This window comes from Streptomyces sp. NPDC111520, assembly GCF_055635295.1.
This window is the reverse complement of sequence record NZ_JBVKBW010000005.1, coordinates 39,484-265,689: the sequence shown is the minus strand read 5'-3', so window position 1 is coordinate 265,689 and position 226,206 is coordinate 39,484. Positions and strand designations below refer to the sequence as shown.

The 226,206-nt window shown below is 73.6% G+C and carries 200 protein-coding genes and 4 pseudogenes (1 of these 204 only partly in view); 113 read left to right on the top strand and 91 right to left on the bottom strand.

Annotated elements, in window-relative coordinates; translation table 11 throughout:
- Window positions 1–814, bottom strand: the 5' portion of a protein-coding gene (locus ACZ7MY_RS13505; protein WP_499601598.1) for a helix-turn-helix domain-containing protein. It extends 479 nt beyond the left edge of the window; 814 of the gene's 1,293 nt are visible here — the first part of the coding sequence; it begins with the start codon at window positions 812–814; the stop codon falls past the left edge of the window.
- A 360-nt stretch (window positions 815–1,174) separates the two neighbouring features.
- Window positions 1,175–2,809, bottom strand: coding sequence for an acyl-CoA dehydrogenase family protein (locus ACZ7MY_RS13500; RefSeq protein ID WP_499601595.1), 1,635 nt, complete (start codon window positions 2,807–2,809; stop codon window positions 1,175–1,177).
- 18 nt (window positions 2,810–2,827) lie between these two features.
- Here ACZ7MY_RS13500 and ACZ7MY_RS13495 point away from each other — a divergent pair, with 18 nt between their 5' ends.
- Window positions 2,828–3,988, top strand: coding sequence for a YihY/virulence factor BrkB family protein (locus tag ACZ7MY_RS13495; protein WP_499601593.1), 1,161 nt, complete (start codon window positions 2,828–2,830; stop codon window positions 3,986–3,988).
- A gap of 65 nt (window positions 3,989–4,053) precedes the next feature.
- Window positions 4,054–4,731 carry a helix-turn-helix domain-containing protein gene (locus ACZ7MY_RS13490; protein WP_499601592.1) on the top strand — a complete coding sequence of 226 codons (678 nt, stop codon included), beginning with the start codon at window positions 4,054–4,056 and terminating at the stop codon, window positions 4,729–4,731.
- A 702-nt stretch (window positions 4,732–5,433) separates the two neighbouring features.
- Here the strand turns inward: ACZ7MY_RS13490 and ACZ7MY_RS13485 are convergent.
- From ACZ7MY_RS13485 to ACZ7MY_RS13465, 5 genes are all read right to left on the bottom strand, one after another.
- Complete coding sequence (locus ACZ7MY_RS13485) at window positions 5,434–5,826, bottom strand: VOC family protein (RefSeq protein WP_499601591.1); 393 nt, start codon at window positions 5,824–5,826, stop codon at window positions 5,434–5,436.
- 63 nt (window positions 5,827–5,889) lie between these two features.
- The gene (locus ACZ7MY_RS13480) at window positions 5,890–6,363 is read right to left on the bottom strand and encodes a hypothetical protein (RefSeq protein WP_499601590.1); all 474 of its coding nucleotides are present in this window, start codon (window positions 6,361–6,363) and stop codon (window positions 5,890–5,892) included.
- Window positions 6,347–6,865 (bottom strand): RNA polymerase sigma factor, encoded by a 519-nt coding sequence (locus tag ACZ7MY_RS13475; RefSeq protein ID WP_499601588.1) that lies wholly within the window; start codon window positions 6,863–6,865, stop codon window positions 6,347–6,349. Before ACZ7MY_RS13475 ends, ACZ7MY_RS13480 begins: the two co-directional genes overlap by 17 nt.
- A gap of 78 nt (window positions 6,866–6,943) precedes the next feature.
- Window positions 6,944–7,576 (bottom strand): class F sortase, encoded by a 633-nt coding sequence (locus tag ACZ7MY_RS13470; RefSeq protein WP_499601586.1) that lies wholly within the window; start codon window positions 7,574–7,576, stop codon window positions 6,944–6,946.
- The gene (locus ACZ7MY_RS13465) at window positions 7,573–7,911 is read right to left on the bottom strand and encodes an LPXTG cell wall anchor domain-containing protein (RefSeq protein WP_499601585.1); all 339 of its coding nucleotides are present in this window, start codon (window positions 7,909–7,911) and stop codon (window positions 7,573–7,575) included. Before ACZ7MY_RS13465 ends, ACZ7MY_RS13470 begins: the two co-directional genes overlap by 4 nt.
- Window positions 7,912–8,196: 285 nt before the next feature.
- Here ACZ7MY_RS13465 and ACZ7MY_RS13460 point away from each other — a divergent pair, with 285 nt between their 5' ends.
- Window positions 8,197–9,261 carry a hypothetical protein gene (locus tag ACZ7MY_RS13460; RefSeq protein ID WP_499601584.1) on the top strand — a complete coding sequence of 355 codons (1,065 nt, stop codon included), beginning with the start codon at window positions 8,197–8,199 and terminating at the stop codon, window positions 9,259–9,261.
- A gap of 232 nt (window positions 9,262–9,493) precedes the next feature.
- Window positions 9,494–10,615 (top strand): ribosome small subunit-dependent GTPase A, encoded by a 1,122-nt coding sequence (rsgA, locus tag ACZ7MY_RS13455; RefSeq protein ID WP_499601583.1) that lies wholly within the window; start codon window positions 9,494–9,496, stop codon window positions 10,613–10,615.
- 42 nt (window positions 10,616–10,657) lie between these two features.
- Here the strand turns inward: rsgA and ACZ7MY_RS13450 are convergent, their stop codons facing one another.
- The 5 genes from ACZ7MY_RS13450 to ACZ7MY_RS13430 all read right to left on the bottom strand — a co-directional run bounded on the left by ACZ7MY_RS13450 (window position 10,658) and on the right by ACZ7MY_RS13430 (window position 16,508).
- The gene (locus tag ACZ7MY_RS13450; protein ID WP_431965331.1) at window positions 10,658–10,789 is read right to left on the bottom strand and encodes a hypothetical protein; all 132 of its coding nucleotides are present in this window, start codon (window positions 10,787–10,789) and stop codon (window positions 10,658–10,660) included.
- Window positions 10,790–10,930: 141 nt separating this feature from the next.
- A complete protein-coding gene (locus ACZ7MY_RS13445; protein ID WP_499601582.1) occupies window positions 10,931–12,340 on the bottom strand; it encodes a GH1 family beta-glucosidase in 1,410 nt (469 codons plus the stop codon).
- 904 nt (window positions 12,341–13,244) lie between these two features.
- Window positions 13,245–14,150, bottom strand: coding sequence for a carbohydrate ABC transporter permease (locus tag ACZ7MY_RS13440; protein WP_499601580.1), 906 nt, complete (start codon window positions 14,148–14,150; stop codon window positions 13,245–13,247).
- Complete coding sequence (locus ACZ7MY_RS13435) at window positions 14,147–15,103, bottom strand: carbohydrate ABC transporter permease (RefSeq protein ID WP_499601578.1); 957 nt, start codon at window positions 15,101–15,103, stop codon at window positions 14,147–14,149. The genes ACZ7MY_RS13440 and ACZ7MY_RS13435 overlap by 4 nt, the downstream gene beginning before the upstream one ends.
- 100 nt (window positions 15,104–15,203) lie before the next feature.
- Window positions 15,204–16,508 (bottom strand): ABC transporter substrate-binding protein, encoded by a 1,305-nt coding sequence (locus ACZ7MY_RS13430; protein WP_499601577.1) that lies wholly within the window; start codon window positions 16,506–16,508, stop codon window positions 15,204–15,206.
- A 471-nt stretch (window positions 16,509–16,979) separates the two neighbouring features.
- Between ACZ7MY_RS13430 and ACZ7MY_RS13425 the strand changes: the two genes are divergently transcribed.
- From ACZ7MY_RS13425 to ACZ7MY_RS13415, 3 genes are all read left to right on the top strand, one after another.
- Window positions 16,980–18,032: a MarR family transcriptional regulator gene (locus ACZ7MY_RS13425; RefSeq protein WP_499601576.1), complete on the top strand. Its 1,053-nt coding sequence runs from the start codon at window positions 16,980–16,982 to the stop codon at window positions 18,030–18,032.
- A 103-nt stretch (window positions 18,033–18,135) separates the two neighbouring features.
- Complete coding sequence (locus tag ACZ7MY_RS13420; RefSeq protein ID WP_499601575.1) at window positions 18,136–18,573, top strand: roadblock/LC7 domain-containing protein; 438 nt, start codon at window positions 18,136–18,138, stop codon at window positions 18,571–18,573.
- Window positions 18,574–18,658: 85 nt separating this feature from the next.
- Window positions 18,659–19,048, top strand: a complete 390-nt coding sequence (locus ACZ7MY_RS13415) for a hypothetical protein (RefSeq protein ID WP_499601996.1) — start codon at window positions 18,659–18,661, stop codon at window positions 19,046–19,048.
- Between the two features lie 11 nt (window positions 19,049–19,059).
- Here ACZ7MY_RS13415 and ACZ7MY_RS13410 read toward each other — a convergent pair whose 3' ends face one another.
- The 4 genes from ACZ7MY_RS13410 to ACZ7MY_RS13395 all read right to left on the bottom strand — a co-directional run bounded on the left by ACZ7MY_RS13410 (window position 19,060) and on the right by ACZ7MY_RS13395 (window position 22,758).
- Entirely contained in the window at window positions 19,060–20,109 is a 1,050-nt protein-coding gene (locus ACZ7MY_RS13410) for a LacI family DNA-binding transcriptional regulator (RefSeq protein ID WP_499601573.1), read from the bottom strand.
- Between the two features lie 115 nt (window positions 20,110–20,224).
- Window positions 20,225–21,046: a polysaccharide deacetylase family protein gene (locus tag ACZ7MY_RS13405; protein WP_499601571.1), complete on the bottom strand. Its 822-nt coding sequence runs from the start codon at window positions 21,044–21,046 to the stop codon at window positions 20,225–20,227.
- 159 nt (window positions 21,047–21,205) lie between these two features.
- On the bottom strand, window positions 21,206–21,688 hold the full coding sequence (locus ACZ7MY_RS13400; RefSeq protein ID WP_499601570.1) for a DUF456 domain-containing protein: 483 nt from the start codon (window positions 21,686–21,688) through the stop codon (window positions 21,206–21,208).
- 80 nt (window positions 21,689–21,768) lie between these two features.
- Entirely contained in the window at window positions 21,769–22,758 is a 990-nt protein-coding gene (locus tag ACZ7MY_RS13395) for a helix-turn-helix domain-containing protein (protein WP_499601569.1), read from the bottom strand.
- A 224-nt stretch (window positions 22,759–22,982) separates the two neighbouring features.
- Between ACZ7MY_RS13395 and ACZ7MY_RS13390 the strand changes: the two genes are divergently transcribed.
- Complete coding sequence (locus tag ACZ7MY_RS13390) at window positions 22,983–24,437, top strand: protein phosphatase 2C domain-containing protein (protein ID WP_499601568.1); 1,455 nt, start codon at window positions 22,983–22,985, stop codon at window positions 24,435–24,437.
- On the opposite strand, the gene ACZ7MY_RS13385 is transcribed toward ACZ7MY_RS13390, so the two are convergent.
- Window positions 24,395–27,580 carry an alpha-mannosidase gene (locus ACZ7MY_RS13385; protein WP_499601567.1) on the bottom strand — a complete coding sequence of 1,062 codons (3,186 nt, stop codon included), beginning with the start codon at window positions 27,578–27,580 and terminating at the stop codon, window positions 24,395–24,397. The genes ACZ7MY_RS13390 and ACZ7MY_RS13385 overlap by 43 nt on opposite strands.
- 90 nt (window positions 27,581–27,670) lie before the next feature.
- Between ACZ7MY_RS13385 and ACZ7MY_RS13380 the strand changes: the two genes are divergently transcribed.
- Window positions 27,671–29,089, top strand: a complete 1,419-nt coding sequence (locus ACZ7MY_RS13380; protein ID WP_499601566.1) for a glycoside hydrolase family 47 protein — start codon at window positions 27,671–27,673, stop codon at window positions 29,087–29,089.
- Between the two features lie 22 nt (window positions 29,090–29,111).
- On the opposite strand, the gene ACZ7MY_RS13375 is transcribed toward ACZ7MY_RS13380, so the two are convergent.
- Together ACZ7MY_RS13375 and ACZ7MY_RS13370 are read right to left on the bottom strand one after the other, a co-directional pair.
- Window positions 29,112–29,612 carry an OsmC family protein gene (locus tag ACZ7MY_RS13375; RefSeq protein WP_499601565.1) on the bottom strand — a complete coding sequence of 167 codons (501 nt, stop codon included), beginning with the start codon at window positions 29,610–29,612 and terminating at the stop codon, window positions 29,112–29,114.
- 2 nt (window positions 29,613–29,614) lie between these two features.
- A complete protein-coding gene (locus ACZ7MY_RS13370) occupies window positions 29,615–30,268 on the bottom strand; it encodes a GntR family transcriptional regulator (RefSeq protein WP_499601563.1) in 654 nt (217 codons plus the stop codon).
- 146 nt (window positions 30,269–30,414) lie between these two features.
- Here ACZ7MY_RS13370 and ACZ7MY_RS13365 point away from each other — a divergent pair, with 146 nt between their 5' ends.
- On the top strand, window positions 30,415–30,864 hold the full coding sequence (locus ACZ7MY_RS13365) for an ATP-binding protein (RefSeq protein ID WP_499601561.1): 450 nt from the start codon (window positions 30,415–30,417) through the stop codon (window positions 30,862–30,864).
- Window positions 30,865–30,982: 118 nt separating this feature from the next.
- Here the strand turns inward: ACZ7MY_RS13365 and ACZ7MY_RS13360 are convergent, their stop codons facing one another.
- Window positions 30,983–32,020: a DUF2637 domain-containing protein gene (locus tag ACZ7MY_RS13360; protein WP_499601560.1), complete on the bottom strand. Its 1,038-nt coding sequence runs from the start codon at window positions 32,018–32,020 to the stop codon at window positions 30,983–30,985.
- 387 nt (window positions 32,021–32,407) lie between these two features.
- Here ACZ7MY_RS13360 and ACZ7MY_RS13355 point away from each other — a divergent pair, with 387 nt between their 5' ends.
- Complete coding sequence (locus ACZ7MY_RS13355; protein ID WP_499601559.1) at window positions 32,408–33,220, top strand: GntR family transcriptional regulator; 813 nt, start codon at window positions 32,408–32,410, stop codon at window positions 33,218–33,220.
- Between the two features lie 3 nt (window positions 33,221–33,223).
- Here the strand turns inward: ACZ7MY_RS13355 and ACZ7MY_RS13350 are convergent, their stop codons facing one another.
- Together ACZ7MY_RS13350 and ACZ7MY_RS13345 are read right to left on the bottom strand one after the other, a co-directional pair.
- Complete coding sequence (locus tag ACZ7MY_RS13350) at window positions 33,224–34,003, bottom strand: hypothetical protein (protein ID WP_499601995.1); 780 nt, start codon at window positions 34,001–34,003, stop codon at window positions 33,224–33,226.
- A 930-nt stretch (window positions 34,004–34,933) separates the two neighbouring features.
- On the bottom strand, window positions 34,934–36,580 hold the full coding sequence (locus ACZ7MY_RS13345; RefSeq protein WP_499601557.1) for a PucR family transcriptional regulator: 1,647 nt from the start codon (window positions 36,578–36,580) through the stop codon (window positions 34,934–34,936).
- A 269-nt stretch (window positions 36,581–36,849) separates the two neighbouring features.
- On the opposite strand from ACZ7MY_RS13345, the gene ACZ7MY_RS13340 reads away from it, so the two are divergent.
- The 5 genes from ACZ7MY_RS13340 (at window position 36,850) to ACZ7MY_RS13320 (ending at window position 43,428) form a co-directional block, all read left to right on the top strand.
- Window positions 36,850–37,737: an FAD binding domain-containing protein gene (locus tag ACZ7MY_RS13340; protein ID WP_499601556.1), complete on the top strand. Its 888-nt coding sequence runs from the start codon at window positions 36,850–36,852 to the stop codon at window positions 37,735–37,737.
- The gene (locus ACZ7MY_RS13335; RefSeq protein WP_499601554.1) at window positions 37,728–38,288 is read left to right on the top strand and encodes a (2Fe-2S)-binding protein; all 561 of its coding nucleotides are present in this window, start codon (window positions 37,728–37,730) and stop codon (window positions 38,286–38,288) included. Before ACZ7MY_RS13340 ends, ACZ7MY_RS13335 begins: the two co-directional genes overlap by 10 nt.
- A 5-nt stretch (window positions 38,289–38,293) precedes the next feature.
- Window positions 38,294–40,675: a xanthine dehydrogenase subunit D gene (gene pucD, locus ACZ7MY_RS13330; RefSeq protein WP_499601553.1), complete on the top strand. Its 2,382-nt coding sequence runs from the start codon at window positions 38,294–38,296 to the stop codon at window positions 40,673–40,675.
- A 144-nt stretch (window positions 40,676–40,819) separates the two neighbouring features.
- Entirely contained in the window at window positions 40,820–42,283 is a 1,464-nt protein-coding gene (locus ACZ7MY_RS13325; RefSeq protein ID WP_499601552.1) for an NCS2 family permease, read from the top strand.
- Window positions 42,284–42,297: 14 nt separating this feature from the next.
- Window positions 42,298–43,428: an XdhC family protein gene (locus ACZ7MY_RS13320; protein WP_499601550.1), complete on the top strand. Its 1,131-nt coding sequence runs from the start codon at window positions 42,298–42,300 to the stop codon at window positions 43,426–43,428.
- A 1,038-nt stretch (window positions 43,429–44,466) separates the two neighbouring features.
- On the opposite strand, the gene ACZ7MY_RS13315 is transcribed toward ACZ7MY_RS13320, so the two are convergent.
- Window positions 44,467–47,163, bottom strand: coding sequence for a SpoIIE family protein phosphatase (locus ACZ7MY_RS13315; RefSeq protein ID WP_499601549.1), 2,697 nt, complete (start codon window positions 47,161–47,163; stop codon window positions 44,467–44,469).
- A 75-nt stretch (window positions 47,164–47,238) separates the two neighbouring features.
- Between ACZ7MY_RS13315 and ACZ7MY_RS13310 the strand changes: the two genes are divergently transcribed.
- The gene (locus tag ACZ7MY_RS13310; protein WP_499601548.1) at window positions 47,239–48,348 is read left to right on the top strand and encodes a winged helix DNA-binding domain-containing protein; all 1,110 of its coding nucleotides are present in this window, start codon (window positions 47,239–47,241) and stop codon (window positions 48,346–48,348) included.
- Between the two features lie 117 nt (window positions 48,349–48,465).
- Here ACZ7MY_RS13310 and ACZ7MY_RS13305 read toward each other — a convergent pair whose 3' ends face one another.
- The gene (locus ACZ7MY_RS13305; protein WP_499601545.1) at window positions 48,466–49,026 is read right to left on the bottom strand and encodes an NADPH-dependent FMN reductase; all 561 of its coding nucleotides are present in this window, start codon (window positions 49,024–49,026) and stop codon (window positions 48,466–48,468) included.
- Between the two features lie 118 nt (window positions 49,027–49,144).
- Between ACZ7MY_RS13305 and ACZ7MY_RS13300 the strand changes: the two genes are divergently transcribed.
- The gene (locus ACZ7MY_RS13300) at window positions 49,145–49,654 is read left to right on the top strand and encodes a MarR family winged helix-turn-helix transcriptional regulator (protein WP_499601544.1); all 510 of its coding nucleotides are present in this window, start codon (window positions 49,145–49,147) and stop codon (window positions 49,652–49,654) included.
- Between the two features lie 972 nt (window positions 49,655–50,626).
- On the opposite strand, the gene ACZ7MY_RS13295 is transcribed toward ACZ7MY_RS13300, so the two are convergent.
- Complete coding sequence (locus ACZ7MY_RS13295; protein WP_499601542.1) at window positions 50,627–53,428, bottom strand: helix-turn-helix transcriptional regulator; 2,802 nt, start codon at window positions 53,426–53,428, stop codon at window positions 50,627–50,629.
- A gap of 485 nt (window positions 53,429–53,913) precedes the next feature.
- A complete protein-coding gene (locus ACZ7MY_RS13290) occupies window positions 53,914–54,762 on the bottom strand; it encodes a helix-turn-helix transcriptional regulator (RefSeq protein ID WP_499601541.1) in 849 nt (282 codons plus the stop codon).
- 94 nt (window positions 54,763–54,856) lie between these two features.
- Here ACZ7MY_RS13290 and ACZ7MY_RS13285 point away from each other — a divergent pair, with 94 nt between their 5' ends.
- Both ACZ7MY_RS13285 and ACZ7MY_RS13280 read left to right on the top strand, forming a co-directional pair.
- Window positions 54,857–56,533: an AMP-binding protein gene (locus ACZ7MY_RS13285; protein WP_499601539.1), complete on the top strand. Its 1,677-nt coding sequence runs from the start codon at window positions 54,857–54,859 to the stop codon at window positions 56,531–56,533.
- Window positions 56,530–58,155: an AMP-binding protein gene (locus tag ACZ7MY_RS13280; RefSeq protein WP_499601538.1), complete on the top strand. Its 1,626-nt coding sequence runs from the start codon at window positions 56,530–56,532 to the stop codon at window positions 58,153–58,155. The genes ACZ7MY_RS13285 and ACZ7MY_RS13280 overlap by 4 nt, the downstream gene beginning before the upstream one ends.
- On the opposite strand, the gene ACZ7MY_RS13275 is transcribed toward ACZ7MY_RS13280, so the two are convergent.
- Window positions 58,142–58,663, bottom strand: a complete 522-nt coding sequence (locus ACZ7MY_RS13275; RefSeq protein ID WP_499601537.1) for an AAA family ATPase — start codon at window positions 58,661–58,663, stop codon at window positions 58,142–58,144. The genes ACZ7MY_RS13280 and ACZ7MY_RS13275 overlap by 14 nt on opposite strands.
- Before the next feature lie 71 nt (window positions 58,664–58,734).
- On the opposite strand from ACZ7MY_RS13275, the gene ACZ7MY_RS13270 reads away from it, so the two are divergent.
- Entirely contained in the window at window positions 58,735–59,259 is a 525-nt protein-coding gene (locus tag ACZ7MY_RS13270) for a hypothetical protein (RefSeq protein WP_499601536.1), read from the top strand.
- A 226-nt stretch (window positions 59,260–59,485) separates the two neighbouring features.
- The gene (locus ACZ7MY_RS13265; RefSeq protein ID WP_499601535.1) at window positions 59,486–60,577 is read left to right on the top strand and encodes a ricin-type beta-trefoil lectin domain protein; all 1,092 of its coding nucleotides are present in this window, start codon (window positions 59,486–59,488) and stop codon (window positions 60,575–60,577) included.
- A 31-nt stretch (window positions 60,578–60,608) separates the two neighbouring features.
- Here the strand turns inward: ACZ7MY_RS13265 and ACZ7MY_RS13260 are convergent, their stop codons facing one another.
- Window positions 60,609–61,358, bottom strand: coding sequence for an LppU/SCO3897 family protein (locus ACZ7MY_RS13260; RefSeq protein ID WP_499601533.1), 750 nt, complete (start codon window positions 61,356–61,358; stop codon window positions 60,609–60,611).
- 258 nt (window positions 61,359–61,616) lie between these two features.
- Here ACZ7MY_RS13260 and gcl point away from each other — a divergent pair, with 258 nt between their 5' ends.
- Window positions 61,617–63,404: a glyoxylate carboligase gene (gcl, locus tag ACZ7MY_RS13255; RefSeq protein WP_499601531.1), complete on the top strand. Its 1,788-nt coding sequence runs from the start codon at window positions 61,617–61,619 to the stop codon at window positions 63,402–63,404.
- Between the two features lie 112 nt (window positions 63,405–63,516).
- Here gcl and ACZ7MY_RS13250 read toward each other — a convergent pair whose 3' ends face one another.
- From ACZ7MY_RS13250 to ACZ7MY_RS13235, 4 genes are all read right to left on the bottom strand, one after another.
- Window positions 63,517–64,062: an EF-hand domain-containing protein gene (locus tag ACZ7MY_RS13250; RefSeq protein ID WP_499601529.1), complete on the bottom strand. Its 546-nt coding sequence runs from the start codon at window positions 64,060–64,062 to the stop codon at window positions 63,517–63,519.
- 127 nt (window positions 64,063–64,189) lie between these two features.
- Window positions 64,190–64,930, bottom strand: a complete 741-nt coding sequence (locus tag ACZ7MY_RS13245; RefSeq protein WP_499601527.1) for a hypothetical protein — start codon at window positions 64,928–64,930, stop codon at window positions 64,190–64,192.
- A 339-nt stretch (window positions 64,931–65,269) separates the two neighbouring features.
- Window positions 65,270–66,169, bottom strand: a complete 900-nt coding sequence (locus tag ACZ7MY_RS13240; RefSeq protein WP_499601526.1) for a 2-hydroxy-3-oxopropionate reductase — start codon at window positions 66,167–66,169, stop codon at window positions 65,270–65,272.
- Window positions 66,170–66,184: 15 nt separating this feature from the next.
- Window positions 66,185–67,015, bottom strand: coding sequence for a TIM barrel protein (locus ACZ7MY_RS13235; protein WP_499601524.1), 831 nt, complete (start codon window positions 67,013–67,015; stop codon window positions 66,185–66,187).
- 119 nt (window positions 67,016–67,134) lie between these two features.
- Here ACZ7MY_RS13235 and ACZ7MY_RS13230 point away from each other — a divergent pair, with 119 nt between their 5' ends.
- The 8 genes and pseudogenes from ACZ7MY_RS13230 (at window position 67,135) to ACZ7MY_RS13195 (ending at window position 72,731) form a co-directional block, all read left to right on the top strand.
- Complete coding sequence (locus tag ACZ7MY_RS13230; RefSeq protein ID WP_499601523.1) at window positions 67,135–67,386, top strand: YkoF family thiamine-binding protein; 252 nt, start codon at window positions 67,135–67,137, stop codon at window positions 67,384–67,386.
- Window positions 67,383–67,763, top strand: a complete 381-nt coding sequence (locus ACZ7MY_RS13225; RefSeq protein ID WP_499601521.1) for a helix-turn-helix domain-containing protein — start codon at window positions 67,383–67,385, stop codon at window positions 67,761–67,763. Before ACZ7MY_RS13230 ends, ACZ7MY_RS13225 begins: the two co-directional genes overlap by 4 nt.
- Window positions 67,764–67,897: 134 nt before the next feature.
- The gene (uraD, locus tag ACZ7MY_RS13220; RefSeq protein WP_499601518.1) at window positions 67,898–68,410 is read left to right on the top strand and encodes a 2-oxo-4-hydroxy-4-carboxy-5-ureidoimidazoline decarboxylase; all 513 of its coding nucleotides are present in this window, start codon (window positions 67,898–67,900) and stop codon (window positions 68,408–68,410) included.
- A complete protein-coding gene (uraH, locus tag ACZ7MY_RS13215) occupies window positions 68,407–68,799 on the top strand; it encodes a hydroxyisourate hydrolase (protein WP_499601516.1) in 393 nt (130 codons plus the stop codon). Before uraD ends, uraH begins: the two co-directional genes overlap by 4 nt.
- Before the next feature lie 7 nt (window positions 68,800–68,806).
- A complete protein-coding gene (gene pucL, locus ACZ7MY_RS13210) occupies window positions 68,807–69,694 on the top strand; it encodes a factor-independent urate hydroxylase (RefSeq protein ID WP_499601514.1) in 888 nt (295 codons plus the stop codon).
- A gap of 11 nt (window positions 69,695–69,705) precedes the next feature.
- Entirely contained in the window at window positions 69,706–71,091 is a 1,386-nt protein-coding gene (locus tag ACZ7MY_RS13205; protein WP_499601512.1) for an 8-oxoguanine deaminase, read from the top strand.
- Between the two features lie 443 nt (window positions 71,092–71,534).
- Window positions 71,535–72,504, top strand: a pseudogene (locus ACZ7MY_RS13200) (RNA-guided endonuclease InsQ/TnpB family protein); the annotation flags it as partial.
- 47 nt (window positions 72,505–72,551) lie between these two features.
- Window positions 72,552–72,731 (top strand): hypothetical protein, encoded by a 180-nt coding sequence (locus ACZ7MY_RS13195; RefSeq protein WP_499601511.1) that lies wholly within the window; start codon window positions 72,552–72,554, stop codon window positions 72,729–72,731.
- A 1-nt stretch (window position 72,732) separates the two neighbouring features.
- Here ACZ7MY_RS13195 and ACZ7MY_RS13190 read toward each other — a convergent pair whose 3' ends face one another.
- Complete coding sequence (locus tag ACZ7MY_RS13190) at window positions 72,733–73,722, bottom strand: hypothetical protein (protein ID WP_499601510.1); 990 nt, start codon at window positions 73,720–73,722, stop codon at window positions 72,733–72,735.
- A gap of 282 nt (window positions 73,723–74,004) precedes the next feature.
- Between ACZ7MY_RS13190 and ACZ7MY_RS13185 the strand changes: the two genes are divergently transcribed.
- The gene (locus ACZ7MY_RS13185) at window positions 74,005–75,096 is read left to right on the top strand and encodes a LacI family DNA-binding transcriptional regulator (RefSeq protein WP_499601508.1); all 1,092 of its coding nucleotides are present in this window, start codon (window positions 74,005–74,007) and stop codon (window positions 75,094–75,096) included.
- 41 nt (window positions 75,097–75,137) lie between these two features.
- Here ACZ7MY_RS13185 and ACZ7MY_RS13180 read toward each other — a convergent pair whose 3' ends face one another.
- Window positions 75,138–76,229 carry a PP2C family protein-serine/threonine phosphatase gene (locus ACZ7MY_RS13180; RefSeq protein ID WP_499601507.1) on the bottom strand — a complete coding sequence of 364 codons (1,092 nt, stop codon included), beginning with the start codon at window positions 76,227–76,229 and terminating at the stop codon, window positions 75,138–75,140.
- Between the two features lie 187 nt (window positions 76,230–76,416).
- Between ACZ7MY_RS13180 and ACZ7MY_RS13175 the strand changes: the two genes are divergently transcribed.
- Window positions 76,417–76,737 carry a nuclear transport factor 2 family protein gene (locus ACZ7MY_RS13175; RefSeq protein WP_499601505.1) on the top strand — a complete coding sequence of 107 codons (321 nt, stop codon included), beginning with the start codon at window positions 76,417–76,419 and terminating at the stop codon, window positions 76,735–76,737.
- Window positions 76,738–76,767: 30 nt separating this feature from the next.
- Here the strand turns inward: ACZ7MY_RS13175 and ACZ7MY_RS13170 are convergent, their stop codons facing one another.
- From ACZ7MY_RS13170 to ACZ7MY_RS13155, 4 genes are all read right to left on the bottom strand, one after another.
- Window positions 76,768–77,373 carry a class I SAM-dependent methyltransferase gene (locus ACZ7MY_RS13170; protein WP_499601504.1) on the bottom strand — a complete coding sequence of 202 codons (606 nt, stop codon included), beginning with the start codon at window positions 77,371–77,373 and terminating at the stop codon, window positions 76,768–76,770.
- Window positions 77,363–77,974, bottom strand: coding sequence for an exonuclease (locus ACZ7MY_RS13165; RefSeq protein ID WP_499601503.1), 612 nt, complete (start codon window positions 77,972–77,974; stop codon window positions 77,363–77,365). Before ACZ7MY_RS13165 ends, ACZ7MY_RS13170 begins: the two co-directional genes overlap by 11 nt.
- 109 nt (window positions 77,975–78,083) lie before the next feature.
- Window positions 78,084–79,706: a malate synthase A gene (gene aceB, locus ACZ7MY_RS13160; protein WP_499601501.1), complete on the bottom strand. Its 1,623-nt coding sequence runs from the start codon at window positions 79,704–79,706 to the stop codon at window positions 78,084–78,086.
- A 172-nt stretch (window positions 79,707–79,878) separates the two neighbouring features.
- Window positions 79,879–80,523 carry a nucleotidyltransferase family protein gene (locus ACZ7MY_RS13155; RefSeq protein WP_499601499.1) on the bottom strand — a complete coding sequence of 215 codons (645 nt, stop codon included), beginning with the start codon at window positions 80,521–80,523 and terminating at the stop codon, window positions 79,879–79,881.
- 44 nt (window positions 80,524–80,567) lie between these two features.
- Between ACZ7MY_RS13155 and ACZ7MY_RS13150 the strand changes: the two genes are divergently transcribed.
- Window positions 80,568–81,221 carry a histidine phosphatase family protein gene (locus ACZ7MY_RS13150; RefSeq protein ID WP_499601497.1) on the top strand — a complete coding sequence of 218 codons (654 nt, stop codon included), beginning with the start codon at window positions 80,568–80,570 and terminating at the stop codon, window positions 81,219–81,221.
- 166 nt (window positions 81,222–81,387) lie between these two features.
- Window positions 81,388–81,708, top strand: coding sequence for a DUF5955 family protein (locus ACZ7MY_RS13145; protein WP_499601495.1), 321 nt, complete (start codon window positions 81,388–81,390; stop codon window positions 81,706–81,708).
- A gap of 22 nt (window positions 81,709–81,730) precedes the next feature.
- Here the strand turns inward: ACZ7MY_RS13145 and ACZ7MY_RS13140 are convergent, their stop codons facing one another.
- Together ACZ7MY_RS13140 and ACZ7MY_RS13135 are read right to left on the bottom strand one after the other, a co-directional pair.
- A complete protein-coding gene (locus ACZ7MY_RS13140) occupies window positions 81,731–82,612 on the bottom strand; it encodes an LLM class F420-dependent oxidoreductase (RefSeq protein ID WP_499601493.1) in 882 nt (293 codons plus the stop codon).
- Between the two features lie 215 nt (window positions 82,613–82,827).
- Window positions 82,828–83,592, bottom strand: coding sequence for an IclR family transcriptional regulator (locus tag ACZ7MY_RS13135; RefSeq protein ID WP_499601491.1), 765 nt, complete (start codon window positions 83,590–83,592; stop codon window positions 82,828–82,830).
- A 258-nt stretch (window positions 83,593–83,850) separates the two neighbouring features.
- On the opposite strand from ACZ7MY_RS13135, the gene allB reads away from it, so the two are divergent.
- Together allB and alc are read left to right on the top strand one after the other, a co-directional pair.
- Window positions 83,851–85,212: an allantoinase AllB gene (allB, locus tag ACZ7MY_RS13130; protein WP_499601489.1), complete on the top strand. Its 1,362-nt coding sequence runs from the start codon at window positions 83,851–83,853 to the stop codon at window positions 85,210–85,212.
- A complete protein-coding gene (gene alc / locus ACZ7MY_RS13125) occupies window positions 85,209–86,318 on the top strand; it encodes an allantoicase (protein WP_499601488.1) in 1,110 nt (369 codons plus the stop codon). Before allB ends, alc begins: the two co-directional genes overlap by 4 nt.
- Window positions 86,319–86,815: 497 nt before the next feature.
- On the opposite strand, the gene ACZ7MY_RS13120 is transcribed toward alc, so the two are convergent.
- Genes ACZ7MY_RS13120 through ACZ7MY_RS13100 form a run of 5 tightly spaced genes read right to left on the bottom strand, consistent with a single transcriptional unit; the run spans window position 86,816 to window position 93,410 of the window.
- Entirely contained in the window at window positions 86,816–88,771 is a 1,956-nt protein-coding gene (locus ACZ7MY_RS13120; protein ID WP_499601486.1) for an RICIN domain-containing protein, read from the bottom strand.
- A 44-nt stretch (window positions 88,772–88,815) separates the two neighbouring features.
- Window positions 88,816–90,174, bottom strand: coding sequence for a GH1 family beta-glucosidase (locus ACZ7MY_RS13115; protein WP_499601484.1), 1,359 nt, complete (start codon window positions 90,172–90,174; stop codon window positions 88,816–88,818).
- 41 nt (window positions 90,175–90,215) lie between these two features.
- Window positions 90,216–91,076, bottom strand: coding sequence for a carbohydrate ABC transporter permease (locus tag ACZ7MY_RS13110; RefSeq protein WP_499601483.1), 861 nt, complete (start codon window positions 91,074–91,076; stop codon window positions 90,216–90,218).
- Window positions 91,069–92,079, bottom strand: a complete 1,011-nt coding sequence (locus ACZ7MY_RS13105; RefSeq protein WP_499601994.1) for a carbohydrate ABC transporter permease — start codon at window positions 92,077–92,079, stop codon at window positions 91,069–91,071. Before ACZ7MY_RS13105 ends, ACZ7MY_RS13110 begins: the two co-directional genes overlap by 8 nt.
- Window positions 92,080–92,093: 14 nt before the next feature.
- Window positions 92,094–93,410 (bottom strand): ABC transporter substrate-binding protein, encoded by a 1,317-nt coding sequence (locus ACZ7MY_RS13100; RefSeq protein WP_499601482.1) that lies wholly within the window; start codon window positions 93,408–93,410, stop codon window positions 92,094–92,096.
- A gap of 139 nt (window positions 93,411–93,549) precedes the next feature.
- Between ACZ7MY_RS13100 and ACZ7MY_RS13095 the strand changes: the two genes are divergently transcribed.
- Entirely contained in the window at window positions 93,550–94,821 is a 1,272-nt protein-coding gene (locus tag ACZ7MY_RS13095) for an ROK family transcriptional regulator (RefSeq protein WP_499601480.1), read from the top strand.
- A gap of 34 nt (window positions 94,822–94,855) precedes the next feature.
- The gene (locus ACZ7MY_RS13090) at window positions 94,856–95,668 is read left to right on the top strand and encodes an AIM24 family protein (protein WP_499601478.1); all 813 of its coding nucleotides are present in this window, start codon (window positions 94,856–94,858) and stop codon (window positions 95,666–95,668) included.
- 140 nt (window positions 95,669–95,808) lie between these two features.
- On the opposite strand, the gene ACZ7MY_RS13085 is transcribed toward ACZ7MY_RS13090, so the two are convergent.
- On the bottom strand, window positions 95,809–96,411 hold the full coding sequence (locus tag ACZ7MY_RS13085; RefSeq protein WP_499601476.1) for a TetR/AcrR family transcriptional regulator: 603 nt from the start codon (window positions 96,409–96,411) through the stop codon (window positions 95,809–95,811).
- A gap of 166 nt (window positions 96,412–96,577) precedes the next feature.
- Here ACZ7MY_RS13085 and ACZ7MY_RS13080 point away from each other — a divergent pair, with 166 nt between their 5' ends.
- The 5 genes from ACZ7MY_RS13080 (at window position 96,578) to ACZ7MY_RS13060 (ending at window position 101,042) form a co-directional block, all read left to right on the top strand.
- Window positions 96,578–97,060: a peroxiredoxin gene (locus ACZ7MY_RS13080; RefSeq protein WP_499601475.1), complete on the top strand. Its 483-nt coding sequence runs from the start codon at window positions 96,578–96,580 to the stop codon at window positions 97,058–97,060.
- 248 nt (window positions 97,061–97,308) lie between these two features.
- Window positions 97,309–98,337, top strand: coding sequence for an L-threonine 3-dehydrogenase (gene tdh, locus ACZ7MY_RS13075; RefSeq protein WP_499601474.1), 1,029 nt, complete (start codon window positions 97,309–97,311; stop codon window positions 98,335–98,337).
- A 67-nt stretch (window positions 98,338–98,404) separates the two neighbouring features.
- Window positions 98,405–99,598 (top strand): glycine C-acetyltransferase, encoded by a 1,194-nt coding sequence (locus tag ACZ7MY_RS13070; protein WP_499601472.1) that lies wholly within the window; start codon window positions 98,405–98,407, stop codon window positions 99,596–99,598.
- 4 nt (window positions 99,599–99,602) lie between these two features.
- Window positions 99,603–100,526, top strand: a complete 924-nt coding sequence (locus tag ACZ7MY_RS13065; RefSeq protein WP_499601471.1) for a LysR family transcriptional regulator — start codon at window positions 99,603–99,605, stop codon at window positions 100,524–100,526.
- 84 nt (window positions 100,527–100,610) lie between these two features.
- Complete coding sequence (locus ACZ7MY_RS13060; protein WP_499601470.1) at window positions 100,611–101,042, top strand: guanyl-specific ribonuclease; 432 nt, start codon at window positions 100,611–100,613, stop codon at window positions 101,040–101,042.
- Window positions 101,043–101,110: 68 nt separating this feature from the next.
- On the opposite strand, the gene ACZ7MY_RS13055 is transcribed toward ACZ7MY_RS13060, so the two are convergent.
- Complete coding sequence (locus ACZ7MY_RS13055; protein ID WP_499601469.1) at window positions 101,111–101,932, bottom strand: HAD family hydrolase; 822 nt, start codon at window positions 101,930–101,932, stop codon at window positions 101,111–101,113.
- Window positions 101,933–102,516: 584 nt separating this feature from the next.
- Between ACZ7MY_RS13055 and ACZ7MY_RS13050 the strand changes: the two genes are divergently transcribed.
- From ACZ7MY_RS13050 to ACZ7MY_RS12985, 14 genes and pseudogenes are all read left to right on the top strand, one after another.
- Window positions 102,517–103,809: an ABC transporter substrate-binding protein gene (locus tag ACZ7MY_RS13050; RefSeq protein ID WP_499601467.1), complete on the top strand. Its 1,293-nt coding sequence runs from the start codon at window positions 102,517–102,519 to the stop codon at window positions 103,807–103,809.
- Between the two features lie 2 nt (window positions 103,810–103,811).
- The gene (locus ACZ7MY_RS13045) at window positions 103,812–104,708 is read left to right on the top strand and encodes a carbohydrate ABC transporter permease (RefSeq protein WP_499601993.1); all 897 of its coding nucleotides are present in this window, start codon (window positions 103,812–103,814) and stop codon (window positions 104,706–104,708) included.
- Window positions 104,708–105,631 (top strand): carbohydrate ABC transporter permease, encoded by a 924-nt coding sequence (locus ACZ7MY_RS13040; protein WP_499601466.1) that lies wholly within the window; start codon window positions 104,708–104,710, stop codon window positions 105,629–105,631. Before ACZ7MY_RS13045 ends, ACZ7MY_RS13040 begins: the two co-directional genes overlap by 1 nt.
- Complete coding sequence (locus ACZ7MY_RS13035; protein WP_499601464.1) at window positions 105,628–107,739, top strand: alpha-galactosidase; 2,112 nt, start codon at window positions 105,628–105,630, stop codon at window positions 107,737–107,739. Before ACZ7MY_RS13040 ends, ACZ7MY_RS13035 begins: the two co-directional genes overlap by 4 nt.
- Window positions 107,740–107,794: 55 nt before the next feature.
- A complete protein-coding gene (locus tag ACZ7MY_RS13030; protein ID WP_499601462.1) occupies window positions 107,795–108,553 on the top strand; it encodes an SDR family NAD(P)-dependent oxidoreductase in 759 nt (252 codons plus the stop codon).
- 49 nt (window positions 108,554–108,602) lie between these two features.
- The gene (locus ACZ7MY_RS13025; RefSeq protein WP_499601460.1) at window positions 108,603–109,364 is read left to right on the top strand and encodes a FadR/GntR family transcriptional regulator; all 762 of its coding nucleotides are present in this window, start codon (window positions 108,603–108,605) and stop codon (window positions 109,362–109,364) included.
- Complete coding sequence (dgoD, locus tag ACZ7MY_RS13020; RefSeq protein ID WP_499601459.1) at window positions 109,361–110,506, top strand: galactonate dehydratase; 1,146 nt, start codon at window positions 109,361–109,363, stop codon at window positions 110,504–110,506. The genes ACZ7MY_RS13025 and dgoD overlap by 4 nt, the downstream gene beginning before the upstream one ends.
- A complete protein-coding gene (locus ACZ7MY_RS13015; protein WP_499601457.1) occupies window positions 110,500–111,297 on the top strand; it encodes a hypothetical protein in 798 nt (265 codons plus the stop codon). The genes dgoD and ACZ7MY_RS13015 overlap by 7 nt, the downstream gene beginning before the upstream one ends.
- Before the next feature lie 26 nt (window positions 111,298–111,323).
- Window positions 111,324–111,959 carry a bifunctional 4-hydroxy-2-oxoglutarate aldolase/2-dehydro-3-deoxy-phosphogluconate aldolase gene (locus tag ACZ7MY_RS13010; RefSeq protein ID WP_499601456.1) on the top strand — a complete coding sequence of 212 codons (636 nt, stop codon included), beginning with the start codon at window positions 111,324–111,326 and terminating at the stop codon, window positions 111,957–111,959.
- Window positions 111,956–112,849 carry an SMP-30/gluconolactonase/LRE family protein gene (locus ACZ7MY_RS13005; RefSeq protein WP_499601454.1) on the top strand — a complete coding sequence of 298 codons (894 nt, stop codon included), beginning with the start codon at window positions 111,956–111,958 and terminating at the stop codon, window positions 112,847–112,849. Before ACZ7MY_RS13010 ends, ACZ7MY_RS13005 begins: the two co-directional genes overlap by 4 nt.
- Before the next feature lie 9 nt (window positions 112,850–112,858).
- Window positions 112,859–113,836, top strand: coding sequence for a sugar kinase (locus ACZ7MY_RS13000; protein ID WP_499601452.1), 978 nt, complete (start codon window positions 112,859–112,861; stop codon window positions 113,834–113,836).
- Window positions 113,837–113,917: 81 nt separating this feature from the next.
- The gene (locus tag ACZ7MY_RS12995; protein WP_499601450.1) at window positions 113,918–115,129 is read left to right on the top strand and encodes a cytochrome P450 family protein; all 1,212 of its coding nucleotides are present in this window, start codon (window positions 113,918–113,920) and stop codon (window positions 115,127–115,129) included.
- A gap of 57 nt (window positions 115,130–115,186) precedes the next feature.
- A pseudogene (gene aroA / locus ACZ7MY_RS12990) lies at window positions 115,187–116,422 on the top strand (3-phosphoshikimate 1-carboxyvinyltransferase).
- A 222-nt stretch (window positions 116,423–116,644) separates the two neighbouring features.
- Window positions 116,645–117,373 (top strand): annotated as a pseudogene (locus ACZ7MY_RS12985) (SAM-dependent methyltransferase); the annotation flags it as partial.
- A gap of 11 nt (window positions 117,374–117,384) precedes the next feature.
- Here ACZ7MY_RS12985 and ACZ7MY_RS12980 read toward each other — a convergent pair.
- The 7 genes from ACZ7MY_RS12980 to ACZ7MY_RS12950 all read right to left on the bottom strand — a co-directional run bounded on the left by ACZ7MY_RS12980 (window position 117,385) and on the right by ACZ7MY_RS12950 (window position 124,445).
- The gene (locus ACZ7MY_RS12980; protein WP_499601448.1) at window positions 117,385–118,053 is read right to left on the bottom strand and encodes a hypothetical protein; all 669 of its coding nucleotides are present in this window, start codon (window positions 118,051–118,053) and stop codon (window positions 117,385–117,387) included.
- 117 nt (window positions 118,054–118,170) lie between these two features.
- Window positions 118,171–119,208 carry a Gfo/Idh/MocA family protein gene (locus ACZ7MY_RS12975; protein ID WP_499601992.1) on the bottom strand — a complete coding sequence of 346 codons (1,038 nt, stop codon included), beginning with the start codon at window positions 119,206–119,208 and terminating at the stop codon, window positions 118,171–118,173.
- Between the two features lie 106 nt (window positions 119,209–119,314).
- Window positions 119,315–120,334: a Gfo/Idh/MocA family protein gene (locus ACZ7MY_RS12970; protein ID WP_499601447.1), complete on the bottom strand. Its 1,020-nt coding sequence runs from the start codon at window positions 120,332–120,334 to the stop codon at window positions 119,315–119,317.
- Between the two features lie 31 nt (window positions 120,335–120,365).
- Window positions 120,366–121,277, bottom strand: a complete 912-nt coding sequence (locus tag ACZ7MY_RS12965; protein WP_499601446.1) for a sugar phosphate isomerase/epimerase family protein — start codon at window positions 121,275–121,277, stop codon at window positions 120,366–120,368.
- A gap of 194 nt (window positions 121,278–121,471) precedes the next feature.
- The gene (locus ACZ7MY_RS12960; RefSeq protein ID WP_499601445.1) at window positions 121,472–122,347 is read right to left on the bottom strand and encodes an ATP-binding cassette domain-containing protein; all 876 of its coding nucleotides are present in this window, start codon (window positions 122,345–122,347) and stop codon (window positions 121,472–121,474) included.
- A 5-nt stretch (window positions 122,348–122,352) separates the two neighbouring features.
- On the bottom strand, window positions 122,353–123,426 hold the full coding sequence (locus tag ACZ7MY_RS12955; protein WP_499601444.1) for an ABC transporter permease: 1,074 nt from the start codon (window positions 123,424–123,426) through the stop codon (window positions 122,353–122,355).
- Between the two features lie 5 nt (window positions 123,427–123,431).
- Window positions 123,432–124,445, bottom strand: a complete 1,014-nt coding sequence (locus tag ACZ7MY_RS12950) for a sugar ABC transporter substrate-binding protein (protein ID WP_499601443.1) — start codon at window positions 124,443–124,445, stop codon at window positions 123,432–123,434.
- 274 nt (window positions 124,446–124,719) lie between these two features.
- Between ACZ7MY_RS12950 and iolC the strand changes: the two genes are divergently transcribed.
- From iolC to ACZ7MY_RS12885, 13 genes are all read left to right on the top strand, one after another.
- Window positions 124,720–125,667 carry a 5-dehydro-2-deoxygluconokinase gene (iolC, locus tag ACZ7MY_RS12945; RefSeq protein ID WP_499601442.1) on the top strand — a complete coding sequence of 316 codons (948 nt, stop codon included), beginning with the start codon at window positions 124,720–124,722 and terminating at the stop codon, window positions 125,665–125,667.
- Window positions 125,668–125,699: 32 nt separating this feature from the next.
- Entirely contained in the window at window positions 125,700–126,578 is an 879-nt protein-coding gene (locus ACZ7MY_RS12940) for a Cgl0159 family (beta/alpha)8-fold protein (RefSeq protein WP_499601441.1), read from the top strand.
- Window positions 126,579–126,616: 38 nt separating this feature from the next.
- Window positions 126,617–127,522 (top strand): 5-deoxy-glucuronate isomerase, encoded by a 906-nt coding sequence (iolB, locus tag ACZ7MY_RS12935; protein WP_499601440.1) that lies wholly within the window; start codon window positions 126,617–126,619, stop codon window positions 127,520–127,522.
- The gene (gene iolD, locus ACZ7MY_RS12930; RefSeq protein ID WP_499601439.1) at window positions 127,522–129,393 is read left to right on the top strand and encodes a 3D-(3,5/4)-trihydroxycyclohexane-1,2-dione acylhydrolase (decyclizing); all 1,872 of its coding nucleotides are present in this window, start codon (window positions 127,522–127,524) and stop codon (window positions 129,391–129,393) included. Before iolB ends, iolD begins: the two co-directional genes overlap by 1 nt.
- Window positions 129,394–129,586: 193 nt before the next feature.
- Window positions 129,587–130,306, top strand: coding sequence for a GntR family transcriptional regulator (locus ACZ7MY_RS12925; protein ID WP_499601991.1), 720 nt, complete (start codon window positions 129,587–129,589; stop codon window positions 130,304–130,306).
- A gap of 86 nt (window positions 130,307–130,392) precedes the next feature.
- Complete coding sequence (locus ACZ7MY_RS12920) at window positions 130,393–131,403, top strand: sugar ABC transporter substrate-binding protein (protein WP_499601438.1); 1,011 nt, start codon at window positions 130,393–130,395, stop codon at window positions 131,401–131,403.
- Complete coding sequence (locus ACZ7MY_RS12915) at window positions 131,400–132,422, top strand: ABC transporter permease (RefSeq protein ID WP_499601437.1); 1,023 nt, start codon at window positions 131,400–131,402, stop codon at window positions 132,420–132,422. The genes ACZ7MY_RS12920 and ACZ7MY_RS12915 overlap by 4 nt, the downstream gene beginning before the upstream one ends.
- On the top strand, window positions 132,419–133,198 hold the full coding sequence (locus ACZ7MY_RS12910; protein ID WP_499601436.1) for an ATP-binding cassette domain-containing protein: 780 nt from the start codon (window positions 132,419–132,421) through the stop codon (window positions 133,196–133,198). Before ACZ7MY_RS12915 ends, ACZ7MY_RS12910 begins: the two co-directional genes overlap by 4 nt.
- A gap of 198 nt (window positions 133,199–133,396) precedes the next feature.
- On the top strand, window positions 133,397–134,515 hold the full coding sequence (locus tag ACZ7MY_RS12905) for an ROK family glucokinase (RefSeq protein WP_499601435.1): 1,119 nt from the start codon (window positions 133,397–133,399) through the stop codon (window positions 134,513–134,515).
- A gap of 5 nt (window positions 134,516–134,520) precedes the next feature.
- Entirely contained in the window at window positions 134,521–135,042 is a 522-nt protein-coding gene (locus tag ACZ7MY_RS12900) for a hypothetical protein (RefSeq protein WP_499601434.1), read from the top strand.
- A gap of 85 nt (window positions 135,043–135,127) precedes the next feature.
- Window positions 135,128–136,417, top strand: a complete 1,290-nt coding sequence (pcaDC, locus tag ACZ7MY_RS12895; protein ID WP_499601433.1) for a bifunctional 3-oxoadipate enol-lactonase/4-carboxymuconolactone decarboxylase PcaDC — start codon at window positions 135,128–135,130, stop codon at window positions 136,415–136,417.
- Between the two features lie 127 nt (window positions 136,418–136,544).
- Window positions 136,545–137,192 (top strand): MBL fold metallo-hydrolase, encoded by a 648-nt coding sequence (locus ACZ7MY_RS12890; RefSeq protein WP_499601432.1) that lies wholly within the window; start codon window positions 136,545–136,547, stop codon window positions 137,190–137,192.
- An 84-nt stretch (window positions 137,193–137,276) separates the two neighbouring features.
- Complete coding sequence (locus ACZ7MY_RS12885; protein WP_499601431.1) at window positions 137,277–138,056, top strand: exodeoxyribonuclease III; 780 nt, start codon at window positions 137,277–137,279, stop codon at window positions 138,054–138,056.
- On the opposite strand, the gene ACZ7MY_RS12880 is transcribed toward ACZ7MY_RS12885, so the two are convergent.
- Complete coding sequence (locus ACZ7MY_RS12880) at window positions 137,981–138,838, bottom strand: hypothetical protein (protein ID WP_499601430.1); 858 nt, start codon at window positions 138,836–138,838, stop codon at window positions 137,981–137,983. The genes ACZ7MY_RS12885 and ACZ7MY_RS12880 overlap by 76 nt on opposite strands.
- A 108-nt stretch (window positions 138,839–138,946) precedes the next feature.
- On the opposite strand from ACZ7MY_RS12880, the gene ACZ7MY_RS12875 reads away from it, so the two are divergent.
- Both ACZ7MY_RS12875 and ACZ7MY_RS12870 read left to right on the top strand, forming a co-directional pair.
- Window positions 138,947–139,285 (top strand): cupin domain-containing protein, encoded by a 339-nt coding sequence (locus tag ACZ7MY_RS12875; RefSeq protein ID WP_499601429.1) that lies wholly within the window; start codon window positions 138,947–138,949, stop codon window positions 139,283–139,285.
- A 5-nt stretch (window positions 139,286–139,290) separates the two neighbouring features.
- Window positions 139,291–139,731, top strand: coding sequence for a DUF6278 family protein (locus ACZ7MY_RS12870; protein WP_499601428.1), 441 nt, complete (start codon window positions 139,291–139,293; stop codon window positions 139,729–139,731).
- Between the two features lie 27 nt (window positions 139,732–139,758).
- Here the strand turns inward: ACZ7MY_RS12870 and ACZ7MY_RS12865 are convergent, their stop codons facing one another.
- Window positions 139,759–140,616 carry a helix-turn-helix domain-containing protein gene (locus ACZ7MY_RS12865; protein ID WP_499601427.1) on the bottom strand — a complete coding sequence of 286 codons (858 nt, stop codon included), beginning with the start codon at window positions 140,614–140,616 and terminating at the stop codon, window positions 139,759–139,761.
- 141 nt (window positions 140,617–140,757) lie between these two features.
- Here ACZ7MY_RS12865 and ACZ7MY_RS12860 point away from each other — a divergent pair, with 141 nt between their 5' ends.
- On the top strand, window positions 140,758–141,279 hold the full coding sequence (locus ACZ7MY_RS12860) for an ATP-binding protein (RefSeq protein WP_499601425.1): 522 nt from the start codon (window positions 140,758–140,760) through the stop codon (window positions 141,277–141,279).
- 29 nt (window positions 141,280–141,308) lie between these two features.
- Entirely contained in the window at window positions 141,309–141,593 is a 285-nt protein-coding gene (locus ACZ7MY_RS12855; RefSeq protein WP_326571765.1) for a TfoX/Sxy family DNA transformation protein, read from the top strand.
- A 49-nt stretch (window positions 141,594–141,642) separates the two neighbouring features.
- On the opposite strand, the gene ACZ7MY_RS12850 is transcribed toward ACZ7MY_RS12855, so the two are convergent.
- Both ACZ7MY_RS12850 and ACZ7MY_RS12845 read right to left on the bottom strand, forming a co-directional pair.
- Window positions 141,643–142,389, bottom strand: a complete 747-nt coding sequence (locus ACZ7MY_RS12850) for a GntR family transcriptional regulator (protein ID WP_499601424.1) — start codon at window positions 142,387–142,389, stop codon at window positions 141,643–141,645.
- 126 nt (window positions 142,390–142,515) lie between these two features.
- Window positions 142,516–142,974 (bottom strand): annotated as a pseudogene (locus ACZ7MY_RS12845) (CocE/NonD family hydrolase); the annotation flags it as partial.
- A 209-nt stretch (window positions 142,975–143,183) separates the two neighbouring features.
- Between ACZ7MY_RS12845 and ACZ7MY_RS12840 the strand changes: the two are divergent.
- The gene (locus ACZ7MY_RS12840; RefSeq protein WP_499601423.1) at window positions 143,184–144,098 is read left to right on the top strand and encodes an SGNH/GDSL hydrolase family protein; all 915 of its coding nucleotides are present in this window, start codon (window positions 143,184–143,186) and stop codon (window positions 144,096–144,098) included.
- A 51-nt stretch (window positions 144,099–144,149) separates the two neighbouring features.
- Here ACZ7MY_RS12840 and ACZ7MY_RS12835 read toward each other — a convergent pair whose 3' ends face one another.
- Entirely contained in the window at window positions 144,150–144,905 is a 756-nt protein-coding gene (locus tag ACZ7MY_RS12835) for a hypothetical protein (protein ID WP_499601422.1), read from the bottom strand.
- 88 nt (window positions 144,906–144,993) lie between these two features.
- Between ACZ7MY_RS12835 and ggt the strand changes: the two genes are divergently transcribed.
- Window positions 144,994–146,808 (top strand): gamma-glutamyltransferase, encoded by a 1,815-nt coding sequence (ggt, locus tag ACZ7MY_RS12830; protein ID WP_499601421.1) that lies wholly within the window; start codon window positions 144,994–144,996, stop codon window positions 146,806–146,808.
- Here ggt and ACZ7MY_RS12825 read toward each other — a convergent pair.
- Window positions 146,790–147,536, bottom strand: a complete 747-nt coding sequence (locus ACZ7MY_RS12825) for a metallophosphoesterase (protein WP_499601420.1) — start codon at window positions 147,534–147,536, stop codon at window positions 146,790–146,792. The two genes, ggt and ACZ7MY_RS12825, sit on opposite strands and share 19 nt — an antisense overlap.
- A gap of 91 nt (window positions 147,537–147,627) precedes the next feature.
- On the opposite strand from ACZ7MY_RS12825, the gene ACZ7MY_RS12820 reads away from it, so the two are divergent.
- The 4 genes from ACZ7MY_RS12820 (at window position 147,628) to ACZ7MY_RS12805 (ending at window position 152,075) form a co-directional block, all read left to right on the top strand.
- Window positions 147,628–148,221, top strand: a complete 594-nt coding sequence (locus tag ACZ7MY_RS12820) for a CGNR zinc finger domain-containing protein (RefSeq protein ID WP_499601419.1) — start codon at window positions 147,628–147,630, stop codon at window positions 148,219–148,221.
- Window positions 148,222–148,415: 194 nt separating this feature from the next.
- A complete protein-coding gene (locus ACZ7MY_RS12815; protein WP_499601418.1) occupies window positions 148,416–149,783 on the top strand; it encodes a hypothetical protein in 1,368 nt (455 codons plus the stop codon).
- Window positions 149,784–149,913: 130 nt separating this feature from the next.
- The gene (locus ACZ7MY_RS12810; protein WP_499601417.1) at window positions 149,914–150,759 is read left to right on the top strand and encodes a nitrilase-related carbon-nitrogen hydrolase; all 846 of its coding nucleotides are present in this window, start codon (window positions 149,914–149,916) and stop codon (window positions 150,757–150,759) included.
- Window positions 150,760–150,767: 8 nt separating this feature from the next.
- Window positions 150,768–152,075 carry an aspartate aminotransferase family protein gene (locus ACZ7MY_RS12805; protein WP_499601416.1) on the top strand — a complete coding sequence of 436 codons (1,308 nt, stop codon included), beginning with the start codon at window positions 150,768–150,770 and terminating at the stop codon, window positions 152,073–152,075.
- A gap of 63 nt (window positions 152,076–152,138) precedes the next feature.
- Here the strand turns inward: ACZ7MY_RS12805 and ACZ7MY_RS12800 are convergent, their stop codons facing one another.
- Both ACZ7MY_RS12800 and ACZ7MY_RS12795 read right to left on the bottom strand, forming a co-directional pair.
- On the bottom strand, window positions 152,139–152,978 hold the full coding sequence (locus tag ACZ7MY_RS12800; protein WP_499601415.1) for an endonuclease/exonuclease/phosphatase family protein: 840 nt from the start codon (window positions 152,976–152,978) through the stop codon (window positions 152,139–152,141).
- Window positions 152,975–153,718 carry a hypothetical protein gene (locus ACZ7MY_RS12795; protein WP_499601414.1) on the bottom strand — a complete coding sequence of 248 codons (744 nt, stop codon included), beginning with the start codon at window positions 153,716–153,718 and terminating at the stop codon, window positions 152,975–152,977. Before ACZ7MY_RS12795 ends, ACZ7MY_RS12800 begins: the two co-directional genes overlap by 4 nt.
- 302 nt (window positions 153,719–154,020) lie before the next feature.
- On the opposite strand from ACZ7MY_RS12795, the gene hydA reads away from it, so the two are divergent.
- The 6 genes from hydA (at window position 154,021) to ACZ7MY_RS12765 (ending at window position 161,369) form a co-directional block, all read left to right on the top strand.
- A complete protein-coding gene (hydA, locus tag ACZ7MY_RS12790; protein WP_499601413.1) occupies window positions 154,021–155,427 on the top strand; it encodes a dihydropyrimidinase in 1,407 nt (468 codons plus the stop codon).
- Window positions 155,428–155,444: 17 nt separating this feature from the next.
- On the top strand, window positions 155,445–156,464 hold the full coding sequence (locus tag ACZ7MY_RS12785) for a TIGR03842 family LLM class F420-dependent oxidoreductase (RefSeq protein WP_499601412.1): 1,020 nt from the start codon (window positions 155,445–155,447) through the stop codon (window positions 156,462–156,464).
- Between the two features lie 17 nt (window positions 156,465–156,481).
- The gene (locus tag ACZ7MY_RS12780) at window positions 156,482–158,020 is read left to right on the top strand and encodes an NCS1 family nucleobase:cation symporter-1 (protein WP_499601411.1); all 1,539 of its coding nucleotides are present in this window, start codon (window positions 156,482–156,484) and stop codon (window positions 158,018–158,020) included.
- 57 nt (window positions 158,021–158,077) lie between these two features.
- Window positions 158,078–158,896, top strand: coding sequence for an inositol monophosphatase family protein (locus tag ACZ7MY_RS12775; RefSeq protein WP_499601410.1), 819 nt, complete (start codon window positions 158,078–158,080; stop codon window positions 158,894–158,896).
- Window positions 158,893–160,323 carry a phytoene desaturase family protein gene (locus ACZ7MY_RS12770; protein WP_499601409.1) on the top strand — a complete coding sequence of 477 codons (1,431 nt, stop codon included), beginning with the start codon at window positions 158,893–158,895 and terminating at the stop codon, window positions 160,321–160,323. The genes ACZ7MY_RS12775 and ACZ7MY_RS12770 overlap by 4 nt, the downstream gene beginning before the upstream one ends.
- Window positions 160,324–160,385: 62 nt before the next feature.
- Complete coding sequence (locus ACZ7MY_RS12765; protein ID WP_499601408.1) at window positions 160,386–161,369, top strand: aldo/keto reductase; 984 nt, start codon at window positions 160,386–160,388, stop codon at window positions 161,367–161,369.
- A 59-nt stretch (window positions 161,370–161,428) separates the two neighbouring features.
- Here the strand turns inward: ACZ7MY_RS12765 and ACZ7MY_RS12760 are convergent, their stop codons facing one another.
- Window positions 161,429–162,175, bottom strand: a complete 747-nt coding sequence (locus tag ACZ7MY_RS12760) for an SIR2 family NAD-dependent protein deacylase (protein WP_499601407.1) — start codon at window positions 162,173–162,175, stop codon at window positions 161,429–161,431.
- 53 nt (window positions 162,176–162,228) lie between these two features.
- The gene (locus ACZ7MY_RS12755) at window positions 162,229–163,008 is read right to left on the bottom strand and encodes a DUF4037 domain-containing protein (protein WP_499601990.1); all 780 of its coding nucleotides are present in this window, start codon (window positions 163,006–163,008) and stop codon (window positions 162,229–162,231) included.
- Between the two features lie 80 nt (window positions 163,009–163,088).
- On the opposite strand from ACZ7MY_RS12755, the gene ACZ7MY_RS12750 reads away from it, so the two are divergent.
- Window positions 163,089–164,888, top strand: coding sequence for a gamma-glutamyltransferase family protein (locus ACZ7MY_RS12750; RefSeq protein ID WP_499601406.1), 1,800 nt, complete (start codon window positions 163,089–163,091; stop codon window positions 164,886–164,888).
- Window positions 164,889–165,026: 138 nt separating this feature from the next.
- On the opposite strand, the gene ACZ7MY_RS12745 is transcribed toward ACZ7MY_RS12750, so the two are convergent.
- Genes ACZ7MY_RS12745 through ACZ7MY_RS12735 form a run of 3 tightly spaced genes read right to left on the bottom strand, consistent with a single transcriptional unit; the run spans window position 165,027 to window position 167,591 of the window.
- Window positions 165,027–165,527 carry an NUDIX domain-containing protein gene (locus ACZ7MY_RS12745; RefSeq protein WP_499601405.1) on the bottom strand — a complete coding sequence of 167 codons (501 nt, stop codon included), beginning with the start codon at window positions 165,525–165,527 and terminating at the stop codon, window positions 165,027–165,029.
- Entirely contained in the window at window positions 165,524–166,516 is a 993-nt protein-coding gene (locus tag ACZ7MY_RS12740; RefSeq protein ID WP_499601404.1) for a ketopantoate reductase family protein, read from the bottom strand. The genes ACZ7MY_RS12745 and ACZ7MY_RS12740 overlap by 4 nt, the downstream gene beginning before the upstream one ends.
- 10 nt (window positions 166,517–166,526) lie before the next feature.
- Window positions 166,527–167,591: an ADP-ribosylglycohydrolase family protein gene (locus ACZ7MY_RS12735; protein WP_499601403.1), complete on the bottom strand. Its 1,065-nt coding sequence runs from the start codon at window positions 167,589–167,591 to the stop codon at window positions 166,527–166,529.
- A 94-nt stretch (window positions 167,592–167,685) separates the two neighbouring features.
- Between ACZ7MY_RS12735 and ACZ7MY_RS12730 the strand changes: the two genes are divergently transcribed.
- Window positions 167,686–168,789 carry a glycerate kinase gene (locus ACZ7MY_RS12730; RefSeq protein ID WP_499601989.1) on the top strand — a complete coding sequence of 368 codons (1,104 nt, stop codon included), beginning with the start codon at window positions 167,686–167,688 and terminating at the stop codon, window positions 168,787–168,789.
- 64 nt (window positions 168,790–168,853) lie between these two features.
- On the opposite strand, the gene pssA is transcribed toward ACZ7MY_RS12730, so the two are convergent.
- The 8 genes from pssA to ACZ7MY_RS12690 form a co-directional block, all read right to left on the bottom strand.
- Window positions 168,854–169,705 carry a CDP-diacylglycerol--serine O-phosphatidyltransferase gene (pssA, locus tag ACZ7MY_RS12725; RefSeq protein WP_499601402.1) on the bottom strand — a complete coding sequence of 284 codons (852 nt, stop codon included), beginning with the start codon at window positions 169,703–169,705 and terminating at the stop codon, window positions 168,854–168,856.
- Entirely contained in the window at window positions 169,692–170,348 is a 657-nt protein-coding gene (locus ACZ7MY_RS12720) for a phosphatidylserine decarboxylase (protein ID WP_499601401.1), read from the bottom strand. Before ACZ7MY_RS12720 ends, pssA begins: the two co-directional genes overlap by 14 nt.
- Window positions 170,349–170,519: 171 nt before the next feature.
- Complete coding sequence (locus ACZ7MY_RS12715) at window positions 170,520–171,731, bottom strand: acyl-CoA dehydrogenase family protein (RefSeq protein WP_499601400.1); 1,212 nt, start codon at window positions 171,729–171,731, stop codon at window positions 170,520–170,522.
- Window positions 171,732–171,743: 12 nt separating this feature from the next.
- Window positions 171,744–172,304, bottom strand: coding sequence for a MaoC family dehydratase (locus ACZ7MY_RS12710; RefSeq protein WP_499601399.1), 561 nt, complete (start codon window positions 172,302–172,304; stop codon window positions 171,744–171,746).
- 55 nt (window positions 172,305–172,359) lie between these two features.
- Complete coding sequence (locus ACZ7MY_RS12705) at window positions 172,360–174,372, bottom strand: protein meaA (protein WP_499601398.1); 2,013 nt, start codon at window positions 174,370–174,372, stop codon at window positions 172,360–172,362.
- A gap of 14 nt (window positions 174,373–174,386) precedes the next feature.
- A complete protein-coding gene (gene ccrA, locus ACZ7MY_RS12700) occupies window positions 174,387–175,724 on the bottom strand; it encodes a crotonyl-CoA carboxylase/reductase (protein ID WP_499601397.1) in 1,338 nt (445 codons plus the stop codon).
- 397 nt (window positions 175,725–176,121) lie between these two features.
- Complete coding sequence (locus tag ACZ7MY_RS12695; RefSeq protein ID WP_499601396.1) at window positions 176,122–176,880, bottom strand: TetR/AcrR family transcriptional regulator; 759 nt, start codon at window positions 176,878–176,880, stop codon at window positions 176,122–176,124.
- Between the two features lie 124 nt (window positions 176,881–177,004).
- Window positions 177,005–178,792, bottom strand: a complete 1,788-nt coding sequence (locus tag ACZ7MY_RS12690) for a 3-hydroxyacyl-CoA dehydrogenase family protein (protein WP_499601394.1) — start codon at window positions 178,790–178,792, stop codon at window positions 177,005–177,007.
- A gap of 321 nt (window positions 178,793–179,113) precedes the next feature.
- Here ACZ7MY_RS12690 and ACZ7MY_RS12685 point away from each other — a divergent pair, with 321 nt between their 5' ends.
- Window positions 179,114–180,610: a HEAT repeat domain-containing protein gene (locus ACZ7MY_RS12685; RefSeq protein WP_499601393.1), complete on the top strand. Its 1,497-nt coding sequence runs from the start codon at window positions 179,114–179,116 to the stop codon at window positions 180,608–180,610.
- Here the strand turns inward: ACZ7MY_RS12685 and ACZ7MY_RS12680 are convergent.
- The 3 genes from ACZ7MY_RS12680 to ACZ7MY_RS12670 all read right to left on the bottom strand — a co-directional run bounded on the left by ACZ7MY_RS12680 (window position 180,576) and on the right by ACZ7MY_RS12670 (window position 183,538).
- The gene (locus tag ACZ7MY_RS12680; RefSeq protein WP_499601392.1) at window positions 180,576–181,091 is read right to left on the bottom strand and encodes a GNAT family N-acetyltransferase; all 516 of its coding nucleotides are present in this window, start codon (window positions 181,089–181,091) and stop codon (window positions 180,576–180,578) included. The genes ACZ7MY_RS12685 and ACZ7MY_RS12680 overlap by 35 nt on opposite strands.
- A gap of 52 nt (window positions 181,092–181,143) precedes the next feature.
- Window positions 181,144–182,211 carry an Rv2578c family radical SAM protein gene (locus tag ACZ7MY_RS12675; protein ID WP_499601391.1) on the bottom strand — a complete coding sequence of 356 codons (1,068 nt, stop codon included), beginning with the start codon at window positions 182,209–182,211 and terminating at the stop codon, window positions 181,144–181,146.
- 160 nt (window positions 182,212–182,371) lie between these two features.
- A complete protein-coding gene (locus ACZ7MY_RS12670) occupies window positions 182,372–183,538 on the bottom strand; it encodes an alanine--tRNA ligase-related protein (protein ID WP_499601390.1) in 1,167 nt (388 codons plus the stop codon).
- 379 nt (window positions 183,539–183,917) lie between these two features.
- Between ACZ7MY_RS12670 and ACZ7MY_RS12665 the strand changes: the two genes are divergently transcribed.
- The 8 genes from ACZ7MY_RS12665 (at window position 183,918) to ACZ7MY_RS12630 (ending at window position 195,718) form a co-directional block, all read left to right on the top strand.
- Entirely contained in the window at window positions 183,918–184,361 is a 444-nt protein-coding gene (locus ACZ7MY_RS12665; RefSeq protein ID WP_499601389.1) for an SRPBCC family protein, read from the top strand.
- Window positions 184,362–184,572: 211 nt separating this feature from the next.
- Window positions 184,573–186,960 carry an MFS transporter gene (locus tag ACZ7MY_RS12660; RefSeq protein WP_499601388.1) on the top strand — a complete coding sequence of 796 codons (2,388 nt, stop codon included), beginning with the start codon at window positions 184,573–184,575 and terminating at the stop codon, window positions 186,958–186,960.
- Window positions 186,961–187,180: 220 nt separating this feature from the next.
- Window positions 187,181–189,676 carry an ATP-binding SpoIIE family protein phosphatase gene (locus ACZ7MY_RS12655; RefSeq protein WP_499601387.1) on the top strand — a complete coding sequence of 832 codons (2,496 nt, stop codon included), beginning with the start codon at window positions 187,181–187,183 and terminating at the stop codon, window positions 189,674–189,676.
- 134 nt (window positions 189,677–189,810) lie between these two features.
- Window positions 189,811–190,533, top strand: coding sequence for a class I SAM-dependent methyltransferase (locus ACZ7MY_RS12650; protein WP_499601386.1), 723 nt, complete (start codon window positions 189,811–189,813; stop codon window positions 190,531–190,533).
- Window positions 190,534–190,619: 86 nt separating this feature from the next.
- Entirely contained in the window at window positions 190,620–191,456 is an 837-nt protein-coding gene (locus tag ACZ7MY_RS12645; RefSeq protein WP_499601385.1) for a M55 family metallopeptidase, read from the top strand.
- Window positions 191,449–192,789 (top strand): M20/M25/M40 family metallo-hydrolase, encoded by a 1,341-nt coding sequence (locus ACZ7MY_RS12640; RefSeq protein WP_499601384.1) that lies wholly within the window; start codon window positions 191,449–191,451, stop codon window positions 192,787–192,789. Before ACZ7MY_RS12645 ends, ACZ7MY_RS12640 begins: the two co-directional genes overlap by 8 nt.
- On the top strand, window positions 192,786–194,783 hold the full coding sequence (locus ACZ7MY_RS12635) for a dipeptidyl-peptidase 5 (RefSeq protein WP_499601383.1): 1,998 nt from the start codon (window positions 192,786–192,788) through the stop codon (window positions 194,781–194,783). The genes ACZ7MY_RS12640 and ACZ7MY_RS12635 overlap by 4 nt, the downstream gene beginning before the upstream one ends.
- Window positions 194,780–195,718, top strand: coding sequence for a S66 peptidase family protein (locus ACZ7MY_RS12630; protein WP_499601382.1), 939 nt, complete (start codon window positions 194,780–194,782; stop codon window positions 195,716–195,718). The genes ACZ7MY_RS12635 and ACZ7MY_RS12630 overlap by 4 nt, the downstream gene beginning before the upstream one ends.
- Before the next feature lie 22 nt (window positions 195,719–195,740).
- Here ACZ7MY_RS12630 and ACZ7MY_RS12625 read toward each other — a convergent pair whose 3' ends face one another.
- Window positions 195,741–196,454, bottom strand: coding sequence for a DUF4232 domain-containing protein (locus ACZ7MY_RS12625; RefSeq protein ID WP_499601381.1), 714 nt, complete (start codon window positions 196,452–196,454; stop codon window positions 195,741–195,743).
- Window positions 196,455–196,684: 230 nt separating this feature from the next.
- On the opposite strand from ACZ7MY_RS12625, the gene ACZ7MY_RS12620 reads away from it, so the two are divergent.
- The 6 genes from ACZ7MY_RS12620 (at window position 196,685) to ACZ7MY_RS12595 (ending at window position 202,187) form a co-directional block, all read left to right on the top strand.
- A complete protein-coding gene (locus ACZ7MY_RS12620; protein WP_499601380.1) occupies window positions 196,685–197,875 on the top strand; it encodes a L,D-transpeptidase in 1,191 nt (396 codons plus the stop codon).
- A gap of 501 nt (window positions 197,876–198,376) precedes the next feature.
- Window positions 198,377–199,354, top strand: coding sequence for an ABC transporter substrate-binding protein (locus ACZ7MY_RS12615; protein WP_499601379.1), 978 nt, complete (start codon window positions 198,377–198,379; stop codon window positions 199,352–199,354).
- Window positions 199,351–200,124 (top strand): ABC transporter permease, encoded by a 774-nt coding sequence (locus tag ACZ7MY_RS12610; protein WP_499601378.1) that lies wholly within the window; start codon window positions 199,351–199,353, stop codon window positions 200,122–200,124. The genes ACZ7MY_RS12615 and ACZ7MY_RS12610 overlap by 4 nt, the downstream gene beginning before the upstream one ends.
- Window positions 200,121–200,894 carry an ABC transporter permease gene (locus ACZ7MY_RS12605; protein WP_499601377.1) on the top strand — a complete coding sequence of 258 codons (774 nt, stop codon included), beginning with the start codon at window positions 200,121–200,123 and terminating at the stop codon, window positions 200,892–200,894. Before ACZ7MY_RS12610 ends, ACZ7MY_RS12605 begins: the two co-directional genes overlap by 4 nt.
- On the top strand, window positions 200,887–201,687 hold the full coding sequence (locus tag ACZ7MY_RS12600) for an ABC transporter ATP-binding protein (RefSeq protein WP_499601376.1): 801 nt from the start codon (window positions 200,887–200,889) through the stop codon (window positions 201,685–201,687). The genes ACZ7MY_RS12605 and ACZ7MY_RS12600 overlap by 8 nt, the downstream gene beginning before the upstream one ends.
- Window positions 201,684–202,187 (top strand): methyltransferase family protein, encoded by a 504-nt coding sequence (locus tag ACZ7MY_RS12595; RefSeq protein WP_499601374.1) that lies wholly within the window; start codon window positions 201,684–201,686, stop codon window positions 202,185–202,187. The genes ACZ7MY_RS12600 and ACZ7MY_RS12595 overlap by 4 nt, the downstream gene beginning before the upstream one ends.
- Here ACZ7MY_RS12595 and ACZ7MY_RS12590 read toward each other — a convergent pair.
- The 3 genes from ACZ7MY_RS12590 to fes form a co-directional block, all read right to left on the bottom strand.
- Window positions 202,160–202,678, bottom strand: coding sequence for a GNAT family N-acetyltransferase (locus ACZ7MY_RS12590; RefSeq protein WP_499601373.1), 519 nt, complete (start codon window positions 202,676–202,678; stop codon window positions 202,160–202,162). The two genes, ACZ7MY_RS12595 and ACZ7MY_RS12590, sit on opposite strands and share 28 nt — an antisense overlap.
- Before the next feature lie 448 nt (window positions 202,679–203,126).
- Window positions 203,127–203,345 (bottom strand): hypothetical protein, encoded by a 219-nt coding sequence (locus tag ACZ7MY_RS12585; protein ID WP_499602016.1) that lies wholly within the window; start codon window positions 203,343–203,345, stop codon window positions 203,127–203,129.
- Window positions 203,346–203,423: 78 nt separating this feature from the next.
- Window positions 203,424–204,782 carry an enterochelin esterase gene (fes, locus tag ACZ7MY_RS12580; protein ID WP_499601372.1) on the bottom strand — a complete coding sequence of 453 codons (1,359 nt, stop codon included), beginning with the start codon at window positions 204,780–204,782 and terminating at the stop codon, window positions 203,424–203,426.
- A 172-nt stretch (window positions 204,783–204,954) separates the two neighbouring features.
- Here fes and ACZ7MY_RS12575 point away from each other — a divergent pair, with 172 nt between their 5' ends.
- The 3 genes from ACZ7MY_RS12575 (at window position 204,955) to ACZ7MY_RS12565 (ending at window position 208,526) form a co-directional block, all read left to right on the top strand.
- Complete coding sequence (locus ACZ7MY_RS12575; RefSeq protein ID WP_499601371.1) at window positions 204,955–206,880, top strand: DUF5107 domain-containing protein; 1,926 nt, start codon at window positions 204,955–204,957, stop codon at window positions 206,878–206,880.
- Between the two features lie 73 nt (window positions 206,881–206,953).
- Window positions 206,954–208,024, top strand: coding sequence for an RNA ligase (ATP) (locus tag ACZ7MY_RS12570; protein WP_499601369.1), 1,071 nt, complete (start codon window positions 206,954–206,956; stop codon window positions 208,022–208,024).
- Between the two features lie 88 nt (window positions 208,025–208,112).
- The gene (locus ACZ7MY_RS12565) at window positions 208,113–208,526 is read left to right on the top strand and encodes an SseB family protein (protein WP_089222759.1); all 414 of its coding nucleotides are present in this window, start codon (window positions 208,113–208,115) and stop codon (window positions 208,524–208,526) included.
- A gap of 72 nt (window positions 208,527–208,598) precedes the next feature.
- Here the strand turns inward: ACZ7MY_RS12565 and ACZ7MY_RS12560 are convergent, their stop codons facing one another.
- Together ACZ7MY_RS12560 and ACZ7MY_RS12555 are read right to left on the bottom strand one after the other, a co-directional pair.
- Entirely contained in the window at window positions 208,599–210,068 is a 1,470-nt protein-coding gene (locus ACZ7MY_RS12560; protein WP_499601988.1) for a bifunctional phosphatase PAP2/diacylglycerol kinase family protein, read from the bottom strand.
- A gap of 170 nt (window positions 210,069–210,238) precedes the next feature.
- Window positions 210,239–210,619 carry a DUF2795 domain-containing protein gene (locus ACZ7MY_RS12555; RefSeq protein WP_406270809.1) on the bottom strand — a complete coding sequence of 127 codons (381 nt, stop codon included), beginning with the start codon at window positions 210,617–210,619 and terminating at the stop codon, window positions 210,239–210,241.
- Between the two features lie 160 nt (window positions 210,620–210,779).
- On the opposite strand from ACZ7MY_RS12555, the gene ACZ7MY_RS12550 reads away from it, so the two are divergent.
- Window positions 210,780–211,040 carry a DUF6158 family protein gene (locus ACZ7MY_RS12550; RefSeq protein WP_089222756.1) on the top strand — a complete coding sequence of 87 codons (261 nt, stop codon included), beginning with the start codon at window positions 210,780–210,782 and terminating at the stop codon, window positions 211,038–211,040.
- Window positions 211,041–211,129: 89 nt separating this feature from the next.
- Here ACZ7MY_RS12550 and ACZ7MY_RS12545 read toward each other — a convergent pair whose 3' ends face one another.
- Window positions 211,130–211,291 (bottom strand): hydrophobic protein, encoded by a 162-nt coding sequence (locus ACZ7MY_RS12545; protein WP_499601368.1) that lies wholly within the window; start codon window positions 211,289–211,291, stop codon window positions 211,130–211,132.
- A gap of 167 nt (window positions 211,292–211,458) precedes the next feature.
- Between ACZ7MY_RS12545 and ACZ7MY_RS12540 the strand changes: the two genes are divergently transcribed.
- Window positions 211,459–212,691: an aminotransferase class I/II-fold pyridoxal phosphate-dependent enzyme gene (locus ACZ7MY_RS12540; RefSeq protein WP_499601367.1), complete on the top strand. Its 1,233-nt coding sequence runs from the start codon at window positions 211,459–211,461 to the stop codon at window positions 212,689–212,691.
- A 504-nt stretch (window positions 212,692–213,195) separates the two neighbouring features.
- Here the strand turns inward: ACZ7MY_RS12540 and ACZ7MY_RS12535 are convergent.
- Both ACZ7MY_RS12535 and ACZ7MY_RS12530 read right to left on the bottom strand, forming a co-directional pair.
- Window positions 213,196–213,870: a DedA family protein gene (locus tag ACZ7MY_RS12535; RefSeq protein WP_499601366.1), complete on the bottom strand. Its 675-nt coding sequence runs from the start codon at window positions 213,868–213,870 to the stop codon at window positions 213,196–213,198.
- The gene (locus ACZ7MY_RS12530) at window positions 213,867–214,649 is read right to left on the bottom strand and encodes an MBL fold metallo-hydrolase (RefSeq protein WP_499601365.1); all 783 of its coding nucleotides are present in this window, start codon (window positions 214,647–214,649) and stop codon (window positions 213,867–213,869) included. The genes ACZ7MY_RS12535 and ACZ7MY_RS12530 overlap by 4 nt, the downstream gene beginning before the upstream one ends.
- Window positions 214,650–214,795: 146 nt before the next feature.
- Between ACZ7MY_RS12530 and ACZ7MY_RS12525 the strand changes: the two genes are divergently transcribed.
- Both ACZ7MY_RS12525 and ACZ7MY_RS12520 read left to right on the top strand, forming a co-directional pair.
- Window positions 214,796–217,009 (top strand): phage holin family protein, encoded by a 2,214-nt coding sequence (locus ACZ7MY_RS12525; protein WP_499601364.1) that lies wholly within the window; start codon window positions 214,796–214,798, stop codon window positions 217,007–217,009.
- A 187-nt stretch (window positions 217,010–217,196) separates the two neighbouring features.
- Window positions 217,197–217,628: a DUF7919 family protein gene (locus tag ACZ7MY_RS12520; RefSeq protein WP_499601363.1), complete on the top strand. Its 432-nt coding sequence runs from the start codon at window positions 217,197–217,199 to the stop codon at window positions 217,626–217,628.
- A gap of 12 nt (window positions 217,629–217,640) precedes the next feature.
- Here the strand turns inward: ACZ7MY_RS12520 and ACZ7MY_RS12515 are convergent, their stop codons facing one another.
- Both ACZ7MY_RS12515 and ACZ7MY_RS12510 read right to left on the bottom strand, forming a co-directional pair.
- The gene (locus ACZ7MY_RS12515) at window positions 217,641–218,744 is read right to left on the bottom strand and encodes a calcium:cation antiporter (protein WP_499601362.1); all 1,104 of its coding nucleotides are present in this window, start codon (window positions 218,742–218,744) and stop codon (window positions 217,641–217,643) included.
- A 62-nt stretch (window positions 218,745–218,806) separates the two neighbouring features.
- Entirely contained in the window at window positions 218,807–221,191 is a 2,385-nt protein-coding gene (locus ACZ7MY_RS12510) for a SpoIIE family protein phosphatase (protein ID WP_499601361.1), read from the bottom strand.
- A gap of 157 nt (window positions 221,192–221,348) precedes the next feature.
- Here ACZ7MY_RS12510 and ACZ7MY_RS12505 point away from each other — a divergent pair, with 157 nt between their 5' ends.
- Window positions 221,349–222,323 (top strand): helix-turn-helix transcriptional regulator, encoded by a 975-nt coding sequence (locus tag ACZ7MY_RS12505; protein WP_499601360.1) that lies wholly within the window; start codon window positions 221,349–221,351, stop codon window positions 222,321–222,323.
- On the opposite strand, the gene ACZ7MY_RS12500 is transcribed toward ACZ7MY_RS12505, so the two are convergent.
- On the bottom strand, window positions 222,223–223,479 hold the full coding sequence (locus ACZ7MY_RS12500) for an MFS transporter (RefSeq protein WP_499601359.1): 1,257 nt from the start codon (window positions 223,477–223,479) through the stop codon (window positions 222,223–222,225). The genes ACZ7MY_RS12505 and ACZ7MY_RS12500 overlap by 101 nt on opposite strands.
- A 106-nt stretch (window positions 223,480–223,585) precedes the next feature.
- On the opposite strand from ACZ7MY_RS12500, the gene ACZ7MY_RS12495 reads away from it, so the two are divergent.
- Window positions 223,586–224,089, top strand: coding sequence for a DinB family protein (locus tag ACZ7MY_RS12495; protein WP_499601358.1), 504 nt, complete (start codon window positions 223,586–223,588; stop codon window positions 224,087–224,089).
- Between the two features lie 435 nt (window positions 224,090–224,524).
- Here ACZ7MY_RS12495 and ACZ7MY_RS12490 read toward each other — a convergent pair whose 3' ends face one another.
- The gene (locus ACZ7MY_RS12490; protein ID WP_499601357.1) at window positions 224,525–226,012 is read right to left on the bottom strand and encodes a rhamnulokinase; all 1,488 of its coding nucleotides are present in this window, start codon (window positions 226,010–226,012) and stop codon (window positions 224,525–224,527) included.
- Window positions 226,013–226,206: the final 194 nt, after the last annotated feature.

The following is a 226,206-nucleotide window of genomic DNA, read 5'->3' as shown; positions in this document are numbered from 1 at the left end:
CGGGCAGCGTGATCCGCTCCACCGGTGGCATCCCGGTCACGGCCGCCGTCCAGCCGTTGGGGTCGACGACCGCCGCGCGGCCCTGCATCCGGGCCAGCAGCGGGGCGGCGACCGAGCGCAGCCGGTCCACGGTCGCCCAGTGCAGGCTGCGCAGTTCCGCCTCGGCGACCTTGGTCACCGCGGTCACCAGCGACAGCACCGCGGGGTGCATGCCGGCCGCCGGCCCGCTGACGTCCACCGCGCCCAGCAGCCGCCCGTCGCGCGGGTCGTGGAGCGGAGCGGCGGCGCAGGTCCACTGGTGGTGCACCCGTACGAAGTGCTCCGAGGAGTGCACCTGCATCGGCCGCCCGGTGACCAGGGCGGTGCCGATCGCGTTGGTGCCGACGGCCTCCTCCGACCACGAGGCGCCCTCCGCGAAGCCGAGCCGGTCCGCGCTCCTGCGGACGGCCAGGCTGCCGTCCCGCCACAGCACCCGGCCCTCGGGGTCGGTGACCACCATGATGTGCCGGGCCTCGTCGGCGACCGAGACCAGGCCGTCGCGCAGCGCGGGCAGCACCTCGCCCAGCGGGGTGCGGCGCCGGCGCACCTCGATCTCGTCGGCGGTGAGCATGCCGGTCTGACTGCCGCTGTCGGGGTCGACGCCGAGGTGCAGCGCACGCCGCCAGGAGTCCTCGATGACCGGTCTGGCCTGCGTGCCACCCGACCCGCCGCCCAGCGCGGCGTCCCGCATGCCGGCCAGCAGCCGGGCGGAACGACGCGGTTCCTGGACGGACTGGACCGACAACGACCGTGCGTCGATCGGAACCTGGCTCATGGTGCTCCCCGCGTCCGTGTGCGCCGCGCGTTGTGCGCCCCGGCAGTGGCAGCGACGTTTCTTCGCTGCCACACCATGTGCATATGGTGCCGTCGGGCCGGTCCCTCCGGTGGGATATCCGGCCAATACCTTGCAACTGTCTGCAACGGTTGCGAATATGCGCGCATTCGACGGACAGTGACGGCGCATCACGCTACTCGTACGGAACCCTGAATCCGTACGACGGTGAGGCGAGACCGGGGGTGGTGCCGAGTCGGCGCGGCACCACCCTCAGTGCGGCGCGGCGGCGGAACGTTTCCCCTGGGTCCCGGTCCTTCCGTCGGGACCGTGGGACGGACCGCCGCCGCACCCGCCCGCCCCTCACACCCGCGGGCGCGCCCGCTCCACGACCGCCGCCAGGTCCAGGCCGCGCGGCAGCGTCCCGAAGGTCGCCCCCCAGTCCCCGCCGAGCCGCGAGGCGCAGAACGCGTCCGAGACCTCCACCGGCGCGAACCGCACCAGCAACGAGCCCTGCAGCACCAGCGCCATGCGCTCCACCACCCGGCGTGCCCGAGCCTCGACGCCCTCCAGATCCGCCAGTTCCGTCAGCAGCGACTTGATCGCGCCGTCCAGCCGGTGGTCCGCGCCCCGCGCCAGGCCGATCTCGCCCAGGAACGCGTTGAGCGCCGCCGGCTCCCGCTGCAGCACCCGCAGCACGTCCAGGGCCTGGACGTTGCCCGAGCCCTCCCACACCGAGTTCAGCGGCGACTCCCGGAACAGCCGCGGCATCCCCGACTCCTCCACGTAGCCGCTGCCGCCCAGGCACTCCAGCGCCTCCGCCACCAGCGGCGGGCAGCGCTTGGTGATCCAGTACTTGGAGACCGCCACCGCCAGCCGCCGCAGGTGCCGCTCCTGCTCGTCGTCCGCGTCGTAGGCGGCCGCCAGCCGCAGCACGGTCGTGGTGGCCGCCTCCGACTCCAGCGCCAGGTCCGCCAGGACGTTGCGCATCAGCGGCTTGTCGGCCAGCAGCCCGCCGAACGCGCTGCGGTGCCCGGCGTGGTGCACCGCCTGCGCCACCGCCTGCCGCATCAGCGCCGCCGAACCGGTCGCGCAGTCCAGCCGGGTGGCGGCCACCATCTCGATGATCGTCGCGACCCCGCGCCCCTCCTCGCCGACCCGGCGCGCCCACGTGCCGTCGAACTCCACCTCCGCCGAGGCGTTGGAACGGTTGCCCAGTTTGTCCTTGAGCCGCTGGATCAGGAAGACGTTGCGCGAGCCGTCCGGCAGCACCCTCGGCAGCAGGAAGCAGGTCAGCCCTCCGGGAGCCTGCGCCAGCACCAGGAAGGCGTCCGACATCGGCGCCGAGCAGAACCACTTGTGACCGGTGAGCAGGTAGGCGCCCTCCTCCGCCAGGGGCTCCGCGCGCGTGGTGTTGGCCCGTACGTCCGAACCGCCCTGCTTCTCGGTCATCCCCATGCCGAACAGCGCCCCGGGCTTCCGCCCCGGCGCCACCAGACCGGGGTCGTACACCCGCGACCCCAGCCGGGGCTCCCACTCCGCGGCCAGCGCAGGGTCGACGCGCAGCGCCGGCACCGCCGCGTGCGTCATCGACACCGGGCAGCCGTGCCCGGCCTCCGCCTGGGACCACACCAGGAAACCCGCCGCGCGCCGCAGGTGACCGCCGGGCCGCGACCACGCGTCGGTCAGCCCGGACGAGACCGCCCGCCCCAGCAGCCGGTGCCACGCCGGGTGGAACTCGACCTCGTCGATCCGGTTCCCGTACCGGTCGTGGGTGCGCAGCACCGGCCGGTGGGTGTCGGCCGCCTCCGCCCACCCCCGCGCCTGCGTCGAACCGGCCACCCGGCCGATGTCGCCCAGCTCCCGGTGGACCTCCTCGCGGAGACCGGGCGCCACGTGCCGTTCCACCCCCTCCACCAGGGCGGCGTCGGCGGCGTACACGTCATACCCGACCAGGGGCGGAGGCTGGTTGGTCACGGTGTGTGTGGGGGGACTCATGCCAGTTACGGTAGGCGCGTGCAGGCAGCAGACGAAACACCCGAGGGGCCCAGGCGCGGCCGCCTCCACCGGGCGCAGGCCCTCTACCGGAACGTGTCCAAGCGCAAGGTCGGCTGGCTGCTGCTCAAGGACACGGTCGACTCCTGCATGGAGTACCGCGTCACCGGACTCGCCGCCGAAGCCGCCTTCTTCGTGCTGCTCTCCCTGCCGCCGCTGCTGCTGAGCCTCGTCGGCGCCATCGGCTACGTCGACGGGATCATCGGCACCGACACCATCGACAACATCCGGGGCAACATCCTCACGGCCGCCGCGACCGTCCTGTCCGACAAGGGCGTCGACCAGCTGATGCGGCCGCTGGTCGACGACGTCTTCGGCGGCGGGCGGCCCGACGTGATCTCCATCGGCTTCGTCATCGCCCTGTGGTCCGGATCGCGCGCCCTCAACGTCTTCGTGGACACGATCACGATCATGTACGGGCTGGAGGGCAGGCGCGGGATCGTCAAGACGCGGCTGCTGGCCCTGCTGCTCTACATCGTCGCCCTGGTGATCGGCGCCGTCGTCATGCCGCTGCTGGTCGTCGGGCCGGACGCCGTGGTGGCGCTCCTGCCGTGGAGCGAGGCCGTGATCCGGATACTGTACTGGCCGGTCGTCCTCCTGCTGTCGATCGCCTTCCTCACCACGCTGTACCACGTCTCGGTACCGGTGCGGTCGCCCTGGTACGAGGACATGCCGGGGGCGGCCGTCGCCCTGCTGATGTGGGTCCTGGGCAGCTTCGTGCTGCGCATCTACCTCACCCAGACCGTCGAGGGCCCCACCATCTACGGCTCCCTAGCCGCGCCCGTCGCCGTGCTGCTGTGGATCTTCGTGTCGGCCTTCGCGGTGCTCGTCGGGGCGGCCGTCAACGCCGCCATCGACCGGGTGTGGCCCTCGATCGAGACCGCGGCCGCCCGCGAGGAGAACGCCCGGGCCAGGGAACGCGCCGCCGCCGACCTCGTCGCCGAGGCCGCCGCCCGGCGCGCCGCGTTCGAGTCCGGCCCGGAGGACGAGGTCGGCCCGGAGGACCCGCCCGCCGAATTCCCCGAGCGCTGGGCGGGCTTCCTGCCCCCGGACGACGTACGGTCCCGGCTGCGCGGCCGCCGCCCCCCGGGCAAGGACGGCGGCAGACAGCCCCGCGACTGACGCGGCCCGGCCCGGGCCGGGCACGGACCCGACGCGGTGTCGGTGGCCGGTGCCATGCTGGAGCGGTGTACCGGGAACGGACCTCGGCCGTGCCCGGCGCCGTGCTGTGGACGAGGACAGCGGGCGCCGGCACCGCCCGCGTGCTGCCCGACGGCTGCATCGACCTGATCTGGGGCGAGGACACCGGGCTGTTCGCGGCGGGGCCCGACACCACCGCCCACCTCTCCGGCAGCCCGCCCGGCACGCGGTACGCGGGGCTGCGCTTCGCCCCCGGCGTCGGACCCGCCGTGTTCGGACCACCCGCGCACGAACTGCGCGACCGCCGCGTGCCGCTGGACGCGCTGTGGCCCGGCGCCGAGGCGCGCCGGCTCACCGAGCGCGTCGCCGCCGCCGCCGACCCCGGCGCCGTCCTGGAGTCCGTGGTGCTCTCCCGTGCCGACCGGCGCGCGTCGTCCCCGTGGGGCCCGGAGGTCGCCGCGAGCCTCGCGGCCGGGGCCCGCGTCGGCGCCGTCGCCGAGGACACCGGGCTCAGCGAACGCCAGCTCCACCGCCGCTGCCTGGACGCCTTCGGCTACGGGCCCAAGACCCTCGCCCGCATCCTGCGCCTCCAGCGGGCGCTGGCGCTGGCCCGGGACGGCCGCCCCTTCGCCGTTGTCGCCGCCCACGCGGGCTACGCCGACCAGGCCCATCTCGCCCGCGACGTCCGCGCCCTCGCCGGGGTTCCGCTCGGCGAACTGCTCTAGGTGCCGGTGGGTGGTGGCGGTGGGCCGGTGCTTCGGCTGTCGCGCCGTCTCGCGCCCTGCGGGCGCACAGCGCCGGCTGCGGAGGGGAGGGTGGGAAGCTGGGGCTTGTCCGCGGTGTGCGGCCCGGTGGGCGGCTGGGGTTGCGGCGCCGGAGCGGGCCTGGTTGTTCGTCTGGTGCCGGTCTCGTTGCCGTCCGCGGGTATAGATGGCCGGTGACCACGCCCACGGTGCGTGGGTGGCGCGCCCGCCGGAACCGGCGTCTGCGGGTGCTTCCCCGATCCGAGATCGGGCTCTGTTCCGACGGCTATGACGCTGAAAGCGAGCCCGATCTCCGTCCGCGCAAAGATCGGGCTCTGTTCCGCCGGATATAACGTCGAAAGCGGGCCCGATCTCCCGCCGACCGCCCGGGCAGCACCCCGAATCACCCGCAGTCGCGGGTTACGGCGGGCGCGCCCACCACCGGGATTGGGCGTGCCAACCGGCCATCCATACCCGCGGACGGCAACGAGACCCAGGCCAGCGGAAAGGCAACCCGCTCCGGCGCCTGAACCCCAGCCACGCACCGACCCGCACACCGCGAACAAGGCAGGCCCCCCACCCTCCCCGCCGCAGCCAGTCGCTGTGCGCCCGAAGGGCGCGAGACGAACCCGCACCCACCCACCGGCCTCACGCCTCGGCGCGCACCCACTCGCAGGTACCCCGCTAGGAGAACCTCGCGAAGAGGTCGACCGGGTTGCCGTCCGGGTCCAGGACCACGGCGTACCGCATCCCCCACGGCGCGTCGAAGGGCTTCAGATGTCCCGCGTAACCGGCCCCGGTCAGTTCGGCGAACGTCGTGTCCACTTCCTCCGGGCGCTCACACACGAAGGCCAGCGCCATCCGGTGACCGCCCTGCGGCGGCTCCCACGCGGAGTCGAAGGAGCGGACCATCTCCACCGTGTCCCACGCCATCCGCTGTCCTCCGGGCAGCGTGGTCTCCACGTGCGGTTCCGCCTCCGCCCCGGCGGGGATCTCCAGCCCCAGCCTGCGGTAGAAGGCCAGCGAGGCGGCCATGTCGGCCACGACGATCTCGACGACATCGAAACGAAGAGTCATGCCGCCACGGTAGGCGCGCCCCGTCCGGTCCGTCTTGAACGAATCGGACGCGCGCCGGGCCGGTCAACGCCGGGGGACGGCCGGGGTGTCCTCCCCGGGTTCGCCGAGCGGGGTGGCCGTGACCGTGTCGGACTGGCGGGCGGAGGAAGAGGTGCGGCGCGCGTCGGGGGCGACAGGGGGCCCCGTGCGGCGGTCCGGGCGGGGGGTCCCGGACGTTTCCGGGGCGGGGTCCGTCGACGGGCGCGGCGAGGGCGGCGGGTCGGCCGCCGGGGGGACGGACACCGGGGGCACGGTCGGGCCGACCGCCGGGCCCTGCGCGGGGGCGGACATCAGGTGCAGCGGCACGGCGACGACCGCCGCCACCGCCAGCGACACCCCGGCTCCCGCGGCCGTCCGCAGCAGCTTGCGCCGCACAGCCGCGCGGCGCACCTCGCGGAACCGACCGGGCGGCGGTCCGAGGAGGACCGTGCCGGGCCCCAGCAGGGCGTCCAGCTCGGCGTCGCGTTCCTCGCCCGGGCCCTCAATGGATGTGATCAAGGCTTCTCCTCAGTCCGGCTCGCAGCATCTCCCTGGCCGCGTGCAGGTCGGCCTTCACGGTTCCTTCCTTCCGTCCCGTCGCCGCCGCCACCTCCCGGACCGGCATGTCGGCGTAGTAGTACAGCAGGATCGGCACCCGCAGCCGCTCGGGCAGCGACTGGACGAGCATCCGCACCGAGGGGTCGGTCTGCCCGTCGCGTCCCTCGCCCTGCCCGTCGACGACGACCTCCGCGGTGGCGCGCCGCATGGCCCGGCGTTCGCGCTCCACCTTCCGCCAGTGGTCGCGCACGATGTTGGCGGCCGTGACGTAGAGGAAGCCGCGCGGCTCGTCCACGTTCGTCCAGCGCGCCCACAACCGGGTGAAGGCCTCGGAGGCGATCTCGTGGGCCGTCTCGTCGTCGTCGACCAGCCGGCGGCACCAGCCGGCCAGGCGCGGGTAGAGGGCGGCGAACAGCTCGGACGCCGCTTCCTCCCGGGAGGACCGTTTCAACACTCTCCACATTCCGTCGTTCATCATGCCGCAGGCCGATCGCCGGGCGGCCGGGCCGGCGGGCGTCACGCCCACCGGCCCGGCCACCCGCTAGCCGCGGTCCGCCGAGGTCAGGGAGGCGTACACCACGACGTTGTCGCGGTATCCGCTCCCGTCGGCGGTGCGGGGGCCGCCGCAGGTGATGAGGCGCAACTCGGGCCGGTCCACGTCGCCGTAGACCTCCTGGGTCGGGAAGTGCGCCTTGGTCACCGTCTGCACCCGGTCCACGGTGAACTCCGCGGACGCGCCGTCCCGCAGCACCGCCACGACCCGGTCGCCCGGTCGCAGCCGTGCCAGGTCGTGGAAGACCCCGTCGCCGAACCGGCCGACGGTGACGTGCGCGAGGAGCACCGACGGGCCGAGCCGGCCCGGGGTGGGGGAGTGGCGGTACCAGCCGGCGGGCGAGTCGCGCGCCACCGGCGGGACCTCCACGGTGCCGTCCGCGGCCAGCCCCAGTTCCATGACCGGGGTGTCGACCCCGATCGCCGGTATCCGCAGCCGTACCGGGACCGAGCGCGCGAGCTGGGGCGGCGGGGAAGGGTGCGTCCGGGCGGCGGCCGGCGGCGTCGGGACGACGGCCGGCGCAGCAATGGCACCGTCACCGGAACCGCCCGCGCACCCGCCCGCCCACGGCAGGACCGCGAGGACCGCCAGGACCGCGGCCCACCTCGCGCCCGGGGTCATCCGGCGGTGGTGCGCCTGCGCCGCGTCACCACGAACGTGCCGCCGGCCAGGAGCAGCAGGCCGCCGGCGGCCGCCCCCACCATTGCTCCGTCGGGACCCTGGGAGGCCGGGGACTGCACGCCGGTGTCGGGGGCGCCGGCCGGCACCCTGTCGACCTGACGCGGCGACGGCACCGCGGACGGCGCCGTGGACGGCGCCGCCGACGGCACCGCGGACGGCGCGCTGCCGCGGGCGGGCGAGGGCTGCGTGCTCGGCCCGTCGGCGAACGCGGGCGCCGTCCCCGCCAGCACCGCGGCGCACGCGACGGCGGCGGCGGTCAGAACACTCCTGCGCATGTATCGCTCTCCTTCGTCACCCCGCCCTGCCCCGTCGGGGCGCGGGCGGGTTCTGGCAACTGATCGCGCGAAGAGACGAGGCGGCCCGTGAGCCGGTTGTAAAGAACGGGCAAAGTCGCCCGCGCGGGGCCCCCGGTGAACGGCGGGCGACGCGGCGGCGACCGGCCGGAGCCGCCGCCCCGCCGGGCGTCACGGTTGGGCAACACCCAGCTCACGGCGGCAGCCGCACGCCCCCGCGAGCGCATCATGTGATCAGGGTGGGGACGTCAAAAGGGGGCGGGACCGGTGGAGTTCACGGTGGAGCGGACGCTCGCGAGACGGGGCCGGCGGTGGCTGACCGGGGGGCTGGTCGCGATCGGGGCGGCGGTGGTGTGGCTGGTCGCCTCGGGGAGCGCGACGGCCCCCCTGATGCTGGCGTTCCTGGCGGGCGTGGTGGCCTGGAGCGGCGCGAAGGACCTGCGGAGGTCACGGCAGCCGTTCCGGCTGCGCATCGACGCGTTCGGCATCACGCTGCACGACGCGGAGCTCGCCTGGGAGCAGATCGACACCGTCTCCCTCTGGCACGTCCCCAACACCGGTGAGGACAGCGAGACCACCACACCGCCCAAGCCGCGGCTCACGCTCTGGACGGCACCGGGCGTCGCCTTCCCCCGCAAGCCCGACCGCGGCCGGAGCGACCGGCCGCGCTACACGCTCGTCGACTGCGAGGACCTCGACCAGGGCGTCTCCGATCTGACGGCCGTGCTCGCCGAGCACGGCGGCGCCGCCTTCGAGACCGCGCCGCGCGGCGTGCGCCCGCCGATGCCGGTGACCGTGGCGGGGCCGGAACTGCGCGTGCCCGGCGGGGAGCGGCAGTTCGTCGACGACCGCAGGGCCGGCACCTGGACGCTGGTCTGGGCGGCGCTCGCCGTCGTCTTCAGCTACTCCTTCTGGGAACTCGTCCACGGCCGCATCATCGGCCCCGAACCCTTGACCGCCTTCGGCCCGCTCGGCGCGATCGGCTGCTGGTACCTCACCGGGCGGTCGTTCCGGCGCTGGCGCAAGCCGCTGCGGCTGCGTGTCGGCTCCGCCGGGATCGGCATGCGCGAGGCGACCCGCGAGGAGTCGTTCTTCTCCTGGAAGGACATCGCGGCCGTCACCGTCGGCCGCCCCCCGACCACCGACGACACCCGCCCGTGGCTGGTGGTGTGGCCGCTGCCGGGCAGCCGACCCTACGACAACCCCTCCTACCTGGTCGACGGCCACAAGGCCTACGCCCTGGTGCGCCTCGACCGGCTGCCCGGCGGGGCGGCCGCCGTCGCCCCCGTGGTGCGGGAGTACGCGGGGGAGCGCTACGCCGAGACGGCCTGAGCCGTCCGCGGAAAACCGGTTGCGGGGGCCCACCGCGCACCGGCTAGGGTGTCCCCGTCAGACCGCGAGCGAACCGGGAGGTGTTGGAACGATGACTGCCGTCGAGCAGGGCGCTGCCCGCATCCAGAAGATCGTCAACCCCACCTCAGCGGTCGCCGGCTGACCCATCCCGTCGCGGGACAACCCGACGGCACAACCGTGCGCGACCGCCCTCCCGAAGGGCTCTCCTCCGTTGACCAACGGATTCGTCCCGCAGCCGTCCACCGCGCTCACCGCCTACGGCTGGGACTCCGCACTCGACTCCGACTTCGCCGTACACGCGGAGCGGGGACTCACACCCGGCCGCATCGTCCGCGTCGACCGCGGGCTGTGCGACGTCGTCCTCCCCGACGGCCCGGACGGTCTGCGGACCGTACGCGCCGACACCGAGGACGTCTTCACCCGCGACCCCATGGGGATCGCCTGCACCGGCGACTGGGCCGCCGTCGACGAGACGCCGGCCGACGGCCCCGCCGTGCGCGCCCTGCTGCCGCGCCGCACGACCTTCGTCCGTTCCACCTCCTCCAAGCGCTCCGAGGGACAGGTCCTCGCGGCCAACGTCGACCTGGCGGTCATCGCCGTGTCGATCGCCGCCGAACTCGACCTCGGGCGGCTCGAACGCTTCGTGTCGCTGGCGTGGACCAGCGGCGCCCAGCCCCTGGTCGTCCTCACCAAGGCCGACCTCGTCGAGGACACCGCCCACCTGCTGGACGACGCGCGCGGCGCGGCACCCGGCGTGGAGGTCCTGGTCGTCAGCGCGGCCACCGGCGACGGCGTGCCGGAGGTGGCCGGGGCGCTGGCCGGCGCCACGTCCGTCCTGCTCGGGCAGTCGGGCGCGGGCAAGTCCACGCTCACCAATGCCCTGCTGGGCCGCGAGGTCCGGGAGGTGCAGACCATCCGCGACAGCGACGGCAAGGGCCGGCACACCACGACCACCCGCGACATGCTGCCGCTGCCCGGCGGCGGGGTGGTCATCGACACCCCGGGGCTGCGCGGGGTCGGACTGTGGGACGCCGACGCCGGTCTCACCCAGACGTTCTCCGACATCGAGGCGCTGGCCGGCGAATGCCGCTTCCACGACTGCTCGCACGAGTCCGAACCCGGCTGCGCGGTCCTCGCCGCCCTGGACGACGGCGTCCTGACCCACCGCCGGCTGGACAGCTACCGCAAGCTGCTCCGTGAGAACGCGTGGATCGCCTCGCGCACCGACGCCCGGCTCCGCGCCGAGATGCGGCGCGAGTGGAAACTGCGCTCCGCCGCGGGACGCGAGATGTACGAGCGCAAGCGCGGCGGCGGTCACCGCAAGGTGTACTGACCGGATCCGGCCCGGCTCCCCCACGGGGAGCCGGGCCGGCGGTCATCCGGCTCCGTTGTGGCGCTCACCGCCACGGCGCAGGGTCAGCGGGCTGCCCTCGTGCCAGAAGGTGTAGACGATGCTGCCGAGGCCGAGCGCGACGATGACGACGCCGAGGACGATCGAGTAGACCATGGCTCCTCCAGCCCGTTCGGGATGCGTTTTACCGCACCTTCACCTTCGATGTTCGAACGTGACCTTCCCGTGGCCGTGCCGTCTCACACGCGCGACGGCCCAACTCACAGCCCAGCGGCCCGAGTTGTCCGCATGTGCGGCTCATGCCGACGGCAGTCCGCCCCGGGCGACGACCCCGGCGTACCAGCGGGCGCTGTCCTTGGGCGTACGGCGCTGGCTCGCGAAGTCCACGTGCACGATGCCGAACCGCCTGCCGTACCCGTAGGCCCACTCGAAGTTGTCCAGCAGCGACCACAGGAAGTAGCCCTGGACGTCCGCGCCGTCGGCCACCGCCCGCTGCACCGCGGCCAGGTGCGCGTGCAGGTACGCGATCCGCTCCGGGTCGTGGACCGCGCCCTCGGGATCCGCGTAGTCGTCGTACGCCGCGCCGTTCTCGGTGATCAGCAGCGGTACGTCCGGCAGCTCGTCCCGCAGCCTGAGCAGGAGTTCGTGCAGGCCTTGGGCGTCCACCGGCCAGTCCATCGCCGTCCGCGGCCCCGGCGCCGGCACGAACCGCACGTGCGCCTCGGCCCCCGGCCACGGGGACGGCGACGCATGGGTGCCCGCGGCCACCACGGTCGGGGCGTAGTAGTTGAGGCCCAGCGCGTCCACCGGGCGGGAGATCGTCCCCAGGTCGCCGTCCGCCACGAACGACCAGTCCGTCAGCGCTGCCGTGTCCCGCAGCAGGTCCTCCGGGTACGCCCCGCGGAACACCGGGTCCAGCCACAGCCGGTTGGCCAGTGCGTCGACCCGCCGGGCCGCCTCCACGTCGCCCGCGCCCGCGGTGTGCGGGCGCACCGCCGCGAGGTTCAGCGTCAGCGACACCTGCGCCGGCACGGGCAGTCGCTCCCGCAGCACGCCGATCGCCAGGCCGTGCCCCAGCAGCAGATGGTGCGCCGCCCGCAGCGCCGCCGCCGGCTCCGTCCGGCCCGGCGCGTGCACGCCCTGCGCGTAGCCCAGGAAGGCCGAGCACCACGGCTCGTTCAGCGTCGTCCACGACGGGACCCGGTCCCCGAGCGCGTCCGCGACGAGCCCCGCGTACTCCGCGAAGCGCTCCGCGGTGTCGCGCACCGGCCAGCCTCCCGCGTCCTCCAGCTCCTGCGGGAGATCCCAGTGGTACAGGGTGAGGACGGGACGGATCCGGTGGTCGAGCAGCTCGTCGACGAGGGCCCGGTAGAAGTCGAGCCCCTTCTGCACGGCCGGGCCCCGGCCGGTGGGTTGTACGCGTGGCCACGACACGGAGAAGCGGTAGTCCGTGAGGCCGAGCTCCGCCATCAGCGCGACGTCCTCGCGCATGCGGTGGTAGTGGTCGGCGGCGATGTCCCCGGTGTCGCCGTTGCGGACCCTGCCGGGGGTGCGGCTGAACGTGTCCCAGATCGAGGGGGTGCGGCCGTCCTCGTGGGCGGCGCCCTCGATCTGGTAGGCGGCGGTGGCCGCGCCCCACCGGAACCCTCCGGGGAACCCGAGTGTCGTGTGCGGCGCGTTGCGAGTGCGGGGTGCGGTCGTGGTCATGCGTGCGTGCTCCTTGTGTGCCGGGTGGGTTGTGGTTGCGGTCCGTTGTGTGTGCGGGTGCGTTGCGCCTGCAGGTGGCTGCGCCGGGCCACCTGGTTGTTTGCGTGCACGTTGTGTGCGCCTGCGGGCGGCTGCGCCGGGCTGCCCGGTGGGGTGTGTGCGGGTCCGTTGCGCCTGCGGCGGGCTGTTCCCCGACCCTCCCGCCCGATTGCCCGGCGCGATTGGTGCGGGTCTCGCACGTCGTTGTGGGGTCGGCGCCGCGTCGGCGCACGTCCTCAACGCTCGCGGTTTACCCCCACATCCTTGGGCGCCGGGTCCGCCGCTCGTCGTTTCCGGGCGCACCCCGACACACCCCCTCCCGTCGTATGGGCGCACAACGGCCGGTGGGGGGTCAGAAGGCAATCCGGGGCGCCCCGAACCGCTCACTGGCCCCGCGGCCCCGTGGTTCAGGCCCGCATCATTCGGCACCGGGTCTGCCACCCGCCTCCCCCCAGCCTTCGGGCAGAGGGATCACCCACCACGCCCCTCCCTGTTGTGCGGGCGCAGGGTGTCCCGTTGGGGGTGCGTTGGACAGGTGCGGTGCCCCGGGCTGCCTTGTGACCTCCCACCGGCCGTTGGTCGCTGTCGATAGGGAGGGGGTGGGGTCGTAGGGGTGGGCGTTCTGGACGCTGACGTGTATTTGATGTGCGGCACAGACGGCACCGACGAGTGGTGCCCGCCATGCACATAAATATGCGGTACAGAATGCCCACCCCGGAGGCCCCGCCCCCGGTCCACCCATGCACAGTGCGCAGGCCCGCACCAATCGCGCCGGGCAATCGGGAGGGCGGGCGGGGGAGAAACCCCAACAGAAACCACGACGCAGCCGCACACAACCACCGGGCCGCACAACCACCCCCCGGCCCTACCCCTTCACCGCACCCTGCATGATCCCCCCCACGATCTGCCTCCCCAGCACCCCGAAAACCAGCAGCACCGGCACCGTCCCCAACAACGTCCCCGCCATGATCACGGACTGGTCGTGCACGTACCCCCCACCCAGTTGCCGCAAGGCAACCTGCACCGTGGGCTCCTGCGACGTGAGCGCGATGATCGGCCAGAAGAAGTCGTTCCAGGACGCCATGAACGTGAGCATCCCGAGCACCGCCATCCCCGGCCGGGCGACCGGCACGACGATGCTCCAGAAGATCCGCGCCGTCGAGGCCCCGTCGACGCGGCCCGCCTCGATCAGCTCGTCCGGCAGCGACTGCACGAGGTACTGCCGCATGAAGAAGACCCCGAACGCCGAGACGAGCCCGGGGAGGATGACGGACTGGAGCTGGTTCACCCAGTGCAGCTCCGCGATGAGCATGAACAGCGGGATGACGCCCAGCTGGGGCGGGATCATCATCGTGCCGACGGTCAGGGCGAGCAGAGCGTTGCGGCCCCGGAAGCGGAGCTTGGCGAAGGCGAACCCGGCGAGCGTGGAGCACAGGACGGTGCCGACCGTCACCGACCCGGAGACGACGAGGGAGTTGAGCAGGGCCTTGCCGATGTCGGCCTGCTCCAGCACCTGGCGGAGGTTGTGCCCGAGGTTGCCCCCGGGCAGCAGTGCCGGCGGACTCGCGGCGAGCTCCGCGTTGGAACGGGTCGCGGCGACGATCGTCCAGTAGAAGGGGAAGGCGGAGATCGCCGCCGCGACGATCAGGACGGCGTAGGCGAGCCGCCCGCCGTGGTGCTGCCGGCCCGCCCGGGACGGGCGGAGGCGGGCGAGGGGACGTGCGGTCCCGGCGTCGCGGCCGGGCCGCGGCCGTGTGAGGAGCGCGCTCACCGGCGGGTCCCCTTCCGTGAACGGCGCCGTGCCAGCGCGGTGTTGAGCAGTACGAGCAGGACGATGAGGACGAAGGTCACCCAGGCGATGGCGGCGGCGCGGCCGAGGTGGAAGTAGCCCCAGCCCTGCTCGTACATGTAGAGGCCGAGGGTCTGGTACTGGTGGGAGATGCCGCCCGAGATGCTCCCCTCGAACAGCAGCGGTTCACCGAAGAGCTGGGTGGCGCCGATCGTGGAGACGACGATCGTGAAGAGGATCGTGGGCCGCAGCCCGGGTAGCGTGACGTGGAGGAACTGCCGCCACCGCGAGGCGCCGTCGAGTTCGGCGGCCTCGTACAGCTCCCCGGGGACGGACTGCATGCCGGCGAGGTAGATCAGCGCGTTGTAGCCGGTCCACCGCCAGGTGACGATGGTGGAGACCGCGACCTGCGAGGCGACCGTCCCGGACTGCCAGTCGACGGGCTCGATGCCGGCCAGCCCGAGCACCCAGTTGACCAGGCCGAAGTCGCGGCCGAAGAGCTGGGCGAAGACCAGGGTGGCGGCGGCCACGGACGTGGCGTACGGCAGGAGCATCGTGACGCGGAAGAAGGTGCGGCCGCGCAGCTTGTAGTTGAGCAGGTGGGCGAGGCCGAGCGCCATGAGCAGCTGCGGCACGGTGGAGACGACGCCGATGGTGAAGGTGTTGCGCAGCGCGGTCCAGAAGAAGTCGTCACCCAGGAGCGCGGCGTAGTTGTCCAGGCCGCGCCACTCCATGTCACCGGGGGTCTGGAGTTCGACGCGGTAGAGGGAGACGTACGCCGTGTAGAGCAGCGGGAACAGCCCGAACGCGGCGAACAGCGCGAAGAACGGCGCGATGTAGGCGTAGGGCGACAACCGGGCGAGCAGTCGCCGCGGGGGCGCGGGGGCTGCCGGGGGCCGGGCGGGGGACACCGGCGCGGCGGCGGTCAGGGTCATGGGGGACCTTCGGGTCGGGGGAGTGGCGGGGCCGGGGCGCCCGGGCGCGGAGGACCGGGGGAGCGGTCCCGCGCGCCCGGCGCCGGCGGGGCGGGGGCCGTCAGCCGACGGCGTTCTCGACGCCCTTCCTGGCGTGGCTCCACGCCGTCGCGGAGTCCGTGCCCTTGCGTTCGACCTCGCCGAGCGCGTTGGTGATCTGCTGGTTGACGTCACCGTCGTGCACGCCGAGCACCTGCACCGGCGAAGCCTCGGCCGCGGCGCCGAAGATCTGTCCGATGGGCGCGTCGCTGAAGTACGGGTCGGTGACGTCCTTGACGGACTCGATCGCCCCGACGTTGGAGGGGAAGCTGCCCTGCTTCTTGAAGAGCTTGGCCTGCTGCTCCGCCGCCGTCAGCCACTTGACCAGCTCGAAGGCCTCCTTGGCGTGCGCGGAGCCCTTGGGGACGGCCAGGTAGGACCCTCCCCAGTTGCCCGCCGCGCCGCCCGGGAGCGGGGCGACGTCCCACTTGCCCTTGCCGGTCTCGCCGGCCTGGCCCTTGATGTAGCCCAGCATCCAGGCCGGGCATCCGACGGTGGCGAAGGAGCCGCTGCTGAAGGCCTGGTTCCAGGCGGGCGTCCACTGGGCGAGCTTGGCGCTCAGTCCGTCCTGGGCGGCCTTCACGGAGAGGTCCCAGGCGTTCTTGACGGCGGCGTTGTCGTCGTAGATCAGCTTGCCGGAGGCGTCGTAGTAACGTTCCTTCTCCTGGCCGACGATGACGGAGTAGAGGCTGCCGACGCTGTCGACCCAGGCGCTCTTGGCCCCGGCCTTCGCCCTGTACTGCCGGCCGAGTTCCAGGTAGCCGTCCCACGTGGACCACTTCTGCGCCAACTCGGCCCGGTCGGTGGGCAGTCCTGCCTTCTCGAGCAGGTCGGTGCGGTAGCAGATCGCCTCGGGGCCGACGTCGGTGCCCAGGCCCAGGGTGCGGCCGTCGGAGGTGGTCGCGGCGGACCACTTGGCGGCTGAGAAGTCGGCCTTGAGCTCCTTGGCCCCGAGGGCGCCCAGGTCCTCGAACCTGTCGGCCTGCTGCTGGGTGACCGACGCGATGCGCCCCACCTCGATGCCCTGGACGTCGGCGAGGCCGCCGCCGCCCGCGAGCCTGGTCTGCAGGGCCTTCCAGTAGTCGGCCTCGTTCTCGGTGCTGCTCTCCTTGACGGTGACGCCGGGGTGGAGCTTCTCGTACGCGTCGTACAGGCCGGCTTCCTTGTAGCCGAAGGTGCCGAACAGGTCGACGGTGATCGTGACCTTGCCGTCCTTGTCCGCGGACGTGCCGGTCGAACCGGATCCGCAGGCGGCGAGGAGCGCCCCGGCGAGCGCGACCGCCCCGAGTCGGAGGGTGGCGCGTCTGGCGGCTCGGGCGATGGGCATGGAAGCCTCCCATGGCTTCGGGACGGGTGAGAGGGCTCTCGTGCATGGTTCTTGAGAGCGCTCTCAAGCGATGCCCAGGAGAGTGCCGCCGCAGCCGGTGGTTCGTCAAGAGCCGAATGGATAACGGCCGGTGGGACGGCTCCGGGTCCCGTGCGGCCCCACGTCGTGACGGCATGTCCGGCCGGCGCCGTGACCCTCCGCGATGCTCTCCGGAATCCCGCACCCGTTGGCGCGGAAACGGTCGTGAAAGGGCGCGGAATTGACATCTGTAGGGCTCAAGCATTCGTCCTCGGCCATGTCGTGCGATGGCCGGAGGGGGGTGTCGGAGGGCTGCTAGAAATTACCCGCCGGCGTGAATGTTCGTGCATGAGTACGGCTTTTCCGCGCCTCCCGTCCGTACGTCCGCGAGCCCGCCCGTATGCCCGAACAGACGCAGCAAGGGGAGCGATGACCTCGGCACCATCGGGTTCCGTGCCCGCCCGGAATGCCGCTCACGGTCTGCTCGGCCGCGCGCTGTCCAGGTGCCACGACGAACGGGCCACCGGTGTGCTGCGGGTGCAGGGCAGCCCCGGCGGGGCCTTCCACCTGCTCGACGGCGCGGTGGTGGCCGTCGAGAGCCCCGGCGCTCCGGGGGTCGGGACGCTGCTCGTCCGCTCCGGGCGCATCGACGCCGACGAGTGGAACGCCGCCCACGACGCCGCCGGAACGGGGCTGTGGCCGGGCGCCGCGATCGCCGCCGGGGGACGGCTCGGCACGGCCGAGTTCCAGGTGCTGCACATGATGGCCGTTCAGGACGCGGTCTTCGCCGTGCTGGCCGGACGGCTGGACAACTGCGCCTTTGACCCCGACGCGCCCGGAACCGTGCCGGCCGCCCTGCCGGCGGGCCTGGCCCCCGGCGTGGAACCGGAGGAACTGCTGGTGGAGGCCGGTCGCCGGCTCTCCGCACTGGCCTCGCTGCCGCGCCCGGTCTCCCCCGACCGTGACCGGGTCGCCGCCGTGGGGCCGCCCGCGTGGGCGGACGAACCGCTGGCCCCGGTGCGCCGCGAGATCCTCGGCTGCGCCAACGGCCGCCGCAGCCCCCGGGACATCGCTTTCCTCATCGGCCGCGGGGTCTACACCATCACCGTGGAGGTCGCCCGGATGTGCGCCGAGGGCCTCGTCGAGACCGTCCCGGCCCCACCCCCGGCGGACCCGTCCCCGCCGTCCGCCGCGGATCCGGTCCCGCCGCCCTCTCCGGAGCCGCCCCCCGACCCGTTCGGCGTGCTCCCCGCCGAGCCGGCCGGGCCCGCCGTGCCGCGTCCGTCCGCCGATCCCCCGCAGGACGTCCCGGACCCGGGACCGTGCCCGCCCGTACCGGACTGGGAGCCGGGCGAGGTCCCCACCGCGGCCCCGGTCGCCGAGGGCCTGCCCCGTCGTGAGCCGGGCGCCAGCGGCATTCGCGAGGCGCTCGACGCGGGCCGTCCGCAAACGGGCTGGAAAGGATTTCTCCGGCCGCGAGGACGGAGCCGGACCGATTCCCCGTGACCGCGATCCCATGACCGATTCCTTGTTACCGATTCCCCCGTGACCGGAATCCCCGGGGATCGACCGAACACCGAACGAAGGGAATTCAAGGAGGTGCACGTGCATGAATCATGACGCCCTGGTCGCCGAGATGCGCGCTTTGCGGGACCGGGTGGTCGGTGTCACCGACACGGCCGTCGCGGCCGTCGACGGCCTGCTGATCGCCGCCGACACCGAGGACGCCATCGACCCCAACGGTCTCGCCGCGCTGGCCGCGGCCAGTCTGGGACTCGCCCGGCGGATCGCTGCGGCGGCGCTGCGCGGTCCGCTCCGCAGGACCGTGACCTGCAGCAGCGGCGGCTACACCGCCGTCTACGCGGTCGGCGAGACCGCGCTCCTCGTCGTCGTGGGCGACGAGGGCGTGAACGTCCCCCAGTTGCACGTCGAGGCCAGGTCCGCCGTCGAGCGCATCGGCGCGATCCTGCTCGCACCCGATCCCGGCCCGGGCGCCGTGCCCGCGCCGCCGGAGTCCGCGTACGACCCCGAGGGGGTCCTCGGATGACGACCCCGCCCCCCGCGAAGCCCGTAGAAGGAGTGCTGTGAGCACCACCGGAAAACGCCCGCACGGCAACCTGTCCGACCAGGTCATGGGCCTGGTGAAGACCCTGCGCCAGGAGGTCCCCGACTGCCTCGCCGCCGGTGTGGTCGACATGTCGACGGGCATGCTGCTGTCCGTCGACACCGTCGACAGCCATCCGCCGGAGGTCCTGGACCTGCTCGCCGCGGCGACCCTCGACCTCTTCCAGGGACGCACGGTCGTGATGATCGAGGACGTCTTCAAGGAGCGCCGCGGGGTCACCAGCGACGCGCACTACTTCCAGGAGATCCTGGTCAACAGCGACAACCTGACCCACCTGTTCATGCGCAACAACCTGAACGAGGACGTCGTCGCCGTCGTCGTCTGCCGCCGTTCGGTCAACGTGGGCATGCTCTTCGCCCAGGCCCGCCGTGTGGTCAAGGAGCAGGGCGCGTTCTGAGCCCCGGCCGGTCAGGCGCTGGCGCGCCGCACCAGCCGGGTGGGGGTGACGAGCGAGGACAGCGGACGGCCGCCGCTGTCCTCCTCCGCCCGCCGCTCCAGGCCGCGGACGAGCAGTCTGACCATCAACCGGCCCATCTCCTCGATCTCCTGACGGATCGTCGTCAGCGGGGGATCGGCCAGCTCGGCCACCGAGGCCATGTCGTCGAAGCCCACGACCGCGACGTCCTCCGGCACCCGCCGGCCCCGCTCGCGCAGCACCCGCAGCGCGCCGCACGCCATGAGGTCGGAGGCGACGAAGACGGCGTCGACGTCCGGCGCCCGGTCCAGCAGCACGGCCATGGCGCGCGTCCCGCCGGCCTCGGAGAAGTCGCCCTCGACGACCAGGCGGGGGTCGGCGTCCATGAGGATGTCGTGGTAGCCGTCGAGCCGGTCGACCGACGCGGTCTGGTCCAGGGGGCCGGTGACGGTCGCGATCCGCTCCCGCCCCAGCGAGACCAGGTGGCGCACCGCTTCGCGGGCCCCGCCGCGGTTGTCGGAGTCCACGTACAGCAGGCTGCGGTCCCCCTCGGCCCCCGGCCAGCCGGGGCGCCCGCCGAAGACGGTGGGAAGCGCGATCCGGCGGATGATGCCGGGCAGCGGGTCCTCGGCGTGCAGCGAGAAGACCAGCGCGCCGTCCACGTGCCCGCCGGCCAGGTAGCGGCCCACGCGGTCGTAGTCGGCCGTGCCCTCCACCAGCAGCAGCACCAGCTGCGAGTCGTGCACCGCCAGCTCACGGCTGATCCCGAGCAACTGCTGTGCGAAGAAGGGGTCCGCGAAGACCCGGGTCTCCGGCTCCGCGACGATGACGGCGACGGCCCCGGTGCGCCGGGTGACCAGCGAACGGGCCGCCTGGTTGGGTACGTAGCCCAGCTCCTCGACGGCCTTGCGGACCTTCTCCACCAGCACCTCGCGCACCCCCGTCCCGCCGTTCACCACGCGAGAGACGGTGGCCCGGGAGACCCCGGCCCGTTCGGCGACGGCCTCGAGCGTCGGGCGTGCTCCGGAGATCTGGTCGGACAAGGGGTGCTCCTCTCGGGACGGGAACAGCGTAGTCCCTCCCGGGAGCGGGGAGAGAGCGCTCTCCCCGCAGCTCGGAGGCTGTTTCTGAGAGCGCTCTCCACCGGTCTCCCGGCGGTCAGCGCACCGGGAAGCCGAAGCTGTAGCCCTGCTGCTTCAGCCAGGGCAGCACCTGCCGCAGGGCCTCGACCGTCTGGCCGCGGTCCCCGCCCGCGTCGTGGAAGAGCACGGTGGGCCCGTTGGGGATCTCGTGCTCGACGGTGGACACCAGCGTGGTCGTGCCCGGCTGCTTGAAGTCCTCGGAGTCGACGTTCCAGCCCAGCGGGCGCATGCCGCGGGACGCCGCCAACTGGCGGCTGTACGGGGTGAAGGCACCGCCCGGAGCCCGGTAGTACAGCGGGCGGACGCCGCCCGAGGCGCGGGTGATCATGCGCTCGGCGTCCAGGATCTCCTTCGCCTGGTACTCCCGCGACTTGCTGTTCATCGTGGTGTCGTGCGTGACGCTGTGGTCGCACAGCCGGTGCCCGGCGGCCACCACGGCCTTCACCAGGTCGGGGTGGGCCCGGGCCTGCGTGCCGACCATGCAGAAGGTCGCCTTCACCCCGTTGTCCGCCAGTACCTGGAGGACCTGCGGGGTCCACTGCGGGTCCGGCCCGTCGTCGATGGTGATGTTGACGCCCCGGGGGCCCTTGTCGGAGGCGTGGGCGATGTCCATGTTCACCACGGGCGCGGGCAGCGCCTCGTCCGGCACGGAGGTCTGCCCCGGTATGGGGCGCGGCGGGGCGGAGGCGGAGGGCCTCGCCGGACGTTCCGCCGCCTGCCGCCCGTCGGCGGTGCCCGCCTGGGCGGTCCACACCGACGCCAGCGCGGCCACCCCCGCCACGCCCAACGCCGCCGCCAGCACCCGGCCGTTCGTCCCGCGCATCCCGCTCCACCCCATGTCGCACCACTCCCCGCGTCCCGTGTTCCGTGTGCCGTGTCCCGCACCTGCACACGGGATGACGGGGGCGGGGCGCCGGGGGATCCGGCTGTTACGGAGCCCTGACGATTCCGGCGACGGACGGCGACGCGGCGGGCCGCGGCCGGCGGCTCCGCGGGCCTAGGAGGTGAGGACGGCCGCCAGCCACGCCCCGGCGACCAGCAGGCACGCGAACAGCTCGACCAGCAGCGCCGTTCCGGCGGCGCGCATGGCCGTACGGGTGGAGGACCAGGCCGCGCCGTGGCTGCCGAGCCGCAGCCGCTCGCCGCCGTAGAGGGAGAGGGTGAACCCGGCCGGCGCGCCCACGACCGGCAGCAGGAAGAAGCCGGCGACGGCCCACAGCCCCGCGACCAGGAAGGCCCGCCGGGGCACCCCGGCCTCCCGCACCGACCGGGTGGGCAGCAGCAGTTGGACGGCCTGGTTGAGCAGCAGTACACCGGTCGCCGCCGCCAGGACGCCCCAGGACAGGGGCGTGTGCAGATGGGTCGACCACCACAGGACCGCCGCCCAGCACATCAGCGGTCCCGGCGCGCCCGGTACGAGCACGCCCAGCAGTCCGGACAGCATGACGGCACCGATCAGGCACAGCTGTCCGGTCCCCATGGGCCCAGCGTGCCGGAAGCCGGGCCCGGGCGCCCCATGGTTTTCCGGCCTCGTAGGGCGGCGCCCCGCGTCAAGGCGCCTCAGCCGCGGCTGCGTTCCACCCAGCCCCGCTCGTACGCGTGCCAGCCCAGTTGCAGCCGGGTCGACACCTCGGCGAGCTCCATCAGCCGCTTCACCCGGCGCTGCACCGTCCGCAGCCCCAGCTCCAGTTGCTTGGCGACGCTGGCGTCGGTGAGCCCGGCCAGCAGCAGCGACAGGATCTGCAGGTCGAGGGCGTCGGGCGCGTCCGGTGACTCCTCCCGCGGAACGCCCCCGGTGCCCAGCCTGATCGGCACGGCCTCGCGCCAGACCCCCTCGAACAGGGCCGTCAGCGAGTCCAGCAGCCCGCTGCCGTGGACGACCAGCGCCGCGGGGCGGCCCGCGTCCCGGGCCATGGGCACCATCGCCAGCGAACGGTCGGCCAGCACCAGCTTGGTCGGCACCCGTTCCACCACCCGCACCTGCTCCTCGCGGCTCAGCGCCGCGGTGAGTTCGGCGATGCCGTTCGGGCCGCTGATGACCTCGCGCTCGACGACCACGCGGAAGCTCACCCCGCGTTCGGCGGCGCGCTCCTCGGCGGTGTTCTCCATCCCCGACACCACCATCGGGGTCCCCGTCACGAGGGCGCAGACCTCCTTCTCCGCCCCCAGTTGGAGTTGGTTGAAGCGGTGCGCCACCGCCCCGGCCCCCGTCACCACCTCCACCAGGTCGTGCGCCGAGGGCTCCGCCGCCACGCCCCGGTACTCCTGCGCCAGCGCCGCAGCCGTCATCTCGGCCTGCTCCAACCGGTGCCGCTGCTGGGTGAGCAGGGCGCCCAGCGCGACCGTGGGCGGGGCGGCCACCCAGCGGCCGGGCCGGGCGGAGGACCGCGCGACCAGCCCCTGCCGCTCCAGCAGCCGCAGGACCCTGGCCGCCTCGTCCTCGGGCATGCCGAGCCGGTGTGAGAGGTCCACGACCTCGGCGGCCCCCAGCCCCACGAGGGCGCGGTACGCCGCTTCCTGGGCATCGTCCAGCCCTATGGCACCGAGCACGGGCACCCCTTCCGGATCCGCGGGACACGACACGCGGGCATGGCGGAAATGAGCCATGGCGTAATCCCGCCGCCCGCCATCATCCCTGCTCGAACCCCTGTGCTGGCAAGGTGTCCCCACTGGATCGTCCGACGTGCGGCCCGAGGAGGGGGCCGGCCGCCCGTCGGACCATTCGCGTGCCCGAACCCTGTTCCCCCGCGCGCCCGCCGGTGGACAATAGGGGCATGAGTCAGCAGGGGGAGACGGACCGCCGCCAAGAGGACGAGTGGTGGCGGCAGTTGTACGGGCAGCCCGACCCCGCGGGGCGCGAGCCCGGCGACACGCTCGACGACCGTTACAGCTCGGCGCTCTCCGCGCTCGGCGAGGAGGCGGACGGTGGTGCGGCCACGGTGCCGCGGCAGGCCGGACCACAGGAGACCGCCGCGCAGGAGACCGTTTCGTGGGAGACGGAACCGCCCGCCGCGCCCGCCGACGACCGTAGTGCCGGCGCCGCTCCGGGCGCGGCCTCCACCGGCCGGTCCGGGCACGGCACCGACGCGGACGACGCCGGCCCGCCCGACACCCTGCGGCTGCGCCGCCCGGGCCCGCCGGCGGCCGGCCCGCCGCCCGCCCCGCGCCCCTGGCAGTACCAGGGGCCGCCCCCCTCGTCGGCGGCGCCCGAAGCGGCCCCGGCACCGCCCGGACTGCCGCCGGGCTGGGCCCCGGCCGAACCCGCCCCGGAGCCCGCGCGGTCGGCGGCGCCCCCGGGACCCCCGGCGCCCGCCGCCCCCGCGGCCGGGTCCGCACCGGCCGCCCTGCCCGAGTCCACGCTCCCCGGGGTGCCCTACGTCGGCGACGGCCCGCCCACGTACGACCCCGAGCCCACCGCCTGGCCGGCGGCCGACCCCGACGCCCTCGACGACCTCGTCCCGGACACCGAACTCGACGGCGCCCGCTACGGGCTGCTGACGGTCCGTACGGCCTCGGTGCGCGGCGACTCCGCCCGCTACCGGGGCGAGCCGCGCCGCGACGCCGTCCTGACCGCCCGCTTCGGTGCCGGCGACGACGCGATGCTGCTGATCGCGGTCGCCACCGGCCCGCGCACCTCGGACACCGCCCACCGCGCGGCCCGCGACGCCTGCACCTGGATGGCGGCGGCGGTCGGCCGCAGCCAGGCGCGGCTCAGCGAGGACATCCGCGCCTCCCGCCGGGGCTCCCTGAAGTCCGGGCTGCACCGGCTCACCGACCGCTGCTACGGACGGCTGCGCGCCCGCGGCGAGGACCTCGGCCTGGACCCGGCGGAGTACAGCGCCACCCTGCGCTGCCTGCTGCTGCCCGCCGACCCCGACTGCCGCATCCGACTCTTCTTCGGCGTCGGCGACGGCGGGCTCTACCGCATCCGCGGCGGCGAGTGGCAGGACCTCGACCCCTGGCGGCCCGACGAGCGCGCCGAGACCGAGGACAGCCCGGCCGTGCGCTTCCGCTTCCGTGCCTCCGTGGCGCGTTCCGGCGACACCCTGCTGCTGTGCAGCGGCGGCCTCGCCGGACCGCTGCGCGGCGAGCCCGCCCTCGTCGCCCGCCTCACGCAGCGCTGGGGTGCCGCCGAGCCGCCGGGACTGCCGGCCTTCCTCGGCGACACCCAGACCAGGGTCAAGGGCTACGCCGACGACCGCACGGCCGTCGCCGTCTGGGACGCCTGACCCCGACGCGGCCCCGGGGTGAGCCGCAGCGTCAGGACCTGGAAGGGGCGCAGCGCGACGGCGACCGCGTCGCCGTCGCGTCCGGCGTCCTCGAGCGGCCGTTCCAGCAGGTCGGTGACCTGGGCACGGACGAGAGGGAAGCCCGTGGCGAGCGTGCCCGAGGCGCGGTCCCCCCGCGACTCGTACAGGCGCACCACCACGTCACCGGAGCGGTCGTCGGCGAGCTTGACCGACTCCACGGTGATGCCGGGATGGCCGACCCGCAGCAGCGGCCGCAGCGCCGGCAGTGAATCCGCCCGCCGCAGCGGCAGGTTGAGCGCGAGCCCCTCCGCGACCGCGTCGCCCACCGCCGCTCCGGGCAGCAGCGCGTAGCGGAAGCGGTGCGTGCCCTGGTCGGTGTGCGGATCGGGGCTGTGCGGGGCGCGCAGCAGGGTGAGCCGGACGGTGGTGTCGGTGCCGGAACGGCCCGCGTCGTGGCCGTAGGTGGAGTCGTTGAGGAGCGCGATCCCGTAGCCGGGCTCGCCGACGTGCAGCCAGCGGTGCGCGCAGAGCTCGAAGCGGGCCGCGTCCCAGCCGGTGTTGACGTGGGTGGGGCGGTGCACGTGCCCGAACTGGATCTCCGCGGTGGAACGCTCGGCGAGCACGTCCAGCGGGAAGGACGCCTTCAGCACCTTCTCCGACTCGTGCCAGTCCACTTCCGTGAGCACGTCCAGCCGGCGGCTGCCCGCGGACAGCCGGAGCTCCTGGACGACACGGCTGCCGCCGAAGGCGCGCACGACCCGCACGGAGGCCCGCAGCGGCCCCTCCTCGACGAGTTCGACCGACTCCGCCGACGTCAGGTCGGTGTGCTTGCGCCGGTAGTGGCGGTCGATGTCCCAGGCGTCCCACTTGGTCGGGTGGTCGGGGTGCAGTTGCAGCAGGTTGCCGCGCGCTCCTGGCGCCAGCACCTCCCGCCCGGCGGTCATGTCGCGCACCGAGGCCAGCAGCCCGTCCGTGTCGACAGCCACCCGCAGCAGGCCGTTGCCGAGCACGATCAGTCCGTCCTCCCGTACGACGCGCACCGGCTCGTCCACGACCTCCGCCCGGCCCCCCAGAGCAGCGGCGCCCAGCGCCGGGACGCCGACCGCCACCGCCGCCCGCCCGTCCGGCAGGGGCTGAGCGCCACTGTCCGCCGGCAGGGCCGCCGCGGCGTCGGCGTCCAACTCGACCACCTCCTGCCGTGCGTACGGCGAGGCGTTGAGCAGGGCGGGGGAGCCCTGGGACCCCTCGCCGCCCAGCGCCCGCACCGCCGCCGCGAGGAGGGCCTCCAACTCCTCCCGCACCTCCGCGTAGGTGTCACGCGCCTCGCGGTGCACCCAGGCGATGGAACTGCCCGGCAGGATGTCGTGGAACTGGTGCAGCAGCACCGTCTTCCAGGTCCGGTCCAGCTCCTCGTACGGGTAGGCGTACGAGGACGGCGCCTCCAGCGCGGCCGCCGTGCACCACAACTCGGCCTCGCGCAGCAGGTGCTCGCTGCGCCGGTTGCCCTGCTTGGTCCTGGCCTGCGTGGTGTACGTCGCGCGGTGCAGCTCCAGGTAGAGCTCCCCCGACCACACCGGGGCACGCTCGCCGTACTCGGCCTCGGCGGCCGTGAAGAAGGCGGCCGGCTTCTCGATCTCCACCCGGGGCGACCCCTCCAGGGAACGCAGCCGGCGCGCCTTCTCCAGCATCTCCCGGGTGGGACCGCCGCCGCCGTCCCCCCAGCCGAACGGCACCATGGACCGCGTGGCGCGCCCCTTCTCGGCGAAGTTGCGCACCGCGTGCGCCAGTTCACGACCGGAGAGCTGCGAGTTGTAGGTGTCGACGGGCGGGAAGTGGGTGAACACGCGCGTGCCGTCGATGCCCTCCCACCAGAAGGTGTGGTGCGGCATCTTGTTGGTCTGGTTCCAGGACAGCTTCTGGGTGAGGAACCAGCGGACCCCCGCGAGCTTCGCCAGCTGCGGGAAGGCGGCGGTGTAGCCGAAGGAGTCCGGCAGCCAGATCTCCTCGGTCTCCACGCCCAGTTCGTCGAGGAAGAAGCGCTTGCCGTGGACGAGCTGCCGGGCCAGCGCCTCGCCGCCGGGCATGTTGGCGTCGGATTCGACCCACATGGAACCGACGGGCGCCCAGTTGCCGTTCCTGACGGCCTGTTGGATGCGCTGCCACACCACCGGCTGGTGCTCCTTCACCCAGGCGTACTGCTGGGCCTGCGAGCAGGCGAAGACCAGCTCGGGGTAGTCACGGGCGAGCGCGGTGACGTTGGCGAAGGTGCGCGAGGCCTTGCGGACGGTCTCCCGCAGCGGCCACAGCCACGCCGAGTCGATGTGCGCGTGGCCGGTCGCCGAGACGCGGTGGGCTCCGGCGTGCGCGGGGCGGGAGAGCGCCCCGGCCAGCTCGCGGCGGGCGTCGGCCGCGGTGCCGTGCACGTCGTGCAGGTCGAGCGCGTCCAGGGCGTCCTCCAGCGCGCGCAGGATCTCGTGGCGGCGCGGGTCGTGGAAGTCCAGCTCGTGCATCAGGCCCTCGAGGACCTCGACGTCCAGCACGAGGTGCCAGACGTCCTCGTCCAGGACGGCCAGTTCGGCGGTGTCGAAGCGGTACAGCGGCTCCGCCCCGGCGGTCAGCACGTCGCCCAGCGGGGTCGGCAGCCAGTCGCGCAGCACGGCGGGGTTGGCCGCCGCCTCCAGCAGGAGGTTCACCCGTTCTCCCCCGGCGGCGGGGGAGGCCACCGGGACGTGCCGGTTGAGCGGGTGGACGCCCTTGACCGGCACCCCCTCGGCGTCGTACACCATCCCCTCGGCCACGAAGCCCGGGCCGTCGTTCCCGAACCCCGGGTCGATCACGGCCTCAACCCGGCGGCCCGCCCACGCCGCCGGCACCGTGCCCTCCAGCCGGAACCAGCTGGTCGACCACGGCGGTCCCCAGCGCGTGCCCACGGAGAACGGTTCGAACCTTCCGTCCGACCAGGCCGTCAGCGCCTCGCCGACCGGCGGCGGCTCCCCCCTCCGGTCCTCCACGTGCCAGGCCGACATGCCCAGCGGCACCCGGTCGGCGTAGCGGGCGGGCCGCACGAACTGGTTCATGGCCCTGGTCAGACGGCCCTCGACCAGCAGACGGTCGTCGTGCATCTCAGCTCCTCGGGTCGGCTCACCGGATGGATTCCCCGTCAATACGGTGGTGTCCCGTAACGCCCGGAAGGCGGACGGGGTTTTCGTGGCATGAGAAAAATCGCGCGTCCCCGCGGACTCTCCCGGCGCAGGTTCCTCGGTGCGGCAGCCCGGCTCGCCCCCCTCGCCGCCGTGCCCGCCGTGTCCCTGCCCGGTGCGGGTGCGGCCGCGGCGGCCGAACCGTACGCCGCGCTCGCCCGGGCATCCGTCACCGAGTTCCGCAGCGCCTGGGACGCCTACCGCAGACTCGCCTGGGGACGCGACGAGTTGCGGCCGGTCGCCGGTACCGGCTCGGACTTCTTCATCCCCGGCAGCACCCTCGGCCTGACGATCGTCGAGTCGCTGGACACCCTCTACCTGATGGAACTGGACGAGGAACTGGACGCCGGCGTCCAGTGGGTGCGCGACGACCTCGTGCTCGGGCAGGACGCGCCCGTGCAGGTCTTCGAGACGATCATCCGGCTGGTCGGCGGGCTGCTCTCGGGGCACCTGGCCACCAAGGACACGGTCCTGCTCGACCGCGCCCGCGAACTGGCGGACCGGCTGCTGCCCGCCTTCACCCGCTCGCCCACCGGGGCGCCCTACCGCTACGTGAACCTGGCCACCGGCGCGGTCTCCGGCAAGGAGAACTACCTCGCCGAGATCGGCACCTGCATCACCGAGTTCGGCGAGCTGTCCCGGCTCACCGGCGACCGCAAGTACTACGACGCGGCGAAGAAGGCCCTGCGCGCCGTCTACGACCGCCGCTCGCGGCTGAACCTGCTCGGCACAGGCATGAACATCGAGACCGGCGCCTGGACCGGCACCACCGCCACCCTCGACCCGCCCGTCGACTCCTTCTACGAGTACCTCTGGGACGGCTGGGAGCTGTACCGCGACGAGGAGCTGCGCACCTGGTACACCACGCTCACCGCCGCCGTCCTGCGGCACTTGACCGAGCGCCGCTCCGGACGGCTCTGGTTCCGCCAGGCCGACATGCGCACGGGCGCCGCCACCGGGCACGCGCAGTCCGAACTCACCGCCTTCTACGCGGGACTGCTCGCCCAGAGCGGCCGGGTCGCCGAGGGCGAGGCCTACCACGACAGCTGGGCCGCCGCCCTGCGCTCCTTCCGCCTGCCGCCCGAGAGCCTGGACTACCACGGGATGCGCGCCCTGGACGCCTCCTACCCGCTGCGTCCGGAGTACGTGGACTCCTGCCTCTTCCTGTGGCTCGCCACGGGCAAGGACCTCTACCGGCTGCGGGCCGCGGAGATGTTCCGGCGGCAGAGGCAGTACTGCAAGGTGGCCAACGGCTACACCGTGGTGCGCGACGTGACGGCCCGTCCCATGAAGCTGGGCGACCTGACGCCCGCCTACTGGTTCAGCGAGAACGCCAAGTACTACTACCTGCTGTTCGCCCGGGCGCGCCGATTCGACTACCGCTCCCACTACCTCACCACCGAGGGCAACGTCCTGCGCGGACTGCGCTGATCCGGGGGCGGTCGCCCCCGGATCACGGCCGGTCGGCCGCGGCGACGGCCACCTCCGCCTCGTGGTCCACGGGGAAGTTGACCGAGCCGGCGATGAAGCACAACCGGTGGGCCTCGGCGTGCAGTGTGACGGCGGCGTCCACCATGGCGGCGGAGGCCACCTCCACCCGGGGCCGCAGCAGGGCACGGGTGAAGTGGCCGCCGCCGTCCCCGGTCTCCTCCATCGTGCCCTCGGCCCGGTCGGTGTAGGAGGTGACGACCACTCCGGCGACGGTGCACACGTGCAGGTAGGAGAGCATGTGGCACTGCGACAGCGCGGCGAGCAGCAGCTGTTCGGGGTTCCAGCGGGCGGGGTCGCCGCGGAAGGCGGGGTCCGAGCTGCCGGGTATCGCGGGGACGGGCAGACCGGGGGCGGTGACCTCGTGCTCCCGCCCGTAGCCGCGGTACGTGCTGGTGCCCGCACCCCGGTTGCCGGTCCAGACGACCTCGGTGGTGTAGGTGTGACGCTTGCTGATGTCGGGCACGGCTAACGCTCCTCCTCCGTCCCGTCCCGCTCGTAGGCGGAACAGGTGTCCATGACGTGCTCGCGGGCGGCCGCGTGGGCCTCCGCGGCGCGGCCCGCGGCGATCGCGGCGAGCAGCCGGCGGTGCTGGGCGGCGACCTGGCCGGGGCGCTCCGGCGCGGCCAGGGATCGCCGCGTGGAGACCTGTATCTGGTCCCACAGCCGCTCCAGCGAACCCGCGGCCACCGGGTTCGCCGACAGGGTGGCGACGCGGGTGTGGAAGCGCCGGTTGTGCCGTACGGCCTCGGCCTGCCGGCCCGCTGCCGTGGCCTCCTCCGCCTGTTCCGCGAGCCGTTCCAGCGCGGTCAGTTCGGCGGGCGCCAGCTCCCCCCGCCGCTGCCGCTCCGCGGCCAGCTCCGCCGTCAGGGCCTCCAGCACTCCTCGTACCTCGTAGGCGTGCCGCAGGGCCTCCGGCCCCAGTTCGACCACGCTCACCCCGCGCCCCGTGGAACGCACCAGCCCGTCCGCGACCAGCGCCCGGAACGCCTCCCGCACCGGCGTACGGCTCATCGCCAGCATCGCCGCCGCCTCGAGCTCGGTCAGGCGCTGGCCGGGGGCGTACACCCCGTCCAGGATCAGTTCCCGCAGCCGCGTGCGCGCGGCATCCGTCTGCTGCACCCCTCCACTGTATCCATTGCATGCATTGCATGCAATGGGTTGTGAGCGCTCCGTCCCCGGTCCATGACTGGACGTGGTCGCGGTGGGGCATGCATTGCGCGTAGATGTTCGAACCCGAAAGGGCGTCAGCGGCCGGAGCGGAGCCGATGGAACGTCAGCCTGTCCAGCCGGGCGGCAGGGAGGCCGGGGGGCCCGTCGAGGCGCGCCGCCTGCACCGGCCCCTCCAGCACGCAGACCTGCCGGCCGTCGCCGATGTGCGCAGGCTGCTGCGCGAGGCGTTACGGAGCTGGGGCGTGCCCGACCTCGCCGACACGGCGGAACTCCTCACCACCGAACTCGTCACCAACGCCCTGCGCCACACCGACCGCGGCGCCGTCCTCACCGTGACGCTGCAGCCCGGCGACGCCCGCCGACTGCGCGTAGAGGTACGCGACTTCACCACCCGTCACCCGCGGCTGCGCGCCCCCTCCGACCGTCGTACCTCGGGCCGTGGACTGCTGCTCGTCCAGTCGCTCGCCGACGCCTGGGGAGTGCGCCCCGACGGCGACGGCACCGGGAAGATCGTCTGGTTCGAACTCGACGCCGGGGCCCGCTGACCCGCCCGCGACCGCCCCGCCCGCGACCCGTCCACGCTCCTTGCCCCGGAACGCCGCTGCCCCGGCCGGGATTCCGGGCCGGGGCAGCGAACCGATGAGACGTCACATGCGCGGGGCATCAGCCGTACTGGCGCTCCAGGTCGGCGAGCTTGCGCTCGAGCGAGTCCAGCTTGGGGAGCGCCATCGTGTCGTCCTCGGCGGTGAGGTCGATCGTCGTACGGGCGGTCTCCTCACGTACGGGCGACAGGGCGGGCCGGGAGCGCGAGGGCAGTTCGGCCTTCTCCGGTTCTATGGCAGGCTCCGCGCCGGACTGGGCGCCGGCCGCGGCCGAGGAGGGCAGCTCGTACTTGCTGCCGCCGCGGTTCCAGATCCGGTGCTGCCGGTTGATCGCCTTGATGCGGGCCCGCTCCAGGCGCTCGTGCTCGCGACGGCGGATCGCCTCCTGCTCCTTGCGGGCGCGCTCCTCGCGGACCTCCTCGACGGCCTCGTCCAAGGTGCGGACGCCCTCGAGCAGCATCAGCGACCAGGCGCCGTACGTCTCGCGGGGCGCGCGCAGCCAGCGGACCATGCGGATCTGCGGCAGCGGCCGCGGGATCAGCCCCTGCTCGCGCAGGGCGGCCCGGCGGGTCTGCTTCAGCGCGCGGTCGAAGAGCACCGCCGCGGACAGCGACATGCCCGCGAAGAACTCCGGGGCGCCGGCGTGGCCGCCGCCGCGCGGGGCGTGCACCCAGTTGAACCAGGCCGCCGCGCCCGCGAACAGCCACACCAGCAGCCGCGAGCCCAGCGCGGCGTCACCGTGGCTCGCCTCGCGGACGGCGAGCACCGAGCAGAACATCGCGGCGCCGTCGAGCCCGAAGGGCACCAGGTACTCCCAGCCGCCGGAGAGGCCGAGGTTCTGCTGTCCGAAGCCGACCAGGCCGTGGAAGGACAGGGCCGCGGCGACCGAGGCGCACCCGAAGAGCAGGACGTACGAGGCCGTGCCGTACAGGGCCTCCTTCTTGCGGCGGCGCTCCTCGGCGCGCTCCCAGGAATCGGCCTGGCCCGCGTCATCCTTGCGGGCCTTGCGGTTGCGCAGGAACACCGCGGCGGCGGCGAGGACCGCCAGACCGACGGCGCACGGGAGCGCCCAGTCCAGCGTTATGTCCGTAAGTCTCATCGTGCGATTCCTTGCGTCGCAGTACCGTCGCGCTCGGGCCGCGAGACGGCGTCCGCGCGCCATCCTGGCGAACGCCTCGGACGCGTGATGCGGTTTCAGGGCAAGAGAACGCCAACGGAGGGGTGGCGTGGGACGAGATCGTCAGAATGCTCGAACTGGAAAGCGGGTTTGGTTCAGTTGATCGAGTTGAAACCTGTGACCTGACGGGTGATCAGATGACATGGGGAGAAAGATCCACATGAGGTGTGCCATACCTCGGACGATCTTGCCCCGGGCGGAGCCGTCGCTCCGGGGGCTCGAAGCCGGTCGCCGAGCGTGTTGCAATAGAGGCGGCGCACATTCCCCGCGGGAGTGCGCCAGCGCACACGACTGCCCGAAGGAGCCCCTGTGGAGTACGCCCCCCGCGCCCAGCGGCGCCCCGCGGCGCCCACCGCCGCGGCCCCCGGGCTGCCCCCCGGTCACGACGAGCGGGTCCGGGGCGCCCACCCGCACGCCGACCCCGGCTCCGGGGCCGCCCCGGAGCGCGACGAGGGGTTCCCCCGGCCGCGCCGGATGCCCGAGCGGCACACCGTGCGGGACCAGGTCCTGCGCGCCCTGCGCGGCGCCCTGCTCACCGGCGAGCTGCGCCCCGGGGCCGTGTACTCCGCGCCCGCGCTCGCCGAGCGCTTCGGCGTCTCCGCCACCCCGGTGCGCGAGGCGATGCAGCTGCTGGCCCGCGAGGGCGCCGTGGAGGCCATGCCGAACAAGGGATTCCGGGTCGCCGAGCGCAGCAGGCGGGACCTCGCCGAGCTCGCCGAGGTGCGCGCGCTCCTGGAGGTCCCCGTCGTGCTGCGGATGGCCCGCACCCTTCCCGCGTCCCGCTGGGAGCAGCTGCGCCCGCTCGCCGAGGCCACGGTGGCCGCCGCGGCCCTCGGCGACCGCGCCGCCTACGCCGAGGCGGACCGGGTCTTCCACCGTGCCCTGCTGGAGCTGTCCGGCAACCGGCAGCTCGTGGCCGTGGCGGACGAGCTGCACCGCAGGTCGCAGTGGCCGGTCACCGAGGACCACGGCCACGCCCGCCCCGGCGCGGCCCCGGTGCGTGGCATCAGCTCCCGCCTGATCGCCGACGCCACGCAGCACGCGGCGCTGCTGGAGGCACTGGTCTCCGGCGACCTCACCGCCGTCGAGTCACTGGTGCGGGAGCACTTCTCCGGGGCGTGACGCTCAGCCCGCGTCCCCCGCCGCCTCCGGCTCCAGCTCCCGGGCGAGCCACACGGGCACACCGCCCAGCGTCCGGAACAACCGCGCCGCCTCCGCGCGCAGCCGCTCCGCCTCCGGCTCCGGCGACACCCCGGCCAGCGCCGTCAGGGCCGGCGCGACCCCGACCGCGTAGCCGAGCTCCACCCGGATCCGCAGCGACTCGGCGAACCCGTGCCGCGCCTCGGCGACGTCCCCGTCACGGGCCGCCAGCCCGGCCAGGTGCCGCCAGGTGTACGAGGTCAGCAGCACGTCGTCGTGGGCCACCGCCCCCGCGTGCGCCCGGCGGTACGCGGCCCGTGCCGCGGCCGGGTCGTCGCCCAGGTTCTCCGCGACCAGACCGCGCCGGAAGTCCAGCAGCGGCCGCCCGGCCGCCCCCGGCGCCAGCAGCGCCGCACTGCGCATCAGCGCCGCCCGCGCCTCGTCCGCCCGGTCGCGGAGCCCGAAGAGCGTCGCCAGGTACGCCAGGTTGCCGCGTTCGCAGGCGGCCTCGCCGCGCTCGTCGTCCGTACGGGCCAGGGCCTCCGCCGTGCGCAGTGCGTCCTCGGCCTCCGCCCAGCCGTTCAGGGTGAACATGCAGCGCTCGATCAGCAGCGCCGCCCGCCGGGTCGCCTCCGCCGGCAGCCGCTCCGCGTGCGGGGCGAGCAACAGCGCGGCCTCCGTCCAGCACCCGCGGCCCCGCAGCCGCGTCACGTCGGGCGGCGTTCCGCCACCCGGCGCGTTCGGTCCCACCTCTGCGTCCGACATGGCGGTGTCCGCCACTTGCCCTCCCCGAAGCGCGTCATTGAGCCGGTTGGGCGGAAGTCCAGCACGACACCGGGTGCCACGCCAAGAGGGCGGACGGCGCGTGATCGAATTCCTGCCCCTCTTCGGCACCGCCCACCCGCAACTCCCGCGCCTCCGGGGCGCATCCGGTGGGGCGCGTGATGTTCACCCGTACCGGTGGGGCCGTGTCGACGCGTGGTGCGTCGCCCGGCGCACCTGATCCGGTTCTCCGGGACGAGGGCGGCCGGTCCGGGGACGTGCGCTCGCGCGGGGTTCGCCCGTCAGGTCGCCGCGCGGCGGCGCGATGCGAAGCCGGAGCGCACCACGCGGTCCGGCGCGGGACCCTCCCGTCCCGCCGCCGGGGAAAGGACCGTCACGTCGCCGCGCCCGCTGTACCCGCCGAGGACGACCTGCACGCCCCGCGGGTGCGGGCCGCCGCGCACGTGCGGCACCTGCCGGTCCGAGCTGGTCAGCCTCCGCCCCCTGTTCGGCGGCCCGTTCGGCCTGGAGCGTGCGGGTCCCGGCCGGGCGGGGACGTGCAGGCCGGGGCCGCACGGGTGTCCTCGCCCGGTCGGCGGCGGAGGCTTCCCGACCGGCTGCCTCCCCGATGCCGCGGGCGGCCGGGGCGAGGTCCCGAGCCGGACGGCGGGACCGGGAGCGTGGCCCAGTTGCGGCGGTCGGGCGATCGGTCCGACGGTGCCCCCGCGATGCCGGGACGCGCTCGCGTGCGGGCGGGTGCGGACCGCCCGGCGCGGCACCTGTCGGTCCGAGCCGTTCGCCATCCGCCCCATGGAGGGCGCGGGTCCCGGCCGGGCGGGGACGCGCGGGCCGGGGCCGCACGGGCGTCCTCGCCAGGCCGGCGGCGGAGGCTTCCCCGACGCCGCGGTCCCCCCGCGATCTGCCGCCGAGGAGTCAGCTCATCCGCAGGGCGAGGAAGAAGTCGAGCTTGTCCTCCAGGCGCGACAGGTCGCGGCCCGTCAGTTGCTCGATCCTGCCGATGCGGTAGCGCAGAGTGTTGACGTGGAGATGCAGCCGGTTCGCGCAGCGCGTCCAGGAGCCGTCGCACTCGAGGAAGGCCTCGAGCGTGGGGATGAGCTCCGCGCGGTGGCGCCGGTCGTAGGCGCGCAGCGGGTCCAGGAGCCGGGCGGTGAAGGCGCGGCGGACGTCGTCCGGGACGAACGGCAGCAGCAGGACGTGGGAGGCCAGTTCCTCGTGGCCGGCGACGCAGACCCGGCCCTGGCGGGCCGCGGCGACGCGGCGGGCGTGGCGGGCCTCCTCCAGGGCGCCGCGCAGCCCGTCGGCGGAGTGGACGGCGGCGCTGACGCCGATGGTGAGCCGCCCGTCGCCGTCGAGGCCCCGGGTGAGGGGTCCGCGCAGGACGGAGAGCAGGCCCTGGGCGGACAGTTCGGGGGCGGCGCCGTCGGACTCCAGCGACGACAGCGGGACGAGGGCCAGTGCCTCCTCGCCCGTGTGGGCGACGGCCAGGCGGTCGGCCGGGTCGGGGCCCACCGCTGCGGGGTCGACCAGCGCCTCCTCCAGCAGGGACTGGGCGACCGGACCGGCCGCGGGCCCGCCGCCCGCCCAGTCGACGCGGGCGACGACGACCTGCCAGTGCGGCGCGGTGCCCAGGCCCGGCACCAGGACGGGTGCGGCCACGCGCAGCCGGGCGGCGATCTCGCCCGGCGGCGCGCCGGTCTGCACGAGGTCCATCACCTCGGCGGCGAGCCGGCGACGCACGGTGCGCGCGGCGTCCCGCCGGTCGCGCTCGACGGCGATGAGCTGCGTGACGCCGTCCAGCAGGTCCAGGCGCTCGGCGGGCCAGTCGCCCGCGTCCGCGTCGACGGCCAGGAACCAGTCGGAGAGCAGGGTGCCGCGGAGGTCGTCGTCCGGGTCGCCGCTGCGGACCGGGAAGAGCGCGTAGTGGCGGCCCTCGGTGTAGGCGCGGTGCGGCGAGGGGCGGCCGGTCCGCGTGGCGGCGAGGTGCTCGCCGGCCAGCTCGGCCCGTACGGCGGCGGGCAGCGGGTGGTCGGAGCCGGCGATCCGGCGCCCGGTCGTGGACAGCACCCAGGCCCGCAGGTCGAGGTCGCTGCCGAGCAGGTCCAGGACGGCGTCGGGACCGCCGCCCTCGGGCCCGGAGGTCATCAGCCGGCGGTGCCGCTCCACCACGGCGGCCAGGTCCCCGGCGCGCTCGGTCGACACCTGACGCACGACATGCTCGGTGATGGCGGCGAAGGCGACGTCCTCGTCGACCGCGAAGAGCGGCAGCCGGTGCCGGGCGCAGGCCAGCACCAGGTCGTCCGGGACGGAGCCCAGTTCGGCCTCGCCGGCCGCGAGACCGGCGACCCCGGCCGCGGCGAGGATCCGCACGAAGCGCTCCGAGTCCTCCGGCCGGCGGCGCCACGCCAGCCCGGTCAGCACCAGTTCGCCGCCGGAGAGGTAGCGGCTGGGGTCCTTCAGGTCGGTGGTCATCACGCCACGGACCGTCCGGTCCAGCTCCTCCTCGCCGCCGAGCAGCCGCAGGCCGAGGGCATGGGTGTCCAGCAGTGCGCGCAGCCGCATCGTCGTCGCCTTGTCTCGAGCGCTTCCTCGTCCGAACCGGTACCAGGGTGGCGCCCGCCCGGTCGCATCGGTGTTGCCGCGTCGATGCCGACAGGTTTCGGATCCGCGTCTTTCGGAGGAATCTACAAGACCAGCTTAGCGACCAGCGAAGTGCTTCATGTGTTCGGTGACTGCACCCGGCACCCCGCCCGGTCGTGTACTGGGTCACACAGCGCGCACAGGACATGGAACAGCCCCGTCCCGTCCCCCCGAGGAAGAAGAGAGCGCTCATGGACTTCCTGCGTCCCGCGACCTGGGAGGAGGCCCTCGCCGCCAAGGCGGAGCATCCCACGGCCGTCCCCATCGCGGGTGGCACCGACGTGATGGTCGAGATCAACTTCGACCACCGCCGGCCCGATGTCCTGCTGGACCTGAACCGGGTCGGCGAGCTGTACGAGTGGGAGGTGGGGGAGGAGTCCGTACGGCTGGGCGCCGCGGTCCCCTACACCCGCGTCATCGAGGCCCTGGGCGGCGAACTGCCCGGCCTCGCGCTCGCCGCCCGGACCGTGGGCTCCCCGCAGATCCGCAACCGCGGCAGCGTCGGCGGCAACCTCGGCGCCGCCTCCCCGGCCGGGGACTCGCACCCGCCGCTGCTCGCCGCCGGCGCCGAGGTGGAGGCGGTGTCCGTACGCGGCACCCGGCTCATCCCGGTCGAGGAGTTCTACACCGGGGTGAAGCGCAACGCCCTCGCCCCGGACGAGCTGATCCGCGCCGTGCACATCGCCAAGGCCGACGGCCCCCAGCAGTTCTCCAAGGTCGGCCCCCGCAACGCCATGGTCATCGCGGTCTGCGCCTTCGGCCTGGCTTTGCACCCCGCCACCCGCACGGTGCGCACCGGCATCGGCTCGGCCGCCCCCACCCCGGTCCGCGCCACCACGGCCGAGGAGTTCCTGAACGCGGCGCTGGAGGAGGAGGGCCTGTGGGACAGCGGCAGGACCCTGCCGCCGTCCGTGGCCCGCGAGTTCGCCGAGCTGGTCGCCGCCTGCGCCAGCCCCATCGACGACGTGCGCGGCAGTGCCGCCTACCGCCGCCACGCCCTCCAGGTGATGGCCCGCCGCACCCTCGGCTGGACCTGGGACGCCTACCGCGGCGACGAGAGGAGCTCCCGATGCGCGTGACCTTCACCGTCAACGGACGGCGCCAGGAGGCCGACGACGTGTGGGAGGGCGAGAGCCTGCTGTACGTCCTGCGCGAGCGCATGGGCCTGCCCGGCTCCAAGAACGCCTGCGAGCAGGGCGAGTGCGGCTCCTGCACGGTGCGGCTCGACGGAGTGCCGGTGTGCGCCTGCCTGGTCGCGGCCGGCCAGGTGCAGGACCGGGAGGTCGTGACCGTCGAGGGACTGGCGGACTTCGCCAAGGAGCGCGACACCGGCGAGGCGGGCCCCGGCACCGACCCGGGCGCCGCACAGCGGTGGCAGGCGCGCCCCGCGGGCCCGGCCACCGATCTCTCGCCGGTCCAGCAGGCCTTCGTCGACGCCGGAGCCGTCCAGTGCGGCTTCTGCACCCCGGGTCTGCTGGTCGCCGCGGACGAACTGCTCGAACGCAACGCCCAGCCCACCGACGCCGACATCCGCGAGGCCCTGTCGGGCAACCTGTGCCGCTGCACCGGCTACGAGAAGATCCTCGACGCGGTCCGCCTCGCGGCCGCCCGCACCGGGACGGAGGGCTGACCGCGATGGGCGTGACCCGCACCCCCACCCCCACCACGCAGGGCAGCGAGACCCGCGGCGGCATCGGCGAGTCCACGCTGCGCCCGGACGGCGTCCTGAAGACCACCGGTGAGTTCGCCTACGCCTCCGACCTGTGGCACGAGGACATGCTGTGGGGCCACACCCTGCGCAGCCCCCACGCGCACGCCGAGATCGTCTCCCTCGACGTCTCGCGGGCGCTGGCGCAGCCCGGCGTGCACGCCGTGCTGACCTACGACGACCTGCCCACCGACGTGCGGCACTACGGCCTGGAGATCCAGGACACCCCCGTCCTCGCCCACGGCCGGGTACGCCACCACGGCGAACCGGTGGCGCTCGTCGCCGCCGACCACCCCGAGACCGCCCGCCGCGCCGCCGCGAAGATCGAGGTCGAGTACCGGCAACTGCCCGTCGTCGTCGACGAGGCGACGGCCACCGCCCCGGACGCGCCGCTGCTCCACGAGGGCCGCACCGACCACCACAGCGGCCACGTACCGCACCCCAACGTCGTGCACCGCCAGCCGATCGTCCGCGGCGACGCCGACGCGGCCGCCCGGCGCGCCGACGTCATCGTCACCGGGGACTACGAGGTCGGCATGCAGGACCAGGCCTTCCTGGGCCCCGAGTCCGGCCTCGCCGTGCCCGCCGAGGACGGCGGCGTCGACCTCTACATCGCCACCCAGTGGCTGCACGCCGACCTCCGCCAGATCGCCCCCGTCCTCGGCCTGCCCGAGGAGAAGGTCCGCATGACGCTCTCCGGCGTCGGCGGCGCCTTCGGCGGGCGCGAGGACCTGTCGATGCAGATCCACGCCTGCCTGCTGGCGCTGCGCACCGGCAAGCCCGTCAAGATGGTCTACAACCGCTTCGAGTCCTTCTTCGGGCACGTCCACCGGCACCCCGCCAAGCTGCACTACGAGCACGGCGCCACCCGCGACGGGAAGATCACCCACATGCGGTGCCGCATCGTGCTGGACGGCGGCGCCTACGCCTCCTCCTCGCCGGCCGTCGTCGGCAACGCCTCCTCGCTCAGCGCCGGCCCGTACGTCATCGACGACGTCGACATCGAGGCCCTCGCGCTCTACACCAACAACCCGCCCTGCGGCGCCATGCGCGGCTTCGGCGCGGTCCAGGCCTGCTTCGCCTACGAGGCGCAGATGGACAGGCTCGCCGCCGCGCTCGACATGGACCCGGTGGAGTTCCGGCGGCTCAACGCCATGTCGCAGGGCGCCGTCATGCCCACCGGACAGGTCGTCGACTCCCCGGCGCCCGTCGCCGAACTGCTGCGCCGCGTCAAGGCGATGCCGATGCCGCCCGAGCGGGAGTGGGAGAGCGCCGGCGGCGCCGTGGACGTCCGCGGGCTGCCCGGCGGGCTGTCCAACACCACCCACGGCGAGGGCGTCGTCCGGGGCGTCGGCTACGCCGTCGGCATCAAGAACGTCGGCTTCTCCGAGGGCTTCGACGACTACTCCACCGCCCGCGTCCGCCTGGAGGTGATCGCCGGCCGGCCGGTCGCCACCGTCCACACCGCGATGGCCGAGGTCGGCCAGGGCGGCGTCACCGTGCACGCCCAGATCGCCCGCACCGAACTCGGCGTCACCCAGGTCACCATCGACCCCGCCGACACCCGGGTCGGTTCGGCCGGCTCCACCTCCGCCTCCCGGCAGACGTACGTCACCGGCGGCGCGGTGCGGCACACCTGCGAGGCGGTGCGCGAACGCGTCCTGGACCTGGGCCGGGCCAGGTTCGGCAGCCAGCACCCCGCCTGGGCCACCGCCGAACTCCTGCTGGAGGGCGGCAAGGTCGTCACCGACGGCGGCGAGGTGCTGGCCGAACTCGCCGAGGTGCTCGGCGACGAGACGATCGACGTCGAACGGGAGTGGCGGCACCGCCCCACCGAGCCCTTCGACCTGCGCACCGGCCAGGGCCGCGGGCACGTGCAGTACTCCTTCGCCGCGCACCGCGCCGTCGTGGACGTCGACACCGAACTCGGCCTCGTCAAGGTCGTCGAACTCGCCTGCGCGCAGGACGTCGGCAAGGCGCTCAACCCGCTGTCGGTCATCGGCCAGATCCAGGGCGGCACCACCCAGGGCCTCGGCCTGGCCGTCATGGAGGAGATCCTCGTCTCCGACCGCGCCACCGTCCGGAACCCGTCCTTCACCGACTACCTCATCCCCACCATCCTCGACACGCCGCCCATCCCCGTCGACGTGCTCGAACTCGCCGACGACCACGCCCCGTACGGGCTGCGCGGCGTCGGCGAGGCCCCGACCCTGTCCTCCACCCCGGCCGTCGTCGCCGCCATCCGCGCGGCGACCGGACTCGCCCTCGGCCGCGTACCGGTCCGGCCGGAGCACCTGACCGGTACGTGAGGCAGCTCCGCCCGGCGCCGCCCGGCGCCGGGCGGTCACACCGCACCACTGTCGGGCCGTCCCCCGGTCGTGCTGCGGACCATCCCAAATCCCGTACGGCACACGCCGTCCGGGTGCCCCTGTGAACCTTGGGAGTGGCACCGCATGACCCAGTCGACCCCGTCAGCCACGCACGCAACCGCCCCCGCCCCCGGCGCCGCGCCCCCGCCCCGGCCGGGCGGCCGGACCCGGCTCGACCGGTACTTCCACATATCCGACCGCGGCTCCACCGTCGCCCGCGAACTCCGCGGGGGCCTGACGACCTTCATGGCGATGGCCTACATCCTGCTGCTCAACCCGCTGCTGCTGTCCGGCCCCGACGTCGACGGCCACCGGCTCGGCCAGACCGGGCTGATCACGGCGACCGCGCTCGCCGCCGCCGTCTCCACCCTCCTCATGGGCCTCGTCGGCAAGGTGCCGCTCGCCCTCGCCGCGGGGCTCTCCGTCTCCGGCGTGCTCGCCGCACAGGTCGCCCCGCACATGACCTGGCCCCAGGCGATGGGGATGTGCGTCCTGTACGGCCTGGTGATCGTGCTCCTCGTGGTCTCCGGACTGCGCGAGGTCATCATGAACGCGATCCCGCTGCCGCTCAAGCACGGGATCACCATCGGCATCGGCATGTTCATCGCCCTGATCGGGCTGGTCAACGCCGGGTTCGTGGGCCGCGGTGAGGGCAGCCCGCTGACCCTGGGCGCCGGCGGGCAACTGGCCGGCTGGCCCGTGCTGGTCTTCTGCGTCACCCTGCTGCTCATCTTCATGCTGCAGGCGCGCGAGGTCCCCGGTGCCATCCTCATCGGCATCGTGACCGGCACCGTCCTCGCCGTGACCGTCCACGCGGCCGGCGGCACCGACGCCGAGGTGTGGGGGCTGACCGTCCCGGAACTGCCCGGCCACGTCGTCTCCGCACCCGACTTCGGGCTGTTCGGGCAGGTCGAGTTCGGCGGCTGGGAGCACATCGGGGCGCTGGGCGCCGGCATGATCGTCTTCACGCTCGTCCTGGCCGGCTTCTTCGACGCGATGGCCACCATCATCGGCGTCGGCACGGAGGCGAAGCTCGCCGACGACAAGGGACGCATGCCGGGGCTCGGCAAGGCCCTGTTCGTCGACGGCGCGGGCGGCGCGATCGGCGGCGCCTGCGGCGCCTCCGGGCAGACCGTCTTCGTCGAGTCCGCGACCGGGGTCGGCGAGGGCGCCCGCACGGGCCTGTCGTCCGTGGTCACCGGCCTCCTCTTCGCCGCCGGGCTGTTCCTCACCCCGCTGGCGCAGGTCGTCCCCGGCCAGGTCGCCGCGGCGGCCCTGGTCGTGATCGGCGCCATGATGATGGGCAACGCCCGGCACGTCGACTGGGGCGACCGCTCGGTCGCCGTGCCCGTCTTCCTCACCGTGGCCCTGATGCCCTTCACCTACTCCATCACCGCCGGGGTCGGCGCCGGCGTCATCGCGTACACCGCGATCAAGTCCGCCCAGGGCCGGTTCCGTGAGCCCGGGATCCTCATGTGGGTGCTCACGGCCGTCTTCGTCGTCCACTTCGCCCTGCACCCCCTGGAGGGCTGGCTCGGCGTCAGCTAGAAGGAGTCCTCGCCATGCTGGACATCGCCGACGAACTCACCCGCTGGTCCGCGCAGGGCCGGCCGTACGCCGTCGCCACCGTCGTCGCGGTCGGCGGCAGCGCACCGCGGCAGCCCGGCGCGGCGCTCGCCGTCGACGCCGGCGGCACCGCCGTCGGCAGCGTGTCCGGCGGCTGCGTCGAGGGCGCCGTCTACGAGCTCTGCCAGGAGGTGCTGGAGACCGGCGAGCCGTTGCTCCGGAGCTTCGGCTACGCCGACGACGACGCCTTCGCCGTGGGGCTGACCTGCGGCGGGGTCATCGACGTCTTCGTCCAGCGGGTCGCGCCCGGGACGCGGGCGCGGCCGGAGCTCGCCGGTGCGCTGGCCGCCGCCTCCCGGGGGGAGGCGGCGGCGCTGGCCAGGGTCGTGGCCGGGCCCGCCGGTCTGCCCGGCCGGGCCCTGCTGGTGCGTCCCGGCGGGACGTACGAGGGCACCCTCGGTGATCCGGAGCTGGACCGCACTGCCGCGGCCGAGGCGCACGCCCTGCTGAACGCGGGGCGTACCGCGGTTGTTGGGCTCGGCGTCGGTGCGGACGGTAGTCGCTGTGGCGAGCCGCTCACACTGCTGGTCGAGGCCAGCATCCCGCCCCCGCGCCTGCTGGTGTTCGGGGCGATCGACTTCGCCGCCGCCCTGGTGCGGGTCGGCACGTTCCTCGGCTACCGGGTGACCGTCTGCGACGCGCGCCCGGTCTTCGCGACGGCCGGGCGCTTCCCGGAGGCGGACGAGGTCGTCGTGGAGTGGCCGCACCGGTACCTGGAGCGCACCCCGGTCGACGGCCGCACCGTCGTGTGCGTCCTCACGCACGACGCCAAGTTCGACGTGCCCCTGCTGGAGCGGGCCCTGCGCATGCCCGTTGCGTACGTCGGTGCGATGGGGTCCCGGCGCACCCATGCGGACCGCCTGGGCCGGCTGCGCGACGCGGGCCTCGGCGAGGCCGAACTGGGGCGGCTGCGCAGCCCGATCGGCCTCGACCTCGGTGCGCGCACCCCGGAGGAGACGGCGTTGTCCATCGCGGCGGAGTTCGTGGCGCACCGGGGTGGGGGGACGGGGCGGCCGCTTACGGATGTGACCACGCCGATTCATCCCGTGGGGCTGTGCGGGGTGTGAGCCTGCGGCGCCATTGGGGGCGGCGGTTGTTGTGTGCGGCCGCGGTGGTTGCGGTCGGCTGCAGTCGGCTGCGCCGGGCTGCCCGGTTGTTGGGTGCGGGTTGTCTGCGCCTGCGGCGGGCGTCCGCCCACCCTCCCGCCCGATTGCCCGGCACGGTCAGTGCGGGCCTGCGCACGTCGTAGTGGGGTCGGCGCCGCGCCGGCGCACTCCCCCAGCCTTCGGCCGGGGGGACCCCCAGAACGCTCGCGGTTTACCCCAACATCCTTGGGCGCCGGGTCCGCCGCTCGTCTCCCCCAGCCTTCGGCCGGGGGGAGCACCCCGACACACCCCCTCCCGTCGTATGGGCGCACAACGGCCGGTGGGGGGTCAGTCAGGCAACCGGGGTGACCCCGGACCGCTTTCTGACCCCCCACGGCCCCACGGCCCAAGCCCACATCATTCGGCGCCGGGTTCGCCGCTCAGCTCCCCCAACCTTCGACCAGGGGGAGCACTCCCGCCACGCCCCCTCCGGCCGGTGTGGGCGCACAACGGCCGATGGGGGTTTGAGACGGTCCGGGTTGCCGCCCACGTCTGCGTCAGGCCCCGCCCCTCCCGTTGGGCGGGGGCCGTTCTCGCGCGGGCGATGACAGCCGGTGAGGGGTGCGTCGGACGGGTGCGGTGCCCCGGGCTGCCTTCTGACCTCCCACCGGCCGTTGGTCGCCGTCGATTCGGAGGGGGTGGGGGAGTTGGGGGCACCCCCGGCCGAAGGCTGGGGGAGGGTGGGCGTTCTGGACGCTGACGTGTATTTGATGTGCGGCAGAGACGGTACCGACGAGTGGTGCCCGCCATGCACATAAATATGCGGTACAGAATGCCCACCCCGGAGGCCCCGCCCCCGGCCCACCAACCCACAGAGCGAGCCCCGCACCAATCGCGCCGGATGGGGGTCCCCCCGGCCGAAGGCTGGGGGAGGGAGGGAGGGAGGGTGGGAGACAGCCCGCCGCAGGCGCAACGGACGCGCACACAACAACCGGGCACAAACACGGACCCCGGGCAGCGCTACCGCAGCAGCTGCTCGGCCCAGATCACCTTCCCCTCGGCCGTGTACCGCGTCCCCCAGCGCTCCGCGAACTGCGACACGAGGAACAGCCCCCGCCCGCCCTCGTCCGTGGCGGCCGCGTACCGCAGGTGCGGGGAGGTGCTGCCGGCGTCGGAGACCTCGCAGACCAGCACCTGGTCGAGGATCAGCCGGACCTTGATGGGCTCGGCCCCGTAGCGGATCGCGTTGGTGATCAGCTCGCTGAGCACCAGCTCCGTCGTGAAGGACAGCTCCTCCAACCCCCAGGCGCCCAGCTGCCGTTGGACCGCCGCGCGCACCCCGGAGACCGCGGCCGGGTCGCTGGGCACGTCCCATTCGGCGACGTGGCCGGGGTCGAGGACGCGGGTGCGGGCGACGAGGAGTGCGATGTCGTCGCCGGGCCGGTCGGGCAGCATGGCCTTGAACACGTCGCGGCAGGTGTCCTCGGGGTCGCGGCCCGCCTCGGACAGGGAGCGGCGCAGGAGTTCCAGGCCCTCGTCGATGTCCCGGTCGCGGTCCTCCACGAGGCCGTCGGTGTAGAGCACCAGGCTGCTGCCCTCGGGCAGCGTCAGCTCCACGGCCTCGAAGGGCAGTCCGCCCAGGCCCAGCGGAGGCCCGGCCGGTACGTCGGGGAACTCGACGGTCCCGTCGGGGTGGACGACCGCGGGGAGCAGGTGCCCGGCGCGGGCCATCGCGCAGGTGCCGGTCACCGGGTCGTAGACGGCGTACAGGCAGGTGGCGCCCGCGACTGTGGTGCCCGCGGGGGCGGTGCCGTCGCCGGTGGGACCGGACTCGTTCTGGTCGATGCGGCCGACCAACTCGTCCAGGTGCACCAGCAGTTCGTCCGGCGGAAGGTCCAGCGTGGTGAAGTTGTGCACCGCGGTCCGCAGCCGCCCCATCGTGGCGGCCGCGTGCAGTCCGTGTCCGACGACGTCGCCGACCACGAGGGCGACCCGTGCCCCGGGCAGGGGGAGGACGTCGAACCAGTCGCCGCCGACCCCCGCCTGCGCGGGCAGGTACCGGTAGGCGGCCTCCAGGGCGGTCAGCCGCGGCAACTCCCTTGGCAGCAGGCTGTGCTGGAGGGTGACCGCCATGGTGTGCTCGCGGGTGTAGCGGCGGGCGTTGTCGACGCACACCGCGGCCCGTGCCGCGAGCTCCTCGGCGAGCTTGAGGTCCTCCTCGTCGAACGGCTCCGGGGCCTGGGAGCGCCAGAAGTTGACCATGCCCAGGAGCACGCCGCGGGCGCTGAGCGGGGCGCAGATCAGCGAGTGGATGCCGAAGCCGACGACCTTCGCGCTGCGCTGCGGGTCCTGCGCCCGCCAGCCGGGGGAGTCCGCGAGCCGGGGCTCCAGGACGGCCCGGCCGCCGGCGATGCCGGCCGCCTGCGGACTGGACGGCACGAAGTGCAGCGGGTGCCCCGTGGGGTACAGCGGGTGGTCGTCGCGGATCCCGCTCACCGCGACCCGGCGCATCTCCACCGACGGGCCCGTCCGTGGCTCGTCGCCGCGCAGCACCCGTACCGCGAGGTCCACGGTGACGTAGTCGGCGAAGCGCGGCACCGACACCTGCGCCAGTTCCTCCGCGGTCCTGGTGATGTCCAGCGTGGTGCCGATGCCCATGCTCGCGTCGTACAGCAGCCGCAGCCGGGTCCTGGCGGTCTCGACGCGCCCGGACAGCGCCCGCAGTTCGGTGGCGTCGCGCAGGGTCGCCACGCTGCCCGGCGGGCCGCCGTTGCGGTCGGTGTGGCGGTTGTTGAGCACCAGCAGCCGGCCCCCGGCCGGCAGCACCTCGTCGGTCGTGTCACGACCGGAGGCCAGCAGTTCGCGGGCGCGCTCGTCGAGGCCGAGCCCGGTGACGGGCCGGCCCTCCGCGTCGGCGGGCAGGTCCAGCAGCCGTCGCGCCTCGTCGTTGGCGAGCAGCAGCCGCCGGTCGCCGTCGAGGATGAGGACGCCCTCGCGCACGGCGTGCAGCACGGCGTCGTGGTGCTCGTACATGCGCGTCATCTCGACGGGGCCGAGGCCCCTGGTCTGCCGGGTGAGCCGCCTGGCGATCAGCCAGCTGCCGGCGGTGGCGAGGGCCAGCACCGCCGCCGAGAAGCCCAGCAGGACCGGCAGTTGCTCGTTGACCGCGCCGCTGACCTTGGCGATGGTGATGCCGGAGGACACGATGCCGACGACCCTGCCCCGGTCGTCGAGCACCGGCACGTTCGCCTGCACCAGCGGGCCGATGGTGCCCACGATGCTCTCGGTGACCACCTGGCCGCGCAGGGCGGGACCGATGTTCCCGATGAACTTCTTGCCGATGCGGTCGGGTTTGGGGTGCGTGTAGCGGATCCCCTGCAGGTCCGTCACCACGATGAAGTCCACCCCGGAGCGCCGGCGCGCCTGTTCGGCCTTCGGCTGCAGCACCGCGGTCGGGTCGGGGGAGGCGAGCGCCGCCGCGAGGCCCGGCGAGCTCGCGAAGGTCGTGGCCACCGCCACCGACCGGTTGCGGGCCTCCTGTTCGCTGTCGTGCCGCGCCTGCACGACGAGTTCGACGACGGCGGCGGCGACCAGCAGGACGACGACCACGACCTGCAGCAGGAAGACCTGCCCGGCCACGCTGCGCCCGGCCAGCGGCGCTCGCAGCCCCCGCTCCGGTGGTTTCCTCGAGGGGCGATGATCGCTCGGCCCGGCCATAGGCTATGTCTACACTCCCGGGCACTGCTGGGGCGACCGTTACCCCCGAGTTGTTCGTGGCCGTACGGTGTCCGCATGCGCAGGACGACACCGGGGGCCGTGCTGGGCCGCCGTACGCTCAACAGGGCCCTGCTGGACCGGCAACTGCTGCTGGCGCGGTCGGGGATGAGCGCCGTGGAGGCGGTCGGGCATCTGGTGGGCCTTCAGTCGCAGGCCCCGCACGCGGCGTACGCCGCCCTGTGGACCCGGCTGGAGGGCTTCGCCTTCGGCGACCTGTCGCGGCTGCTGCTGGACCGCGCGGTGGTGCGGATCGCGCTGCTGCGCGGCACCGTCCATCTGGTCACCGCGGACGACGCGTTGCGGCTGCGGCCGGTGCTGCAGCCGCTGCTGGACCGGCAGATCACCCAGGGCTCCTGGGGTCCGGGGGTGCGCGGGGTGGACCGCGACGAGGCCGTCGCCGCCTGCCGGGAGCTGGTCGAGGCGGAGCCGCGAACCCCGGGGGAGCTGCGCGAACTGCTCGGCCCGCGCTGGCCGGACGCCGATCCGGCGTCGCTCGCCAACGCGCTGCGCAACTGGCTGCCGCTGGTGCAGGTGCCGCCGCGCGGCGTGTGGGGGGTGTCCGGGCGGACCGCGTACACCACGGCCGATGCCTGGCTCGGACGTCCCCCGGTCGCCGCCCCCGACCCGCGGGCGCTGGTGCGCCGCTACCTGGCGGCCTTCGGGCCCGCCTCCGTCGCCGACGCGCAGAAGTGGTCGGGGCTCACGGGGCTGCGGGAGGTCTTCGCCGCGATGGAACTGCGCGGCTACCGCGACGAGGAGGGCCGGGTGCTGTACGACGACCCGGACGCCGCGCCGCTGCCCGACCCGGACCTGCCGGTGGCCGCCCGCTTCGTCGCCGACTTCGACAACCTGGTGCTCTCGCACGCCGACCGTTCGCGGATCCTGGCGCGGGAGCACGTCCGGAGGGTGATGACGGCCAACGGCATCGTCCGCGGCACGGTCCTCGTCGACGGCTTCGTGGGCGGCACCTGGAGCACCGGGCGGGCGCGTGGTTCCGCCGTGGTCACGGTCGTGCCGTTCGCGCCGCTCGCCGCCGCCGACCGTGACGCGCTGGAGGCCGAGGGCAGACGGCTGCTCGCCGCCTCCGACCCGGAGGCGGACCACCACGACGTGCGCTTCGCCTGAGGGGGGCGGGCGGCACGGCGGGGCCGGGCGGGGGATCGTTCCACCCGGGCCCCGGGCCCTGCGTCCTCGCCCGGTCGCCGGCCGGTGCGGGCCGGGCGACCGGGGACGGCGCGGAGTTCAGCCGCGCAGCGGCGCGAGGGCGCGGCTCCAGTCGATGACCTCGTCGATGAGGGTCGACAGGCTCGCGGCCTGGTGCTCGCCGGGGGCGAACTCGCTGAAGTTGACGAAGTCGGTGAAGAGGGAGAGCGCGACCTGGGTGCGCACGTCGGCCATCTTCAGCTCGCCGGCGATCAGGCGCAGGTGCTCGGCGGCGCGGGCGCCACCCACGGAGCCGTAGGACACGACGCCCAGCGCCTTGTGGTTCCACTCGGCGAACAGGTAGTCGATGGCGTTCTTCAGCACGCCCGAGGTGGAGTGGTTGTACTCCGGGGTGATGAAGATGAAGCCGTCGAAGCTGCCGATCTTGGCGGCCCACTCCTTGGTGTGGCTGTTCTGGTACTGGCCCATGGCCGGCGGGATCGGCTCGTCGAGGTGGGGGAGCGGGTAGTCGGCGAGGTCCACGAGCTCGAAGGTGGCGTCGCCGCTGTGCTGGGCGGCCTGCTCGACGACCCAGTGCGCGACCTTCTCGCCGTTGCGGCCGGGGCGGGTGCTGCCGAGGATGATGCCGATCCTGGTCATGAGGCGTGATTCCCGATCTGTCTGGTGCGGGGGTATGAATTGAAGCTTCAACTTGAAGCTTCAAGTGCACAGTAACAGATCGGATTGAAGCTTCAAGCGGTCCGATAGCCTGTGCGGCATGACGAAGAACACAGCGGCACCGCCTTCGCCCGCCGCTGCGGAGCCGCGCTGGTTGCGCGGCGGCGAGCTGACCGCGTGGATGTCGATGGCCCGCGTCATCGCACGGCTCCTGCCGGCCTTGGAGCGCGAGCTGGAGCGTGACGCGGACCTGAACTGGATGGAGTACCACGTCCTCGCGATGCTCTCCGAGCAGGAGCGGCACACCATCAGGATGAGCGTGCTCGCGGACCGCGCGAGCTCCTCCCTGTCCCGGCTGTCGCACGTGGTGCGGCGCCTGGAGCACCAGGGCTTCGTCCGCCGCGAGGCGGACCCCGGGGACGGCCGCTACACGCTGGCGATCCTCACGCCCGAGGGGTACGAGAAGCTGGTGGCCTCCGCGCCCGCGCACGTCGAGGCCGTGCGCCGGATGGTCCTGGACCCGCTGGACCCGGGCGAGCTGGAGGCCCTCAAGCCCGTCTTCGACCGGATCTACGCCGCCGTGGACGCCGCCGAGCGCGGCGGCCGCTGACGTGGAGGGGGGTCGCTGCGGGCGGCTCGTGACAGCCCGCAGCGACCCCCGGCTCGGCCTGACCCGCCGGGTCAGGAGTTCGTCCGGACCGGGCCCTGCGACGCGCACCCGGCCGGCGGTGGGCTTCCTCACGCGGGGTGAGCCCTGACGCGGGCCCCTCAGGATGCCGGTGGGGGGAACGCACGGGTCGCCGGTGGGGGCGGCGCTGCATCCCGCGCGTGACGGCACGGCCCGGGCCGGCGTCTTCGCCGGCGACCGCTGACGAGGGGCGAGTTGGCGCACGTGCACTCGAGGGACGGGGCAACCTGCTTGCTCTGTGCGGGACCCAGGCTAGGGACGCGGCCCGGGCACCCCAATGAGGGAAAGCCCCTGACCCGGTCGCGTAGGGAAACCCCTCGGTCACATCCCGTGCCCGCCCGCGAGCCGATGCCGACCCTGCCGTGGGCCCGGGCCCGGGCCGGGGCCGGGGCCGGACCGCGCTCGTCTGCGGGCTGTGGCGCCGGCCGGACGGCGGAGGATGTGTGCCCGGGAGGTGTGTGGTGCGGGCTCGCGGCTGGTGGCGTGCTCGGGGAGGGGCATGGTCCTGCGTGGTGGGGTCCGGCTCCGGCGGGCGCCTGAGCCCGCGCGCCGTCCGCGGGTCCGACGACACGCCCGGTCCGGCCCGCCCCGACGGTTCCGCCCGCCGATGTGGGGCGTGGCGGACGCGGGGTGCGTTCTCCGGCGGTGAGTTCGCTGTCGCCTCCGTGGTCCCTGACGCCGTGCGGTCGGTGGCGCTTTCCGGGACGGGCCTGGGTACCCGGTGTGCTGCCGGGGCTGGTCCGTCCGGTTCGGCGGTGTGCTTGCTGTGGACCCGTGCGCACCGCCTTCCGGGACGGCCGCGGGCACCCGGTGTGCCGGGCCGCGTCCGCCCGCCGGTGAGGGGCGGGGCGGACGCGGGGTCCGGGTCCGGGTCCCGGGGGCGCTTCCGGCGGCTCAGCCGGCGCGGCGGCCCGCCGCGAGGCGGACGATGTCGACGCGCGAGCGGATGCCGAGCTTGCGGTAGACCCGGGTCAGGGTCGCCTCGACCGTCTTGACGCTGATGAAGAGCGTGGCGGCGATCTCCCGGTTGGTGGCGCCCTCCAGGACGAGCGCGGCCACCTGGCGTTCCATTGAGGCCAGCCCGTCCAGCTCCGGCGCAGCCGCCGCGGGGGGCGCCGGGGCCGGGCCGACCAGTTCCAGCCAGGGCAGGGCCTTGGACCGCCGGAACAGCCGGGCGGCCTCGTCCAGTGCCGCGCGGGCCGCGCCGCGGTTGCGCCGGTCCGCCTCGACGTGGGCCAGCGCGAAGACGGCGCGGGCCTCCTCCAGGCCGTAGCCGAGCGCCGCGAGCCGCTGCCGGGCCCCGGTCAGCACCGCCACCGCGCCGTCGCTGTCGCCGCGGGCGGCGAGCAGCATCCCCTCGGCGCGCTCCAGGACGGCCAGGATGCTCTGCCGTCCCAGCCGCAGGGCGTGCCGGCGCGTCTCGTCGACGACCTCCCGCGCCTCCCCGAGCGCGCCGGTCAGGACCAGCGCCTCGGCGAGGTCGCCCTGCCAGCGGCCGCGCGCGGGCTCCGTCACGCCCATCTCGCGTTCCAGCGCGCGCACCCGGCGCAGCGCGTCCACCGCGCCCTGCGGGTCGGCGCCGACCAGCCGCGCGTGCCCGAGCGCGTACAACGCCCGTGTCATGTACGGCATGTCGCTGTCGGCTTCGGCCCGTCGTACCGCGTCCCCGGCCAGCGACAGCGCGCGTTCCACCGTGCCGCCGGCCGCTTCGGTCAGGGCCGCGATCTGCAGCGCGAAGCCCTCGCCGATGCCGATGTCCTCGGCCAGCCGCAGGCTCTCGCGGGCCAGGTCCAGCGCCGTGCCGCAGCGCCCGGAGCGCAGCTCGATCTCGGCGAGGCTGCGCACCGAGTAGACCTCGGTCTCCACCGCGCCCCGCTGCCGTGCCTCACCGGCCAGCCAGGTCAACGCGGTGCGTGCCTCGTTGAGCTGATCCTTCATCAGCAAGTAGCGGGAGCGGATGTAGACCGGGCCGTTGTGGTTCATGGCCACGTCCGGGTCCTGAGGTTCCGCGGAGGCCAGGGCGAGGGTGGCGGGCGCGTCGGGGTGGCCCATGGTCGTCTCGTTGAGCGCCTTGAAGGACAGCGCCAGCAACTCGGTGCGCCGGTCACCGGCCAGCGCGGCGAGCGCCGCCGAGCGGGCGGCCTCGGCGCGCGCCTCGTGCATCTGGCCGTCCACCAGGGCCCGCCAGGCGAGCTGGTAGCGCACCAGGCCCTGCAGCCGAGGGTCGTCGCCGGCGTCCGCCAGGGCCTGCGGGAAGACATCGTCGACCTCGGACAGGGCCTGCCCCACCGAGTCGATCACCACGCTCCACGCCCGCACCCGGTCCGCCGGGATCGTGGCATGGGCCAGCACCTCGCGGGCGGTGGCACGGGCGAGTTCGGGTTCCGCGGCGGTCAATGCGTCCTCGGCGGCGCGCAGCCGCCGCTCGTCCGCGGTGGGCACCGCGTCCTCGGGGGTGTGCCGGGCGGCCAGCAGGCCGAGTTGGGCGGCCACCGAGGGGGCGCCGCGGGCCCGGGCCTCGTCCGCGGCCTCGGACAGGCTCGCCGCGACCCGTTCGTCCTTGCCGCTCGTCGCCAGCGCCAGGTGCCGGGCCCGCTCGATCGGGTCGCCGGCGGCCGCGGCCAGCGCGGCGTGCGCGCTGCGCCGGTCCTCCGGCGTGGCCTCCGCGTACAGCGCCGCGGAGATCAGCGGATGCGCGAACCGCACCAGTTCGGTGCCGTCGTGGTGGTCCATCTCCACCAGGCCGAGGGAGGCCGCCACCCCCGTCTCGCTCTCGGCGTTGGCGCGGCCGGCGCTGCGCAGCGTGGCGAGGGTCGGACGGGCCCCCGCGCTGGCGATGAGCAGCGTGCGGCGGGTCTCCGCGGAGAGCATCTCCAGCCGGTTGAGGACCAGGGCGCGCAGCGAGGTCGGCACGGGCAGCGGCTCACCGGGACGCGGCGGGGTGCGGCTCTCGGCGAGGGCACGGCCGAGCTCCAGGGCGAAGAGCGGATTGCCGCCGCTGGTGCGGTGGATGTCCCGGACGACCGCGCGCGGCAGGCCCGTGTGCCCGCGCCCGTCGAGGAGTTCGGAGACGTCCGGCCGGGACAGCGGCGTCACCCGCAGCGTGAGCACGTCCTGGGGGAAGGCGCGCAGGTAGCGGTCGTGCTGGTCCTGCGGATCGGAGTCGGTGCGTACGGCGCCGAGCACCCGCACCGGCAGCTCGGCGACCCGGCGGGCCGCGAAGGCGAGCAGTTCGGCGCTGGCGGGGTCCATCCACTGCAGGTCGTCCACGACGATCAGCACCGGGCCGTCGGCCGCCAGCGCCCGCAGCACCGACAGCACCGCCAGGCGCAGCGCGAGCCCGTCCCGTTGCAGCGAGGACTCCCCGCGGCCGGTGAGCGCGGACTCCAGCGCGGCCCGCTGCGGTGCGGGCAGGCGGTCGGACACCCGGTCGGCGACCAGGCCGAGCAGATCGACCAGGGCGAGGAAGGGGAGGTGCGATTCGGACTCGGTCGCGGAACAGCGCAGCACCGTGGGGTCGGCGCCGTATTCCTCGGCGAGTGTCCGCAATACGGTGGACTTCCCGATTCCGGCCGGTCCGTACAGCAGCAGGCTGCCCCCCTGGACGAGGTGTCCGCGGGCCCGCGCGAGCACCTCACCTCGCCCGATCACCTGGTCGGGTCGGGGTCTGGCCGGCACGTCGAAGACCTGCTCCACGGTCGCCGCTCCCCTCGTGTCGTGTCCGGGACAATGTTATGCAAAGAGCCGTGGAAATCGCGGGGTACGGGCGCGGCTCCTCGACCCACGTCCGGTACTGGGAAATGCACCGCCGCCGCCGAATTGTCGTCGTGCGGAGGCGGCGGACCGGGAAATGCGCGGGGGCAGCCGCCCGTTGAACACCGGACCGTTCGTCAGGCCGGCCCCCGTCCCGTGTGTGCCGGTGGACACACCCCGAATGATCGGTCCGATCCCGCCGGCGGTCAAACCCCGAAATGGCCCCGGACGGGGTGAACACGACGGCATGTCCGTACTTCCGCTGCTGCCCGTGATCAGGGTGCTTTGCGGGTGAACGCGGTACCGGGACGCGGCCGGCGGGGCCGTTCCGCCGACCATGTCCCCCGCGGCCGGCGGCGTTCCGGCAGGTCGTTCCGCACCCGGTCCGCACGCCGGGCCGGGCCGCCTCGAAGACCCGGCCCGGCGTATCAGGGGAGCAGGCCGGCGCGGCGCGCGGCGACGACCGCCTCCAGCCGGGTGTGGGCGCCGAGCTTGCGCATGGCCGAGCGCAGATAGCTCTTCACCGTCTCCGGACGCAGCCCCAGCCGGTCGGCGGCAGCGGCGTTGGTGGCCCCCGTGGCCACGCATGCCAGGACGTCCAGTTCACGGGAGGAGACCACGACCGCCCGCTCGGCGGGGGAGCGGTCCCGGCCCCCCGCGGCCCCGGTCGCCGCCGCGAGCCGGCCGCACGCGGCGAGCAGTTCCTGCCGCAGCAGCGGATCGGCGACCCGGCCGGCCAGCGCCCGCAGCTCGCCGTGGGCCTCGCGGACCTCCTCCCAGGCCGCCGGGTCCCCGGCGGTCGGCTGCCGGCATGTGGACAGCAGGCGGTCGGCCTCGTCCCGGACCGCCAGGCGCTGTTCCAGCTCGCGCGCCGCCTCCACCGCGGCGCTGACCGGACGGTCGCCGAGCGCCAGCGGACGGCGCAGCGCGCCGTAGAGCACCCCGCGCACCCGGCGGCGCACCACCACCGGCACCGCCAGGACCGAACGCAGGCCCTCGGCGGCCACCGCCGCGTCGTACTCGTGGCTGATCACCCGGGACGTGCTGTAGTCGGTGACGGCCAGCGGCCGGGAGAGGGCGATCGTCTTGCCGCCCAGGCCGTTGCCCGTGGCGATGGTGAGCCCCTGCAGCGAGGCGGTGGCCGTGCCGGACAGCTCGCTGATCCGCAGCCGGCCCGGTTCCGGGAGCAGCCCTCCGAAGGCCACCGGCAGACCGCTGGTGCGCCTCATCCGCAGCAGTGCCGCCCGCAGCTCCGCCGCCTCGCCCGATCCCGTCACGCCCTCGCCGCTCCTTCACCCCCGTTCGGGGGTAGTGAGAGCCTCGTCACTGACAACAGGATGCTATCGAGGGGGCCGGCGACGAGGAGGACACATGACGGCAACCAGCGGGACGGACGAGTTCCGGGCGGCCCGGGACTTCCTGCTGCGCCACCGCGAGGACTACAAGGCGGCGTACGAGGGCTTCCGCTGGCCGCGGCCGGAGTACTTCAACTGGGCGCTGGACTGGTTCGACGCCATCGCCCGCGGCAACGACCGGCCCGCCCTGCACATCGTCGAGGAGGACGGCACCGAGTCCGTCGTCTCCTTCGCCGCGATGTCCGAGCGCTCCTCCCGGGTCGCGAACCGGCTGCGCGCCCTCGGAGTGGCCGCCGGCGACCGGATCGTGGTCATGCTGGGCAACCAGACCGAGCTGTGGGAGACGGCGCTCGCCGCCATGAAGCTGCGGGCCGTGGTCATCCCGGCCACCCCGCTGCTCGGTCCCGCCGACCTCACCGACCGCGTGGAGCGCGGCCGGGCCCGCCACGTGGTCGTCCGGGCCGCGGACACGGAGAAGTTCGAGCAGGTGCCGGGCGGGTACACCAGGATCGCCGTCGGCGGCGCCCCGGCGGGCTGGCACGCCTACGAGGACGCGTACGACGCCCCGGCGCACTTCACGCCCGACGGCGACACCCGCGGCGACGACCCGCTGATGCTGTACTTCACCTCGGGCACCACCGCCAAGCCCAAGCTGGTCGAGCACACCCACCTGTCCTACCCGGTGGGCCACCTGGCGACGATGTACTGGATCGGCCTGCGCCCCGGCGACGTCCACCTCAACATCTCCTCGCCCGGTTGGGCCAAGCACGCCTGGTCCAACCTCTTCGCGCCGTGGAACGCCGAGGCGACGGTCTTCATCCACAACTACACGCGCTTCGACGCGGGCCGCCTGATGGCCGAGATGGACCGGGCCGGCGTCACCAGCTTCTGCGCGCCGCCCACCGTCTGGCGGATGCTGATCCAGGCCGACCTCGGCGTGCTGCGCACGCCGCCGCGTGAGGTCGTCGCCGCAGGCGAGCCGCTGAACCCCGAGGTCATCGAGCACGTGCGGCGCGCCTGGGGCCTCACCATCCGGGACGGCTTCGGCCAGACCGAGACCGCCGTCCAGGTCTCCAACGCGCCGGGGCAGCCCCTCAAGCCGGGCTCCATGGGCCGCCCCAGCCCCGGCTACGTCGTGGAGCTCGTCGACCCGGTCACCGGCGAGCCCGGCGACGAGGGGGAGATCTGCCTCGACCTGTCCACCCGCCCGGTGGGCCTGATGACCGGCTACGCGGGCGACCCGGAGCGCACCGCCGAGGCCATGGCCGGCGGCTGGTACCGCACCGGCGACATCGGCTCCCGCGACGCCGAGGGCTACATCACCTACATCGGGCGCGCCGACGACGTCTTCAAGGCCTCCGACTACAAGATCTCCCCCTTCGAGCTGGAGAGCGCCCTGCTGGAGCACGATTCCGTGGCCGAGGCCGCCGTCGTCCCGGCGCCCGACCCGCTGCGGCTGGCCGTGCCCAAGGCGTACGTCGTCCTCGCCGAGGGGTGGGAGCCGGGACCGGAGACCGCCGCCGCGCTGTTCGCCCACTCGCGGGCCGTACTCGCCCCCTACAAGCGGGTGCGGCGCATCGAGTTCGCCGAGCTGCCCAAGACCGTGTCCGGCAAGATCCGCCGCATCGAGCTGCGCCGGCGCACCGCCGAGGGCGCCGTCGGCACCGAGTACCGCGAGGAGGACCACCGGTGAGCACCCCCGTGATCCCCGTCGAGCCGTCCTACGCGAGCGGCACCGGCACCACCGCGCTGCTCGGCGACACCATCGGCCGCAACCTGGACCGGGCGGTCGCCGCCTGGCCGGAGCGCGAGGCGCTGGTGGACGTGCCCAGCGGCCGCCGCTGGACGTACGCCGAGTTCGGCGCAGCCGTCGACGACGTGGCGCGCGGCCTGCTCGCCAAGGGCGTCGGCAAGGGCGACCGGGTGGGCATCTGGGCCGTCAACTGCCCCGAGTGGGTGCTCGTCCAGTACGCCACCGCCCGCATCGGCGCGATCATGGTCAACATCAACCCGGCCTACCGCGTCCACGAGCTGGCGTTCGTCCTCGACCAGGCCGGCATCGAGGTGCTGGTCGCCTCGACCGCCTTCAAGGCGAGCGACTACCGCGCGATGGTCGAGCAGGTCCGGGGGCAGTGCCCCGCGGTCTCGGAGGTCGTGTACATCGGCGACCCGACGTGGGACGGCCTCGTCGCGGCCGGGGCCGGCGTCCCGCACGAGCGGCTCGCCGAGCGCGCGGCGGAACTGTCCTGCGACGACCCGGTCAACATCCAGTACACCTCGGGCACCACCGGCTTCCCCAAGGGCGCGACCCTCTCCCACCACAACATCCTCAACAACGGCTACTTCGTGGGCGAGCTGGTGGGCTACTCCGAGCAGGACCGGGTCTGCCTGCCGGTGCCGTTCTACCACTGCTTCGGCATGGTCATGGGCAACCTGGGCGCCACCTCGCACGGCGCCTGCATCGTCATCCCGGCGCCCGGCTTCGATCCGGCGGCGACGCTGCGCGCGGTGGAGCAGGAGCGCTGCACCTCGCTGTACGGGGTGCCGACGATGTTCATAGCCGAGCTCAACCTGCCGGACTTCCAGGCGTACGACCTCTCCTCGCTGCGCACCGGCATCATGGCGGGTTCCCCCTGCCCGGTCGAGGTGATGAAGCGGGTCGTCGCCGAGATGCACATGGCGGAGGTCTCCATCTGCTACGGCATGACCGAGACCTCGCCGGTCTCCACCCAGACCCGCCGGGACGACGACCTGGAGCGCCGCACCGGCACCGTCGGCCGGGTGCTGCCGCACGTCGAGGTCAAGGTCGTCGGCCCGGACGGCGTGACGGTGCCGCGCGGCACGACCGGCGAACTGTGCACCCGGGGCTACTCGGTGATGCTGGGCTACTGGGACGAGCCGGAGCGGACCGCGGAGGCGATCGACGCGGGCCGCTGGATGCACACCGGCGACCTGGCCGTGATGCGGGAGGACGGCTACCTGCAGATCGTCGGCCGCATCAAGGACATGATCATCCGTGGTGGGGAGAACGTCTACCCGCGCGAGGTCGAGGAGTTCCTGCATGCCCACCCGAAGATCGCGGACGTGCAGGTGGTCGGCGTGCCCGACGATCGGTACGGCGAGGAGATCCTGGCCTGCGTCGTCCTCAAGGACCCGGCGTCCGCACTGACGGTGCAGGAGCTCGCCGAGTACTGCCGCGGCCGGCTCGCGCACTACAAGGTGCCGCGCCACCTGCGGCTGATGGACGCCTTCCCGATGACCGTCAGCGGCAAGGTCCGCAAGGTCGAACTGCGGGAGTCCTTCAGGCCCGCGTGAGGTCCGCGACCCGCCGCGCCACCGCCTCCGGGGGCGCGGCGGTCGTGTCGACCACCGTCGCCGCGGCCCGCAGCCAGGGCAGGGCCTTCGCGTACTCCTCCAGGTGGTCCAGCCGCCACTGCCGGGCGCCGGTCTCCACCGTGTCCTGCTCGATCCTGCGGGTGAGGGTGGCCGGGTCGGTGTGCAGCACGAAGTGCCGTACGGGCAGCCCGGACTGCTCCAGCCCCCGCGCGATCTCCCGCCAGTACTCCTCCACCAGCACGGTCTGCGGCACGATCAGCGTCCCGCCGAGGTAGCCGTGCAGCTGCGCGAGCGAGGCCACGGTCAGCGCCCGCCAGGGCGGCCACTCCTGGAAGTCCCGTACGGGCACGGCCCGGGCGAGCGTGTGCCGCAGCATGAAACCGACCTGTTCGGTGTCGAAGACGTGCGATCCGGGAACGAGCCGTTCCAGGTGCGCGCACGTCGTGGTCTTGCCCGCACCGAAGGTGCCGTTGAGCCAGATGATCACGCACGCCACCGTAGCCGCCGCCGTTACCCTGGCAACACAGCTGACACGTACGGGAGATGGGGGCGACGGGGATGGGTCACTGGGAGGACGTCCGGCCGGGCAGCGGTGACCAGTCCGCCATTCCGGAGCTGGTGTCCGCCGTGGTCGGCGCGGGCGGGGTGGTGCTGCTGAGCTCGTTCATGCAGGCCATGGGGACCAAGCTCGGCGAGATGACCGCGGCGCGCATGGGCGGCCGGGGCTTCTGGCGGCGGCGCGCGAGCACCGAGGAGGAGCAGACGGCGGCCGCCTTCGTCGCGGCGGTGAAGAAGCTCGGCTCGGTCCGGCGCGAGGGCGGCGGGGTGCTGCGGCTGGTGGACGAGGCCTCCCGGACCCGGGTGCAGGTGCATCCGCTGCTTCCGGTGGAGGCGGTCGCCCAGTTCCAGCGACTCGACCTGAGCCACCCGGAGGTCGTGGGCCTGGAGATCGCCTGGACGGGCACCCTCGGCGACCACCCGCAGGGCGTCTGGGCCACCACGGGTGGTGCCGAGGGCGCCGGCACCCGCTACCTGTGGAACGACGTCCGCCGTACCTGGGAGCCCCACCGCCGCAGTTCCTGAGGAACACCGCCGTCCGCGCGGAACCGGTCGTTCACCCGGCGGACACCGGGCCGTCATCACGTGCGTCCCGGCCGCCGGGAGCGGTTGCTAGGGTGCGAGCTGCGCTGCCGCGGAAGCCCCGTTGCGGGGGGACGTCGCGGCGCGGATGCCCCGGGGGACGGGTGTGCCCGAGCCCCGGCCCACGCGGCGGGGCTGCACTCGGCACATCCTGGGTTTGGAAGGTTTCATGACGGCTTCTCCCGACGAGCCGGCGCCGGCGGCCGGCGAGAGCCCGGCGGTGGGCTCCCCCGCCGGTGCGGGGCTGCCCCGGCGGACCCGGAGGACGTCCGCGATCGCCGACGCCTCCTCCACCACCAGCCGGACCCCGACGGACTGGAGCGGCGACGTGTCGACGCCGCGCGCCAAGCAGGCCGCCGCCGCGCTGCCCGGGCCGCAGGACGGGTCCGCGCAGCCGGAATCCGCCTACGCGGACGGCTTCGCCGCCGGCCTCGCCTTCGCCACCCGTTCCGCACCCGCCCCCGGCCCGGAGCGCGCACCGGCGGCGGACGCGGGCGCGGTCCCGCAGGCGCCTCCCGCGGCTCCCGCCACCGGACGGCGCGGCTGGTCGCGTCCGCTCCTGCTGGTCGGCGCGGGCCTTGCGGTGGGCGTGCTGGCCTGCGTGCCGTTCCTCGTGCGGGGTGCGGGCACGCAGGAGCGCGGCCCGGCCGCCGTCACCCTCACGGACGAGGACCCCGCCGGCGGTGCGACACCCGGCGCGGGCCCGGACACGGCGAGCCCCGACGGCAGCCGGTCGCCGTCCGCCGGGAACAGCCCGCGGCCGTCGCAGTCCGGTTCGCCGGACGGACCGGCCGCCACCCCGAGCGCCACCGACGGGGCCGGCTCCGGCGCCGCGAGCGGCGTGCCGGCGCAGCGTCCCGCCGTCGGCCCGTCGCACTCCGCCGCCTCCGGCACGGCGATCCGCAGCCACGACTCGGGCCGCTGCATCGACGGCAGCATTCCGTGGGGCGAACCGCTGCAACTGTGGGACTGCACGGGCGGCGCGGCGCAGTCCTGGCGGATCAGGCCCGACGGCAGCATCCGCTCCCAGGGCAAGTGCATGGACGTCGTGGACGGTTCACGGGAGGACGGCGCGGCCGTCCAGCTGGTCGACTGCAACGGCACCGGCGCCCAGCGCTTCCGCCTCAACGCCGCCCACGACCTGGTCAACGTCCAGGCCGACAAGTGCGTCCAGGCGGAGGACTCGCCGGCGGTCAACGGCACCAGGCTGCGGCTGCGGAGCTGCAGCGGCGCGGACGACCAGAAGTGGAGCCGCGCCTGACGGCCGGTCCGCCAGGAAGCACGGGCGGCGGTCAGGAGTTGTCGTTGCGTGCCAGGCACAGCACGTACTTGGTCGAGCCGTGCTCCGCCAGGAACGCGGCCACCGTGCGGGGGTAGACGTCGCAGCGGCCGGTGTCGGTGGTGTCCTCGAAGCGGCCGACGACCTCGTACTGGGCCTCCGCGGAACCGCAGTCGACGACCTTCACGTCCGGGAAGAAGGTCTGCCCGTTGCTGTGGACGCAGTCGCCGGCCTTGGCGAAGTCGGGGTCGTCGTGGAGCACCAGCCAGCCCGCGCCGATCAGGAGCACGGGTATCAGCAGGCCCAGGGCGGTGGGGCGGAGCAGGATCGGCCGGCCGGGGTCGGCGGGCGTGCCGGGGGCACCGGGGACCGGCTCGGCCAGGCGGTTGATCCTCCAGCGCTGGAACAGGTTGACCAGCAGCGTGAGCGGGTTGACCAGCATCGAGGCCGGGCTCCACCAGCCCTGCACCAGGCTGTTGGAGACCATCTCGCGGTGCTTGGCGATGCCGCAGCGCCGGCAGAACGGGGCCCGGACCTTCAGGAAACGCATCATCACGACCATGCCCTGGTGGCCGCGGACGGTCGCCTGGACGGCGGGCACGGAGCCGCAGAACAGGCAGGAGCGTCCGTAGCCCGGCACCTCCTGCCCGAACGGCGGCAGGGGTCTCGGCCGCGCGGCCGGGGGCACCGCCTGTGCCTGCGGCGGCGGTTGGGGTCCTGAGGGGGGCTGGGACTGCGCGGGCGAGGGCGTGGGCGTGGTCAAGGGGATCACCTGGGGTCCGTGTGAAGCCGATGTGAAGGGCGAGCGGAACCCTAGTGGGTGGTACCGACATCCATCGACCCCGTTCCCGAACGGCTTTCGCGCCTCCTTCTTGACCCGCGCGCCAGGGTCGCCCTATGTTCGCAGTAGTTCCGCATGACAAAAGAAGGCTTCCGCTATGTGGAATGTCAAAGGGTCGTGGGGAAGTGTGGAGCACCGGGCGCGACAACCTGGCCAGCAGGACGACGCAGGAGTGACCGAATGCCTCGAATGACCGCCGCCCGAGCGGCAGTGGAGATCCTCAAGCGCGAGGGCGTGGACACCGCGTTCGGCGTGCCCGGCGCCGCGATCAACCCCTTCTACGCCGCCCTCAAGGCCTCCGGCGGCATCCAGCACACGCTGGCCCGGCACGTGGAGGGGGCCTCCCACATGGCCGAGGGCTACACCCGTACCGCCCCCGGCAACATCGGCGTCTGCATCGGCACCTCGGGTCCGGCCGGCACCGACATGATCACGGGCCTCTACTCGGCCACCGGCGACTCGATCCCGATCCTCTGCATCACCGGTCAGGCGCCCACGGCCGTGATCCACAAGGAGGACTTCCAGGCCGTGGACATCGCGTCCATCGCCGCGCCCGTGACCAAGGCGGCCACCACCGTCCTGGAGGCGGCCCAGGTCCCCGGGGTCTTCCAGAAGGCGTTCCACCTCATGCGCTCCGGCCGTCCCGGCCCGGTCCTGATCGACCTGCCGGTCGACGTCCAGCTGACCGAGATCGAGTTCGACCCCGAGACGTACGAGCCGCTGCCGGTGTGGAAGCCGGCCGCCACCCGCCGCCAGATCGAGAAGGCGCTCGCCATGATGGCCGCCGCCGAGCGGCCGCTGATCGTGGCGGGCGGCGGGGTGATCAACGCCGACGCGGCCGGACTGCTGGTGGAGTTCGCCGAGCTGACCGGCACCCCGGTGGTGCCGACCCTGATGGGCTGGGGCGCCATCCCGGACGACCACGACCTCAACGCGGGCATGGTCGGCCTGCAGACCTCGCACCGCTACGGCAACGCGACCTTCCTGGAGTCGGACTTCGTCCTCGGCATCGGCAACCGCTGGGCCAACCGCCACACCGGCCGGATCGACGTCTACACCAAGGGCCGCACCTTCGTGCACGTCGACATCGAGCCCACCCAGATCGGCAAGATCTTCGCCCCCGACTTCGGGATCGCCTCCGACGCCGGCGCCGCGCTCGAGCTGTTCGTCGAGGTGGCCGAGGAGCTGAGGGCCGCCGGCGAACTGCCCGACCGCTCCGCCTGGGCGGCCTCCGCCCGGGAGCGCAAGGCGACCCTGCACCGCCGGACGCACTTCGACGACATCCCGATGAAGCCCCAGCGCGTGTACGAGGAGATGAACCGCGCCTTCGGCCCCGACACCCGGTACGTCACCACGATCGGCCTCTCCCAGATCGCCGGCGCGCAGATGCTGCACGTCTACCGGCCGCGCCACTGGATCAACTGCGGACAGGCCGGGCCCCTCGGCTGGACCGTGCCGGCGGCCCTGGGCGTGGCGAAGGCCGACCCGTCGACCCCGGTGGTGGCCCTGTCGGGCGACTACGACTTCCAGTTCATGATCGAGGAGCTCGCGGTCGGCGCGCAGCACCGGATCCCGTACGTCCACGTCCTGGTGAACAACGCCTACCTGGGCCTGATCCGCCAGGCGCAGCGGGCGTTCGACATCGACTTCGAGGTCAACCTGGAGTTCGAGAACGTCAACTCGCCCGAGCTGGGCGCCTACGGCGTCGACCACGTCAAGGTCGCCGAGGGCCTGGGCTGCAAGGCGATCCGGGTCACCGACCCGGACGGGCTCGGGGCCGCCTTCGAGCAGGCGAAGAAGCTCGCGGCCGAGTACCGGGTGCCGGTGGTCGTCGAGGCGATCCTGGAACGGGTCACCAACATCTCCATGAGCGTCACCAACGACATCGGCAACGTGGTGGAGTTCGAGGAACTGGCCACCGAACCCGGCCACGCGCCCACCGAGATCATCCCGCTCACGGGCTCCTGAGACCGGCTCGCCCGACGTGCCACCGGCCGCCGCGTCCTGACCTCCCGGGCGCGGCGGCCGGACTCCACGCGCGGCCGACCCGGGAACCGCGGCGGGTCCCGGGACAGCAGGCTCAGAGCGGCCCGAACAGCCAGTTGCCGGGGGCCTCGGGGTCGGTGCCGATGTAGTAGGCGCGGATGGCCGCCACCAGTTCGGCCGTGCTCACACAGCCGTCGCCGTCGGTGTCGATGCGGTTGAAGGCGGCGGCGATGTCGGTCAGCGGGGTGTTGAAGGCCCGCTGCAGGACCTCGAACTCCCCGCGCACGACGTGTCCGTCACCGTCGGTGTCGCACAGGAGGGCGACGGCCTCGGCCGCCGGGTGGAAGACCGGGTCGAAGGCGGGTCCCTCGATGAAGGCCTTGGTCATCCCGTGGTGGTACTCCGCGGAGGACAGCCGCCCGTCGCGGTCTCTGTCGGCGTACGCCGCCAGCTCCGCCCAGACGGCGTCCAGCCGCACCGCCACCGCCTTGCCCTTGGGTGAGGTGGGGGACATGCCGAAGCCGTGGATCAGCCGCGCGCCGACGTCCTGGAAGTCGGCGCGCTCGGCGTACCCGTTGCCGTCCGTGTCCAGACGGCGGAAGGATTTGTCGAGCTTGCGCTTCAGAAGGGCCGTAGACATCGCTGCGTCCTTGACGTAGTCCTGGGGTGCCGTACGGAGGGGAACCTCTCGATACTCCCCCGGGAGCGGCGGTCGCGCGACCCGAGTGACCACGGACGGTGAAGGGCAGCCCTGAGTTCGTCCCGGCTCAGGGCGTGGCGTGCGGGCCCGTCCTGATCAGTACGTCGGCGGCGTCGTTGACCGGCTGGGGCGTGCCGGTGAGGTCCATGACGAAGAGCGGCACACCCAGCCGGTCCGCACGCAGCCGCGCCTCGTGGGCGTAGCCCGCCAGGGAGAAGAAGGCCCCGGTGGAGTCCTCGTTGAGGCAGTTGAGCCAAAGGGTCTCCACGTCCCGCAGCGGCGTCGGCCGGGTCGTCGGGTCGACCTGGGCCACGACCCCGTCGCCGCGCAGGTCGATGCCGTTCGCGGCGCGGTCCCCCGCGGTGCGCACCCCCGCGAAGCCGAGCCACTTCAGGTACTGCGCGGCGGCGGTGACCGCGTCCCTGGCGGTACGGATGGTCACCGGCCGGAACGGCGGCCGGGACGGCGGCCGGGACGCCGGCGCGGAGGCCCCCGGGCCGTCCTGCCGCAGCGGGGGGACCGGGCGCCGCTCGGGCACCCGCAGTGCCCGGGTGTCCACCGGCAGCCGCACCACCGCCCCGCAGTCGCAGCCCAGTTCGGGCTGCGGCCACTGGTCGTCACGTCCGCAGTCCGGGCAGCGCATGGCCACCCAGGAGTCGTCCCAGGACCGGTGGCGGATCTGCAGCGGGACGCCGCCGCGCAGGATCGGCAGGGCCAGCGGCGTGCCGCAGGCGCAGGGGAAGGTGGGTGCGGTGTAGGCGTGCTCCCGGCGGCAGGCCGGACAGCGCACGGGCACGCTCTCTGCCATGGTTCGCGACTCCTGGGCGGTACGGCGGTACGGCGTTGCGGGCGGCGCGGCGGGACGGCGGTGCTCGCCGGAACGGTCCTGCCCTCCATGCTCCCGCAAGCGGAGCCCGTCGCGCACCCGTCTTGCCGTCCCCGTGTCGCCGGGAGGACGCACCACCGCCCGGGCACCCGGTCCGCGTCCGGCCCGGCCGCGGTACGGGTCCCCGGGCGGGGCCCGGTCCGCGCCGCCTCGACCTACCCCTCAGAAGTTCTCGGCGGCGCGGACGTTCGTGGTTCCGGGCGGCGGCGCCCCGTCGGGCGCGACGGGACGGGTCGGGGCGCCGCCGCCCGGAAGTCGGGGTCAGCCGCCGGTCGGCAGGCCGGACAGCCGCTCCACACCGCGCAGCAGGGCGGAGTGGTCCAGGCCGCCGTCGCCCTGCGCCCGCAGGGAGGCGACGAGGTTCGCCACCACCGAGCCGACGGGCAGGGCGGCGCCGACGTTGCGGGCGGCGTCGGTGACGATGCCCATGTCCTTGTGGTGCAGGTCGATGCGGAAGCCGGGGGCGTACGCGCGGTCGAGGAAGTTCTGCTTCTTGCGGGTCAGCACCGTGGAACCGGCGAGGCCGCCGTTCAGCACCTCCAGGGCCGCGGGGAGGTCGACACCGGACTTCTCCAGGAAGACCACGGCCTCGGCGCACGCCTGGATGTTCACCGCGACGATCAGCTGGTTGGCCGCCTTGACGGTCTGCCCGGCGCCGTGCGGCCCGCACAGGACGACGGTCTTGCCGAGGGCGTCGAACAGGGGCCGCGCCTCGTCGAAGTCTGCCTGCTCGCCGCCCACCATGATGGACAGCACCGCCTCCACGGCGCCGGCCTCGCCGCCCGAGACGGGGGCGTCCAGGACCCGGATGCCCTTGGCGGCCGCGGCCTTCGCGAGGTCGACCGAGGTCTGCGGGGTGATCGAGGACATGTCGATCAGGAGCGTGCCCGGCCGGGCGTTCGCCAGGATGCCGTCCTCGCCGTAGGCGACGGCCTCCACCTGCGGGGAGGCCGGGACCATGGTGACGACGACGTCGGCGTCCTTCACGGCCGCGGCGATCGAGGCCGCGGGCGTGCCGCCGGCCGCGGCCAGGCGGTCGAGCTTGTCCTGCTCCAGCGTGTGGCCGGTGACGGAGTACCCGGCCTTGATCAGGTTCTCCGACATGGGGGAGCCCATGATGCCGAGGCCGATCCACGCGACCGTGGGAAGTGTGCTGGTCATGATGTCCTCTCCGGATTACTTGTCGGCGTCGGCGAGCCAGCCGAAGGACGCGGCGCTGCCCTCGGGGCCCGGCTTGTACTCCAGGCCGACGAAGCCGTCGTAGCCCGCGTCGCGCAGCCGGCCCAGGAGGGCGGCCAGCGGCAGGGAGCCGGTGCCGGGGGCGCCCCGGCCGGGGTCGTCGGCGATCTGGACGTGACCGGTGCGGTCCGCGTAGGCGTCGATCACGGCGGGCAGGTCCTCGCCGTTCATCGACAGGTGGTAGAGGTCGAGCAGGAACCGGGCGTTGCCCAGCCCCGTCTCGGCGTTGACCTTGTCGACCACCTCGACCGCGGCGGCCGCGCTCACCAGCGGATAGCGCGGCGACTCCGGCGCGTTGAGGGCCTCGACCAGCAGGACCGCGCCGACCCGGTCGGCCGCGTGCGCGGCCCGGACCAGGTTCTCCAGGGCGAGTTCGTCCTGCGCCTCGGGGCTCACGCCGTCCACCCGGTTGCCGTACAGCGCGTTGAGGGCCGTGCAGCCCACCGAGCGGGCGAAGTCGGCGGCGACGTCGATGTTGGCGCGGAAGCGGGCGGACTCCTCGCCCGGCAGGGACAGGGCGCCGCGGTCGGGGCCGGGGAGCTCGCCCGCGTAGAAGTTCAGGCCCACCAGTTGGGTGCCGGCCTCCTGCAACGCGTCGCCCAGGGCGTCGAGTTCCGACTGCGGAGGGGTCGGCATCCGGGTCCACGGCCACCACAGCTCGACCGCGGAGAAGCCGGCCGCGGCGGCCGCCGCGGGGCGCTCCAGGAGCGGGAGTTCGGTGAAGAGGATCGAGAGGTTCACATCGAAGCGCGTGGAGTCGAAGCCCATCACATGCGCCCTTCCGTAATACGGAAACTAGTTTCTACTTAACGGAAGACTCCCGGAGCCGGACGGCGGCTGTCAAGAGGGATGTCCCGGAAAGCCGCTGACCAGCTAGGTTGAGGGGCGTGCGCTTGAGACTCGAATTCACCACCGAGCCCTTCGACCTGGACGAGCCGCCGCGGCACGCCGTGGTGGGCCGCGAGGTCCTGGAGACGGCCGGGCTGGACGCCGTCGACGTCGGGCCCTTCGGCAACTCGGCCGAGGGCGGTACGGAGCAGGTGGTCGCGGTGGTCGGCGATCTGCTGCGGCGCACCCTCCAGGCCGGTGCGACCCGGGTGTCGCTGCAGGTCAACGTCGTGGGTGAGGCGGACCGGTGAGCGAGCCGGTCGAGCACCCGCTCCGTGCGGCGATCAAGCCGCTCGCCGACGCCATGGGCGCCGAACTGGTGCCGCCGGGCGAGGCGCGCGGTGACGACGTCGTACTCAGCTGGGAGGGCGCGGAGGTCGTCGCCGTACGGCTGCCGCACCTCGCGGACTCGCTCGACCACATCCTGGCCGACCTCGAGCGCCGCCACGGCAAGGCGCTCTCGGAGCTGGGGCGCAAGGAGAAGCAGACGGTCGTCCGCATCCTGGAGGAGCGCGGCGCCTTCTCGGTGCGCCACGGCGTGGAGACGGTCGCCTCGGCGCTCGGCGTGAGCCGCTTCACCGTCTACAACTACCTCAACAGGGAGAACGCGGCGAAGGAAGGCCGGTAGCAGCCCCCGGCCCGCGGGCCGGTGCGCGGGTCCGCGCGCGGAGGGGCTGGTGGCGGCGGCCGTCCGGGCGTCGTGGGCCGCGACTTTTCAACAAACTGTTGACGTCGTGTGGTGGACGCTCCTAGCGTGCCCTTGTGACTTCCAGCCCATCCCCGGGCCTGGCCCGGTTCAACGCCGCCGGCGGACCGGAGGCGGCGGCGCTGCTGCACGAGGTCTGCGCGAGCCGCTCCTGGGGTGCCGCCGTCACGGCGGCCCGCCCGTACGACACCCTCGACGCGCTGCTCGCCGCCTCCGACGCCGCGACGGCCCGCCTCGGCCCCGACGACCTGGCCGAGGCGATCGCGGGCCATCCGCCGATCGGCCGGCCCCGGCCCGGCGACCCGGTGTCCGCCCGCGAACAGAGCGGGGTACGGGACACCCAGCGCGCGGAACTGCTCGCCCTGAACCTCGCCTACCAGGAGCGGCACGGCCACGTCTTCCTCATCTGCGCCACCGGGAGGACCGGCGACCAGATGCTGGCCGCGCTCGAGGAGCGCATCGGCAACGACCCGGGCACCGAGCGCGAGGTCGTCCGCGCCGAACTGGGGAGGATCAACCGCGTACGGCTCACCCGCCTCGTCGCGACCCCGCAGGAGGACCCCTCATGACCTCCGTGTCCACCCACGTCCTGGACACCAGCGCCGGCCGCCCCGCGCGCGGCGTCGCCGTCACCCTGGAGGTGCGCGCCGGGAGCGCGGCCCCCTGGGCGCCGCACGGCACCTCCCGGACCGACGCCGACGGCCGCTGCAAGGACCTGCCCGACCCGCCGGCGGGCACGACCCACGTACGGCTGGAGTTCGCCACCGAGCCCTACCTCACCCGTCAGGGCACCGACCACCGCAGTCGAGCCGCGGACCAGCAGGACTCCCCCCGCACCGGGGACAGCGGAGCCTTCTTCCCGGAGGTGGCGATCGTCTTCGCCGTCGAGCCGGGCGAGCACTACCACGTACCGCTGCTGCTCAACCCGTTCGGCTACTCCGTATACCGAGGGAGCTAGCACCGACATGTCGCCCACCCGACTCGGCCAGAACCAGTACGGCAAGGCGGAGACCCGCGTCGTCCACGTCACCCGCGACGGCGCGACCCACCACGTCAAGGACCTCAATGTCTCCGTCGCCCTCTCCGGCGCCATGGACGACGTCCACTATTCCGGCAGCAACGCCGCCGTGCTGCCCACCGACACCACCAAGAACACCGTCTTCGCCTTCGCCAAGCAGCACGGCGTCGCCTCCGCCGAGCAGTTCGGCATCCACCTCGCCCGGCACTTCGTCACCGGCCAGGAGTCCATCGCCCGGGCCAGGATCCGCATCGAGGAGTACGGCTGGGAGCGGATCGCGCGCGAGCACTCCTTCGTCCGCGGCGGCGGCGAGACCCGCACCACCGAGGTCACCTTCGACGGCACGCGGTGGCAGGTCGTCTCCGGCCTGAGGGACCTCGTGGTCATGAACACCACCGACTCCGAGTTCTGGGGCTTCGTCAAGGACCGGTACACCACGCTGCCGGAGACCCGCGACCGCGTCCTCGCCACCGAGGTCCGCGCCCGCTGGCGGTTCCACTGGACCCGGGACGAGGACCCCGCCCCGCCCTGGGAGGAGTCGTACGCCGAGGTCCGCCGCCACCTCCTCGACGCCTTCGCGGGCACCTACTCGCTCTCCCTGCAGCAGACGCTGTACGCGATGGGCGACCGGGTCGTCGAGCACCGTCCCGAGGTCGACGAGGTGCGGCTCTCGCTCCCCAACAAGCACCACTTCCTCGTCGACCTCGAGCCCTTCGGCCTGAAGAACGACACCCCCGACAGCGCCGTGTACTTCGCGGCCGACCGCCCCTACGGCCTCATCGAGGGCACCGTCCTGCGCGACGGAGCCGAGCCCCGCATCCCGGTGACGGACTGAGAGGCCCCGCCATGACCGCCCCAGCAGAGCGCACCGTCATCGAGAACTGCGCCGTCGCCACCGTCGACGCGGACGGCACCGAGTACCCGGACGGCCACGTCGTCGTCGCCGGCGACCGCATCGAGTCCGTCGGCCCGGGTCGCGCCCCCGCCGGACTGGACGGGGTCGTCAGGAGGGTGGACGGCACCGGCCACCTGCTCACCCCCGGCCTGGTCAACACCCACCACCACTTCTACCAGTGGCTCACCCGGGGCCTGGCCACCGACCACAACCTCTTCGACTGGCTCGTCGCCCTCTACCCCACCTGGGCCCGCATCGACGAGCCGATGACCCATGCGGCGGCCCAGGGCTCCCTGGCCATGATGGCCCGCGGCGGGGTCACCACCGCCATGGACCACCACTACGTCTTCCCCCGCGGCACCGGAGACCTGTCCGGCGCCATCATCCGGGCCGCCGCCGGCATGGGCGTGCGCTTCACCCTCGCCCGCGGCTCGATGGACCGCGGCGAGTCCGACGGCGGACTGCCCCCGGACTTCGCGGTCGAGACTCTCGACGACGCCCTCGCCGCCACCGAGGAGACGATCGACAAGCACCACGACGCCTCGCCCGGCGCCATGACGCAGATCGCCGTCGCCCCCTGCTCGCCGTTCTCGGTCTCCACCGAACTGCTGCGCCAGGGCGCCGTACTCGCCCGGCGCAAGGGCGTGCGGCTGCACACCCACGGCAGCGAGACCGTGGAGGAAGAGCAGTTCTGCAAGGAACTGTTCGGCATGGGGCCGACGGACTACTTCGAGTCCACCGGCTGGCTCGGCGAGGACGTGTGGATGGCGCACTGCGTCCACATGGCCGACTCCGACATCGCGGCCTTCGCCCGCACGCGGACCGGCGTCGCCCACTGCCCGTCCTCCAATGCCCGCCTGGCCGCGGGGATCGCCCGCGTCCCCTACATGCTCGCGGCCGGCGTCCCGGTCGGCCTCGGCGTGGACGGCACCGCCTCCAACGAATCGGGCGAGCTGCACACCGAGTTGCGCAACGCGCTGCTGATCAACCGCCTCGGCGCCCACCGCGAGGCCGCGCTGACCGCCCGTCAGGTCCTGCGGCTGGGCACGTACGGCGGCGCCCAAGTGCTCGGCCGGGCCGCGGAGATCGGTTCCCTGGAACCGGGCAAGCTCGCCGACCTCGTCCTGTGGCGGATGGACACCCTCGCCCACGCCTCGATCGCCGACCCGGTCGCCGCCCTGGTCCTGGGCGCGGCGGCCCCCGTCACCCTCTCCCTGGTGAACGGCCGCCCGGTGGTGGAGCAGGGCCGCCTCGTCACCGTCGACGAGGAGGCCGTCGCGCGCGCCACCCGCGACCAGGCCCGGCGGCTCGCGCGGATCGCGGGCCTGACGGGCTGACCGCCGAGGTCCCGCGCAGACCCCGGCCGGGGGAGGGACGGCCCCCCGGCCGGTGCCGGGTCCCGCCCTGCCCGGGGCGGGACCCGGCGTTCGGCCGCGTTCGGCGCCGGACGCGGGCGGGGGGCGGGCGGTCGCGCACGGCCCGCCGGCCGGGAATCCCTTGGAGGACTCCGCACCGGCTCTTCACGGCCGCGTGTTCCGGATGGGCCCGTTTACACTCTCCCGGTTCCTGCCAGAGTTCCGTCCCGGACGGGAGAACCCCATCGGCGAGGCCGTCACGGACCGTCGGGGTCGGACCGTCTGCCTCTGATCTTGGCCAGTGCTCTTGGGTTGGGGGTGAAGGCCGTCCTTGGCCGGGAGCCGAGTAGCGGCGGAGTTCGCTGCCGGCTCGGGGGTGATGTCAGGCGCCCGGCGGACGTCCTTCGCGCGGCCAGGCCGGTCCAGCGTACCGAAACTTCTTCGACGGCCTTCGGGGCAAGCGCCCCGCGATGGGACCGCCCCGCTTGAAGTCCCGCAAGGATACGCGGCAGGCGGTCCGGTTCACCGCGAACGCCCGGATGGAAGATCACGGCCGGCGGGAAGCTGCGGCTGCCCAAGGTCGGTGACGTGGCCGTGAAGTGGTCCCGCTCCCTGCCATCGGCACCGTGCACGGTGACGGTGGTCAAGGACAGTGCGGGCCGGTACTTCGCCTCGTTCGTGGTCGAGGCCGAGCCCGGGATGCCGCCCGCCACGGACAGCGCCGTCGGCATCGACGTGGGCCTGATTCACTTCGCGGTCCTCTCCGACGGAACGAAGATCGACAGCCCCCGCTTCCTGCGCCGGGCCGAGAAGAAGCTGAAGAAGGCTCAGCGCGATCTCAGCCGGAAGGCCAAGGGATCGAAGAACCGGGCGAAGGCCCGGATCAAGGTTGCACGCGCCCACGCACGGACCGCCGACGCGCGGCGCGAGTTCCACCACCAGCTCTCCACGGAGATCATCCGCGAGAACCAAGCGGTTGCAGTGGAAGACCTGGCGGTCAAGGCGCTCGCCCGCACCCGCATGGCCAAGTCGGTGCACGACGCGGGATGGTCGGCATTCACCGCGATGCTGGAGTACAAGGCCGCCGTGTACGGGCGGGCTTTCCACCGCATCGGACGCTTCGAACCGACCTCTCAGGTCTGCTCGGCCTGCGGCGTCAAGGACGGCCCCAAGCCCCTCAGCCTGCGCATGTGGACGTGCGCGGCCTGCGGGACCGTCCTTGACCGCGACATCAATGCGGCGGTCAACATCGCGAAGGCGGCCGGACTGGCCGTATCAGCCTGCGGAGCGTGGGTAAGACCGGTACTCGTACCGGCGCAGCGCGAAGAAACAGGAACCCACCCCAAGCCCCAGCCAGAGACCACCGGCAGGCAAGTGGGAATCTCCGCCCTTTAGGCCGGAGAGGATGTCAACTCAAGACCTTCCGGCTCTCGGAGAACCAGGTGCGCCGCGGCCACCTGCTCGACCGCCTCGCCGCCCACGACTGGCATCTGGCCCGCACCGCGGCGGCCCTCGGCGTCGACGAGGCGCAACTGGGCCGGCGCCTGGAGTCGGCCGGCTTCGGCCCACTGCTGCGCCAGGACGTCCTCGACGGCCACCGGGCGCGGACCCGCACCGGCTGACCTACCGGTGGCCCGGGCCCCGGCCCTGGGAGCGGCCCTGGGCCTCGCGCAGCACCGCGCCCCCGCGGGAGACGGTGTACAGGTCGGTCGGCACCGGCCAGCCCTTCTGCCCCGCGTGGTCGCCGTTGAGCCCGCGCGCCCACTTGCTGTAGTCGGTCTCCAGACCGTTCCCGGTGATGCGGATGCCGGGCGGCACCATCCGGGCGGCGCCCGACGCCGGCTCGGCCACCGTGTGCCGCAGGGTGACGAACAGGGCCTGGTTGGCGGGATGGTCGGGTCCCGCGTCCAGGTGCCGGGCGACGACCTCCCGGCGCACCGGCAGCCACAGCCGCAGCGCGGTCCGCGCCGACCGGGGGAGCGTGAACTCCTGCCGGGTCGCGGTCGTCCGGCCGGGCAGGTTCACGGTCAGCCGGATGCGGGACTCCCCGGCCGACAGGTCGGTGACGTCGGCGGCCACCAGTCCCTCGCGGGGCACCGCCGTCGCCCACAGCACCTCCAGCGCCGCCAGCAGCCGCAGCCGGTACGGCTCGCGGCGCGGCTCGACGGGGGTGGCGAGCGCCCGGCGCAGCACGATGTGCCCGGTGAAGTCCAGGGGCTCCTTGGTGTGCTTGGACCAGGGGCGCATCCCGCGGGCCTGCCACCCGAAGGGGGCCCGCCCGGCGGCCCGGTTGAGGTCGGCGACGCCGTCCATGATGTCGCGCTGGCTGGCGGGGGTGAGCTGCCGGCCCAGCTGCCCCGCCCGGGTGCGGTACCGGCCGGCCGCGATGCGGCCGAGCACGGTGTCGGGCCGCCCCGGGTGGCCCAGGACGGCGTCGGAGAACAGGTCGTCGAGGCTGCCAAGCGCCCGCGGCGGGAGGTCGGCGGCCGCGCGCTCCAGCACCGCGGTGGCCTTGCGGAGCCGTTCCTCCCGGGAGCGGGAGGTGGCGATGCCCGGGTCGGCGAGGGCGCGTTCCAGGGCGGCGCGGAGCTGGCGGAGGGCGGGCGCGTTCACGGCAGCAGGGTAGGGGCAGGCACCGACAGCCGGGGGAGACGCGTCACGGGAGGGACGAGTAATGCGGGGGTCGAGATTGCCTGGTGGCCACCCGCCCCACGCCCCCGCGCCGTACCCGCGGGCCACCGGGCGCCCCCGCGGATCCCCACGTCGGGACCGCTGCCGCCCGCACCGCCTCCTCCCCGGTGCGAACCTGTGGATCAACGCCGTGCGCGCAGTGCGTACAGTGCGGGGCAGCAGTGGTTCACGACACCGCCCGCCCGGAGCACCGAGGGGAACACCGTGCGACTCCACGTCGACCAGCGCCACGAACGGGTACTGGAGTTGGTCCGCCAACGGGGCACCCTGCGGGTGACCGACCTCGCCGACGAACTGGGCGTGTCGACCGTGACCGTGCGCCGGGACGTGGAGACGCTGGCCGAGCAGGGCCGGCTGCGCCGGGTCCACGGTTCCGTCCTGGCGCCCACCGCCGGGGGCGCCGCGGAGCCCGCCCGTGCGGGGGCGCGGGACGCCGAGGGGCTCGTGGTCGGCATGGTGGTGCCCACCCTCGACTACTCGTTCGGCGAGATCGTGCAGGGCGCCCGGGAGGCCGTGGAGGCGCGTGGGGGGCGGCTGGTCCTGGGCCTGTCCGGGTACCTGCCCGAGGGCGACGAGGAGCAGGCCGGCCGGCTGGTCGCCTCCGGGGTGGACGGGCTGCTGCTGACCCCGGGCTGGACGCCCGCGCCCGGGGGCGGGGCCCGGATCGCCGAGCGCGCGGTGCCCCTGGTGCTGGTGGAGCGGCTGGCGCCGCCCGGGAGCCAGGCGGCGGAGCTGGACCGGGTGCGGACGGATTCCGCGCAGGGGGCGGTGATGGCGGTGCGGCACCTGGCGGCGCTGGGGCACCGGTCGGTCGCGCTGGTGCTCCAGGAGACGGCGCACGCCGGGCCGTTGCGGTCCGGGTACGCGGCCGCGGTGGCGGCCCTGGGACTGGCCCCGGCGCCCGGGTCGCCGTTCACCGCGGCGGCGGACCTGCCGGAGGCCGAGCGGGTGGACGTGGCGGTGCGGCACGTGCGGGCGCTGGTGGAGGAGCACGGGGTGCACGCGGTGCTGATGCACGGCGACGAACTGGCGGTCATGGTGGTCTCGCGCCTGCGGGCGCTGGGGCTGCGGGTTCCGCAGGACCTGGCGGTGGTGGTCCACGACGACCAGGTGGCGGGTCTCGCGGATCCGCCGCTGACGGCGGTCGCGGCGCCCAAGCGGGCGGTGGGGGAGGCGGCCGTCGCGCTGCTGCTGGAGCGTGTCGCGGCGGGCGGTGGGTCGTCGCCGCGGCGGCACGTGGATCTGCTGCCCTCGCTGCGGGTGCGGGCCTCGTGCGGGGCGGCGCGGGGGGTCTGACGGGGCGGACGGAGGCGGGCGGCACGGGGGCGGCCGCGGGGTCAGAAGTGGCAGACCGCCAGGAGTGCCATGTCGTCGCTGCGCGGGCCGCCGGTGTGCGCGTGGACGTCGTCGAGAAGGGCGTCGAGGAGTTCGTCGGGGCCGTCGAAGGGCACGGTGGCCAGCCGGGCGACGGGGTCGTAGAAGGTGCCGTCGGCGTCGCGTGCCTCGGTGACGCCGTCGGTGTGCATGAGCAGGGCGGCGCCGGGTGGGAAGGGGAGCGTGTCGACCTCGTCGGTGACGTCGTCGAGACCCATGCCGAGGGGCAGGGCGTGGGCCGCGGGTTCGGCGCAGCGCACGGTGCCGCGGTGCAGGACCAGTGGGGGCGGGTGGCCGCGGTTGACCAGGCGCAGTCCGCTCTCGCCGGGCGGGAACTCGGCGAGGACGGCGGTGACGAACCATTCCAGGCGGTCCATGCCCTCGCGGCGTTCGGCCGCGCGCCACAGTGCCCGGTCCATGCGGTTCGCGACGCCGGCGAGGGTGGGTTCCTCGTCGGCGGCCATGCGGAACGCGCCGAGTACCACGGTGGCGGCCTCCACGGCCGCCATGCCCTTGCCGCGTACGTCGCCCATGATGCAGCGCAGTCCGTAGGGCGTGTCCTGGACGGCGTAGAGGTCGCCGCCGATCTCGGCCTCGGCCTCGGCGGTCTCGTAGCGGGCGGCGATGCGGTAGGGGCCGACGCGTCGCGGCGGTACGGGCAGTACGGCGCGTTGGACGGCGGCGGCGACGCCGCGTGCGGAGCGCAGCCGGACGTCGCGGACGTGGAGGAGGCGGTTGATGAACACGGCCACGACGGCGACGGCGGTGATCGAGAGCAGTTCGCTGATGCCGCCGGGGCCGCCGAGGTAGCCGAAGTGGCTGAGGATGCCCGCGTCGGCGGCGATGGCGCCCGCCCCGACCAGCGCGGTGCCGGGCAGGGACATCAGGGGGGCCGCCAGCATGGGGGCGACGGAGTAGAAGGCGGTGGCGCTGAACTGGGCGGGGGTCAGGTAGTCGACCAGGAAGCCGCCGACGAGCAGCACGACGGGGAGCATGCGGACGTACCGCAGTACGTCGCGTCCTTCGTCGGTGAGGTCCTCGCCCCCGCTCGCCACGCGTGTGCTCCTGCCGTCGCTGTCGGGCCGCCGGACTGGATCCCAGGGTCCCCGGGGTCGGGTCGGGGGGCCAGCGGTGGCGGTCCCGGCGGGTGAACGGCGGGCGGGCCGTGCGGTCCCGGGTAGCGGGGCGGGGCCGCTCGGGCGAGGCTGGTGGCACGATCCGTGAGCACAGGGAGCAGCAGCGATGATCCGCACCGACGCCCTCAACGAGCCGGCCGTCCGCGCCTTCGTCTCGGCGGTGAACGCCGGGGACCGCAAGGCCTTCGAGGCCGCGCTCACCGAGAACGCGACGATGTCCGACGACGGCTCCGACCGCAACCTCAAGGAGTGGGCGGACCGGGAGATCTTCGAGTCGCACGGTCACATGGACGTGCAGTCCCAGGATTCGGCGGGTCTCACCCTCATCGCGGACTACCGCAACGACGCGTGGGGCGAGATGCGCACGAAGTGGCGTTTCACGGTGGACGACGGCAAGATCAGCCGCTTCGACACCGGTCAGGCCTGAGCGCGACGGCGCGTCGTCCGGCGGGGCCGGTCAGCCGGCCCTGCCGTCGCGGTACTCCAGCAGGTAGCGCCAGAACAGCAGGCGCCTGATGCGGCTGCCGGGAAGCAGGTGTGCCGCGTCGGCGCGGATCTGCGGCAGGGGTGTGTCCGGTGGGCGTACGGGGGCCCGGACGGGTCCGGGGGTGCGGCCGCGGATCCGGTCGGTGACGGCCGTGACCGTGCGAGCGGCGGCGTTGAGTGGGACGGCGGTCAGGCTGACGGCCCAGTCGGCGGGGGTGCGTTCGGGGTAGCAGCCGAGGACGAGCAGGACGCCGCCGGGCGCGAGGGCGGCGCGCAGCGCGGTGACCGTGCCGAACGGCATGTGGTGCAGGGCGGCCAGGCAGGTGATGAGGTCGTAGTGGCCCCGGGGGAGGTCCACGCGGGTGACGTCGGCGACGCGGAAGGTGACTCCGGGGGCGGTTCCGGCGGCGGCGACGGCCTCGGGGGAGGCGTCGACGGCGTCGACGCGCAGTCCTCGGGCGGCCAGGCGCCGGGCGAAGCGGCCGGTGCCGCAGCCGACGTCGAGGGCGGTGAGTGCGCCGGGCGGGACCTTGCGCAGCAGCAGGCGGTGGTAGTGGTCGTTGTGGTCAAAGGGCATGCGGGGTGCCCTTCCAGGCCATGAGGTTGGCGAAGAGCTCTGCCTGTTCGACGGCGTCGTCGAGGGCGTGGTGGGTGTGCCGGCGGCGGGAGAGGAGTTCCGGGGGCATGGTGCCCTTGGCGACGGCGCGCAGCGGTACGCCGGCCTTGGCGGCGTAGAGGGTCTTCATGTCGAGGCAGCCGGAGTGCCCGAAGGGGCTGGATCCGGTGTAGCGGATCAGGTACCAGTACAGGAACATCCAGTCGTAGGCGGCGGGGTAGCCGGTCATGACGGGCTGGGCGCCTTCGCTGACGGTGTGCACCCAGGTGGTGAACTCGGCCATGGTGGCTGCCGGTTCGCTTCCCTCGGCGGCCAGGCGTGCCCGGTCGAGGCCGCTGACGGCGAGTGCCTGCGGGTCGGTCTCGGTTCCGGCCGGGCGCAGTTCGCGGTAGAAGGTGTCCCGCTCGGGGTCGGCGGCGGTGAATCCCGTGGCGTCCTGCCGTCCCGCGACGGCGGCTCCGAGGCTGAGCATCGAGTACGGGCCGGGGATGGGCCCGTCCGCCTCGACGTCGACCGAGATGTACAGGCTGGGCCTCGCGGCGCGTGGTCGTGCTGCTGGCATGCCGACGATCATGCCAGTGCCCCCGTGCCCGCCGGGTGTCTTTTCCCGGTGCGGGTCCGTGTGGGGCGGTGGCCCCTGGCCGGGGGTGGCCGGGGGCAGGGAGGCCGGTTCAGTCGAGCAGTTCGTAGGCGGGCAGGGTGAGGAAGTCGACGTAGGTCTCGTCGAGTGCCGTCTTCAGCAGCAGGTCGTGGGCCTGCTGCCAGCGGCCGGCGGCGAAGGCCTGCTCGCCGGTCTCCTCGCGGATGGCGGCGAGTTCGCGGTCGGCCAGGGTGCGTACGAGGTCGGCGGTGGCCTTCTCCCCGTTGTCGGCGAGGACGACGCCCGCGTTGACCCACTGCCAGATCTGGGAGCGGGAGATCTCGGCGGTGGCGGCGTCCTCCATGAGGTTGAAGATGGCGACGGCGCCCATGCCGCGCAGCCATGCCTCGATGTAGCGGGTGCCGACCTGGACGGCGTTGCGCAGTCCCTCGTAGGTGGGCTTGGCGTCGAGGGAGTCGACGGCCAGCAGGTCTGCGGCGGTGACGTGGACGTCCTCGCGCAGCCGGTCCTTCTGGTTCGGCCGGTCGCCGAGGACGGCGTCGAAGGAGGCGCGGGCGATGGGCACGAGGTCGGGGTGGGCGACCCAGGAGCCGTCGAAGCCGTCGTGGGCCTCGCGGTCCTTGTCGGCCTTGACCTTCTCGAAGGCGACCGCGTTGACCTCGGCGTCGCGCCGGGAGGGGATGAAGGCGGCCATGCCGCCGATGGCGTGGGCGCCGCGCCTGTGGCAGGTGCGGACGAGCAGTTCGGTGTAGGCGCGCATGAAGGGCGCGGTCATCGTCACGGCGTTGCGGTCGGGCAGCACGAAGCGCTCGCCGGCGTCGCGGAAGTTCTTGACGATGGAGAACAGGTAGTCCCAGCGGCCGGCGTTGAGGCCGGAGGCGTGGTCGCGCAGTTCGTGGAGGATCTCGTCCATCTCGAAGGCCGCGGTGATCGTCTCGATGAGGACGGTGGCGCGGATGGTGCCCTGTGCGATGCCGAGGTGGTCCTGGGCGAGGACGAACACGTCGTTCCACAGGCGGGCTTCGAGGTGCGACTCGGTCTTGGGGAGGTAGAAGTAGGGGCCCTTGCCCTTGGCGAGCAGACGGTGCGCGTTGTGGAAGAAGTAGAGGCCGAAGTCGACGAGGGCGCCGGGGACGGGTTCGCCGTCGACGGTCAGGTGGCGTTCGTCGAGGTGCCAGCCGCGGGGCCGCACGACGACGGTGGCGAGTTCGGCCTCGTCCTTGAGCGCGTAGGACTTGCCCTCGGGGGAGGTGAAGTCGATGCGGCGCTCGTAGGCGTCGATCAGGTTGACCTGGCCGCCGACGACGTTCTCCCAGGTGGGAGCGGAGGCGTCCTCGAAGTCGGCGAGCCAGATCCGGGCGCCGGAGTTGAGGGCGTTGATGGTCATCTTGCGGTCGGTGGGGCCGGTGATCTCCACCCTGCGGTCGTCGAGGGCGGCGGGGGCGTCGGCGACGCGCCAGTCGCCCTCGCGGATGTGGGCGGTCTCCGGGAGGAAGTCCAGGGTGCCGGTGCGGGCGATCTCGGCGCGGCGTTCGCCGCGTTTGGCGAGGAGTTCGGCGCGGCGGGGAGCGAACCGGCGGTGCAGCTCGGCGAGGAAGGCGAGCGCCCCGTCGGTCAGTACTTCCTCCGCGCGCTCGACGGGGGGTGCGGTGGCGGCGACGACGGCGTGCGGTGCGGGTCCTGGTGCGGACATGAACCTGACTCTCCTCTTGCCGGTGAGGGGTGCCGTGCGACCGGGAGAGCCGGGCGGCCACCGGGCCCCGGCCCTGGCACGGGGTGCCGGACCGGGCGGGTTGCGGCTGCGAGGCGCGCCGATCGTACGGGCGCTTCTGCTGGGTGGAGCATAGTTTTTGCATTGCGGAAGTTCAACGTTCTGTGGCACCCGGTGCAGGGGGTGCCGGCGGGTCCGCCAGCAGCCGCAGGTCATCCGGGGTGTCGATGTCGGCGGGGACCGCGACGTCCCCGCACTCGACGCGTGCGATCGCCTCCTCGTGCCGCCTCAGGTAGGAGCGTGCCCCCTGGTCCCCGACCGCACTCGCGGCGATCGCCGCCCAGTGGGCGGCGCCCAGCAGGATCGGGTGGCCCCGTCTGCCGCCGTACGTGGCGGACGCGAGGGTGCGCGGCGAGGCGTAGGCGGCCACCACCCGGGCCACCGCGGTGGCCCCGATCCCGGGCTGGTCCACCAGCGCCACGACCACGGCCGGCGCGCCGGTGCCCGCCAGCGCCTCCAGGCCGGCGCGCAGCGAGGAGCCCATGCCCTGCTCCCAGTGCGGGTTCACGGTGACGGCGTAGCCGTCCAGCGCGGCCCGTTCGCGTACCTGTGCCGCCGCCGCGCCCAGCACGATGTGGACGGGGCCGCAGCCGCCGGCGCGCAGCGTCCGCGCCGCGTGTTCGACCAGCGGCCGGCCACCGTACTCCAGCAGCGCCTTCGGGCGGCCGCCCAGCCGCCTGCCCCCGCCGGCCGCCAGCAGCAGCCCGGCGACGGCGCCCGTGCCCGCGTCGCTTCCCATGCTCCCTGGATACCGTGGACGGGGGGCGGGGGAAAGGACCGGCCATGACGCGCTGGATCATCGCCGTACGCCACGGGGAGAGCGAGGCCAACGTGGCCTTCGCCCGCGGTAGGTCCCTGCACGGGGTCCGGGACGCCGCTGTGGCGTTGACGGCGCTCGGGCAGGAGCAGTCGGCGCGCCTCGGCCGCGACCTGCTGGCCTTGCCCGCCGCCGAGGCGCCCGCCCGGGCCGGCTGCTCGCCCTTCGAGCGGGCCCGGCAGACCCTCGACGCCGTCGAGGAGGTCCGTACGGCCGCGGGGCGCGCGCCGCTGCCCGTCACCTACGACGAACGCCTGCGGGACCGCGGCATGGGCCGGCTGGAGCTGCTCACCCCCGAAGGGATCCGTGAGCGGTTCCCCGAGGAGGCGCGGCGCCGCGAGTGCGAGGGGGAGGCCGGCTACCGCCCACCGGGCGGGGAGTCGGTGGGCGACGTCGAGGACCGCGTCCGGGACTTCCTGGAGGAGACCGCCGCCCGCCCCGGCCCGTCGCTGCTGCTCGTCACGCACGACGCGGTGGTGCTGGCGCTGCGAAGGCTGCTGGGGACCCCGCCGTCCGCCGACGTCGCCGTCGCCAACGCCTCGATGGCCCGCTGGCGACGCGACGGCGCAGGGCGCTGGCGGCTCGCGGACTGGAACCGGATCGCGGGGCCCGGACGTTAATGTCGGCAAGTCGTCACGTGCGACGAGAAGTTGCGGCGGATTTCGCTCTCCGTATAGCGGGGGAAGCGCTCCGTCGCGTTTACTGTCCTCCCCGATTGCGGCGGACCGGATGGGGCCGGCCGTCCAGGGGGGAATCACCGGGGGCCTACCTGTGGGGGACGTATCAGTGGTGAAGGACGTGGCCGCCCGTGCGGCGGTCGACGACGGCGGGACCCTCGACCCGAGGGTGACCGCCCTGCGGGCCGCGGTCGCCCGCTGTCGCCGTGAACTCGCCGGGTACCGGGGCAACTTACCGGACCGGCACATCGCCGAGGACGAGCTCTCCGCGCTGGCCGCCGCCGCGGCCGCCGGCGTCCCGGACGTCCCGCGGCTGCGCCGCGGCCTGCTCGTGATCGCCGGGGCGCTGGGCTCCGTCAGTGCCCTGGCCGGTGCCCTCACCGAGGTCCGGCGGGCGATCGAGCTGTTCGGCACCCCGCGTCCCGAATGACGCGGGGTGCCGGCCGGGCCGGTCAGCCGAGCTCGGCCAGCCGGGGGACGGCCGGAGCGCAGTGGCTGTCGATCCAGGCGGCCGGCTCGGCGTCCGGCGGCACCACGATGACCGTGTCGACACCGAGCTTGGCGTAACCGGCCATGTCGGCGACGAAGGCGTCGGTGTCGCCGCCGCGGATGGAGGCCCCGGCGAACAGCACGGTCTTGCGGATTCCGTCGTAGTCGCGTCCGGCCTCGTCGCAGTGCGCGCGCAGTACGTCCAGCTTGTGCGCGACCTCGGCGGTCGAGGAGGCGAAGAGGTTGCAGGCGTCCGCGTACCGGGCGACCAGGCGCAGCGTCTTCCGCTCGCCGCCGCCCCCGATCATGATCTCCGGACGGGGTGTGCTCACCGGGGCGGGGGTGCTGCGGGTCTCCGCCAGCGAGTAGTGCGTGCCCTCGAAGGCGCCGTCGTCGCTCCGGTCCCACATCTGCAGGCAGATCCGCAGCGTCTCCTCCAGCCGCTCGAAGCGCTCCGCGAGCGGCGGGAAGGGCACGCCCAGACCCAGGTGCTCCCGCTCGTACCAGGCCGCGCCGAGCCCGAGGGTGGCCCGGCCGCCGGACAGGACGTCGAGCGTGGTCGCGATCTTCGCCAGCGGTCCGGGGTGGCGGTAGGTGACCCCGGTGACGAGGACGCCGAGGCGCACGGAGGAGGTGTGGGCGGCGAGGAAGCCCAGCGTCGTGTAGGCCTCCAGCATCGCGGCCTCGGCGCCGCCGTTGTTCTCCATCTGGAAGTAGTGGTCCATCACCGACAGCCAGCCCGCGCCGGCCGACTCGGCGGCCTCACCGGCCGCGGCCAGCGCCGGCGCGAGCCCGGCAGGTCCCGCGGGATGGTCGAACTTCGTGAGGTGCAGGCCCAGTTGCATGGTCCACCCGTCCGGGGTCGTGGTCGCTACGGTGACGACCGTAGGCCTTGGAGTGCGCTCCAGGTCAAGCTTCCGATCCCGCCGCGACCCGAGTGCGACGCCGGAGCCGACACGTGGGGTTGCTGGTCGGTGGTCGGGGGTTGGGGGCGGTCGTTCGGCTGTCGCGCGAACCCGCACCCACCCACCGGCGCGGCCCCCGGCCCCACCGGGTGTGCTCAGGACGTCCCGTTGCTGGCCAGCGCGGACGACAGCTGCCGCGCCACGCCCTGCAGCACCGGCACGATCTTCTCCGTGGCCGCTTCGGTCACCCGGCCGGCAGGTCCGGAGATGGAGATGGCGGCGGCAGTGGGGGAGTCGGGGACGGTGACCGCCAGGCAGCGGACCCCGACCTCCTGTTCGTTGTCGTCCACGGCGTAGCCCTGGGCGCGGATGTGCTCCAGTTCCGCCAGGAAGGCGTCCGGGTCGACGATGGTCCGCTCCGTGGCCGCCGGCATCCCGGTGCGGGCCAGCAGGGCCCGCACCTCCTCCGGCGCGACGTGCGCCAGCAGGGCCTTGCCGACGCCCGTGGAGTGCGGCAGCACACGCCGTCCGACCTCGGTGAACATCCGCATCGAGTGCCGCGAGGGGACCTGGGCGACGTAGACGACCTCGTCGCCGTCGAGGAGCGCCATGTTGGCGGTCTCGCCGGTCGCCTCGACCAGCTCCGCCAGGTAGGGGCGGGCCCAGGTGCCCAGGAGGCGGGCCGAACTCTCGCCGAGGCGGATCAGCCGGGGTCCCAGGGCGTAGCGGCGGTTGGGCTGCTGGCGTACGTAGCCGCAGTCGACCAGGGTGCGCATCAGCCGGTGGATCGTGGGCAGCGGCAGTCCGCTGCTCGCGGACAGTTCGCTGAGGCCCACCTCGCCGCCCGCGTCGGCCATCCGCTCCAGTAGGTCGAAGGCGCGTTCGAGGGACTGCACGCCCCCGGCGCGGTCTGACGCCACGTTTCCTCCCCAGGCGGACGGTGGTAGTGGTGCAGCCTACCGGCCCTGACCAGGCAGGTGACCGCCGTTCGGGGCGGTCGTGGGCGCGGCGCGGGCCGACGGACGTGGAAAACGTATTCCATTGCGTGGAATTACCCAACTGTACTGCCGGGGTCCCGCGCGTGGGCCGGGAAGGGGTTGACGGCGGCTCGGGAGCGAGCGGAGGATGCGTTTCAACAGAACGTTGAATTTCTGTGACGCCGGTGGAAGGGGAACCCCGTGTCCGAGGCCGCTGACGGGATCGAGCTCGTGCTGCGATCACCACGGGTCGTCACACCGGAGGGCGAGCGCCCCGCCGACGTGGCCGTCGCCGGAGGCCGGATCGCCGCCGTGCTGCCGTACGGGAGCGAGCCCCCGCCCGGCGCCCGCCTGGTCGACCTCGGCACCGCCGCCCTGCTCCCCGGCCTGGTCGACACCCACGTCCACGTCAACGACCCGGGCCGCAGCGAATGGGAGGGCTTCGCGACCGCCACCCGCGCCGCCGCGGCCGGCGGCGTCACCACCTTGATCGACATGCCGCTCAACAGCATCCCCCCGACCACCACCACCGCCCACCTGGAGGTCAAGCGCGCCGCCGCCCGCGGCCGGATCCACACCGACGTCGGTTTCTGGGGCGGCGCCGTCCCCGGCAACGGCAAGGACCTGCGGCCCCTCCACGAGGCCGGGGTCTTCGGTTTCAAGTGCTTCCTGCTGCCCTCCGGCGTCGAGGAGTTCCCGCAGCTGGCCCCCGCCGAACTGGCGGAGGCGATGCGCGAGATCGCCCGCTTCGACGGGCTGCTGATCGTCCACGCCGAGGACCCCGGGCTCATCGAGGGCGCCCCGCCGGCCGCCGGCCGCGCCTACGCCGGCTTCCTCGCCTCCCGCCCGCGCGCCGCCGAGAACGCCGCCGTCGAGGCGCTGATCGACCTCGCCCGCCGCCTGGACTGCCGTGTGCACGTCCTGCACCTGTCCTCCGCCGAGGCCCTGCCCCTGATCGCCGCCGCCCGCCGCGACGGCGTACGCCTGACGGCCGAGACCTGCCCGCACTACCTGACGCTGACGGCCGAGGAGGTCCCGGACGGCGCGACCCAGTTCAAGTGCTGCCCGCCGATTCGCGAGGCGGGCAACCGGGAGGCCCTGTGGCAGGGCCTGCTCGACGGCACCGTCGACTGCGTCGTCTCCGACCACTCGCCCTCCACCGCCGACCTCAAGCACCTCGACACCGGCGACTTCGGCGCCGCGTGGGGAGGGATCTCCTCCCTCCAGCTCGGCCTGCCCGCGATCTGGACCGAGGCCCGCCGGCGTGGCGGCACGCTCGCCGACGTGGTGCGCTGGATGGCGCGCGGCCCGGCCCGGCTCGCCGGGCTCACCACCAAGGGCGCCGTCGCACCCGGTCACGACGCCGACTTCGCCGTCCTGGCACCCGACGAGAGCTTCACCGTGGATCCGGCGGCGCTCCACCACCGCAACCGGGTCACCGCCTACGCGGGCCGCACCCTCCAGGGGGTCGTACGGAGCACCTGGCTGCGCGGCGAGCGGATCGCCGACCACGGCACCCCGGCCGACCCCTCCGGCCGCCTCATCGAAAGGGAGAACGCGTGACTGCCGTACCCCGGTACACCGGCGCCGCCCAGCCGTACTCCGGAGGGGACCCCTACGCCGACTACCGCGGCGCCGACCTGCCGTTCACGGGTCTCGTCGACCTCGCCGACCGGCGCCTGGGCGCCGGGGTGACCGCCGCCAACGACGAGTTCTTCGCCGAGCGGGAGAACCTGCTCGTCCCCGAGCGGCCCGAGTTCCGGGCCGAGCACTTCGGCCACAAGGGCCAGGTCATGGACGGCTGGGAGACCCGCCGCCGACGCGGCCCCGACGCCGGCAGCCCGCACCCCGCCGACGCCGACCACGACTGGGCGCTGATCCGGCTCGCCGCGCCCGGCGTCGTACGCGGCGTCGTCGTGGACACCGCCCACTTCCGCGGCAACCACCCCCGGCAGATCGCCCTGGAGGCCACCTGCGCGGCCCTGTCCGCCGCGCCCGCGGACCTGCTGGCCGACTGCGTGGAGTGGACGGAGCTGGTGCCCCGCACGGCCGTCGGCGGGCACGCCGCCAACGGCTTCGAGGTGGCCGTCGAGCGCCGCTTCACCCACCTGCGGCTCCAGCAGTTCCCCGACGGCGGCATCGCCCGGCTGCGGGTCCACGGCGAGGTCGTGCCCGACCCCGCCTGGCTGACCGCGCTGGGCACCTTCGACCTGGTCGCCCTGGAGAACGGCGGCGCCCCCGAGGACGTCTCCGACCGCTTCTACTCCTCCCCGGTCAACCCCATCCTGCCGGGCAGGTCCCGTCGCATGGGCGACGGCTGGGAGACCCGCCGGCGCCGCGACACGGGCCACGACTGGGCGCGCTACCGCCTCGCCGCTCAGGGCAGCGTCCGCGCCGTCGAGATCGACACCGGCTACTACAAGGGCAACGCCGCCGGCTGGGCCGCCCTCCTCGGCCGCGACGGGGAGGACGGCGGCTGGTTCGAGATCCTGCCCCGCACCCCCCTGCAACCCGACACGGTCCACCGCTTCGTCGTCGACGTCCCGCCCGCCACCCACGTACGGCTGGAGACCTACCCCGACGGCGGCATCGCCCGCCTGCGCCTGTGGGGCTCGCTCACCGACCGCGGCACCGCCCGCCTGGCCCGGTGCTGGGCCGACCTGGCCTGACGGCCCGCAGCGGACGTCCGGCACGAGCCGCACCAGGCCGAGCGAGGTGCGGTCGCCGACCGTCGTCCCGACGGCCTGGACGGCCCAGCGGCCGGCAGGCAGCGGGACGGGGGCCTGTGCGGGCATGCCGCCGCCGGGGTAGCCGACGCCCAGCAGGCCGCCCACCGGGGCGGAGTCCATGACACCGCGGGCCCGTCGGTCTCCCACGTCCCGCACTCCTGCCACGCGACGGCGGGATCGGCCGCCGTCACGCCCGCCAGGTCGTCCACGGCGCACGCCCGGTCGTAGTCGCCGGGGGCGTCCCCGTCTCGCCGAGCGTCCCGTGCTCCCTGTCTCCCCGGACGGCCAGGGCGGAGACAGGGACGGCGACCAGCGGGCTGCCCACTCGCGTCCGCCGCCGACAGGTGAGCCCCTCCGGGGCCCCGGTGCCCCGGAGGGGGGTTGGTGCCGCGCGGCGCCGGCGGCTCCCTCGTACGCCGGCGCCGCGCGGGGTCGGGTCAGCCCGCCGGCGTCAGCCGGAAGGACTGGGCGGCGGTGCCGTTGCAGGTGTACTGCTGCAGCAGGGCGCCGTCGGACGGCGAGGCCCCCGCGACGTCGAGGCACTTGGCGCTGTGCCGGGCCGTCAGGACGTACGACCCGTCCGGCTGGAGCACCGGCCTCCACTGCTGGTTGGCGCCCGAGGACCACTGCCAGGTCTGCACCGGCACGGAGTCGCCCGTCGCGGACGCGCCGCCCGTGACGTCCCAGACCTGCTCGGTGGCGGTCGCGTTGCGGTTCACCACCCGGTAGTAGCCGCCGTCGGTGGGCCGGAACTGCCACTGCTGGTTGGCCTGCCCGGCGACGCAGCTCCACTGCTGCACCGCCGTGCCGTTGGCGGTGCCGCGGTCCTTGGCGTCCACGCACTTGCCCGAGCCGGCGCCGGCCACCTGGTACCAGGCGGAGGTGCTGATGCCGTCCCCGTCGCCGCCCCCGCCGCCGGTCGGCGCGCCGGACCAGGTGAAGGTGGTCGTGGCGCGGGCCGGCAGGCTGTACGAGAAGTGCTGCCCGGCCTCGCGGACCGTCACCTGCTGCGTGGACGACGAGGAGTTGTGGGTGACCAGCACCCGCTGCCCGTCGCTGTTGACGAAGGCCGTGTTCCACACCGGGTCGGTGGCGTTGCTGCCGATCCGCACCGCGCCCGCGCGGACGAACTTCGTCAGCTGGCCCATCGTGTAGTACTCGACGGTGTAGTCGACCTGGCCGCTGCGCGCGTCACCGTTGTGCACCGTGATCAGCCCGCTGCAGCTGTCGCAGCCGCCCGCGTGCGGGCCCCTGGCCTGGTCCAGCGCCAGCGACCACTTCACGTAGGCGCGGGCCCAGTTGCGGGTGAAGCCGGTGATGTCCCGCAGGTCCTCCAGTTGCTGGTCGCCCACCCAGGTGCCGCCGGAGTGCTCCGTCTCGTACTGCGCCACACCCGGGTACTGGTCGTGGACCCTGCTGCCCAGCGCGTAGTCCGGCGGGGTCGGCGTGTAGCCGTGCCAGGCGACGCCGCCGAAGAGCGGGTCGTTGCGCAGGGCGGCGTCGGCGAGCTGGCCGGCGCCGGTGGTGTTCCAGTCGCCGTGGTTCCAGTCGTGGACGAGCGCCTTGGTGGTGATCCCGGCCGAACGGAACGCCGGGAAGAGGTGGTTCCTGGTGAAGTCCAGCAGCGTGGCCGCCGTCCACTCCATGGTGGGGTAGCTGCTGTTCGCACCGCAGCACTGCGGCTCGTTCTGCACCGAGACGTAGTCGACGTGGACGCCGCGCTGCTCGTACGCCTGCAGGTACTTCACGAAGTACTGCGCGTACATGTCGTAGTACTCGGGCCTCAGCTTGCCCATCTGGGTCAGCCTGCCGTTGTCCTTCATCCACGCCGGTGCCGACCACGGCACCGCCATGACCTTCAGGTCGGGGTTGAGCTGGCGCGCCCGCTGGGTCATCGGCAGGACGTCGGCGAGGTCCCGGGAGATGGAGAAGTCCGCCAGGTCGCAGCAGGTGTCGTCGTAGGTGTAGTGGCTGCGCGCGATGTCCGAGGCGCCCATCGGGTTGCGCAGGAAGCCCAGGCCTATGCCCTCCGTGGGGGAGAACAGCTTGCGCATCGTGGCGTCACGGGTGGCCGCCGACAGCGCGCCGGAGGAGTTCATCAGCCAGGCCGCGCTGTCGGTGAAGGAGGCCCCGCCGCCCTCGAAGGGCTGGTAGCGGGCGGCGGGGTCCACCGTGATGACCGTGCCGCCGCTGCCGTTGCCCGCCTCGAAGGCGGCCGGGGTCTGTGCCTGCAGGCCCCTGACGACGGTGCTGCCGTCGGAGGTGGTGGTCATCGTGACCTGGACCGCCGTGGCGGCGGCCGCCCCGGGTCCGGCGAGCAGTAATCCGGCGAAGGCCGCCGCGACCGCCGTGAGCACGGCGATCAGGCGTCCGACGTGGGGGGAGTGTGGCATCGCGGATCTCCTGTGTGGGGGTGGAGACGGGATGGCGAGGGAGGTCAGGCCGCGTTGCGGGAGCGGCTCCGGTGGGCGGTGATGATGTCGGCGTAGCGGCGGCCGCTGCCCTTCACGGTCCGGCGCTGGGTCTCGTAGTCGACGTGGACGAGGCCGAAGCGCTTGTCGTAGCCGTACGCCCACTCGAAGTTGTCCAGCAGCGACCAGGCGAAGTAGCCGGCGAGCGGGGCGCCGCCGCGCACGGCGCGGGCGCAGGCCGCCAGGTGCTCCTCCAGGTAGGCGGTGCGCTCGGGGTCGTGGACCTGCCCGTCGGGGCCGACGCGGTCCTCGTACGCCGAGCCGTTCTCGGTGACGTAGATCTTGCGGGCGCCGTACTCCTCGGTCAGCCGCAGCAGCAGCCGCTCCAGGCCGTCGGCGTGCACCTCCCAGTCCATCGCGGTGCGGCGGACGTCCGGGACGCGTACGGCGCGGGTGTGGGGGACCGGCCCCGACGGGTCGTCGGCAACGATGTCACGGAAGTAGTAGTTGAGGCCCAGCCAGTCCAGCGGCGCGGCGATGGTCTCCATGTCGCCCGCCTGGACGGGCAGTTCGACCCCGTACAGCTCCAGCATGTCCTCGGGGTAGCCGCGGCCGTGGATCGGGTCCAGCCACCAGCGGTTGGTGTGCCCGTCGGAGCGCAGCGCTGCGGCGACGTCCTCGGGCCGGTCGGAGGCCGGCTCGCAGGGGCTGAGGTTGTTGACGATGCCGACCTGGGCGTGCGGGACCGCGGCGCGCAGTGCCTGCACCGCCAGGCCGTGGCCCAGGTGCAGGTGGTACGAGGCGCGGACGGCGGCCGTCAGGTCGGTGAGGCCGGGGGCCATCACGCCCTGCAGGTGCCCGATCCACGCGGAGCACAGCGGCTCGTTGAGCGTCGCCCAGTGCGTGACCCGGTCCCCGAGCCGCTCGGCCACCACGGCCGCGTACTCGGCGAAGCGCAGCGCGGTCTCCCGCTCCGGCCAGCCGCCGCGGTCCTGCTGCGCCTGCGGCAGGTCCCAGTGGTACAGGGTGGGGAAGGGGGTGATGCCCGCCTCCAGCAGGGCGTCCACCAGGCGGTCGTAGAAGGCCAGGCCCGCGGGGTTGACCGGTCCGCCGCCCTGCGGCATCACGCGCGGCCAGGCGAGGGAGAAGCGGTACGCGTCCAGGCCGAGCCGGCCCATCAGGCCGATGTCCTCCGGCACGCGGTGGTAGTGGTCGCAGGCGACGTCACCGGTGTCGCCGTTCGCGACCTTCCCCGGCGTGCGGGAGAAGGTGTCCCAGATGGAGGGTGCTCGGCCGTCCTCGGCCACGGCTCCTTCGATCTGGTACGCGGCCGTCGCGGCACCCCACACGAATCCGTCGGGGAGGGCGCTGAGGTCGAGGGTCACGGACTGCCTTTCGTTCGGTGGAGACTGAGGGGCGGTGGGGCTCACTTGACGGCGCCGGCGGTCAGCCCGGCGACGAGGTAGCGCTGCAGGAGCAGGAACCCGGCGACGACGGGCACGCTGACCACGAGCGAGGCGGCCATGACCTGGTTCCAGTACACGTCGGTCTGCGTGGCGTAGCCCTGCAGTCCGACGGCGAGCGTGCGGGTGGTGTCGTTGGTCATGACGGAGGCGAACAGCACCTCGCCCCAGGCCGTCATGAAGGCGTACACGCAGACCGCGACGATCCCCGGCACGGCGGCCGGGACGACCACCCGGAACAGCGCGCCCAGCGGCCCGCATCCGTCGACCATGGCGGCCTCGTCCAGGTCCCGGGGGATCGAGTCGAAGTAGCCCGCCAGCATCCAGATGGAGAAGGGGAGCGAGAAGGTGAGGTAGGTCAGGATCAGGCCGCCGCGGCTGCCGTACAGGGCGATGCCCGTCGCGTTCCCGAGGTTGACGAAGATCAGGAAGAGCGGCAGCAGGAAGAGGATGCCGGGGAACATCTGGGTGGACAGGATCGTCACCGAGAAGAAGCGGCGCCCCTTGAACTCGTAGCGGCTGACCGCGTACGCCGCGAAGACCGCCACCACGACCGAGCAGAGCGTCGCCCCGCCCGCCACGACCAGCGAGTTCACGAAGTACCGGGCGAGCGGCACGGTGTGCCAGATGTCCGCGTACGGGCGCAGGGTGAAGCCGCTGGGGAACCAGCGGAACGGGCCCTGGACGTCCTGCAGCGGCTTCAGCGACGAGACGACCATGACGAACACCGGTGCCAGCGCGAAGGCCGTCAGCACGGTCAGCACGATCCGCCGGGTCCACACGAAGGAGCGCGGCGCGGCCATGGGGCTGCGGACGTCAGACATCCTTCCTCCTCAGGGAGGTGGCGAGCAGGTAGAGCACCGTCACGACGAGCAGGAACAGCAGCAGGAGCACGGACATCGCCGAGCCGGAGCCGAAGTTCCAGGTCACGAAGGACGACTGGTAGATGTGGATGGAGATCAGGTCGGCGGCGTCCGGCGCCGCCCGCCCGAACAGCACGTAGGGCGTGTTGAAGTCGTTGAACGTCCACAGGAACAGCACCAGCACCAGCACCTGGTTGACCGGGCGCAGCGACGGCAGGGTGATCCTGCGGATCTGCTGCCAGATCCCGGCGCCGTCCATCGCCGCCGCCTCGTACAGCTCGCGCGGGATGTTCTGCAGACCGGCCATCAGGCACAGGAACGCGAACGGCCACTGCCGCCACACCGACACCGTCACCAGCGCGAAGAAGCTGTTGTCGCCGATCAGCCAGAAGGGCCGGCCGTCGGTGAGGTGCAGCTGGTCGTGGATGACGTGGTTGATCATGCCGGTGTCCCGCTGGAACATGAACGACCAGGTGATCACCGCCGCGTAGACCGGCAGCGCGTACGGCACGAGGAAGACCGCGCGCAGCAGCCCGCGGCCGCGGAAGGCGTCCTGCATCAGGATCGCGGCGGCGGTGCCGAACAGCCAGGACAGCCCGACCGCCAGCACGGTGAACTCGCAGGTGACGAGGAAGGACTTGAGCAGGTCCTCGCCGACCGGCGCGTTGAAGTCCACCGCGACGCGGTAGTTGTCCAGGCCCTTCCAGGGAGCGGCCGACCAGTCGCTGATGAAGAACTGGGTGAGCTCCTTGAAGCTCATCACGACGCCGACGACCATCGGCACCAGGTGGATGAGCAGTTCCAGCGCGAGGGCCGGGAGCAGCAGGACGTACGGGAGCGACGCGCGCCGCAGCCGCGCCGGCAGGCGCAGCCGCGACAGCGGGGCCCTCCCCCCGGCGGCCCGCCGGCCGCCGGGGGAAGGCGTCTTGGAGCTGTGCCGGACGGGCGGCACGGTGGCGGTCATCGGTTCCTTCACGCTCACGACGCCGGCATCTGCTGCTGGGCCTTTTCGAGGGCGGCCTTGACGCTCTCGGTGGTGACCGGCTTGCCGGCGGCGGCGTCGGCGAACAGGTCCTTCATCGCGGTGCCGACGGCGGTCTCGAACTGGCTCTCGTTGGCGACCTGCGGCAGCGGCGCCGCGCTCTTGGCGAGCGCGTCCGCGAGGACCTTCAGGTCCGGGGTGGCGAAGGCCGGGTCGGACTGGGCGGCCTTGACCGGCGGGAGCGATCCGTAGGTGCCGTTGAGGAGCTTCTGCTCGTCGTCGCTGGTCATGAACTTCACGAACTTCAGGGCGCCGTCGACGTTGTCGGTCTTCTTGAAGACCGCCAGGTTGATGCCCGCGACCATCGAGTTCACTGCCGTGTCGCCGGAGGCGCCCGCGGACTGGAACGGCACCTGGGCGACGCCGTAGTCCTCGGGCTTCATGCCGTGGGACTTCAGGGAGGATCCGGCGGCCTGCCACAGCAGCATGGCGGCCTTGCCGGTGGCGAAGTCGGCGACCGACTGGTTGGCGGCGTACTCGGCGTTGCCGGGGGCCGCGATCTTGTCCTTGGCGATGAAGTCGATGTACTGCTTGACGGCCGCGACCGCCTCGGGCGTGGTGAAGGTCGGCTTGCCGGCGGCGTCGAAGAAGTCGGCGCCGTGCTGCTTGCCGAAGACGAAGGCGTGGTGGACGTTCTCGGAGAGGTTGCCGCCCTCGACGGCGAGGCCGTACTTGCCGCCCTTGGTGAGCTTCTTGCCGTCGGCGACGAGCTCGTCCCAGGTGGCGGGCGGGTTGGCTATGCCCGCGTCGGCGAACATCTTCTTGTTGTAGTACAGGCCGTAGGCCAGCGAGTACAGCGGCACCGCGGCCGGGTCCTTGCCCTCGGCGCCCGTGGCGCCCAGGGCGGAGGAGACGAAGCGGTCCTTGCCGCCGATGGCCTCGAACGCCTTGGCGTCGAAGGGGCGGAGGGCGCCGGTGGCCTGCAGCGAGGCGGACCAGGTGTTGCCGATGTTGAGGACGTCGGGGCCCTGGCCGGAGGTGGCCGCGGCGAGGATCCGGTTGAGCAGGTCGGACCACGGGATGACCTCGAGCTTGACCTTGATCCCGGTCTGCTTCTCGAACTTCTCCAGCTCGGGTGTCAGGGTCGCCTTGTCGGCTTCGAGGCTGGCGCCCTGGTTGCTGGCCCAGTAGGTGAGCTCCTTGGGGCTGCCGTTTCCGCCGCCGTCGGTCGAGGAGCCGCCGCCGCACGCGGTGGCGGAGGCGATGAGCGCGGCCGCGAGCGCCGCGGCGGCCGTGGTACGGGTGATGTGCATGACCGGGGATCCCTCTCCAGGGTGGGTGCCTTCGGGAAGTGAAGAACGTCACGCCTTAATTCAAGGCGTGATTTAACGTCTGAGAAAAGCTGGCGTCAAGACTTGGCGCAGCGATAGATTCAGCCGGGGAGGGAGCACCATGGCAGACCGAGGCAAGCGGACCGTACGCGACCTGCGGCGGGGCAACCGTTCGGCGCTCTTGCGTCACCTGTACTTCGAGGGACCCCTCAGCCGTCAGGAGTTGGCCAGGGACACCGGACTGAGCACAGGTTCCATCAGCAACGTCGTGGCCGAGCTCATCGCCGACGGCGTCGTCGAGGAGGCCGGCTCCGTCGAGTCCGACGGCGGCCGCCCCCGCGTGATGCTCAAGGTCGCCCCCCGGCACGGCTTCCTCATCGGCGTCGACGTCGGCGAGACCCGCGTCCGCGTCACCCTCTTCGACCTCGCCCTCACCGAACTCTCCTCCACCGACCGCCCGCTGGCCGACAGCGGCCACGACGTCACCCTCGTCGTCCAGCTCATCCTCGACGCCCTGTCCGTCGTGCTGGAGGACACCCGGGTCGACCCCGGCCTCGTGCTCGGCGTCGGCATCGGCGTGCCCGGCATCGTCGAACAGGGCACCTCCGGCGCCGGCGCGGTCGTCCACGGCCAGACCATCGGCTGGGACGCCGTCCCCCTGGGCGCGCTGCTCGCCGAGGGCACCGCGCTGCCGCTGCACATCGACAACGGCGCCAAGACCCTCGGCCAGGCCGAGATGTGGTTCGGCGCCGGCCGCGGCGCCCGCAACGCCGTGATCGCCCTGCTCGGCTCCGGAGTCGGCGCCTGCGTGGTCGCCGACGGCAAGCCGTACCGGGGCGCCAGCAGCAGCGCGGGGGAGTGGGGCCACACCACCCTCCAGGTCGGCGGACGGCGCTGCCGCTGCGGCGCCCGCGGCTGCCTGGAGGCCTACGTGGGCGCCGAGGCGCTCATCGAACGCTGGGACGCGCCCACCGGGGTCAGCGAGGAGTCCGCGATCGCCGCCCTCCTCGACGCCGCCGCGGCCGGCGACGCCACCGCCGTCGCGCTGCTCGACGAGACCGCCGAGTACCTCGGCGCCGGCATCGCCGACCTCGTCAACCTCTTCAACCCCGAGCGCATCGTGCTGTCCGGCTGGACCGGCCTCATGATCGGCCCCCTGCTGCTGGACGCCGTCCGAGAGGCCACCGCCGCGTACGCGCTGCACCACCCCTGCGCCCAGACCTCCATCGAGCTGGGCCGGCTCGGGACGGACGCGGTCACGGTCGGCGCCGCCACCCTGCCGCTGGCCCGCTTCCTCGACGCCGGCGGCCGTCCGCCCGCCCCCGCGGCACGGTCGGAGGAGCAGGCGGAACCGAATCGTCCGGGTCGTTCGTTGTCGGGTACATCAGTCTGAGCGAGAACACCCCGAGACCACCCGGAGCACCGCAGTGACCCTCCAGCAGCAGATCGTCGGCAACGCCATGCAGATGGCCGTGTGCACGCTCCAGCCCGGCCAGACCGTCTACTGCGAGGCGGGCAAGTTCCTGTTCAAGACCAGCAACGTGAGCATGGACACCCGGCTGGCGGGCCCCGGCGCCCAGCGCGACGCGCAGGCAGGCGCGGGCGGCGGCATGGGCGGCATGTTCCGCCAGGCCATGGGCACGGCCATGCAGGTGGGCCAGCGGATGCTCGCGGGCGAGAGCATCGCCTTCCAGTACTTCACCGCGAGCGGCGGCGAGGGCACCGTCGGCTTCGCGGGCGTCCTGCCCGGCGAGATGCGCGCCCTGGAGCTGGACGGGTCGCGTGCCTGGTACGCGGAGAAGGACGCCTTCGTGGCGGCCGAGTCGACCGTCGACTTCGGCATCGCCTTCCAGGGCGGCCGCAGCGGCATGAGCGGCGGCGAGGGCTTCATCCTGGAGAAGTTCACCGGCCGCGGCACGGTGATCATCGCGGGCGCGGGCAACTTCATCGACCTCAACCCCGCCGACTTCGGCGGGCGCATCGAGGTCGACACCGGCTGCATCGTCGCCTTCGAGGACGGCGTCCGCTACGGCGTGCAGCGCATCGGCGGGCTCAACCGGCAGGGCATCATGAACGCCGTCTTCGGCGGCGAGGGGCTGTCGCTGGCGACCCTGGAGGGCAACGGCCGCGTCATCCTGCAGTCCATGACCATCGAGGGGCTGGCGAACGCCCTGAAGAAGGCCCAGGGCGGCGACAAGCAGGGCCCCACCGGCGGCCTGTTCTCCACCCACGCCGGATGACGCCGAGCCGCGCGTCACCCCGCCCGGACGTCGCTGCCGGCCCCGTACGGAGCCGGGCCGCCGGCGGGCGGGCCCACTCCCGGCGGGATCCCGGCCGTAGGTGGTCAGGCCGCGTCACGGGCTGTGCGGCAGGGCCGCCCTCACAGCACGCCGGCGGTCCCCAGCACGCGCCGTACGGCCCGCTCCAGCGACGCCCGCACCGCGTCCGCGTCGCCGAGGGCGGCGGTCATCATCGCGCCGTCGCGCAGCAGCATCAGCGTCGCCGCGTCCTCGGCGGCCTCCGGGTCGCCCGCCTCCGCGAGCAGCCGGGCGACCAGCCCCCGCAGCCAGTCCCGGTGGGCCACGATCGCGCGGGAGACGGGATCGGCCGGGTCCGGGTACTCCGCGGCCGCGTTGAGGAACGGACAGCCGCGGAAACCCGGAGAGCACAGCTGGTCGCCGAGCGCGCCGGCCACCCCCAGCAGGGCCTCCCTCGCACCAAGCCCCGTGAGCGCGGCCGCGGTGAAGGCGCGGATCTGCCCGTCGGTGGCCTGGATGTAGCTCAGGACGAGCTGCTCCTTGCCGAGGAAGTGCCGGTAGAGCGTCGCCCTGGTCGTGGACGCCTCCGTGACGATCCGGTCCATGCCCACCGCGTGGATGCCCTCGGTGTAGAACAGCCGGGCCGCGGTGGCCAGGATGCGGTCACGCGGCGGCGCGTCCGCGGCGGCGTACGTGACGAGGGGAACGGCGGGAGGGGCACTCATGTCCTTGACGGTAGCGGACGGCACCGCGTAGCGTCCCGGCAAGAACGAACGTTCTGTATCGTCATCTTCCTGCTGTCCGGGCGCCCGGACAGCAGGAAGAACCCCGCACACCCCCCCCGGGCCCCGGCGCGCAGCCGCCGGGCCCGCCCCCGTGAGAGGACCCCCCATGCCCGTGCCCGAGACCGGCACCCCCGCCCCCGACTTCACCCTCCCGGGCGTCCTGCTCGACGGACCGGGTGCCGAGCGCGGCGCGTACTCGCTGTCCGCGCAGCGCGGCGCCCCCGTCGTGCTCGCCTTCTACCCCGGGGACGACACGGCGGTGTGCACCAAGCAGCTCTGCTCGTACACCTCCGACCTGGACCGCTTCCGCGACCTCGGGGCGACGGTCTGGGGCATCAACTTCAGCGACCTCGACAGCCACGAGCGGTTCGCCCGCAAGCGCGACCTGCGCTTCCCGCTGCTCGCCGACACCGAGCGCACGGTCGCCAAGGCCTACGGCATCACCATGCCGGGGCTCGGCCTCAAGCGCTCGGTCTTCATCGTGGACGCGGAGGGCATCGTGCGCTGGAAGCACGTCGCCCGCCTCGGGCTGAGCTTCCAGGACACCGACACGATCACCGCGCAGCTGGCCGCGCTCGCCCCGCGCTGAGCGGCCCCGGCGCCGGTGCGGTGGCGGTCCGCGTCGCCCTTCCGGCCGAGCGTGAAGCTGCGCTGTTGCCGAGCTTAAGAAAAGATCGATGGACCGAACGCTCGAAGCCGGGCAGATTGCTGTCTGCCCGGCGCAACGCGCGAGCAGGCGCCGACGGGCGCCCTCGCTCCGCCCGGGCTCCCCTCGTGCCCGGTCCGCGTCCCCCCACGCGGGCCGGGCCACATCGTCTGCCGGCAGGAGTCGCAAGAGTGAAGGCACTGGTGAAGGAGAAGGCCGCGCCCGGCCTGTGGCTGCGGGACGTCCCGGAGCCGGAGATCGGTCCCGGGGACGTCCTCATCAAGGTGCTGCGGACCGGGATCTGCGGCACCGACCTGCACATCCGTGCCTGGGACGGCTGGGCCCAGCAGGCCGTGGCCACCCCGCTCGTGCTCGGACACGAGTTCGTCGGCGAGGTCGCCGCCGTCGGCTCCGACGTCTCCGAGATCAAGACCGGCGACCTCGTCAGCGGCGAGGGCCACCTCGTCTGCGGCAAGTGCCGCAACTGCCTGGCCGGCCGCCGCCACCTGTGCCGCAACACGATCGGCCTCGGGGTCGGCCGCGACGGCGCCTTCGCCGAGTACGTCGCGCTGCCCGCGTCCAACGTGTGGGTCCACCGGGTCGCCGTCGACCTCGACACAGCGGCCATCTTCGACCCCTTCGGCAACGCCGTGCACACCGCCCTGTCCTTCCCCCTGGTCGGCGAGGACGTGCTGATCACCGGCGCCGGCCCGATCGGCATCATGGCCGCCGCCGTGGCCAAGCACGCCGGCGCGCGCCACGTCGTCATCACCGACGTCAGCGAGTACCGCCTCGACCTCGCCCGCAAGGTCGGCGTCAGCCTCGCCCTCAACGTGGGCGAGACCACCATCGCCGACGGACAGCGCGAACTCGGCCTGCGCGAGGGCTTCGACATCGGCCTGGAGATGTCCGGCCGCCCCGAGGCCATGCGCGAGATGATCGCCAACATGACGAACGGCGGCCGCATCGCGATGCTCGGCCTGCCCTCGGAGGACTTCTCCGTGGACTTCGCCAAGATCGTCACGTCGATGATCACCATCAAGGGCATCTACGGCCGCGAGATGTTCGAGACCTGGTACGCCATGTCCGTGCTGCTGGAGGGCGGCCTCGACATCGCTCCCGTGGTCACCGGCCGCTACTCCTACCGCGACTTCGACGCCGCCTTCGACGACGCCGCGAGCGGCCGCTGCGGCAAGGTCGTCCTCGACTGGACCTCCTGACCCCTCCCGGCCCCGCCCCCGCGGCACGGCCCACCGCACCACCCGCAGCCTCCCAGGGAGAACCCCGATGTTCGACTCCGTCCGCGACGACCTGCGCGGCACCCTCGAAGAGATCCGCGAGGCCGGGCTCTTCAAGCCCGAGCGCGTGATCGGCAGCCCGCAGAGCGCCTCCGTCTCCGTCACCGGCGGCGGCGTCCCCGGCGACGTCCTCAACTTCTGCGCGAACAACTACCTCGGCCTCGCCGACCACCCCGAGGTCACCGCCGCCGCCAAGGAGGCCCTGGACCGCTGGGGCTACGGCATGGCGTCGGTCCGCTTCATCTGCGGCACCCAGGAGGTCCACAAGGAGCTCGAGGCCCGGCTGTCCGCCTTCCTCGGCACGGAGGACACGGTCCTCTACAGCTCCTGCTTCGACGCCAACGGCGGCGTCTTCGAGACCCTCCTCGACGAGAACGACGCGGTCATCTCCGACGCGCTCAACCACGCCAGCATCATCGACGGCATCCGGCTGTCCAAGGCCCGCCGCCTGCGCTACGCCAACCGCGACATGGCCGAGCTGGAGGCGCGCCTGAAGGAGGCGTCCGACGCCCGCCGGCGCCTCATCGTCACCGACGGCGTCTTCTCGATGGACGGCTACATCGCGCCGCTCGACGAGATCTGCGACCTCGCCGACCGCTACGACGCCATGGTGATGGTCGACGACTCCCACGCCGTCGGCTTCACCGGCCCCGGCGGCCGCGGCACCCACGCCCTGCACGGCGTGATGGACCGGGTCGACATCCTCACCGGCACCCTCGGCAAGGCCCTCGGCGGCGCCTCCGGCGGCTACGTCGCGGCCCGCGCGGAGATCGTCGCCCTGCTGCGCCAGCGCTCGCGCCCGTACCTGTTCTCCAACTCCCTCGCGCCGGTCATCGCCGCCGCCTCCCTCAAGGTCCTGGACCTGATCGAGGACTCCGAGGACCTGCGCACCCGCCTCGCCGAGAACACCGCGCTCTTCCGCTCCCGCATGACCGAGGCCGGCTTCGAGATCCTGCCCGGCGAGCACCCCATCGCCCCGGTCATGATCGGCGACGCCGCGAAGGCGGGCCGCATGGCGGAGCTGCTGCTGGAGCGCGGCGTCTACGTCATCGGCTTCTCCTACCCCGTCGTGCCGCACGGTAAGGCCCGCATCCGGGTCCAGCTGTCGGCCGCGCACTCCACCGCGGACGTCGAGAAGGCGGTGGACGCATTCATCGCCGCGCGCGATGCCCTGGCAGGATGAATGGGTGATTGACGCACGACGGCTGCGGACCCTGCGGGCCGTGGCGGACCACCGTACGGTGACCGCCGCGGCCGCGGCGCTGTACCTGACCCCCTCCGCGGTCTCCCAGCAGCTCGCGGCCCTGGAGCACGAGACCGGCCACCGGCTGCTGGAACGCGGCGGCCGCGGCGTCCAGCTCACCCCCGTCGGCGAGATCCTGCTCGCCCACGCCAACACGGTGCTGGCGCAGCTGGAACGCGCCGAGGCCGAACTGGCCGCCTACACCTCCGGCGCCGCCGGCGAGGTGACCGTGGCCTCCTTCGCGACCGGCATCGCCCTGGTGCTCGCGCCGGCCATCGCCGCGCTCGGCGGCACCGCCCCGGGCATCCGCGTCCGGGTCCGCGACGCCGAGGGCGACGAGTCGCTGCCCATGGTGCTCGACGGCCGCGCCGAGATCGCCGTCGCCGTCGAGTACCGAGGCGCCCCCCGGGCGGACGACCAGCGGCTCGCCCGCGTCCCGCTGTACGCCGAGCCCTTCGACGCCGTCCTTCCGGCCGGGCACCGCCTCGCGGACGGCGCGACCGGTTCCGTCCGCGTCGCCGACCTCGCCGACGAGACGTGGATCGGCCCCTACCCCGGCAACCCCTGCCACGACGTGGTCGTCCTCGCCTGCGAGTACGCCGGTTTCCAGCCCCGCCTGGAGCACTCCTCCGACGACTTCCGCGCGGTCGTCGCCCTCGCGGCGGCGGGCGCGGGCGTGGCCCTCGTACCGCGCAGCGCGTTGCGCGACATGGACCTGTCCGGCGTCGCCGTCCGCCCCGTCGACGACGTGGTCGCCACCCGCCGCGTCTTCGCCGCCGTCCGCCGCGGCGCCGAGGAACACCCCCTGCTGCGTCCGGTCCTGGACGCCCTGCGCGAGGCGGCGGAGGGATCGGGCGGCACGGACTGACCCGGACCGGAAGGTGTGAACTCCCGGGGAACATCCCGTGATTGTCGTTGACATGACAGGCTCTACGCGCGTCATCCTGGAGCCATGAGAATCCCCCCACGGATCCTTCGCATCGGCGCCCTGGGCGCCCTCGCCTCGGCCCTTCTCGTCGGCGGCCCCGCCGTCGCCACCGCCGCGCCGGCGCCCGCCACCGCGGCCACGGTCTCCGTACCGGTCGCTTCGGCGGCCTCGGCCGGTGACATCTGCTACTCCGACCTGCCGTCGCAGGCCTACACCACGCTCCGGCTGATCGACCAGGGCGGCCCGTTCCCGTACCCCCAGGACGGGACGGTCTTCCAGAACCGCGAGGGCGTGCTGCCCGCCCACGCGAACGGCTACTACCACGAGTACACGGTCAAGACCCCCGGCTCCTCGACCCGCGGCGCACGACGGATCGTCACCGGCCAGGGCGCCGACGAGGACTACTACACCGCCGACCACTACGTGACGTTCGACCTGATCGACTACGGCTGCTGACGCGGCCCGCTCCACCGCCCTCGGGGCGGCGCCCGGCAGGTCCCACCGGGCGCCGCCCCTTCGGCGTGTCAGGGGGCGCCCGCCCGCGTCCCGAAGAGGCGCTCCAGGACGCGGGCCACACCGTCGTCCTCGTTGGATGCCGTGCGGTGGGGGACCGCGGCCAGCACGGACGGGTGGGCGTTGGCGACGGCGTAGGCGGTGCCCGCCCAGGTCAGGACGGGCAGGTCGTTGGGCATGTCGCCAAAGGCGACGACCTCTTCGGCGAGGATGCCCCGGGTCGCGCACAGGGCCGCCAGCGCGGCGGCCTTGGTGACGCCGCGGGCGCTGACCTCCAGCAGGCCGCGGCCGCCGGAGTGGGTGAACTGGGCCGCGCCGTCCGCGGCGCGCTGCGCCACGGCGAGCAACGCGTCCGCGTCGAGCGCGGGTGACCAGGCGAGCAGCTTCACGACGGGGCCCGGCACTGTCCACAGTTCGTCGAGCGAGCGCACGGGGAGCTCGGCGTGCGCGTCCTCCGGCAGGTGGTGGCCGTACCCCGGCGCCCAGTGCAGAAAGTGGCCCGTCTCCACGGCGAAGCCGACGCCGGGTGCCGCCTCCCGCAGGGCGGCGGCCACCCGGAGCGCGACGGGGACGGGGAGCGGGCTGGAGTCCGTGACGGTGCGGCTGCCGACGTCGTACACGATCGCGCCGTTGGAGCACACCGCGGTCCCGCTCAGGCCGGTGGCCGCGGCGAGCGCGTCGAGGTAGCGGTGCGGCCGGGCGGTCACGAGGACGACCTCCGCGCCCGCGCCGGCCGTGGCACGCAGGGCGTCCAGCGTGCGGGCGGAGAGGGCGCCGTCGTCGCGCAGGAGCGTGCCGTCGAGATCGGTGGCGACCAGTCGGGGGCGGTGCATCGCCGCAAGCCTACGGAACCCGGCGGAAGCCTGTGGCGTGCGATGCGGTGATGCGGTCAGGTCACCAGAAGATCGCGTTTTTAAGTTAATTAGCAATTAATATTGACACGCTTCCGGGGTGCGGCCACAGTTTCCGCCGTGGCACCGACGCCCGGCACGACCGGAGCGGGGTGTCCCGTACCCCCAACTCCCGGGAGAACCCATTGGCTTCGCATCGCGCGGACGCGGCCGGCCGGGGCGCGTCGCGGCACGGCGAAAGCGGTGCGTTCGCGACCTTCCGCGAGTGGGGCGGACGGGGCCACCAGGCCGCGCTCTGAGTCCGGCGCGACCCTCGCGCCGCCTCTCGCAACACCCCCCGCTCCACCCTGCTTCACCCCGTTCCACCTGCGTCAACCGGTGCCGTCCGGCACCAACAGGCGTGCCTCCGGGCCGTGTTCGACCCGGGGTGCGACGTCCGGAAAATAAATTAGTAATTAATCTTGACGGGACGCTGACCCCTGCGACAGGCTGTGTGCCTGCCGCACCCAGAGCCGGGCCGTCAGGGGGCCTCAGCTCCGTTCCGTGGGCACTAAGGGAGTGCACAGATGACCGCCTTCAACGCCAGCCGCCGCCGGTTCCTCGCCGTCTCCGGCGCCGTCGGCGCCGGCGCGCTGCTCAGCAGCTGCGTCACCCAGAGCCCGTCCGCCTCCGGAGGAAAGTCCGGCGGCCCGGTGACCCTGCAGTCCAACCTCTCCTCCCCGCAGGCGAAGACCTCGATGCAGCAGCTCGTGGCCGCCTTCAACAAGCGCGGCGGCGCCGAGGCCGAGCTCAACACCGTCGCGTCGGAGACCTTCCGCACGCAGCTGCCGACGTACCTCACCTCGGCCAACCCGCCGGACATCTACACCTGGTACCCGGGCTCCGTCGCCGAGTCGTACGCCAAGAAGGACCTGCTGCTCGACCTGGACGACATCTGGGGCAAGCCCGAGCTGTCCGGCTACACCGACGCCCTGAAGAACCTGTGCACCTCGGCCTCCAGCGGCAAGAAGGTCTTCGTGCCCACCAGCTACTACTGGTGGGGCATGTTCTACCGGAAGTCCAACTTCGCCAAGTGGGGCGTCCAGGAGCCGAAGAACTGGGACGAGTTCCTCGACCTGTGCGACAAGCTCAAGAGCAAGGGCGTCGCCCCGATCGGCCTCGGCGCCGGCGGCGACACCCCGTGGGTCGCCTCCGCCTGGTTCGACTACCTCAACATCCGCGTCAACGGCGCGACGTACCACCGCGAGCTGCTGGCGGGCAAGCACCGGTTCGACGACCCCGAGGTCCGCAAGGTCTTCGACACCTGGGACCAGGCCCGGCCGTTCTTCGACCCCAACGGCACGGCGATACCCTTCCAGGACGCCACCACCGCCCTCCTGCAGGGCCGCACCGGCATGATGCTGATCGGCACCTTCTTCGCCGACGCCGCGCCGAAGGACGCCCTGGGCGACCTGGACTTCTTCCAGTTCCCGATCATCGACCCCAAGGTGCCGGTCGCCGAGGAGGCGCCCACCGACGGGTACTTCGCCAGCGCCCGCAGCAAGCGCACCGACGGCGTCAAGGAGCTGCTGAGCTACCTCGCCACCGCCGAGGCGCAGGAGCTCTACCTCAAGAACTCCTCGGGCACCGCGCTGCCCACCCACCCGGATGCCAAGGACGCCGGCACCCCGCTGGTGGTCAAGGGCCGCAAGCTCATCGAGAGCGCCGCCGAGGTGACGCAGTTCTTCAACCGCGACTCCAGCGACGCCCTCCAGCCGACCGCCGACACCGCGCTGGTGCACTACCTGGCCAAGCCCAAGGAGATCGGCTCCATCCTCACCACGTGGCAGCGCAGCGCACAGAAGATCTGGAGCCAGTGACGATGGCGCTGCTCGGTTCCACACGTCGGTCCAGGGCCACCCGGGTGCCCCCGGTGGTCCTGGCCTTCGTCCTCGTCCCGCTGCTCGCCGAGGCGTTCTGGGTCTTCTGGCCGGCCATCCAGGGGTTCTACCTCTCCCTGACCTCCTGGGACGGGCTGGCCGCCCCGAAGTTCGTCGGTCTCGACAACTTCAGCGAGATGGTGCACGACCCGGTCTTCCGCACCGCCGCCGTCAACACGGTGCTGTGGCTGCTGCTCTTCGGCGGGCTCTCCGCCGCCCTGGGACTCGGTGCCGCGCTGCTGCTCCAGCAGGAGCGGCGCGGCGTCGGGTTCTACCGGGCGGCGCTCTTCCTGCCGGTGGTCTTCTCGCTGGTCGCCACCGCGCTGGTGTGGCAGGCCATGTACCAGCCGGACGGCCTGATCAACAACGTGCTGGAGGGCGTCGGCCTCGGCAGCTTGAAGCACGCCTGGCTCGCCGACCAGGACACCGCCTTCTACGCGGTGATCGTGCCCGCGCTCTGGCGCCAGGTCGGCTACGTGATGGTGCTGTACCTGGCCGGCCTCAAGGGCATCGACCCCGTCCTGTACGAGGCGGCCAAGGTCGACGGCGCCACCCGCTGGCAGCAGTTCCGGCACATCACGCTGCCCCAGCTGCGCAGCGTCAACGCGGTCGTCCTGTCGGTGATCATCATCGACTCGCTGCGCTCGTTCGACGTGGTGTGGGCGCTCACCCGCGGCGGCCCGTACCACTCCTCCGAACTGCTGAGCACCTACATGTACTCCACCGCGTTCCAGTCCCTGCGCCTGGGATACGGCTCCGCGCTCGCCGTCGTCATCTTCGTGCTGGCCTTCGGCGTCATCGCGAGCTACCTCGTGCGCGCCTTCCGGGAGGCCGACTGATGACCGCCACCCACGCCACCGCACGGGTCGAGGACCCCGCCGGCCGCGACGGCAAGGCCACCGAGGCCCCGGCCGCGGCGCCCCGCCGGCCGCTCCTGAGCGGCCGCGCCCTGCGCACCACCGGCTTCCACTTCACCGCGGTCCTGCTGTCCGCGCTGTGGCTGCTGCCGATCGTCCTCGTCCTGGTCACCAGCACGCGGACCTTCGACGACATCGCCGCGCACGGCGTCGGCAGCTGGCCGCACTCCTTCACCTTCGACAGCTTCCGCCAGGCGTGGGTGGACGGCGGCCAGCAGCGCGCCCTCATCAACAGCCTGCTGGTCACGATCCCCACCGTGCTGCTGTCGCTGGGCCTGGCCTCCATGGCCGCCTTCGCGATCAGCCGCTACGACCTGCCCTTCCGGCGCGTCCTGCTGCTGCTCATGCTCGGCGGCAACCTGCTGCCCCCGCAGATCCTGCTGATCCCGGTCTCCAAGCTCAGCGAAGTGCTCGGCATCTACGACCAGCTCTACGCCCTGATCGGGGTGCAGGTCGGCTTCGGCGTCGGCTTCTACGTCTTCGTGCTGCACGGGTTCATGCGGTCGATCCCCAGCGAGATCCAGCAGGCGGCCGTCATCGACGGCGCGGGCCCCTGGCAGATCTACTGGCGGATCATCCTGCCGCTGGCCCGCCCCGCGCTGGCCGCGCTGAGCGCCCTGTCGTTCACCTGGATCTTCAACGACCTGCTGTGGGCCATCACGGTGCTGCGTACCGACAGCCAGATGCCCATCACCGCGTCGCTCATCGGGCTGCAGGGCCAGTACGTCTCGATGTGGAACGTCATCGCGGCCGGTTCGGTGATCGCCGCCGCCCCGACGGTGGCCGTCTTCCTCAGCTTCCAGCGCCACTTCGTGGCCGGACTCAACCTCGGAGCCGTCAAGTGACCGCGCACGACCGGTGGCTGCTGCGCACCGACACCACCACCTACGCCGTCACCCTGGGCGGCGACGGCCGCTGGGCCGAACTCGCCGCCTGGGGGCCGCACGGCGCCGAGGACGGGCCCTCGCCCCTGGACTGGTCGCGCCGCACCCACTTCATCACCCCCGCCGACGCCACCCCGGCCGAGTACATCCCGTACGGGCTGCGGCCGTTCACCGGCGCCGACCTGATCGCCTCCCGCCCCGGCGGCGACCGCGGCAGCTGGTGGCGGTTCGACGGCGCCACGCAGGACGGCGACTGGGCCCTGCGCCTGGCCTTCGCCGACGACCTCCTCGGACTGCGCACCACGCTGCACTACGAGACGGTGCCGGGCACCGACGTCGTCCTGCGCTGGACGGAACTCACCTGCACCGGCGAGGACGAGGTGCGGCTCGAGCGCTTCGACTCCGCCGCCGTCAACGTGCCCGTCCAGGGCGGCGCGCGGCTGACGTACCTGGCCGGCCAGTGGTCCCAGGAGTTCCAGCTGAAGGACGTCACGCTGGAGCGCGGGCGCTTCGAGATGGAGAGCACCCAGGGCTCCGCCGGGCACGCCTACCACCCGTGGCTCGCCGTCCAGGACGCCGCCGCCCCCGCCGAGGGCGCCACCCCCACCTACGGCATCGCCCTGGAGTGGTCCGGCAACTGGCGGATCACCGCGGACGCCGAGCCCGGCGGCGCGGTACGCGTCCGCGCCGGACGCGTACCCCACGAGGGGGCCGTCCGCCTCGCCCCCGGCGAGACCCTCGTGACGCCCCGGCTGGCCTGCGCCTTCAGCGCCGGCGGCCTCGACGGCCTGGCCCGCGTCTGGCACCGCTACGAGCGGCACCTGACCGGCGGGCGTATGGACCGGCCCCGCAAGGTCCTCTACAACTCGTGGGAGGCCACCGGCTTCGACGTCGACGCGGGGAACCAGCTGGAGCTGGCCAAGGTCGCCGCCGAGCTCGGCGCCGAGCTCTTCGTCGTCGACGACGGCTGGTTCACCGGACGGCCCGACGACACCGGCGGCCTCGGCGACTGGGACCCGGACCCGGCCGAATTCCCCGGCGGCTTCGACCGCTTCGTCGAGGACGTCCGCGCCCTCGGCCTGGACTTCGGCCTGTGGGTCGAGCCCGAGGGCATCAGCCCCCGCTCCAGGCTCTACGCCGAGCACCCCGAGTGGGTGTACCGGATCGACGGCCGCCCGGCGACGCTCGTGCGCAACCAGCTGCTGCTCGACCTCGGCCGCGAGGACGTCCAGGAATTCGTCATCGGCACCCTCGACCGGTTGCTGAACTCACACGCCATCAGCTATCTCAAGTGGGACATGAACCGTCCGCCCACCGAGCGCGGCCGCCCCGGCCACCCGGCGGGCGCGGACCCCGAGCGCCAGGACCTCGACGCCGCGCACATCGCCGGCTACCTCCGCGTCCTGGACCACCTGCGCGCCGCGCACCCGCACGTCACCGTCGAGGGCTGCGCGGGCGGCGGCGGACGTGTCGAGCACGCCACCATCGCGCGCACCGACGTGGTGTGGCCCAGCGACAACACCGCGCCCATGGACCGGCTGCGCATCCAGTACGGCTACCTCCACGCGCACGCCCCGCACACCATGAGCTCCTGGGTCACCGACGCCCCCGGCGTCTTCGACCCGCGGCCGCGCTCGCTCGCCTTCCGCTTCGTCAACTCCGCCGCCGGCGTACTCGGCATCGGCGCCGACATCCGGCACTGGACGCCCGAGCAGCGGGCCGAGGCCGCGCGGTGGATCGCCCGCTACAAGGAGGTCCGCGACGTCGTCCACCACGGGGAGGTCCACCTGCTGGGCAGCCCCGCAGACCCGACCTGCGGCGTCCAGTACGAGGAACCGGGCGGTGACCGCCTGGTGGTGACGGCCTGGAACACCGGCCTCCTCGACGGCGCGCCCCTGGTGCCCGGCCGGGCCGCCCGGCTCCGGCTGCGCGGCCTCATCCCCGACGCCGTCTACGCCGACACCGCCACCGGCACCCGCTACAGCGGCGCGTACCTGATCCACTCGGGACTGCCGTTCGCCTGGACCGCCGAGTACGACGCGGAGTTGACCGTCCTGGCCCGGCAGTGACGACAGCGGAAGAATCTGCACCCAGCTGACCCACCGACAGGAGACGACCCACCCCATGAACCCAACGGCCCGCTTCACCAACCGCGTCGCCGTCGTCACCGGCGCCGCGTCGGGCATCGGCGCGGCGAGCGCGGCACGCCTCGCCGCCGAGGGCGCGGCCGTCGTCCTCGTCGACATCGCCGCCGACCGGGGCGAGGAGACCGCCGAACGGCTGCGCAAGGACGGGGCCCGGGCCCTGTTCGTCGCCGCCGACGTCTCGGACGAGGACGACTGGCAGCGGGTGGTCACGGCCGCCCACGGCTTCGGGCCCGTGGGCGTCCTGGTCAGCAACGCGTACACGGTGACGGTCGCGCCGGCCCACGAGACCAGCCTCGCCTCCTGGGAGCGGCAGCTGTCGGTGAACCTCACCGGCGCCTTCCTCGGCGTGAAGGCGACGCTGCCCGACCTGCGCGAGCACGGGGGGGCCGTGGTGCTCGTCTCCTCGGTCCACGCCCACCGGGGCATCCCCGGCCACCCGGCGTACGCGGCCGCCAAGGGCGCCCTGCTGTCGCTGTGCGGTCAACTCGCCGTCGAGTACGGTCCGGACGTCCGCGTCAACGCGGTGCTGCCGGGGCCGATCCTGACCGCCGCCTGGGACCGCGTCCCGGAGTCCGACCGCGCCGCGAGCGTGGCCGAGACCGCGGCGCGCCGGTTCGGCACCCCCGAGGAGGTCGCCGCCGCCGTCGCCTTCCTCGCCGCCGACGAAGCCTCGTACATCACCGGATCGAGCCTGCTCGTGGACGGCGGCTGGAGCGTCACCAAGGCCTCGGCCTGACGGAACCGAACGCACCGGCCACCGACCGAACAGCAAGAAAGGCAAACACATGACGCCATACGCGCGCCGCGGAGTGCACGGCCAGACCGTGGAGACCCTCGCCCGCCGAGTGCTCAGCGGCGAGATCCCCGAGGGAGCGACGCTCGACATGGCGGCCCTGCAGAGCGAGCTGGACGTCAGCCTGACGGCCCTGCGCGAATCGCTGAAGGTGCTCGCGGCCAAGGGCATGGTCGACGCCCGGCAGAAGCGCGGCACCTTCGTCCGGCCCCGCTCGGACTGGAACCTGCTCGACGCCGACGTGCTGCGCTGGCAGTTCTCCGAGGGCAGCGACACCGGCGCCGACCTGGCACTGCTGCGCAACCTCGGCGAGGTCCGCGGCATCATCGAACCCGCCGCCGTGCGGCTGGCCGCCGCCCGCCGCACCGACGCCGACCTGGAGGAGCTGGAGGCGGCGCTGACCGCCATGGGCGAGGAGGGCGGCGCCAACCACGCCGTCGAAGCCGACCTCGCCTTCCACCGGGCGCTGCTCGCGGCCACCCACAACGAACTGCTGGAACGCATGGAGATGGTCATCGAGTCGGGCCTGGCCCAACGAGACCAACTCGTGCACAGCGCCCCGCACAGCGAGGACCCGGTGCCCAGCCACCGCGCCGTCCTCGACGCCGTACGCGACCGGGACCCGGACGCGGCGGAACACGCCATGCGCGCCCTGCTCGACCAGGCGACGCGTGACCTCGACAAGGTGAGCGGCCCGCAGGCGCCCGAGGGCGCGGACGGCTCCGACGAACAGAAGGACGGCCAGGCACAGTGAAGATCGCGCGCGTCGAGACCTTCCTCGTCCCGCCCCGCTGGCTGTTCTGCCGCATCGAGACCGACGACGGCGTCGTCGGCTGGGGCGAGCCGGTGGTGGAGGGCCGCGCCGAAGTGGTGCGGACCGCCGTGGAGGTGCTCGCCGAACACCTGGTGGGGCAGGACCCCCTGCGGATCCAGGACCACTGGCAGGTGCTCAGCAAGGGCGGCTTCTACCGGGGCGGCCCCGTGCTCTCCAGCGCCGTGGCCGGCATCGACCAGGCCCTGTGGGACATCGCGGGCAAGGCCCTCGGAGTACCGGTGCACACCCTGCTCGGCGGCCCCGTCCGCGACTCGGTCCGGGTGTACGCCTGGGTCGGCGGCGACGAGCCGGACCGGCTCAAGGAGGAGATCACCGCCCAGGTGGAGGCGGGCTTCACGGCCGTCAAGATGAACGCCGCCGGGCGGACCCCGCCGCTCGGCAGCCCCGCCGAGACGGCCGCCGTCGTGGAACGCGTCACGGCCGCCCGCGAGGCGCTCGGCCCGCACCGGGACGTCGCCGTCGACTTCCACGGACGGTTCACCGCCGCCAACGCGCGCCGCGTGCTGCACGAGATAGCCCCGCTGCACCCGCTGTTCGTCGAGGAACCCGTCCTGCCCGAGCAGGCGCACCTGCTGCCGGGCCTGGTCGCGGCCTCCTCCGTGCCGCTCGCCACCGGTGAACGACTCTACGGGCGGGCCGACTTCCTGCCGGCCCTGACCGCGGGCATCGCCGTGGCCCAGCCGGACCTGTCGCACGCCGGCGGGATATCGGAGGTCACCCGGATCGCCTCGCTCGCCGAGACGTTCGGCGCGCACCTGGCGCCGCACTGCCCCCTGGGACCGATCGCGCTGGCCGCGAGCCTGCAGGTCGCCTTCGCCACCCCGAACTTCCTGATCCAGGAGCAGAGCCGGGGCATCCACTACAACAAGGACGCCGACCTGCTGTCCTACCTGGTCGACACCGAGCCCTTCCGGTTCGTCGACGGCCAGGCCCGCCGCACCGAACTGCCCGGGCTCGGCGTCGCGATCGACGAGGACGCGGTCCGCGCCGCGGACCGGTCCGGCCACGCCTGGCGCAACCCGGTGTGGCGCCACGCCGACGGCTCCTTCGCCGAATGGTGACCGGCGACCGGCTCCCCGTCTCGGTGGTCACCGACCCGGAGCACGGCGGCCGCTGGACCTCGCTGACGGCGGGCGGCCGCGAATGGCTCTGGCACCGCGCCGAGCCCCGGCGGCCCCTGGTCCGGCCCGGCGACCCCTTCGCCGACGCCGGCGGCCTGGAGGAGTGCGTGCCCACCGTGCGCGGCCTGCCCGACCACGGGGACGCCTGGTCGCGGCCCTGGCGCCGGGAGCCGGCCGCGGACGTCGTGGACTGCCCCGACTTCCGGCTGACCCGGCGTCTGAGCACGGAGGCGGGCGCCGCCGTCGCCGACTACAGGCTCACCGCCGAGCCCGGCTACCGCTTCGTGTGGGCGGCCCACGCCCTGCTGGAGCTCTCCCCGGACGCGCGCATCGGCATCGACGCGGGCACCGAGACCCGGCTCTACTCCGACGAGGGCCCGGGCTGGGTCACCGGCGCCTGGCCGCACGTCGAGGGCATCCCCCTCGACCGGCTCGGCCCTGACGACGGCACGGCCGTCGGCGCGGTCGTCCTCACCCCGGGGGTGACCGTGCACGACGGCCCCGACGCGCTGCACCTGGTCGTCGAGGCCGGGGGCAGTCCCGTCGCGATCGCCCTGTGGCGCAACCTCGGCGGCTTCCCCCAGGACGCGCCGTACCGGTCGATCGGCGTCGAGCCGATGCTCGGCCGGGTCTTCGACCGCACCGGTGCGGACGACGGCGACACGGTCGTCGTCCCGCCCTCCGGCGAGGTCGCCTGGCGGCTCACGGTCACCGCGACCCGCCGCCCCTGAACACCCATCACCAGAAGGGATGTCGGATGGACCTGCTCGCCGCGCTGCGTGCCCACCGGCTGCTCGCCATCGTCCGCGGCAGCGACCCGGACGCCGCGCTGACCACCGTGCTCACCCTCGTCGAGGAGGGGATCAGCCTCATCGAGGTGTCCCTCAGCGGACGTGACGCGCTCGACGTCATCGCCCGGGCGCGCACCGCACTCGGCCCGGACGCGACCCTCGGGGCCGGAACCGTGCTCGGCGCCGACGACGCACGGGCCGCCCACAAGGCCGGTGCCACCTTCCTCGTCACCCCCGCGGTCAGCGACGGCATCTCCACCGGACGGGAACTCGGACTCCCGGTGCTCGCCGGGGTGATGACCCCCACCGACATCCTCCAGGCGCTGCGGCTCGGCGCCGACGCGCTCAAGCTCTTCCCGGCGGGCAGCGCGGGCGGCCCCGGCTACCTCCGGGACCTGCGCGGGCCCTTCCCCGACCTGCCCTTCGTGCCCGTCGGGGGCGTGGACGCGCAGGCCGCCGCGGCATACCTGGACGGCGGCGCCGTCGCCGTCGGCGTCGGATCGCCCCTGATCGGCGACGCCGCCGAGGGCGGCAGTGTCACCGCCCTGCGCGAACGCGCCCGCACCTTCCTGGACGTCGTCCGTGCGGAGGCCCGCCCGTGACCGCCACCGTGCCACCTCCGGCCGTCCTGGGCAGCGACCGCCTCGAACTCGGTGAGGGCATCCGCTGGACGGACGGTCGCGCCGTGCTCACCGACATCCTCAGCGGGCGGCTGCTGGCCGCTTCCGAAGACCCCGATGCGCCCCACACCCTGCTCGCCCAACTCCCCTGCCCGCTGGGCGCGGTGGCGCCGGTCGAGGGGCGGCCCGGCCACTGGGTCGCGGCAGCGGGCACCGGCATCTGCCGCATCGACCCCGCGGGCCGGATCGAATGGCTCGCCCGCCCCGAGGACGACGCCCCGGTGCCGATGCGGATGAACGACGGCGTCGCCGACCCGCACGGCCGCTTCTGGGCGGGCAGCATGGCCTACGACACCACCGAGGACGCCGGCTCGCTCTACCGCCTGGACCCCGACGGCCGCGTGACCCGCGTGCTGCGGGACATCACGATCCCCAACGGCCCGGCCTTCACCGCCGACGGCACCGTCATGTACCTCGCCGACAGCGCCCGGGGCGTCATCCGGCGCTATCCGGTCGACCCCGACGGCGGCGACCCCGGCACGCCCGACACCTTCGTCACGCTCGCCGACGGCAGCCCCGACGGCATGACCACCGACAGCGAGGGCGGGCTGTGGACCGCCGTCTGGGGCACCGGCCAGGTCCACCGCTACCTCCCGGACGGCAGCCTCGACCGGATCGTCGACCTGCCCGCAGGACAGCCCGCCGGGCTCTGCCTCGGCGGCCCCGACGGCCGGACCCTGCTCGTCACCAGCGCGCACATCGGCCTGGAGGCCCCGGGGCCGCTGGACGGCGCCGTCTTCGCCGTCCGGGTCGACGTGCCCGGCACACCGGCCGCCCCGTACCGTCCGGCGGACCGCGCCGACACCCCCTAGGAAGTCACCATGAGCACCCCCCGGCCGCTGCGACCCGGACCCGTGGTCTGCGTCGGCGAGACCATGGCCGCCCTCGCCCCCGACCCGCTCGGGCCGCTGGACGCAGCGGACCTGCTGCGCGTCGACGTCGCGGGCGCCGAGTCCAACGTCGCGCTCTACCTCGCCGACCACGGCATCCCCGCCCGATGGGTCTCGGCGGTCGGCGACGACCCCTTCGGCCGGCGGGTCCGCGCCCGGATCGCCGCAGGCGGCGTCGATGTCTCCGGGGTGCGCACCGACCCCGCGCGGCCCACCGGGCTCCTGCTCAAGGACCCGGGCGCGCACGGCACCCGCGTCCACTACCACCGTGCGGGGTCCGCCGCCTCTGCGCTCACCCCGGACGTCCTCGACGACCCGGCACTGACCGGGGCCGCGCTCGTCCACCTCAGCGGCATCACCCCCGCCCTGTCGCCCGGCTGCCACGCCCTCGTCGAACGGGCGCTGCGCCCCGACCGCCCGTGGCCCGTCAGCTTCGACGTCAACCACCGCCCCGCGCTGTGGACCGGCCGTTCCGCCGCCGACGTCCTGCGACCGCTCGCCGACCGGGCCGACATCGTCCTCGTCGGCCTCGACGAGGCCCAGGCCCTGTGGGGCGAGGGCATCACCGACGCCCGCTCGGTCCGCGAACTGCTGCCCGGGCCCGGCATCCTCGTCGTCAAGGACGGCTCCCGCGCCGCCACGGCCTTCACCGGGAGCGACGTCCACAGCGTGCCCGCCCTCACCGTCCGGGTGGCGGAGCCGGTCGGCGCCGGGGACGCCTTCGCCGCCGGCTTCCTCAGCGGCCTGCTGCGGGACCTGCCCGTGGAGCGCGCCCTGCGGCTCGGTCACCTGACCGCGGCCTCGGCCCTGCGCGTCGCCGCCGACCACGGGCCGCTCCCGGACCCCGCCGTCCTCGCCGCGCTCCTGGAGGCGGACGGGCAGACCTGGCGGGCCGCCACGATCGGCTGAATCCTTCGGATGAGACCGTCCGGGGTGTCTCGTCCCGCAGGGTGACGTGTCGCGACGGACCCCCGGGTTACCGTGCGGTACATGGACACGGTCGATCTCACGGTCTACGGCGAGGAGTTCACCGCCGATCCCTATCCCGTCTACGCCAGGCTCCGCGAGAAGGGGCCCGTGCACCGCGTGCGTACCGCCGACGTCGGGGAGCTGTGGCTGATCGTCGGCCACGACCAGGCCCGGGCCGCGCTCGCCGACACCCGGTTCGCCAAGGACTCCCGCGCACTGGGCTGGACCTCCTACGACGAGGAACTCCTCGGCCGCCACATGCTCGTCTCCGACCCGCCCGAGCACACCCGGCTGCGCAAGCTGGTGGCCCGCGAGTTCACCGGCCGCCGGGTCGAGGAGCTGACGCCGCGGGTGGAGGAGATCACCGCAGCCCTGCTCGACACGATGCTGGCCCGCCCGGACGGCACCGCCGACCTCGTCGAGGCGCTCGCCTACCCGCTGCCGATCACGGTCATCTGCGAGCTCCTCGGGGTGCCCGACCTGGACCGGGCGGCCTTCCGTGCCTGGTCGAACGAGGTCGTCGCACCGACCGGCCCCGAGGCCGAGCGCAGGGCCTTCGAGGAACTCGCGGCCTACCTCCACGAACTCATCGAGGACAAGCGCTGCGCGCCCGGCGACGACCTGATGAGCGCCCTCATCCGCACCACCTCCGAGGACGGCGACCGGCTCTCGCGCCCCGAGCTCAGCGGCATGGCCTTCCTGCTGCTGATCGCCGGACACGAGACCACGGTCAACCTGATCTCCAACGGTGTCCGCGCACTGCTCACCCATCCGGACCAACTGGCGCTGCTGCGTGCCGACATGGGCCTCATCGACGGCGCCGTGGAGGAGATGCTCCGCTACGACGGCCCCGTCGAGACCGCCACCTTCCGCTTCACGACGGAACCGGTCGACGTCGCGGGCACCGTCATCCCGGCCCGCGAACCCGTCCTCGTCGCACTGGCCTCCGCCGACCGCGACCCCGGCCGCTTCGCCGAGGCGGACCGCTTCGACATCTGCCGTGACAGCCGGGGGCACGTCGCCTTCGGGCACGGTCTGCACTACTGCCTCGGCGCCCCGCTCGCCCGGCTCGAAGGTCGCATCGCCGTCCGCGCGCTCCTGGAGCGCTGCCCCGACCTCGCCCTCGACGCCGATCCGGCGAAGCTGGACTGGCTCCCCGGCATGCTCATGCGCGGTGTGCGCCGCCTCCCCGTGCGCTTCACGCCCGCAGGGCCCGGCACGCCCGCCGCCTAGAATGGGCCTGCCCCTCACCAGGGCGTCCCCGCACGTCAGGCAACACAGGAGAGCACCGTGACCGTCGTCGCCGTCCCCGGATCGAAGTCCGTCACCGCCCGGGCGCTGTTCCTGGCGGCGGCGGCCGAGGGGACGACGACACTGCGGCGGCCGCTGCTCTCCGACGACACCGACGGCTTCGCCGAAGGACTCGTCCGGCTCGGCTACCGCGTGGACCGCGGCCCGCAGGAGTGGCGCGTCGAAGGACGCCCCGCCGGCCCCGCGCTCCCCGAGGCCGACGTCCACTGCCGCGACGCCGCCACCGCCGCCCGCTTCCTCCCGGCCCTCGCCGCGGCCGGGCACGGCACCTACCGCTTCGACGCCTCCGCCCAGATGCGCCGGCGTCCCCTCGCCCCGCTGACCACCGCACTGCGGACGCTCGGTGTCGACCTGCGCCACTAGGAGGCGGAGGGCCACCTGCCGCTGACCGTCACCGCCGACGGCATCTCGGGCGGCGCGCTCGACCTCGACGCGAGCCTTTCCTCGCAGTTCCTCACGGCGCTGCTCCTCGCCGGCCCCCTCATGCGCGACGGACTGCGCGTCAACGTCACGGGACTGGTCTCCGTCCCCTACGTCGAGATCACCATCGCCATGATGCGCTCCTTCGGCGTCGAGGTCGGCCGCGAGGGCGACGTGCTCGTCGTCCCGCCCGGCGGTTACCGCGCCGCCGACTACACCGTCGAGCCCGACGCCTCCACCGCCGGCTACTTCTTCGCCGCCGCCGCCCTGACCGGCCGCGAGGTCACCGTGCCCGGCCTGGGCACCGGCGCGCTCCAGGGCGACCTCGCCTTCGTCGACGTACTGCGCCGCATGGGCGCGCGCGTCGAGACCGGCACGGACGCCACCACCGTCGCCGGCACCGGCACGCTGCGCGGGATCACCACCACGATGCGGGACATCTCCGACACGATGCCGACGCTCGCGGCGATCGCGCCCTTCGCCGACGGCCCGGTGCGCATCGAGGACGTCTACAACACGCGGGTGAAGGAGTGCGACCGCCTCGAGGCCTGCGCGGCCAACCTGCGCCGCCAGGGCATCCGGGTGGAGACCGGCCGCGACTGGATCGAGATCCACCCCGGCACCCCCGCCCCGGTCGAGGTCGCCTGCCACGGCGACCACCGCATCGCGATGAGTTTCGCCGTCGCCGCACTCCGCACGGAGGGTGTCACCTTCGACGAGCCGGGCTGCGTGAAGAAGACCTTCCCCGAGTTCCACGAGGTGTTCGGCGAGCTGCGCGAGGAGTGGGGCCTGTAGGGCCGGGGCCGGAGCGTACCGCCCCGCCGTGCCGACGATCTTCGTGTCCATGCCGTTCGTGTCCCTTCCCCCGGTGGTGGCCGTCGTGCCGTGAAGGCCCCGACGGCCGTGCTGCCTCGACGTCCCTTCGACCGGGGAAACCGCCACCGTCGCCGATCGCGTTGCACGTCCGCGCCGAATTAACCGGATGCGGTGAACCTCCTGCCCTGCGAAGCTGCGCCGATGGAACGACGCCGCATCTCGCGCATCGCGCACACCCACCACCCGATCGCCGCGCCGCTCGACGACGCGGTGGTGCGCCACCTCCTCGGACGGGCGCTGCGCCGAGGGGACGAACGTGTCCTCGACCTCGGGTGCGGGGAGGGCGCCTGGCTGCTGCGGGCCCTCGACGGCCGCCCGGAGGTCACGGCGGAAGGCGTCGACCTGGACACCGGCGCACTGGAGAAGGCGGCCCGTGAGGCCACCGCGCTCGGCGTCGGCGACCGGCTGACCCTCCACGAGGGGGACGCCGGCGGCTTCGCCCCGCCGTACCTCTTCGACGTCGTCCTCAGCGTCGGCGCCGCACACGCCTTCGGCGGCCTCCTGCCGACCCTCGCCGCCGCCCGGGAGCACCTCGCCCCCGGTGGCACCGTGCTCATCGGCGACGGCTTCTGGGAGCGCGAACCCACCCCGGACGTCGTGGAGATGCTGGGGGAGTACGAGGACCTGCCGAGCACCGTGGACCGGATCGTCGCGGACGGCTGGACCCCGGTCCTCGCCCACGTCAGCAGCATCCGTGAGTGGGACGACTACGAGTGGTCCTGGACCGGCTCCCTCGCCGAGTGGGCCCTGGACCACCCCGGCGACCCGGACAGCGGCGCCGCCCTCGAAGCCGCCGCCGTCCACCGCGCCGAGTGGCTGCACGGCTACCGCGGCACGTTCGGCTTCGTCACGCTGCTGCTGCGGCGCACGACCTCGGGCGCTCAGCCGCCCGGAAGCCCCGTCGGACGGGAACGGAAGCTCGCCACCACGATGTGGAGGCTGACGACCAGCGCCCACAGCGGGAAGACCAGCTCGGCCAAGGGTACGTTCGGCACCACGAACAGCAGCGTGACGCCCACGAGGTAGCCCAGCAGCACCAGCCAGCGCGGGAAGGACCCCAGCCGCAGCCCGACGGTGGAGGCCGACAGCACGAACACCGCGGCCATCCGCATCGAGTACGTCGTCAGCAGGCTGTAGGTGAGGTGCTGGCCGAAGTAGGCCAGCTCGGCCCGCGGGGTTCCGGGCGAGGCGACCTGCGTGGTGGCCAGCAGGCTGCCGGCCGCCGCGGCGGCGCCGAAGAGCGTCGCTACGAACACCAGACCGCTGCCGAGGAACACCGTCGAGAGGAACTTGTCCTCGCCCGGGCCGACGTGCGCGCGCACCGCGCCGATGAACCACAGGAAGAAGATGCCGGCGAAGGGGATGAGGGCCAGTGCCGTCTGAACCCCGCTGCGCGAGGAGAGACTGAGCGGCGACTCGGTCAGCGCGCCCTCACCGCTGGGGATGGAGGCCCTGACCAGCACGATGGCGGCGCCGATCAGCACCGCGAACGCGATCCCCACGAGTCCCGCCGCACGGGGCGTGCGCAGCGCCTGGACCTTCATCGCCATGAAAGGTCCTTCCCTCGTGGACCGCCGGGACCGCCTCGTCCCAGCAAGCACCGCCCCCGGTGATCACGCCACCCGGGGCGGACCGCGGGGGTGACGTGCCCGCGGCGCCCCGCGGGGTCACCGCGCGCGCGTGCCGGCGTGCTCCGCGACCTCGGCCATCTCGGCGACCGTGACCGGCCGCCGCTCCCGGCGCGAGACCTCGCACGCCTCCGCCACCAGCAGCGCGTCGAGCGCCTCGCGCCCGTCGCAGGGGTTCTCCGAACGACCCGTCACGAGCTGCAGGAAGGCGTCGATCTCCGCCCGGTACGCGTCCCCGAAGCGGTCCACGAACCCGGTCCACGGGTCGGGCACGCCCGGGGCCGCGCCCGGTTCCACGGACGTGACCGGCGTACGGGGGCCGACGCCGACGGCGATCTGGGCCAGCGATCCGGCGAGTTCCATGCGGATGTCGTAGCCGGCGCCGTTGTAGCGGGTGGAGGTGGCGGTGGCGAGGGTGCCGTCGTCGAGGGTGAGGAGCGCCGCCGCGGTGTCCACGTCCCCCGCGTCGCGGAAGAAGGCGGCCCCGCCGTTGGCGCCCGTGGCGTAGACCTCGACGACCTCACGGCCGGTCACCCACCGCACCGCGTCGAAGTCGTGGATCAGGCAGTCCCGGTAGAGCCCGCCGGACAGCGGCACGAACTCCGGCGGCGGGGGCGCCATGTCGGAGGTCAGCGCCCGCACGGTGTGCAGCCGTCCGAGCCGTCCGGCCCGGACGGCCTCCCGGGCGGCGCGGTAGCCGGGGTCGAAGCGGCGCTGGAAGCCCATCTGGAGGACGGCGCCGGCCTCCTCGACCTCGCGCAGCGCGGTGACCGTCGACTCAAGGTCGAGGGCGACCGGCTTCTCGCAGTAGACGGGGAGCCCGGCCCGCACGGCGCGGGAGATCAGCTCCGCGTGGGCGGAGGTCGCCGAGGCGATGACGACCGCGTCCGCGCCGCCGGCGAACGCCGCGTCGACCGAGGACGCGGCCCGCGCGCCGGCACCCAGCCGCGCGGCGGCCCCGGCGGCCCGCGCGGCGTCGGCGTCCGCGAGGACCAGCTCGGAGACCTCGGGATGGGCGTGCAGGGTGGCCGCGTGGAAGGAACCGAGGCGCCCGACACCGAAGAGGACGACGCGCATGTACGGGGATGCCTTTCTCACGGATGCGGTGGAGGCGCGGGCGGGGCGGCCAGGGAGTAACCGTCCCACCCGCGCCGGATCCGGGGTGGCCGGGGACGTGCGTCCCTCAGCGGTAGAACGCCGGTCGGTCGGCCAGTTCGACCTCGACGCGCCCGCCCGTCTCCTGGGAGCGGACACCGGCCTCGCAGACCGCGGCGGCGGCGTAGCCGTCCCAGACGCTGGGGCCGGTGACCTCTCCGCGCCGGGTGGCGTCGACCCATGCCTGGACCTCGCGGTCGTAGGCGTCGGCGAAGCGTTCCACGAAGTCCTGGGCGATCGTGCCGCCCCAACGGCCCGCGGTGTTGACGAGCAGGTCGTGCGCGTCGCCGATGCGGGCGCTGCCGCGCTCGCAGACCGCCTCGGCCTGCACCTGGTAGCCGAAGCCGCAGTTGAGGAAGACCTCGACGTCGACGACCGCCCCGCCGTCGGTCTCGAAGACCACGAACTGCGGGTCGTCCAGGCCCGCGGGCGCGTTCGCGGACGGGCGGGGGCGCAGCACGGTGACGGCGGTGATCTCCTGGCCGAGCAGCCAGCGGGTCACGTCCATCTCGTGCACGAGAGAGTCGTTGACGAGGTTGGCGTTGGTGAAGCCGGGCGGGATGCTCGCGTTGCGGTGCCGGTTGTGCAGCATCAGCGTCCGGCCCAGTTCACCGCTGTCCAGCAGGGCCTTGAGCTTGCCGTACTCCGCGTCGTAGCGCCGCATGAAGCCGACCTGCACCCGCCGGTGCCCCAGGCGCTGCTCGGCCTCCATCACACGCAGCGCGGAGGCGGCGTCCGGTGTGAGCGGCTTCTCGCACAGCACCGGCAGGTCGTGCTCGAAGGCCGTGAGCAGCGCCGCCTCGTGGGCGGGGCCGGGCGAGGCGATGAGGACGGCGTCCACGTCGGCCGCGGCCATCGCCGCCGCGGGGTCGGTGTACGCCGTGCAGCCCTCGACGCCGTCGGCGACCGCCTTCACGCGTTCGGCGTCGACGTCGACGACGGCGGTCACCCGGGCACCGCTCACCACGTCGTTGATGCGGCGTACGTGGTCGGCGCCCATCTTGCCGGTGCCGATGACGGCGACCCCGAGCGGTCCGTGCTGCGTCATGATGCGTGTCTTCCCTTTCGTGGGCGGTGCGTCAGGCACCGCAGGAGCGCAGGAACTTCCGGGTGCGCTGCGCGATGGGCAGCGGCCGCTCCGGCTCGCAGGGGTACATGTCCTGCTCGACGATCGCGAACAGGTCGACGCCCAGGCCCTGCGCCGCGGCCAGCACCGGCTCCAGGGCGGGCACGCCGCCCGGCGGCTCACACATGACGCCGCGCTGCACGGCCGGGCCGAAGGGGACCCCGTTCTTGACGACGTCGGCGAGGATCTCCGGGTCGACCTGCTTCAGGTGCAGGTAGCCGATCCGCTCCCCGTAGGTCTCGATGAGCTTGACGCTGTCGCCGCCGCAGTAGGCGTAGTGGCCGGTGTCCAGGCAGAGGTTGACCAGGTCCGGGTCGGTGGCGTCGAGGAAGCGCTCGACGTGCTCCTCGGTGTCGATGTGCGTGTCGGCGTGCGGGTGGACCACGATGTCCAGGCCGTAGGTGTCGCGGACCTGGCGGCCCAGGCGCTCCATGCCGGTGGCGAGGTGCCCCCACTGCTCGGCGGTGAGTTCGCGCGGCTCGATGATCTCGGCGGTCTTGTCGTCGCGCCAGAAGGACGGGATGACCACCAGGTGGCGGGCGTCCATGGCCTGGGCGAGGGCGGCGACCTGGCCGACGTGCTCCCAGGTGGCGTCCCACACCGAGGGGCCGCGGTGCAGGGAGGTGAAGACGGTGCCCGCGGAGACCTTCAGGCCCCGGCGCGCGGTCTCCTCGGTGAGCCGGGCCGGGTCGGTCGGCAGGTAGCCGTACGGGCCCAGCTCGATCCACTCGTAGCCCGACTGGGAGACCTCGTCCAGGAAGCGCTGCCAGGGCACCTGCTGGGGGTCGTCGGGGAACCAGACGCCCCACGAGTCGGGCGCGGAGCCGATCCGGATCCGGTCCAGAACGGGGGAGGGGGCAGTCATGAGGAGGGCTCCTCTCACCGGTCGCCGCGGACCGGTCGTGGTTCGGTAGGGCGGCCCGTCAGGGCGGTGGTACGGATGCCCGCGGAGCTCCGTGGTCCCGCTGGAAGCTTCGCCGTCCGGCCGGGCAGCCGTCAAGAGTTAGTCCTGACATACGGACGTCATGTCAGGGTCGGGGGGAAGGGCCGGGCCGCCCCTCACGGGGAGGTGCGGCCCTCGGCCAGGTCCTCCGGACCGGGCAGTTCGTCCACGTCGACGCCGCGGACCTGGGCCAGTTCGTGCTTGAGCGCGGCCAGCTCCGTGCCGCCGGCCATGTGGTGGGTGAGCTCCTCCAGGGAGACCTCCTTCCGTGCCGCACTCAGTTCCAGGGTGCCCAGCCGCAGCACGGAGAAGTGATCGCCGACCATGAACGCGTGGTGCGGATTGTGGGTGATGAAGATGACGCCCAGACCCCGCTCGCGTGCGGCCGCGATGTACTTCAGGACGACGCCGGACTGCTTGACGCCCAGTGCCGCGGTGGGTTCGTCCAGGATCAGCACCCGTGCGCCGAAGTGGACCGCGCGGGCGATGGCCACGGACTGCCGCTGGCCGCCGGAGAGGGTGCCGATGGGCTGTTCGAGGTCGTCCAGGACGATGCCCATCGCCCGCAGTTCCTCGTCCGCGGTCCGTTTCATCCGGACGATGTCCAGGCGGCGTACGGGCCATGGCCCGCGCGTCAGCTCGGAGCCGAGGAAGAAGTTCCGCCAGACCGGCATCAGCGGAACGGTCGCCAGGTCCTGGTAGACGGCCGCGATGCCGCGGTCCAGGGCCTCCCGGGGGGTGTTCAGCCGTACGGGCGCGCCGTCGATGCGGAACTCGCCCTCGGTGTGCCGGTGCAGCCCGGAGACGATCTTGATCAGGGTGGACTTGCCCGCGCCGTTGTCGCCGAGGACGCAGGTGACCTGCCCCGGCCGGACGGCCAGGTCGACGCCGTGCAGGGCGCGGACGTTGCCGTAGCTCTTGCCCACCCCGTCCAGTTCGACGAGGGGCTCGGCGGCGGCGGTGCCGCCGGGGGTGGTGGTGGCGGTGGTCATCGAGCTCACCTCCGGGTCGCCGTGCGGCGGACCCACAGATTGACGAGGGTCGCGATCAGGAGCATCACGCCGAGGAAGAACTTGAACCAGTCGGGGTTCCAGTTGGCGTACACGATGCCCTGCGAGACCATCCCGAAGATGAAGGCGCCGATCACCGAGCCGATCGCCGAACCGTAGCCGCCGGTGAGCAGGCAGCCGCCGATGACCGCCGCGATGATGTACAGGAACTCGTTGCCGACGCCTTCGCCCGACTGCACCGCGTTGAACGAGAAGAGCAGGTGCATGCCGGTGAACCAGGCGCCGAAGCCCACGGCCATGAACAGCGCGATCTTGGTGAAGGCCACGGGTACGCCGACCGCCCGCGCGCTGTCCTTGTTGCCGCCGACCGCGAAGGTCCAGTTGCCGAACCGGGTGCGCAGCAGCACCCAGGTGGCGAGCGCCGCGAAGCCGAGCCACCACAGCACCGTCACCTTGAGCTGGACCCCGCCGACACCGATCTCCGAGGCGAACAGCGCGCGCGCCTGGCCGAAGCCGTCCATGTCGCTGATGGAGTCGGTGGCGACGTTGCCGGTGAATATCTTGGTGACGGCCAGGTTGAGGCCCTGCAGCATCAGGAAGGTGGCCAGGGTGATGAGGAAGCTGGGCAGCCCCGTCTTCACCAGCAGGTAGCCGTTGAGCGCCCCGATGCCCAAGGACACCACCAGGGCGACGGCCACACCGGTCCACACGTTCATGCTGAGCTGGAAGCTGAACATGCTCGCGGTCAGCGCCGACGCGGTGACGGCGACGCCGGCCGAGAGGTCGAACTCGCCGCCGATCATCAGCAGGGCCACGGGCAGCGCCATGATGCCCATGACCGACGCCTGGTAGAGCACGGTCGCAAGCGATCCGGCCTCGCGGAACGACGGCGCCACCGCGAAGAAGAAGAGGTAGACCGCGACGGCGGCGATCAGCGCGCCGATCTCCGGGCGGGCCAGTGTCCGGCGCAGCAGCGAGCGTTCGGCGGTGCGGCCGTCCGCCTCGGAGGCGGGTGCCGCGGGTGGTGAGGGGGACGCCGCGGGGGCGGCTGCCTGGGACACAGGGATCACCGGGTGCCCTTCGCGGCGAACGCGGCCACGGACTCGACGTTGTCCTTGTCGACGAAGGCCGGGCCGGTCAGGACCGGTGCCACGCCGCCGCCGCTGACGTTGCCGTTGGTCTTGTACAGCCACAGGGAGTCGACGGACAGGTAGCCCTGCAGGTACGGCTGCTGGTCGACGGCGAACTGCACCCCGCCGTCCTGGACGGCCTTGACCAGGTCCTTGTTGAGGTCGAAGGTGCCGACCTTGGCATTGCTGCCGGCGTCCGCGACCGACTGGACGGCCGTCAGCGCGAAGGGCGCGCCCAGGGTGACGACGTAGTCGATGCCGGAGTCCTGCTTGAGCTTCGCAGTGATCGTGGACTTCACCGACGGCATGTCCGTGCCGTTGACGTAGAGGTTCTCGGTCTTCCCCTTGAACGTCTTCTTCACGCCGGCGCAGCGGGCCTCCAGGGCGACGTGGCCCTGTTCGTGGATCACGCAGACGTTGTGCTTGGCGCCCAGGTCGTTGAGCTTGTCGCCCAGCGCCTCGCCGGCGACGCTCTCGTCCTGTCCGAAGTACTCCAGCAGCCCCTGGTCCTTCCAGTCGTCCAGGCCCGCGTTGAAACCGACCACCGGGATGCCCGCGGCCTCCGCCTTGGCGACGACGTCCTTCATGGCGTCGGGCTTGGCCAGGGTGACGGCTATCCCGTCGACCTTCTGGTCGATCGCGTTCTGGATCAGGTTGGCCTGGGTCGCGGCGTTGGGGTCGTTGGAGTAGACCAGCTCCACGTTGTCCTTGGCGGCGGCCGCCTGGGCGCCCTTGCGGATCAGGTCCCAGAAGGTGTCGCCGGGGGCGGCGTGGGTGACCATCGCGATCTTCATCCGCGGGGTGTCGGCCTTTCCCGCGGCGGGGGCGCCCGCCGACTCCTCGGCCTTCTTCCCGCCTGAGCTGCTGGAACAGCCGGCTGCGAGGAGGACGGCGGCGGTGGAGAGGGCCGCGACGGCGGAGATCCGACGGTATCTGCGAGAGCGTTCCATGTTCCTGCACCTCACTGCGGTGGGAGGGAGAAGGGGACGGACGTGTTCACATGGCCGGGTGCTGCACGGGAGCAAACCCCTCCCCGGGGTCCCTGTCAAGACTTTGTCAAGACATCAATTCATCTCGACGTAACGACAAGGTAACGAGCCGGACGTCCGGCGGTCGGTACGTTCGTATGTAAGGACATAGTGTTGACAGCGCTCGGCCGGGCGGGCTAGACCTGACAGGGCCGCAGAGCGACCCCCCGGTGACGCACGACGAGGAGTCACGCCCATGACCGAGCCGTACGACCTGATCACGATGGGCCGGATCGGGGTGGACCTCTACCCGCTGCAGACCGGTGTCCCGCTGCCCCAGGTCGAGACGTTCGGGAAGTTCCTCGGCGGCTCCGCCACCAACGTCGCGGTCGCCGCCGCCCGCCTCGGCCGCGCCACCGCCGTCATCACCCGCACCGGCGACGACCCCTTCGGCACCTACTGCCACCAGGCGCTCAAGGAGTTCGGCGTCGACGACCGCTACGTCACGCCGGTTGCCGCGTACCCGACACCGGTCACCTTCTGCGAGATCTTCCCGCCGGACGACTTCCCGCTCTACTTCTACCGGCTCCCCAAGGCCCCCGACCTGGAGATCCACGCCGGCGAACTGGACCTCGACGCGATCCGGGCCGCCCGCATCTTCTGGATGACCGGGACCGGCCTGTGCGCGGAGCCCAGCCGCACCGCCACCCTCACCGCCCTCGAGGCCAGGGCCCGCCGCGGCACCACCGTCTTCGACCTCGACTGGCGCCCCATGTTCTGGAAGGACCCCGACGAGGCCCGCCCCTACTACGCGCGGGCGCTGGCCTCGGCCACCGTCGCCGTCGGCAACCTCGACGAGTGCGAGATCGCCACCGGGGTGCGCGAACCGCGCGCCGCCGCCGAGGCGCTGCTCGCCGCCGGGGTCGAACTCGCCGTCGTCAAGCAGGGCCCCAAGGGCGTCCTCGCCGTCCACCGCGACGGCACCACCGCCGAGGTGCCGCCGGTACCCGTCGACGTGGTCAACGGGCTCGGCGCGGGCGACGCCTTCGGCGGCTCCCTCTGCCACGGGCTGCTCGCCGGCTGGGACCTGGAGCGGATCATGCGCCACGCCAACGCCGCGGGCGCGATCGTGGCCTCCCGCCTCGCCTGCTCCTCCGCGATGCCCACCGCGACGGAGGTCCAGGACCTCCTCGGCCGCGGCTGACGGTCCGTCCCCTGCCCGAAAGTGAGCTCCTCTTGAGCATCAGCATCTCCGACCTGGTGAAGGTGCGGACCCACCACCCCGAGGCGATCGCCGAGGCCGCCGCCCGCCGCGTGCGCCGTCCGCTCGTCGGTGACAGCGGCCGGCTGATGATCCTCGCCGCGGACCACCCCGCGCGGGGCGCGTTCGCCGTGGGGGACCGGGAGTTCGCCATGGCCAACCGCGTGGACCTGCTGGAGCGGCTGTGCACCGCGCTCTCCCGTCCCGGCGTCGACGGTGTGCTCGGCACCGCGGACATCCTGGAGGACCTGCTGCTGCTCGGCGCGCTCGAGGGCAAGGTGGTCATGGGGTCGATGAACCGCGGCGGCCTGGCCGGCGCCTCCTTCGAGCTCGACGACCGCTTCACCGGCCACCGCGCCCAGGACATAGCCCGGCTCGGCTTCGACGCGGGCAAGCTGCTGCTGCGCATCAGCTACGAGGACAGCGGCTCGCTGAGCACCATGGTCGCCACCGCCCGCGCCATCGACGAGATGGCCGAGCACCGGCTCCCGGTCTTCGTCGAGCCGTTCATATCCCGTCGCGTCGACGGCAGGGTCCGCAACGACCTCAGCGCGGAGGCGGTCACCAAGTCCATCGCCATCGCCTCGGGGCTCGCCGGGACCTCCGCCTACACCTGGCTCAAGGTGCCCGTCACCGAGGACGTCGACGACATGGCGACCGTCATGGAGACCTCCACGCTCCCCGCCGTCCTGCTGGGGGGTGAGGTGGGCAGGGAACAGGAGGCGGTCTACGAGAAGTGGCGCAAGGCGCTGCGCCTGCCCACCGTCCAGGGCCTGGTCGTCGGCCGCACCCTGCTCTACCCGGCGGAGGGCAGCGTGGAGACCGCCGTCGACACCGCCGTCGGTCTGCTGTGACGTCCCGGTCGAACCGCGAGAAGTGCGAGGCCCACACCATGAACGGCACCGAGGAGCACCTGCCCGCCGGGAAGGCCGCCGCCGGCCCCTACGCCGTCGACGTCGACCCCGGCCGGGCCGGCTGGGAGCACTCCTCCCTGCGGGTCCTGGAACTCCCGCCCGGCGGACGGCACGAGTTCGCCACCGGCGACAGCGAGTGGATCGTGCTGCCGCTCTCCGGCGGCTGCGAGGTCTCCGCCCAGGGGGAGACCTTCCGGCTCACCGGGCGCGAGAGCGTGTTCACGGCGGTCAGCGACTTCGCGTACGTGCCGCGCGACGAGACCGTCACCGTCACCACCGCCTCCGGGGGCCGCTTCGCCCTGACCGGCGCCCGCTGCGAGCGGCGGCTCCCCGCCCGCTACGGACCGGCCTCCGCCGTCCCCGTCGAGCTGCGGGGCAGCGGCAGCTGCAGCCGCCAGGTCAACAACTTCGGCGCCGCCGGGGTCTTCGAGTGCGACCGCCTGATCACGGTCGAGGTGCTCACACCCGCCGGCAACTGGTCGTCCTTCCCGCCGCACAAGCACGACGAGGACCGCGAGGGCGAATCGCGCCTGGAGGAGATCTACTACTTCGAGATCGCCCCGGCGCACGGCAAGGACGGCATCGGCTACCAGCGCGTCTCGCCCTCCGGCAACGGCCGGGGCACCGACGTCCTCGCCGAGGTCCGCAGCGGCGACGTCGTCCTCATCCCCGACGGCTGGCACGGTCCCTCGATGGCCGTGCCTGGTCACGACATGTACTACCTCAACGTCATGGCGGGCCCGGGGGAGGAGCGCGCCTGGCTGATCTGCGACCACCCCGACCACGCCTGGATCCGCGACACCTGGCCGGACCAGCCGGCCGACCCGCGCCTGCCTCTGTACACCGCCCCCGCCGCCACCGGCGAAGCCCCCGAGAGGTCCTGATGAGCAGCCAGTCCGTACGCCGCCTCACGGTCGCCCAGGCGCTGGTGCGGTTCCTGTCCGCGCAGTACACCGAGCGCGACGGGGTCCGCCGCCGGCTCGTCGCCGGCACCTGGGGCATCTTCGGCCACGGCAACGTCGCCGGCATCGGCCAGGCGCTGGTGGAGTACCGGGAGGAGATGCCCTACCACCAGGGCCGCAACGAGCAGGCCATGGTGCACGCCGCCGTCGGCTACGCCCGGCAGCTCAACCGGCTGTCCGCGCAGGCCGTCACCACCTCCATCGGCCCCGGCGCCACCAACCTCGTCACCGGCGCCGCGCTCGCCACCGTCAACCGGCTGCCGGTGCTGCTGCTCCCCGGCGACTCCTTCGCCAACCGCGTGCCCGACCCGGTGCTCCAGCAGCTGGAGCACACCCAGTACGGCGACGTCACCGTCAACGACGCGCTGCGGCCGGTCTCCCGCTGGTTCGACCGGGTCACCCGGCCCGAGGCACTGATCCCGTCCGCGCTCCAGGCGATGCGGGTGCTGGCCGACCCCGCCGAGACCGGGGCCGTCACGCTCGCCCTCCCGCAGGACGTCCAGGCCGAGGCGTACGACTGGCCCGAGGAGTTCTTCGCCGAGCGCGTCTGGCACGTACGCCGTCCGGCTCCCGAGGCCGCCGAACTGGCCGCCGCGGCGGACGCGGTGCGCGCCGCGCGGCGTCCGCTGATCATCGCGGGCGGCGGTGTCCACCACAGCGAGGCCGAGGCCGCCCTGCGCACGCTGGCCGAGGCGACCGGCATCCCTGTGGCCTCCACCCAGGCGGGCAAGGGCTCGCTGCGCCACGACCACCCGGCCGACCTCGGCGGCGTCGGCCACACCGGCACCGCCGTCGCCGACGACATCGCGCGCACCGCCGACCTGGTCATCGGCGTGGGCACCCGCTACACCGACTTCACCACCGCCTCCTCCACCCTCTTCGCCGCCCCCGGGGTGCGCTTCCTCAACCTCAACGTCACCGGCTTCGACGCCCACAAGCTCGGCGCCCGCACCCTGGTCGGCGACGCCCGCGCGAGCCTGGAAGCCCTCGCGCGAGCCGTGGCGGGCCACCGCGTCGCGCCGGAGTACGAGGCCGAGTACACCGCCGGCAAGGAGCGCTGGGAGCGCGTCGTCGACGCCGCGTACGCCGCGGACGACACCGACCGCCCCACCCAGACCCAGGTGCTCGGTGCCCTCGACTCGGTGGTCGGCGACGACGACGTGCTGATCAACGCCGCCGGCTCCCTCCCCGGCGACCTGCACAAGCTCTGGCGCGCCCGCAGCCCGCGCCAGTACCACCTGGAGTACGGCTACTCCTGCATGGGCTACGAGATCCCGGCCTCCATCGGCGTGCGCATGGCGGCGCCCGACCGGCCCGTCTGGGCGCTCGTCGGGGACGGCACCTACCTGATGATGCCGACGGAGATCGTGACCGCCGTGCAGGAGGGCGTGAACGTCAACCTCCTCCTGATCCAGAACCACGGCTACGCCTCCATCGGCGGGCTGTCCGCCGACGTGGGCGGCGAGCGCTACGGCACCGCCTACCGCTACCGCGCCGCCGACGGCTCCTTCACCGGCGACCCGCTCCCGGTGGACCTCGCCGCCAACGCCGCCAGCCTCGGGATGGACGTGCTGCGCGCCGCGACGGTGCGCGAGCTGCGCGAGGCGCTGGCCACCGCCCGCGCCTCCGACCGTCCGACCTGCGTGTACGTGGAGACCGACCCCACGCCGACGGCACCCGCCGCCCAGGCATGGTGGGACGTGCCGGTCGCCGAGACCGCCTCCCGAGAGGCGGCCGTCGAGGCCCGCAAGTCCTATGAGCGGTACCTGGGCGACCGCCGCCGCCACCTGTGAGGCGGCTCCCCGGACCGCTCCCGGAACCCGGCACCACCGACCGCACCACCGACCGCACCGGCCCGTCCGCGGGCCCTGGAGAAGGCGTGGATCCACATGTTCGGACAATGTGATGTCAGAGTTTCCTGAGATCGATACCGGCGGATACGCTCCCCCTGTGTCCAAAGCAGAGTCCGCGCCGCTCGAGTTCGAGGTGGACCGCTCCAGCCCGGTGCCGCTGTACTACCAGCTCGCGCAGCAGCTGGAAGGTGCCATCGAGCACGGCAGGCTCGCTCCCGGAAGCCTCCTGGGCAACGAGATCGAACTCGCGGGACGGCTCGGCCTCTCCCGGCCGACCGTCCGGCAGGCCATCCAGTCCCTGGTGGACAAGGGCCTGCTGGTGCGCCGGCGCGGCGTGGGCACCCAGGTCGTGCACAGCCAGGTCAAGCGGCCACTGGAGCTGAGCAGCCTCTTCGACGACCTGCAGGCCGCCGGGCAGAGCCCCGCCACCCGGGTGCTGCGCAACGAGACCGAGCCGGCCTCCGCCGAGGTCGCCGCGGCGCTCGGCATCGCCGAGGGCAGCGACGTCGTCGTCCTGCAGCGGCTGCGCTTCACCCACGGCGAGCCGATGGCCCACATGTGCAACTACCTGCCGCCCGGACTCCTCCCGCTGGACGACGCCAAACTGGAGTCCACCGGCCTGTACCGCATGATGCGCGCCGCCGGGATCACCCTGCACAGCGCCCGCCAGTCGGTCGGCGCCCGCTGCGCCACCGAGGCGGAGGGCGAGCTGCTCGCGGAGGAACCGGGGGCGGCGCTCCTCACCATGAGCCGGACGACCTACGACGACACGGGGCGGGCCGTCGAGTACGGCAGCCACATCTACCGCGCGTCCCGCTACGCCTTCGAGTTCCAGCTGCTCGTGAGGGCCTGAGCGGCCGCGGAACCCCCCCTTCCGCGAGCATCGCACCCTGTGACGGATACTTGGTCGGTTCCAAGACCAGCAGGGAAAGGCACGACGTGGAGAGCGCGAACAGGGGAAGGCGTGCGCTCGGTGCGCTACTGACAGTGGTCATCGGTGTGGCGCTGGCGGGCTGCAGCAGCACCGGAGGCCTGCGCGCCGAGCAGCGGGCCAAGGAGGCCCGGGCCAACGGGTCGGCCGTCGACACACCGAGGTGGACGGTCGCCATGGTCACCCACGCCGGCGCCGGCGACAGCTTCTGGGACATCGTCCAGAAGGGCGCCCGGCAGGCCGCCGCCAAGGACAACATCAAGTTCCTGTACTCCAACAGCGACCAGGGCAAGGACCAGGCGCAGCTGGTGCAGACGGCCATCGACCAGAAGGTCGACGGCCTGGTCGTCACGCTCGCCAAGCCCGAGGCGATGAAGGACGTCGTCCTGAAGGCGGAGAAGGCCGGCATCCCGGTCATCACCATCAACTCGGGGTCCGCCCAGTCCAAGGAGTTCGGCGCCCTGGCCCACATCGGCCAGGACGAGACCATCGCCGGCGAGGCCGTCGGCGACGAGCTCACGGCGCGCGGCAGGAAGCACGTCCTGTGCGTGCTGCACGAGCAGGGCAACGTCGGCCACGAGCAGCGCTGCGGGGGAGTGAAGAACACCTTCGAGGGCACGACGGAGAACCTTTACGTCAACGGCACCAACATGCCCGACGTCCAGTCCGCCCTCCAGGCCAAGCTGGCCGCCGACCGTTCCATCGACGCCGTCGTGACCCTCGGCGCGCCCTACGCGGCCACGGCCGTCAAGGCGAAGGAGCAGGCGGGCAGCAAGGCCGAGGTCGACACCTTCGACCTCAACGGCCAGGTCGCGGGCGCGCTGGAGGCAGGCACCCTCGGCTTCGCCGTGGACCAGCAGCCCTACCTGCAGGGCTACGAAGCCGTGGACCTGCTGTGGCTCTACCGCTACAACGCCGACGTCCTCGGCGGCGGCGGCCCGGTGCTCACCGGCCCGCAGATCGTCACCAAGGACGACGCGGCCGCGCTGAAGGACTACGCGAAGCGGGGCACCCGATGACCGCGGACAGCCTCGCGCCCCCGAGGGGGCTCGGGAACCGCCTGTTCAGCCGCCCCGAGCTGGGCGCCGTGGTCGGCGCCGTGGCCGTCTTCATCTTCTTCTCGGTGGCCGCCGACTCCTTCCTGCGGCCGGCGAGCCTCGGGACCGTCCTGTACGCGGCGTCCACCATCGGGATCATGGCGGTGCCGGTGGCGCTGCTGATGATCGGCGGCGAGTTCGACCTGTCGGCGGGCGTCCTGGTGACGTCCTCCGCCCTGGTGTCGTCGATGTTCAGCTACCAGATGACGGCCAACGTCTGGGTCGGTGTCGGCGTCTCGCTGCTCGTCACCCTCGCCATCGGCTTCTTCAACGGCATCATGCTGGCCCGCACCAAGCTGCCGAGCTTCATCATCACGCTGGGCACCTTCCTGATGCTCACCGGGCTCAACCTGGGCTTCACCAAGCTCATCGACGGCACGGTCAGCACGAAGTCGATCGCCGACATGGAGGGCTTCCCCTCGGCGCGTGCGCTGTTCGCCTCGCACCTGACCATCGGCGACGTCGACCTCCAGGTCACCATCCTGTGGTGGATCGCCCTGGTCGCCGTCGCGACCTGGGTGCTGCTGCGGACCCGCGCCGGCAACTGGATCTTCGCGTCCGGAGGCGGCCCCGACGCGGCCCGCGCGGTCGGCGTCCCCGTCACCCGTACGAAGACGGGCCTCTACATGGCCGTCGCCTTCTGCGCGTGGATCTCCGGACAGCACCTGCTGTTCTCCTTCGACGTGGTGCAGTCGGGAGAGGGCATCGGCAACGAGTTCCTGTACATCATCGCCGCGGTGATCGGCGGCTGTCTGATGACCGGCGGCTACGGCTCGGCCATCGGCTCCGCGGTCGGCGCGTTCATCTTCGGCATGACCAGCAAGGGCATCGTCTACGCCGAGTGGAACCCGGACTGGTTCAAGTTCTTCCTGGGCGCCATGCTGCTGCTGGCCACACTGCTCAACGCCTGGGTGCGCAAGCGGGCGGAGGCGGCGAAGTGACGGCCCTGGTGAGGCTGACCGACGTCAGCAAGGCGTACGGGCACGTGCGGGCCCTGGAGGACGTCTCCCTGGAGGTGCACGCGGGGGAGATCACCTGCGTCCTCGGTGACAACGGCGCCGGGAAGTCCACCCTCATCAAGATCATCGCGGGGCTGCACCAGCACGACCGGGGCAGCTACGAGATCGAGGGCGTGCCCGTGCGCCACGCGTCGCCCCGTGAGGCACTCGACCACGGCATCGCCACCGTCTACCAGGACCTGGCCGTCGTCCCGCTGATGCCGGTCTGGCGGAACTTCTTCCTCGGTTCCGAGCCGCGCAGGGGCCGGGGCCCCTTCAAGCGCCTGGACGTCGCCTTGATGCGGGAGACCACGCGCACGGCGCTGCGCGACATGGGCATCGACCTGAGCGACGTGGACCGGCCCATCGGCACCCTGTCGGGCGGGCAGCGCCAGTGCGTCGCCATCGCCCGCGCCGTGCACTTCGGGGCCAAGGTGCTCGTCCTCGACGAGCCCACGGCGGCGCTCGGCGTCCGGCAGTCCGGCGTCGTGCTGAAGTACGTCGCCGCGGCACGGGACGCCGGCCTCGGCGTGGTCCTCATCACGCACAACCCCCACCACGCCCACCTCGTCGGCGACCGCTTCGTCCTGTTGCGCCGCGGCACGATGACCGGCACCTACACCAGGGACGGGATCACGGTGGACGAGCTCACTCGGGAAATGGCCGGGGGCACGGACCTGGAGACCCTCGCCCACGAGTTGCGCCGCCCGGCACCGTGACGGCGGGCGGGCGGCCCCGGCCGCCCGCCCCGCGCACCCACCCGCCGTCGCCCGGGACCGGGGGCCACGCCCCCGCGATCCCGGGCACTTAGAATCACTCGGAGAACCGCCCCCGACCCCGGAGAGACGAGCCTTGCGAGCGACGACCGAGCAGCAGTTCGGGAACGAGTCCGGGATCGGATCCACGGGGGTGAACCGATGAGCATGTACCGGGGTGCCGCCCGCTCCTCCAGCAGCTCCACGCTCCTGAGCACGGTGGGCCGCCGTGAGCGCCGCTCGCACCTCACCGCGCCCCGCGTCCCCACCGTCGGCATCGACATCGGCGGCACCAAGGTGATGGCCGGCGTGGTCGACGCGGACGGCAACATCCTGGAGAAGCTGCGCACCGAGACGCCGGACAAGAGCAAGAGCCCGAAGGTGGTGGAGGACACCATCACCGAGCTCGTCCTCGACCTGTCCGAGCGGCACGACGTGCACGCCGTCGGCATCGGCGCGGCCGGCTGGGTGGACGCCGACCGCTCCCGTGTGCTCTTCGCCCCGCACCTGTCCTGGCGTGACGAGCCGCTGAAGGCCCGTCTCACCGAGCGCCTGCGGGTGCCGGTCATGGTCGACAACGACGCGAACACCGCCGCCTGGGCGGAGTGGCGCTTCGGCGCCGGCCGCGGCGAGAGCGACCTCGTGATGATCACGCTCGGCACCGGCATCGGCGGCGCCATCCTGGAGGACGGCCACGTCAAGCGGGGCCGCTTCGGTGTCGCCGGCGAGTTCGGACACATGCAGGTCGTGCCCGGCGGGCACCGCTGCGCCTGCGGCAACCGCGGCTGCTGGGAGCAGTACAGCTCGGGCAACGCCCTGGTGCGCGAGGCCCGCGAACTCGCGGCGGCGGACTCCCCGGTCGCGTACGGGATCATCGACCGGGTCGACGGCCAGGTGCGGGAGATCACCGGTCCGCTCATCACGGAGCTCGCTCGTGAGGGTGACGCGATGTGCGTCGAGCTCTTCCAGGACATCGGCCAGTGGCTGGGCGTCGGCATCGCCAATCTCGCCGCCGCCCTGGACCCTTCCTGCTTCGTCATCGGCGGCGGCGTCAGCGCGGCCGACGACCTGCTGATCGCCCCGGCCCGTGACGCCTTCCGGCGCCATCTGACCGGGCGCGGGTACCGGCCCGAGGCGCGTATCGTCAAGGCGCAGCTCGGCCCCGAGGCCGGGATGGTCGGCGCCGCGGATCTGGCGCGGCTGGTCGCGCGCCGCTTCCGGCGGGCCAACAGGCGGCGGGTCGAGCGGTACGAGCGCTACGCGAAGGTTGTCGGCAAGTGAGTGCCATGCCCCCGAGGAAGCCACCGCGCTGGGTGCAGTGGACGGTCGTCCCGCTGCTGATCCTGGTGCCGATCGGCTACGTGATCATCTCCGCGGAGCAGAGCCGGGACAGCGGCGAGGAGAAGCAGGAGCAGGCGGCCGCCACCACGCTCACCTACCTGTGGCCCACGAAGGTGCAGCGGCGCATCTACGAGGTGACGATCCCGTCCGGTTCGACGCCCGTGGCGTACCTGGAGACCAACAACTGGGCCGCCAGCTCCTTCTACGTGCAGTTCCGTACCAACCAGGGCGGCCTGGACACCTTCCTCGCCCAGTACGGCCGGAGCCGCTCCGCCCTCCGGGACGGCGACGTGACCGTGAGCCCGAAGCAGGCCCGCGCCGTGCGCTGGGACTTCGGTGCCTCCGGCAAGTGGGCCGGTCTGAAGCTCAAGCAGCACGGTGACAAGCCGGACCACAACATCACGGTCGACTTCTCCAACACGGACCACCCCGTGGTCTATGTCGTGTCCACGATAAACTTCCGCTGACCGGCGCCCAGGCGCCCCACGGCCGCCCACGCCGTCGCGGGGCCCGGCCGTCCCCGCCCGCGAACGCCTCGATAGCGTGGCGCGAGTGAGCGACGAGCAGAGCACGCAGACCCTCCAGCACCGCGTCGACGGGCCGCAGGACGCGCCGGTCCTGGTCCTCGGCCCCTCACTGGGCACGACGTGGCACATGTGGGACCGGCAGATACCCGAGCTGACCCGCCAGTGGCGGGTGCTGCGGTACGACCTCCCCGGGCACGGCGGCGCACCCGCCGACGCCTCGGTGTCCACCGCCGAACTGGCCGACCGCCTGCTGCGCACCCTGGACGAGGCCGGCATCGAGCGCTTCGGCTACGCCGGCTGCGCCTTCGGCGGCGCCGTCGGCACCCAGCTGGCACTGCGTGCCCCGCAGCGCGTCGCCTCGCTCGCCCTGGTCTCCTCGGCGGCCCGCTTCGGGACGCCCGACGCCTGGCGGCAGCTCGGAGTGGTCGTCCGCGCCAACGGCCTGGAGCAGATCGCGCTCAGCGCCCCCGAGCGCTGGTTCGCCCCCGCCTTCCGTGCCGCTCAGGCCGCCATCGTGGACTGGTCCGTCCAGATGGCCCGGGCCGTCGACCCGGAGTGCTACGTCGCCGCCTGTGAGGCGCTGGCCTCCCACGACGTGCGCGCCGAGCTGGGCCGGATCACCGTGCCGACGCTGGTCCTGGGGGGCGCCGAGGATCAGGTGACACCGCCCGCCGACGCCCGGGCCCTGGTCGCCGGGATACCGGACGCGCGCCTCGCGGTCGTTCCCGGAGCCTCGCACCTGGTGCCGGTCGAGCAGCCCGCCGCCGTCGGCGAGCTCCTCGTACGCCACTTCGAGGCCACCTGGACCGAGCAGCCCGTCGTCGTGGCCGCGCCCGTTCAGCCCGCGGCCGTCGCCCCGGAGCCCGCACCGGCGGTCGCGACCCCCGTACGGCCCGGGCCGCAGCACCAGGGAGGCGTCGCGCCCGGCCGCGTCGACCCGTACGCCGAGGGCGACCGCACCCGGCGCGAGCTCCTGGGCGACGCGCACGTCGACCGGGTGGAGGCCGAGGAGGCCGACGAGCCCGCCGGGGCCTTCGAGGAGTTCGTCACCCGCTACGCCTGGGGCGAGCTCTGGAACCGGCCCGGGCTCGACCGGCGGACCCGCAGCGTCATCACCCTGACCGCACTTGTCGCGGGCGGCCACCACACGGAACTGGCCGCGCACACCCGGGCGGCGCTGCGCGGCGGCCTCACCCCGGCCGAGATCGAGGAGGTGCTGCTCCACGCCGCCGTCTACCTCGGGGTGCCCGCCGCCACCTCCGCCCACGCGGTGGCGCGGCGCGTCATCCGGGAGGAGACTCGGCCAGGGGTGTGAGCCCGCGCGCAGGGCGGCAGCGTCGTCCCGCCGGCCCATCGGCGCCACCACCTGGATGCGGCGTGTGCGGCGCGCACGGCCTCGGCCATGATGGCCACGCAAAGGATCACCGCTCCGGAGGAGAGTCATGAAGCTGACGAAGAGGGGCCACGCCTGCGTCCGCCTGGAGAAGGACGGGCGCGTGCTCGTCATCGATCCCGGAGGCTTCACCGAGCCGGACGCCGCGGTGGGGGCGGATGCGGTCCTCGTCACGCACGAGCACGCGGACCACTTCAGCGAGCAGCAGTTGCGCGCCGCCCTGGAGGCCGACCCCGCCGCCGAGATCTGGACCCTCAAGAGCGTCGCCGACCAGGTCTCGGCCGCCTTCCCGGGCCGGGTCCACACCGTCGGCGAGGGCGACACCTTCAGCGCGGCCGGCTTCGACGTCGAGGTGCACGGCCAGATGCACGCCGTGATCCACCCCGACATCCCGCGCATCACCAACGTCGGCTTCCTCGTCGACGGCTCCGTCTTCCACCCCGGCGACGCGTTCACCGTGCCCGGCCGGTCCGTCGAGACGCTGCTGCTGCCCGTGCACGCCCCCTGGAACAAGGTCTCCGAGGTCATCGACTACCTCCGCGAGGTGAAGCCGGCCCGCGCCATCGACGTGCACGACGGGCTCCTCAACGACCTCGCCCGCACCCTGTACGACCGGCTGCTCGGCCCCGACGGGCCCGGCGTCGGCGGCGCGGAGCACGGCAGGCTGGCCCCCGGCGACAGCACCGACCTGGGCTGACGCCCCGGCCGCACGACCCGCCGCGGACGGCCGCCGGGAACGCCCCGGGACCGGTTGTCGGAGGCGGGCGGTACATTCGGGTCCATGCGCATCGCCACCTGGAACGTCAACTCGATCACCGCCCGCCTGCCGCGGCTGCTGGCCTGGCTGGAGAAGAACAGCCCGGACGTGCTGTGCATCCAGGAGACCAAGTGCACCGAGGAGCAGTTCCCGTTCGAGGAACTGCGCGCCCTCGGCTACGAGACCGCCGTCAACGCCACCGGCCGGTGGAACGGGGTCGCCCTCCTGTCCAAGGTGGGCCTCGAGGACGTCGTCGTCGGCCTGCCCGGCGGCCCGCTGTACGAGGAGGCCGACGAGCCCCGCGCGGTCTCGGCGACCTGCGGCCCGGTCCGGGTCTGGTCGGTGTACGTGCCCAACGGCCGTGAGGTCGGCCACGAGCACTACGCGTACAAGCTGCGCTGGTTCCAGGCGCTGAGCGCGGCGGTCGCGGAGGACGCGGCGGGCGAGCGCCCCTTCGCCGTCCTCGGCGACTACAACGTGGCGCCCACCGACGAGGACGTGTGGGACCCCACGGTCTTCGAGGGGATGACCCACGTCACCCCCGCCGAGCGCGAGGCGCTGGCACACCTGCGCGAGGCCGGGCTCAGCGACGTGGTGCCCCGCCCGCTGAAGTACGACCGTCCCTACACCTACTGGGACTACCGCCAGCTGGCCTTCCCCAAGAACCGCGGCATGCGGATCGACCTGGTCTACGCGAACCAGCCCTTCAGCAAGGCGGTCGGCGACGCCTACGTCGACCGCGAGGAGCGCAAGGGCAAGGGCGCTTCCGACCACGCCCCCGTCGTGGTCGACCTGGACGTCTGACCGGTCCTGGGCAGGCCCAGCGCGAAGCGCCCCCCGGCCCTGCGCTGGAACTCGACGTGGCCGCGGAGCCCCGGCGGGCAGGGCAGGTGCAGGGTCGCCGGGTGCGCCACCTCGCGCAGGTCCACCACCAGGGCGTCGTCCGGCAGTCCGGTCAGCACGGCGGCCAGCTCCGGGTCCGCCGCCGGCCGGGCCTGTCCCACCGGGGTGCCCCGCAGGTCGGGGCGGTAGGAGAAGACGTTCGAGGTCTCGGCGAGCCGTTCCAGCACCGCGGCGTGGTCCGGGACCGACCCGTCGGCCCGGGCCGCCCCCGGCTCCGCACCGGGGGGCAGGCGTTCCAGGGCCGCGAGCCCCGCCCGGGCCAGCAGGGTGACCCAGTCGACAAGCGAGGGCGCGACGTACGCCCAGGTGTCGGGGAAGACCCCGGTCGCCGCGAACACCCGGCCCCAGGCGCCGGTGCCCCCGTCCACGTCGACGAAGAGCGTGTCCCCGCCCGACTCGTGCAGCAGGTGCGCGGAGCCGGGTGGCCCCACGGCCCAGCCGCCGGGGTGCAGACCCCGCTCGGGGGCGAGCCGGTACTCCTCCAGGCCGCCGATGCGGATCGACCGCACCCTGCCGACCAGGCGCCGCACCTCGCCGGGGAGCGGCACGCCCCACGCCGCGATCTCGGCGTCCTCCGCGCCGGTTGCGAGCCGGACCGCGCCCGGGGCCCGCGCCGCCAGCTCCTCCAGCAGCCGCCAGGCGCGGTCCGCCGCCCGCCCCCCGGCTTCCCGTTCATCCCGCATTGCGTGGCCCTTCTCGCGCCGGGCAGCCTTACGTCACGTATTGTGCGGCAACGGAACGTATACAACGTGTCGTTACCGTTGGCATACGCCCGCGCGTACGCTCCGGCCATGAAGAGCTTCTCCGTCGACATCGCCGCCGCCGTGCTCGACCCCGAACCCCTGGACGCGGCACAGATCGTCTCCGGCTCCCCCGAGGTCACCGGGAAGGTGCTGTGGCGGTCGGCCGACGGCACCCGCTCCAGGGGGGTCTGGCAGATCACCCCGGGCGTGGTGACCGACACCGAGGCGGACGAGATGTTCGTGGTCGTCAGCGGACGCGCCACCGTCGAGGTGGAGGGCGGACCGACCCTGGAGCTCGGTCCGGGAGAGGTCTGCGTCCTCCGCGAAGGAGACCGCACGACATGGACCGTCCACGAGACACTCCGCAAGGCCTACGCCATAGGCTGATGCCCATGGACATCTCCTTCCTGGACAGGTGGCGCAAACGGTACGGCGAGGTCCGCGGCGCGGCCGTACCGGAGTCCCTCGCCGAGGACCAGGAAGGAGTCGCCGAACTGCTCTCGGAGTGCGAGCTGCTGCGCGCCAGGGCCGAGGCCGAGGGCGTGGAACTGGACGACACTGCTCTCTCGTTGGAGCGCCTGGACCAGTTGGTGCCGCGCTGGCGCGACGACCCGGACGAGCTGTCCTGGCTCGGCAACGATGCCGGGCTCTACCTCGGCACGGTCGTGGTGCGCACCGTCCCGGGCGCGAGCTGGCAGATCTGGCCCAACGGACGGCCCGTCATCCAGCTGGCCTCCGGCCGTGAACTCGACGTCGTCGAGGCGGGCCACGAGTGGGCGGAGAGCGGTACCCCGGAGCTGTCCCAGGTCTACGCCGAGGCCTCCGAGGTCTGATCGCCCGCCGGGCCCGCGACGGGCACCCTAGATGACGCGTTCGGCCTCGCCGAGCATGGCCTCGAACCAGCGCTCGAAGCCGTAGAGCACCGAACCGGGCGGGGTGGCGGTGAGCCGGTAGACCAGCGAGCCCCGCGGGTCGGCCGGTGGTCCGATGACGGAGACGAAGGTGGCGCCGTCGAGGCGCACCAGCCTCCACACCGGTGGGGTGCGGTAGCGGTAGACCTCGAGCCGAATCGTTCCTTCTTCGGCGAGGGCACCGAGCATGTCCTCCGCGAAGCGGAGGCTCGAGGAGAAGAAGCGCGGTGTCTCGCCGACCTCCTCCGCGATCCGGGCCACCGCCGGGCTCTCCGGGTGCAGCAACAGCAGCCGCATGCGGGCCGTCCCGGTCCGGTCCCGGCGGGTCAGCGGCCCGCGCAGCAGCGAGTCGCCGAGCGCCAGCAGGCCGAGGGCGCGTACGCCCACCACGTCCACCGCATCGGCGCTCACCGCCACCTCACGGATCTCCGCGGCGGCCTCGGGCTTGGTCAGCGCGACCGCGGCCACCTGTGGATGGTCCATCAGGTCCCGGACGCCGTAGGAGCGCAGGCGGCGCGGTGCGAGCCCCATGAGCAGCCGTGCGTGGTCCGGCATGCGCAGTCCCTGCGCGATGCGCTCGAACACGTCGAACCGCACCACCGAACGGCGGCCCCGCACGATCTCGTTGACCCGGCCCTGCAACAGCCCCGTCGCGGCTGCGATGCGTGACTGGCTCGCGCCGCCGTACTGCTGCGCGAACCGCAGGATGGCCCCGGCGTCGCGGGCCCGCAGGGCCTCCCGTATCTCCTCGCGCTCCCAGGCCCACGCGGGGATCTCGACGGCATCACCGGTAACCGGTCCCGACATCCACGACTCCCGTCCACCCCGGCGGCGGTCCACCGGCGTTACCAGCGGGTATGTCGTGGTGAGAATAGCGCGGGGGTATCGCGTGCACAGGTGCTTCGCGGGAATGCTCGGCGCCACCTACGACACCTGTGAGGTGGTCACATGGGGGACAACCTGGCCGCACGGCCGCCGTTCCGGCGCGCCGCCCCCGGCGCCGGCCGCGGTGCGGGCGACGACTCGCCCCCGGACACCCTCCATACCCACGATCCGGCGGCCGAACCCGTCCCGTCCCCGCCCGCCACCGTGCTGCTGGGCGAGGTCTTCCTGCCCGCCGACGACCTGGCGCCCGCTCAGGCGCGGCGCGTCCTGGCGGCGACCCTGGACGCGTGGGACCTCGGGTACCTGCTGGACACCGCGGGCATCGTGCTCGCCGAGCTCGTCTCCAACGCGGTGCGCCACGCCGGGGGCCGGAGGGTGGGCGTCACGTTGTCCCGGCGGCTGACGCTGGTGCACATGTCGGTCCGCGACGGCTCGCGCACTCCGCCCTGCCTGGTACTGACCGGCCAGGTCCCCGACACGACCGGGAGCACCCGCGGTCTCCAGGTCCTTTCGGCCCTGACCTACCGCTGGGGGACAGAACTCCTGCCGGGCGGCAAGCGTGTCTGGGCCGAGATCGCCGTCTGACGGGGCGTCGGGAGGTGCATGATGGGGGCATGGACTCCCTGCAGCAGATGCCCAACATCGGCGCGGTCCTGGCCGAGCGCCTCCGCAGCGCCGGCGTGCCGGACGCCGACGAGCTGCGCCGCCTCGGATCCGGAGGGGCCTTCGCGATGATCCGCGAGGGGCTTCCCGAGGACGCCTGCACCCACACCCTGCTCGCCCTCGAGGGCGCGATCCGCGGTACCCGCTGGACCGCCATCCCCAAGGCAGACCGCGACGCGCTGGTCGGCCGGGTGCTCGGCGAGGGCCACGCGGGCGCGGCCGCCGGAGGCCGATGACGACCGGCCGCCGTCACCGGCCGGCGGGACGCGCCCCCGCCGGGGCCGGTCAGGACGAGAAGTCGATGCTGTAGGCCACGCGCCAGCGGTCGGCGCGGATCACCGTGTCCGAGGTCTCGACGGCGCGGTCGTCGGCGTCGAAGTACGTGCGCTGGACCGCCGTCACGCACTGACCGTGCGCGCAGCCGAGCGTCTGCGCCTCCCAGCCGGTGGCCGGACGCGACTCCAGGACCTCGCGGGCCCGCACCACCCGTACCCCGATCGCGGCCAGCCGCCCCCGCACCCCGCGGCGGGCGTAGGGGCCGCGCTCGGGGTGCGCGACGTCCGTGCCGTCGGTGACGGCCAGCGGCTCCCAGCTGGTGGCGAGCTGCACGGGCCGGCGGTCGGCCAGGTACTCGTAACGGGTCATCACCACCGGGTCGCCGGTGACGATGCCGAGCCGCTCGGCGATGGCCGGCGGGGCGGTGGTGGTGACGGTCGAGGCCTCCCAGTCCACGGTCGCGGTGTCCCCGGCGACCCGGGTGGCGAAGGGCGAGTCCACGGCGCCCGTGCCGCGGTCGAGCGTCCCCAGGCTGGACCGGTCGACGACGAACACCCCCCGCCCGAACTGACCTTCGACGTAGCCCGCCGCCTTCAGCACGCGCACGGCGCGGTCGACGGTCTGGTCGCTCGCCCGGTAGGTCTCCTTGAGCCGGGAGCGGGAGGGGATGCGGGACCCGGGCTTGAGGAGTCCCTCGTCGATCCGCCGCATGAGGTCGTCGGCGATCCACTGGTACACCGGCCCCGGCTCGGCCATCCCCGCCCGTCCTCTCTCCCGCTCCTGGCACGACGTTAGGTACGCAGGCCACGGCTGCGTACCGAGGTACGCACGCTACGGGAGTGACGGTCGGCGAAGCGGTACGGAGAACCGCGACGGGTCCGCCGCCGGGGACCGGAGGTGCCGGGTGCGGCCGCCGTCGATGGATTCGGTCAGGTCCGCCCAGCCGCTGAGCGCCGTCACGGCCTTGACGCGCGGTTCGTGCGCGGCCCCATGAGGGTCGGCCCGGCGTCGTAGGAGACGCCCGCCCCGCCGATCCGGCCGGGATCGGCGGGGGTGTTGGCGAGGGTCCGGTCGACGACCTCGGAGACGTCCGCGACGTCGAGCGGCCCGCACCTGACCGCCGGTGCCGTTCGCACCCGATGGGGTGAAGACGTTGCCCTTGAGGGTGATCCCACCGGCTCCCGGGATGTCGGCGATGCGGACGGAGGGAGCGGTGGAGCCGCCGGCCGCGGAGTTCGCGCCGGCCGTCGCGGCCCGTGCGGCGGGGGCCGCGATGTCCAGTGCCGTGGTGGCGAGCAGGAGTGCGGACAAGGCTCCCGCGGCGGTGCGAGGCGTTCTCATGGCGGCTCCAGATGTCCCCGGGACGAAGTGACCGGAGGGTGACCAGGGCGACTTACCTCAGGTAATGGGGCTGCATGTTGCGCGCCAGCAATGATTGCGGTGAGCTGAGGGAACGTCAGTCCATCGAGCGAACTTGCGACGCATCCATTGACTTGGGCCACGCGGGGCGCCGAATCTGAACCCGTCAGCGTCGACAGGGGGAGGGCCCGATGGGTGTCGGACGTGCATCGATCCTGGGAGCGGCCGCGGCGTCGGCCGCGATCCTGCTCACCGCGGTGAGCGCGGTCCCGGCCACCGCGCATTCGCGCGACGGCCGGCACCACGGCCATGGTCACGGCAACGGCCACCGGGACGCGTACGTCGCGCTCGGGGACTCGTACACGTCGGGACCGCTCATCCCCGACCAGGTGGACGCCAACTGCGCCCGGTCGAACCGGAACTACCCCTCGCTGGTGGCGCAGCGGCTCAGGGGCACCACCCTCACCGACGTGAGTTGCGGCGGGGCCACCACCGCCGAGATGTGGAAGGCACAGGGCAGCAACCCGCCCCAGCTGGACGCGCTCAACCGGCGTACCTCGCTGGTCACCCTGCAGATCGGCGGCAACGACGTCGGCTTCGGCAGCATCATCCGCACCTGCGCCGGCGCCGCGCTCTCCGACCCGACCGGCAATCCCTGCGAGAAGTACTACACGGCCGGCGGGACCGACCAGTTGCGGACCGCGGTCGAGCAGACGGCCCCGAAGGTCGACGCCGTGCTCGACGCCATCCGGCACCGCGCACCGCGGGCCCGTGTCGTGGTCGTCGGCTACCCGGCGCTGCTCCCCGACAGCGGCGTCGGCTGCCGGCCGGCCGTGCCCTTCGCGGACAAGGACTTCGCTTACCTCCGGGACACCGAGAAGCGGCTCAACGCCATGCTGGCCCGTCGTGCCAAGGCCGCCCACGCGACCTACGTCGACACCTACACCCCGACCGTGGGCCACGACATGTGCACGGCCCCCGGCGTCCGCTGGATCGAGCCGCTCACGCCCGCCGCTCCGGCCGCGCCCGCCCACCCCAACGCACTGGGCGAGAAGGCCATGGCCGCCGCCGTCCTGGACCGGCTCTGCGTACGCGGCCGCATATGACGGGGCCGCGGGGTGCCCTGCCCCCGCGGCCGCCCGCCCCGTCCCGGGCCGTCACTCCGCGGTGACGGCCACCGGGAGGGCGGGGGCTGTCCTGGCCTCGCGGGTGACGTCGGCGACGACCTCCACCACGTCGGGTCCGTAGGCGTCGGAGTTGACGACCTTCAGCAGCAGGCAGAAGGTACCGTCCACCCCGTACTTGCGGGACAGCCGCTGGTGGTGGCGGGCGAGGTAGCGCACGGCGGCCTGGTTGGTCACTCCGCGCTGGCCGGAGGCGAGGAAGACCGGGCGGTTGTTCCCGGTGTTCTCGTCGGCGGCCAGCCGGGCCAGGAAGACGTACTCCACCTTGCCCTTCTCCATGCGGTAGGTATCGCCGCCCACGGTCAGCGCGCCCTGGTCCTCGACGGGCCCGGTGAAGTCCTTGACCTGGAAACCGGGCAGCATGGAGCGCAGGTGCGCAGCCATGCGGTGGTTGGATATCGGGCCGCCGATGCAGAACTCCGTGCGGGCGCCGAAGCCCTGCCAGGCGGTGTCGTGGGGCAGGATCTCGGCGTGCGCGCCGCACTCCTTGATCAGCGCGGACAGTTCGATCAACGCGAAGACGTCATGGCGTGCCACGCTCCATCCCCGCGTCGAGCCCGGGTCGCGGTTGATCACCATCAGGCACTCCGAGCCGGTGGGCAGCCCGAAGAAACGCTGCTTGCGGCGCAGCTTGCGCCGCCACAGGTACGTGCGGACGAACCAGCCCAGCACGGCGCTGATACCGCTCGCGGCCAGTCCCAGCACGATATTGCGCACGTCGTCGCTCATGGGCCGGGATCGTAGTTGAGGCGTTCCTGACGAGGAAGGCAGGGTGGGGTTAGGCTGCCCGGACGGTCGCCCCAGTGGAGGTCCACGTATGCGTCGTCACGCTGTACGGAGTCTGTCGCTGCTCGCCGTAACCGCCACCGCCGCGCTGTCGGTGGCCGCGGCACCGCCGGGGGCGGACGCCCCGGCCCGGGACGCGACGCCCGCCAAGGTCCCGCTCGCCGTCGGCTACGGAGGCGCGGTCTCCAGCGTCGACCCCGACGCCTCCGCCGCCGGCATCGAGGTGCTGCGGCGCGGAGGGAACGCCGTGGACGCCGCGGTGGCCACCGCGGCCGCCCTGGGCGTCACCGAGCCCTATTCCTCGGGCATCGGCGGCGGCGGTTACTTCGTCTACTACGACGCCGGGCAGCGCAAGGTCCACACCATCGACGGCCGCGAGACGGCCCCCAAGAGCGCCACCGACAAGCTCTTCGTCGAGAACGGCCAGCCACTGCCCTTCAACGACGCCGTCACCAGCGGTCTGAGCGTCGGCGTCCCCGGCACCCCCGCGACCTGGGACACCGCCCTGAGGTCCTGGGGCAGCCGGAGCCTGCGCGACGTGCTGCGGCCCGCCGAGCGCCTCGCGCACGACGGCTTCACCGTGGACGCCACCTTCCGCAGCCAGACGGAGGCCAACCAGGCGCGCTTCAAGGACTTCCCGGCCACCGCGGCGCTCTTCCTGCCCGGTGGGCAACTGCCGGCCGTCGGTTCCACCCTCAAGAACCCCGACCTCGCCCGCACCTACTCCGAGCTGGGCCGCAAGGGCGTCTCCGCCGTCTACCGCGGGAGCATAGGCGCCGACATCGTGAACACCGTGCGCAAGCCGCCGGTGGACCCGGCCGCCACCCGGGTCGTCCGCCCCGGCGACCTCACGACGGCCGACCTGAAGGCCTACAAGGCCAAGCCGCAGAGCCCCACCCGGGTGTCGTACCGCGGGCTGGACGTCTACGGCATGGCCCCCTCCTCCTCCGGCGGCACCACCGTCGGTGAGGCGCTGAACATCTTGGAGCGGACGGGCCGGCTCTCCCGCCTGTCCGAGGCGCAGTACCTGCACCGCTTCCTCGAGGCGAGCCGGATCTCCTTCGCCGACCGCGGGCGCTGGGTCGGCGACCCGGCCTTCGAGAAGGTCCCGACCGCGGGGCTGCTGTCCCAGTCCTTCGCCGACTCCCGGGCCTGCCTGATCAAGGACGACGCGGTGCTGACCAGCCCGGTCGCCCCGGGGGACCCGTACCACCCGGCGCGCTGCCCCAGCGGCGGCAAGGCCGCCCCCACGACGTACGAGGGCGACAGCACCACGCACCTCACGGTCGCCGACAAGTGGGGCAACGTCGTCGCGTACACGCTGACCATCGAGCAGACCGGGGGCAGCGCCATCACCGTGCCCGGCCGCGGTTTCCTGCTCAACAACGAGCTGACCGACTTCTCGTTCGTCCCGGCCAGTGCCTCGGTCCACGACCCCAACCTGCCGGGACCCGGGAAGCGGCCGCGCTCCTCGATGTCGCCGACGATCGTGCTGAAGGACGGTCGTGTGGACTTCGCGCTCGGCTCGCCCGGCGGCGCCACGATCATCACCACGGTGCTGCAGGTGCTGACCGAGCACGTCGACCGCGGCCTGCCCCTTGTGGACGCGATCGCCGCGCCGCGCGCCAGCCAGCGCAACGCCACGGCCACGCAGGTCGAGCCCGGCTTCCTCGCGAGCGACGTGGCGGCGGAGCTGAAGGACATCGGGCACAGCTTCGCCGACGCGGGCGAGATCGGCGCCACGACGGGCGTCCAGCGGTTGCGGGACGGCCGCTGGCTCGCCGCGGCCGAGACGGTGCGCCGCGGCGGCGGCTCGGCGATGGTGGTTCAGAGCACCACGCGGTAATGGGTCGTCAGGCGCCGCTCGTCGTCCAGCACGTGGAAGGCGACGCCGGGCGGCGCCGTACGGTCGGCCACCGAGCCGTCCGGTTCGCCCTCCCACGGCATGCGCAGCGTCCACGTCACCCCGGGTGCGGCGATCAGCGGCCGTCCGGCGAAGGTGGTGGCCGCGGGCGTGTGGGCGTGACCGGTGAGGACGGCGATCACCTCGGGGTGCGCGTCCAGCAGTTCCTCCAGGGCGGCGGGCCGGCCGAGCCGGTAGCCGTCGGGCAGCGGATGGTGCAGCGCGACGGGCGGATGGTGGAACGCCACCAGGGCCGGGGTGCCGGGGTCCAGCCCGTCCAGCGCGGCCGACAGCCATCCCAGCGTCTCCTCGTCGAGGAGGCCGTCGTCCTCGCCCGGGATCGTCGAGTCGCACATCAGGACCGCGGTTCCGGCGACGAGGTGCGCCCGGTTCACCGGTCCCGTCCCTTCGGCCTCGCCCAGCAGCGCCTTGCGGTAGGCGGCGCGCCGGTCGTGGTTGCCCGGACAGGGGAGGACCGGGAACGGCGCGTCGAGGATCCGGGCCGCCTCCTCGTACTCGGCCGGGGCGCCGTGGTCGGCGATGTCCCCGGTGACCAGCAGCGCGTCGGGCGGGCTCGGGAGCCCGCGCAGGTAGGACATGACGCGGCCGGCGCGCTCCGTCGAGCGTTCGGTGCCGTCGAGATGCAGGTCGCTGATGTGAGCCAGCAGCATGGGCCGCTCCCCTCCAGGCTTAATGATTAATCTGTCCTTTGACGTTAGAACGGTAGAGTGCCGCCGACGGACGATCAAGAGGAGGGGCGCCGTGGAGCGCTGCCTGGCCCTGGAACTGGTGAGCACGATCCGGCACGACGGCGACGGAGGGGTCGCCGACGACCTGGGCGACCCCTCCGCGCTCACGGCCTGGGTCCGCGAACACCTCCCGCAGGACGGCGGCTTCGTCGCGGATGGCACCGCGCTCGCCGAGGTGCTCGCGCTCCGCCGCGCCGTACGCGCACTCTTCGCCCGTGCCGTGGCGCCCGGACCGGCCAGCCCGGCCGACGCCGGACACCTGATGCCCGCCGAGCAGGCCCTCGCGCACCTCAACGCCGCGGCTGCGCGGGTCCCCGTCGTCCCGCGGCTGGTGTGGGAGGCGCAGGAGGCGCCCGTGGCCCGGCCGGCGCCCGCCGTGGAGCCGGCCGATCCGACCGCGCGGATCGTCGCCGAACTCGCCCGCGCCGCCGTCGACTTCCTCGCCGGCCCCGATCGCACGCGGCTGCGCGCCTGCGCCGCGCCGCGGTGCGTCCGCTACTTCGTCAAGTCCCACGGCCGCCAGGAGTGGTGCAAGCCCTCCTGCGGCAACCGCGCCCGCGTGGCCCGCCATTACCGCCGCCACCGCCCGGAGGCGGCCCAGTCCTGAGCGGCGGGACACGGCGGTGGCAGCCGTCCGTCCGCGGGGGCGCGCCGCCGTGCCTCCGCGCGGGGCCGGGGCGCCCGTGCAGCCGCCGCCCCCTGTGCGAAAACTCTCCGTAGCGCCGCTGTAACACGCCGGGTGTCGAATGCCGTGCGGACCACACGCTTCCGCCGCCGGGCGGCGGGCAGGGAGGAGCGAGAGTGGAACGCGGGGTGCGCAGCCAGGTCGCCGACCCGGTCGGTGAGTTCGCCCGGTACCTGCGGGGGCTGGTCGGTGCGGCGGGCGGCACGCACGGCTGGTACGCGGTCTTCGCCGAACGCGATCCCGCGGGTGTGCGGGCCTGGCTCGACGGCACCGACGTCCCGCCGTGGGACGTCGTCCACGCCCTCCTCCAGGACGTGGCTGTCGCCCAGGGCACCCCCCGGGCCCAGGAGACCGCCCGGCCCGCCCGTGGCCTGCACGCCGCCGCCGTTGCCGCCCACGACGCCGCACCGGGCGGCGAGGCGGCGCTCAGCGCACGGCTGGACGCCTTGCTCGGGGAACGCCGGCACGTGGTGCTGCACGAACGCGCGGTCGCCGCCGCGCTGCGCGGCGCCGCCACACCCGCCGAGGCCGAGCGCCTCGGCAACGAACTCGCCTGGGCCCGCGACGACCGCGAACGGGCCGTCGCACGCTGTGCGGAGCTCCGGACGCGTCTGGACGCGGTGCGCTCACGCCCCGCCGTGCCCGAAGGGTGGTTACGCCCGCGGGCGGAACCGGACCCGCCGCCGGAGGGCGGCGGTCGTGCCACCGTCCCCGCCTCCGCCCCCGCCACCCGAGGCCGGGAACGCCCCCGCGGCGGAGCACGCTACGGCGGGGCCCGCTTCGCCGGGGGACCCGAGGCCGAGGTGGTCCCGCCGCCCGTCGTCGCGGCGCCGGAGGACGGCGCCGGTGCCGCACCCCGCGGGGCCCGGTTCGCCGGCGCGGCGGGCCACGACGCCCCCGACGGCCACGAGCCAGGGCAGGTCCGCGGCGACGTCCGTACGACCGCTCCCGCCCGCGGGCAGGCCGCGCGGGCGACCGCGGCGCGCATGGCGGAACTGCGCCGCACCGGCCGCACCGGTGAGGCGTACGTGCTGATGAGCGAGGCCGTGGCGGGCCCGCCCGAGGACGTCCCCGAACTCGCGGCCGCGCTGGAGCGCTGCGGGCTGGCCGCGGACGTGGCCACCCTGCTCTGGGAGCTGGCCGCGCAGCCCCCGCACCGTCTGGCGGCCGCCGCGGCCGCCCTGGACTCCGCCGGCCGCGGCGACGACCGCAGGACCCTGCTGCACCAGGCCGCCGCCCGGCCCGCCGCCGAGGTGGCCGGGACCGCCGGGGCCCTCCTCGACGCCGGCCACCGGGACGCGGCACTGAGCCTGCTGGCCGCCCTCGTCGGCGCCCGCAGCCCGGAGGCGGCCGCCGGCATCGCCCACGAGGGTCCAGGGCTCGTCGGCCCGCTCCTGGACGCGGCCGGGCTGGTGTCGGCGTCCAAACGCCGCGACGTGGCCGCCGCACTGCGCCGAGCGGGTCTGCCCGGCCGCGAAACCTGATCGGCTTCGTTGAGTAAAGGCGCCGGTATTGCCACAGTGGGCTGTGGGCTCTTACGTTCGTCCCAGCGCCGGATCTACGTGCGTAGACCAGCCCGCCGTTCCGGCGTGACCTCGCGTCAAAGGAGCTGTCATGCCCAATGTCGTACGCGCCGCGCTCGTCCAGGCGACGTGGACCGGTGACACCGAGTCGATGATCGCGAAGCACGAGGAGCACGCCCGCGAGGCGGCCGCGCAGGGCGCCCGGGTGGTCGGCTTCCAGGAGGTGTTCAACGCCCCGTACTTCTGCCAGGTACAGGAGGCCGAGAACTACCGGTGGGCCGAACGGGTGCCGGACGGCCCGACCGTGCAGCGCATGCAGGCCCTCGCCCGGGAGACGGGCATGGTGACGGTGGTGCCGGTCTACGAGATCGAGCAGGACGGCTTCTACTACAACACCGCCGCCGTGATCGACGCCGACGGCAGCTACCTGGGCAAGTACCGCAAGCACCACATCCCGCAGGTCAAGGGCTTCTGGGAGAAGTACTACTTCAAGCCCGGCAACCTGGGCTGGCCGGTCTTCGACACGGCCGTCGGCAAGGTCGGCGTCTACATCTGCTACGACCGCCACTTCCCCGAGGGCTGGCGGGCGCTCGGCCTCGCCGGTGCGCAACTGGTCTACAACCCCTCGGCGACCCACCGCGGGCTCTCCTCGTACCTGTGGCAACTGGAGCAGCCGGCCGCCGCCGTCGCCAACGAGTACTTCGTCGCCGCCATCAACCGGGTCGGCCAGGAACCGGTCTACGGCGACAACGACTTCTACGGAACGTCCTACTTCGTCGACCCACGCGGCCAGTTCGTGGGCGACGTCGCCTCCGACAAGGAGGAACAGCTGATCGTGCGCGACCTGGACTTCGACCTGATCCCCGCGGTGCGCCAGCAGTGGGCCTTCTACCGGGACCGCCGCCCTGACGCCTACGGCACCCTGACGGAGGCGTGAACACGTCCATGACCATCACCGAGAACCCGCACGCCGCGCTCCACTCCCGCCACCGGGCCGTGATGCCGCAGTGGCTCGCGACGTACTACCGGGAGCCCATCGAGATCACCCACGGCGAGGGCCGCCACGTCTGGGACGCCGAGGGACGGCAGTACCTCGACTTCTTCGGCGGCATCCTCACCACCATGACCGCCCACGCCCTGCCGGAGGTCACCGCCGCGATCCGCGAGCAGGCCGGCAGGATCCTCCACTCCTCCACGCTCTACCTCAGCTCGCAGGCCGTCGACCTCGCCGAGCGCATCGCCCGCCTGTCGGGCATCCCGGACGCCCGGGTCTTCTTCACCACCTCCGGCACGGAGGCGAACGACACCGCGCTGCTGCTCGCCACCACCTACCGGAAGTCCAACCAGATCCTGGCGCTGCGCAACAGCTACCACGGGCGTTCCTTCTCGGCGATCGGCATCACCGGCAACACCTCCTGGTCGCCGACGAGCCTGTCGCCGCTGCAGACGCTGTACGTGCACGGCGGCGTCCGCCACCGCGGTCCCTACGCGCACCTGTCCGACGCCGAGTTCACGACCGCGTGCGTGGCGGACCTGGAGGACATCCTCGGCCAGGCCAACGGCCAGGTCGCGGCCCTGATCGCCGAACCGGTCCAGGGCGTCGGGGGCTTCACCTCGGGCCCCGACGGGCTGCTGGCCGCCTTCAAGGAGGTCCTGGACCGGCACGGCATCCTGTGGATCACCGACGAGGTGCAGACCGGCTGGGGCCGGACCGGTGAGCACTTCTGGGGCTGGCAGGCACACGAGGGCTCCGGCCCGCCGGACGTCCTGACCTTCGCCAAGGGCGTCGGCAACGGCATGTCGATGGGCGGCGTCGTCGCCCGCGCCGAGGTGATGAACTGCCTCTCCGCCAACTCCATCTCCACGTTCGGCGGCAGCCCCATCACCACGGCCGGCGCGCTGGCCAACCTGCAGTACCTCCTCGACCACGACCTGCAGGGCAACGCCCGGCGCGTGGGCGGCCTGCTCAAGTCGCGGCTGGAGGCCATCTCCGCCGGGCTCCCGGTGGTGCGCGAGGTGCGCGGCCGCGGGCTGATGCTGGGCGTCGAGCTGGCCACGCCGGCCGCCGCGGGCGTGGTCCTCGAAGCGGCGCGTGAGGGCGGCCTGCTGATCGGCAAGGGCGGCCGGGCCGGCGACGCGCTGCGCATCGCCCCGCCGCTCTCCCTGACCGTCGCGGAGGCGGAGGAGGGCGCCTCGATCCTGGAGTCGGCGCTCAAGCAGGCGCAGAGCGAACTGGGCGACGGACCGGTCTGACGGCACGGCACAGCACGGTGCGCCACGGGCGCGGGGCGCGGCCCCGCGCCCGCCGCGCCGCCGTCAGGGCTCCAGGTCGACGACGAGCGGACGGTGGTCCGAGACCGGTACGGCCGGCGCCCGCGCGGAGCGCACGGCGGCCCGCCCGACCCCGGCCGCCAGCACATGGTCGAACTGCACCACGGGACGGTGCGAGGGGTAGGTACGCCTCCGGGCCAGCGTCCGCCAGGCACCGCCCAGCACCAGCGGCGGCACCGGTCCCACCAGGTTGAGGTCGCCCAGGAGCAGGTGCGGCCGGGGCAGCCCGGCGATCCAGCGGCGGACCGCCACCAACTGGCCCACGTTCCAGCCGGGGACGAACGACAGGTGCATCGCGACCACCGTGAACGGGCCGCGCGCCCCCTCCAGGACGGCCGCCAGGGCGCAGCGCGGCTGGTCGGACATCATCCGCAGCCCGGCGACCCCGGGCACTCGCAGGGGCACCCCCACGGGCGAGGGGGACAGCCGCCGGGCCCGCCACTCCCGTACGGGAAGCCGGGTGACCAGGGCGATCCCGTGCGACGGCGGGCCGTCGCCTTGAGCGGCGTCCCGCGGCCCGTACACGCGCAGCCCCGGCTCGGCCGGATCGGGCACCCATCCCGTGCCCGGCACCGAGCGGCCGTGCACCGCGGACGCGTAACGCCAGTCCCGGGCGCCCGACGCCGCCGCGGCCACCGCGGCCTGGTCCAGCCCGCCGGACCGTTCCTGGAAGCGGTCCAGCTCCTGCAACGCGAGGACGTCGGCGTCCAGCGACGCGACGGCCCGGGCGAGCGGCTCCCCGGCGGCCGTCCCGCCGGGGAAGGGGACCGGCCTGCCATCGGTGATCGGCCTGCCGTGGAGCACGTTGAACGTCGCGAACCTCATGGCTGTGCCGCCCGCGGCCCGGTGGAAGCGGGGGAGGGCACGTCGCCCCGGCGCGGACGGCCCGGCCGGCGGAAGTGGGCGTATGGCGGGTACGCCGTGAAGGCGACGTCGAGCTCGGGCCCGCGCCCGCGGCCCGTGTGCTCCAGCAGCGGTGTGAGCTGCTCGACAACGGCCATGCGGCCCTTCACCACGCCCTTCTGACGCGGTCCCTGGCCGGCCGCCCACGCCAGCTGCGTCGCGGCGGAGGAGAACGTGCCGCGGCTGCCGACGAGGAACAGCGTCCGGGCGTGGCTGACCGGCCGCAGCCGGTCGCGGGCGTCCGCGTGCCCGTGCCGCCTCCACCAGGCGTCGGCGTCGCGTTGCGTGCGCGCCTCGTCCGTACGGACCGTCAGGGGGACCCCGCCGGTGAGCCCGCGGCGCAGCCGGGGCCACTCGCTCACCCGCAGGCCCAGTGAGTGGTGGACCAGGACGAGGTCCACGCGGCCGCCGCACGCGTCCACGAACGCCTCAGCGCCCAGGATGACGCCGTCGCGCAGCGGCACATGGACGAGGGTCCGCCGCGAGCAGGCCACGAAGGAGAACAGCCCGGCGAGGGCCGAGAGTCCCGCGTGGTCGCCGACCAGGAAGCCGTACCCGGTGGGATCGGTGAGCGCCGTGTGGCGCGGTGGATGCCACGGCTGCACGATCCGGTGCTCCACCGGGCCGGTACGCGGACGGAAGTGACGCAGCCTCAGCCGCATGCGGATGCCTCCATCCGCCCATCGTCGCGGCGCGGACGCGGCGGAGGCAATGCGATTTCGCACCTCGTCGCCTACAGACTCGAACGCCCGGTTCGTGACATATTGTGAGCGTTCGCCGTACGGCGGCGTGGAGGAGGAGCGATCGTCCCCGTCGATCCCGTCGATGGAGAGCAGCGGTATTGCCACCGTGGGTGACCGGTCATACGTTCTCCACCATGGCGGGGTCTACGTGCGTAGAGCCGTTCCGACATGGCATCGAGGTTTCCGGGACCCCGCCCTCAGCCGTTGGAAGGAGTGGGAGCATGAGCCGCATCGTCATCCGGGGCGGACTGGTCGTCACGGCCGCGGAGGAGGTCCACGCCGACGTCCTCGTCGAGGGTGGCCGGGTCGCCGCCCTCGCGACGCACGACTCCGACCCGGCGCAGGGCTGGACCGCGTCGGCCGATCGCGTCATCGACGCCACCGGGAAGTACGTCATCCCTGGCGGGGTGGACGCGCACACCCACATGGAGCTGCCCTTCGGTGGCACCTTCGCCTCGGACACCTTCGAGACCGGTACCCGGGCCGCCGCCTGGGGCGGGACGACGACGATCGTGGACTTCGCGGTGCAGTCGGTGGGCGAGTCGCTGCGCTCCGGCCTGGACACCTGGCACGCCAAGGCCGACGCCCAGTGCGCCATCGACTACGGCTTCCACATGATCCTCTCCGACGTCAACGAGGACACCCTCAAGGAGATGGACATCCTCGTCGAGGAGGGCGTCACCAGCTTCAAGTTGTTCATGGCCTATCCCGGTGTGTTCTACAGCGACGACGGCAGGATCCTGCGGGCGATGCAGCGGGGTGCCGGCAACGGCGGCCTGGTGATGATGCACGCGGAGAACGGGATCGCCATCGACGTGCTGGTCGAGCAGGCGTTGGCGGCGGGGAGGACCGATCCCCGCTACCACGGTGAGGTGCGGCGGGAGTTGCTGGAGGCCGAGGCGACCCACCGCGCGATCCGGCTGGCCCAGGTCGCGGGGTCCCCGCTCTACGTCGTGCACGTCTCCGCCCGGCAGGCCGTCGAGCAGATCGCCCTCGCCCGGGACGAGGGGCTGAACGTGTTCGGTGAGACGTGCCCGCAGTACCTGTTCCTGTCGACGGACAACCTGGCGGAGCCGGACTTCGAGGGTGCCAAGTACGTCTGCTCGACGCCGTTGCGGCCGAAGGAGCACCAGGCGGTGTTGTGGAGGGGGTTGCGGACGAACGATCTGCAGGTGGTGTCGACGGATCACTGCCCGTTCTGCTTCGTGGGGCAGAAGGAGCTGGGGCGGGGTGACTTCTCGAAGATCCCCAATGGTCTGCCGGGGGTGGAGAACCGGATGGACCTGTTGCACCAGGCGGTGGTGGACGGGCACATCAGCCGTCGCCGGTGGATCGAGATCGCGTGTGCGACGCCGGCGCGGATGTTCGGTCTGTACCCGCGCAAGGGGACGATCGCGCCGGGTGCGGACGCCGACATCGTGGTCTACGACCCGGGCGTGGAGCAGGTCATCTCCGCGGCCACCCACCACATGAACGTCGACTACTCGGCCTACGAGGGCAAGCGGGTCACCGGACGCGTGGAGACCGTCCTGTCCCGCGGCGAGCCCGTCATCGACGGCCGGGAGTACGTCGGACGGGCGGGACACGGCCAGTACACCCCGCGCGGAACCTGCCAGTACCTCGTCTGAGAAAGGCGCGTGGACCCATGGACTTCGGACTCGTCCTGCAGACGGACCCGCCCGCCGAGCGGGTCGTGGAGCTGATGCGGCGCGCCGAGCGCAACGGCTTCAGCCACGGTTGGACCTTCGACTCGGTCGTGCTGTGGCAGGAGCCGTTCGTCATCTACAGCCAGATCCTGGCGCGGACCGAGCGGATGGTCGTCGGCTCCATGGTCACCAACCCGGGGACGCGGACCTGGGAGGTGACCGCGTCGACCTTCGCCACGCTGAACGAGATGTTCGGCAACCGGACGATCTGCGGGATCGGGAGGGGCGACTCGGCGATGCGCGTGGCGGGCCGCAAGCCCAACACCCTCGCCCGCATCGAGGAGGCGATGCACGTCATCCGCGAGCTCGCCGAAGGCCGCGAGGCCGACCTCGGCGGCACGACCGTCCGCATCCCCTGGATCAAGGATGGAGCGGAACTGCCGGTGTGGATGGCGGCGTACGGGCCGAAGGCGCTGGCGGTCGCCGGGGCGAAGGCGGACGGGTTCATCCTGCAGCTCGCCGACGTCTACCTGACGGAGTGGATGGTCAAGGCGGTCAAGGAGGCCGCGGTCGCCGCCGGCCGCGGCCCGGCCGAGGTGAAGGTGTGCGTGGCGGCTCCGGCGTACGTCACCGAGGACGACTCCCCGCAGGCCCTGGCCCATGCCCGCGAGCAGTGCCGCTGGTTCGGCGGCATGGTCGGCAACCACGTCGCCGACCTCGTGGCGAAGTACGGCGAGCACTCCGCGTCCGTGCCCGGGGAACTCACCGACTACATCGCGTCCCGTCAGGGCTACGACTACTCGCACCACGGCCGCACCGGCAACCCCGACACCGCGTTCGTCCCCGACGAGATCGTCGACCGCTTCTGCCTCATCGGCACCGCCGAGCAGCACGTCGAGAAGCTGCGCGCCCTCCAGGCCCTCGGCGTCGACCAGTTCGCGGTCTACGACATGCACGACGCCAAGGAGTCCACCATCGACGCCTACGGCTCCACCGTCATCCCCGCGCTCCGCGGCTGAGGGGGTGCACCCCGCCGATGCCGGCCCCCACGCCGCCCGCCCAGATCACGCACCCCGACGGCCGCGTCGAGCTCCGCCTCGACGCGGCCGCGCCGCACGGCCGGTACGCCAACCGGGACCTCCTGCCGATCCCCATCGCGGACCGGCACTGGACCACCTACAACTTCACCGCCCTGTGGATCGGGATGGCGCACAACATCCCCTCCTGGACCCTCGCCTCCGGTCTGGTCGCCCTCGGCATGGACTGGAAGCAGGCGGTGTTCACCATCGCCCTCGCCAACGTCCTCGTGCTGGTGCCGATGCTGCTCACCGGGCACGCGGGCCCCAAGTACGGCATCCCGTTCCCGGTGCTGGCGCGTTCCTCGTTCGGGGTGCGCGGCGCCAACCTCCCGGCGATGCTGCGCGCCGCCGTGGCCTGCGCCTGGTTCGGCATCCAGACGTGGATCGGCGGCCAGGGCATCTTCGTCCTGCTCGGCAAGATCTGGGGAGGCTGGGCGGGCGCCGCGCACGTGGCGGGCTACCCGTGGACGCTGTGGGTCTGCTTCCTCGCCTTCTGGGTGCTGGAACTCGCCATCATCTACCGGGGCATGGAGACGCTGCGCCGCTTCGAGAACTGGGCAGCGCCCTTCGTCCTGGTCGGGGCCGTCGTCCTGCTGGTCTGGATCACGAACAAGGCCGGCGGCCTCGGCCACCTGCTGGACCAGCCCTCGCGACTGGGCTGGGGCGGCGACTTCTGGAAGGTCTTCTTCCCCGCCCTCATGGGCATGATCGGCTTCTGGTCGACGCTCTCCCTCAACATCCCCGACTTCACCCGCTTCGGGGCCGGACAGCGCGCCCAGGTCTGGGGCCAGTCGCTCGGCCTGCCCACGACGATGACCCTCTTCGCCGTCCTGTCGGTGCTCGTCACCTCCGGATCCCAGGCGGTGTACGGCGAGGCCATCTGGGACCCGGTCGAGCTGGCCGGCAAGACCGACAACGTCGTCGGCCTGCTCTACGCCCTGGTCACGGTGCTGGTGGCCACCCTCAGCGTCAACATCGCGGCCAACGTGGTCTCACCGGCGTACGACCTGTCCAACCTCGCACCCCGGCACGTCGACTTCCGCACCGGCGCCCTGATCACCGGCGTCGTCGGGGTGCTGATCTTCCCCTGGAAACTGACCTCCACCCCCGAGCTGTACATCTTCACCTGGCTTGGTGTCGTCGGCGGCGTCCTCGGCACCGTGGCCGGCGTGCTCATCGCCGACTACTGGCTCGTCCGGCGCACGCACCTGGCGCTGGCCGAGCTGTACGAGGCGGGCGCCGGACGCTACTGGTACCACCGCGGCTGGAACTGGCGGGCGGTGCTCGCCCTCGTCGTCGGCGGCCTGCTGGCGGTCGGCGGTTCGTACTCCACCGTCGACGCCGAGGGCCGCAGACAGGGCCCGTTCCCCGTCGACGGCCTGATCCCGCCGTTGAAGCCGCTCGCGGACTACGGCTGGGCGGTGGGCCTGGTCACCTCGTTCGTGCTGTACGCCGCCCTGATGCGGAAGGCGGGGCCCGCCGCGCGGACGGCGTGAACCCGCCAAAGCCACGGCGGGTGCGCGTCGCCGCGGCCGATCTGGTCTGATGGAGGAGTGATCGATGACGCACTCTTCAAGGCGGTCGAGGGCACGGTGCGCGCGGCCGCCGAGGCGGAGGTCGTGCCGCGCTGGAGGCAGCTGGGCGCCGCCGACATCAGCCACAAGACCGGACCGGGGGACCTGGTCACCGTCGCCGACCGCGAGGCGGAACTGCGGCTCGCCGAGGAGCTGCCGGCGCTGCTGCCCGGTTCCGTCGTGGTGGGGGAGGAGGCCGTGCACGCCGACCCCGGCATCCTGCGCCGCATCGGCGGCGACGCCCCGGTGTGGATCGTCGACCCCGTCGACGGCACCGCCAACTTCGTCGCCGGCAGGCCCGAGTTCGCCACACTGGTCGCGCTCGCCCGCGGCGGCGAGGTGCACGCCTCCTGGACGTACGTGCCGCGCCTGGGCCTGATGGCCACCGCCCGGCTCGGCGGCGGAGCGCTCCTCAACGGCGAGCCGATCCGCACCGCGCACGACGTCGACGGGTCCGCGCTCAAGGTGGCCACCTCGCAGTTCGCCTTCCTCGACGAACAGGAGCGGCGCCGCTTCGAGGGCCTCGGCACCGACGGCCTCGAGACCCGCCAGTGCACCTGCGCCGGGCTGGACTACCTGGAGGTCGCCCGGGGCGCCATCGACGCCGTCGCCTTCACCTGGGAGTCGCCCTGGGACCACGCGGCCGGCGTGCTGCTGGTCGCCGAGGCGGGCGGGGCCAGCGTCACCGCCGAGGGCGTGCCCTTCCGGATCGGCGGCGGCAACGCCTTCCCCTTCTCCGTGGCGCGCGACGAGGCGACCGCGCGACGGGTCGTCGACCTCATGGCGGGTGACCGATGAGCAGGACCCGCGTCACGGACGTCATCGTCGTCGGCGCCGGCCCCAACGGCCTGACCGCCGCGGTCGAACTCGCCCGCGCCGGCCACTCGGTGGAGCTCTTCGAGGCCGCCGACCAGGTCGGCGGCGGCGCCCGCACCGAGGAACTGACCCTGCCGGGCTTCCGCCACGACCCCTGCTCCGCCGTGCACCCGTTCGGCGCCGGCTCGCCCGCGTTCAACGCCATGCCGCTCGCCGAGCACGGACTGCGGTGGCTCCACCCGGAGCTGCCGCTCGCCCACCCCTTCGACGACGGCACCGCGGCGGTGCTGGCCCGCACCGTCGGCGCGACCGCCGCCTCGCTCGGGCCGCGCGACGCGGGCAGCTACCGCCGGCTCCTGGCCCCGTACGTCGGCCGCTGGCCGACCCTCGCCCACGACTTCCTGCGCCCCCAGTGGCGGGGCCTGCCCCGCGACCCGCTGCGCTTCGCGAGCTTCGGGCTGACCGGGCTCCCGCCGGTGGCCGTGCTCGCCCGGCTGTTCCGCGACGAGAAGGCGCGCGGGCTGCTGGCCGGTCTCGCCGCCCACGCCATCGCGCCGCTGACCAGCCCGCTCACCGGCGCGACGGCGCTGATGTTCGCCGTCGCCGGCCACGACGTCGGCTGGCCGGTGCCGCGCGGCGGCTCCCAGTCGATCGCCGACGCCCTCGCCTCCTACCTGCGGCTGCTCGGCGGCACGATCCACACGGGCGTCATGGTCCGCAAGCTCGACGAGCTGCCGCCGGCGCGCGCGTACGTCTTCGACACCTCGCCGACCGCGCTGGCGCGCATCGCCGGGCTCGGCGACGCGTACCGGAACTACCGCTACGGACCGGCCGTCTGGAAGATCGACTACGCGCTGGACGGCCCCGTGCCCTGGACCGCCGCCGACGCCCGGCGCGCCGGCACCGTGCACATCGGGCCCACCTTCGGCGAGATCGGCGACGCCCTGAACCGGGCGGTGCGCGGCCGGCCGCCGCAGACCCCGTTCCTGATCGCCGCCCAGCCCAGCGTCGTCGACCCCGGGCGCGCTCCCGAGGGCAAGCACGTCTTCTGGGTGTACGGGCACGTGCCCAACGGCTGGAGCGGCGACGCCACCGAGGCCGTCGAGCGGCAGATCGAGCGCTTCGCGCCCGGCTTCCGGGACCTCGTCCTCGCCCGGGCGGTCAGCGGACCGGCCGACCTCGCCGCCCGCAACCCCAACTACATCGGCGGCGACATCGGCAGCGGGGCCTTCGCCGGCCTGCAGACGGCCTTCCGCCCCAGGCCCAAGTGGAACCCGTACAGCACCTCGCGCCCGGGGGTCTTCCTCTGCTCCTCGGCCAGCCCGCCCGGACCCGGTGTCCACGGCATGTCCGGCCACCACGCGGCCCGCGCCGTGCGCCGTCACCTGGAGGAGGCCGCCCGCCGGTAGTGCCCGATGCGGGCCCCGCCCCGTCGGTCGCGGCCGGCGGGGCAGCGACTAGCATCGAGGGCATGGAGCAGCGCGTATTGGGCAGGACGGGCCGCAAGGTGTCCGTCGTGGGTCTCGGCACCTGGCAGCTGGGCGCCGACTGGGGTGAGGTCCGCGAGGAGGACGCACTCGCGGTCCTGGACGCGGCCGTGGCGGAGGGCGTGACCCTCTTCGACACCGCAGACGTCTACGGCGACGGACGCAGCGAGCAGCTGATCGGCCGCTACCTGCGGGAGCGCCCGGACGCCGGGATCTTCGTCGCCACGAAGATGGGACGCCGGGTCGCCCAGGTCCCCGAGAACTACGTCCTCGACAACTTCCGCGCCTGGAACGACCGTTCCCGGGCCAACCTGGGCGTCGAGACCCTCGACCTCGTGCAGCTGCACTGCCCGCCGACCGCCGTCTACTCCTCGGACGCCGTCTTCGACGCCCTCGACACCCTCGTCGAGGAGCAGCGCATCGCGGCCTACGCCGTCAGCGTCGAGACCTGCGAGGAGGCGCTGACGGCGATCGCCCGCCCGGGCGTCGCGAGCGTGCAGATCATCCTCAACGCCTTCCGGCTCAAGCCCCTGGAGCAGGTGCTGCCGGCCGCCGCCGAGGCCGGGGTGGGCATCATCGCCCGCGTACCCCTCGCCTCCGGCCTGCTGTCCGGCCGCTACACCAAGGACACGGTCTTCCCCGCCGACGACCACCGCACCTACAACCGGCACGGCGAGTCCTTCGACCAGGGCGAGACCTTCTCCGGCGTCGACTACGCGACCGGCCTGGAGGCCGCCGCCGAGTTCACCGCCCTCTCCCCGGAGGGCGCCACTCCGGCCCAGACCGCGCTGCGCTGGATCATCCAGCAGCCCGGCGTCACCACCGTGATCCCCGGTGCCCGCTCCGTCGAGCAGGCCCGCGCCAACGCCGAGGCCGCCGCCCTGCCGGCGCTGCCGCAGAGCACGCTGGACGCCGTGCGGGACCTGTACGACCGGAGCATCCGCGCACAGGTCCACCACCGCTGGTAGACCCTCGGCGGAGCCGTCACAGCCGTGCCCCGGACGCTCGCCGTCCGGGGGCACGCGCGTCAGCCCGCCGCGGCCTCCCGGGCGATCCCGTCCAGGAGCGCGGGCAGCGAGCTCCCGATCGGCTCGCGCACCAGCTCGTCCGCGATCGCGTCGTACGGTGTCGGCTCGGCGTTGACGATCACCAGTCGCGCGCCGTGTTCCGCCGCCATCCCGGCGAGCGACGCGGCCGGCTGGACCTGCAGGCTGGTGCCGACCGCGACGAGGACCGTGCACCCCTTCGCGATGGTCATCGCGTTGCCCAGGACCACCGGGTCCAGCCGCTGCCCGAACATGACGGTCGCCGACTTCAGGATCCCGCCGCACTCCCCGCACGCCGGGTCCGGCTCGCCCGCCCGGACCCGGGCCAGCGCCGCGTCCATGGACGTCCGGTCGTGGCACCGCGTGCACACCACGGCCCGGGCCGTGCCGTGCAGCTCCAGCACCTTGCGCTCGGGCAGGCCCGCCATCTGGTGCAGTCCGTCGACGTTCTGCGTGATCACGCGCACGGGCACGCCCGACCGCTCCAGCCGGACGATCGCCTCGTGCGCGGCATTGGGCCGCGCCTCCAGTGCCGGGCCCTCCATGCGCATCAGCCACGACCTGCGGCGCACCTCGGGATCGGCCATGTAGTGCTCGTACGTCACGAGCTTCTCGGCCTCGGGGTCGCGCCGCCACAGACCGTTCGGGCCGCGGTAGTCGGGGATGCCGGAATCGGTGGAGATGCCCGCGCCGCTGAGGATCGCGACAAGCGGCTTCTTCGCGCTCATGCCGCGAGGTTACGCAGACCGGGACGGCCGCGGCCATCGGGTTTTCCCGCCGGTCAGGCCAGCGCCGCGCGCACCCGCGCGACCAGGGCCGAGGCGTCCTCCACCGCGGCCACCGGGTCGCCGAGGCCGGCCAGCACCGCCTCGGCGCGGGCGTGGAAGCCCGCCGGGGTGTCCGGGAGGGCGTCCGCCGCGGCGAGGGCCCCCTTCTCGTTGAGGCACCACACGCGGTGGTGGGCGTGGAGCGACTGCGTCAGCACCCCGACCGCCCGGGACAGGCACAGCGCCGCGTGCAGGACGTCCCCGGCGCCCGCGGACTTGCGGGCGTTCGCGACGAGGAAGTCCGCCTCCCAGGAGGCCTCGACGAGCGCCCGGCGCAGCGGTTCGGGGTAGACCCGCGCGGCCTCGCGCAGCGCGGTCAGCTCGCCCGCCGGGTCGGCCAGGACCCTGCCGAGGGCGACCTCACCGGCGTACACCGGGGACCAGAAGCCCAGCGGATGGCCGGCCTGCACGCCCACCTCGTAGCGGCCGGCGCGGCAGTCGTCCCACACCCGCCGCACACGGTCCAGGTCCCGCAGGATCCAGTCGACCTGCACGCCGTCGACGCGCAACCACGCCCCGCCGTTCACCCAGGGCCCCCAGCCGCCGGGGCCGGCGACCTCGACCGGGGCGCCCGTCGCCTCGGCGGCGAGCGCGGCCAGCGCCGCCACGTCCGGTTCGCCGCGGTAGTACACGCCGAGGTCCCAGTCGGAGCCGGGGCGGTGCGCACCGCGTGCCCGGCTGCCGCCGAGCATCACCCCGACCACACCGGGGACGCGGGCGAGCGACCGCGCCATGGAGGCGACGGGGGGTGCGTGTTCGGTTTCGTGGGACACCGTGCGAGTGTAGGAGCACCCCCGGCGCGAGGAGCACTGCATTGTTCACGACCCGCCCCACCCTTCAGGGCACCTACGGAATGGTCTCCTCCACGCACTGGCTCGCCTCGCAGTCGGCGATGGCCGTGCTGGAGAGCGGCGGCAACGCCTACGACGCGGCGGTGGCCGCCGGGTTCGTCCTGTACGTGGTGGAGCCGCACCTCAACGGCCCCGCGGGAGAGGTCCCGATCATCGTCGCGCCCGCCGGCGGTCCGGTGCGCGTGCTCTGCGGCCAGGGCCCCGCCCCCGCCGGGGCGAGCGTCGACCACTACCGCGCGCTGGGCCTGGAGTTCGTCCCCGGCACCGGTCCGCTCGCGGCCGCCGTGCCCGGCGCCTTCGACGCGTGGATGGTGCTGCTGCGCGACCACGGCACCAAACCGCTCGCGGACGTCCTCTCCTACGCCATCGGCTACGCCGAGCAGGGCCACCCCGCGGTCGAGGCGGTCGGCGCCACGGTCGGCTCCGTCCAGGCCCTCTTCGAGACGGAGTGGACCACCTCGGCCGAGCTGTACCTGGCCGGCGGACGTCCGCCCCGGGCCGGGGCCCTGCTGCGCAACCCCGCTCTCGCCGCCACCTGGCGGCGGCTGCTGCGCGAGGCGGAGGCCGCCGGCAGCGGCCGGGAGGCGCAGATCGAGGCGGCCCGCAGGGTGTGGCGCGAGGGCTTCATCGGCGAGGCCCTGGCGGCCTTCGCCGCCCGTCCCGCGATGGACACCACCGGCGAGCGGCACGCCTCCACCCTGACCGGGGACGACCTCGTCGCGTACGAGGCGCGCCACGAGGACCCGGTCACCCTCGACTGGAACGGCTGGACGGTCTGCAAGGCGGGACCCTGGAGCCAGGGCCCGGCCTTCCTGCAGCAACTGGCCCTGCTGCCGCCGGACTCCGCCGACCTGGAGTACGGCACCGCCGACTACGTGCACACCCTGGTCGAGGGCACGAAGCTCGCGATGGCCGACCGCGAGGCCTGGTACGGCGACGCCGAGGACGACGTCCCCCTCGCGGAACTGCTGTCCCCCGCCTACAACGACGCGCGGCGCGCCCTGGTCGACCGCGCCAAGGCCTCCCACGAGCTGCGCCCCGGCAGCCCCGGTGGCCGCACGCCGCGGCTTCCCCGCTTCCCGCTCCACGACCCGGCGGCGGCACCGGACTTCGACGCCATGGGGGTCGGGGAGCCGACCGTCGCCCAGAACGGCGCGACCCGCGGCGACACCTGCCACCTCGACGTCGTCGACCGCTGGGGCAACATGGTCGCCGCCACCCCCAGCGGCGGCTGGCTCCAGTCCAACCCGGTCGTCCCTGGGCTCGGCTTCCCGCTCGGCACCCGCCTGCAGATGACCTGGCTGGAGCCCGGACTACCCAACTCCCTCACCCCGGGCCGCCGTCCGCGCACCACGCTCACCCCCTCGCTCGCGCTGCGCGACGGGGTGCCGGTGATGGCCTTCGGCACCCCCGGCGGCGACCAGCAGGACCAGTGGTCGCTGCACTTCTTCCTGGGCGTCGCCCTGCGCGCCCCCGTCCGGGGCGGTCTCGACCTCCAGGGCGCCATCGACGCGCCCAACTGGCACAACGACAGCTTCCCGAGCTCCTTCCACCCCCGGGAGATGCGCCCGGGCAGCCTCACCGTGGAGAGCCGCTTCGAGGAGTCCGTCATCGCCGGGCTCCGCGGGCGCGGCCACGACGTGACCGTCGGCGCCCCCTGGTCCGAGGGCCGACTGTGCGCCGTGGCCCGCGACCCGGAGACCGGCGTGCTGTCCTCCGCGGCGAACCCGCGCGGGATGCAGGGCTACGCGGTGGGCCGCTGACCGGCCCGCCGGGGGCGGTCAGCGGCGGGCGGGCCGGTCAGGCGTCGTCCACGCGGCGTCGGGGCCGCGGGCCGGGCGGCCGGGCTCGGGACCCGACGCTCGGCGTACGCCGCCCGCCCGCCCGGGCGGGACGCGGTACTACGCCGGGGGACGCCCGTTGACCAGCTCGACGGGGAACGCGCCGTCCTCCAGCGCCGCCAGGGCGGCGCGGACGCGGCGGTACAGGCCGGCGGAGAGGTACTCCTCGGCCTCCTCGGGCGTCGCCATGCGCCAGGCGGACAACTCCTCCTCCTGCAGAACGATCGCGCCCAGCGCGGCCTCGTCGAGCACCCCGCCGTCGTACATGTACGAGGCGAGCGGCGGCCGTCCGGACGGCCCCTGCACCCAGTCCACGGTGAGGAGGGCGCCCGGTTCGACGTCGAGCCCGACCTCCTCCAGGGTCTCCCGGCGTGCCGCCTCGCGGGGCGTCTCCCCGTCGGCCGACTCGATGGTGCCGCCGGGCAGCACCCACTTGCCGTCCTCGCGGTAGGTGGTCTCGGCGATCAGGATGCGGCCCTCGGCGTCGCGGAAGAGCGTGCTGGCCCCGGCGAGGATCTTCGGCAGGCTGTCGATGTACGCGGAGAATTCGGTGGTCGTCACGGGCCCCAACCTACGGGTTCGCGGCCCTCGACGGCGGCGGCCACCTGCGCCGCCTCCAGGCTTCCGGGGGCGCGACGGTCGCGCGCCGCTCCGTTCGCGAGCCGCCGCAGCGTCTCGTTGACCGGCACGGGTATCCCGTGGAGCCGCCCCAGCAGCACGATCTCGCCGTTGAGCCAGTCCGCCTCGACGCTGCCGGTGCCCCGGGTCAGGCTCTGCCAGGACGAGCCGCCGCCCCGGGCGAAGCGTTCGACCGGCCGCAGGCTCACCCGGTCCCCGCGGACCGTCGCCTGCTCCTCCACGCCCGCGTACGGGATGCCGGCGGCGTCGAGCACCGCCGCGCCCTCGGCCCGGGCCCGCTCCAGGAGCGCGGCCGCCGTGTCGTCCACGCCGCCGCACAGCGCCTCGACGGCGTTGCCCAGGTTCGACAGCAGCTTGGCGTACTTCCAGCGCATCACGTCGGGCACGACCGGGGCGGCGAAGGAGGACTTCTCCAGTTCCGCGGAGACGGCCCGGGCGAGGTCGTCCGTTCCGTGCGGGTAGCGGCCCAGGTGGAGGATGCCGGTCAGCGGCCCGCACGGGGCGACGACCTCACCGGGCTCCAGGTGGGTCGACGGCAGCCACACGCACATCCCGTACACGTCGCGGAAGCGGCGCAGGGCCATGCGTTCGTTGGCGACGCCGTTCTGGGCGCAGACCAGCGGCAGACGGTCCGCCACCGGGGCCCAGGCGTCGAGGGCCGCCTGCGTGTCCTGCGTCTTCACCGCCAGCACCAGCACGTCGTCCTCGCGGAGCGTCAGCTCCTCCGGGCCGCCGGCCACCGGGACGGGCAGCGTCATCGTCCCGTCCGGCGTCCGCAGGGTCAGCCCGCGCTCGCGCAGCGCCTCCAGGTGCGCTCCCCGCGCGACCAGGACGACCTCGTGCCCGCTCCCGTACAGCCGGCCGCCGATCGTCGCGCCGACCGCGCCCGCTCCCACCACGATGTATCGCACAGGCGGGACCCTACGGCACCAGGAGAACGGTGCGGCGGGCCAGCTCGCTGATCGCCGCCCCGTCGAAGCCGAACACCGCGCTGCGCACCCGGTCCTCCAGCGGCCCGGTCCACTGCGGCGGGATCGCGGACGCGCCGCAGAGCACCCCGGCGACCGAACCCGCCGTCGCCCCACCGGAGTCGGTGTCCAGGCCGCCGCGTACGGTCAGCGCGATCGTGGCGGTGAAGTCGCCCGCGCCGTAGAGCAGCCCGGCGGTGACGAGCGCGGCGTTGGGGACGGTGTGGATCCAGTGCAGTCCGCGGTTCTCCTCGTCCAGCTCCGCCATGGTGCTCGCCCAGTCCAGCCCCGCCTCGTGCAGCGCCATGGTCCGGCGCACCGTGCGGGCCAGCCGGCAGCCCGGCGGCACGTGCTGCAGCGCCGACTCCAGCGCGGCCCGCGCGCCGGGCGCCGTGAACGCCGCCGCGATCAGCGCCGCCGCCCACATCGCCCCGTACACCCCGTTGCCCGTGTGGGACAGCACCGCGTCCCGGCGGGCCAGGGAGGCGGCCCGCCGGGGGTCGCCGGGAGAGGTCCAGCCGTACACGTCGGCGCGGATCAGCGCCCCGATCCACTCCTGGTACGGGTTGTCGGCCGTGGCCGTCAGCGGCGGCCTCAGTCCCTTGGCGAGGTTGCGGTACGCCGCCCGCTCGGCGGTGAAGGTCTGCAGGTAGGGGAGGCGCAGCAGCCACAGCTCGCCGACCTGCTCGGTGGTGAACTCCGGGCCGTAGGTCTCCAGCAGGTCGAGTCCGAGGATCGCGTAGTCCACGTCGTCGTCCCGCGCGCTGCCGTGGATGTTGCCGCGGGTGCACTGCGGCCACTCCGGGCGCAGCGCGAACTCGGCCGGGTCAGGCGGCGGGTCCAGCGCCGGGATGTAGTCGGTCAGCGGCAGCGCCCCGGCACGGCGCAGGTAGCGGTCGATCCGGTCACGCGTCCAGTGGTCGCCGCGTTCGACGGGCTTGCCGAGCATGTTGCCGGCGATCCGGCCGAGCCAGCCGCCGAGGACGCGGTCGTCGAGGGAGAGGGCGGAGAAGGCCATGCCTCCGGTGTACCGCCCCGCGCCCCGGGATAGGGTCCAAGCGGCGCGACCTGCCGAAAGGGAGATCAAAGTGACGGACGCACGGCCAGTGCGGGTGCTCATAGCAGCGGACAAGTTCAAGGGTTCGCTCACCGCCGTCGAGGTGGCGGAGCGGCTCGGGTCGGGACTGCGGCGGGCCGTCCCCGGTCTCGTCGTCGAGTCCGTGCCGGTGGCCGACGGCGGGGACGGCACGGTGGACGCCGCCGTCGCCGCGGGCTTCGAACGGAGGCTGGTGGAGGTCACCGGCCCGCTGGGGGAGACGGTCACCGCCGCGTACGCGCTGCGCGGGGGCACCGCCGTGGTGGAGATGGCCGAGGCCTCGGGGCTCCGGCACCTGCCGCCGGAGGTCTTCGCTCCGCTGACGGCGACCACGCGCGGTACCGGTGAACTGCTGGGGGCGGCGCTCGACGCGGGGGCCCGGTCCATCGTGCTCGGCGTCGGCGGCAGCGCGACCAACGACGGTGGCGCGGGCATGCTCGTCGCGCTCGGCGCCCGCCTGCTGGACGGCCGCGGCGAACCGGTCGGCCCGGGTGGTGCGGCGCTCGCCGGGCTGGCCTCGGCGGACCTGTCCGGGCTCGACCCCCGGCTCGCCGCGACCGAGGTCGTCCTCGCCAGCGACGTCGACAACCCGCTGCTCGGCCCCAAGGGCGCGGCCGCCGTCTACGGCCCCCAGAAGGGCGCCACACCGGAGGACGTCGCGACGCTGGACGCGGCCCTGGCCCACTACGCGGAGGTGCTGGGGGCCGGTGCGGCCGCCGAGGCCCCGGGCGCGGGTGCGGCCGGCGGGGTCGGCTTCGGCGCGCTGGTGGGGCTGCGCGCCTCCTTCCGGCCCGGCGTCCAGGTGCTCCTGGACATGCTCGGCTTCGCGGCGGCCCTGGAGCGGGCCGACCTGGTGATCACCGGTGAGGGTTCGCTGGACGAGCAGACCCTGCACGGCAAGGCCCCGGCCGGTGTGGCCGCCGCCGCCCGCGCCCGGGACGTGGACGTGGTCGCCGTCTGCGGCCGTCTCACGCTGTCCGGGGAAGCCCTGGGCGCGGCCGGCATCCGGCGGGCGTACGCCCTGACCGACCTCGAGCCGGACCCGGCGCGCTGCATGGCCGAGGCCGGGCCGCTGCTGGAACGCCTCGCCGAGGACATCGCGCGCGACCTCCCGGCCTGACCCGGCGAACGCCAGGGGCCCCGAGCCTTCCCGGCTCGGGGCCCCTGGCACGTACCTGGTACGGCTACGGAAGCTGCGCCGTACGCGCCTCACGGCGGTTGTTGCGGATCGTGTTGACCCGGCGGGTCGTCGCGAACAGCGGGATCACCGCCGCGGCGCAGATCTGCAGGGCCGCGCCCGTCTGCAGCAACACGTCACCGCCGGGGACGGCGAACGCCCAGCAGACCAGGCAGCCCATGCTCAGCACGATCCAGGCGAGCGTGATCGTCGCGAGCCGGCCACGCGGCTTCGGGTACTCGACCCGGCTGACCATCAGCCACGCCACACCGACGATGGCCAGCACCGTCGGGATGAAGGGAAGCTCCAGCAGCACGACCGAGATGACCGTCATGGCCCCGAAGGGGCTCGGCATGCCCTGGAAGATCCCCTCCCGCACCGTCGTGCAGGAGAAGCGGGCCAGGCGCAGGACGACCGCCAGCAGCACCACGACCGCCGCCACGGCCGACAGCTTGCCGTAGGCGTCGTCCGAGATCAGGCCCCAGACGACCACGAAGTAGGCGGGGGCCAGGCCGAAGCTGATCAGGTCGGAGAGGTTGTCCAGCTCCGCACCCATCGCCGAGCTGCGCAGCTTGCGCGCCACCAGCCCGTCGAAGAGGTCGAAGACCGAGGCCATGAGCATCAGCAGCACGGCCGTGGCGGCGCTGTGCCGCGTCATGCCGCCGTCGGTGTTGCCCATCAGGTGCGGGACGAGCACCCCGGTGGTGGTGAAGTACACCGCCATGAACCCGCAGATCGCGTTGCCGAGGGTCAGGCCGTCCGCTATCGACAGGCGCGTCGACAGCGGCATGTCATCGTCGTCGTCCTCGTCCACCGAGGCGACCCACGGTGCCTGGGTGTCGGGATCAATCACGGTCAAGGCGCGTCACCCCAGCCACGGTGGTCTGGCCGACCTCGACGGCGGGCTCGACGCCCTCCGGCAGGTAGATGTCCACACGGGAGCCGAAGCGGATCAGACCGATGCGCTCGCCCTGCTCCACCTTGGTGCCCTGCGGCACGTAGGGAACGATGCGGCGCGCCACGGCTCCGGCGATCTGCACCATCTCGATGTCGCCGAGCTCGGTGTCGAAGTGCCAGACGACGCGCTCGTTGTTCTCGCTCTCCTTGTTGAACGCCGGAACGAATCCACCGGGGACGTGCTCCACGGACGTGACCGTGCCGGCCAGCGGCGCGCGGTTCACGTGGACGTTCAGCGGGCTCATGAAGATCGCGACGCGGGTGCGCCCGTCCTTCCACGGCATGATGCTCTGCACCACGCCGTCGGCCGGCGAGATGACGCGGCCCTGGGCGATCTCGCGCTCGGGGTCGCGGAAGAACCACAGCATGCCCGCCGCGAGGGCGGTGGTGGGGACGGCCACGGCCGCCCAGCGCCCGGAGCGGCGGGCGCGGACCAGACTGACCGCCGCGGTGGCCACGGTCGGGAGGAGCCACGGCGACGCTCCGCGCGCGAGGCGTACGCCGGCCCGGCTGTCGCGTTGTGCAGAGGAATGGCTGTGGGGCATGGAAGACCTTCGTAGCGGAGGGTGCCGCAAAGATGGTGCTGGGGACGGCGGCTTTCCGTGAATGGTATCGGGAGTCACCGGCAACTGGGCAAGCCAGCAGTCGAGTCAGTGGCCGGTATTTGATGACTGGGTGTGACCTTTGGCTCGCACAAAGTGTCACAACCCAGACATTCACCCCTGGATCCGGTACTCCTCGAGCAGCCGGCGACCAATGATCATTTTCTGGATCTCGGCGGTGCCCTCGCCGATGAGCAGCATGGGTGCCTCGCGGTACAGGCGCTCGATCTCGTACTCCTTGGAGAAGCCGTAGCCGCCGTGGATGCGGAAGGAGTCCTCCACGACCTCCTTGCAGTACTCCGAGGCCAGGTACTTCGCCATGCCGGCCTCGAGGTCGTTGCGCTGGCCGGAATCCTTCTTGCGGGCCGCGTTCACCATCAGCGCGTGGGCCGCCTCGACCTTGGTGGCCATCTCGGAGAGCTTGAACTGGATCGCCTGGTGCTGCGCGATCGGCTTGCCGAAGGTCTGCCGCTGCTGGGCGTACGCGATCCCCAGTTCGAAGGCCCGCTGTGCGACACCGCAGCCCCGGGCGGCCACGTTGACCCGGCCGACCTCGACGCCGTCCATCATTTGGTAAAAACCGCGGCCGCTCTGACCGCCCAGGACGCGATTTGACGGAATCTTCACATCTTCGAGGATGAGTTCGGTCGTGTCGACGCCCTTGTACCCCATCTTCTCGATCTTGCCGGGCACGGTGAGGCCCTTCACCTTCGGGTTCGGGCCGAAGCCGGGCTCCTTCTCGATGAGGAAGGTCGTCATGGACTTGTGCGGGGCCGCGCCCTCCGGCTGACCCTCGTCGGTCCGGCACAGCACCGCGACGAGGTTGGACGTGCCGCCGTTGGTCAGCCACATCTTCTGGCCGTTGATGACGTAGTCGTCGCCGTCCCGGACCGCCTTGGTGCGGATCGCGGAGACGTCGGAGCCCAGGCCCGGCTCGGACATCGAGAAGGCGCCGCGTACCTCGCCGGTGGCCATCCGGGGCAGGAAGTGGTCCTTCTGCTCCTGGGTGCCGTGCTGCTTGAGCATGTAGGCGACGATGAAGTGCGTGTTGATGATGCCCGACACGCTCATCCAGCCGCGGGCGATCTCCTCGACCGTCAGGGCGTACGTGAGCAGGGACTCGCCGAGGCCGCCGTACTCCTCGGGGATCATCAGCCCGAAGATGCCGAGTTCCTTGAGGCCCTCGACGATGTCGGTCGGGTACTCGTCCTTGTGCTCCAGCTCGTTGGCGACCGGGATGATCTCCTTGTCGACGAAGCTGCGGACGGTGGAGAGGATCTCCTGCTGGACGTCGGTCAGCCCGTCGGTCTGCGCGAGGCGGCTCATGTCTGCTGTCTCCTAGGCGTTCAGCTCGGGGCCAGGGGTATCGCCCCGCAGGGGCGCCGATTGAGGGTGGTGGGGGGAGACGGGCGGGCGGCCGGGCTGCTCGCCGCCGCGCTCCTTGACGTAGGTGGCGGTGGGGACCATCACCTTGCGGCGGAAGACGCACACCAGGGTGCCGTCCTGCTTGTAGCCCTTGGTCTCCACCTGGACGATCCCGCGGTCGTCCTTCGACTTCGACGGCCACTTGTCCAGCACGGTCGTCTCGCCGTAGATGGTGTCGCCGTGGAAGGTCGGCGCCACGTGCTTGAGCGACTCGACCTCCAGGTTGGCGATCGCCTTGCCGGACACGTCCGGCACCGACATGCCGAGCAGCAGGGAGTAGACGTAGTTCCCCACGACCACGTTCTTCCCGAAGTCGGTGGTCCGCTCGGCGTAGTTCGCGTCCATGTGGAGCGGGTGGTGGTTCATGGTCAGGAGGCAGAAGAGGTGGTCGTCGTACTCGGTGACCGTCTTCCCGGGCCAGTGCTTGTAGACGGCGCCGACCTCGAACTCTTCATACGTACGGCCGAACTGCATCTCTGCTACGCCTCCGGTGTGTCGAACGTGTTCGTACGGGTGTTCGCCGCGGGGGTCATGCGGCGACCTCCAGCGGGTCCAGCTTGTTGGCCCTGCGGATCTCGTCCACGATCCTGCCGATGATCTCGGTGATCCCGAAGTCCTTCGGCGTGAACACGGCCGCGACGCCGGACTCGACCAGCTTGGCGGCGTCCGCCGGCGGGATGATGCCGCCGGCGATGACCGGCACGTCGTCCACCCCCGCCCTGCGGAGCCGGTCCAGCACGTCCGGCACCAGCTCGGCGTGCGAGCCGGAGAGTATCGACAGGCCCACGCAGTGGACGTCCTCGGCGACCGCCGCCGAGACGATCTGCTCCGGCGTCAGCCGGATGCCCTGGTAGACCACTTCGAAGCCCGCGTCGCGCGCCCGTACGGCGATCTGCTCGGCGCCGTTGGAGTGACCGTCCAGCCCCGGCTTGCCCACGAGCAGCCGCAGCTTCCCGGCGCCCAGTTCCCGGGCGGTCAGCGCCACCTTGCGGCGGACCTCGGCCATCGGGGTGCCCGGCTCGGCGGTGACCGCGACGGGGGCGCTGCTCACGCCCGTGGGGGCGCGGAACTCGCCGAACACGTCGCGCAGCGCCCAGGACCACTCGCCGGTGGTGACGCCCGCCCGGGCGCACTCCACGGTGGCCTCCATGAGGTTGCCGGTGCCGGCGGCCGCGGCCTTGAGGGCCTCCAGCGACCGCTGCGCCCGTACCTCGTCCCGGTTGTCGCGCCAGTCGTGGAGGGCGGCGACGACCCGCGCCTCGTTCTCCGGGTCGACGGTCATGATGGCGCCGTCGAGGTCGGAGGTGAGGGGGCTGGGCTCGGTGCCCTCGTAGCAGTTGACGCCGATGATCTTCTCCTCGCCGGACTCGATCCGCGACCGGCGCTCGGCGTGCGAGGAGACCAGCTGCGACTTCAGGTAGCCGGACTCCACGGCGGCCATGGCGCCGCCCATCTCCTGGATGTGCTCGATCTCGGCGAGGGACCGCTCGACGAGTTCGCCGACCTTCGCCTCGACGACGTGGCTGCCGTCGAAGATGTCGCCGTACTCCAGCAGGTCGCTCTCGTGGGCCAGCACCTGCTGGATGCGCAGGGACCACTGCTGGTCCCAGGGGCGCGGCAGGCCCAGCGCCTCGTTCCAGGCGGGCAGCTGCACGGCGCGGGCCCGGGCGTCCTTGGAGAGCGTCACGGCCAGCATCTCCAGCACGATCCGCTGGACGTTGTTCTCCGGTTGCGCCTCCGTCAGGCCGAGCGAGTTGACCTGCACCCCGTACCGGAAGCGGCGCTGCTTGGGGTCCTCGATGCCGTAGCGGTCACGGGTGATCCCGTCCCAGATGCGGGTGAAGGCCCGCATCTTGCACATCTCCTCGACGAAGCGGACGCCCGCGTTGACGAAGAAGGAGATGCGCGCGACGACGTCGCCCATCCGCTCCTGCGGCACCTGGCCGGAGTCGCGGACCGCGTCGAGGACGGCGATCGCGGTGGACATCGCGTAGGCGATCTCCTGCACCGGTGTGGCCCCGGCCTCCTGCAGGTGGTAGCTGCAGATGTTGATCGGGTTCCACTTGGGGAGGTGGTTGACCGTGTACGCGATCATGTCGGTCGTCAGCCGGAGCGAAGGGCCGGGCGGGAAGACGTACGTCCCGCGCGACAGGTACTCCTTGACGATGTCGTTCTGCGTCGTCCCCTGGAGCCTGGTGACGTCGGCGCCCTGCTCCTCGGCGACCACCTGGTAGAGCGCGAGCAGCCACATGGCGCTGGCGTTGATGGTCATGGAGGTGTTCATCTCCTCCAGGGGGATGTCCTGGAAGAGCCGGCGCATGTCGCCGAGGTGGGCGACCGGGACCCCGACCCGGCCCACCTCGCCGCGGGCCAGGACGTGGTCGGGGTCGTACCCGGTCTGCGTCGGGAGGTCGAACGCGACCGACAGGCCCGTCTGGCCCTTGGCGAGGTTGCGCCGGTACAGGGCGTTGGACGCCTCGGCGGTGGAGTGCCCCGCGTACGTCCGCATCAGCCACGGACGATCCTTCTGACGCTGGTTCATGGTCCCTCCCGGTCTCAGACGTTCCGGAAGCGGTTGATGGCGTCGATGTGCCGGGCCCGCAGCTCCTCGTCGCGGACGCCGAGGCCCTCCTCGGGGGCGAGCGCCAGCACGCCGACCTTGCCCTGGTGCACGTTGCGGTGCACGTCGTGGGCGGCCTGGCCGGTGTCCTCCAGGCGGTACGTCTTCGACAGCGTGGGGTGGATCCTGCCCTTGGCGATCAGCCGGTTGGCTTCCCAGGCCTCGCGGTAGTTCGCGAAGTGCGAGCCGACGATGCGCTTGAGCGACATCCACAGGTAGCGGTTGTCGTACTCGTGGTTGTAGCCCGAGGTCGACGCGCAGGTGACGATCGTGCCGCCCTTGCGGGTGACGTAGACCGAGGCGCCGAAGGTCTCCCGGCCCGGATGCTCGAAGACGATGTCCACGTCCTCGCCGTCGGTCAGCTCGCGGATGCGCTTGCCGAAGCGCTTCCACTCCTTCGGGTCCTGGGTGTGCTCGTCCTTCCAGAACCGGTAGTCCTCGGCCGTGCGGTCGATGATGGCCTCGGCGCCCATGCGGCGGCAGATCTCCGCCTTCTGCGGCGAGGACACCACGCAGATCGGGGTGGCGCCGCCGGCCAGCGCGAACTGGGTGGCGTAGCTGCCGAGGCCGCCGCTGGCGCCCCAGATCAGCACGTTGTCGCCCTGCTTCATGCCGGCGCCGTTGCGGGAGACCAGCTGGCGGTAGGCGGTGGAGTTCACCAGGCCCGGGGCCGCGGCCTCCTCCCAGCTCAGGTGCCTGGGCTTGGGCATCAGCTGGTTGGACTTGACCAGGGCTATCTCGGCGAGGCCGCCGAAGTTGGTCTCGAAGCCCCAGATGCGCTGCTCGGGGTCGAGCATCGTGTCGTTGTGGCCGTCCGCGGACTCCAGTTCGACGGACAGGCAGTGCGCGACGACCTCGTCGCCCGGCTTCCAGAGGTTCACGCCGGGGCCGGTGCGCAGCACCACGCCCGCCAGGTCGGAGCCGATGACGTGGTACGGCAGGTCGTGGCGCTTGGTCAGCGGGGAGAGCCTGCCGTAGCGCTCCAGGAAACCGAAGGTGGACACCGGCTCGAAGATCGAGGTCCACACCGAGTTGTAGTTGACCGAGCTGGCCATGACGGCCACCAGGGCCTCGCCCGGGCCGAGCTCGGGCACGGGCACCTCTTCCAGGTGCAGCGACTTGCGCGGGTCCTTCGCGCGGCTGTCCACGCCCTCGAACATGCCGGCCTCGTCCTTGTGGACGGTGACGGCGCGGTACGACTCGGGGAGCGGCAGCGCGGCGAAGTCCGCGGCCGTGCTTTCGGACGCCATGATGGCGTCGAGGATGTCCTTCACGGTGATGCCTCCGGCGAAGCGCGACGTAGGGACGCTTGAGGGAACGTCGGGGGGTTGCTGAGGGTGGTGCCGTCGGTTCGGCGGTGGTGCTTCGGTCCGTGGCGGTCGCACGGATGGAGCGGGAGCGCGTGGTGGCGCTGTGAATGCCTGTGACGCAGGCGTCCGGGCCTCGGGGACAGACGGCGTGCGACGGATCCCAGCACGCCGCCCGCCCGGACTGCTCTCACGGTATGGCACCGCGTGCCACCCTGCAAGACACTGCGTGCCAACAATTTTTCTCAGATGGCACCACGGCTTCACGTTTGAGCAACACGCGAAGGCGCCCCCGGCAAGAGGGCCTGGGGGCGCCAATGGGATGCCGGGGGCGCGGGAGGGCGCCGGGGGCGCGAACGGGCGGCTACGCGCCCTTCAGGGCTTTTTCGATCGTCCGCATGACCTCGGCCGGCGAGGCGTCCGTGCGGGCCACGGCCACGATGACCTCGCCCTGCTCGGAGGCGAGGATCGGGGTGGGGGAGGGGCGCCGGCCGATGCCGGTGCCGAAGGTCTGCTTGATCACCTCGAAGGCGTGGTCGAGCTGCGACTCGACGTCGCCCTTGCCGCCGGCGCGCAGCCAGCGCCGCAGCACGTGGTTGTGGGCGGCGACGACGGCGGACGCGGCGACCTCGGCCAGCAGGGGGTCGTCGTCCCCGTCGTGGTGGGCGCCCTCGTCGAAGTGGCCCAGCAGGTAGCGGGTGAACAACCGCTCGTAGCGGGCCACCGAGGCGATCTCGCGCTCCCGCAGGATGGGGATCTCGCGGGTCAGCCGGTAGCGCTCCACCGAGACCTCGGGAGCCTCCGCGTACATCCGCAGCACCTCGGTGATGCCGCGGCACACCGTGTCGAGCGGGTGCTCGTGCGGTTCGGCCGAGTCCAGCACCTGCCCCACGCGCACCAGGGTGTCGTCGTGGTCGGGGAAGATCGCCTCTTCCTTGGAGCGGAAGTGCCGGAAGAACGTCCTCCGCGCGACCCCGGCGGCCGCGGCGATCTCGTCGACCGTGGTCGCCTCGTACCCCTGGCTCGCGAAGAGGTGCATCGCCGCGGCGGCCAGTTCCTGGCGGACACGATGGCGCTGGGCGGTGGTGGAGGACGCACGGGCGGGCTTCACGGGCTGGGGCATACCGCGAACGTACTGCATTCCCGTGGAAGCGTGGGCCGGGCCCGGTTTCCGGAGGCGGTGGGGCGGCCCCAGCAGGCCGCCCCAGCCGCCGGGACCGTCCCGGCCGTCCCAGCCGCCCGTGTGATCAGCGGCGGGCATACTCGCGGAAGCCGCGGCCCGTCTTGCGGCCGAGGCAGCCCGCGGACACCAGGTGCTCGAGCAGCGGCGCCGGCGCCAGGCCCGGGTCGCGGAACTCCCTGTGCAGCACCTGCTCGATCGCGAGCGAGACGTCCAGCCCGACGACGTCGAGCAGTTCGAAGGGCCCCATGGGGTAGCCGCCGCCGAGCTTCATCGCCGAGTCGATGTCCTCGACCGTCGCGTAGTGCTCCTGGACCATCTTCACGGCGTTGTTGAGGTACGGGAACAGCAGCGCGTTGACGATGAAGCCGGCCCGGTCGCCGCAGTCCACGGGGTGCTTCCCGATCCGGCCGCAGACCTCGTGGACGGTGGCGTGCACGTCCTCGGCGGTCAGCACGGTGCGGACCACCTCGACCAGCTTCATGGCGGGGGCCGGGTTGAAGAAGTGCATGCCGACGACGTCCCGCGGACGCGTGGTCGCCGTCGCGACCGCCACCACGGGAAGCGAGGACGTCGTCGTGGCCAGCACCGCGTCCGGCTTGCAGACCTTGTCCAGGGTCGCGAAGAGCTGCTGCTTGACGGGCAGGTCCTCGGCGACCGCCTCGACGGCCAGGTCCACGTCGGCGAAGGCGTCCAGCGAGCCCGCAGCGGTCACCCGCGCCAGGGCGGCGTCACGCTGCTCCTGGCTGAGCCGGCCCTTGGCGACCGAGCGGTCCAGCGACTTGGCGAGCGCCGCGACGGCCCTGTCCGCCTTCTCCTGGCCGCGTGCGGCCAGGACGACCTCGTACCCGGCCTTGGCGAAGACCTCGGCGATGCCGGTGGCCATCGTGCCCGAGCCCGCGACGCCCACGCTGCGCACGGGACGCCCGCCGCTCGCGCCGCCGGCCGCGGCCGGCGTCTCGGCGTCCGCGACGACCGTCGCGCTGCCGGGGGCCTCGTAGCTGTAGAAACCGCGCCCGGCCTTGCGGCCCTTGAGGCCGGCGGCGGTGAGCTGCTTCAGGATGGGCGCGGGGGCGTGCAGCCGGTCGCGCGAGGCCTCGTACATCGCCTCCAGGACGGTCTGGGCGGTGTCGATGCCGATCAGGTCCAGCAGGGCGAGCGGGCCCATGGGCAGGCCGCAGCCCAGCCGCATCGCCGCGTCGATGTCCTCGCGGGTGGCGTAGCGCGCCTCGTACATGGCCGCGGCCTGGTTGAGGTAGCCGAAGAGCAGCCCGTCGGCGATGAAGCCCGGGCGGTCGCCGACCGCCACCGGCTCCTTGCCGAACGAGCGGACCAGTCCGGTCACGGCGTCCGTGGTCTCGGGGGAGGTCAGCACGGTGGAGACCACCTCGACCAGCTTCATGGCCGGGGCGGGGGCGAAGAAGTGCAGGCCGAGGACGCGGTCCGGGCGGGAGGTGTGGGAGGCCAGCTGGGTCACCGACAGCGCGTTGGTGCCGGTCGCGAGGATGGCGCCGGGCTTCACGATGGCGTCGAGCGCCGTGAGGACCTCGCGCTTGATCTCGAAGTGCTCGGTGACGACCTCGATCACCAGGTCGGCGTCGGCCGCCGCCTGCAGGTCGGGGAAGGTGCGGAAACGGGTCAGGATGTCGCCGCGTTCGGACTCCGTGATCCGCTCGCGCTGCACGGCGCGGGCGGTGGAGGCCTCCAGGGCGGCGACGGCGCGGTGCGCGGCCGCGTCGTCGATCTCGATGCCGATCACTTCGTGGCCGGCCCGGGCGACGACCTCGGCGATGCCGGTGCCCATGGTGCCGAGACCGATGATGGCGACGGTGGGGAAGGGTCGTGGACGGTCCATCGCGGAACTCCGAATGCTGAGGATCCGCGCCGTGCGTCTCTGCTGCGCAGGCGCGGGGCGGGAGAGTCGAGGAGCCGCGGGGGTGCGTACGCGTGCGTGTGCGTACCCGCGTGAGAACCGGCGAGCCCTGTCCCGGGGCTGCGCCGCGATGGTGCCGAACCGACAACGGCCGCACAAGCGGCTGCGTCACCAGGCCGCCACGTGCGTTGGTTAGAGGGTAACCGGTGAGTAACCTCGGCGCCAGCCCTCCCGCCCATGTGATTTACGCCGCCCACAGATGAGCGCGCCATTAGGGTGAGCGCACGGGGGAGAGGGGGAACCGTGGAACGGGTGCAGGGGGGCGCCGGTCACCCGGCGCGGCGCGCGGCCCGGCTGTACGGGGCCGTAAGGGCCGGGGAGACGGACGTCGCGCGGCTGCGCGGGCGCGGCGAACCGCGCCGTGTCCTGGGCCTGCTGGAGTTCGCCGCCCAGGGGCGCCGCGAGGAACGCGGTTCCTATCTTCGGCGGCTCGCCGCCTCCCCTGACGTCGCCGCCATGGTGCGGCCCTGGCTGGGGCCCACGGAACGGGCGCGCCTCGACGTCGCGGGCGGGCAGGTTGCCGCCGTCCCGCCTTTGCTGGTCGTGCTTCCCCGCGGCACGGAGGAGGAGCGCCGCTACGCCCTGGAAGCGCTGGCGGTGCAGCGCCCCCTGGAGGCGACGGGCCCGCTCTTCGGCCTGCTCGCCGTACTCGCCCCCGAGGAGCCGCCGTGGTACTCGGGGCTGATCGAGGACACCGTCAGCCGCATCGTCATCGGCCGGCACCTGCCCTCGTGGCGCCGGCCGTCCGGGACCGAGCCCGCACTGCCCGCCGTCTGCGTGCCCATGCTGCTGCGCCAGGCCAGTCAGGCGGCGCCCCGCGTCAGGCGGCCGGCCCTGACGCTGCTCGGGTGCGACCGGGACCCGGCGCACCTGGAGCTGTTCGTCGCGGCGGCGGGTGACCCCGACCAAGGGGTGGCCTCGGCGGCGCTCGTCGCCCTGGGCCGGCTGGACGATCCCGCGGCCCGGGACCGGCTCGCCGCCGTCCTCACCGAGCCGTCGCGCTCCCTGGAGGAGCGGGAGATCGCCGCCGTGATGCTCGGCCGGGCCGGCGACCGGAGGGCGTTCGAGACCCTGGTGCTGCTCCTGAACCACCGTGACGGCATCCGCAACGTCACGGCGGCCGAAGCCCTCGCCCGGCTCGGCGACCCCCGGACCGCACGCGCCGCCGCCGCGCTCGCCACGAACCGGCTGCGGATCGCCTACGCCCTGGCCGCCGTGCGCCTGCTGGGGCGGTTGCGGGCGCCGGAGTCGCTGCCCGCGCTCACGTCCACCCTCGCCTGGCTCCTGGACGAGGGTCGGACGTCCTGCCAGGCGGCCGCCGGCTGCGTCGAGGAACTGGGACGGCTCGGGGACGCGCGGGCGGTGCCGGTGCTGACCCGGGCCGCCGGTGATCCCCGCCTGCGCGCCGCGGCCGTCGACTCCCTCGGCAGGATCGGGGGCCCGGAGGCGCTCTCCACGCTACTTGCGGCGGCGGCGGCGGCGTCGGACGGGGACGGGGAGGTGCGCGCCGCCGCGGCGCGCGGCCTGGCCCGCTCCGGGGCCGAGCCCCGCGCGACCGCAGCCCTCGTCGGGCTGTTGGCGCCGCCCTATCCCCGGCGGATCGTCCGCGCCCTGGTGCGGTCCGGCGACCCGATGGCGGCGGAGGTGCTGGCCATGGCGCGGGACGAGGCACCGAGTGCCGCGACGCGCCGTCTCGCCGGGCGCTTCAGGCCAGATCCGTCGCGTACCGCAGTTCCTTGAGCGGGACGCCGTCGTACATCTCGATCTGGTCGCTGCCGTCCGGCGCGAGCCCGGATCGCTCGTAGAAGCGCAGCGCCTGTGCGTTGTCCGCGAGCACCCACAGCCGCAGGCTGCGGAAGCCGCGTTCGTGCGCGCGGGCGCGGACGGCGTCCATGAGCGCGCGGCCGGTGCCCCGGCCGGTCCGGTCGGGGTGCACGTAGATCGCGTACAGCTCGCCGGTCACGGCGTCGTCAGGCTCGCCCCGGTACGGGCCGAGCGCGGCCCAGCCGGTCACCTCGTCGCCGTCCGTGGCGACCAGGTTGTCCACCCGGCTGCCGCCCGCGTCGAACCACTCCTTGCGGCGTTCCGCCTCCGCCGCGACGTCCATCGCGTCCAGGTACGAATGCGGCACGATGCCCGCGTAGGCCGCCTGCCAGCCCCGGACGCGGACCGCCGCCACGGCGTCGATGTCGTCACGGGTCATCACCCTCACAACCGTCATGGCCGCGACGTTAAGGGGGGCCGGGCCCGGCGGGCACCCGTTTTTCTTGGGATCAGATCAGGGTCAGTTGCGTCGGCTGGGCCGGCTGGGCTGGCTGGGCCGGTCCGGCTGCGACGGCGGGCGGCCCCGGGGTGTCCTCCTCGGGTGCGGCGATCCGGCGCGCCGCTGCGGGGCGGCTCGGACCGATCCCGAACTCCGCGGCGAATTCGTGCACTTGGCGGGTGATGCGCCGCTGGTACCAGGTGGGCGCGTAGGCGCCGTCCGCGTACAGCGCCTTGTAGCGGGGGATCAGCCGCGGGTGGTGCACGGAGAGCCAGGCCATGAACCACTCCCTCGCCCCGGAGCGCAGATGCAGCACGAGCGGGGTGACGGACGTGGCGCCCGTCCCGGCGATCGCCCGGACCGTCTCACGCAACTGCTCCGGGGAGTCGCTGAGGTACGGCAGCACCGGCGCCATCAGGACGCCCGAGGGGATGCCGTGCTCGTTGAGGGTGCGGCAGACCTCCAGCCGCTTCGCCGGCGACGGCGTGCCCGGCTCCACGGTGCGCCACAGCTCCCGGTCGACGAACCCCACGGAGACCGCGGTCGACACGTCGGTGACCTGCGAGGCCTGCACCAGGAGGTCCAGGTCGCGCAGGATCAGCGACCCCTTGGTGAGGATCGAGAAGGGGTTGGCGTGGTCGCGCAGCGCCGCCAGGATGCCGGGCATGAGCCGGTAGCGGCCCTCCGCGCGCTGGTAGCAGTCGACGTTGGTGCCCATGGCGATGTGCTCACCGCGCCAGCGGGGCGAGGCCAGCTCGCGGCGGAGCAGCTCCGGCGCGTTGACCTTCACGACGATCTGGGAGTCGAAGTCCAGGCCGCTGTCGAGGTCCAGGTAGGTGTGCGTCTTGCGGGCGAAGCAGTACACGCAGGCGTGGCTGCAGCCGCGGTAGGGGTTGATCGTCCACTCGAACGGCATCCGTGACGCGCCGGGCACGCGGTTGACGATCGTGCGGGCGCGCACCTCGTGGAAGGTGATCCCGCGGAACTCGGGGGTGTCGAACGTACGGGTCACGGCGTCCACGCCGAAGAGCGCGGGTGTGGTCGCCGCCGTGTCGCGGCTCAGGTTGTCCCACCTCATGCCGCCTCCTTCGTTGCTCTCCTCCCGAGAATAGAACATCTGAGCGAATAGCGTCGAGGGGGATCCATGGGATTCCCGGGTTTCACCGTGCGTGAGTGGTCGTGACGGAGGGCCCCGGGCGGCTGCGACGCCGCCCGGGGCCCGGCCGGACCCTCCGCCGTCACCGCGGACGCAGGCTCAGGACGAGGTCGCGCGGCAGGCCGTGGGTGTCGTGGAGGTAGCGGAGGTCGTCCTCGTCCAGCGGACCCCGGAACCGGGGGCGGGCCAGTACCTGACGGCCACGCTCCAGGAGTCCCAGGAACCGCCGTTCCTCCTCCAGCAGCACCCGGCGCGGTTCGTCCGGGTCCACGGACTGGCGGAAGTGGTCCAGGGTGTGCCGGACGAGCTCCTGCGGGAGGTCGCCGAGACCGCGGGACGGATCGTCCCGCCACAAGGTGGTGAGGACCCGCCGCACCAGTCGGCGCAGCACGTAGCCGCGGCCGGTGTGGGACGGGCGCACCCCGTCCCCGATGACCACCACGGCCGACCGCAGGTGGTCGCAGACCAGGCGCAGCGACGGCTCGTCCAGCGGCCACAGGGACGGGACGAGACGGCGCCACGGGGTGAAGACGTCGCACTCGAACACCGACGTCCGGCCCTGCAGCAGCGAGGCCAGCCGTTCCAGGCCGAGGCCGGTGTCGACGTTGCGCCGGGGGAGCGGCACAAGGGAGCCGTCCTCGAGACGGCGGTGGCGCATCATCACGTGGTTCCAGACCTCCACCCAGCGGTCGTCACCCGTGGGGGTGGACCGCGGCGGGGTGTCACCGGTCCACAGGAAGATCTCCGAGTCGGGGCCGCACGGGCCGGTCGGGCCGTTGGACCACCAGTTCTCCTCGCTCGTGAGCTCCACGGGGACGCCGTGCCTCTCCCACGACTCCAGGGAGGCGGTGTCCGGGTTGGTACGGTCGTCGCCGCCGAACACCGTGACGTGCAGCCGTCCCGGGTCGATGCCGAATCCCTCGGTGAGCAGTCCGTAGCCCCAGTCGAGGCTCTGCGGGCCCTCGTAGTCGCCGAGGGACCAGGTGCCGAGCATCTCGAAGACCGTCAGATGGGTGGGGTCGCCGACCTCCTCCAGGTCCGTGGTGCGCAGACAGCGCTGCACGTTGACCAGCCGGCTGCCGAGCGGGTGCGGCCGCCCCTCCAGGTAGGGAGTGAGCGGATGCATGCCCGAGGTCGTGAACAGCACGGGGTCCCCGGGCGGCGGCAGCAGGGTCGACCCGGTGATCCGGCGGTGGCCGCGTTCCTCGTAGTACGAGACGAACGTGCGGACGATCTCTTCGGTGTTCACGGGGGGTGCTCCTTCGCGTGGAGAGGCGGGGAGGCACCGGGCAACGGGACCGCACGAGCACCGGGATCGGGGCGGGAACCACGAAACCACCGGCGGGCCGTTCCCGGTCGCCGGTGGTGAGGAAGGGAGGTACGTCAGGCGGCGGCAACCGGCGAGCTGGTCGCTCGCGCGGTCGCGGTGGTGCTGGGGCCGGTGACGTTCATGCCGTCGACGATAACGCGCCGCGTCGCGCCGGGCACGTGATTTACGGCGTCATCGCCGGTCGGCCCCGGAGCCGTCGCCAGGAGGCGCACCACCGGGAGGGCGGCCCGATTTCGCGGGCACGCGGCCGTGGTGATTGGCTTGTCGGCGACGGCACACGGATCCACGGAGGACGGCGATGGCACAGGTCGAGGCCACCACGCAGCGCGAGATCGCGGCGAGCCCGGAGAGCGTCTTCGCGGCGCTCGCCGACTACTCGGGCACGCGGCAGCGACTGCTTCCCGAGCAGTACAGCGAGTACGAGGTGCGCGAGGGCGGCAGCGGCGCCGGCACCCTCGTGCACTGGAGGCTGCAGGCGACCGAGAAGCGCGTCCGGGACTGCCTTCTCGCGGTGACCGAGCCGACCCCGGGGCAGCTGGTCGAGAGCGACCGCAACTCCACCATGGTCACCACCTGGACGGTCACCCCGGCCGGCGAGGGCCGCGCCAAGGCGGTCGTCACCAGCACCTGGACCGGCGCCGGCGGCATCGGCGGCTTCTTCGAGCGCACCTTCGCGCCCAAGGGCCTCAACCGCATCCACGACGCGGTGCTCGCGCGGCTCGCCGCGGAGACGGAGAAGTAACAGACGGCACAAAGGAGACGGCCGGGGCCGGTTGACGTCCGGCCGCCTCCTTTGACGTGCCGGATGCCGTGCCCGGCATGCCGGACTGTCGCCCGGCGGGCGCACGCCGGTGGGCACGTCACTTGAAAGGGTGGATCTGCCGCACTCCGGCGCATCCCCGGCGCCCCTGATCGTTGTCGCAGGGCAGGCGCGACGAGGGGAGCGGTAGCAGATGGGCGGCACCACCGGGACGACCCTGTCCGAGGAGACCGGCACCCGCGCGGACGCGACCGGCGCCGGCACGGGCCCCGAGGACCGACCCGCCGCCGCGCTCCGGGAGCAGGACGCGCCCGTCCCCGGACTGAGCCCCCGCAGGGTGCGACTGGTCTTCCTCGGGCTCATGCTGACCCTGCTGCTGGCCGCCCTCGACCAGATGATCGTGGCGACCGCGCTCCCCAAGATCGTCGGCGAACTGCACGGCCTGGACAAGATGTCCTGGGCCGTGACTGCCTACCTGCTCGCCTCCACCGTGGGGCTGCCGATCTACGGCAAGCTCGGCGACCTCTTCGGGCGCAAGAGCGTCTTCCAGTTCGCGATCGTCGTCTTCGTCGTCGGATCCGCCCTCGCGGGCTGGTCGCGCTCCATGGACGAGCTGATCGCCTTCCGCGCCGTCCAGGGCGTCGGCGGCGGCGGGCTGATGATCGGCGTCCAGGCGATCATCGCGGACATCGTCCCGCCCCGGGAACGCGGCCGCTACATGGGCCTGATCGGCGCCTCCTTCGGCCTGGCCTCCGTGGCCGGCCCGCTGCTCGGCGGCTTCTTCACCGACCACGCCTCCTGGCGCTGGTGCTTCTACATCAACGTGCCCTTCGGTCTTTTGACCCTTGCCGTCATCGCCGTCGTGCTGAAACTGCCGCGTCCGACCGTGCGCCCCCGGCTGGACGTGCTGGGCGCGCTGCTGCTGGCCGCCGGCTCCACCTGCGTGGTGCTGCTGACCAGTTGGGGCGGCACGACGTACGCCTGGCGCTCGGACGTGATCGTCGGGCTGGGCGCGGCGACGCTCGTCTGCGCCGTGCTGTTCGTGGTGGTGGAACGGTTCGCCGTCGAACCGGTCATCCCGCTGCGGCTCTTCCGCGACGGCGTCTTCACGGTCTCCGCCCTGATCGGGGCCGTCGTCGGTGTCGGCCTCTTCGGCGCCGCCAGCTACCTCCCGACCTTCCTGCAGATGGTCAACGGCGTCAGCGCCACCGAGTCCGGGCTGCTGATGCTGCCCATGATGCTCGGCGTCGTCCTGGCCTCCGTGGTCTCCGGCCACATGATCAGCCGTACCGGGCGCTACCGGGTCTTCCCGCTGCTCGGCGGGGCGCTCTCGGTGGCCGGAATGTGGCTGCTGTCGCTGCTGGAGCGGGACACCCCACGCGTGGAGTACAGCGTCTACATGGGCGTGCTGGGGCTCGGCATCGGGCTCGTCCTGCCGGTGCTGATCCTCGCCGTGCAGAACTCCGTGCGGCCCGCCGACCTCGGCACCGCCACCAGCGCCAACAACTTCTTCCGGCAGATCGGCGGCTCGGTCGGGGCGGCCGTCTTCGGCACCCTGTTCGCCAACCGGCTCGCGGACGGGCTCGCCGACCGGCTGCCGGGCGGCGGCGACCTGCCGGACCCCCAGTCCATCACCCCGCACATGGTGCATGCGATGCCGGCGCCGCTGCGCGACGCCTATGTGAGCGCGTACGCGGAGGCCATGCCGCGCATCTTCCTCTACCTGGTGCCGGTGCTCGCCCTCGGCTTCCTGCTCGCCTTCTTGCTCAAGGAGAAACCCCTGGTGACCCAGCACGTCCCCACCGCCCGCAAGGCCGAGACCGTCGGCGTCCCGGTGTGCGGCACCGTCCAGCACGCCGACGGCAGCACCGTGGGCCGGGCGGCGCTCACCCTCATCGATGTGACCGGCCGCCAGATCGGGCGCGGAGCCACGGGCGAGGACGGGCGCTACGCGCTGAGCACCCCGGGCAGCGGCAGCTACGTGCTGATCGCCGCCGCCGGGGGCCACCAGCCCCAGGCCGTCAGCGTGACCGTCGGGGAGCGCCCGGTCGAGCTCGACGTGGTGCTCGGCGGCGCCGGACGGCTGGCGGGCACCGTGCGCACCGCCGACGGCACGCCCGTACGGGAGGCCACCGTCACCCTCACCGACTCCCGCGGCGACGTGGTGGCCACCACCCGCACGGGGAGGGACGGCGACTACGTCCTGAGCGACCTCGTCGCGGGGGAGTACACGCTCGCCGCCAACGCCCCCGCCTACCGGCCCGCGGCGCTGCCGGTGTCGGTGCACGCGGCCCGGGAGACCCGGCAGGACGTCGAACTCGCGGGCGGCGCGCTGCTGCGCGGCACCGTGCGCGGTCCGGGCGGCAGCCCGGTGGAGGACGCCCGGGTCACCCTGCTGGACGCGGCGGGCAACGTCCAGGACACCGTGACGACCGGCCCGGACGGCGTCTTCCGCTTCGTCGACCTGGCGGCGGGCGAGTACACGGTCGTGGCCTCGGGATACCCGCCGGTGGCCACCGTGCTGCGGCTCAGCGGCGGCGAGCGCACCGAACGCGACGTGCACCTGGGACACGAGGACTGACCTTCCTCTGACGGCCCTTCAGCGCCTGTGCGTGCGCCCGCGCATGCTCCGGCGCATCCACGGCCGGGCGCGGGCGCACACCGGATTCGTCCAATGCCCTACGCGGCACCCGGTGTCGGCCGTACCGTGGTTGCGGAGCCGCAGATCTTGCGCCGGGGGCCGGCCACCTCCGGGCCTCGGTCGGGATCCGGGCGCCGCAGGGGAAGGAGCCGGACGCGTCATGCAACGTCGCACTCCACCGGGGGAGGGGAGCCGCGCCGCGCTGCCGGAGCAGCGGACCGTGCTCACCGGACGCATCCCCCTCGCCGTGGTCGTGGTCGACGGCGACGGGCACGTCTCGCACTGGAGCACCGGCGCGCGGAAGCTCTTCGGGCGCACCCGGGAGGAGGCCGTCGGCCGCGCGGCCGTCGATCTGCTGCCCGTCTCCGGCGCGCTCGGCGAGGAGCCCGGCCCGGACGACCCCGGGTCGCCGGACGGAGCCGGCCTCGACGCCACGCTGAGCGGGGCGACCTCCTACCCGACCGCCGGACGCGCCCGGCTCAACCAGGGGCCCGACCCCGACCCGGCAGGCGTCCCGGCCGACGTGCTGTGGTGGGCCTACCCGCTGGTCGGTCCCGGCTCCGAGCGCCTGCTGGTGCTGGCCGCCGACGCCGCCCTGGTGCACGGCGAGGACGACTCCCCGCCCGGGGAGTCCGAGCGGATCGCGCCCGGTTTCGCGCTGCACACCGAGTTCCCCGGCGCGGACGGGCTCGCCAAGCGCCTCCCCGAGATCCTGCCGAGCATGAGCGTCGCCGAGAGCGGGCGGATCGTCTCCCAGGTGCTGGAACTCGGCTACCCCGTGCTGGAGATCAGCCGGCACGACCGGGTGCCCGTCACCCCCGACTGGGGTGTGCCCCGGCGGGAGGAGCGCAGGGCCCGCAGGCAGCGCGCGGCCCGTGAGGCCGCCGCCGCGCCGCACGCCCCCGCGCCGGAGGAGCTCGAGCCCGACCTGGAGTACGCCGCCGTCCGCGAGCGCCTGGAGTTCCTCAACGAGGTCAGCGGGCGCATCGGCAGCTCCCTGGACCTGACCCGTACGATCCGCGAGGTCAGCGCGGCCGTCGTCCCCCGCTTCACCGACGTCGCGGGCACCTATTTGCGCGAACAGGTACTGGCGGGCGAGGGCTTCCCCGACGGGCCGCCCGACGTCACCACCATGTGGTACCGGGCCGCCCTGGAGCACACCGACGAGCCCGGCCGCTGGGACGACGTCGTACCGGTCGGCGAGTCCATGCCGTTCCCCGAGCACACCCCGTTCTTCCAGTGCATGACGAGCGGACGGCCGGTGCTGGTGCCCAGGATCACCGAACCCATGGGTGAGGCGATCGCCTCGCAGTTCGAGAAGCGCGACATCCGTCCGCTGATCACCGGGCGGTCGATGCTCGTGGTGCCGCTGAAGGCGCGCGACGTCGTCCTCGGCTTCATGATCCTGCTGCGGCACGGCGAGCGTCCGCCGTTCAACGACATGGACCGCGTCACGGGCGCCGAACTCGCCGCCCGCGCAGGGCTCGTCCTGGACAACGCCCGGATGTACACCTACCAGGAGAACGTCGCCGACACGCTGCAGGACAGCATGCTGCCGCAGATCACCCCGCGCATGCCGGGGTGCGACGTGGCGACCCGCTACCTGCCCGGCACCCGGCTGGGTCGCGTCGGCGGCGACTGGTTCGACACCATCAAGCTGCCGGGCTCCCGGCTCGCCCTCGTCGTCGGCGACGTCATGGGGCACGGGCTCAACGCGGCCGCCATGATGGGCCAGTTACGCACCGCCGTGCAGACCATGGCCGCGCTGGACATGCCGCCGGCGCAGCTGCTGCGCAACCTCGACGACCTGGCGCAGCGCCTGGGCGAGCACTACCTCGCCACGTGCCTGTACGCCGTGTACGACCCGATCCGGTCCGAGCTGCACATCGCCAACGCGGGGCACATCCCGCCCGTGCTGGTGCGCGCGGAGGACGGCCGCAGCGTACTGCTCGACGTGCCGACGGGCGCGCCCATCGGCATCGGGGGCGTGCCCTTCGAGACGGTCCAGGTGGGCGTCCGCCCCGGTGACCGGCTCGTGCTGTGCACGGACGGGCTGGTCGAGGTGCGCGGGCAGGACATCGGGGCCGGTCTCGCGGCGCTGTGCGAGAGCGCGGCGCACCCCGCGGCCTCCATGGACGACGCCTGCGACACGATCATCCGCGCCCTCAACCCGCCGGGCGGCCGCAAGGACGACGTGGCCCTGCTGATGGCACGGCTCAACGGCATCCCCCGTGAGGACGTCGTCAGCTGGCAGCTCGCCCTCGACCCCCGCGAGGTGGGCAGGGCCCGCGTGCTCACCCGGGGCGCGCTGGAGCGCTGGGGACTGGACGAGGCAGCGGAGGCGGCCGAGCTGATGGTCGGCGAGGTGGTCACCAACGCCGTCCGGCACGCGCACTCCCGGCACGTCGAGCTGCGCCTGGTCCGCACCGACGCGCTGCTGTGCGAGGTCTCGGACGACGACCACGCGGTGCCCGTCCTGGTGGGCGCCGGGCCCGAGGACGAGTCGGGGCGGGGCCTGCGGATCGTGAGCCGGCTCGCCCGGAGGTGGGGCGCGAGCCGCACGGCTCAGGGCAAGACGGTCTGGTTCGAGCAGGCCCTGCCGTGGCGGCCGGCCGCGGGACGCGGCAGTGGGATCCCGGCGGGACCTCGAACGTAGCGAACACCAGGTCACGACTTCCACCCGCAGGCTTGCCCGCGCCGGGCACCGCCTGTAGCACGGACCCTGACGGGGCTTCGGCCGCGCGGCCGGACCGGTCCGCGGCGACGGACACGTGGACCTGGGGAGATCGCATGGACGTCACCGGCACGAATCTGCAGGCGTGGGAGGGCTTCTGGCAGGACGCCCCCGGAGAACCGGGGGCGGCGTTCTGGGACGCGGAGGCGGAGGTCACCGCGGCGGCCCACCTCCCATTCTTCGAGGCGCACTTCGACCCGTCGCTGCCCGTCGTCGACCTCGGCTGCGGCAACGGCACCCAGACCCGCTTCCTTGCGGGGCGGTACGGCCGGGCCGTCGGGGTGGACCTCGCGGCGGCCGCGATCGGCCACGCGCGGCACCAGGACCCGGGCGGCGTCGCGGAGTACCGGCAGCTCGACGCGGCCGACCCCGAGGCGGTCCGGCGGCTGGCGGAGGAGCTGGGCGAGGTGAACGTGTACATGCGCGGAGTGCTCCACCAGTGTCCGCCCGAGGAACGCGCACCGGTGGTCGAGGGCATCGCGGTGCTGACGGGCGGGCGCGGCCGGGTGTTCGCCGACGAACTCGCGGCGTCCGCGAAGGACGTGCTGACGGGACTCGCGCAGCGGACGGGCGGGCCGCCCGCCAAGCTCGCGGCGATCTTCACGCACGGGATCGCGCCGGCCGAGATGTCCGACGGGACGGTCGCGGAGCTCTTCCGCGAGGCGGGGATGGAGGTGCTCGCGCGCGGTGAGGTCCCGCTCGTGACGACGGAGCGGCGGGCGGACGGTTCGCGGTTCGAGGTGCCGACGAACTGGCTGGTGGCAGGGGGTGCGCGCTGACCGCCACCGGTCTGGGCCACTGAAGTTTTCCACAGGCGGGGCGGGGGCCTGGTGCGGGGCGGTGACTTTGCGTAACGTTCCATGCCATGAAGATCCTGATCAGCGCGGACATGGAGGGCGCCACCGGGGTGACCTGGCCCGGTGACGTCCTGCCCGGCACGGAGGGCTGGCAGCGGTTCCGGCACCTGTTCACGTCCGACGTGAACGCCGCGATCGCCGGCTTCTTCGACGGCGGCGCCGACGAGGTCCTGGTCAACGAGGCCCACTGGTCGATGCGGAACCTGCTGCTGGAGCAGCTGGACGAGCGGGCCGAGATGGTCACCGGACGCCACAAGGACCTCTCCATGGTCGAGGGCGTGCAGCACGGCGACGTGGACGGCATCGCCTTCGTCGGGTTCCACACGGGCGCGGGGACGGAAGGGGTGCTCGCCCACACCTACCTCCCCAACTCCATCACCGGTGTGTGGGTCGACGGCGGCCCGCCCGCGAGCGAGGGACGGCTGAACGCGCTGGTGGCCGCCGAGTACGGGGTGCCCGTCGTGCTGGTCACGGGGGACGACCGGACCGGCGTCGACGCCCGGGACTACGCGCCGGCCGCGCGCACGGTCGCCGTCAAGGACTACGTGTCGCGGTACGCGGCCGTGTGCCGGCCGCCGGCCCGCACGGCCGCGGACATCCGCGCCGCCGCGAAGGACGCCGCGTCGCTCGCGGTGCGCCACGAGCCCGTGCGGGGCGGGCCGTTCACGATCGAGGTCGAGTTCGACGCGGCGCACCTGGCGGGAGCCGCCGCGATCGTGCCCGGTGTGGAGCGCACGGGCGAGCGCCGCGTCTCGTACACCTCACCGACCATGTACGAGGGGATCCGCTGCTACAAGGCCGTGACCACCCTCGTCTCGGCAGCTGTGGAGGAGCAGTATGGCTGACACCCGGGCACTGGACGAGGCGGTCCGCTTCACCTCGGAGCTGATCCGGATCGACACCACCAACCGCGGCGGCGGGGACGGCAACGAACGTCCCGCGGCGGAACACGCCGCGGGACTTCTCGACGAGGCCGGGATCGAGGCCCGCGTCCTGGAGTCCGCGCCGGGCCGGGCCAACGTCGTGGCGCGGATCGCGGGCACCTCACCCGCCGGGGAGGGTCAGGGCGCGCTGCTGGTCCACGGTCATCTGGACGTCGTGCCCGCCCAGGCCGAGGACTGGAGCGTGCACCCCTTCTCCGGCGAGGTCCGGGACGGGGTGGTCTGGGGCCGGGGCGCGGTCGACATGAAGGGCACCGTGGCGATGGTGCTCGCCACCGTGCGGTCCTGGGCCCGGAGGGGCGTGCGTCCCGAGCGGGACATCGTGCTCGCGCTGACCGCCGACGAGGAGGACAGCGCCACCTACGGGGCGACCTACCTCGTGGAGCAGCACGCGGAACTCTTCCGCGACTGCACCGAGGGCATCAGCGAGTCCGGCGGCTTCACCTTCCACGCCGGGCCCGGGCTGCGCCTGTACCCGGTCGCGGCCGGGGAGCGCGGCACGGCCTGGCTGAAGCTCACGGCGCACGGCAGGGCGGGGCACGGCTCCAAGGTCAACCGCACCAACGCGGTGACCCGGCTCGCCGCGGCCGTCTCCCGCATCGGCGAGCACCACTGGCCGGTGCGGATCATCCCCACCGTGCGGGCGGCACTGTCCGAACTGGCCGCGCTGCACGAGGTCGAGCCCGACTTCGACGACGTCGACACCCTGCTCACCAAGCTGGGCACCGCCGCCGCCCTGGTGGAGCCGGTGATCCGCAACAGCGCCAACCCGACCGTGCTCGAGGCCGGCTACAAGGTGAACGTCATCCCCGGCACCGCGGTCGCCTACGTCGACGGCCGGGTCCTGCCCGGCGCCGACGAGGAGTTCGCGGCCACCATGGACGAACTCACCGGCCCGGACGTGGACTGGGAGTTCCACCACCGCGAGATCCCGCTGGAGGCCCCCCTCGACCGGCCGGTCTACGCCGCGATGCGGGAGGCCCTGATCCACTTCGACCCGGACGCCCACGTCGTGCCCTACGTCATGGGCGGCGGCACCGACGCCAAGCAGTTCTCGCGGCTCGGCATCACGGGGTACGGCTTCTCTCCGCTGAAGCTGCCCGAGGGCTACGACTACGCGGGGATGTACCACGGCGTCGACGAGCGGGTCCCGGTGGAGGGACTGCACTTCGGCGTCCGCGTACTCGACCGGTTCATGCTGGGCCGGCAGGACACGACCGAGGAAGCAGCCCGATGACGCGCGCCCCGATCATCGCCCCCTACGGTGCATGGGAGTCGCCGGTCGACGCCCGTACCGCCGCCTCCCACGACGGACGCCCCGAGTTCCCCGGGTTCGTCGGCGAGGAGGTGTGGTGGACCGAACCCCGTCCGGCCGAGGGCGGCCGCCGTGCCCTGGTGCGCCGTCGCGCGGACGGCACGGTCGGCAGCCCGTTGCCCGCGCCGTGGAACGTCCGCACCCGTGTCATCGAGTACGGCGGCCGGGCCTGGGCGGGCACCGACCGACCCGGCGCGGGACCGCTGATCGTCTTCTCCCACTTCCCGGACCAGCGGCTGTACGCCTACGAGCCCGACGCACCCGGCGCCTCTCCGCGGCCGCTCACCCCGCTCTCGCCGGTCGGCGACGGGCTGCGCTGGGCCGATCCGCAGATCCATCCGGACCGCGGTGAGGTGTGGTGCGTGCTGGAGGAGTTCAGCGGGGAGGGGCCGAGCGACGTACGGCGGGTCGTCGCCGCCGTCCCGCTCGACGGCTCGGCCGCCGAGGACCGCGGTGCCGTACGGGAACTCTCCGACGACTCACACGGCTTCGTGACCGCGCCGCGCCTCTCACCGGACGGCCGGCAGGCCGTGTGGATCGCCTGGGACCACCCCCGGATGCCCTGGGACGGAACGGAGCTCCAGCACGCCGCCGTCGGCCCGGACGGCACCTTCGGCCCGGCCCGGACGATCCTCGGCGGCCCCGCCGAGTCGGTCGCCCAGGCGGAGTGGACACCCGACGGCACCCTGATCGCCGCCACCGATCGTGACGGCTGGTGGAACCTGCACCGTGTCGACCCGGCCACCGGCGAGGCGGTCAACCTGCGGCCGGCGCAGGAGGAGTTCGCAGGACCCGGCTGGCAGATGGGGGCAAGGTGGTTCGCACCGCTCGCCTCCGGAACGCTGGCGGTGCTGCACGGCAAGGGCGCCCAGCGACTGGGGATACTCGACCCGGCGACCGGCGAGTTGGCCGACGTGCCGGGACCGTGGAGCGAGTGGACCGCGGCGCTGGCCACACAGGGCACCCGGGTGGTCGCCGTGGCCGCTTCGGCCCGCACGTCCTTCGAGGTCCTGGAGCTCGACACCTGTACGGGGCGGACCCGCGTCATCGGTGCCGCCCACCACGACACCGTGCCGCCGGAGTTCCTGCCCGACCCCGTGGAGCGCACCTTCACCGGGCCCGGGGGACGGGAGATCCACGCCCAGCTCTATCCGCCGGCGAACCCCTACTTCGCCGCGCCCGAGGGAGAGCTGCCGCCCTACGTGGTCTGGGTGCACGGCGGTCCCACCAGCCGGGCACCGCTCGTGCTCGACCTGGAGATCGCCTACTTCACCTCCCGGGGGATCGGCGTCGTCGAGGTCAACCACGGAGGTTCCACCGGCTACGGCCGCGCCTACCGCGAGCGGCTGCGCGAGCAGTGGGGGGTCGTCGACGTCGAGGACTGCGCCGCCGTCGCGCGGGCGCTGGCGCAGGAGGGGACGGCCGACGGGCGGCGGCTCGCGATCCGCGGCGGCAGCGCCGGCGGCTGGACGAGCGCGGCCTCCCTCACGGGTACCGACGTGTACGCCTGCGGCGTGATCAAGTACCCGCTGCTCGACCTCACCGGCTGGGCCCAGGGCGGTGAGACCCACGACTTCGAGTCCCGTTACCTCGACTCGCTCGTCGGGCCCTACGCCGAGGTCCCCGAGCGCTACCGGGAGCGCTCGCCGGTCACCCGGGCCGACCGGCTGGCCGTGCCCTTCCTGCTGCTGCAGGGGCTGGAGGACGTGATCTGCCGGCCCGTGCAGTGCGAGCGGTTCCTGGAACGGATCACGGGGCGAGGCATCCCCCACGCCTACCTCACCTTCGAGGGCGAGGGCCACGGCTTCCGCCGCGAGGACACGATGATCACCGCTCTGGAGGCCGAACTCGCCCTGTACGGGCAGGCCTTCGGCTTCACCCCGCCCGCCGTAGCACCTCTGGAGCTCACCAAGTGACACCGCTCGTCCCACTCATCCGCCCCCGCCGCCTCGTCCCCGGTGACCGGGTCGCCGTGGTCGCGCCCAGCGGACCCGTGCCCCGGGAGCGCCTGGACGCGGGGCTCGACATCCTCCGCGGCTGGGACCTCGATCCCGTGGTGGCGCCGCACGTCCTGGACCGGCACCCCACCTTCGACTACCTGGCGGGAGAGGACACGGCCCGCGCCCGCGACTTCCAGGAGGCGTGGTGCGACCCGTCGGTGGCCGCGGTGCTGTGCGCGCGCGGCGGCTACGGCACCCAGCGCATGAGCGACCTCCTGGACTGGGACGCGCTGCGGGCGGCCGGGCCCAAGACGCTCCTCGGCTTCAGCGACATCACCGCGCTGCACGAGGCGTTCGCGGTCCGGCTGGGCCTGTCCACCCTGCACGGCACCATGGTCGCGGCGCACGGCTTCCTCAAGGACGAGCCCACGCGAGCACAGTTGCGGGACACCCTCTTCGAGCCCGAGGGGGCGCGTGTCCTGGCGGCGCCGACCGCCCGGGCCCTCGTCCCCGGCACGGCTCGCGGTGTCACCGTCGGCGGGTGCCTGGCGCTGCTCGCCTCCGGTCTCGGCACGCCGGACGGGCGGCCCGGCGTGCCCGGCGGCATCCTCCTGCTGGAGGACATCGGCGAGGAGCCGTACCGGATCGACCGGATGCTGACCCAGTTGCTGCGGGCCGGCTGGCTGGACGGGGTGGCCGGCGTCGCCCTCGGTTCCTGGCGGGAGTGCGGCCCCTACGAGCAGGTGCGGGCGGTACTCCTGGACCGGCTGGGCGGGCTCGGCGTCCCGGTCGTCGAGGAACTGGGCTTCGGCCACTGCGAGACCAGCCTGACCGTGCCGCTCGGTGTCCCCGCCGTGCTGGACGCGGACGCGGGCACCCTCACGGTGGAGGCCGCAGCAACGGCCGGCTGACCCCGGGGCGGGGCCCCCGGCCTCAGGAGGGTTCGGTGGCCGAGAGCGCGGTGACGGCGACGACGCCGTCGCACTCGGCGAACACCCCGTCGTCCAGGGCGACCTGGTGCCTGCCCGCCCCGCCGGGCAGGCCCAGCACCATCGTCGGGTACTGCACCGGGGCCTCGCCCGAGTCGCAGTAGCCGTCGCCCTCGCCCTGCACCTGGTGGAACGTCAGCTTGACCCAGGCGCGACCGCCCGGCGCCAGCGTGACGGGGGCGGGCGTACCGGTGTGCCGCACCGTCAACGGCACGTTCATCTCCGGGGAGCCGTTGGCCGCCCCGGCCACCGTCGGGAAGCCCTCGAGGACGCAGGGGGCGCCCGAGGTGTTGGTGAACCCGATCACCGCCGCGCCGGTGCCCGTCCCCTGCGGACGGTCGGCGGCCTGGCGCGCCGCGGTCGCCTCCAGGTCCTCCGCGCCGCAGTGGGCCGCGGCGCCGGCCGGGGCCCCGGAACCGGTGGAGGGCGCGGAGCCCTCGGCGCCACCGGAACCCCCCGAACCCCCGGGCACCGGCGTCGTGCTGGAGACCGGGACCGTGTCCCCCGCGCTGCGGGACGGCGCGGCCGACGAGGGAGCGGACGGCGAGGGCGCCCCGCCCGCGACGTCGTCCTCCCCCTGGCACCCCGTCAGCAGCACCGCCGCCGTCGCCGCCAGTGCCACCGCGATCGCGGCCCGCCTCGTGTTCCTGCGCTCCATGACGTCCCCCCGGGTCTTCGGGCCTGCCGTGCGGTCGTGCGGCCACGCGGCCGTGCTGCCGCGGAACACGGGGCCGGGCCGGGCCCGGGTTCCGTGCGTACACGCCTGCTACGGAACGGTGACGCCACGGAGTCGTCCGGCACGCAGAGTTGACACTGCCGGCACGTGGTGGACCCCCACGGGTGCGGGCAGGAGCACAGTACGACTCGACAGGGGAGGAGAGCCGTCACATGACCAACGACCGGACCCGGAACCGCAGGAGGAACCTGCGCGCCGGAGCCGCGACACTCGCCCTGGCCGTCGCCGCGACGCTGTCCGCGTGCAGCGGTTCCGGGGGCGGCGGGCCGCACGCCGCGGAGCCACGGCCCGCCATCGCCGTCGCTCCTGCCTCCGGCGGGCGTGCCGTGCCCGTCGACCGCAAGGTGACCGTGCGGGCCACCGCCGCCCGGATCGACTCCGTACGCGTCACCGCCCCCGGCCCGGGGCCGTTGGGCGGCACGCTCGCGTCGTCCAAGGAGAACTGGACCTCGACGGGCCGGCTGGCCCCGGGGGTGACCTACGACGTCCTCGTTCGCGCCACCGCCTCCGACGGCAAGCGGCTGACGGAGCACACGACCTTCACCACCGCCGAGCCGAAGCGCACCTTCGTGGGGGAGTACCACCCCGACAAGGGCACCACGGTCGGCGTGGGCATGCCGGTGTCGATCGTCTTCAACAAGCCGATACAGGACCGGGCGGCCGTCGAGCGCAAGCTCGGCGTCAGCGCCGACCCGGCCGTGGACGGCGCCTGGAGCTGGATGAAGGACTGGAGCGGCCGCGACCGCGTCGACTTCCGTCCGCGCTCCTACTGGAAGCCCGGCACCCAGGTCACCCTGCGCATGGACCTGGACGGTGTCGACGCGGGCGGCGGTCTCTACGGCACGCAGAACCGCGTCGTCCGCTTCCGGATAGGGGAGTCGGTCGTCAGCACCGTCGACACGGCCCGCAAGACCCTCACCCTGCGCCGGGGCGGCGAGGTCCTGCGCACCCTCCCCGTCTCCACCGGCAAGCCCGGTTTCGAGACGTGGAACGGCACGATGGTCGTCCTGGAGAAGACGCCCAGCATCACCATGAACTCCAGCACCGTGCGCATCTTCGGCCCCGAGGCTTACAACCTGAAGGACGTGAAGTGGGACGTCCGGCTCACCACGTCGGGCACCTTCGCGCACGCCGCGCCCTGGAACGAGGGCAAGTTCGGCCGGGTCAACGGCAGTCACGGCTGCATAGGGCTGAGCACGGCCGACGCCAAGTGGTTCTACGAGCACGTGTCACCGGGCGACCCGGTGACCGTCGTCCACTCCACCGACACCGTCCAGGTCAACAACGGCTACGGCGCCTGGAACGCGAGCTGGGCGGACTGGCAGGCGGGAAGCGCCCTCTGAGAGCGGCCGGAGCACGAAGAGAGCCCGCGCTCACCGCGCGGGCTCACCGGCTGCAGTTCCACGACCTACGAGGTGGGACTCCCTTCGCCGGCATGGTCCGGATCAGGTGCTAGGGGTCGCTCTCCGGTCTCAAAACCTCTTCCCGGACCTTCGAGCCTCTCAGCCCGGCCGTTGAACCCGGTTCCGGTGGAAGCCGCTGCTCCCTGCTCCGGCTCCGGTGCCACCGGACTCCCTCGCTCGCCCCGTAGGCCACATCCCAATCTACTCAGGGCGCAAGCCGACCACCAGTGGTAAATCCACTCAATCAGTTATTTTCTCCGCAGACTTCCACCTCTCGCGCCCCCTGCACCCCTGCTTTCCCGTCCGCGACACGGCTGACATCGGCCGGCCGTTGTGCGATCCGTTGACGCGGCCGCGCCACGCCCCTACCGTCACTTGGCGCGCCACCCAATGAACGACAGTTCACTGTGCGAACGGAACTGATCAGATCAGGGAGTGCCCATGCGTCGCACCTTTCCCCTGCTCCTGACGGCGGCAGCGCTCCTCGCCGCCGGACTCACCGCTTGCGGCGACTCCGACGCCCCCGCAGGCAAGGGCGGCTCCTCCGGTGGCGGAGGCACGCGGAGCGTCACGGTCGGCGCCATCGCCATCGTCGACACCGCGCCCGTGTACCTCGCCCAGAGCCAGGGCTTCTTCAAGAAGCACGGCATCGACGCGAAGATCACCTCGGTGCAGGGCGGCGCCGCCAGCATCACCGGCGTGATGGGCGGCCAGTTCGCCTTCGGCTTCGCCAACACCACCTCCCTGCTCACGGCCCAGCAGCAGGGCCTCCCGCTCAAGGTCGTCGCCAACGGCGTCGCCTCCACCGGCGAGCGGGACACCGACTACAGCGCCGTCCTCGTCCCGGCCGACAGCCCTGTCAAGTCCGCCAAGGACCTGGCGGGCAGGACCGTCGCCGTCAACCAGCTGAAGAACATCGGCGACACGACCGTGCGCGCCGCCGTGCGCAAGGACGGCGGCGACGCCTCCAAGGTCGAGTTCGTCGAGATGCCCTTCCCGGACATGCCGGCCGCCCTCTCCAAGGGCCGGGTCGACGCGATCTGGGAGGTCGAGCCCTTCGTCACCCAGGCCACCGGGCAGGGCGCCCGAGCCGTCGCCTGGCCCTACGCCGACGCCGCCCCGGACCTCACCGTGGCCATGTACTTCACCACGCAGCAGACGCTCCAGAAGGACCCGGAGCTGGTGAAGGACTTCACCGCCGCCATGAACGAGGCCCTCGCCTACGCGGACGCGCACCCCGACGCCGTGCGCGAGACGCTCAAGTCGTACACCTCGATCCCCGCCGAGGCGATCGCCGCGATCAAGCTCCCCAAGTGGCCGACGGAGATCAACCGGGACTCCGTGCAGACCGTCGCCGACGACGCCCGCCAGGACGGGACGCTCACCAAGGACGCCGATCTGGCGGCCCTCCTGCCATGAGGGGACGCGACGCCGCGTACGGAGCGGCCGGCCTCGCGGTGCTGTTCGGCATCGCCGAGGCCGTCCCGCGACTCGGCTGGGTCTCCCGGGACTACCTGCCCCCGGCGAGCGAGATCGTGCGCACCCTCGGCCGTGAACTGACCACCCGCCAACTCTGGTCGGCCCTCGGCCACACCATGAGCGCCTGGGCCCTGGGCCTGGCCATCGCGTTCGTCCTCGCCGTTGTGCTCGGGACGCTCATCGACGCCGTCCCGGGCGCCCGCGCCGCCACCGCCTCAACCGTGGAGTTCCTCCGCCCCATCCCCTCCGTGGCGCTCATCCCGCTCGCCACCCTGCTCTTCGGCGCCGACCTCGGCTCCAGCCTCCTGCTGGTCGTCTACGCCGCGTTCTGGCAGGTGCTCATCCAGGTGCTGTACGGCGTCGCCGACGTCGACCCCATCGCCCGCGAGACCGCCCGCTCCTACCGGCTCGGCCACTGGACGACGCTGCGCCGGCTCGTCTGGCCCACCGCGCTCCCGTACGTCATGACCGGCCTGCGGCTCGCCGCCTCCGTCGCCTTCATCCTCGCCGTCACCGCCGAACTGGTCATCGGCAGCCCGGGACTCGGGCTGCGCATCCAACTCGCCCAGTCCGGCGGCGCCGTCGCCACCGTGTACGCCCTGATCACCCTCGCCGGGATCATCGGGGTCGTCGTCAACCTCGCGGTACGCCGTCTGGAGCGGTGGCTGCTGGCCTGGCACCCCTCCGTCCGAGGGGAGGCGCCCGCATGAGCCGTACCGCGCGCCTGATGCTGGGCGTCCTGCGGGTGCTGGGGCTGCCCGTCCTCCTCGTCCTCGGCTGGTGGGCGTGGAGCGTGTGGCGGCCCAGCTTCTACGTGCCGTCGCCGCAGCGGATCGCCGCCGTCTTCGGCGACGTGTGGTTCACCGCCCGCCTCGGCGACGACGTCCTGCCCAGCCTCGCCCGGCTCCTCGCCGGGTACGTGCTCGCCGCGCTGCTCGGCGTCGCCCTCGGTGCCGCCATCGGCCTCTCGGGCCGGCTGCGGGCCGCCACCGAACCCGCCCTGGAGTTCTTCCGGGCCATCCCGCCGCCCGTGCTCGTGCCGCTGATCATGCTGGTCGCGGGGCTCGACACCGCCATGAAGGTCCTCGTCATCGTCTCCGGCGCGATCTGGCCGGTGCTGCTCAACACCATCGAGGGCGTCCGCGCCGTGGACGAGGTGCTCTCCGACACCGCGCGGGTCTACGGGCTGCGCGGCCCCGCCCGGCTGCGGCGCCTCGTGCTGCCCGCCGCGAGCCCGCAGATCATGGCGGGACTGCGGCAGGCGCTGTCCATCGCCATCATCCTCATGGTCATCGCAGAGATGTTCGCCAGCACCTCGGGCATCGGCCACAGCGTCGTGCTGTTCCAGCGGCAGTTCCAGATCCCCGAGATGTGGAGCGGCATCGTGCTGCTCGGCCTGGTCGGCTTCCTGCTCTCGCTCGCCTTCCGCGTCGTCGAACGGCGGGTCCTGCACTGGCACCAACGGGAGACACATGCTTGAGATCACCGGACTGCGCAAGGTGTACGAGGGCCGGGGCCGCGTCGTCGAGGCGCTGCGCTGCATCGACCTCAGCGTCGAGCGCGGCGAACTCGTCTGCGTCGTCGGCCCGTCGGGGTGCGGCAAGACCACCCTGCTCAAGTGCGTCGCCGGACTCCTCACGCCCACCGCCGGCCAGGTCCGGCTCGCCGGGCGCGTCGTGGACGGGCCGCCGCCCGGCATGGCGGTGGTCTTCCAGGAGTACGGCCGCAGCCTCTTCCCCTGGCTCACGGTCAGCCAGAACGTCGAACTCCCGCTCCGCGAGAAGCGCGTGCCGCGTCCGCGCCGCACCGCCCTCGTACAGCAGGCGCTCGCCGCCGTGGGCCTGGCCGACGCCGGCTCCGCCCACCCCTGGCAGCTGTCCGGGGGCATGCAGCAGCGTGTGGCGATCGCCCGGGCCGTCGCCTACGAGCCCCAGGTCCTGCTCATGGACGAGCCGTTCGCCGCCGTGGACGCGCAGACCCGCGCCGACCTCGAGGACCTTCTCCTCGGCCTCTGGCACCGCCTCGGCATCACCACGATGCTCGTCACCCACGACATCGACGAGGCCGTCTACCTCGCCCGCCGGGTCGTCGTCCTCTCCGCCGCGCCCACGGTCGTGCAGGAGGACCTGCACGTCGACCTGCCGCACGACCGCGACCAGATCATCACCCGCTCCGACCCGCGCTTCGCCGAACTACGCGCCCACGTGTACGGGCACATCCGCGCCGCCAAGACGGATCCGGGACGGCCGCCGGCGGGCACCATGAAGGCATGAGACGGTCCACGGCCGCGCTCGGCAGCGCGGTCTTCCTCCTCGCGGCACCCGGCGTCGTGGCGGGACTCGTGCCCTGGTGGCTCACCCGCTACGCGTCCGGCGACGGCCCCTGGCCGGTACGGGCGGCCGGCGGCCTGCTGGCCCTCGCCGGCGCGGCGGTGCTCCTGCACGGCTTCGCCCGCTTCGTACGCGAGGGGCACGGCACGCCCGCGCCCGTCGCCCCCACCGAACGCCTCGTCACCGGTGGCGCGTACGCCCGGGTCCGCAACCCCATGTACCTGGCCGTCGTGGCGCTCGTCGCCGGGCAGGGACTGCTGCTCCTGCGGCCCGTCCTGCTCCTCTACGCGGCCGCCGTGTGGCTGACCGTCGCCGCGTTCGTCCGCTGGTACGAGGAGCCGACGCTGCGTGTCGCGCACGGCGAGGAGTACGAGGCGTACCGCCGGGCCGTGCCCGCGTGGCTGCCGCGGTGCGCTCAGACCCGGTCGAAGGGCTCCGCATAGCGGAACGCCCCGCTCACCGACGGGGTGTAGCTGGACAGCGGACGCACCTGGAAGTACGGCCCCCAGGCCGGGTCGGGCGGTGTGATCCGGTAGTCCGTGCTCGCCCGGAAGCCGTAGCGGCCGTAGTAGTCCGGGCTGCCCAGCAGCGCCACCAGCGGCTCCCCGAGGGCGTCCGCGGCGCCCAGAGCGGTGTGCACCAGGGCCAGTCCGACGCCCTTGCGCTGGTGCTCCGGCGCGACGCTCAGCGGGCCCAGACCGAGCACGGGCGTGTCGCCGGCGTGCGCGCGCGTGCAGACGACGTGGCCGACGACGTTCCCACCGTCGGCGTCCACGGCGACCAGGGACAGCCCGGGCAGCCACGCGTCGCTCTTGCGCAGCTCGGCCAGCAGCGTCACCTCGACGGGAACGGCACGCTCCTCCGAGGCGAACGCCTCCCCGGTGAGTGCTTGTACGGCAGGGACGTCGTCGGGGGTCTCGCGTCGAATCAGCACCCGCGCAGTCTGAACGCCCCGCCCCCACCGGGCAATCGCATTTCGGCCGCGGCCACGCCTCGGCCCGCGTCCCGGGGCCGGATACCGGTCGGGGGTACCGGCCTTCGCGGGGTGGGCGGGCGAGGCGCGCCGGCGGGTCGCGGCGGCCCTGCCCGGACGGCTGTGCGTACTGCGGTCGCCGCGGGGGCGGTGCCGTGCTGGGCGGTCAGGGGGGCAGGGGGTCGGATGGCCGAAGGCTGCGCCGACGTCGCAGGCGGACAGGGCTCAGCGTGCCGTGCACGCGTCCGCAGGGTTCGCGGTGGCGTCCGTTCCGCGCCGGGCCGGAGGACTGCCGGTGCCGGGAGGCCTCCACCCGTTGCGGCGGAATGCCTTCGGGCTGCCGCCCCGTCGGCCCGTCGGCTCACGGCTGTGGTCATCGCGGCTCCCACGCGGTGCTGACCCGGAACGGTCAGGTCAAGGTCATGGACTTCGGCATCGTCCGTGCCGTGGGCCATTCCGGCCTGACGAAGACGCAGACCGCCGCCGTGATCAGCACCGCCCGGGGCCCGCGGTGGCGTCCGTTCCGGGCCCGGCCGGAGGACTGCCGGGGCAGGAAGCCCCACCAGTTGAGGCGGAGCCCCTCCGGGTCGGCCCGCCGGCTCACGGCCGTGACCCTCGCGCCTCGCACGCCCGCCACCCTCGCCGCCGCCCGAGGCGGGCCGTGCCGGGGCCGTCGCCTCCGGCACGGGTGCGTCGCGAGGCGGTGTCAGACCGGTTCCGTGTCGGGGCGGGCCGGGACGCGGGGGCCGGGGCCGGGGAGGGTGCCGGGGAAGGGACCGCGGAGCAGCGAGGCGAGGCCGTGGGCGAGTTCCTCCCGCCAGCACAGGTAGTCGTGGCCGCCGTTGTACTCGTGGTGGGCCACCTCGTAGCCCTGGGCCAGCAGGGCGTCCCGGAGCCGGCGGACCGCGGCTGTCAGGCCCCACTCCTGCAGGCCGGCCGACAGGTGGAAGCGGACCGGTCTTCGGGCCAGCGACGCCACGCGTCCGGTGAGCCATTCCTCGGGCAGCGCCTCCGCGCGGTGCCCGGCCGGCCACCAGAAGGCGCCGGACTGCGCGAGCACGTTCCCGAAGCACTCGGGGCGCCGTAGCGCGGCGTACGCCGCGGCCAGCCCGCCGAGGCCCTGGCCGGCGACGACGGTGCGCGCCGGGTCGCCGCTGACCGGCCACCGGCGCGCCGCCCAGGGCAGTAGTTCGCGGGTGAGGAAGGCCACGAAGCCGTCGTCGCAGGTGAGTTCGCGGCGCCGGGTGTCGCTGTCCAGCGCGTCCGGCATCAGCGCGACGAGCGGCGGCAGCGCGCCGCCCGCCACGAGCCCGTCGAGCAGCGCGGAGACGTCGAGGTGCTGCTGCCACACGTCCCCGTCGAGCAGCACCACCACCGGCAGCCCGGCCAGGTCCTCGTAGCCGGTCGGCGCGTAGGCCCATACACGGCGCCAGTTGCGCAGGTGCGCGCTGCGCATGGTGTGGACGGAGACCTCGCCCACCGGCGGCCCGGCCCGGTCCCGCCAGGCGCCGAGGGGCGTGGGCGCCGCGGGAAGGGCGACCACCGAGAGCGGCTCGGTGCCCCAACGGGTGGGGAAGACGGTCCGGTTGAGCGGATCGCGCCGCGGGTGGCGGCGCAGCCCGCGCAGGTAGGCCTGCCCCTTGGGCCCCGAGGGGGCCGCGGCGGCGCCGTCGCCCTCGTCCACGCACAGCGCGTACGTGGCGCGCCAGTCGGCGCGCATCCTTATCGTCCAGTGCCACACGTCCGTGCCCGGCAGGCGCGACATCAGGTTGCCGGCCAGGTCGTCAGGGTCGAGCACCTGGTTGGGCAGGGCGAGTACGGCGCGCGTCGCGCTGTCGCCGCGCCAGAGGAAGGTGACGGCGGCGTGCCCAAGGTCGCCGTCCAGGCGTTCCACCAGGGGTGTGCCCTCGGCCTCCACGGCCCGCCAGAACTCCGCCTCGCGCTCCGGGTGGGCGGCCAGCGCCGCCAGCCGCGGACTGTGCGCGCGTTCGACGGGGGCGGGACGCGGGACGCGGGGCGCGCGCGAGGGCGTGCCGTTCGGTGGTCCCCACAGCGTGGACAGCATGATCGGCAAACCCTCCCGGACCCGTCCGACGGCAAAAGAAGGCCAAAATGACGTTCACCATATATTGAAGTCCGCGCGCGGCAGGTTCCGTGAGGTGCAAACCCCTGACGGCACGAGCCGATACGGGGTTCCATGTCCTCACCCGACCACCGGTGACAGAGAGAGGGACCTCTTGGCCACCACCGTGCGACGCACCACCCTCACCCTCCCGGTCAGCCCGCTCGGCCCGGAGAACCCCCTGCCCGCGCTCCGGCCGCCCGGGGACCCGCACGTCCTCGACCCGGCCGAGAGCGCCGAGCTGCCGCCCGGCATGGCCCGGCGCATCGCCTACGGGCAACTGCGCACCCTGCTCCCCGTACCGCGCCTCGACGGCTACACCCGCGAGCGCGTGCCCACCGAACTGGACGCGCTCGTCCTGGAGAACGACCGGCTGGGCGCCACCGTGCTGCCCGGTCTCGGCGGTCGCCTGTACGGGCTGCACCACAAGCCCACCGGACGCGAACTGCTGCACGCCGACCCCGTCCTGCAGTACGCCGAGTTCGGCCTCGCCGGCGCCTGGTTCTCCGGCGGCGTCGAATGGAACCCCGGCGCCACCGGGCACACCACGCTCAGCTGCGCCCCGCTCCACGCCGCCCGCGTGCCCGCCCCCGACGGCGGCGAGATGCTCCGCCTCTGGGAGTGGGAGCGGCTGCGCGACCTGCCCTTCCAGATCGACCTGTGGCTCCCCGAGGGCTCCGACTTCCTCTACGCGGGGGTACGCGTCCGCAATCCTCACCACCGGACCGTTCCCCTCTACTGGTGGTCCAACACCGCCGTACCCCAGACACCCGGCACCCGCGTCGTCGCACCCGCCTCCCACGCCTGGCACTTCGGCTCCTCCCGCACCCTCCAGCGGGTGCCCGTCCCCGATGCGCCCACCGCATCCGAGCACCCCGCCGACTGGTTCTACGACCTGCCCGACGGAACCCGCCCCTGGATCGCGGCGCTCGAAGCCGACGGCCGCGGCCTCGTCCAGACCTCCACCGACGCCCTCCGCGGCCGCAAGCTCTTCGTCTGGGGCCGGGGCGCGGGCGGGCGGCGCTGGCAGCGCTGGCTCGCGGGGGACGAGGGCGACGGTCCCGGCTACCTGGAGATCCAGGCCGGACTCGCCCCCACCCAGCTGGAGCACCTGCCGCTCGCCGGGGGCGCCGACGTCAGCTGGCTGGAGGCCTACGGCCCGCTGGCCGCCGCACCTGGCGCGGATCCGCACGCGGTGGCGGAACGACTGGAGGCGGCCCTGCCGCGCGAACGACTGCGCGCCGCCCACGAGGAGTGGCTCCGTGCCGCCGACACCGAGCCCAAGGACGTCCTCGCGACCGGCTCCGGCTGGGGCGCGCTGGAGGTCACCCGCGGCCGGTTCGACCTGCCCGGTACGCCCTTCGCCGCCGACACCCTGGGCGAGCGGCAGAAGCCCTGGCTGGAACTGCTGCTCGCCGGGGTCTTCCCGCGGCTCGACGGCGACACCGTCCCCGGCCCGGGGCTCGTCTCCCCGGAGTGGCGGGAACTGCTGGAGACCGCGGGGACCTACGACGGCAACGCGTGGTCCCTGCACTACCACTTGGGCCTCGCCCAGTGGCAGGCCGGCGACCGCGCGCAGGCCGTGCGCAGCTGGGAGCGGGCGGCCGCGGGGCCGCGACCGTGCCTGCCGCTGCGCTGCCTCGCCGTCGCCGACCAGGCCGACGGCAACCGGGAGCGCGCCGCGCGGCGCTACCTGGACGCCTTCCGGGCCGTCCCCACAGGCGACGCCTGGGCCACCGCCGCGGCCGCCCTGGCCCGCGAGGCCGTGCCCGCGCTCCTGGCCGCCCGCCGTCCGGACGACGCCGCGGCCGTCCTCGGCGCCCTGCCCGCGGCCACCCGGGCCCGCGGTCGCTTCCGGCTGCTGCACGCCCAAGTCCTGCTCGCCGCGGGGGACGTCGCGGGCGCGCGGGGCGTCTTCGAGGAGGGGTTCACCGTCGACGACCTCAGGGAGGGCGAGGAGTCGCTGCACACCACCTGGCGGGCCCTCACCGACGAACCGCTGCCCGGCGGGTACGACTTCCGGATGGCCCCCGCGCCCTGAAAAACCGTTCGCCCGCGGCGCGCGGCACCCCGCACAGTGGTGCGATCCACGCACCACCACGAGGGGGAACCCGATGTCGACGCTGCGCGTCACGGCCGAGAGGCTCACGGTCCACGACCACCCGAACGCGGACGCCCTGGAACTCGCCCAGGTCGGCCTCTACCGGGCGGTCGTGGCCAAGGGCAGCTACCGGACCGGCGACTTCGCGCTGTACATACCCGAGCAGTCCGTGCTGCCCGCCGGGCTCATCGCCGAACTCGGCCTGACGGGACGGCTCGCGGGCCCCGCGGCCGACCGTGTCAAGGCGGTCCGGCTGCGCGGCGAGCTGTCCCAGGGCATCGTCTGCCGCCCGGCCGCGCTCGCGGGCACGGACCTGGCGCGGGCCGCCGAGGACGGCACCGACTTCGCGGAGCGGCTCGGCATCACCAAGTGGGCGCCGCCGGTCCCGGTGTCGATGAGCGGCGACGTGGAGTCCGCGCCGGAGTTGCTGCCGTGGATCGACGTCGAGAACGTCAAGCGCCACCCCGGCGTCTTCACCGCGGGCGAGCAGGTCGCGATCACCGAGAAGCTGCACGGGACGGCCTGCTGCCTGACCTACCTCGCGGACTCGGGACGCGTGCTGGTGACCTCCAAGGGACTGGGCGCCCAGCGCTTCGCCCTGAAGGAGGCCGACCGCAACCTCTACTGGCGGGCGGTCCGCGGACACGGCCTGCCCGAGGTCGCCGCGGCCCTCGCCGGCCGGCTCGGCGCCACCCGGGTGGCGATCTTCGGCGAGGTCTACGGCGCCGGCGTCCAGGACCTCGGCTACGGCGCCGACGCGGGGCGCGACACGCCCGGCTACGCGGCCTTCGACGTCGCCGCCGAGGTCGACGGGGCCGTCCGCTGGCTCGACCCCGCCGAGGTCCTCCCGGCGGGGAGCGTGCCGCTCGTGCCCACGCTGTACGAGGGCCCGTTCGACCTGGAGGCCGTCCTGGAACTGGCGCGGGGCGCGGAGACCGTCTCCGGCCGCGGCCTGCACCTGCGCGAGGGCGTCGTGGTCCGGGCCGTCCCGGACCGTCACAGCCCCGAGCTCGGCGGTCGCGCCGTCCTGAAGGCGGTCAGCGACGCCTACCTCACCCGCAAGGGCGGCACCGAGTACGAGTGACCACCGCCGAACGCGCATGACCGTTCCCGGGCTGGGTACGCGCAGCCCCCGAGCCACCCCGTACGCAAGCAACGGAAAGGGAACGGCCATGACCGATTTCACCACCCCGAACGGTGCGCAGCCCCCGGCGCAGCGTGCCCTGCACGAGATCGCGACCGGCGGTGACAACGCGGCCGCGCTCAGCACCCTTGCCGCCAGCGACATCCTGCTGCCGGTGCCGGCCCCGCCGGAGGAGCCCGCGGGGGACGGGGCGGAGCAGGAGACGATCAGCCTGCCGGTCTTCGAGCAGGAGGACGGCACGAAGCTGGTCCCGGTCTTCACCTCGGAGGTGCGCCTGGCGCACGCCCTGCCGAACGCGCGGGGCTACCGCATCCTGCCCCTCGCGGCGCTGAGCAGCGGCTGGCCGTCGGACGACCTCACGCTCGCGATAGACGCGGGGTCGCCGGACACCCTCACCATCAAGGGCGAGGGCGTCCGGGCGCTGGCCGGCCTGTCGGGCTGACGGCCCTCCGCCCGTCCCACCCGCCACGCGGGCCGCGCCCCTGGGGAGCGCGGCCCGCGTCGCCGTGCCCGGTCAGAGCGGCCGGTAGACGGTCAGGGCCTCGTTGGCCTTGTCGATGACCAGGCCGCGCGGCGCGGGCGCCACCTCGCCGTCGAAGGCCAGGCGGGTGCCGGGCTCGATGCCGCCGATCCGCATCCGCCGCAGCAGGGCCGTGGTGGAGCCGGTCAGGGCGGCCGCGAGCAGACGGGTCCGGGCGTAGGGGCTGCCGGGGACGATGCGCACGTCGAGCTGCCCGTCGGACAGGGCACGGCGGCGCACCGGCGCCGGACCGATGCTGCGGTAGGCGCCGTTGCCCGCGAAGAGCATCCACACCGAGTGCCGCCGGCCGTTGATGTCGAGGTCGATCGGGGTGGAGGTGCGCAGCACGTGCAGTGCGGCGAGCACCCCGGCGGGCCAGCTGCCCACGCGCCGCGACCAGCGTTCGCGGTAGCGCACGAGGTCCGGGTAGACGCCGATGCTGAAGGTGTTCAGGAAGACCGTGGACCGCGCGGATCCGGCCTCCTCACCGGCGGCGTCGCCGGTCGGGGTGACCCGTGCGACGTCGACGGCGATCGCGGTGCCCTCCCGGACCGCCCGCGCCGCGTCGTCGATGTTCTCGATCGACAGGTCGAGCGCGAAGTGGTTGTACGTGCCACCGGGGGAGACCAGCAACGGGACGCCGTGCCGCAGGGCGACGGACGCGGCGAGGCTGACGCTGCCGTCCCCGCCGTGGATGCCGAGCGCGCCGCCGGCCTCCGCGGCCTGCTGGGCGGCCTTCTCCAGCATCTCGGCGAGGTCGTCGTCCTCCGAGCACTCCTCGACGACAGCCTCGGGCAGCGCGTTCCGCAGCCGTTCGGCCGGCGGGCCGAGCAGCGGCGGGGGGCCGGAGACCTCGTTGACCACCGCGTACAGCCCGCGCCCGTCCGGCAGGGCCGGTGCGTCGGCCCGGGGGGTCGGGGGCACCGCCAGCTGCCGTCCGGTCGGCACGAGGCCGCGTACGGCCAGGGCCGCGCCCGCGCCGAGCGCCATCCCGGCGGCGACGTCGCTGGGGTAGTGCACACCGGTGTAGATCCGCGAGAACGCCACCGACCAGGCGACCGGCAGCACTGCGGCCCCCCAGCGCGGCGATTCCAGGGCGACGCCGGCGGCGAACGCGGCGGCCGACGCGGCGTGGCCGGAGGGGAAGGACGTCGTGCCGGGCTGCCGCGACAGCCGGCGGATGACGGGCACGGAGTCGAGGACCGGCCGGTTGCGCCGCACCGCGCCCTTGCCGATGGTGTTGACCACCGCCGACGCCACCGCCAGCGATCCGGCGCCGCGCAGGGCGGCGCGCCGGCCGGTGCGACCGCCGACGGCCGCGATGCCGGCGGCGACCCCGAACCACAGCAGCCCGTGGTTGGCGGCCCTGCTGAGCCGCGGCAGCACCGGCTCTGCGGCCGGCCACGAACGGGTCGCCACGTTCAGGAACAGCTCCTTGTCCCAGGCGCTCAGGATCCGGCGCACAACGACTCCCTCCACGATCGATCGATTCCCGGGGCGGTACGGGTGGTGCGGGCGGTACGGGCGGTACGGGCGGTGCGGTCAGGGTCCGCGGTCCGGTGCGGCGGCGCGGCGCGCGGGGCCGGCGGAACGGCCCCGCGGCGCGCGCCGCGCCGGTGCGGTCCGTCCGCCGGTCAGGCCTCCGGGCGCATGCCCAGGGTCCGTACGACCTCCTGGACGTTGGCGTACCGCCGGTTGTCGCCGGGGAGCCCGTCCACCAGGTCGGTCAGGGGGTCCGGCGCGTGCCGGTCGCGCAGGGCGCGCAGCAGGTCGCCGCGCCGCGCGGGGAACGGCTGCCGGGTCAGGTGCCGGGCGAGCTCGAACCGCACGGCCGTGCCCTCGGGGGCGCCCGCCCAGGCCGGTCCGGTGCCGACCTCGGGGTCGTCGTCGGCGGCGGGCTCGGGGTCCTGCCACTCCTCGACCCGGGTGGAGTGCCCGGAGCGCAGCATCTCGCGCAGTTCGTGCTTCATCTCGTCGTCACGGTGGACGCTCAGACGGTCGCTTCCTCGTTGCACGGTGGCTCCTTTCCTCAGGGGTCAGGTCTCTCCATCGTCCACCCGTCTACCCGGACCGGGGATCCGATGCCCGTCGAATGACCTCATAAGCGGATGAATCCCCGCACCGGGGGTACCAAACGGGCGAGGTGACAGGAGGCGAAAGGAAGGTGCGCGCCCCATGAGCCGCTACCCCGGCGGGGTCGATCCCGCAGACCTGGACGAACGACAACTGGTGCAGGAACTGGAGTCGGTCCACCGGACCCGCCACGAGACGCTGCTCTACGGCTCCGGGGCGGCCCTCGACGCACACAACTCGCGGATGGCGGCGCTGGAGGGCGAGTACCTGCGCCGGCACCCCCAGCGGATGGTCTCCTCCGGCCGTACCCGGGCCGGGGCGAGGGCGCGGACGCTGCGGATGCCGGTCCAGGCCCAGCAGTAGCGGACGGGGCCCGCGGCACGCGCGGATCCGGGGCGCGCGGCCACCAGGCGGCCACCGTACGCCCCGCGTCCCACCCGCGGCCGCGAGCGCTACCACCGGTACCAGCGCGAGCCGCCGGAGCCGCGCCGTGCCACGAAGCCGAGCAGCCACAGCACCAGCACGACCAGGGCGACCCACCAGAGGACCTTGACGGCGAAACCCGCCCCGAACAGGACGAGGGCCAGCAGCAGGACGAGCAGCAGCGGGACCATGGGAACACCTCCTGGACTCCGGTTGCCCTCGATTCCCGGCGTCACGCGGGGGGAATCCGCCGTCCGGCGGCGCGAGCCCGCGGTGCGTGCGAGGGTGGCGGCGGAGGGCCGGGCCCTGACCCGGCCCCGCGGATCCCGCCGGTCACCCGATCCCACCGGAGGCACGGATGCAGCGGACCTCACCGCCGGTCCCGGCCGGGCACCTCGCGCGGACCGCCCCGCGGCCCGACCCCGGGCTGCCGGTTCCGGCGTACTGGGCGGATCGGTTGACCGCCGCCGTGCAGGGCGCCGGCGCCACACCGGAACCGCCCGGCGGGGGCGAGGCGGTGCGCGCGGCAGCCGCGGGCTACTGGGAGCGCCGCGGGCTCACCACGACCGCCGCCGACACCGTGGCCGCGCCGGGCGCCGAGCCGCTGCTGCTGGCGCTGTTCGCCGCGGTGGGCGGCGACGTCGTGCTCCCCCGGCCCGCCGCCGCGTGGCAGGGGCCGCTGGTGCGGATGCTGGGCCGGCGCACGACGACCGTGCAGACCCCCGCGGTCGGCGGCGGCGCCCCCGACCCGTTCGCCCTGCTGGAGGCGGTGCGCCGGGCCCGCGCGGAAGGCGCCGACCCGCGGGTGCTGCTCATGGCCGCGGCCGACGACCCCAGCGGGACCGTGACGCCCCCGGAACTGCTGCACGAAGTGTGCGAGGCGGCCGAGCAGTGCGGGCTCCTGCTGGTCTCCGACGAGACGTACGCCGACACCGTGCACCGTCCGCACGAGACCGTGCTGCTCACCCCCGCCGAGACGCTGCCCGGCCGGACGGTCGTCGTCACCGACCTGTGCGCGGCGCCGGCGTCCTGGCCCGTGGCGGTCGCCCGCTTCCCGGCGACCGCGGAGGGCGTACGACTGCGCGCCGCCGTCGTCGACCACTGCGCCGGGCTGCGCGCGGTGCTCCCGGAGCCGGTGGCCGCCGCGACCGCGTACGCGCTCTCCGAGGCCGACGACGTGCGGGAACACCTCGCCGCCGCCACGCGCCTGCACGCCGCCCTCGGAACCGCCGCCCACGAAGCGGTCACCCGCGCCGGCGCGCTCAGCCGGCCGCCCGAAGCGGGCTTCCACCTCTACGCCGACCTGGGCCCCCTGCGGCACGCCCTGTCCGCCCTGGGGGTCACCGACGCCCCGAGTCTGGAGAACGCCCTCACCGCCCGCCTGGGCCGCCCCGTCCCCGGCGGCCACCGCTTCGGCGACGACCCCGCCGCCCTCCACGTCCGCATCGACACCGGCCCCCTCCACGGCACCGACACCCCCCAGCGCCACGCCGCCCTCACCTCCCCGACCCCGCTCGAACTCCCCCACGTCGCCGCCGCGTTGGCCGACCTGGAAGCCGCGATCGCCGACCTGACCCCGGGCGCTGCCTGAGCACCCCGGGACCCGTGGACGCCGCCTGCGGGACGGCGTCATCCGCCGTTGCGCGCGGCCCGGTTGCGCATGCGTGCGTTCGCCGCAGCCTCGGTCAGCGACCTGAGGACGCCGGGCGCCGCCGGCGGGCGCGGTCCCGCGTGCACGTCTAAGCCGCACGCCACCGCGCGGCGGTGGACGCATGGCAGGCCCCCGCCGGGAGGCGGTCAGTGGCCGGGCCGCCGGCCGAAGCGGTGACGGGCGAAGCCCGGGCGGGAGGGTTCGGGGGCCGCGGGCACCGTGCGTCGCGAGGGGTCGCCGCCCGTGGGCCGGGGCTGTACGGGAACCGTGGCGCGCCGCCACTCCCGGCAACTCGGTTGCGCATGCGTGCGTTCGCCGCAGCCTCGGTCAGCGACCTGAGGACGCCGGCCGCCGCTGGGGGCCGTGGTCCCGGCGGCAGGTCCGGGGCGCACGCCAGCAACCATCGTGCGGCGCCGGGCCCGTGCGAGCCCCCGCCGGAGGCGGTCAGTGGCCGGGGTGTTCCGCCGCCGTGTCGTCGGAGGCGGAGGCGGTGGCGGAGGCGGTGGAGCCGCGGAGGCGGCGCCGGAGCTGGGGGGCGGAGGCGATGAGGAGGGTGAGGGCGACGGCGAGGAGGACGCCCTGCCAGGGCTCGGGGAAGAGGGTGCCGCCGAGGATGCCGATGAGCTGGTAGGCCGCCGCCCAGGCCAGGCAGGCGGGGACGTCGCCGCGGGCGAAGCGACGGACGGGCATCTCGGCGAGCAGGCAGGCGACCATCACCGGGATGCGACCGGCGGGTATGAGGCGGGACAGGACGAGGACGGCGACGCCGTGCTCGTCGAGCCGGCGTTGCGCGTCGGCGAGGCGCGCGGGGTCGGCACGCTCCTGCAACTGCCGCAGCCAGCGTGAGCCGTTGCGGGAGCGTACGCCGCGGTGGCCGAGCAGGTAGAGGCCCATGTCGCCGATGAAGGCGGCGCCCGAGGCGATGAGGAAGACCAGGGCCAGCGAGAAGGGGGCGGTCTGGTGGAAGGCCACGACCGCGGCGCTGCTGACGAGCGCGCCGGTGGGGACGACGGGCACCAGCGAGCCGAGCACGACCAGCAGGAAGAGCGAGGGGTAGCCGATCACCTGCCCGGTGGACTGGGAGGACGTCTGCTCCGCGAGCAGGGTGAGTCCGCTCACCTGGCGGCCTCCAGCAGCACGCTCTCGCCGTGCTCCAGCCGGTGCACCGCCACCGCGGGGGCGAGTTGCCCGGCGAGGCGGACGAACTCGTCGCCGGGGGAGTGGAATTCGTGCGGGCGGACGGCGTCCATGCCGATCGGCCAGTACGTCCCGTAGTGGATGGGCACGGCGGCGCGCGGGGCGAGCCGCGCGAGGGCCTGGGCGGCCCGGTACGCGTCGAGGTGGCCGGTGCCGAGGAACGGTCCCCAGCCGCCGACCGGCAGCAGCGCGGCGTCGCAGGGCCCGACCTCGTCGGCCATCGCGTCGAACAGCCCGGTGTCCCCGGCGAAGTACGTGCGTTCCTCGCCCACCAGCACGTAGCCCAGGGCGGGGGAGCGGCGCTGCCCGTACGGCAGGCGCCGGCCGTCGTGCGCGGCGCTCACCACGCGTACCGTCAGCGTGTCCACCTTCACCTCGTCACCGGGTACGACCTCGGTCAGCTCCAGTCGCCGGTCCGCGGCCAGCCGCCGCAGCCGGGGCACGGCGGCGGGGGCACCACGCGGCACCAGTACCCGGGTACCCCGGGAGAGCCGGGCCAGCGAGCCGGGGTGGAGGTGGTCGGCGTGCAGGTGGGAGACGACGGCGAGGTCGGCCAGGGCCGCACCCGGCGGCGGGAGCGCGCCGCGCCGTCTGCGCAGGTGGGCCAGGCGCGGGGCGAACAGCGGATCGGTGAGCACCCGCACCCCCGAGTCCCGCACGGTCACCGTCGCGTGTCCCCACCAGGTGATCTCGACCGCCACTGGCGCCTCCTCGTCTCGCCCCGAGCCTATGCTCCGGCGTGCCCGCCGTGTGCCCCCGGTGCGCCGCGGAGCGCGGGGAGGACTGTGACAGTCTGGGGGCATTCGTGTTGGGTGCCGCGGGCAGACGTGAGGAGTCGTGAGGAGGGGTGGGCGTGCTGCGTCGGTGGCGGGCCGTCGGGGGCGCGATCGTCCGCGTGCTGGTCGTGTGGGCGGTGTCGACGGCGACGATGGCCGTGCTCGCCGGGATCCTGCCGGACTTCCGCATCCAGTCGCCGACCGGCGACAGCCCCACCCGGATCGCGGTGACGGCGGCGGTCGCCGCCGGTGCCTTCGGCCTGCTGAGCGCCCTGGTCTGGCCGGTGCTCGTGCGCGCCGTGCTGCTGGTGCCCGCGCTGGTGCTGGGCCTGCTGGTGTTCTTCCTCAACGGTTCGCTGCTGCTGCTCGCGCTCCGCTTCACCCCGGACTGGCAGGGCGACATCGCGCCGGCCACGGCCGTGGTGATCGCCGCCGTGATGTCCGCGGCCTCGTCCGCGACGAGCACGACGCTCGCCATGCGCGACGACGCGGCGTACGGCCGGCGGCTCGCCCGCCTGGCGGGCCGGCGCCGGGTCGCGGGCCCCGAGGCGGCCGGCGCCGACGGCGCACGCGAGCCGGGCTTCGTCTTCGTACAGCTGGACGGCGTCGGCCACGACGTGCTGCGCGAGGCGGTGCGCCCGGTCACGCGCAAGGGGCGGCTGCGCCCGCCCGCGATGGAGACGGTCGCCGCATGGCTCGAGGGCAGCCACCGGCTGGTGCCGTGGACGACCGACTGGAGCAGCCAGACCGGCGCCAGCCAGCTGGCCATCCTGCACGGCAGCAACGAGGACGTACCGGCCTTCCGCTGGTACGAGAAGGAGACCGGGCAGGTCATGGTCTGCAACCGGCCCTCCTGCGCGGCGGAACTGGAGCGCCGCGCGGTCGCCCGCACCGGGCGGCCCGGACTGCTGGCACCGGACGGCGCGAGCCGGGGCAACCTGTTCAGCGGCGGCGCCGAGCAACTGGCGCTGGTGATGTCGGTGTCCACGCGCCGCCGGCGGTTCTCCGCCGACCGGCTCGCGATGGCCCGGCTGCGGTCCCGGGCGGTCGGCGCCCCGGAGGGCGGCGATCCCGCGGCCGTCCTCGCCCGGGTGAGCGCCACCCGCTCCCGGACCGGCTACTTCGCGTACTTCTCCGACCCGGCCAACGCCGTGCGCACCGCCGCGTCCTTCCTCGCGGAGGTCGGCCGCGAGGTCACCGAGTCGGTCTCCGCGCGGGCGCGCCACGAACGTCCCCGGGTGCGGCGCGGCGGGCTCTACCCCTTCCTGCGGGCCTTCGCGACCGTCGTCGAGCGCGACGTGGCGGTGGCGGCCGTCGTCGGCGACATGCTCGCCGGGCGCGGCGCCGTCTACGCCGACCTGGTCGCGTACGACGAGGTCGCGCACCACTCGGGGCCGCGCAGCCGGGACGCGATGCGGGTGCTGCGGCGGCTGGACCGCGCGATCCGGCTGATCGCGGACGCCTCGCGGTACGCACCGCGGCCCTACCGGATCGTGCTGCTCTCCGACCACGGCCAGAGCCACGGCGAGACCTTCGAGAGCGCGTACGGGCTGACGCTGAGGGACCTGGTGCGGGCCGGGTGCGGGCTGCCCGTGCGCCGGCGCGCGCGGGGCACGGCCAGCGGCGCGGAGGCGCGAGCGGCGGCCCGGGCGGCGCTGCACCGCCCCGAGCACGGGGGCCGCGCGGGCGAGGAGCAGGAGACGGCCGGACCGGTCACCGACCCGGTGGTGCTGGCCTCGGGGAACCTGGCGCTGATCTCCTTCCCCGACCTTCCGGGGCGCGCGGACCGGCAGGGCGTCGAGGCCCGCCACCCGGCCCTGCTGCGGACGCTGGCCGAGCACCCGGGCATCGGCTTCGTGCTGGTCCTGGACCGCGAGCGCGGGCCGCTCGTGCTCGGCGGGGACGGCGGCGAGCACGAACTGGAGACGGGCCGCGTCACCGGCCGCGACCCGCTGGCACCGTTCGGGCCGGGGGCGGCGGCCGCGGTGCTGCGCACCGCCCGCTTCCCGCACGCCGCCGACATCATGGTCAACTCCGCCTACGACCCCGTCACCCGTGCCGTGCACGCCTTCGAGGAGCAGGTGGGTTCGCACGGCGGCCTGGGCGGCGACCAGAGCCACGCCTTCCTGCTGCACCCGTTCGACCTCGACGGTCCCGATCCGCTGGAACGGCTGGTCGGCGCCGGGTCCGTGCACGAGCTGCTGGCCGGCTGGCTCGGCCGCGAGCCGGTGGTGCCTGCGCCGCGGGTCGAGGACGGCAGGGACGAGCAGCCGGTCGTCGGCTGACCCGCGCGGCGTCCGGGACTGGTGTCCGGCGCCGGTCTCCTTCGGGTGGACCGCACCGCATCCAGGCGCGCCGGCGGGGGCCCGCCACGTACGGGTGATTGACCTACGGGCTCCGCTGCTGGACGCTTGCCCGCGATCGATCGGAGACGGTGCGCGCGGGCGGGGTCCGCGGGCGGGAGAGGCTGCGATGCCGTACTACGAGGACCTGGGCCCGTACGCCTACTTCACAGAAACGATTCCGCCGGACGTCTCCGCCCGTGCCGTCGGCTGGCTGGACCCGGCCCACCCCTTCCCGCTGGCCGAGCCCTCCGAGGAGTTCGCCGACCGTCTCTTCGCGCTGTGCCGCGACCACCTGTGCGCCATCACCCACGGCTGGTACGGCTGCACCCTGTGCCGCCGCAGGCTGGTCGGGGGCGGCCGCTTCAACCCGGTGAGCGTCTCCCGCGGCGGCGAGCGCATCCTCGTGGGCCACGGCGAGGTACGGGTGGAGGGCGCCCCCGGCACCTGGCTGATCGCCCCCGACCTGGTCGTCCACTACGTCCTGGTGCACCACTACGCCCCGCCGGAGTCCTTCGTCGAGGCCGTCCTGTCCGGCCGCGTCGTCGCCGGCTGCCGGTAGGGCCCCGTCCGCTCAGGGGCTGATCGCCAGCACCACGTACGCCGCCAGCAGCGCCAGGTGCACCGCGCCCTGCAAGGGGGTGGCGCGTCCGGGTATCACCGTCAGCGTGCCCACGGCCACGGTGATCGCCAGCAGCACCATGTGCGTGGCGCCCAGCCCCAGCAGCAGCGGGCCGGACATCCAGAGCGACGCCACCGCGACCGCCGGGATGGTCAGCCCGATGCTCGCCATCGCCGAGCCGAGCGCCAGGTTGAGGCTGGTCTGGACCCGGTCGCGGGCGGCGGCCCGGACCGCGGCGATGGTCTCGGGCAGCAGCACCAGCAGGGCGATGACGACGCCGACGAAGGAGGACGGCAGCCCGGCGTACTGCACGCCCTGCTCGATCGTCGGCGACTCCACCTTGGCCAGCCCCACGACCGCGATCAGCGCCACCACCAGCAGCGCCAGGCTGAACAGCGCGGCGCGGGCGGTCGGCTGCACGGAGTCCTCCTCCGAGACGTCGATCACCTCGCCGCCCGGCTTCACCGGCAGGAAGTACGCCCGGTGCCGCACCGTCTGCGTCGCCACGAACAGGCCGTACAGCACCAGGGACGCCAGGGCGGCGAAGGTCAGCTGGGCCGTGGAGAAGCGCGGGCCCGGGGTGCTCGTGGTGAACGTCGGCAGCACCAGGCTGAGGGTGGCCAGGGTCGCCACCGTCGCCAGGGAGGCCCCCGTCCCCTCCGGGTTGAAGACCGCCACCCGCCGCCGCAGCGCCCCCACCAGCAGGCAGAGCCCCATGATGCCGTTGCAGGTGATCATGACCGCTGCGAAGACGGTGTCCCGGGCCAGGCCCGCGCTCTTGGGGCCGCCGTCCGCCGTCAGGGTGAGGATCAGGGCCACCTCGATGACGGTCACCGCCACCGCCAGCACGAGCGCCCCGTAGGGCTCGCCGACCCGGTGCGCCACCACCTCCGCGTGGTGCACGGCGGAGAGCACCGCGACCGCCAGGAAGACCGCGACGACCACGACCACGGCCACCGGGAGCACGCGTCCCCACGTCAGGGCCAGCAGGACCACCGAGAGCACCGGGACGAGGACCGTCCAGCTCAGGACGGCCACTGGGAAGCGAGCGGTCATACATCCGAGACTGACAGCTCGTCAGGATCGGCGCGACGCGGGGAACCCGGACGTGCCGCGGCTCATCGTCCGGCCGGGGGAAACGCCTGTTCGGCCCAGATGGTCTTGCCCGCGGAGGTCTGCCGGGAGCCCCAGGCCTGGCTCAGCTGCGCGACCAGCAGCAGGCCTCGGCCACCCTCGTCGTCGGACAGCGCGCGGCGCAGGTGCGGGGCGGTGCTGCTGCCGTCGGAGACCTCGCAGATCAGGGTGCGGTCGCGGATGAGCCGCAGCTGGATCGGCGGGGCCCCGTACCGGATCGCGTTGGTCACCAGCTCGCTCACCACCAGCTCGGTGACGAACACGGCCTCGTCCAGGCCCCAGGCGACCAGCCGCTCCGCCACCGCCCGCCGGGCGTCCGCGACGTGCGCGGGGTCGTCCGGCACGTCCCACACCGCGACCTGGCCGTCGTCGAGCGCCCGGGTCCGGGCGAGCAGCAGCGCGACGTCGTCCACCGGGCGGTCCGAGGGGAGGGTCTTCAGGACGGTGTCGCAGACGGCCTCGATCGTCGGGGCAGGGGCGGCCAGCGCGGAGCGCAACCGCGCCAGGCCGGCGTCCAGGTCGAAGTCCTGGCTCTTGACCAGCCCGTCCGTGAACATCGCCAGCAGGCTGCCCGCCGGCAGGTCCAGCTCGACCGCCTCGAAGGGCAGCCCTCCCACGCCCAGCGGCGGGCCCGCGGAGATCGGGACCATCTCGACGGTGCCGTCCGGGAAGCGCACCGCGGGCGCCGGGTGCCCGGCACTGGCGACGGTGCAGCGGCGGGCGATCGGGTCGTACACGGCGACCAGGCAGGTCGCCCCCAGCTCGCCGCTGGTCTCGGCGGGCGACACCTCCCGGCCCCGGCCGTCCTCGGGGTCCAGGTGCGTGACCAGGTCGTCGAGGTGGGTGAGCAGTTCGTCCGGCGCCAGGTCCACGTCCGCGAGGGTGCGCACCGCCGTGCGCAGCCGCCCCATCGTCGCCGAGGCGTGGATGCCGTGGCCCACGACGTCGCCCACGACCAGGCCCACCCTCGTGCCGGACAGCGGGATGACGTCGAACCAGTCGCCGCCGACCCCCGCCCGGGTCCCGGCGGGCAGGTAGCGCGAGGCCACCTCCACCGCGGCCTGCTCGCGCAGCCGCAGCGGCAGCAGACTGCGCTGCAGGGTCAGCGCCGTGGAGTGCTCCCGCGTGTAGCGGCGCGCATTGTCGACGCAGACCGCGGCCCGCCCGGCGAGCTCCTCGGTCAGCGTCAGGTCGTCCTCGGTGAACTGCTCCGGACGCGCCCAGCGGATGAAGACCGCCACCCCGAGGGTGATGCCGCGTGCCCGCAGGGGCACCGCCAGCACCGAATGGATGCCGTACTCGTGGACCTTGGCGTCCCGCAGGCTGTTCTGCGCCAGCCACAGCGTGAAGTCCGGGTGCCCGAGCCGGCTGAGCACGGGCCGGCCGGTGGCCAGGGCCCGGGACGGCGGGGAGAACTCCGGGTACACGTCGAGCTCGCCGAGGTCGACCGCCGCGTCCGGGGCACGGCCCGACGAGGTGCGGTGGGCGACCCGGCGCAGCTCCACCCCGCGGCCGGGCGGACCCGGCGGGGGCTCCTCGCCGTGCAGCACCGAGTCCAGCAGGTCCACGCTGGCGAAGTCGGCGAAGCGCGGCACGGCCAGCTCCGCCAGCTCGTCGGCGGTGCGCACCACGTCCAGGGTGGTGCCGAGCCGCGCGCCGGCCTCGTTCAGCAGGGCCAGCCGCCGGCGCCCCCGGAACTGCTCCGTGCTGTCGAAGGCCGCGCTCGCCAGGCCCCGGATCCGGCCCTGCGGGTCCCGCACCGGCCACATCTCGGTGCTCCACGCCCGCTCGCCGCCCGCGGCCCCGGCGGCCGCCGGGGCCTCGTAGTGCACCGGCCGGCCGGTCTGCGCGACCTGCCGCAGGTGTTCGTTGAACCCCCGGCGCCCCTCGTCGTCCAGGAGCGGGCCGGTGAAAGGGCGGCCGGTGAGCTCCGCCGCGGGGACGCCGATCATGTCGGCCGCGGTGTCGTTGACCCGGTGGTAGCGCAGGTCCGTGTCGTACGTGGCCATGGCGACGGAGGACTGCTGGAAGGCCCACAGCAGCAGTGCCGTGTCCCGGTCGACCGGCGTGGCCGTCACGACGCAGCCGGCGGGCCGGTCGTCGGCGTCCAGCGCGGGGGAGACCCGTACGTCCAGTTCGCGTTCCCGTCCGTCCCCCTGGCGCGCCCACACCCGCCCGCGCCACTCCCGGTCGACGGGGACCGCACCCGCGTCCGCACCGAACACCTCGTCGACGGGACGTCCCACCGCTTCCGGCGCCGGGCGCCCGAGCAGCCGTCGCGCCCCCGCGCTCCATCCCGTGACCACCCCCCGCGCGCTGACGGTGACCACGGCCGTGGCGGCCGGGTCATCGGGGTCACTCGTGTTCATCGTCGGCGATCACACACCCGTCGCAGTCCCTATCCCCCAGAGTGCGCGCTCCACCGGGCGCCATCAAATCGGCCGCTGCCCCTTGCCCCGCGGGCACATTCCGGCCTCCGCACGCCGGACCGCCGACGCTGTCGGTGGGTGCGGAGATACTGCCGCCATGCGCGCGAGCCGGCTGGTCTCCCTCCTCCTGCTCCTCCAGTCGCGGGGCCGGATGACCGCCGCGGAGCTGGCGGAGGAGCTGGAGGTGTCCGTACGCACGATCTACCGGGACGTGCAGTCGCTGCACGAGGCGGGCATCCCGCTGTACGGCGACGCCGGGCACGAGGGCGGCTACCGGCTCCTCGACGGCTACCGCACCCGGCTGACGGGCCTGACCGCCGACGAGACGCAGGCGTGGTTCCTGGCCGCCCTGCCCGACCCGGCGGCGCAGCTGGGGCTCGGGGAGGCCGCGGCGACGGCGCGGCTGAAGTTCAGCGCCGCGCTGCCGCCGGCGCTGCGGGAGCGGGCGGAGCGGGTGCGGGAGCGCTTCCTGCTGGACGCGCCCGGCTGGTACAGCTCCGACGAGCAGGTGCCGCACCTGCCCGTGGTGGCCGACGCCGTGTGGAACCGGCAGGTCGTGCGGGTGCGTTACCGCCGCTGGCGCGAGCCCGCCGAGACCGACCGCAGGCTCGAGCCGTACGGCCTGGTCCTCAAGGCCGGCCGCTGGTACGTGGTCGCCCACGACGGACGGGAGCCGCGGACCTACCGGGTCGACCAGATCCTCGACGTCCGCGTCCTCGACGAGACGTTCGCCCTCCCGTCCGGCTTCGACCTGCCCGCGTACTGGCGGGAGTACCTCGCCGGCTTCCACGCGCGGCTCCACCGCGACGAGGCCCTGATCCGGCTGTCACCGCGCGGCGTCCAGCGGGTGCCCGCGCTGCTGTCGCGCCCGGTGGCCCGGGCGGTGGCCGAGCACGGCGAGCGGGAACCGGACGGCTGGGTCCGCGCCCGCGTGCCCATCGAGTCGGTCGCACACGCGCACGGCGAGTTCCTCAGGCTCGGCGCGGACCTGGAAGTCCTGGCGCCGGATCCGCTGCGGGAGCTGCTGGCGGAGTCGGCACGGGCGCTGGCCGCCCTCTACGCGCCGCCGTGAGCCACACCGCCGCCCCCGCGGACGCCACCGCGCTGAGACCGGCGACCGCCGCGAAGCCGGTCGGCACCCCGGCGCGGTCGGTGACCGCCGACGTCCCGAGCATCACGGCCACGGTCGCGGCGAGCCCGTAGGCGTTCGCCGTCCCGAAGGCCCGCCCCACGCGGTCCTCGCCGACCGCCGTCATCAGCAGCGTCCGCGACGCGATGCGCGCCTGCCCGAAGACGAACGCCCCCGCCGGTACGAGCAGCAGCAGCCCCGTCACCCCGAACCGGGGCTGCAGCGCGAACAGCACCGCGCAGACGGAGAAGCCGGTGAGCGCGAGCCGCAGGTCCCCCAGCCGGGCCCCGGTCCGCCGGTACGCGGCCGCCGCCAGCAGGAAGCCGGCGCCGCCGAGCGCGTCCACGGCGCCGACGACTGCGGCGCCCCGGTGCAGCTCGGCGATGACCAGCACCGGCATCAGGGCGTTGAAGACCGTCACCACCACACTGCCCTGCGCGTACAGCGCGACCAGCGGCCCGAGCGGCCGGCGCGACGGGACCGGCCGCGTCGCGGGCACCGCCGCGGAGTCCTTCGACGCGGAGGGCCGACCCGGGCCGGGCCCGGTCGCCAGGACGAGGACCGCGGAGACCACGAAGGTGGCCGAGTTGAACACGAACAGCGGGGCGGGTCCGGCGTACTGCAGGGCGATCCCGCCCACCGCCGCGGACAGCAGCATTCCGCTCTGCAGGGCCATCTCGTAGTGGGCGTTGAAGCGCCGCAGCCGTCCCGCGGGCACCCGCTCCTTGACCAGTGCCGCGCTGACCGGCACGAAGAGCGCGGCCGTCACCGCCAGCGCGAAGTTGCTGCCGTAGACGACCACCCCGCGTGGCCAGCCCAGCGCCGTCCCGAGCGCCGGGACCAGGGCCACGACGGCGCTCAGCAGGTCGCAGCCCGCCCACAGCGCCCGCCGGTCGAAGCGGTCGGCCAGCCGGCCGAACCACGGGGACAGCACGGCCTGGGGGACGGCGACGGCGACGAAGAGCCAGCCCACGTCGAGCACCGAGCCCTGCGCCCGCACGATCAGCAGGGCGGCGGCGATCAGCTGGATGTTGTTGCCGAGGGAGGTGATGAACACGGCGGGCAGGAGGAGGCGTCGCGTATGTCCGGTGGTGGTCACGGGGACCGATGATCCGGTCCTCCGCTGACATCTGTTGTCAGGGGGACGCCGCGGGGCGCCGTTAATCGGTGGACGCGCCCGGGTCGTTCCCGACAGCATTCCGCCGATGACGCGAACCGACACCCCCACCGCATGGGACGAGCGCACCGCGCTGACGACCCTCCTCGACTACGCCCGTGACACCGCCCGCGCCAAGTGCGAGGGCGTCACCCCGGAGCACGCCCGCAGCGCCCCGCTCCTGGGTTCCCCGCTGATGACGCTCAGCGGACTGGTCAACCACCTCCGCTGGGTGGAGTACTACTGGTTCGAGGTGGTGTTCCTCGGCGGCGAGGACGAGGGCCCCTGGACGGACGAGGACCCCGACCGCGAGATGCGGATCGCCGTGGACATCCCCCTCGCCGACCTGCTGGCCGACTATGAGGCGCACACCGCCCGTTACCGCGAACTCGTCGCCGCGCACGAGCTGGACGCGGTCGCCGAGCGGTCCATCCGCGACGGCCGCCGGCCCAACCTCCGGTGGATCCTGCTGCACCTCGTCGAGGAGACCTCCCGCCACAACGGCCACCTCGACGTCCTGCGCGAACTGGCCGACGGCACCACGGGCGTGTAGCCCTGCCGGTGCCGGTGCCGCTGTCGCACCGTCTCGCTCCCTTCGGTCGCAAGGAGGCGGGCTGCGGACGGGGAGGGTGGAGGCTTGGGTTGACGGGACATCGGGCCCGCTTTCGCCGACATAGTCGGCGAAACAGAGCCCGATCTCGGAAAGCCACCTGCCGAGCCCGTTGCCTGTCGGGGAATCACCCGCAGACGCTGGTTACGGCGGGCGCGCCACCCACGAACGGTGGGCGTGGTCACCGGCCATCTGCACCCGCGGACGGCAACGAGACCTCCGCCAAGGGAGAGGCAACCCGCTCCGGCGCCTGAGCCCCCGCCGAGGACCAATCCGCACACCGCCGCGAAGGCCCGCCCCCGCCCTCCCCGTCCGCAGCCCGCCGCTTTGCGACCGAAGGGAGCGAGACGGCGGGACAGCCGAACCACCCACCCGCAGCTACGGCCGCCCCGTCGCGCCGAACTCCGCCAGCCGTGCCGCCGCCGCGTCCCAGGCGCGGCCGTCCGCGGCCGGCTCGTAGGTGCGCAGCGGCTGGGTGGCGGCGACCAGGGCGCGCATCGCCGCCAGGCCGTCCGGGCCGTCGCCGATCGTGCCGTGGGCGCGGGCCTGGACGAGGATGTTGCCCAGGGCCGTGGCCTCCGTGGGGCCCGCGACGACCGGGAGGCCGGTCGCGTCGGCGGTGAACCGGCACAGCAGTTCGTTGCGGGAGCCGCCGCCGACGAGGTGGACGCGGTGGATGTCCCGGCCGGCGAGCCCGGCCGCCTCGCGGAGGGTGCGCCGGTGGGCCAGGGCCAGGCTCTCCAGGATGCAGCGGACGACCGCGCCGTGGGACTCCGGGGGCCGCTGACCGGTCCGCAGGCAGAAGGCGTGGATCCGGGCGGGCATGTCGCCGGGTGCCAGGAACACGGGGTCGTCCGGGTCGATGAGGGCGGCGAGGGGTTCCGCGGCGGCGGCCGCGGCGAGCAGTTCCTGCAGGGGCCGCCCCTCCTGCCGCTGCTCCCACGTGCGGCGGCACTCCTCCAGGAGCCACATGCCCATGATGTTGCGCAGGTAGCGGATGGTGCCGTCGATGCCGCGCTCGTTGGTGAAGTTGGCGAGCCGCGAGGCCTCCGTGAGGACCGGGGCGTCCAGCTCCAGGCCCGCCAGCGACCAGGTGCCGCAGGAGATGTAGGCGAAGTGCGGTCCGGTGGCCGGTACGGCGGCCACCGCGGAGGCGGTGTCGTGCGAGGCCACGGTGACGACGGCGGTGCCCTCCGGCAGCCCGGTGTGGGCGGCCACGTGGGGCAGGAGGGTGCCGGCGTGGTCGCCCGGGCGCCGCAACGGCGGCAGCAGGCGCGGCTCGACGCCGAGCCGGCCGAGGATCTCCTCCGCCCAGGCGCCGGTGCGCGCGTCGAACAGGCCGGTGGTGGAGGCGTTGGTCTCCTCGGCGCCGATGGCGCCGGTGAGCCAGTGGGTGAGCAGGTCCGGGACCATCAGCAGGGTCCGCGCGGCCGCGAACTGCGCGCCCTCGCGGGCCGCCGCCAGCTGGAAGAGCGTGTTGAACGGCAGGTGCTGCAGCCCGGTGACCCCGTACAGCCGCTGCGCGCCGATGTCGTCCCTGATCCGTGCGGCGACGTGCTCCGTCCGGCCGTCGCGGTAGTGGTGGGGGTTCCCGAGCAGGGCGCCGTCCGCGTCGAGCAGCCCGTAGTCCACGGCCCAGCTGTCGATGCCGACCGACGTCACGCCGTCCCCGGCCCGGGCCGCCAGGCGCAGGCCGTCCAGGCTCTCCCGGAACAGGGCGAGCACGTCCCAGTGCAGTCCGGTGGGCAGCCGGACGGGGGTGTTGGCGAAGCGGTGCACCTCGTCGAGGACGAGGTGGTCCGGGCCCACCCGGCCGAGGATGACGCGGCCGCTGGTGGCGCCGAGGTCGATGGCGGCGAATGGCACGTGGGCCCCTCGTGTTCTGGTCGTTCGGGTCGGAGCGACGGGTGCGGTCGGTGCGGGGCGGCGCACCGCGGGGGTCGGTGGAGGTACGGGTGCGGGGGAGGCGGGCCGGGAAGTCCCCCCCCCCTTGCTTTTTGGGTCCACACCCAAAAACCCCTGCCCCCCCCGCCTCTCCCCCGGCATCCCGGGCCGGTGTT

Bases quoted from the DNA above. Each gene is read 5' to 3' on its own strand.
- ACZ7MY_RS13500 (WP_499601595.1), bottom strand. From the start codon at position 2,809: ATGAGTCCCCCCACACACACCGTGACCAACCAGCCTCCGCCCCTGGTC.
- ACZ7MY_RS13485 (WP_499601591.1), bottom strand. From the start codon at position 5,826: ATGACTCTTCGTTTCGATGTCGTCGAGATCGTCGTGGCCGACATGGCC.
- ACZ7MY_RS13475 (WP_499601588.1), bottom strand. From the start codon at position 6,865: ATGTGGAGAGTGTTGAAACGGTCCTCCCGGGAGGAAGCGGCGTCCGAG.
- ACZ7MY_RS13470 (WP_499601586.1), bottom strand. From the start codon at position 7,576: ATGACCCCGGGCGCGAGGTGGGCCGCGGTCCTGGCGGTCCTCGCGGTC.
- ACZ7MY_RS13465 (WP_499601585.1), bottom strand. From the start codon at position 7,911: ATGCGCAGGAGTGTTCTGACCGCCGCCGCCGTCGCGTGCGCCGCGGTG.
- ACZ7MY_RS13450 (WP_431965331.1), bottom strand. From the start codon at position 10,789: ATGGTCTACTCGATCGTCCTCGGCGTCGTCATCGTCGCGCTCGGCCTC.
- ACZ7MY_RS13445 (WP_499601582.1), bottom strand. From the start codon at position 12,340: ATGACCACGACCGCACCCCGCACTCGCAACGCGCCGCACACGACACTC.
- ACZ7MY_RS13435 (WP_499601578.1), bottom strand. From the start codon at position 15,103: ATGACCCTGACCGCCGCCGCGCCGGTGTCCCCCGCCCGGCCCCCGGCA.
- ACZ7MY_RS13430 (WP_499601577.1), bottom strand. From the start codon at position 16,508: ATGCCCATCGCCCGAGCCGCCAGACGCGCCACCCTCCGACTCGGGGCG.
- ACZ7MY_RS13420 (WP_499601575.1), top strand. From the start codon at position 18,136: ATGAATCATGACGCCCTGGTCGCCGAGATGCGCGCTTTGCGGGACCGG.
- ACZ7MY_RS13415 (WP_499601996.1), top strand. From the start codon at position 18,659: ATGGGCCTGGTGAAGACCCTGCGCCAGGAGGTCCCCGACTGCCTCGCC.
- ACZ7MY_RS13405 (WP_499601571.1), bottom strand. From the start codon at position 21,046: ATGGGGTGGAGCGGGATGCGCGGGACGAACGGCCGGGTGCTGGCGGCG.
- ACZ7MY_RS13400 (WP_499601570.1), bottom strand. From the start codon at position 21,688: ATGGGGACCGGACAGCTGTGCCTGATCGGTGCCGTCATGCTGTCCGGA.
- ACZ7MY_RS13390 (WP_499601568.1), top strand. From the start codon at position 22,983: ATGAGTCAGCAGGGGGAGACGGACCGCCGCCAAGAGGACGAGTGGTGG.
- ACZ7MY_RS13385 (WP_499601567.1), bottom strand. From the start codon at position 27,580: ATGCACGACGACCGTCTGCTGGTCGAGGGCCGTCTGACCAGGGCCATG.
- ACZ7MY_RS13380 (WP_499601566.1), top strand. From the start codon at position 27,671: ATGAGAAAAATCGCGCGTCCCCGCGGACTCTCCCGGCGCAGGTTCCTC.
- ACZ7MY_RS13365 (WP_499601561.1), top strand. From the start codon at position 30,415: ATGGAACGTCAGCCTGTCCAGCCGGGCGGCAGGGAGGCCGGGGGGCCC.
- ACZ7MY_RS13360 (WP_499601560.1), bottom strand. From the start codon at position 32,020: ATGAGACTTACGGACATAACGCTGGACTGGGCGCTCCCGTGCGCCGTC.
- ACZ7MY_RS13350 (WP_499601995.1), bottom strand. From the start codon at position 34,003: ATGTCGGACGCAGAGGTGGGACCGAACGCGCCGGGTGGCGGAACGCCG.
- ACZ7MY_RS13345 (WP_499601557.1), bottom strand. From the start codon at position 36,580: ATGCGGCTGCGCGCACTGCTGGACACCCATGCCCTCGGCCTGCGGCTG.
- ACZ7MY_RS13340 (WP_499601556.1), top strand. From the start codon at position 36,850: ATGGACTTCCTGCGTCCCGCGACCTGGGAGGAGGCCCTCGCCGCCAAG.
- ACZ7MY_RS13335 (WP_499601554.1), top strand. From the start codon at position 37,728: ATGCGCGTGACCTTCACCGTCAACGGACGGCGCCAGGAGGCCGACGAC.
- pucD (WP_499601553.1), top strand. From the start codon at position 38,294: ATGGGCGTGACCCGCACCCCCACCCCCACCACGCAGGGCAGCGAGACC.
- ACZ7MY_RS13325 (WP_499601552.1), top strand. From the start codon at position 40,820: ATGACCCAGTCGACCCCGTCAGCCACGCACGCAACCGCCCCCGCCCCC.
- ACZ7MY_RS13320 (WP_499601550.1), top strand. From the start codon at position 42,298: ATGCTGGACATCGCCGACGAACTCACCCGCTGGTCCGCGCAGGGCCGG.
- ACZ7MY_RS13315 (WP_499601549.1), bottom strand. From the start codon at position 47,163: ATGGCCGGGCCGAGCGATCATCGCCCCTCGAGGAAACCACCGGAGCGG.
- ACZ7MY_RS13310 (WP_499601548.1), top strand. From the start codon at position 47,239: ATGCGCAGGACGACACCGGGGGCCGTGCTGGGCCGCCGTACGCTCAAC.
- ACZ7MY_RS13305 (WP_499601545.1), bottom strand. From the start codon at position 49,026: ATGACCAGGATCGGCATCATCCTCGGCAGCACCCGCCCCGGCCGCAAC.
- ACZ7MY_RS13300 (WP_499601544.1), top strand. From the start codon at position 49,145: ATGACGAAGAACACAGCGGCACCGCCTTCGCCCGCCGCTGCGGAGCCG.
- ACZ7MY_RS13285 (WP_499601539.1), top strand. From the start codon at position 54,857: ATGACGGCAACCAGCGGGACGGACGAGTTCCGGGCGGCCCGGGACTTC.
- ACZ7MY_RS13270 (WP_499601536.1), top strand. From the start codon at position 58,735: ATGGGTCACTGGGAGGACGTCCGGCCGGGCAGCGGTGACCAGTCCGCC.
- ACZ7MY_RS13265 (WP_499601535.1), top strand. From the start codon at position 59,486: ATGACGGCTTCTCCCGACGAGCCGGCGCCGGCGGCCGGCGAGAGCCCG.
- gcl (WP_499601531.1), top strand. From the start codon at position 61,617: ATGCCTCGAATGACCGCCGCCCGAGCGGCAGTGGAGATCCTCAAGCGC.
- ACZ7MY_RS13250 (WP_499601529.1), bottom strand. From the start codon at position 64,062: ATGTCTACGGCCCTTCTGAAGCGCAAGCTCGACAAATCCTTCCGCCGT.
- ACZ7MY_RS13245 (WP_499601527.1), bottom strand. From the start codon at position 64,930: ATGGCAGAGAGCGTGCCCGTGCGCTGTCCGGCCTGCCGCCGGGAGCAC.
- ACZ7MY_RS13240 (WP_499601526.1), bottom strand. From the start codon at position 66,169: ATGACCAGCACACTTCCCACGGTCGCGTGGATCGGCCTCGGCATCATG.
- ACZ7MY_RS13235 (WP_499601524.1), bottom strand. From the start codon at position 67,015: ATGGGCTTCGACTCCACGCGCTTCGATGTGAACCTCTCGATCCTCTTC.
- uraH (WP_499601516.1), top strand. From the start codon at position 68,407: ATGACCTCCGTGTCCACCCACGTCCTGGACACCAGCGCCGGCCGCCCC.
- pucL (WP_499601514.1), top strand. From the start codon at position 68,807: ATGTCGCCCACCCGACTCGGCCAGAACCAGTACGGCAAGGCGGAGACC.
- ACZ7MY_RS13205 (WP_499601512.1), top strand. From the start codon at position 69,706: ATGACCGCCCCAGCAGAGCGCACCGTCATCGAGAACTGCGCCGTCGCC.
- ACZ7MY_RS13175 (WP_499601505.1), top strand. From the start codon at position 76,417: ATGATCCGCACCGACGCCCTCAACGAGCCGGCCGTCCGCGCCTTCGTC.
- ACZ7MY_RS13170 (WP_499601504.1), bottom strand. From the start codon at position 77,373: ATGCCCTTTGACCACAACGACCACTACCACCGCCTGCTGCTGCGCAAG.
- ACZ7MY_RS13165 (WP_499601503.1), bottom strand. From the start codon at position 77,974: ATGCCAGCAGCACGACCACGCGCCGCGAGGCCCAGCCTGTACATCTCG.
- aceB (WP_499601501.1), bottom strand. From the start codon at position 79,706: ATGTCCGCACCAGGACCCGCACCGCACGCCGTCGTCGCCGCCACCGCA.
- ACZ7MY_RS13155 (WP_499601499.1), bottom strand. From the start codon at position 80,523: ATGGGAAGCGACGCGGGCACGGGCGCCGTCGCCGGGCTGCTGCTGGCG.
- ACZ7MY_RS13150 (WP_499601497.1), top strand. From the start codon at position 80,568: ATGACGCGCTGGATCATCGCCGTACGCCACGGGGAGAGCGAGGCCAAC.
- ACZ7MY_RS13140 (WP_499601493.1), bottom strand. From the start codon at position 82,612: ATGCAACTGGGCCTGCACCTCACGAAGTTCGACCATCCCGCGGGACCT.
- ACZ7MY_RS13120 (WP_499601486.1), bottom strand. From the start codon at position 88,771: ATGCCACACTCCCCCCACGTCGGACGCCTGATCGCCGTGCTCACGGCG.
- ACZ7MY_RS13110 (WP_499601483.1), bottom strand. From the start codon at position 91,076: ATGTCTGACGTCCGCAGCCCCATGGCCGCGCCGCGCTCCTTCGTGTGG.
- ACZ7MY_RS13105 (WP_499601994.1), bottom strand. From the start codon at position 92,079: ATGACCGCCACCGTGCCGCCCGTCCGGCACAGCTCCAAGACGCCTTCC.
- ACZ7MY_RS13100 (WP_499601482.1), bottom strand. From the start codon at position 93,410: ATGCACATCACCCGTACCACGGCCGCCGCGGCGCTCGCGGCCGCGCTC.
- ACZ7MY_RS13095 (WP_499601480.1), top strand. From the start codon at position 93,550: ATGGCAGACCGAGGCAAGCGGACCGTACGCGACCTGCGGCGGGGCAAC.
- ACZ7MY_RS13085 (WP_499601476.1), bottom strand. From the start codon at position 96,411: ATGAGTGCCCCTCCCGCCGTTCCCCTCGTCACGTACGCCGCCGCGGAC.
- ACZ7MY_RS13080 (WP_499601475.1), top strand. From the start codon at position 96,578: ATGCCCGTGCCCGAGACCGGCACCCCCGCCCCCGACTTCACCCTCCCG.
- ACZ7MY_RS13070 (WP_499601472.1), top strand. From the start codon at position 98,405: ATGTTCGACTCCGTCCGCGACGACCTGCGCGGCACCCTCGAAGAGATC.
- ACZ7MY_RS13060 (WP_499601470.1), top strand. From the start codon at position 100,611: ATGAGAATCCCCCCACGGATCCTTCGCATCGGCGCCCTGGGCGCCCTC.
- ACZ7MY_RS13055 (WP_499601469.1), bottom strand. From the start codon at position 101,932: ATGCACCGCCCCCGACTGGTCGCCACCGATCTCGACGGCACGCTCCTG.
- ACZ7MY_RS13050 (WP_499601467.1), top strand. From the start codon at position 102,517: ATGACCGCCTTCAACGCCAGCCGCCGCCGGTTCCTCGCCGTCTCCGGC.
- ACZ7MY_RS13045 (WP_499601993.1), top strand. From the start codon at position 103,812: ATGGCGCTGCTCGGTTCCACACGTCGGTCCAGGGCCACCCGGGTGCCC.
- ACZ7MY_RS13040 (WP_499601466.1), top strand. From the start codon at position 104,708: ATGACCGCCACCCACGCCACCGCACGGGTCGAGGACCCCGCCGGCCGC.
- ACZ7MY_RS13030 (WP_499601462.1), top strand. From the start codon at position 107,795: ATGAACCCAACGGCCCGCTTCACCAACCGCGTCGCCGTCGTCACCGGC.
- ACZ7MY_RS13025 (WP_499601460.1), top strand. From the start codon at position 108,603: ATGACGCCATACGCGCGCCGCGGAGTGCACGGCCAGACCGTGGAGACC.
- ACZ7MY_RS13015 (WP_499601457.1), top strand. From the start codon at position 110,500: ATGGTGACCGGCGACCGGCTCCCCGTCTCGGTGGTCACCGACCCGGAG.
- ACZ7MY_RS13010 (WP_499601456.1), top strand. From the start codon at position 111,324: ATGGACCTGCTCGCCGCGCTGCGTGCCCACCGGCTGCTCGCCATCGTC.
- ACZ7MY_RS13000 (WP_499601452.1), top strand. From the start codon at position 112,859: ATGAGCACCCCCCGGCCGCTGCGACCCGGACCCGTGGTCTGCGTCGGC.
- ACZ7MY_RS12995 (WP_499601450.1), top strand. From the start codon at position 113,918: ATGGACACGGTCGATCTCACGGTCTACGGCGAGGAGTTCACCGCCGAT.
- ACZ7MY_RS12980 (WP_499601448.1), bottom strand. From the start codon at position 118,053: ATGGCGATGAAGGTCCAGGCGCTGCGCACGCCCCGTGCGGCGGGACTC.
- ACZ7MY_RS12975 (WP_499601992.1), bottom strand. From the start codon at position 119,208: ATGCGCGTCGTCCTCTTCGGTGTCGGGCGCCTCGGTTCCTTCCACGCG.
- ACZ7MY_RS12970 (WP_499601447.1), bottom strand. From the start codon at position 120,334: ATGACGCAGCACGGACCGCTCGGGGTCGCCGTCATCGGCACCGGCAAG.
- ACZ7MY_RS12965 (WP_499601446.1), bottom strand. From the start codon at position 121,277: ATGACTGCCCCCTCCCCCGTTCTGGACCGGATCCGGATCGGCTCCGCG.
- ACZ7MY_RS12960 (WP_499601445.1), bottom strand. From the start codon at position 122,347: ATGACCACCGCCACCACCACCCCCGGCGGCACCGCCGCCGCCGAGCCC.
- ACZ7MY_RS12950 (WP_499601443.1), bottom strand. From the start codon at position 124,445: ATGGAACGCTCTCGCAGATACCGTCGGATCTCCGCCGTCGCGGCCCTC.
- iolC (WP_499601442.1), top strand. From the start codon at position 124,720: ATGACCGAGCCGTACGACCTGATCACGATGGGCCGGATCGGGGTGGAC.
- iolB (WP_499601440.1), top strand. From the start codon at position 126,617: ATGAACGGCACCGAGGAGCACCTGCCCGCCGGGAAGGCCGCCGCCGGC.
- iolD (WP_499601439.1), top strand. From the start codon at position 127,522: ATGAGCAGCCAGTCCGTACGCCGCCTCACGGTCGCCCAGGCGCTGGTG.
- ACZ7MY_RS12915 (WP_499601437.1), top strand. From the start codon at position 131,400: ATGACCGCGGACAGCCTCGCGCCCCCGAGGGGGCTCGGGAACCGCCTG.
- ACZ7MY_RS12905 (WP_499601435.1), top strand. From the start codon at position 133,397: ATGAGCATGTACCGGGGTGCCGCCCGCTCCTCCAGCAGCTCCACGCTC.
- ACZ7MY_RS12900 (WP_499601434.1), top strand. From the start codon at position 134,521: ATGCCCCCGAGGAAGCCACCGCGCTGGGTGCAGTGGACGGTCGTCCCG.
- ACZ7MY_RS12890 (WP_499601432.1), top strand. From the start codon at position 136,545: ATGAAGCTGACGAAGAGGGGCCACGCCTGCGTCCGCCTGGAGAAGGAC.
- ACZ7MY_RS12885 (WP_499601431.1), top strand. From the start codon at position 137,277: ATGCGCATCGCCACCTGGAACGTCAACTCGATCACCGCCCGCCTGCCG.
- ACZ7MY_RS12880 (WP_499601430.1), bottom strand. From the start codon at position 138,838: ATGCGGGATGAACGGGAAGCCGGGGGGCGGGCGGCGGACCGCGCCTGG.
- ACZ7MY_RS12875 (WP_499601429.1), top strand. From the start codon at position 138,947: ATGAAGAGCTTCTCCGTCGACATCGCCGCCGCCGTGCTCGACCCCGAA.
- ACZ7MY_RS12870 (WP_499601428.1), top strand. From the start codon at position 139,291: ATGGACATCTCCTTCCTGGACAGGTGGCGCAAACGGTACGGCGAGGTC.
- ACZ7MY_RS12865 (WP_499601427.1), bottom strand. From the start codon at position 140,616: ATGTCGGGACCGGTTACCGGTGATGCCGTCGAGATCCCCGCGTGGGCC.
- ACZ7MY_RS12860 (WP_499601425.1), top strand. From the start codon at position 140,758: ATGGGGGACAACCTGGCCGCACGGCCGCCGTTCCGGCGCGCCGCCCCC.
- ACZ7MY_RS12855 (WP_326571765.1), top strand. From the start codon at position 141,309: ATGGACTCCCTGCAGCAGATGCCCAACATCGGCGCGGTCCTGGCCGAG.
- ACZ7MY_RS12850 (WP_499601424.1), bottom strand. From the start codon at position 142,389: ATGGCCGAGCCGGGGCCGGTGTACCAGTGGATCGCCGACGACCTCATG.
- ACZ7MY_RS12840 (WP_499601423.1), top strand. From the start codon at position 143,184: ATGGGTGTCGGACGTGCATCGATCCTGGGAGCGGCCGCGGCGTCGGCC.
- ACZ7MY_RS12835 (WP_499601422.1), bottom strand. From the start codon at position 144,905: ATGAGCGACGACGTGCGCAATATCGTGCTGGGACTGGCCGCGAGCGGT.
- ggt (WP_499601421.1), top strand. From the start codon at position 144,994: ATGCGTCGTCACGCTGTACGGAGTCTGTCGCTGCTCGCCGTAACCGCC.
- ACZ7MY_RS12825 (WP_499601420.1), bottom strand. From the start codon at position 147,536: ATGCTGCTGGCTCACATCAGCGACCTGCATCTCGACGGCACCGAACGC.
- ACZ7MY_RS12810 (WP_499601417.1), top strand. From the start codon at position 149,914: ATGCCCAATGTCGTACGCGCCGCGCTCGTCCAGGCGACGTGGACCGGT.
- ACZ7MY_RS12805 (WP_499601416.1), top strand. From the start codon at position 150,768: ATGACCATCACCGAGAACCCGCACGCCGCGCTCCACTCCCGCCACCGG.
- ACZ7MY_RS12800 (WP_499601415.1), bottom strand. From the start codon at position 152,978: ATGAGGTTCGCGACGTTCAACGTGCTCCACGGCAGGCCGATCACCGAT.
- ACZ7MY_RS12795 (WP_499601414.1), bottom strand. From the start codon at position 153,718: ATGCGGCTGAGGCTGCGTCACTTCCGTCCGCGTACCGGCCCGGTGGAG.
- hydA (WP_499601413.1), top strand. From the start codon at position 154,021: ATGAGCCGCATCGTCATCCGGGGCGGACTGGTCGTCACGGCCGCGGAG.
- ACZ7MY_RS12785 (WP_499601412.1), top strand. From the start codon at position 155,445: ATGGACTTCGGACTCGTCCTGCAGACGGACCCGCCCGCCGAGCGGGTC.
- ACZ7MY_RS12780 (WP_499601411.1), top strand. From the start codon at position 156,482: ATGCCGGCCCCCACGCCGCCCGCCCAGATCACGCACCCCGACGGCCGC.
- ACZ7MY_RS12770 (WP_499601409.1), top strand. From the start codon at position 158,893: ATGAGCAGGACCCGCGTCACGGACGTCATCGTCGTCGGCGCCGGCCCC.
- ACZ7MY_RS12765 (WP_499601408.1), top strand. From the start codon at position 160,386: ATGGAGCAGCGCGTATTGGGCAGGACGGGCCGCAAGGTGTCCGTCGTG.
- ACZ7MY_RS12760 (WP_499601407.1), bottom strand. From the start codon at position 162,175: ATGAGCGCGAAGAAGCCGCTTGTCGCGATCCTCAGCGGCGCGGGCATC.
- ACZ7MY_RS12755 (WP_499601990.1), bottom strand. From the start codon at position 163,008: ATGGCGCGGTCGCTCGCCCGCGTCCCCGGTGTGGTCGGGGTGATGCTC.
- ACZ7MY_RS12735 (WP_499601403.1), bottom strand. From the start codon at position 167,591: ATGGCCTTCTCCGCCCTCTCCCTCGACGACCGCGTCCTCGGCGGCTGG.
- ACZ7MY_RS12720 (WP_499601401.1), bottom strand. From the start codon at position 170,348: ATGCCCCACAGCCATTCCTCTGCACAACGCGACAGCCGGGCCGGCGTA.
- ACZ7MY_RS12715 (WP_499601400.1), bottom strand. From the start codon at position 171,731: ATGAGCCGCCTCGCGCAGACCGACGGGCTGACCGACGTCCAGCAGGAG.
- ACZ7MY_RS12710 (WP_499601399.1), bottom strand. From the start codon at position 172,304: ATGCAGTTCGGCCGTACGTATGAAGAGTTCGAGGTCGGCGCCGTCTAC.
- ACZ7MY_RS12705 (WP_499601398.1), bottom strand. From the start codon at position 174,372: ATGAACCAGCGTCAGAAGGATCGTCCGTGGCTGATGCGGACGTACGCG.
- ACZ7MY_RS12695 (WP_499601396.1), bottom strand. From the start codon at position 176,880: ATGCCCCAGCCCGTGAAGCCCGCCCGTGCGTCCTCCACCACCGCCCAG.
- ACZ7MY_RS12690 (WP_499601394.1), bottom strand. From the start codon at position 178,792: ATGGACCGTCCACGACCCTTCCCCACCGTCGCCATCATCGGTCTCGGC.
- ACZ7MY_RS12680 (WP_499601392.1), bottom strand. From the start codon at position 181,091: ATGACGGTTGTGAGGGTGATGACCCGTGACGACATCGACGCCGTGGCG.
- ACZ7MY_RS12675 (WP_499601391.1), bottom strand. From the start codon at position 182,211: ATGAGGTGGGACAACCTGAGCCGCGACACGGCGGCGACCACACCCGCG.
- ACZ7MY_RS12665 (WP_499601389.1), top strand. From the start codon at position 183,918: ATGGCACAGGTCGAGGCCACCACGCAGCGCGAGATCGCGGCGAGCCCG.
- ACZ7MY_RS12660 (WP_499601388.1), top strand. From the start codon at position 184,573: ATGGGCGGCACCACCGGGACGACCCTGTCCGAGGAGACCGGCACCCGC.
- ACZ7MY_RS12655 (WP_499601387.1), top strand. From the start codon at position 187,181: ATGCAACGTCGCACTCCACCGGGGGAGGGGAGCCGCGCCGCGCTGCCG.
- ACZ7MY_RS12650 (WP_499601386.1), top strand. From the start codon at position 189,811: ATGGACGTCACCGGCACGAATCTGCAGGCGTGGGAGGGCTTCTGGCAG.
- ACZ7MY_RS12645 (WP_499601385.1), top strand. From the start codon at position 190,620: ATGAAGATCCTGATCAGCGCGGACATGGAGGGCGCCACCGGGGTGACC.
- ACZ7MY_RS12640 (WP_499601384.1), top strand. From the start codon at position 191,449: ATGGCTGACACCCGGGCACTGGACGAGGCGGTCCGCTTCACCTCGGAG.
- ACZ7MY_RS12635 (WP_499601383.1), top strand. From the start codon at position 192,786: ATGACGCGCGCCCCGATCATCGCCCCCTACGGTGCATGGGAGTCGCCG.
- ACZ7MY_RS12625 (WP_499601381.1), bottom strand. From the start codon at position 196,454: ATGGAGCGCAGGAACACGAGGCGGGCCGCGATCGCGGTGGCACTGGCG.
- ACZ7MY_RS12620 (WP_499601380.1), top strand. From the start codon at position 196,685: ATGACCAACGACCGGACCCGGAACCGCAGGAGGAACCTGCGCGCCGGA.
- ACZ7MY_RS12615 (WP_499601379.1), top strand. From the start codon at position 198,377: ATGCGTCGCACCTTTCCCCTGCTCCTGACGGCGGCAGCGCTCCTCGCC.
- ACZ7MY_RS12610 (WP_499601378.1), top strand. From the start codon at position 199,351: ATGAGGGGACGCGACGCCGCGTACGGAGCGGCCGGCCTCGCGGTGCTG.
- ACZ7MY_RS12605 (WP_499601377.1), top strand. From the start codon at position 200,121: ATGAGCCGTACCGCGCGCCTGATGCTGGGCGTCCTGCGGGTGCTGGGG.
- ACZ7MY_RS12600 (WP_499601376.1), top strand. From the start codon at position 200,887: ATGCTTGAGATCACCGGACTGCGCAAGGTGTACGAGGGCCGGGGCCGC.
- ACZ7MY_RS12595 (WP_499601374.1), top strand. From the start codon at position 201,684: ATGAGACGGTCCACGGCCGCGCTCGGCAGCGCGGTCTTCCTCCTCGCG.
- fes (WP_499601372.1), bottom strand. From the start codon at position 204,782: ATGCTGTCCACGCTGTGGGGACCACCGAACGGCACGCCCTCGCGCGCG.
- ACZ7MY_RS12570 (WP_499601369.1), top strand. From the start codon at position 206,954: ATGTCGACGCTGCGCGTCACGGCCGAGAGGCTCACGGTCCACGACCAC.
- ACZ7MY_RS12565 (WP_089222759.1), top strand. From the start codon at position 208,113: ATGACCGATTTCACCACCCCGAACGGTGCGCAGCCCCCGGCGCAGCGT.
- ACZ7MY_RS12550 (WP_089222756.1), top strand. From the start codon at position 210,780: ATGAGCCGCTACCCCGGCGGGGTCGATCCCGCAGACCTGGACGAACGA.
- ACZ7MY_RS12545 (WP_499601368.1), bottom strand. From the start codon at position 211,291: ATGGTCCCGCTGCTGCTCGTCCTGCTGCTGGCCCTCGTCCTGTTCGGG.
- ACZ7MY_RS12540 (WP_499601367.1), top strand. From the start codon at position 211,459: ATGCAGCGGACCTCACCGCCGGTCCCGGCCGGGCACCTCGCGCGGACC.
- ACZ7MY_RS12520 (WP_499601363.1), top strand. From the start codon at position 217,197: ATGCCGTACTACGAGGACCTGGGCCCGTACGCCTACTTCACAGAAACG.
- ACZ7MY_RS12515 (WP_499601362.1), bottom strand. From the start codon at position 218,744: ATGACCGCTCGCTTCCCAGTGGCCGTCCTGAGCTGGACGGTCCTCGTC.
- ACZ7MY_RS12510 (WP_499601361.1), bottom strand. From the start codon at position 221,191: ATGAACACGAGTGACCCCGATGACCCGGCCGCCACGGCCGTGGTCACC.
- ACZ7MY_RS12505 (WP_499601360.1), top strand. From the start codon at position 221,349: ATGCGCGCGAGCCGGCTGGTCTCCCTCCTCCTGCTCCTCCAGTCGCGG.
- ACZ7MY_RS12495 (WP_499601358.1), top strand. From the start codon at position 223,586: ATGACGCGAACCGACACCCCCACCGCATGGGACGAGCGCACCGCGCTG.